Origin of the sequence: Kineococcus sp. GCM10028916, from assembly GCF_042674865.1 — a bacterium.
Classification (GTDB): domain Bacteria; phylum Actinomycetota; class Actinomycetes; order Actinomycetales; family Kineococcaceae; genus Kineococcus.
Genome location: NZ_JBHTFM010000021.1, coordinates 1 through 227,507, shown reverse-complemented (window position 1 = coordinate 227,507; position 227,507 = coordinate 1). Strand labels below are relative to the sequence as shown.

The 227,507-nt window shown below is 72.0% G+C and carries 221 protein-coding genes, 1 tRNA gene and 8 pseudogenes (1 of these 230 running past the window's edge); 110 read left to right on the top strand and 120 right to left on the bottom strand.

The features are described from left to right. From ACFQ46_RS22960 to ACFQ46_RS22945, 4 genes are all read right to left on the bottom strand, one after another. Nucleotides 1–54: the beginning of a methyl-accepting chemotaxis protein gene (locus ACFQ46_RS22960; RefSeq protein WP_380262423.1), read on the bottom strand. Its footprint begins 1,518 nt before the window's first position; only the first 54 of its 1,572 coding nucleotides appear in the window; the start codon lies at nt 52–54; its stop codon lies off the left edge, out of view. An 85-nt stretch (nt 55–139) separates the two neighbouring features. Beyond that, nucleotides 140–1,753, bottom strand: coding sequence for a putative bifunctional diguanylate cyclase/phosphodiesterase (locus ACFQ46_RS22955; protein ID WP_380262421.1), 1,614 nt, complete (start codon nt 1,751–1,753; stop codon nt 140–142). Between the two features lie 162 nt (nt 1,754–1,915). Beyond that, the gene (locus tag ACFQ46_RS22950) at nt 1,916–2,611 is read right to left on the bottom strand and encodes a response regulator (RefSeq protein WP_328291762.1); all 696 of its coding nucleotides are present in this window, start codon (nt 2,609–2,611) and stop codon (nt 1,916–1,918) included. After that, nucleotides 2,611–4,251, bottom strand: coding sequence for an ATP-binding protein (locus ACFQ46_RS22945; RefSeq protein ID WP_380262419.1), 1,641 nt, complete (start codon nt 4,249–4,251; stop codon nt 2,611–2,613). The genes ACFQ46_RS22950 and ACFQ46_RS22945 overlap by 1 nt, the downstream gene beginning before the upstream one ends. 151 nt (nt 4,252–4,402) lie before the next feature. On the opposite strand from ACFQ46_RS22945, the gene ACFQ46_RS22940 reads away from it, so the two are divergent. Together ACFQ46_RS22940 and ACFQ46_RS22935 are read left to right on the top strand one after the other, a co-directional pair. Beyond that, complete coding sequence (locus ACFQ46_RS22940) at nt 4,403–5,803, top strand: CitMHS family transporter (RefSeq protein WP_380262417.1); 1,401 nt, start codon at nt 4,403–4,405, stop codon at nt 5,801–5,803. A 15-nt stretch (nt 5,804–5,818) separates the two neighbouring features. Beyond that, nucleotides 5,819–6,223, top strand: coding sequence for a universal stress protein (locus ACFQ46_RS22935; protein ID WP_328291765.1), 405 nt, complete (start codon nt 5,819–5,821; stop codon nt 6,221–6,223). Here ACFQ46_RS22935 and ACFQ46_RS22930 read toward each other — a convergent pair. The 4 genes from ACFQ46_RS22930 to ACFQ46_RS22915 all read right to left on the bottom strand — a co-directional run bounded on the left by ACFQ46_RS22930 (nt 6,213) and on the right by ACFQ46_RS22915 (nt 10,544). Continuing rightward, nucleotides 6,213–7,343, bottom strand: coding sequence for an anhydro-N-acetylmuramic acid kinase (locus ACFQ46_RS22930; RefSeq protein ID WP_380262415.1), 1,131 nt, complete (start codon nt 7,341–7,343; stop codon nt 6,213–6,215). The two genes, ACFQ46_RS22935 and ACFQ46_RS22930, sit on opposite strands and share 11 nt — an antisense overlap. Next, the gene (gene selB, locus ACFQ46_RS22925) at nt 7,343–9,118 is read right to left on the bottom strand and encodes a selenocysteine-specific translation elongation factor (RefSeq protein WP_380262714.1); all 1,776 of its coding nucleotides are present in this window, start codon (nt 9,116–9,118) and stop codon (nt 7,343–7,345) included. Before selB ends, ACFQ46_RS22930 begins: the two co-directional genes overlap by 1 nt. An 11-nt stretch (nt 9,119–9,129) precedes the next feature. Then, nucleotides 9,130–10,419: an L-seryl-tRNA(Sec) selenium transferase gene (gene selA, locus ACFQ46_RS22920; protein ID WP_380262712.1), complete on the bottom strand. Its 1,290-nt coding sequence runs from the start codon at nt 10,417–10,419 to the stop codon at nt 9,130–9,132. A 29-nt stretch (nt 10,420–10,448) separates the two neighbouring features. After that, nucleotides 10,449–10,544 (bottom strand) — tRNA-Sec (locus ACFQ46_RS22915). Nucleotides 10,545–10,584: 40 nt separating this feature from the next. Between ACFQ46_RS22915 and selD the strand changes: the two genes are divergently transcribed. After that, entirely contained in the window at nt 10,585–11,577 is a 993-nt protein-coding gene (selD, locus tag ACFQ46_RS22910) for a selenide, water dikinase SelD (protein ID WP_380262413.1), read from the top strand. On the opposite strand, the gene ACFQ46_RS22905 is transcribed toward selD, so the two are convergent. From ACFQ46_RS22905 to fdh, 4 genes and pseudogenes are all read right to left on the bottom strand, one after another. Then, nucleotides 11,578–12,432 carry a formate/nitrite transporter family protein gene (locus ACFQ46_RS22905; RefSeq protein ID WP_380262411.1) on the bottom strand — a complete coding sequence of 285 codons (855 nt, stop codon included), beginning with the start codon at nt 12,430–12,432 and terminating at the stop codon, nt 11,578–11,580. Between the two features lie 18 nt (nt 12,433–12,450). Further along, nucleotides 12,451–13,452 (bottom strand): NrfD/PsrC family molybdoenzyme membrane anchor subunit, encoded by a 1,002-nt coding sequence (nrfD, locus tag ACFQ46_RS22900; RefSeq protein ID WP_380262710.1) that lies wholly within the window; start codon nt 13,450–13,452, stop codon nt 12,451–12,453. A gap of 95 nt (nt 13,453–13,547) precedes the next feature. After that, nucleotides 13,548–14,675 carry a 4Fe-4S dicluster domain-containing protein gene (locus ACFQ46_RS22895; protein ID WP_380262409.1) on the bottom strand — a complete coding sequence of 376 codons (1,128 nt, stop codon included), beginning with the start codon at nt 14,673–14,675 and terminating at the stop codon, nt 13,548–13,550. 197 nt (nt 14,676–14,872) lie between these two features. Then, a pseudogene (fdh, locus tag ACFQ46_RS22890) lies at nt 14,873–18,100 on the bottom strand (formate dehydrogenase); the annotation flags it as partial. A 65-nt stretch (nt 18,101–18,165) separates the two neighbouring features. Between fdh and ACFQ46_RS22885 the strand changes: the two are divergent. From ACFQ46_RS22885 to ACFQ46_RS22870, 4 genes are read left to right on the top strand one after another with little or no spacing between them, the layout of a single operon-like run. Next, nucleotides 18,166–19,008: an aldo/keto reductase gene (locus ACFQ46_RS22885; protein WP_380262407.1), complete on the top strand. Its 843-nt coding sequence runs from the start codon at nt 18,166–18,168 to the stop codon at nt 19,006–19,008. A gap of 19 nt (nt 19,009–19,027) precedes the next feature. After that, on the top strand, nt 19,028–20,083 hold the full coding sequence (locus tag ACFQ46_RS22880) for a permease (RefSeq protein WP_380262405.1): 1,056 nt from the start codon (nt 19,028–19,030) through the stop codon (nt 20,081–20,083). Between the two features lie 36 nt (nt 20,084–20,119). Next, nucleotides 20,120–21,364 (top strand): CaiB/BaiF CoA transferase family protein, encoded by a 1,245-nt coding sequence (locus ACFQ46_RS22875; RefSeq protein WP_380262403.1) that lies wholly within the window; start codon nt 20,120–20,122, stop codon nt 21,362–21,364. Further along, entirely contained in the window at nt 21,361–22,278 is a 918-nt protein-coding gene (locus ACFQ46_RS22870) for a hydroxymethylglutaryl-CoA lyase (RefSeq protein ID WP_380262401.1), read from the top strand. The genes ACFQ46_RS22875 and ACFQ46_RS22870 overlap by 4 nt, the downstream gene beginning before the upstream one ends. Here ACFQ46_RS22870 and ACFQ46_RS22865 read toward each other — a convergent pair. Further along, nucleotides 22,262–22,660 carry a hypothetical protein gene (locus ACFQ46_RS22865; RefSeq protein ID WP_380262399.1) on the bottom strand — a complete coding sequence of 133 codons (399 nt, stop codon included), beginning with the start codon at nt 22,658–22,660 and terminating at the stop codon, nt 22,262–22,264. The genes ACFQ46_RS22870 and ACFQ46_RS22865 overlap by 17 nt on opposite strands. 213 nt (nt 22,661–22,873) lie before the next feature. Here ACFQ46_RS22865 and ACFQ46_RS22860 point away from each other — a divergent pair, with 213 nt between their 5' ends. Continuing rightward, complete coding sequence (locus ACFQ46_RS22860; protein ID WP_380262397.1) at nt 22,874–24,208, top strand: HNH endonuclease signature motif containing protein; 1,335 nt, start codon at nt 22,874–22,876, stop codon at nt 24,206–24,208. An 86-nt stretch (nt 24,209–24,294) separates the two neighbouring features. On the opposite strand, the gene ACFQ46_RS22855 is transcribed toward ACFQ46_RS22860, so the two are convergent. The 6 genes from ACFQ46_RS22855 to ACFQ46_RS22830 are packed head-to-tail and all read right to left on the bottom strand — an operon-like array spanning nt 24,295 to nt 28,772. Continuing rightward, nucleotides 24,295–25,038, bottom strand: coding sequence for an SAM-dependent methyltransferase (locus ACFQ46_RS22855; protein ID WP_380262395.1), 744 nt, complete (start codon nt 25,036–25,038; stop codon nt 24,295–24,297). Further along, entirely contained in the window at nt 25,035–25,925 is an 891-nt protein-coding gene (locus ACFQ46_RS22850; protein WP_380262393.1) for a glycosyltransferase family 4 protein, read from the bottom strand. Before ACFQ46_RS22850 ends, ACFQ46_RS22855 begins: the two co-directional genes overlap by 4 nt. Before the next feature lie 7 nt (nt 25,926–25,932). Further along, entirely contained in the window at nt 25,933–26,307 is a 375-nt protein-coding gene (locus ACFQ46_RS22845) for a 6-pyruvoyl tetrahydropterin synthase family protein (RefSeq protein WP_380262391.1), read from the bottom strand. Nucleotides 26,308–26,320: 13 nt separating this feature from the next. Next, nucleotides 26,321–27,298: a zinc-binding alcohol dehydrogenase gene (locus ACFQ46_RS22840; protein WP_380262389.1), complete on the bottom strand. Its 978-nt coding sequence runs from the start codon at nt 27,296–27,298 to the stop codon at nt 26,321–26,323. Continuing rightward, nucleotides 27,295–28,458, bottom strand: coding sequence for an alpha/beta fold hydrolase (locus ACFQ46_RS22835; protein ID WP_380262387.1), 1,164 nt, complete (start codon nt 28,456–28,458; stop codon nt 27,295–27,297). Before ACFQ46_RS22835 ends, ACFQ46_RS22840 begins: the two co-directional genes overlap by 4 nt. Further along, nucleotides 28,455–28,772 (bottom strand): hypothetical protein, encoded by a 318-nt coding sequence (locus ACFQ46_RS22830; protein WP_380262708.1) that lies wholly within the window; start codon nt 28,770–28,772, stop codon nt 28,455–28,457. Before ACFQ46_RS22830 ends, ACFQ46_RS22835 begins: the two co-directional genes overlap by 4 nt. A gap of 82 nt (nt 28,773–28,854) precedes the next feature. On the opposite strand from ACFQ46_RS22830, the gene ACFQ46_RS22825 reads away from it, so the two are divergent. Genes ACFQ46_RS22825 through ACFQ46_RS22815 form a run of 3 tightly spaced genes read left to right on the top strand, consistent with a single transcriptional unit; the run spans nt 28,855 to nt 30,149 of the window. Next, entirely contained in the window at nt 28,855–29,364 is a 510-nt protein-coding gene (locus ACFQ46_RS22825; RefSeq protein ID WP_380262385.1) for a hypothetical protein, read from the top strand. A 36-nt stretch (nt 29,365–29,400) separates the two neighbouring features. Next, on the top strand, nt 29,401–29,838 hold the full coding sequence (gene msrB, locus ACFQ46_RS22820) for a peptide-methionine (R)-S-oxide reductase MsrB (RefSeq protein ID WP_380262383.1): 438 nt from the start codon (nt 29,401–29,403) through the stop codon (nt 29,836–29,838). A gap of 14 nt (nt 29,839–29,852) precedes the next feature. Continuing rightward, nucleotides 29,853–30,149 carry a hypothetical protein gene (locus ACFQ46_RS22815; protein WP_380262381.1) on the top strand — a complete coding sequence of 99 codons (297 nt, stop codon included), beginning with the start codon at nt 29,853–29,855 and terminating at the stop codon, nt 30,147–30,149. Between the two features lie 20 nt (nt 30,150–30,169). On the opposite strand, the gene hemQ is transcribed toward ACFQ46_RS22815, so the two are convergent. From hemQ to hemE, 3 genes are read right to left on the bottom strand one after another with little or no spacing between them, the layout of a single operon-like run. After that, nucleotides 30,170–30,877: a hydrogen peroxide-dependent heme synthase gene (gene hemQ, locus ACFQ46_RS22810; RefSeq protein ID WP_380262379.1), complete on the bottom strand. Its 708-nt coding sequence runs from the start codon at nt 30,875–30,877 to the stop codon at nt 30,170–30,172. 14 nt (nt 30,878–30,891) lie between these two features. Continuing rightward, a complete protein-coding gene (gene hemG / locus ACFQ46_RS22805) occupies nt 30,892–32,274 on the bottom strand; it encodes a protoporphyrinogen oxidase (RefSeq protein WP_380262377.1) in 1,383 nt (460 codons plus the stop codon). After that, nucleotides 32,262–33,314: a uroporphyrinogen decarboxylase gene (gene hemE / locus ACFQ46_RS22800; RefSeq protein ID WP_328291790.1), complete on the bottom strand. Its 1,053-nt coding sequence runs from the start codon at nt 33,312–33,314 to the stop codon at nt 32,262–32,264. The genes hemG and hemE overlap by 13 nt, the downstream gene beginning before the upstream one ends. A 64-nt stretch (nt 33,315–33,378) precedes the next feature. Here hemE and ACFQ46_RS22795 point away from each other — a divergent pair, with 64 nt between their 5' ends. From ACFQ46_RS22795 to ACFQ46_RS22760, 8 genes are all read left to right on the top strand, one after another. Further along, nucleotides 33,379–33,963: a DUF3000 domain-containing protein gene (locus ACFQ46_RS22795; protein ID WP_380262375.1), complete on the top strand. Its 585-nt coding sequence runs from the start codon at nt 33,379–33,381 to the stop codon at nt 33,961–33,963. A 138-nt stretch (nt 33,964–34,101) separates the two neighbouring features. Next, nucleotides 34,102–34,704: a response regulator transcription factor gene (locus ACFQ46_RS22790; protein ID WP_328291792.1), complete on the top strand. Its 603-nt coding sequence runs from the start codon at nt 34,102–34,104 to the stop codon at nt 34,702–34,704. Between the two features lie 149 nt (nt 34,705–34,853). Then, a complete protein-coding gene (locus ACFQ46_RS22785) occupies nt 34,854–36,134 on the top strand; it encodes an HRDC domain-containing protein (protein WP_380262373.1) in 1,281 nt (426 codons plus the stop codon). 95 nt (nt 36,135–36,229) lie between these two features. Continuing rightward, complete coding sequence (locus tag ACFQ46_RS22780; protein WP_328291794.1) at nt 36,230–36,652, top strand: ATP-binding protein; 423 nt, start codon at nt 36,230–36,232, stop codon at nt 36,650–36,652. Between the two features lie 66 nt (nt 36,653–36,718). Continuing rightward, entirely contained in the window at nt 36,719–37,552 is an 834-nt protein-coding gene (locus tag ACFQ46_RS22775; RefSeq protein WP_380262371.1) for a hypothetical protein, read from the top strand. Nucleotides 37,553–37,577: 25 nt separating this feature from the next. Then, complete coding sequence (locus ACFQ46_RS22770; RefSeq protein ID WP_380262370.1) at nt 37,578–37,967, top strand: OsmC family peroxiredoxin; 390 nt, start codon at nt 37,578–37,580, stop codon at nt 37,965–37,967. Further along, nucleotides 37,964–39,382, top strand: coding sequence for an alpha/beta fold hydrolase (locus tag ACFQ46_RS22765; RefSeq protein WP_380262368.1), 1,419 nt, complete (start codon nt 37,964–37,966; stop codon nt 39,380–39,382). Before ACFQ46_RS22770 ends, ACFQ46_RS22765 begins: the two co-directional genes overlap by 4 nt. After that, nucleotides 39,379–39,774, top strand: coding sequence for a rhodanese-like domain-containing protein (locus ACFQ46_RS22760; protein ID WP_380262366.1), 396 nt, complete (start codon nt 39,379–39,381; stop codon nt 39,772–39,774). The genes ACFQ46_RS22765 and ACFQ46_RS22760 overlap by 4 nt, the downstream gene beginning before the upstream one ends. A 57-nt stretch (nt 39,775–39,831) precedes the next feature. Here ACFQ46_RS22760 and dxs read toward each other — a convergent pair whose 3' ends face one another. From dxs to ACFQ46_RS22745, 3 genes are all read right to left on the bottom strand, one after another. Beyond that, nucleotides 39,832–41,808 (bottom strand): 1-deoxy-D-xylulose-5-phosphate synthase, encoded by a 1,977-nt coding sequence (gene dxs / locus ACFQ46_RS22755; RefSeq protein ID WP_380262364.1) that lies wholly within the window; start codon nt 41,806–41,808, stop codon nt 39,832–39,834. Between the two features lie 105 nt (nt 41,809–41,913). Then, nucleotides 41,914–42,294 (bottom strand): hypothetical protein, encoded by a 381-nt coding sequence (locus ACFQ46_RS22750; protein WP_380262362.1) that lies wholly within the window; start codon nt 42,292–42,294, stop codon nt 41,914–41,916. A gap of 227 nt (nt 42,295–42,521) precedes the next feature. Then, entirely contained in the window at nt 42,522–43,058 is a 537-nt protein-coding gene (locus tag ACFQ46_RS22745; RefSeq protein ID WP_380262705.1) for a GNAT family N-acetyltransferase, read from the bottom strand. A gap of 182 nt (nt 43,059–43,240) precedes the next feature. Between ACFQ46_RS22745 and ACFQ46_RS22740 the strand changes: the two genes are divergently transcribed. From ACFQ46_RS22740 to ACFQ46_RS22730, 3 genes are all read left to right on the top strand, one after another. Continuing rightward, a complete protein-coding gene (locus tag ACFQ46_RS22740; protein WP_380262360.1) occupies nt 43,241–44,176 on the top strand; it encodes a TIGR03621 family F420-dependent LLM class oxidoreductase in 936 nt (311 codons plus the stop codon). A gap of 136 nt (nt 44,177–44,312) precedes the next feature. Beyond that, entirely contained in the window at nt 44,313–44,717 is a 405-nt protein-coding gene (locus ACFQ46_RS22735) for a cytidine deaminase (RefSeq protein ID WP_380262358.1), read from the top strand. Nucleotides 44,718–44,880: 163 nt separating this feature from the next. Beyond that, nucleotides 44,881–45,447: a GNAT family N-acetyltransferase gene (locus tag ACFQ46_RS22730; protein WP_380262356.1), complete on the top strand. Its 567-nt coding sequence runs from the start codon at nt 44,881–44,883 to the stop codon at nt 45,445–45,447. Nucleotides 45,448–46,686: 1,239 nt separating this feature from the next. Here the strand turns inward: ACFQ46_RS22730 and ACFQ46_RS22725 are convergent. Beyond that, nucleotides 46,687–47,157 carry a hypothetical protein gene (locus tag ACFQ46_RS22725; RefSeq protein WP_380262354.1) on the bottom strand — a complete coding sequence of 157 codons (471 nt, stop codon included), beginning with the start codon at nt 47,155–47,157 and terminating at the stop codon, nt 46,687–46,689. Between the two features lie 465 nt (nt 47,158–47,622). On the opposite strand from ACFQ46_RS22725, the gene ACFQ46_RS22720 reads away from it, so the two are divergent. Then, nucleotides 47,623–47,997: a hypothetical protein gene (locus ACFQ46_RS22720; RefSeq protein WP_380262352.1), complete on the top strand. Its 375-nt coding sequence runs from the start codon at nt 47,623–47,625 to the stop codon at nt 47,995–47,997. 232 nt (nt 47,998–48,229) lie between these two features. Here the strand turns inward: ACFQ46_RS22720 and ACFQ46_RS22715 are convergent, their stop codons facing one another. After that, a complete protein-coding gene (locus tag ACFQ46_RS22715; protein ID WP_380262350.1) occupies nt 48,230–48,511 on the bottom strand; it encodes a hypothetical protein in 282 nt (93 codons plus the stop codon). 160 nt (nt 48,512–48,671) lie between these two features. Between ACFQ46_RS22715 and ACFQ46_RS22710 the strand changes: the two genes are divergently transcribed. Further along, on the top strand, nt 48,672–49,349 hold the full coding sequence (locus tag ACFQ46_RS22710) for a hypothetical protein (RefSeq protein WP_380262348.1): 678 nt from the start codon (nt 48,672–48,674) through the stop codon (nt 49,347–49,349). Nucleotides 49,350–49,428: 79 nt separating this feature from the next. On the opposite strand, the gene ACFQ46_RS22705 is transcribed toward ACFQ46_RS22710, so the two are convergent. Then, on the bottom strand, nt 49,429–50,208 hold the full coding sequence (locus ACFQ46_RS22705) for a hypothetical protein (protein ID WP_380262346.1): 780 nt from the start codon (nt 50,206–50,208) through the stop codon (nt 49,429–49,431). A gap of 400 nt (nt 50,209–50,608) precedes the next feature. Further along, on the bottom strand, nt 50,609–50,974 hold the full coding sequence (locus ACFQ46_RS22700) for a hypothetical protein (protein WP_380262344.1): 366 nt from the start codon (nt 50,972–50,974) through the stop codon (nt 50,609–50,611). Nucleotides 50,975–51,411: 437 nt separating this feature from the next. Here ACFQ46_RS22700 and ACFQ46_RS22695 point away from each other — a divergent pair, with 437 nt between their 5' ends. The 3 genes and pseudogenes from ACFQ46_RS22695 to ACFQ46_RS22685 all read left to right on the top strand — a co-directional run bounded on the left by ACFQ46_RS22695 (nt 51,412) and on the right by ACFQ46_RS22685 (nt 54,552). Further along, the gene (locus ACFQ46_RS22695; RefSeq protein WP_380262342.1) at nt 51,412–53,373 is read left to right on the top strand and encodes a GAF domain-containing protein; all 1,962 of its coding nucleotides are present in this window, start codon (nt 51,412–51,414) and stop codon (nt 53,371–53,373) included. A gap of 33 nt (nt 53,374–53,406) precedes the next feature. Then, nucleotides 53,407–53,955: pseudogene (locus ACFQ46_RS22690) on the top strand (PP2C family protein-serine/threonine phosphatase); the annotation flags it as partial. Then, nucleotides 53,947–54,552: an ATP-binding protein gene (locus ACFQ46_RS22685; RefSeq protein WP_380262703.1), complete on the top strand. Its 606-nt coding sequence runs from the start codon at nt 53,947–53,949 to the stop codon at nt 54,550–54,552. The pseudogene ACFQ46_RS22690 and the gene ACFQ46_RS22685, both read left to right, overlap by 9 nt. Nucleotides 54,553–55,072: 520 nt before the next feature. On the opposite strand, the gene ACFQ46_RS22680 is transcribed toward ACFQ46_RS22685, so the two are convergent. Then, nucleotides 55,073–55,381 (bottom strand): hypothetical protein, encoded by a 309-nt coding sequence (locus ACFQ46_RS22680; RefSeq protein WP_380262340.1) that lies wholly within the window; start codon nt 55,379–55,381, stop codon nt 55,073–55,075. Nucleotides 55,382–55,520: 139 nt separating this feature from the next. Between ACFQ46_RS22680 and ACFQ46_RS22675 the strand changes: the two genes are divergently transcribed. Further along, nucleotides 55,521–55,769 (top strand): type II toxin-antitoxin system Phd/YefM family antitoxin, encoded by a 249-nt coding sequence (locus ACFQ46_RS22675; protein WP_380262338.1) that lies wholly within the window; start codon nt 55,521–55,523, stop codon nt 55,767–55,769. 8 nt (nt 55,770–55,777) lie between these two features. After that, nucleotides 55,778–56,146, top strand: a complete 369-nt coding sequence (locus ACFQ46_RS22670) for a type II toxin-antitoxin system VapC family toxin (RefSeq protein ID WP_380262336.1) — start codon at nt 55,778–55,780, stop codon at nt 56,144–56,146. 343 nt (nt 56,147–56,489) lie between these two features. Here the strand turns inward: ACFQ46_RS22670 and ACFQ46_RS22665 are convergent, their stop codons facing one another. Further along, on the bottom strand, nt 56,490–57,128 hold the full coding sequence (locus tag ACFQ46_RS22665) for a TetR/AcrR family transcriptional regulator (RefSeq protein WP_380262334.1): 639 nt from the start codon (nt 57,126–57,128) through the stop codon (nt 56,490–56,492). A 77-nt stretch (nt 57,129–57,205) separates the two neighbouring features. On the opposite strand from ACFQ46_RS22665, the gene ACFQ46_RS22660 reads away from it, so the two are divergent. Next, nucleotides 57,206–57,931, top strand: coding sequence for an SDR family NAD(P)-dependent oxidoreductase (locus ACFQ46_RS22660; protein WP_380262332.1), 726 nt, complete (start codon nt 57,206–57,208; stop codon nt 57,929–57,931). Nucleotides 57,932–57,984: 53 nt separating this feature from the next. Beyond that, nucleotides 57,985–59,061, top strand: coding sequence for an aldo/keto reductase (locus ACFQ46_RS22655; protein ID WP_380262330.1), 1,077 nt, complete (start codon nt 57,985–57,987; stop codon nt 59,059–59,061). Between the two features lie 232 nt (nt 59,062–59,293). On the opposite strand, the gene ACFQ46_RS22650 is transcribed toward ACFQ46_RS22655, so the two are convergent. From ACFQ46_RS22650 to ACFQ46_RS22640, 3 genes are read right to left on the bottom strand one after another with little or no spacing between them, the layout of a single operon-like run. After that, entirely contained in the window at nt 59,294–59,716 is a 423-nt protein-coding gene (locus tag ACFQ46_RS22650) for a hypothetical protein (RefSeq protein ID WP_380262328.1), read from the bottom strand. Beyond that, nucleotides 59,709–60,194 (bottom strand): hypothetical protein, encoded by a 486-nt coding sequence (locus tag ACFQ46_RS22645; RefSeq protein ID WP_380262327.1) that lies wholly within the window; start codon nt 60,192–60,194, stop codon nt 59,709–59,711. The genes ACFQ46_RS22650 and ACFQ46_RS22645 overlap by 8 nt, the downstream gene beginning before the upstream one ends. A gap of 55 nt (nt 60,195–60,249) precedes the next feature. Beyond that, nucleotides 60,250–60,606, bottom strand: a complete 357-nt coding sequence (locus ACFQ46_RS22640) for a PadR family transcriptional regulator (protein WP_380262325.1) — start codon at nt 60,604–60,606, stop codon at nt 60,250–60,252. A gap of 237 nt (nt 60,607–60,843) precedes the next feature. Between ACFQ46_RS22640 and ACFQ46_RS22635 the strand changes: the two are divergent. Continuing rightward, nucleotides 60,844–60,954: pseudogene (locus tag ACFQ46_RS22635) on the top strand (DUF2089 family protein); the annotation flags it as partial. 145 nt (nt 60,955–61,099) lie between these two features. Then, nucleotides 61,100–61,468 (top strand): hypothetical protein, encoded by a 369-nt coding sequence (locus ACFQ46_RS22630; protein ID WP_380262323.1) that lies wholly within the window; start codon nt 61,100–61,102, stop codon nt 61,466–61,468. A gap of 51 nt (nt 61,469–61,519) precedes the next feature. On the opposite strand, the gene ACFQ46_RS22625 is transcribed toward ACFQ46_RS22630, so the two are convergent. Continuing rightward, the gene (locus ACFQ46_RS22625) at nt 61,520–62,167 is read right to left on the bottom strand and encodes a hypothetical protein (RefSeq protein ID WP_380262321.1); all 648 of its coding nucleotides are present in this window, start codon (nt 62,165–62,167) and stop codon (nt 61,520–61,522) included. 288 nt (nt 62,168–62,455) lie between these two features. Here ACFQ46_RS22625 and ACFQ46_RS22620 point away from each other — a divergent pair, with 288 nt between their 5' ends. From ACFQ46_RS22620 to ACFQ46_RS22595, 6 genes are all read left to right on the top strand, one after another. Further along, on the top strand, nt 62,456–63,238 hold the full coding sequence (locus tag ACFQ46_RS22620; protein WP_380262319.1) for a hypothetical protein: 783 nt from the start codon (nt 62,456–62,458) through the stop codon (nt 63,236–63,238). Nucleotides 63,239–63,437: 199 nt separating this feature from the next. Beyond that, the gene (locus ACFQ46_RS22615) at nt 63,438–64,058 is read left to right on the top strand and encodes a TetR/AcrR family transcriptional regulator (protein WP_380262317.1); all 621 of its coding nucleotides are present in this window, start codon (nt 63,438–63,440) and stop codon (nt 64,056–64,058) included. Continuing rightward, nucleotides 64,055–64,963: an SDR family NAD(P)-dependent oxidoreductase gene (locus tag ACFQ46_RS22610; protein WP_380262315.1), complete on the top strand. Its 909-nt coding sequence runs from the start codon at nt 64,055–64,057 to the stop codon at nt 64,961–64,963. Before ACFQ46_RS22615 ends, ACFQ46_RS22610 begins: the two co-directional genes overlap by 4 nt. A gap of 91 nt (nt 64,964–65,054) precedes the next feature. After that, nucleotides 65,055–65,621 (top strand): TetR/AcrR family transcriptional regulator, encoded by a 567-nt coding sequence (locus ACFQ46_RS22605; RefSeq protein WP_380262701.1) that lies wholly within the window; start codon nt 65,055–65,057, stop codon nt 65,619–65,621. After that, nucleotides 65,614–65,991 carry a cupin domain-containing protein gene (locus tag ACFQ46_RS22600; RefSeq protein WP_380262313.1) on the top strand — a complete coding sequence of 126 codons (378 nt, stop codon included), beginning with the start codon at nt 65,614–65,616 and terminating at the stop codon, nt 65,989–65,991. The genes ACFQ46_RS22605 and ACFQ46_RS22600 overlap by 8 nt, the downstream gene beginning before the upstream one ends. Nucleotides 65,992–66,004: 13 nt before the next feature. After that, on the top strand, nt 66,005–66,571 hold the full coding sequence (locus ACFQ46_RS22595; RefSeq protein WP_380262311.1) for a DUF4865 family protein: 567 nt from the start codon (nt 66,005–66,007) through the stop codon (nt 66,569–66,571). Between the two features lie 924 nt (nt 66,572–67,495). Here the strand turns inward: ACFQ46_RS22595 and ACFQ46_RS22590 are convergent. After that, nucleotides 67,496–68,131 (bottom strand): LysE family translocator, encoded by a 636-nt coding sequence (locus ACFQ46_RS22590; RefSeq protein ID WP_380262699.1) that lies wholly within the window; start codon nt 68,129–68,131, stop codon nt 67,496–67,498. A 149-nt stretch (nt 68,132–68,280) separates the two neighbouring features. On the opposite strand from ACFQ46_RS22590, the gene ACFQ46_RS22585 reads away from it, so the two are divergent. Continuing rightward, nucleotides 68,281–69,213, top strand: a complete 933-nt coding sequence (locus ACFQ46_RS22585; RefSeq protein WP_380262309.1) for a LysR family transcriptional regulator — start codon at nt 68,281–68,283, stop codon at nt 69,211–69,213. 183 nt (nt 69,214–69,396) lie between these two features. Here the strand turns inward: ACFQ46_RS22585 and ACFQ46_RS22580 are convergent. Continuing rightward, nucleotides 69,397–69,607, bottom strand: a pseudogene (locus tag ACFQ46_RS22580) (transposase); the annotation flags it as partial. Nucleotides 69,608–69,941: 334 nt separating this feature from the next. Between ACFQ46_RS22580 and ACFQ46_RS22575 the strand changes: the two are divergent. Continuing rightward, nucleotides 69,942–70,775 carry an alpha/beta fold hydrolase gene (locus tag ACFQ46_RS22575; protein WP_380262307.1) on the top strand — a complete coding sequence of 278 codons (834 nt, stop codon included), beginning with the start codon at nt 69,942–69,944 and terminating at the stop codon, nt 70,773–70,775. A gap of 116 nt (nt 70,776–70,891) precedes the next feature. On the opposite strand, the gene ACFQ46_RS22570 is transcribed toward ACFQ46_RS22575, so the two are convergent. After that, a complete protein-coding gene (locus ACFQ46_RS22570) occupies nt 70,892–71,524 on the bottom strand; it encodes a TetR/AcrR family transcriptional regulator (RefSeq protein ID WP_380262305.1) in 633 nt (210 codons plus the stop codon). Nucleotides 71,525–71,619: 95 nt separating this feature from the next. Here ACFQ46_RS22570 and ACFQ46_RS22565 point away from each other — a divergent pair, with 95 nt between their 5' ends. The 3 genes from ACFQ46_RS22565 to ACFQ46_RS22555 all read left to right on the top strand — a co-directional run bounded on the left by ACFQ46_RS22565 (nt 71,620) and on the right by ACFQ46_RS22555 (nt 75,077). After that, a complete protein-coding gene (locus ACFQ46_RS22565) occupies nt 71,620–72,417 on the top strand; it encodes an alpha/beta hydrolase (RefSeq protein ID WP_380262303.1) in 798 nt (265 codons plus the stop codon). Between the two features lie 160 nt (nt 72,418–72,577). Further along, entirely contained in the window at nt 72,578–72,946 is a 369-nt protein-coding gene (locus tag ACFQ46_RS22560; protein ID WP_380262301.1) for a hypothetical protein, read from the top strand. A gap of 667 nt (nt 72,947–73,613) precedes the next feature. Further along, nucleotides 73,614–75,077 carry a GMC family oxidoreductase gene (locus ACFQ46_RS22555; protein WP_380262299.1) on the top strand — a complete coding sequence of 488 codons (1,464 nt, stop codon included), beginning with the start codon at nt 73,614–73,616 and terminating at the stop codon, nt 75,075–75,077. A 239-nt stretch (nt 75,078–75,316) separates the two neighbouring features. On the opposite strand, the pseudogene ACFQ46_RS22550 reads toward ACFQ46_RS22555, so the two are convergent. The 8 genes and pseudogenes from ACFQ46_RS22550 to ACFQ46_RS22515 all read right to left on the bottom strand — a co-directional run bounded on the left by ACFQ46_RS22550 (nt 75,317) and on the right by ACFQ46_RS22515 (nt 84,664). Continuing rightward, nucleotides 75,317–76,705: pseudogene (locus ACFQ46_RS22550) on the bottom strand (IS1380 family transposase). Nucleotides 76,706–77,138: 433 nt separating this feature from the next. Further along, entirely contained in the window at nt 77,139–77,738 is a 600-nt protein-coding gene (locus ACFQ46_RS22545) for a hypothetical protein (protein ID WP_380262297.1), read from the bottom strand. Nucleotides 77,739–78,205: 467 nt separating this feature from the next. After that, nucleotides 78,206–78,952: a DUF1275 family protein gene (locus tag ACFQ46_RS22540; protein ID WP_380262295.1), complete on the bottom strand. Its 747-nt coding sequence runs from the start codon at nt 78,950–78,952 to the stop codon at nt 78,206–78,208. A 284-nt stretch (nt 78,953–79,236) separates the two neighbouring features. Beyond that, complete coding sequence (locus ACFQ46_RS22535; RefSeq protein ID WP_380262293.1) at nt 79,237–79,512, bottom strand: putative quinol monooxygenase; 276 nt, start codon at nt 79,510–79,512, stop codon at nt 79,237–79,239. A gap of 127 nt (nt 79,513–79,639) precedes the next feature. After that, nucleotides 79,640–80,011 (bottom strand): winged helix-turn-helix transcriptional regulator, encoded by a 372-nt coding sequence (locus tag ACFQ46_RS22530; protein WP_380262291.1) that lies wholly within the window; start codon nt 80,009–80,011, stop codon nt 79,640–79,642. A 61-nt stretch (nt 80,012–80,072) separates the two neighbouring features. After that, entirely contained in the window at nt 80,073–81,287 is a 1,215-nt protein-coding gene (locus ACFQ46_RS22525; RefSeq protein ID WP_380262289.1) for an acyl-CoA dehydrogenase family protein, read from the bottom strand. Between the two features lie 558 nt (nt 81,288–81,845). Next, complete coding sequence (locus tag ACFQ46_RS22520) at nt 81,846–83,384, bottom strand: NAD-dependent succinate-semialdehyde dehydrogenase (RefSeq protein WP_380262287.1); 1,539 nt, start codon at nt 83,382–83,384, stop codon at nt 81,846–81,848. An 83-nt stretch (nt 83,385–83,467) separates the two neighbouring features. Beyond that, on the bottom strand, nt 83,468–84,664 hold the full coding sequence (locus ACFQ46_RS22515) for an MFS transporter (RefSeq protein WP_380262285.1): 1,197 nt from the start codon (nt 84,662–84,664) through the stop codon (nt 83,468–83,470). 1,078 nt (nt 84,665–85,742) lie between these two features. On the opposite strand from ACFQ46_RS22515, the pseudogene ACFQ46_RS22510 reads away from it, so the two are divergent. The 4 genes and pseudogenes from ACFQ46_RS22510 to ACFQ46_RS22495 form a co-directional block, all read left to right on the top strand. Then, a pseudogene (locus ACFQ46_RS22510) lies at nt 85,743–85,937 on the top strand (GMC oxidoreductase); the annotation flags it as partial. A 114-nt stretch (nt 85,938–86,051) separates the two neighbouring features. Further along, nucleotides 86,052–87,287, top strand: coding sequence for an MFS transporter (locus tag ACFQ46_RS22505; protein WP_380262283.1), 1,236 nt, complete (start codon nt 86,052–86,054; stop codon nt 87,285–87,287). A gap of 75 nt (nt 87,288–87,362) precedes the next feature. Continuing rightward, the gene (locus ACFQ46_RS22500) at nt 87,363–88,241 is read left to right on the top strand and encodes an aldo/keto reductase (protein WP_380262281.1); all 879 of its coding nucleotides are present in this window, start codon (nt 87,363–87,365) and stop codon (nt 88,239–88,241) included. A 48-nt stretch (nt 88,242–88,289) separates the two neighbouring features. Continuing rightward, on the top strand, nt 88,290–89,180 hold the full coding sequence (locus tag ACFQ46_RS22495) for a LysR family transcriptional regulator (protein ID WP_380262279.1): 891 nt from the start codon (nt 88,290–88,292) through the stop codon (nt 89,178–89,180). A 20-nt stretch (nt 89,181–89,200) separates the two neighbouring features. Here ACFQ46_RS22495 and ACFQ46_RS22490 read toward each other — a convergent pair whose 3' ends face one another. Beyond that, nucleotides 89,201–90,106, bottom strand: coding sequence for a LysR family transcriptional regulator (locus ACFQ46_RS22490; RefSeq protein ID WP_380262277.1), 906 nt, complete (start codon nt 90,104–90,106; stop codon nt 89,201–89,203). Between the two features lie 78 nt (nt 90,107–90,184). Between ACFQ46_RS22490 and ACFQ46_RS22485 the strand changes: the two genes are divergently transcribed. The 14 genes and pseudogenes from ACFQ46_RS22485 to ACFQ46_RS22420 all read left to right on the top strand — a co-directional run bounded on the left by ACFQ46_RS22485 (nt 90,185) and on the right by ACFQ46_RS22420 (nt 104,836). Further along, nucleotides 90,185–91,216, top strand: coding sequence for an NAD(P)H-quinone oxidoreductase (locus ACFQ46_RS22485; protein ID WP_380262275.1), 1,032 nt, complete (start codon nt 90,185–90,187; stop codon nt 91,214–91,216). 42 nt (nt 91,217–91,258) lie between these two features. Next, nucleotides 91,259–91,822, top strand: coding sequence for a hypothetical protein (locus ACFQ46_RS22480; protein WP_380262273.1), 564 nt, complete (start codon nt 91,259–91,261; stop codon nt 91,820–91,822). Between the two features lie 269 nt (nt 91,823–92,091). Beyond that, nucleotides 92,092–92,367: a putative quinol monooxygenase gene (locus tag ACFQ46_RS22475; RefSeq protein WP_380262271.1), complete on the top strand. Its 276-nt coding sequence runs from the start codon at nt 92,092–92,094 to the stop codon at nt 92,365–92,367. 280 nt (nt 92,368–92,647) lie between these two features. Continuing rightward, nucleotides 92,648–93,220 (top strand): GNAT family N-acetyltransferase, encoded by a 573-nt coding sequence (locus tag ACFQ46_RS22470; protein ID WP_380262269.1) that lies wholly within the window; start codon nt 92,648–92,650, stop codon nt 93,218–93,220. A gap of 271 nt (nt 93,221–93,491) precedes the next feature. Next, the gene (locus ACFQ46_RS22465; protein ID WP_380262267.1) at nt 93,492–93,683 is read left to right on the top strand and encodes a hypothetical protein; all 192 of its coding nucleotides are present in this window, start codon (nt 93,492–93,494) and stop codon (nt 93,681–93,683) included. Nucleotides 93,684–93,698: 15 nt separating this feature from the next. Next, nucleotides 93,699–94,010, top strand: a pseudogene (locus ACFQ46_RS22460) (GNAT family N-acetyltransferase); the annotation flags it as partial. Nucleotides 94,011–94,950: 940 nt separating this feature from the next. Next, on the top strand, nt 94,951–96,105 hold the full coding sequence (locus ACFQ46_RS22455) for an MFS transporter (RefSeq protein ID WP_380262265.1): 1,155 nt from the start codon (nt 94,951–94,953) through the stop codon (nt 96,103–96,105). A 421-nt stretch (nt 96,106–96,526) separates the two neighbouring features. Then, the gene (locus tag ACFQ46_RS22450) at nt 96,527–97,504 is read left to right on the top strand and encodes a zinc-binding dehydrogenase (protein ID WP_380262263.1); all 978 of its coding nucleotides are present in this window, start codon (nt 96,527–96,529) and stop codon (nt 97,502–97,504) included. Nucleotides 97,505–97,743: 239 nt separating this feature from the next. Continuing rightward, entirely contained in the window at nt 97,744–98,058 is a 315-nt protein-coding gene (locus ACFQ46_RS22445) for a putative quinol monooxygenase (protein ID WP_380262696.1), read from the top strand. Nucleotides 98,059–98,098: 40 nt separating this feature from the next. After that, complete coding sequence (locus ACFQ46_RS22440; RefSeq protein ID WP_380262261.1) at nt 98,099–98,728, top strand: TetR family transcriptional regulator; 630 nt, start codon at nt 98,099–98,101, stop codon at nt 98,726–98,728. 1,384 nt (nt 98,729–100,112) lie between these two features. Next, complete coding sequence (locus ACFQ46_RS22435) at nt 100,113–101,036, top strand: ABC transporter ATP-binding protein (protein ID WP_380262259.1); 924 nt, start codon at nt 100,113–100,115, stop codon at nt 101,034–101,036. Further along, nucleotides 101,033–102,694: a hypothetical protein gene (locus ACFQ46_RS22430; RefSeq protein WP_380262257.1), complete on the top strand. Its 1,662-nt coding sequence runs from the start codon at nt 101,033–101,035 to the stop codon at nt 102,692–102,694. Before ACFQ46_RS22435 ends, ACFQ46_RS22430 begins: the two co-directional genes overlap by 4 nt. Before the next feature lie 5 nt (nt 102,695–102,699). Then, nucleotides 102,700–104,160 (top strand): histidine kinase, encoded by a 1,461-nt coding sequence (locus ACFQ46_RS22425; protein WP_380262255.1) that lies wholly within the window; start codon nt 102,700–102,702, stop codon nt 104,158–104,160. Nucleotides 104,161–104,197: 37 nt separating this feature from the next. Continuing rightward, complete coding sequence (locus ACFQ46_RS22420) at nt 104,198–104,836, top strand: response regulator transcription factor (RefSeq protein ID WP_380262253.1); 639 nt, start codon at nt 104,198–104,200, stop codon at nt 104,834–104,836. 76 nt (nt 104,837–104,912) lie between these two features. Here the strand turns inward: ACFQ46_RS22420 and ACFQ46_RS22415 are convergent, their stop codons facing one another. Beyond that, nucleotides 104,913–105,983 carry a GlxA family transcriptional regulator gene (locus ACFQ46_RS22415; RefSeq protein WP_380262251.1) on the bottom strand — a complete coding sequence of 357 codons (1,071 nt, stop codon included), beginning with the start codon at nt 105,981–105,983 and terminating at the stop codon, nt 104,913–104,915. A gap of 142 nt (nt 105,984–106,125) precedes the next feature. On the opposite strand from ACFQ46_RS22415, the gene ACFQ46_RS22410 reads away from it, so the two are divergent. Next, complete coding sequence (locus tag ACFQ46_RS22410) at nt 106,126–106,776, top strand: HD domain-containing protein (protein WP_380262249.1); 651 nt, start codon at nt 106,126–106,128, stop codon at nt 106,774–106,776. Between the two features lie 517 nt (nt 106,777–107,293). Next, the gene (locus tag ACFQ46_RS22405) at nt 107,294–107,965 is read left to right on the top strand and encodes a hypothetical protein (RefSeq protein WP_380262247.1); all 672 of its coding nucleotides are present in this window, start codon (nt 107,294–107,296) and stop codon (nt 107,963–107,965) included. Nucleotides 107,966–108,198: 233 nt separating this feature from the next. On the opposite strand, the pseudogene ACFQ46_RS22400 reads toward ACFQ46_RS22405, so the two are convergent. Continuing rightward, a pseudogene (locus tag ACFQ46_RS22400) lies at nt 108,199–108,446 on the bottom strand (IS3 family transposase); the annotation flags it as partial. Between the two features lie 23 nt (nt 108,447–108,469). Here ACFQ46_RS22400 and ACFQ46_RS22395 point away from each other — a divergent pair. The 3 genes from ACFQ46_RS22395 to ACFQ46_RS22385 all read left to right on the top strand — a co-directional run bounded on the left by ACFQ46_RS22395 (nt 108,470) and on the right by ACFQ46_RS22385 (nt 111,927). Continuing rightward, a complete protein-coding gene (locus ACFQ46_RS22395) occupies nt 108,470–109,543 on the top strand; it encodes a sodium:calcium antiporter (protein WP_380262245.1) in 1,074 nt (357 codons plus the stop codon). A gap of 33 nt (nt 109,544–109,576) precedes the next feature. Then, complete coding sequence (locus ACFQ46_RS22390; RefSeq protein WP_380262243.1) at nt 109,577–109,813, top strand: hypothetical protein; 237 nt, start codon at nt 109,577–109,579, stop codon at nt 109,811–109,813. A 452-nt stretch (nt 109,814–110,265) separates the two neighbouring features. Next, nucleotides 110,266–111,927, top strand: coding sequence for an FAD-dependent oxidoreductase (locus tag ACFQ46_RS22385; RefSeq protein WP_380262241.1), 1,662 nt, complete (start codon nt 110,266–110,268; stop codon nt 111,925–111,927). Between the two features lie 582 nt (nt 111,928–112,509). On the opposite strand, the gene ACFQ46_RS22380 is transcribed toward ACFQ46_RS22385, so the two are convergent. The 3 genes from ACFQ46_RS22380 to ACFQ46_RS22370 all read right to left on the bottom strand — a co-directional run bounded on the left by ACFQ46_RS22380 (nt 112,510) and on the right by ACFQ46_RS22370 (nt 114,891). Then, nucleotides 112,510–113,211 (bottom strand): DUF6518 family protein, encoded by a 702-nt coding sequence (locus ACFQ46_RS22380; protein WP_380262239.1) that lies wholly within the window; start codon nt 113,209–113,211, stop codon nt 112,510–112,512. Nucleotides 113,212–113,667: 456 nt separating this feature from the next. After that, nucleotides 113,668–113,991: a DUF1330 domain-containing protein gene (locus ACFQ46_RS22375; RefSeq protein WP_380262237.1), complete on the bottom strand. Its 324-nt coding sequence runs from the start codon at nt 113,989–113,991 to the stop codon at nt 113,668–113,670. A gap of 111 nt (nt 113,992–114,102) precedes the next feature. Further along, complete coding sequence (locus tag ACFQ46_RS22370) at nt 114,103–114,891, bottom strand: oxidoreductase (protein ID WP_380262235.1); 789 nt, start codon at nt 114,889–114,891, stop codon at nt 114,103–114,105. Nucleotides 114,892–114,968: 77 nt separating this feature from the next. Between ACFQ46_RS22370 and ACFQ46_RS22365 the strand changes: the two genes are divergently transcribed. The 4 genes from ACFQ46_RS22365 (at nt 114,969) to ACFQ46_RS22350 (ending at nt 117,927) form a co-directional block, all read left to right on the top strand. Next, nucleotides 114,969–115,565, top strand: a complete 597-nt coding sequence (locus ACFQ46_RS22365; RefSeq protein ID WP_380262233.1) for a TetR/AcrR family transcriptional regulator — start codon at nt 114,969–114,971, stop codon at nt 115,563–115,565. 224 nt (nt 115,566–115,789) lie between these two features. Further along, entirely contained in the window at nt 115,790–116,554 is a 765-nt protein-coding gene (locus ACFQ46_RS22360) for an SDR family NAD(P)-dependent oxidoreductase (RefSeq protein ID WP_380262231.1), read from the top strand. 120 nt (nt 116,555–116,674) lie between these two features. Then, the gene (locus tag ACFQ46_RS22355) at nt 116,675–117,283 is read left to right on the top strand and encodes a class I SAM-dependent methyltransferase (RefSeq protein ID WP_380262229.1); all 609 of its coding nucleotides are present in this window, start codon (nt 116,675–116,677) and stop codon (nt 117,281–117,283) included. A 62-nt stretch (nt 117,284–117,345) separates the two neighbouring features. Then, a complete protein-coding gene (locus ACFQ46_RS22350; protein ID WP_380262227.1) occupies nt 117,346–117,927 on the top strand; it encodes a hypothetical protein in 582 nt (193 codons plus the stop codon). A gap of 106 nt (nt 117,928–118,033) precedes the next feature. On the opposite strand, the gene ACFQ46_RS22345 is transcribed toward ACFQ46_RS22350, so the two are convergent. The 7 genes from ACFQ46_RS22345 to ACFQ46_RS22315 form a co-directional block, all read right to left on the bottom strand. Then, nucleotides 118,034–119,326 carry an MFS transporter gene (locus tag ACFQ46_RS22345; protein ID WP_380262225.1) on the bottom strand — a complete coding sequence of 431 codons (1,293 nt, stop codon included), beginning with the start codon at nt 119,324–119,326 and terminating at the stop codon, nt 118,034–118,036. Nucleotides 119,327–119,495: 169 nt separating this feature from the next. Further along, nucleotides 119,496–120,215, bottom strand: coding sequence for a PIG-L deacetylase family protein (locus ACFQ46_RS22340; RefSeq protein ID WP_380262223.1), 720 nt, complete (start codon nt 120,213–120,215; stop codon nt 119,496–119,498). Nucleotides 120,216–120,226: 11 nt separating this feature from the next. Further along, nucleotides 120,227–121,534, bottom strand: coding sequence for a glycosyltransferase family 4 protein (locus ACFQ46_RS22335; RefSeq protein WP_380262694.1), 1,308 nt, complete (start codon nt 121,532–121,534; stop codon nt 120,227–120,229). Further along, nucleotides 121,531–123,096, bottom strand: a complete 1,566-nt coding sequence (locus tag ACFQ46_RS22330; RefSeq protein WP_380262221.1) for a YcaO-like family protein — start codon at nt 123,094–123,096, stop codon at nt 121,531–121,533. Before ACFQ46_RS22330 ends, ACFQ46_RS22335 begins: the two co-directional genes overlap by 4 nt. Further along, complete coding sequence (locus ACFQ46_RS22325) at nt 123,093–124,028, bottom strand: MBL fold metallo-hydrolase (RefSeq protein WP_380262219.1); 936 nt, start codon at nt 124,026–124,028, stop codon at nt 123,093–123,095. The genes ACFQ46_RS22330 and ACFQ46_RS22325 overlap by 4 nt, the downstream gene beginning before the upstream one ends. Further along, on the bottom strand, nt 124,025–125,113 hold the full coding sequence (locus ACFQ46_RS22320; RefSeq protein WP_380262217.1) for a Gfo/Idh/MocA family protein: 1,089 nt from the start codon (nt 125,111–125,113) through the stop codon (nt 124,025–124,027). Before ACFQ46_RS22320 ends, ACFQ46_RS22325 begins: the two co-directional genes overlap by 4 nt. 24 nt (nt 125,114–125,137) lie before the next feature. Continuing rightward, on the bottom strand, nt 125,138–126,055 hold the full coding sequence (locus tag ACFQ46_RS22315; RefSeq protein WP_380262215.1) for an HD domain-containing protein: 918 nt from the start codon (nt 126,053–126,055) through the stop codon (nt 125,138–125,140). A gap of 302 nt (nt 126,056–126,357) precedes the next feature. Between ACFQ46_RS22315 and ACFQ46_RS22310 the strand changes: the two genes are divergently transcribed. After that, nucleotides 126,358–127,311 (top strand): sugar phosphate isomerase/epimerase family protein, encoded by a 954-nt coding sequence (locus tag ACFQ46_RS22310; RefSeq protein WP_380262213.1) that lies wholly within the window; start codon nt 126,358–126,360, stop codon nt 127,309–127,311. Here ACFQ46_RS22310 and ACFQ46_RS22305 read toward each other — a convergent pair. From ACFQ46_RS22305 to ACFQ46_RS22295, 3 genes are read right to left on the bottom strand one after another with little or no spacing between them, the layout of a single operon-like run. Continuing rightward, nucleotides 127,305–128,345 (bottom strand): agmatine/peptidylarginine deiminase, encoded by a 1,041-nt coding sequence (locus ACFQ46_RS22305; RefSeq protein ID WP_380262211.1) that lies wholly within the window; start codon nt 128,343–128,345, stop codon nt 127,305–127,307. The genes ACFQ46_RS22310 and ACFQ46_RS22305 overlap by 7 nt on opposite strands. Nucleotides 128,346–128,392: 47 nt before the next feature. Beyond that, a complete protein-coding gene (locus ACFQ46_RS22300) occupies nt 128,393–131,275 on the bottom strand; it encodes an aminotransferase (protein WP_380262209.1) in 2,883 nt (960 codons plus the stop codon). Nucleotides 131,276–131,313: 38 nt separating this feature from the next. After that, nucleotides 131,314–133,341, bottom strand: a complete 2,028-nt coding sequence (locus ACFQ46_RS22295; protein WP_380262207.1) for an amidase — start codon at nt 133,339–133,341, stop codon at nt 131,314–131,316. A gap of 79 nt (nt 133,342–133,420) precedes the next feature. Here ACFQ46_RS22295 and ACFQ46_RS22290 point away from each other — a divergent pair, with 79 nt between their 5' ends. Further along, nucleotides 133,421–134,059: a TetR/AcrR family transcriptional regulator gene (locus tag ACFQ46_RS22290; RefSeq protein ID WP_380262205.1), complete on the top strand. Its 639-nt coding sequence runs from the start codon at nt 133,421–133,423 to the stop codon at nt 134,057–134,059. A gap of 413 nt (nt 134,060–134,472) precedes the next feature. On the opposite strand, the gene ctaD is transcribed toward ACFQ46_RS22290, so the two are convergent. Next, nucleotides 134,473–136,185 carry a cytochrome c oxidase subunit I gene (gene ctaD / locus ACFQ46_RS22285; protein ID WP_380262692.1) on the bottom strand — a complete coding sequence of 571 codons (1,713 nt, stop codon included), beginning with the start codon at nt 136,183–136,185 and terminating at the stop codon, nt 134,473–134,475. Between the two features lie 349 nt (nt 136,186–136,534). On the opposite strand from ctaD, the gene ACFQ46_RS22280 reads away from it, so the two are divergent. Together ACFQ46_RS22280 and ACFQ46_RS22275 are read left to right on the top strand one after the other, a co-directional pair. Continuing rightward, on the top strand, nt 136,535–136,744 hold the full coding sequence (locus ACFQ46_RS22280; protein WP_380262203.1) for a hypothetical protein: 210 nt from the start codon (nt 136,535–136,537) through the stop codon (nt 136,742–136,744). Beyond that, complete coding sequence (locus ACFQ46_RS22275; RefSeq protein WP_380262201.1) at nt 136,741–138,207, top strand: aminotransferase class I/II-fold pyridoxal phosphate-dependent enzyme; 1,467 nt, start codon at nt 136,741–136,743, stop codon at nt 138,205–138,207. The genes ACFQ46_RS22280 and ACFQ46_RS22275 overlap by 4 nt, the downstream gene beginning before the upstream one ends. 18 nt (nt 138,208–138,225) lie before the next feature. Here the strand turns inward: ACFQ46_RS22275 and ACFQ46_RS22270 are convergent, their stop codons facing one another. The 3 genes from ACFQ46_RS22270 to ACFQ46_RS22260 all read right to left on the bottom strand — a co-directional run bounded on the left by ACFQ46_RS22270 (nt 138,226) and on the right by ACFQ46_RS22260 (nt 141,830). Beyond that, nucleotides 138,226–139,149 (bottom strand): GAF and ANTAR domain-containing protein, encoded by a 924-nt coding sequence (locus tag ACFQ46_RS22270; protein WP_380262199.1) that lies wholly within the window; start codon nt 139,147–139,149, stop codon nt 138,226–138,228. Between the two features lie 105 nt (nt 139,150–139,254). After that, nucleotides 139,255–140,415 carry a glutamate--cysteine ligase gene (locus ACFQ46_RS22265; protein ID WP_380262197.1) on the bottom strand — a complete coding sequence of 387 codons (1,161 nt, stop codon included), beginning with the start codon at nt 140,413–140,415 and terminating at the stop codon, nt 139,255–139,257. Further along, entirely contained in the window at nt 140,412–141,830 is a 1,419-nt protein-coding gene (locus tag ACFQ46_RS22260) for a M20/M25/M40 family metallo-hydrolase (RefSeq protein ID WP_380262195.1), read from the bottom strand. Before ACFQ46_RS22260 ends, ACFQ46_RS22265 begins: the two co-directional genes overlap by 4 nt. Before the next feature lie 170 nt (nt 141,831–142,000). On the opposite strand from ACFQ46_RS22260, the gene ACFQ46_RS22255 reads away from it, so the two are divergent. The 4 genes from ACFQ46_RS22255 (at nt 142,001) to ACFQ46_RS22240 (ending at nt 145,667) form a co-directional block, all read left to right on the top strand. Beyond that, complete coding sequence (locus ACFQ46_RS22255) at nt 142,001–142,720, top strand: GAF and ANTAR domain-containing protein (RefSeq protein WP_380262193.1); 720 nt, start codon at nt 142,001–142,003, stop codon at nt 142,718–142,720. Between the two features lie 20 nt (nt 142,721–142,740). Continuing rightward, a complete protein-coding gene (locus ACFQ46_RS22250) occupies nt 142,741–144,207 on the top strand; it encodes a PP2C family protein-serine/threonine phosphatase (protein ID WP_380262191.1) in 1,467 nt (488 codons plus the stop codon). Beyond that, complete coding sequence (locus ACFQ46_RS22245) at nt 144,204–144,485, top strand: hypothetical protein (RefSeq protein ID WP_380262189.1); 282 nt, start codon at nt 144,204–144,206, stop codon at nt 144,483–144,485. The genes ACFQ46_RS22250 and ACFQ46_RS22245 overlap by 4 nt, the downstream gene beginning before the upstream one ends. A 102-nt stretch (nt 144,486–144,587) precedes the next feature. Next, a complete protein-coding gene (locus tag ACFQ46_RS22240) occupies nt 144,588–145,667 on the top strand; it encodes an iron-containing redox enzyme family protein (RefSeq protein ID WP_380262187.1) in 1,080 nt (359 codons plus the stop codon). A 28-nt stretch (nt 145,668–145,695) separates the two neighbouring features. Here the strand turns inward: ACFQ46_RS22240 and ACFQ46_RS22235 are convergent, their stop codons facing one another. Next, a complete protein-coding gene (locus tag ACFQ46_RS22235; protein ID WP_380262185.1) occupies nt 145,696–146,040 on the bottom strand; it encodes a hypothetical protein in 345 nt (114 codons plus the stop codon). A gap of 252 nt (nt 146,041–146,292) precedes the next feature. Here ACFQ46_RS22235 and ACFQ46_RS22230 point away from each other — a divergent pair, with 252 nt between their 5' ends. Further along, the gene (locus ACFQ46_RS22230; protein WP_380262183.1) at nt 146,293–147,627 is read left to right on the top strand and encodes an EAL domain-containing protein; all 1,335 of its coding nucleotides are present in this window, start codon (nt 146,293–146,295) and stop codon (nt 147,625–147,627) included. Here ACFQ46_RS22230 and ACFQ46_RS22225 read toward each other — a convergent pair. After that, on the bottom strand, nt 147,606–148,841 hold the full coding sequence (locus ACFQ46_RS22225) for an FAD-dependent monooxygenase (protein WP_380262181.1): 1,236 nt from the start codon (nt 148,839–148,841) through the stop codon (nt 147,606–147,608). The genes ACFQ46_RS22230 and ACFQ46_RS22225 overlap by 22 nt on opposite strands. A gap of 276 nt (nt 148,842–149,117) precedes the next feature. Between ACFQ46_RS22225 and ACFQ46_RS22220 the strand changes: the two genes are divergently transcribed. After that, complete coding sequence (locus ACFQ46_RS22220; protein ID WP_380262179.1) at nt 149,118–149,612, top strand: MarR family winged helix-turn-helix transcriptional regulator; 495 nt, start codon at nt 149,118–149,120, stop codon at nt 149,610–149,612. Between the two features lie 74 nt (nt 149,613–149,686). On the opposite strand, the gene ACFQ46_RS22215 is transcribed toward ACFQ46_RS22220, so the two are convergent. Together ACFQ46_RS22215 and nadE are read right to left on the bottom strand one after the other, a co-directional pair. Beyond that, nucleotides 149,687–150,097, bottom strand: coding sequence for a hypothetical protein (locus ACFQ46_RS22215; protein ID WP_380262177.1), 411 nt, complete (start codon nt 150,095–150,097; stop codon nt 149,687–149,689). A 41-nt stretch (nt 150,098–150,138) separates the two neighbouring features. Next, a complete protein-coding gene (gene nadE / locus ACFQ46_RS22210; protein WP_380262175.1) occupies nt 150,139–150,960 on the bottom strand; it encodes an ammonia-dependent NAD(+) synthetase in 822 nt (273 codons plus the stop codon). A 130-nt stretch (nt 150,961–151,090) separates the two neighbouring features. Between nadE and ACFQ46_RS22205 the strand changes: the two genes are divergently transcribed. Then, the gene (locus tag ACFQ46_RS22205) at nt 151,091–151,522 is read left to right on the top strand and encodes a hypothetical protein (RefSeq protein ID WP_380262173.1); all 432 of its coding nucleotides are present in this window, start codon (nt 151,091–151,093) and stop codon (nt 151,520–151,522) included. A 9-nt stretch (nt 151,523–151,531) separates the two neighbouring features. After that, nucleotides 151,532–152,011 (top strand): hypothetical protein, encoded by a 480-nt coding sequence (locus ACFQ46_RS22200; protein ID WP_380262171.1) that lies wholly within the window; start codon nt 151,532–151,534, stop codon nt 152,009–152,011. Between the two features lie 13 nt (nt 152,012–152,024). Here ACFQ46_RS22200 and ACFQ46_RS22195 read toward each other — a convergent pair whose 3' ends face one another. Beyond that, nucleotides 152,025–152,582, bottom strand: coding sequence for an NAD(P)H-dependent oxidoreductase (locus ACFQ46_RS22195; protein ID WP_380262169.1), 558 nt, complete (start codon nt 152,580–152,582; stop codon nt 152,025–152,027). A 119-nt stretch (nt 152,583–152,701) separates the two neighbouring features. Between ACFQ46_RS22195 and ACFQ46_RS22190 the strand changes: the two genes are divergently transcribed. Beyond that, nucleotides 152,702–153,319: a TetR/AcrR family transcriptional regulator gene (locus tag ACFQ46_RS22190; protein ID WP_380262167.1), complete on the top strand. Its 618-nt coding sequence runs from the start codon at nt 152,702–152,704 to the stop codon at nt 153,317–153,319. A 6-nt stretch (nt 153,320–153,325) separates the two neighbouring features. Here the strand turns inward: ACFQ46_RS22190 and ACFQ46_RS22185 are convergent, their stop codons facing one another. The 4 genes from ACFQ46_RS22185 to ACFQ46_RS22170 are packed head-to-tail and all read right to left on the bottom strand — an operon-like array spanning nt 153,326 to nt 157,315. Further along, nucleotides 153,326–153,838 carry a GNAT family N-acetyltransferase gene (locus ACFQ46_RS22185; RefSeq protein ID WP_380262165.1) on the bottom strand — a complete coding sequence of 171 codons (513 nt, stop codon included), beginning with the start codon at nt 153,836–153,838 and terminating at the stop codon, nt 153,326–153,328. Between the two features lie 8 nt (nt 153,839–153,846). Further along, the gene (locus ACFQ46_RS22180) at nt 153,847–154,233 is read right to left on the bottom strand and encodes an ATP-binding protein (RefSeq protein ID WP_380262163.1); all 387 of its coding nucleotides are present in this window, start codon (nt 154,231–154,233) and stop codon (nt 153,847–153,849) included. 17 nt (nt 154,234–154,250) lie between these two features. Further along, nucleotides 154,251–155,099 carry an HDOD domain-containing protein gene (locus ACFQ46_RS22175; protein ID WP_380161696.1) on the bottom strand — a complete coding sequence of 283 codons (849 nt, stop codon included), beginning with the start codon at nt 155,097–155,099 and terminating at the stop codon, nt 154,251–154,253. Beyond that, nucleotides 155,096–157,315, bottom strand: coding sequence for a putative bifunctional diguanylate cyclase/phosphodiesterase (locus ACFQ46_RS22170; RefSeq protein ID WP_380262161.1), 2,220 nt, complete (start codon nt 157,313–157,315; stop codon nt 155,096–155,098). Before ACFQ46_RS22170 ends, ACFQ46_RS22175 begins: the two co-directional genes overlap by 4 nt. Before the next feature lie 133 nt (nt 157,316–157,448). Here ACFQ46_RS22170 and ACFQ46_RS22165 point away from each other — a divergent pair, with 133 nt between their 5' ends. Genes ACFQ46_RS22165 through ACFQ46_RS22155 form a run of 3 tightly spaced genes read left to right on the top strand, consistent with a single transcriptional unit; the run spans nt 157,449 to nt 161,853 of the window. Further along, nucleotides 157,449–159,326 (top strand): LamG-like jellyroll fold domain-containing protein, encoded by a 1,878-nt coding sequence (locus tag ACFQ46_RS22165; RefSeq protein WP_380262160.1) that lies wholly within the window; start codon nt 157,449–157,451, stop codon nt 159,324–159,326. Between the two features lie 56 nt (nt 159,327–159,382). Then, entirely contained in the window at nt 159,383–160,495 is a 1,113-nt protein-coding gene (locus ACFQ46_RS22160) for an MFS transporter (RefSeq protein WP_380262159.1), read from the top strand. Then, nucleotides 160,492–161,853, top strand: coding sequence for a hypothetical protein (locus ACFQ46_RS22155; RefSeq protein WP_380262158.1), 1,362 nt, complete (start codon nt 160,492–160,494; stop codon nt 161,851–161,853). The genes ACFQ46_RS22160 and ACFQ46_RS22155 overlap by 4 nt, the downstream gene beginning before the upstream one ends. A gap of 12 nt (nt 161,854–161,865) precedes the next feature. Here ACFQ46_RS22155 and ACFQ46_RS22150 read toward each other — a convergent pair whose 3' ends face one another. The 4 genes from ACFQ46_RS22150 to ACFQ46_RS22135 form a co-directional block, all read right to left on the bottom strand. Next, a complete protein-coding gene (locus ACFQ46_RS22150) occupies nt 161,866–163,350 on the bottom strand; it encodes a hypothetical protein (RefSeq protein WP_380262157.1) in 1,485 nt (494 codons plus the stop codon). Nucleotides 163,351–163,454: 104 nt separating this feature from the next. After that, nucleotides 163,455–166,304 carry an aconitate hydratase gene (locus ACFQ46_RS22145; RefSeq protein WP_380262155.1) on the bottom strand — a complete coding sequence of 950 codons (2,850 nt, stop codon included), beginning with the start codon at nt 166,302–166,304 and terminating at the stop codon, nt 163,455–163,457. A gap of 132 nt (nt 166,305–166,436) precedes the next feature. Beyond that, complete coding sequence (locus ACFQ46_RS22140; RefSeq protein ID WP_380262153.1) at nt 166,437–166,787, bottom strand: DUF202 domain-containing protein; 351 nt, start codon at nt 166,785–166,787, stop codon at nt 166,437–166,439. Continuing rightward, a complete protein-coding gene (locus ACFQ46_RS22135) occupies nt 166,784–167,158 on the bottom strand; it encodes a YidH family protein (protein WP_380262151.1) in 375 nt (124 codons plus the stop codon). The genes ACFQ46_RS22140 and ACFQ46_RS22135 overlap by 4 nt, the downstream gene beginning before the upstream one ends. A 131-nt stretch (nt 167,159–167,289) precedes the next feature. On the opposite strand from ACFQ46_RS22135, the gene ACFQ46_RS22130 reads away from it, so the two are divergent. Beyond that, entirely contained in the window at nt 167,290–167,631 is a 342-nt protein-coding gene (locus tag ACFQ46_RS22130; protein WP_380262149.1) for a hypothetical protein, read from the top strand. Between the two features lie 29 nt (nt 167,632–167,660). Beyond that, a complete protein-coding gene (locus ACFQ46_RS22125) occupies nt 167,661–167,843 on the top strand; it encodes a hypothetical protein (RefSeq protein ID WP_380262147.1) in 183 nt (60 codons plus the stop codon). A gap of 13 nt (nt 167,844–167,856) precedes the next feature. Here the strand turns inward: ACFQ46_RS22125 and ACFQ46_RS22120 are convergent, their stop codons facing one another. Then, the gene (locus ACFQ46_RS22120; protein WP_380262145.1) at nt 167,857–169,200 is read right to left on the bottom strand and encodes a class I SAM-dependent RNA methyltransferase; all 1,344 of its coding nucleotides are present in this window, start codon (nt 169,198–169,200) and stop codon (nt 167,857–167,859) included. Next, complete coding sequence (locus ACFQ46_RS22115; RefSeq protein ID WP_380262143.1) at nt 169,197–171,230, bottom strand: APC family permease; 2,034 nt, start codon at nt 171,228–171,230, stop codon at nt 169,197–169,199. Before ACFQ46_RS22115 ends, ACFQ46_RS22120 begins: the two co-directional genes overlap by 4 nt. A 72-nt stretch (nt 171,231–171,302) precedes the next feature. On the opposite strand from ACFQ46_RS22115, the gene ACFQ46_RS22110 reads away from it, so the two are divergent. Together ACFQ46_RS22110 and ACFQ46_RS22105 are read left to right on the top strand one after the other, a co-directional pair. After that, nucleotides 171,303–171,968, top strand: coding sequence for a potassium channel family protein (locus tag ACFQ46_RS22110; RefSeq protein WP_380161683.1), 666 nt, complete (start codon nt 171,303–171,305; stop codon nt 171,966–171,968). After that, complete coding sequence (locus ACFQ46_RS22105) at nt 171,968–172,627, top strand: potassium channel family protein (protein ID WP_380262141.1); 660 nt, start codon at nt 171,968–171,970, stop codon at nt 172,625–172,627. The genes ACFQ46_RS22110 and ACFQ46_RS22105 overlap by 1 nt, the downstream gene beginning before the upstream one ends. 176 nt (nt 172,628–172,803) lie before the next feature. Here the strand turns inward: ACFQ46_RS22105 and ACFQ46_RS22100 are convergent, their stop codons facing one another. Genes ACFQ46_RS22100 through dut form a run of 4 tightly spaced genes read right to left on the bottom strand, consistent with a single transcriptional unit; the run spans nt 172,804 to nt 175,260 of the window. Next, nucleotides 172,804–173,484 (bottom strand): DUF3159 domain-containing protein, encoded by a 681-nt coding sequence (locus tag ACFQ46_RS22100; RefSeq protein ID WP_380262139.1) that lies wholly within the window; start codon nt 173,482–173,484, stop codon nt 172,804–172,806. Then, nucleotides 173,481–173,882 (bottom strand): OB-fold nucleic acid binding domain-containing protein, encoded by a 402-nt coding sequence (locus ACFQ46_RS22095; protein WP_380161680.1) that lies wholly within the window; start codon nt 173,880–173,882, stop codon nt 173,481–173,483. Before ACFQ46_RS22095 ends, ACFQ46_RS22100 begins: the two co-directional genes overlap by 4 nt. A 56-nt stretch (nt 173,883–173,938) precedes the next feature. After that, nucleotides 173,939–174,757, bottom strand: a complete 819-nt coding sequence (locus tag ACFQ46_RS22090; protein ID WP_380262137.1) for a DUF3710 domain-containing protein — start codon at nt 174,755–174,757, stop codon at nt 173,939–173,941. Further along, complete coding sequence (gene dut, locus ACFQ46_RS22085; RefSeq protein WP_380262135.1) at nt 174,754–175,260, bottom strand: dUTP diphosphatase; 507 nt, start codon at nt 175,258–175,260, stop codon at nt 174,754–174,756. Before dut ends, ACFQ46_RS22090 begins: the two co-directional genes overlap by 4 nt. A 45-nt stretch (nt 175,261–175,305) precedes the next feature. On the opposite strand from dut, the gene ACFQ46_RS22080 reads away from it, so the two are divergent. Beyond that, nucleotides 175,306–175,779 (top strand): DUF3093 domain-containing protein, encoded by a 474-nt coding sequence (locus ACFQ46_RS22080; RefSeq protein ID WP_380262133.1) that lies wholly within the window; start codon nt 175,306–175,308, stop codon nt 175,777–175,779. On the opposite strand, the gene ACFQ46_RS22075 is transcribed toward ACFQ46_RS22080, so the two are convergent. Then, nucleotides 175,754–176,050: a DUF4193 domain-containing protein gene (locus tag ACFQ46_RS22075; RefSeq protein ID WP_328291911.1), complete on the bottom strand. Its 297-nt coding sequence runs from the start codon at nt 176,048–176,050 to the stop codon at nt 175,754–175,756. The two genes, ACFQ46_RS22080 and ACFQ46_RS22075, sit on opposite strands and share 26 nt — an antisense overlap. 399 nt (nt 176,051–176,449) lie before the next feature. On the opposite strand from ACFQ46_RS22075, the gene ACFQ46_RS22070 reads away from it, so the two are divergent. Beyond that, nucleotides 176,450–176,707, top strand: a complete 258-nt coding sequence (locus tag ACFQ46_RS22070; RefSeq protein WP_380262131.1) for a hypothetical protein — start codon at nt 176,450–176,452, stop codon at nt 176,705–176,707. A 51-nt stretch (nt 176,708–176,758) separates the two neighbouring features. Here the strand turns inward: ACFQ46_RS22070 and ACFQ46_RS22065 are convergent, their stop codons facing one another. Next, nucleotides 176,759–177,601 (bottom strand): inositol monophosphatase family protein, encoded by an 843-nt coding sequence (locus ACFQ46_RS22065; protein ID WP_380262129.1) that lies wholly within the window; start codon nt 177,599–177,601, stop codon nt 176,759–176,761. Then, entirely contained in the window at nt 177,598–178,728 is a 1,131-nt protein-coding gene (locus ACFQ46_RS22060) for a ferrochelatase (protein WP_380262127.1), read from the bottom strand. Before ACFQ46_RS22060 ends, ACFQ46_RS22065 begins: the two co-directional genes overlap by 4 nt. A gap of 106 nt (nt 178,729–178,834) precedes the next feature. On the opposite strand from ACFQ46_RS22060, the gene sepH reads away from it, so the two are divergent. After that, nucleotides 178,835–179,941, top strand: coding sequence for a septation protein SepH (gene sepH / locus ACFQ46_RS22055; RefSeq protein WP_380262125.1), 1,107 nt, complete (start codon nt 178,835–178,837; stop codon nt 179,939–179,941). On the opposite strand, the gene ACFQ46_RS22050 is transcribed toward sepH, so the two are convergent. Genes ACFQ46_RS22050 through ACFQ46_RS22040 form a run of 3 tightly spaced genes read right to left on the bottom strand, consistent with a single transcriptional unit; the run spans nt 179,942 to nt 184,417 of the window. Beyond that, a complete protein-coding gene (locus tag ACFQ46_RS22050) occupies nt 179,942–181,081 on the bottom strand; it encodes an alkaline phosphatase family protein (protein ID WP_380262123.1) in 1,140 nt (379 codons plus the stop codon). A 2-nt stretch (nt 181,082–181,083) separates the two neighbouring features. Continuing rightward, a complete protein-coding gene (locus ACFQ46_RS22045; RefSeq protein ID WP_380262121.1) occupies nt 181,084–181,680 on the bottom strand; it encodes a DUF5998 family protein in 597 nt (198 codons plus the stop codon). Between the two features lie 46 nt (nt 181,681–181,726). Next, complete coding sequence (locus ACFQ46_RS22040) at nt 181,727–184,417, bottom strand: GNAT family N-acetyltransferase (protein ID WP_380262119.1); 2,691 nt, start codon at nt 184,415–184,417, stop codon at nt 181,727–181,729. Nucleotides 184,418–184,443: 26 nt separating this feature from the next. Between ACFQ46_RS22040 and ACFQ46_RS22035 the strand changes: the two genes are divergently transcribed. The 5 genes from ACFQ46_RS22035 (at nt 184,444) to ACFQ46_RS22015 (ending at nt 191,642) form a co-directional block, all read left to right on the top strand. Continuing rightward, the gene (locus ACFQ46_RS22035) at nt 184,444–185,055 is read left to right on the top strand and encodes a nitroreductase family protein (protein WP_380262117.1); all 612 of its coding nucleotides are present in this window, start codon (nt 184,444–184,446) and stop codon (nt 185,053–185,055) included. A gap of 38 nt (nt 185,056–185,093) precedes the next feature. Next, nucleotides 185,094–187,583, top strand: a complete 2,490-nt coding sequence (locus tag ACFQ46_RS22030; RefSeq protein WP_380262114.1) for a DNA topoisomerase (ATP-hydrolyzing) subunit A — start codon at nt 185,094–185,096, stop codon at nt 187,581–187,583. A 79-nt stretch (nt 187,584–187,662) separates the two neighbouring features. Beyond that, nucleotides 187,663–189,006, top strand: a complete 1,344-nt coding sequence (locus tag ACFQ46_RS22025; RefSeq protein ID WP_380262112.1) for a M20 family metallopeptidase — start codon at nt 187,663–187,665, stop codon at nt 189,004–189,006. Next, a complete protein-coding gene (locus tag ACFQ46_RS22020) occupies nt 189,003–190,571 on the top strand; it encodes an AbgT family transporter (protein WP_380262111.1) in 1,569 nt (522 codons plus the stop codon). The genes ACFQ46_RS22025 and ACFQ46_RS22020 overlap by 4 nt, the downstream gene beginning before the upstream one ends. Nucleotides 190,572–190,595: 24 nt before the next feature. Beyond that, entirely contained in the window at nt 190,596–191,642 is a 1,047-nt protein-coding gene (locus ACFQ46_RS22015; protein WP_380262109.1) for a hypothetical protein, read from the top strand. Nucleotides 191,643–191,651: 9 nt separating this feature from the next. On the opposite strand, the gene ACFQ46_RS22010 is transcribed toward ACFQ46_RS22015, so the two are convergent. The 7 genes from ACFQ46_RS22010 to ACFQ46_RS21980 form a co-directional block, all read right to left on the bottom strand. After that, nucleotides 191,652–192,971, bottom strand: coding sequence for an ATP-binding protein (locus tag ACFQ46_RS22010; protein WP_380262107.1), 1,320 nt, complete (start codon nt 192,969–192,971; stop codon nt 191,652–191,654). 9 nt (nt 192,972–192,980) lie between these two features. Beyond that, nucleotides 192,981–194,543, bottom strand: coding sequence for a carboxylesterase/lipase family protein (locus ACFQ46_RS22005; RefSeq protein WP_380262105.1), 1,563 nt, complete (start codon nt 194,541–194,543; stop codon nt 192,981–192,983). 121 nt (nt 194,544–194,664) lie between these two features. Continuing rightward, nucleotides 194,665–196,338 carry a phosphoenolpyruvate--protein phosphotransferase gene (locus ACFQ46_RS22000; RefSeq protein WP_380262103.1) on the bottom strand — a complete coding sequence of 558 codons (1,674 nt, stop codon included), beginning with the start codon at nt 196,336–196,338 and terminating at the stop codon, nt 194,665–194,667. After that, complete coding sequence (locus ACFQ46_RS21995; RefSeq protein WP_380262101.1) at nt 196,331–196,627, bottom strand: HPr family phosphocarrier protein; 297 nt, start codon at nt 196,625–196,627, stop codon at nt 196,331–196,333. Before ACFQ46_RS21995 ends, ACFQ46_RS22000 begins: the two co-directional genes overlap by 8 nt. Then, nucleotides 196,624–197,082: a PTS sugar transporter subunit IIA gene (locus ACFQ46_RS21990; RefSeq protein ID WP_380262099.1), complete on the bottom strand. Its 459-nt coding sequence runs from the start codon at nt 197,080–197,082 to the stop codon at nt 196,624–196,626. The genes ACFQ46_RS21995 and ACFQ46_RS21990 overlap by 4 nt, the downstream gene beginning before the upstream one ends. Beyond that, the gene (locus ACFQ46_RS21985) at nt 197,079–197,294 is read right to left on the bottom strand and encodes a hypothetical protein (RefSeq protein WP_380262097.1); all 216 of its coding nucleotides are present in this window, start codon (nt 197,292–197,294) and stop codon (nt 197,079–197,081) included. The genes ACFQ46_RS21990 and ACFQ46_RS21985 overlap by 4 nt, the downstream gene beginning before the upstream one ends. Beyond that, the gene (locus tag ACFQ46_RS21980) at nt 197,291–199,372 is read right to left on the bottom strand and encodes a type IIA DNA topoisomerase subunit B (protein ID WP_380262095.1); all 2,082 of its coding nucleotides are present in this window, start codon (nt 199,370–199,372) and stop codon (nt 197,291–197,293) included. Before ACFQ46_RS21980 ends, ACFQ46_RS21985 begins: the two co-directional genes overlap by 4 nt. A 258-nt stretch (nt 199,373–199,630) precedes the next feature. On the opposite strand from ACFQ46_RS21980, the gene ACFQ46_RS21975 reads away from it, so the two are divergent. Together ACFQ46_RS21975 and ACFQ46_RS21970 are read left to right on the top strand one after the other, a co-directional pair. Then, nucleotides 199,631–199,834: a hypothetical protein gene (locus tag ACFQ46_RS21975; protein ID WP_380162484.1), complete on the top strand. Its 204-nt coding sequence runs from the start codon at nt 199,631–199,633 to the stop codon at nt 199,832–199,834. A gap of 36 nt (nt 199,835–199,870) precedes the next feature. Beyond that, a complete protein-coding gene (locus ACFQ46_RS21970) occupies nt 199,871–200,365 on the top strand; it encodes a DUF456 domain-containing protein (protein WP_380262093.1) in 495 nt (164 codons plus the stop codon). A gap of 81 nt (nt 200,366–200,446) precedes the next feature. Here the strand turns inward: ACFQ46_RS21970 and ACFQ46_RS21965 are convergent, their stop codons facing one another. The 6 genes from ACFQ46_RS21965 to ACFQ46_RS21940 form a co-directional block, all read right to left on the bottom strand. Beyond that, nucleotides 200,447–201,961: an RNA polymerase sigma factor gene (locus tag ACFQ46_RS21965; RefSeq protein WP_380262091.1), complete on the bottom strand. Its 1,515-nt coding sequence runs from the start codon at nt 201,959–201,961 to the stop codon at nt 200,447–200,449. A 185-nt stretch (nt 201,962–202,146) separates the two neighbouring features. Further along, a complete protein-coding gene (locus tag ACFQ46_RS21960) occupies nt 202,147–202,548 on the bottom strand; it encodes a universal stress protein (protein WP_380262089.1) in 402 nt (133 codons plus the stop codon). Between the two features lie 49 nt (nt 202,549–202,597). Further along, nucleotides 202,598–203,641, bottom strand: a complete 1,044-nt coding sequence (locus ACFQ46_RS21955) for a DUF4192 family protein (RefSeq protein WP_380262087.1) — start codon at nt 203,639–203,641, stop codon at nt 202,598–202,600. Nucleotides 203,642–203,703: 62 nt separating this feature from the next. Next, on the bottom strand, nt 203,704–204,063 hold the full coding sequence (locus tag ACFQ46_RS21950) for a YkvA family protein (protein WP_380262085.1): 360 nt from the start codon (nt 204,061–204,063) through the stop codon (nt 203,704–203,706). A gap of 3 nt (nt 204,064–204,066) precedes the next feature. Continuing rightward, the gene (locus ACFQ46_RS21945) at nt 204,067–204,738 is read right to left on the bottom strand and encodes an EcsC family protein (protein ID WP_328291938.1); all 672 of its coding nucleotides are present in this window, start codon (nt 204,736–204,738) and stop codon (nt 204,067–204,069) included. Nucleotides 204,739–204,766: 28 nt separating this feature from the next. Continuing rightward, entirely contained in the window at nt 204,767–204,994 is a 228-nt protein-coding gene (locus ACFQ46_RS21940; protein WP_380262083.1) for a hypothetical protein, read from the bottom strand. 52 nt (nt 204,995–205,046) lie between these two features. Here ACFQ46_RS21940 and ACFQ46_RS21935 point away from each other — a divergent pair, with 52 nt between their 5' ends. From ACFQ46_RS21935 to ACFQ46_RS21925, 3 genes are all read left to right on the top strand, one after another. Then, nucleotides 205,047–205,910 carry a spermidine synthase gene (locus tag ACFQ46_RS21935; protein WP_380262081.1) on the top strand — a complete coding sequence of 288 codons (864 nt, stop codon included), beginning with the start codon at nt 205,047–205,049 and terminating at the stop codon, nt 205,908–205,910. Then, nucleotides 205,907–206,560, top strand: coding sequence for a DedA family protein (locus tag ACFQ46_RS21930; RefSeq protein ID WP_380262079.1), 654 nt, complete (start codon nt 205,907–205,909; stop codon nt 206,558–206,560). Before ACFQ46_RS21935 ends, ACFQ46_RS21930 begins: the two co-directional genes overlap by 4 nt. Before the next feature lie 117 nt (nt 206,561–206,677). Continuing rightward, nucleotides 206,678–206,917, top strand: coding sequence for a hypothetical protein (locus ACFQ46_RS21925; RefSeq protein WP_380262077.1), 240 nt, complete (start codon nt 206,678–206,680; stop codon nt 206,915–206,917). Nucleotides 206,918–206,987: 70 nt separating this feature from the next. Here ACFQ46_RS21925 and gndA read toward each other — a convergent pair whose 3' ends face one another. The 5 genes from gndA to ACFQ46_RS21900 form a co-directional block, all read right to left on the bottom strand. Beyond that, on the bottom strand, nt 206,988–208,418 hold the full coding sequence (gene gndA / locus ACFQ46_RS21920; RefSeq protein ID WP_380262690.1) for an NADP-dependent phosphogluconate dehydrogenase: 1,431 nt from the start codon (nt 208,416–208,418) through the stop codon (nt 206,988–206,990). 108 nt (nt 208,419–208,526) lie between these two features. Then, nucleotides 208,527–209,849: a nitrate/nitrite transporter gene (locus ACFQ46_RS21915; RefSeq protein WP_380262075.1), complete on the bottom strand. Its 1,323-nt coding sequence runs from the start codon at nt 209,847–209,849 to the stop codon at nt 208,527–208,529. Then, entirely contained in the window at nt 209,846–210,472 is a 627-nt protein-coding gene (locus ACFQ46_RS21910; protein ID WP_380262073.1) for a GntR family transcriptional regulator, read from the bottom strand. Before ACFQ46_RS21910 ends, ACFQ46_RS21915 begins: the two co-directional genes overlap by 4 nt. Before the next feature lie 12 nt (nt 210,473–210,484). Further along, on the bottom strand, nt 210,485–211,132 hold the full coding sequence (locus ACFQ46_RS21905) for a UdgX family uracil-DNA binding protein (RefSeq protein WP_380262071.1): 648 nt from the start codon (nt 211,130–211,132) through the stop codon (nt 210,485–210,487). Between the two features lie 108 nt (nt 211,133–211,240). Further along, a complete protein-coding gene (locus ACFQ46_RS21900) occupies nt 211,241–212,317 on the bottom strand; it encodes a PfkB family carbohydrate kinase (RefSeq protein ID WP_380262069.1) in 1,077 nt (358 codons plus the stop codon). Nucleotides 212,318–212,507: 190 nt separating this feature from the next. On the opposite strand from ACFQ46_RS21900, the gene ACFQ46_RS21895 reads away from it, so the two are divergent. After that, a complete protein-coding gene (locus tag ACFQ46_RS21895; protein ID WP_328291949.1) occupies nt 212,508–213,542 on the top strand; it encodes an aldo/keto reductase in 1,035 nt (344 codons plus the stop codon). 4 nt (nt 213,543–213,546) lie between these two features. On the opposite strand, the gene ACFQ46_RS21890 is transcribed toward ACFQ46_RS21895, so the two are convergent. From ACFQ46_RS21890 to ACFQ46_RS21880, 3 genes are read right to left on the bottom strand one after another with little or no spacing between them, the layout of a single operon-like run. Then, nucleotides 213,547–213,714 carry a hypothetical protein gene (locus tag ACFQ46_RS21890; RefSeq protein ID WP_380262067.1) on the bottom strand — a complete coding sequence of 56 codons (168 nt, stop codon included), beginning with the start codon at nt 213,712–213,714 and terminating at the stop codon, nt 213,547–213,549. 11 nt (nt 213,715–213,725) lie between these two features. Then, nucleotides 213,726–214,703 carry a YihY/virulence factor BrkB family protein gene (locus tag ACFQ46_RS21885; protein ID WP_380262065.1) on the bottom strand — a complete coding sequence of 326 codons (978 nt, stop codon included), beginning with the start codon at nt 214,701–214,703 and terminating at the stop codon, nt 213,726–213,728. A gap of 43 nt (nt 214,704–214,746) precedes the next feature. Beyond that, nucleotides 214,747–218,424 carry an ABC transporter ATP-binding protein gene (locus ACFQ46_RS21880; RefSeq protein WP_380262063.1) on the bottom strand — a complete coding sequence of 1,226 codons (3,678 nt, stop codon included), beginning with the start codon at nt 218,422–218,424 and terminating at the stop codon, nt 214,747–214,749. A 52-nt stretch (nt 218,425–218,476) separates the two neighbouring features. Here ACFQ46_RS21880 and ACFQ46_RS21875 point away from each other — a divergent pair, with 52 nt between their 5' ends. Beyond that, nucleotides 218,477–219,529, top strand: a complete 1,053-nt coding sequence (locus ACFQ46_RS21875; RefSeq protein WP_380262061.1) for an LLM class flavin-dependent oxidoreductase — start codon at nt 218,477–218,479, stop codon at nt 219,527–219,529. A 40-nt stretch (nt 219,530–219,569) separates the two neighbouring features. Beyond that, on the top strand, nt 219,570–219,779 hold the full coding sequence (locus tag ACFQ46_RS21870; RefSeq protein ID WP_380262059.1) for a hypothetical protein: 210 nt from the start codon (nt 219,570–219,572) through the stop codon (nt 219,777–219,779). On the opposite strand, the gene ACFQ46_RS21865 is transcribed toward ACFQ46_RS21870, so the two are convergent. The 3 genes from ACFQ46_RS21865 to ACFQ46_RS21855 form a co-directional block, all read right to left on the bottom strand. Further along, nucleotides 219,770–220,276 carry a metallophosphoesterase family protein gene (locus ACFQ46_RS21865; protein ID WP_380262057.1) on the bottom strand — a complete coding sequence of 169 codons (507 nt, stop codon included), beginning with the start codon at nt 220,274–220,276 and terminating at the stop codon, nt 219,770–219,772. The two genes, ACFQ46_RS21870 and ACFQ46_RS21865, sit on opposite strands and share 10 nt — an antisense overlap. Further along, nucleotides 220,276–221,505 carry a phosphoglycerate dehydrogenase gene (serA, locus tag ACFQ46_RS21860; protein WP_380262055.1) on the bottom strand — a complete coding sequence of 410 codons (1,230 nt, stop codon included), beginning with the start codon at nt 221,503–221,505 and terminating at the stop codon, nt 220,276–220,278. Before serA ends, ACFQ46_RS21865 begins: the two co-directional genes overlap by 1 nt. Before the next feature lie 93 nt (nt 221,506–221,598). After that, the gene (locus tag ACFQ46_RS21855; RefSeq protein ID WP_380262053.1) at nt 221,599–222,273 is read right to left on the bottom strand and encodes an NAD(P)H-binding protein; all 675 of its coding nucleotides are present in this window, start codon (nt 222,271–222,273) and stop codon (nt 221,599–221,601) included. Between the two features lie 27 nt (nt 222,274–222,300). On the opposite strand from ACFQ46_RS21855, the gene ACFQ46_RS21850 reads away from it, so the two are divergent. After that, nucleotides 222,301–223,125: a transglutaminase family protein gene (locus ACFQ46_RS21850; RefSeq protein ID WP_380262051.1), complete on the top strand. Its 825-nt coding sequence runs from the start codon at nt 222,301–222,303 to the stop codon at nt 223,123–223,125. A 7-nt stretch (nt 223,126–223,132) separates the two neighbouring features. Here the strand turns inward: ACFQ46_RS21850 and ACFQ46_RS21845 are convergent, their stop codons facing one another. Next, nucleotides 223,133–223,468: a TraR/DksA family transcriptional regulator gene (locus tag ACFQ46_RS21845; RefSeq protein ID WP_380262049.1), complete on the bottom strand. Its 336-nt coding sequence runs from the start codon at nt 223,466–223,468 to the stop codon at nt 223,133–223,135. A gap of 110 nt (nt 223,469–223,578) precedes the next feature. Here ACFQ46_RS21845 and ACFQ46_RS21840 point away from each other — a divergent pair, with 110 nt between their 5' ends. Beyond that, nucleotides 223,579–224,034 carry a pilus assembly protein CpaE gene (locus ACFQ46_RS21840; RefSeq protein ID WP_380262047.1) on the top strand — a complete coding sequence of 152 codons (456 nt, stop codon included), beginning with the start codon at nt 223,579–223,581 and terminating at the stop codon, nt 224,032–224,034. Here the strand turns inward: ACFQ46_RS21840 and ACFQ46_RS21835 are convergent. From ACFQ46_RS21835 to ACFQ46_RS21820, 4 genes are all read right to left on the bottom strand, one after another. After that, entirely contained in the window at nt 224,031–224,942 is a 912-nt protein-coding gene (locus tag ACFQ46_RS21835; RefSeq protein ID WP_380262045.1) for a proteasome assembly chaperone family protein, read from the bottom strand. The two genes, ACFQ46_RS21840 and ACFQ46_RS21835, sit on opposite strands and share 4 nt — an antisense overlap. 42 nt (nt 224,943–224,984) lie before the next feature. Continuing rightward, on the bottom strand, nt 224,985–225,476 hold the full coding sequence (nrdR, locus tag ACFQ46_RS21830; protein WP_380262043.1) for a transcriptional regulator NrdR: 492 nt from the start codon (nt 225,474–225,476) through the stop codon (nt 224,985–224,987). Between the two features lie 92 nt (nt 225,477–225,568). Then, nucleotides 225,569–225,997 (bottom strand): LysM peptidoglycan-binding domain-containing protein, encoded by a 429-nt coding sequence (locus ACFQ46_RS21825; protein ID WP_380262041.1) that lies wholly within the window; start codon nt 225,995–225,997, stop codon nt 225,569–225,571. A 179-nt stretch (nt 225,998–226,176) separates the two neighbouring features. Continuing rightward, a complete protein-coding gene (locus ACFQ46_RS21820; protein ID WP_380262039.1) occupies nt 226,177–226,446 on the bottom strand; it encodes a DUF2277 domain-containing protein in 270 nt (89 codons plus the stop codon). A gap of 180 nt (nt 226,447–226,626) precedes the next feature. On the opposite strand from ACFQ46_RS21820, the gene ACFQ46_RS21815 reads away from it, so the two are divergent. Next, a partial coding sequence (locus tag ACFQ46_RS21815) for a Tar ligand binding domain-containing protein (protein ID WP_380262037.1) occupies nt 226,627–227,507 on the top strand: 881 nt, incomplete at its 3' end.

The window sequence follows — 227,507 nt, the reverse complement described above, 5'->3', positions numbered from 1 at the left end:
CGCCCCGACGATGCCAGAGGTCAGGGAACCACCCTTGCGCGGGGAACCCGCCATCACAACCGCCCACCTCACCTGGCGCCCACCTGACGCCTCCACCGGGTTCATCGGCGGTTCGGGCGGGCGGATGAAGCGTTTCGGCTCAGCCCGCGACGGGCGTCGGGACGACGCCGTCGGCGCTGGTCTCCAGCTCGCGCCGCGGCGACGGCGGCAGGTCGATGACGGCCCGCACCTCGGGGTTCGGACGCCCCAGCAGGAAGCCCTGCGCGGCGTCGCACCCCAGCCGGCGCAGCGCTTCCAGCTGTTCGTGCGATTCCACGCCCTCGGCGACGACACCGACGCCCATGTTCTTGGCCATGCCGATGATGCCGGCGACGACGGCCTCGTCCTGACGGTGCCGGCCGAGGCCGGCGATGAAGTGCCGGTCGACCTTCACGTGGTCGATGGGCATCGACTGCAGGTGCTTCAGCGAGGACACCCCGGCGCCGAAGTCGTCGACGGCGATGCGGACCCCCATCATCCGCAGCGCGTGCAGGGTCGAGAAACCCGCGTTCGCGTCGGCGACGAGGAGGTCCTCGCTCACCTCGACGAGCAGCGCGTTGCCCGCCGGACCGGTCGGCTGGTTCGCGGCCACGGCGTCGAGGAGTTCCGCGTTCGCCAACTGGCGGCGGGACACGTTCACCGCGATCGTCAACTGGCAGTCCTCGATCGTGGAGTACCACTCCTCGAGGGTCCGCCACGCCTCGGCGATGACCCACTTCCCGATCTCGATGATCAGCCCGCTGCGTTCCGCCATGGGGACGAAGTCGATGGGCTGCAACAGACCTCGCCGTGGGTGCTGCCAGCGCAGCAACGCCTCGACCCCCTGCACGTGACCGTCGCGCAGGTCGATGATCGGCTGGTAGTGCAGCCGCAGCTGTCCCTGTTCGACGGCGAGGGCGAGGTCGTCCTCGGTCTGCATGGCGTCGACGGCCTGGGCCTGCATGCGTTCGTCGAAGAGTTCCGACCGCGCCTTGCCGCCCTCCTTCGCTCGGTACAGCGCCGCGTCGGCGCGGCGCAGCAGCTTCGACGCGTCGGCCTCGTCGCGGGCCAGGGCGATCCCGACGCTGGGCGTGATGTTGAGCTTGTGGCCCTCGCCGAAGTCGATCGGGCGGTCGGAGATGGAACTCACGACGCGGTCGGCGATGCGGCTCGCGTTGAGCTCGTCGGTCAGGTCCTCGCACAGGACGGCGAACTCGTCCCCCCCGAACCGGGCGACGGTGTCCTCGGGGCGGACGGCGGTCCGCAACCGCTGCGACACCTCGACGAGGACGATGTCCCCGACGGCGTGGCCGTGGGTGTCGTTGACCGTCTTGAACCCGTCGAGGTCGAGGTAGAGGACGGCGCAGGCCTTGGAACCACGACGGGCCAACGCGTGCTGCAGCCGGTCGGTGAACAACTGCCGGTTCCCGAGGTCGGTCAGCGGGTCGTGCAGCGCTTGCCGCATGGCGGCGTCGAGCTCCACCTGCCGGCTGCGTCCCTCGGAGTCGAGGCGGTTGGCGGTCTGCAGGGAGAGGACGAGCAGCAGGGCTGCGGCCACGATCCCGCCGGCGAGCGCCGTGAGGAGTCCGGAGAGGGTGGGTAGTCCGTCGACGGCGACCTGCACGAGGGCGACGACGCCGACGACGACGAGGGGGGAGACGACGGCCCACGGGACGACGCGGGTGCGTACGTCGTCTCCGGCCAGGTGCCGGGCCGACCAGGGCCAACGGCTCATCCTGCGTTCCTCCCCTTGTCCGGGCTTGAGGCACTTAACTGCACATCGTCATCGGTTGAACACGTTCTGTCTACTTCACCCGGTTGGCCGCGTCCTGTCGAGCCAGCCCGATCGGCCCTGCAGTCACCCGTACGGGCGCACGTCAGGTGCGGCACGTGCAGGTCAGGAGGGCAGGGGGGCGTAGCGCTGCTCGGGTCGGCCCGTCGCGCCGTAGCGCAGTCGCAGTGCGAGCCGGCCCTCGCCGTCGAGGGCGGCGAGGTGGCGCTGGGCGGTGGCGCGGGAGATGCCGGTGGCGGCGGCGACCTCGGCGGCCGAGAGGGGTTCAGCGGCCTCGGCCAGGGCCCGCAGCACGAGGTCGCGGGTCGCGCCCGCGGCGACGCTGGCGTTCTTGGCCGCGCCGGCCTCGGCGTGCAGGGCGCGCAGGGCGGCGTCGGCGAGGTCCTGGTCCAGCGGCTGGGCGTGCTCGACGGCCGTGGCGAGCACCCGCCGGTAGCGGGCGTAGGAGCGCAGCCGGCCGTGCAGCAGCGCCTCGCCGAAGGGCTTCACCAGGTAGCCCAGCGCCCCGGAGCGCAGGGCCCGGCGGAACGTCTCGGCCTCCCCCGCGGCGGTGAGGACGAAGGCGTCGCAGTCGGGGGCGAGGTCGGGCAGCAGGTCGAGGCCGGATCCGTCGGGGAGGTAGACGTCGACGAGGGCGAGGTCGACGGGGGTCCCGGCGGCGCGGTGGTGCTCCAGCAGGACGCGGGCCTGGGCCAGCGAGCCCGCGGTCCCGGCGACGTGGAACCCGGCGACGGCCTCGACGTAGCCGGCGTGCAGGGAGGCGACGCGGAAGTCGTCGTCGACGACGAGGACGCCGGGCATCAGCGGATCTCCTCGCTCGTCCGGGTGCGCGGGGCGAGGGTCAGGGCTCCGGGGAGGCGGACGACGAACACCGCTCCACCCATGGCCGGGGCCGGGTCGGCGGGGGCGAGCCAGGCGTCCCCGCCGCGGGTCCGGGCGACCTGGCGGACCAGTCCCAGCCCGATCCCCTGCCCCCCGTCCCCGGTCGTGACCCCGGTCTCGAACACGCTGTCCCGCAGCGCCTCCGGTACTCCCGGGCCGGAGTCCGAGACGGCGAGCACGAGGTCGGTCCCGTCCTGGACGAGGTCGACCTCCACCCGGGCCTGCGGGCTGCCGGCGGCGGCGCGGACGGCGTTGTCGACGAGGTTGCCGAGCACGGTCGTGACGTCGACGGGGTCGGCGACCCGGCCGGCGACCGCGACGTCGCCGAGGGCGAGCACGACCTGCCGTTCGCGGGCGTGCGCGGCCTTGGCGGCGAGGAACGCCTGCAGGTAGGGGTCGACGACGGTGTCGAGGCCTTCGACCCGTGAGCCGAGGGGCCCGGTCGCGAGCAGCGTCCGGACGTAGCCGGCGGCCTCCTCGGTGCGGCCGGTCTCGAGGAGACCGGAGACCAGGTGCAGCCGGTTGGCGAACTCGTGGCGCTGGGCGCGCAGGACCTCCCCGACGGCGCGCACGGCGTCGAGCTGGCGGGTGAGCAGTTCGACGTCGGTGCGGTCGGCGACGGTGACGACGTGGCCGAGGAACCGGCCTTCCCGTTCGACGCGGCGGGCCGAGAGCAGCAGGGCCCGCTCACCCACGACGGCGAGGCGCGGCAGCTGGGCGGGTGCGTCGAGGGTGGCGCGGACGGGACCGGGGAGTTCGGCGACGTCGCGGCCGGTGGGCAGCCCGCACCCCAGCAGGCGGGCGGCCTCGTCGTTGGCGAGGACGACGTGACCGGCGGGGTCGACGGAGACGACCCCTTCCGCGATGCCGTGCAGGACGGCGTCGTGGCCCTGGAGCAGTCCGCCGATCTCCTCCGGTTGCAGTCCGAGGGTCAGCCGGCGCAGCCGCCGGGCGAGGAACCCGGCGCCGAGCAGGCCGACGACGAGCGCCCCCGCGGCGACGGCGAGGGCGGGCAGGACCGCGTCGCGGGCCCGGTCGGCGACGGCCGCGGCCCCCACGCCCACGCTCACCTCCCCGACGACGCGGTCGGAGTCGAGCGCGAAGACGGGCACCTTGGCCCGGGCGGAGGACCCGAGCGTTCCGACCTCGTCGGTGACGACCTCGTTGCCCGCCAGCGCCTGGGTGGGGTCGGTGCTGACCCGCGCCCCGAGGAGGGCGGGGTCGGGATGGGCCAGGCGCAGCCCACGGTCGTCGGTGACGACGACGAACAACGCCCCGGTGCGCCGCCGCACGTCCTCGGCCTCGCGCTGCACGGTGCCCGCGGCGAGGTCGGCGGCGGTGGCCGGCGGGGCGTCGCTGGCGGCGGTCACGGCGGTGCGGACGGCGTCGTCCTCGGCCAGCGTCCGGGCGACGTCGAGGCTGCGGGAGCGGGACTCCTCCACCGCCTGCTGACGCAGCAGGAGGAGGGACCCGCCGCAGCCGATGGCGAGGACGACCGCGACGAGGAGGAGCAGGACGGCCAGGACCTGGCGGCTGAACGGCCATCGTCGGGGGTCCACACCGCAGACCGTAGCCCCGGCCCGGGTCGAGCACAACGAGCACAACACGCGGAAGGCGCGCCCCGTGAGCGCAAGGCGCGCAACCCGTCCGAGGCGGACCAGTGCCCCTAGCGTGGCCCGGGTCACACCAACCCCTGAAGACGGAGCAACGATGCTTGTCGCCCTCGGTTTCGGCATGGTCGCCGTGTTCATGGCGCTCATCCTCACCAAACGACTGACCCCGGTCGTCGCCCTGATCCTCGTCCCGCTGTTCTTCGCGGTCCTCGCGGGCAGCGGGGTCGGCGTCGGTGACGCGGTGATGGACCAGCTCAAGGAGTTCGCCCCCACGGCGGCCCTGCTGTTCTTCGCGATCGTCTACTTCGGCCTGATGATCGACGTCGGGTTGTTCGACCCGCTGATCCGGCTGATCCTGCGGATCTGCGGGAACTCCCCGGTGCGCGTCGTCATCGGTTCCGCGGTCCTCGCGGCGCTCGTGTCCCTCGACGGCGACGGGTCGACGACGTTCATCATCACCGTCTCGGCGATGCTGCCGCTCTACCTGCGACTGAAGCTCTCCCCCGTCGTCCTGACCGTCGTGGCGAACCTGTCGGCCGGCGTCATGAACATCGTCCCCTGGGGCGGACCGACCGTCCGCGCCGCGACGGCGCTGGGGGTCTCGCCCTCGGAACTGTTCAACCCGATGGTCCCCAGCATGCTCGCGGGGATGGTCGCGGTGATCCTCATGGCCTGGGCCCTCGGCGTCGGCGAGAAGCGTCGCCTGGCCAAGGCCGGCCTCGAGCTGACCCTCGAGGAGACCGAGACGGTGGAGTCCCGGGAACTGGCGATGGCCGGGGGCGACGGCCGCCCCCGCACCGGTGGTGGCGGTTCGGTCGGTGGGTCCGCGGACGACGACGGGATGACCAGCGGGGCCCTGGACCCGAACCGTCCCACCCTGCGCCCCAAGCTCATCTGGTTCAACGCCGTCCTCACCGTCGCCCTGCTGGTCCTGCTGGGCATGGACGTCCTGCCGTTGCCGTTCCTGTTCATGGTGGCGGCCGCGCTGGCCCTGCTGGTGAACTTCCCCAACCCCGCCCAGCAGGTCGAGCGCGTCAAGGAACACTCCTCGAGCATCGTCTCGGTGGTGTCGATGGTCTTCGCCGCGGCGGTCCTGACGGCGGTGCTGTCGGAGTCGAAGATGGACACCGCGATGGCCACCTGGCTCGTCGACGTGGTGCCCGACGCGTGGGGTTCGCACCTGGCGGCGATCACCGCGGTGCTGAGCATGCCGCTGACGTTCTTCCTGTCCAACGACGGGTTCTACTTCGGGGTGCTCCCGATCCTGTCCCAGGCCGCGGCCGAGTTCGGCATCAGCCCCGTGGAGATGGCCCGGGCCTCCATCGTCGGCCAGCCCGTGCACTTCACCTCCCCGCTCGTCCCGGCGATGCTGCTGCTGATCTCCCTCGCCAAGGTCGACCTCGCCGACCACCACAAGAAGGTGATCTGGCGGGCCGTCGTCCTGTCCCTCGTCATGCTCGCCACGGCCGTCGCCTTCGGCGTCGTCCCGCTCGGCTGAAACCAGGAGAAACCCGTGGACCCCGTGGAGAACGAGATCGTGAAGAACGTCGTCGTCGCCGTCACCGACCGCCCGGAAGGGGCCGCCGCCCTGGCCTGGGCCCTGGAACGCGCCCGCGCCCTCGGCCTGGAACTGGAGGCGGTGCCGATCACCTCCGACGCGCCCTCCACCCCCGTGCACGCCTCGCAGGCGTTGCGCCGCAGCGTCGAGGTCGACGCGGCCGCGGCCGGGGTGTCCGCGCGCCTGCACGACCCGGACCCCGACGTCGCCGACCAGCTGATCGCCCTCAGCGCCGCCGGCGCCGACGTCGTCGTCCTCCCGGTGCGCCGGCGCTCGGCCACCATGAAGTTCCTGCTCGGCAGCATCGCCCAGCGGGTCATCGGTGAGGCGTCCTGCCCGGTGGTGACGATCAAGTCCTGAGGTCGAGCCGGGTGGGCCAGGCGGGTCGCGCGGTCAGCACCGGCCAGCCCGCCCGGCCCGGCGTCAGCTGCCCCAGGACCCGGGGACCGCTCACGCCGGTGCACGTGGGCACGTTCCCCGGCAGGCCGTGCAGGGCGGCCCAGCCCAGCAGGGCGAAGGCCACGGCCTCCTTGTCGTCGGCCGGACAGCCCAGCGCGTCGGAGGTCACGAGTTCCACGCCGCCGAGTTCGCCGGCGAGCCGGCGCATCAGCTCGGGGTTGCGCACCCCGCCACCACTGGCGACGACGACGTCCACCCCGCGGAGGGCCTCCGCCACGGTCCGGGCCGTCAGCGTGGTGAGCGTCGCGACGAGGTCGGCGGTGTCGAGCGGCCGCCGGCGGAACCCCTCGACGTAGCCCGGGTGGAACAGTTCCTTGCCCGTCGTCTTGGGCGGTTCCCGGAGGTAGTAGGGCTCGGCGAGGAGTTCCGCGAGCAGTTCCGGGTCGACGGTGCCCGACGCGGCCAGCGCCCCGTCGCGGTCCATCCCGCCCGCCGCGGCGTCGAGGAGAGCGTTGGCGGGACCGGTGTCCCACGCCCGGGTCGGTGCACCGGGCGCGCAGACGGTGACGTTCGCGATGCCACCGAGGTTCAGCGCGGCCGCCGTCCGTCCCTGCGCGACGAACGGTGCCAGCAGCAACTGGTCCAGCAGCGGCACCAGCGGCGCCCCCTGCCCACCCGCCGCGACGTCGGCGCTGCGCAGGTCGGAAACCACCGGAACCCCGGTCGCCTCGGCGATCCACGACGGTTGCCCGAGCTGCAACGTCCCCAGCACGGAACCGTCCTGCACCCAGTGGAACACCGTCTGCCCGTGGCTGCAGACGACGTCGAACTCCTCGTCCACCCCGGCCGCGGCGGCGGCGAACTCCTGACCGATCCGCACGTCGAGGGCACAGACCTCCGCCATCCCGATCCGTCCCGGCGGCAGCGCAGCCACGAGGTCGGCGCGCAACGCGTCGGAGTACGGCACGCTGCGCGACTCCGCCAGCCGGGCGTGCAGCACGTCCCCGGTGAGCGTGAACTCGACGACGGCGAGGTCGATCCCGTCGTGGGAGGTCCCGGACATCATCCCCAGGACGCGCACTACGGGTTTCCCTCCAGCCGCCGCCGGTCGTCGGTGCCCCGGACCGTCCGCCCCGCCGCGTCGAGGGACTCGAGCACCGGCACCGCCACCCGACGCGAGGTGCCCAGCGCCCGCCGGGCGTCGCTCATCGAGAACGGTTGCGGCAGCGCCCGCAGCGCCCCGACAGCCCGGTCCCGGAACCCCGGGGCCAGCACGATCCCCTCGGCGACCCGTTCCAGGCGACCCGCCCGGACGGCCGCGGCGAGTTCCGAGCGACCCAACCGGAGTTCCCGCAGCCGCTCGACGTCGGGGGCCGCGAAGGGTTCCCGCGCCAGGTCGGCGAGGACGAGCTGGACCGAGCGTTCCACCGCGGGGGGCAGGTCCGAGGTCCGCTCCACCACGCGTCCGTCGTGGACCCGCAACGGCGTCGACACGAGCGCCTCGACGAGGTCCAGGGCCGGGAGTCCCAGCAGGCGGCGGGCCTGCTCCAGCGTCGGGCCGGGCTGCAGGGGGTTCGCCGTCGCGACCTCGGTCACGACGGTGCGCAACCGGCGCCCGAGGTCCGCCCAGTACCCCGCGTCGACGTACCAGTCCCCGGTCACCGGCGCACCGGTCGGCGCGACCCCCATGGACCGCAGGTGCTCACCCCGCACCACCCGCCGCCGACGCAGTTCCCCGGCCGCGTCCGGTCCCCGGACCCCGGCGAGGTCGGCGGCGCGCGCGGCGGCCGCCCCCCGACGGTTCAGCGGCGGCGGGTCGACGTCCAGCACCGTCCCCGCTCCGACGACGGTGTGGCGGGTCGGGTCACGCAGCAGCAACCGGTCGCCGACCCGCAGCGGCAACGCCGTCCGCAGCTGCAACCGCACCAGCACGTCCTCGCCGTCCCCGCTGTCATCGACGCCCAGTGGCCGGGTCCGCACCGCGACGGCCGCGGACCCCACGTGCGCGACCACCTGCGCGGGCAGGTCGGTGGGCGGCTCGGTGCCCGGCAGCCGCACGTCGACGACGTCGGTGAGCCGGTGCGTCCCCGGGGTCAGCAGGGCGTCCCCGCGACCCACGTCGTGACGGTCCACCCCCCGCAGGTTCAGCGCCACCCGCGCGAGCGCGTCCACCCGCTCGACGTCACGGTCCATGGACTGCACCCCGCGGACGTGCACCCGGCGCTCGCCGAGCTGGAGCTCGTCCCCCACCGCGATCCGACCGGCCGACAACGTCCCGGTCACGACCGTTCCCGCCCCGGTGATGGAGAAGCTGCGGTCCACCCAGAACCGCACGGGCGCCGCGAGGTCCGGCGCCGGCACCCGCGACAGCACGTCGGCGAGGACCCGGCGCACGTCGTCCAACCCGGTCCCCGTCACCACGCTGCACGCGACGGAGGGGACCTCCCCCAGGCTGGAGGCGCGCAGTTCGGCCAGAGCCCGGGCCCGCGCGGGTTCCGGGTCGGCGAGGTCGGCGCGGGTGACGACGAGCATCCCGTGCCGGACGCCCAGCGCGTCGAGCGCCGCGAGGTGCTCGGCCGACTGCGGCATCCACCCGCCGTCGGCGGCGACGACGAACACGACGACCGGGACGGGACCGACCCCGGCGAGCATGGTGGGGACGAACTTCTCGTGGCCGGGGACATCGACGAACGCCACGGCCCCCGCCCCGGGCAGGTCGCTCCAGGCGAAACCCAGGTCGATGGTCAGGCCGCGGCGCTTCTCCTCCGCGTAGCGGTCCGGGTCCCGTCCGGTCAGCGCCCGGACGAGGCTGGACTTCCCGTGGTCGACGTGCCCCGCGGTCGCGACGACGTGCATCCCGTCCGACATCACGTCAGCGCCAGGACGGCGGCGACCACCGCGTCGTCGGACTCCGGCGGTACGCACCGCAGGTCCAGCAACGTCCGCCCGCCCTCGACGCGCCCCACGACCGCGGGTTCCCCGAGCCGCAGCGGTTCCACGAGCTGCGGGGGCAGCGACACCACCCACGACGGGAGTTCCACCCCCGGGGCGCCACCGCCGCCGACGACGGCGACGGCGGGTTCGGAACGGGCGTCGATCCCCCTGTCGGACAGCGTTTCCGCCACGGCGGTGCAGCGCCGTCGCAGGTCGTCGACGTCGGCGTGCACGGCCCCCACGGTCGGGTTCCCGACCGAGCGCAGCGTCGCCTCGAGGGCCGCGAGGGTGAGTTTGTCGACCCGGAGCGCGCGGGCCAGCGGGTGTCGTCGCAACCGCTCCACGAGCTCGGCGTTACCCAGCAGCAGACCCGCCTGCGGTCCCCCGAGGAGCTTGTCCCCGGAGGCCGTGACCAGGTCGGCGCCGGCGGCGAGGACGGACTGCGCGTCCGGTTCGCGGGGCAGCAGCGGGTCCGGGGTGAGCAACCCCGACCCGATGTCCACGACCACGGGAACTCCCAGCCCGGCGAGCTCGGCCGCCTCGACGCCCGCGGTGAACCCGGTGACGACGAAGTTCGACGGGTGGACCTTGAGGACGAACCCCGTCCGTTCCCCGACGGCGGCCCGGTAGTCGGCGAGCGAGGTACGGTTCGTCGTCCCGACCTCCCGCAACCGGGCGCCGGTGGACTCCAGCAGGTCCGGCAACCGGAAACCGTCCCCGATCTCGACGAGTTCGCCCCGGCTGACGACGATCTCCTGGCCCGCGGCCAGGGCCGTCGCGACCAGCGCGAGCGCCGCCGCGCCGTTGTTCACGACGTGCACGTCACCGGCGGCGGGGACCGCGGCCCGCAGCGCCGCCATCGTGCCCCGGCCCCGCCGGGCGCGGCGGCCGGTCGCGAGGTCCATCTCGACGTCGGTGGCCCCGGCCGCGGCGACGACGGCCTGCACCGCGGCGTCGGAGAGCTGCGCGCGCCCCAGGTTGGTGTGCAGGACCGCGCCGGTCGCGTTGAGGACGCGGCGCAGGGTCGTCCCCGCCGCGGGCAGCCCCGCCAGGACGAGCCCGACGACGTCCTCGGCCGGCGCCTCCCCGGCGCGGACCCGCTGTTGCACCTCCCGCACGACGTCCTTGACGACGTCGCGCCCCAGGGTCCGCACGGCCGCGTCGACCCGCGGATCGGCGAGGACGGCGTCGGTGCGGGGGACGGTCCGGCGGTGGTCGGGCAGCACGAGGCAGAACCTACCCCGGGGCTGCGTGGCGGAGGCGGATGGGAATCGAACCCACCTGACCGAGGTGCTCGGTCACGTCGGTGTTGAAGACCGCGGGGGCCACCAGGCACCCGTACGCCTCCCCGGCAGCACGCGAGCACACCCTGTCATACCGTGGGCCGCGTGACGACGACGGACGCGGCGGTTCGGCTCACCCAGTACGCCCACGGCGGGGGGTGCGCGTGCAAGATCCCGCCCGGCGAGCTGGAACGGATGGTCGAGGGCCTCACCGGGCCCGCGACCGGTGACCTCCTCGTGGGGGTCGGCGACGACGCGGCCGTCGTGCGCATCGCCGGTGGACAGGCGGTCATCGCGACCGCGGACTTCTTCACCCCCGTCGTCGACGACGCCTACACCTTCGGCCGGATCGCGGCGACGAACGCGCTGTCCGACGTCTACGCGATGGGCGGCACGCCGCTGGTCGGGGTGAACCTCCTCGGCTGGCCCCGCGACGTCCTGCCGCCCGAACTGGCCCGGGAGGTCCTGCGCGGTGGGGCCGACGTGGCCGCGGCCGCCGGCTGCCACCTCGGCGGGGGCCACAGCATCGACAACCCCGAGCCCCTCTACGGGATGAGCGTCACCGGCATCGGCGACCCCGAGCGGCTGCTCCGGGGTGACGCGGCCGTGGCCGGTCTCCCCCTCACCCTGACGAAACCCCTCGGCCTCGGGGTGCTGAACAACCGCCACAAGGCGACCGGCGAGGTCTTCGAGGAGGCGGTCGCGGTGATGACGACGCTGAACGCGGACGCGTCCCGGGCGGCGCTCGCCACCGGGGCCCGCTGCGCGACCGACATCACCGGTTTCGGCCTGCTGGGCCACCTGCACGAGGTCGCCCGCGCCAGCGGGGTCACCGCCGTCGTCGACGCCGCCGCCGTGCCCTACGTCGACGGGGCGCGCCGGTCGTTGGCCGACGGTTTCGTCCCCGGCGGCAGTCGGCGCAACCTCGACTGGGTCCGCCCGTTCCTCTCGGCCGGGGGGTTCGACGAGGAGGAGCTCATCCTGCTCGCCGACGCCCAGACCTCCGGCGGTCTTCTCGTCGCCGGCGAGGTCCCCGGCTACCCCGTCGTTGGTGAACTGGTCCCCGCCCGGGCGGGGACCACGCTCGTGGTCCGCTGATCAGCGCGGCGCGCCCGCGGTACCGGAGGCGTCCGACGTCGCCGCCGGTCCGGCCGCCGGGGCGTCGTCCTTGCCCTTGAGGTACAGGAACCAGTAGGCGGCACCGACGAACACCCCTCCGCCGATGGCGTTGCCGAGCCCGGCGAAGACCCAGTTGCGCAGGATGCTCCCCCACCCGATGCCGGGAACCCCGGCCCAGTGGGCCGCAGGCAGGAAGAACATGTTCGCGACGACGTGGTCGAAGCCGAGCGCCACGAAGGCGGTGATGGGGAAGAAGATGGCCAGGACCTTGCCGGCGACGTCCTCGGCGGCCATGGCCATCCACACCCCGAGGCAGACCAGCCAGTTGCAGCCGATGGCCCGCAGGAAGATCGTGAGGTCGTCCTCGGTGACGGCCTTGCCGGTCGCGATGGCGGCGAGCCGGGTGAAGGACGCCGTTCCCTCGGCGCCGATGACCCCCGTCTGCACGGCCAGCACGTAGGCCACGAAGAGGGACCCGAGGAGGTTGGCGAAGAGCACGACGCCCCAGTTCAACCCGAGCCGCCCGAGGCTAACGCGGCGGCTGAGCAGGGCGATCGGGACCAGGGCCATGTTGCCCGTGAGCAGTTCCGAACCGGCGATGACAACGAGGATGAGCCCGAGGCTGAACACGGCCCCCGTGAGGAGGGTCGTCACCCCGCCCCAGATCTTCGGGTCGAGGCCGGCGGTCACGTCCACGGCCAGCAACCCCGCGAAGGCGATGTAGGCCCCCGCCAGGAAACCGCCGACGAGCATCTTCGAGACGGGGAGGTGGGCCTTCTTCTCGCCGCTGGCGACCGCCGCGACGGCGATCTGGTCGGGTGTCTTGAACGCCATGCGAAGCTCCTCGAGGTTTCAGGAGGCGCGCTGACGTGCCTCCAGGCGTTCCCGCTGGGGAACGACGACGTACTTGGGGTCCTTGGTCGAGGCGACGCCCGCCTCGAACACGGCCATGCGGGTCAGGAACGAACCGGCGAGCAGGCTCGCGCCCGCGGCGGCGGACACGATCCGGGACCGGCGACCGAGCACCGCGCCGACTGCTCCAGCGGCGGTCAGGATGCGGGCGGCCCGGAGGAACTTCCCGGGCCGGCCCAGGTGGAACGGTTCGCTGACGAGCCCGTGGGCGGTCTCCATCCGGTGCGCGGCAGCGAGTTCCACGGTGGCACCGATCACCGCGACGCGCGCGGCGGGACCGGACTGGCTCAGTGGGGCGAGCAGCAGTCCCGCCCCCGCACCAGCACCCAGAGCACTGCCACCGAAGACGAAGGGGAGTTCGCGGAACGGTTCGTGCCAGCTCGGCACGGCGGTGTCGGCGAAGAGGACGGCGGTGTAGGTGGCCAGCAACGGGGCGGTGAGGGCCGCCCCGACCCCGAGCACGTGACCTGCGGGTGGAGCGACCTTTCGCGCCAGATCGAGGAGGCCGCGTGGGGGCAGGAGCGGGGCCGCCTCGAAGACGGCGGCGGCGCCGGCCAGCGGGCCGTAGGCGGTGAGGATCCACGTCCCCACCGACATCGGGGACGTCGGCTTGGCGACCCGCAGCATGTTGTAGAAGCGCTCGGGACGACCGAGGTCGGAGATGAGGAAGTAGGCACTGGCCCCGACGGCGCCGAGGGCGGTGAACCGGTAGGCGCGCCGGGCGGCGAGGTCGCCCCGGGCCGTGGCCACCGCACCCAGCATCGAACTGCTCGCCGCGAGACCCCCGGCGAACAGGTAGTAGGCGATCTCGTGCGTCCACACCGGGGGTTTGAGCACGGCCCGGCCGTAGTAGGAACGGAACTCCGCGTCGGGGACGACGGCGTTGACGTCGCCGCGCCGACCCTTGCGCTTCTCCCGCTTCCCCATCTCGGCCCCGAACATGCGCGCCGCCTGACCGCCGATGGGGTCGGTCCCGGGCACGTGCTCGAAACCCGGCTGACCGGGTTGGTGCGGCGTCTCCTGCGACGGTTTCGGGTTCACCCGCGCCGCCCCACCGAGGCGGCGAGGACGCCGAGCACCATGAACCCCGCGGCCGCGGCCATGTGCTTGTACATGGAGGGCAGGTCGCGCGTGGTGACGACCGGGTCCGGCGGCAGGCCGTAGACCTCGGGTTCGTCGAGGAGGAGGAAGAACGCGCCGTCCCCGCCCACCCCGTCCTCGGGGTTCTCGCCGTACAACCGGGCCTCGGTCACCCCGACGTCGTGCAGTTGCTGACGACGACGCTCGGCACGTTCCCGGAGTTCGTCGAGGTCACCGAACTGGATCGACTCCGTGGGGCAGGCCTGCGCGCAGGCGGGCGTCTGGTCCTCACCGAGGCGGTCGTAGCACAGCGTGCACTTCCAGGCCCGGCCGTCGCTCTCCCGCTTGTCGATGACGCCGTAGGGGCAGGCCGAGACGCAGTAGCCGCACCCGTTGCAGACGTCCTCCTGGACGACGACGGTCCCGAACTCAGTGCGGAACAAGGCACCCGTGGGGCAGACGTCCAGGCACGCGGCGTGCGTGCAGTGCTTGCAGACGTTGGACATCATCAGCCAGCGGACGTCCTGGCGGCCGTCCCGGTCCGGCAGCGGCGCGGGCGCCAGCATCCCCGGCATCCCCAGGAACTGACCCGTGCTCTTGTCGGTCGGAGCCGCGGGTGCGGCCTTCGTCGGCGCCGCCGCGGCGGAGGACCCGCAGGAACCTCCGCAGCCGCCACCGCCTCCGCCGTGGGAGGAGTTCTGGTAGGCCCGGTCCGCCAGCGGTTGTCCCCCGGGCACCCCGGTCCCCAGCCGCGCCGCCTCCTCGAAGGCGTCGAACCCGGCGGACACCGTCTCCTGCTGCAGCGCGTCGACGACCGGCCGGGACTGCTCGATGAACGCCACCGCCCGCCAGGAGTCCGCGCCGAGCCCGCCGGTGTTGTCGTAGGACATGCCGAGGAGGTCGATGCCGTCCTCGGGGACGGCGTTCCACTCCTTGCACGCCACCTCGCAGGCCTTGCAGCCGATGCAGACCGAGGTGTCGGTGAAGAACCCCTTCCGCGGCGGCGGCGCCTCGTGGCCGGCGTCGCGCGCCGGGTCGTCCAGGCGGCCGTACAGGCTGCCGGCGAGGTCGTCCAGGGCGGTCATCGGTCCTCGTTCCCGGGGTCGAGCCCCTCGGCGGGGTCTCGATCGAGCACCCTCGGCTCGCTGCCGTCGTGGCGCACGCTCAACACCTGTTCCAGTTCTCGGTCGTCGTGTCCGGCACCCACGTTGTCGGCACCGGTCTGCGCGAGCTCGGCCATTCCGCGGCCACCGCGGGCGATCAGGTCGGACGTCCGCGCCACCGAACCCGACGCCATCGTCACCCCGCCGCGGACGCGGTACTCGTCGATGAGGTCGAGCACCGCCGGACCCCGCGGACGGCGACCCGGGACGACGTCGCAGGTGCCGGCCTTGAACTCCTGGATGTGCACGTTCGGGTCCAGGGTGAGGTGCATCAGGTCGTTGACGACGTCTCCCGTCGTCAGGCCACCCTGGCCCCAGTGGTAGGGCAGCCAGATCTGGTGCACGAGCTGGTTCTGCACCTTCAACGGGGTCAGCCGGTCGGTCACCAGCACGCGGGCCTCGACGACCGCGCGGGCGGTGACGACGTGCGCCCAGCCGAGGTGCTCCAGCCCGCGCAGGCGGGCCAGTTCCGGGGAGACCTCCATGAACAGCGCCGGCTGCAGCTCCGCGAGGTACGGCAGGTAGCGGCTCATGCCACCGGCGGTGTGGTGCTCGGTGAGGCGGGAGGTGATCCAGACGAACGGGAACACCTGACTGCCCAGTTCCGGCGGAGAGGGGTGCACCTCGTTGAGGTGGTTGGTGTAGATCTCCCGCGCGGGGTTCGCCTGCTGGGTGTAGACGGCGTTGCGGAAGGGCGACTCGGCCGGTTCGTAGTGCGCCGGCAACGGGCCGTCGACGACGCCCTTGGGCGCGTAGAGCCAGGCCTTGCCGTCGCTCTGCATGATGAACGGGTCGTCACCGGCGATGGCCTCCACCCCGGTCGCCCCCTGGGGGGGACGGTAGGACGGCGGTTTCGTCGCCTCGAAGTCGGGGATGTCGTCCCCGACCCAGCGCCCGGCGTCCGCGTCCCACCACACCAGTGCCTTGCGCTCGCTCCACGGCTTCCCGTCCGGGTCGGCGGAGGCGCGGTTGTAGAGCACGCGGCGGTTCATCGGCCAGGCCCAGCCCCACTCGGGAGCGTGCAGCGACTGCTCGCGCCCGGGCTTGCGGCGGGCGGCCTGGTTGACGTCGTCGGCGTAGACCCCGGAGTAGATCCAGCACCCGCTGGACGTCGACCCGTCGGCCTTGAGCGCCGTGTAGCCGGGGAGCAGGCCGTCCGGCCCGTACCCGTTGATCTCCTTCAGCACGTCCGCGGAACTGGGTTCCTGCTCCTCCCCGTGGGTGGGGTAGTCCCACGCGACGTTCAGGAGCAGCTGGTCGCGGGGGTCGTTGGAGTTCGCGAGCTTCTCACGCATCCGCCGGCCCAGGTGGTAGAAGAACCAGAGTTCGCTCGTCGCGTCACCCGGTGGGTTGACCGCCTTCTCCCGCCACTGCAGCAGCCGCTGCGTCTGGGTGAAGGTGCCCTCCTTCTCCACGTGGGAAGCCGCGGGGAGGAAGAACACCTCGGTGCGGCACTGCTCGGTGACGATCTCCCCGGTCTCGACCTCGGGCGCGTCCTTCCAGAACGTCGCGCTCTCGATCATGACCAGGTCGCGCACGACCATCCAGTCGAGGTTCGCCATCCCCAGGCGCTGGGCACGACCGTTGGCGGAGCCGACGGCGGGGTTCTGCCCGAGCAGGAAGTACCCGAAGATCTTCCCGCCCTCGATCATGTCCATGACCTGGCTGTAGGTGCCGTGGTCGCCGGAGATGCGGGGCAGCTCGTCGAAGAGGTAGTCGTTCTCGGCCGTCGCCGCGTCACCGAAGTACGCCTTCAGCAGGCTGACGGTGTAGGCGTCGGCGTTGGCCCAGAAACCCTTCTGGTTGTCGCCCTTGATGGAGTCGACGTACTCCGCCAGGCTCGGGTGCCGCTCGGCGTGCGGCATCTGCAGGTAGCCGGGCAGCAGGTTGTAGAGCGTGGGGATGTCCGTCGACCCCTGGATCGACGCGTGGCCCCGCAGCGCCATGACGCCACCGCCGGGGCGGCCCATGTTCCCCAGCAGCAGCTGCAGGATCGCGCCGGCCCGGATGTACTGCACGCCCGTCCCGCGCTGGGTCCAGCCGACGCTGTAGACCAGCACGCCCGTCTTCTCCCGGCCCGAGTTCGAGATCCACGCCTCGGCGAGCTCCTCGAAGAGGTCGGTGGGGATGCCGCAGACGTCGGCGACCATCTCCGGGGTGTAGCGCGCGAAGTGCCGCTTCATGACCTGCCACACGCAGCGCGGGTCCTGCAACGTCGGGTCGCGCTGGATGCTCTCGTGGTCCACGGCCGCGCCGCCGGCGCCCAGGGAGTGCCCCGACTCGCTGTCCTGCGACTCGGCGGTCTCCTCCTGCTCGTCCCCGTGCTCCTCCGCTCCCGCGTACTGCCAGGACTTGGTGTCGTAGGAGCGGGTCTCGGGGTCGAACCCGGAGAACAACCCGTCGAGCTCCTCGGTGTCCTGGAAGTCCTCGCTGACCAGGTGCGAGGCGTTGGTGTAGGCCAGGACGTACTCGCGGAAGTCGCGCTCCTGCACCAGGACCCGGTTGATGATCGCCCCGAGCAGGACGATGTCGGTGCCCGAGCGGATGGGCAGGTAGGTGTCCGCGAGCGCGCTCGTGCGCGTGAAGCGGGGATCGATGTGGAACACCTTGGCCCCGCGCGCCTTGGCCTCCATCACCCACTGGAACCCGACCGGGTGGCACTCGGCCATGTTCGAGCCCTGGATGACGATGACGTCGGCGTTGCTCAGGTCCTGCAGGTCACCGGTGGCTCCACCGCGACCGAACGAGGCACCCAGACCGGGCACCGTGGCGGAGTGTCAAATACGAGCCTGGTTCTCGACCTGGATCGCGCCCATGGCCGTGAACAACTTCTTGATGAGGTAGTTCTCCTCGTTGTCCAGCGTGGCCCCACCGAGGCTGGCGATCCCCATCGTCCGGTTCAGCCGGCGGCCCCGCTCGTCGCGGTCCTGCCAGCCGCGGCGACGGGCGTCGATCACCCGGTCGGTGATCATGTCCATGGCGGTGTCGAGGTCGAGGTCGGACCACTCGGTCGCGTAGGGCGCGCGGTAGCGGACCTTCGTCTGGCGGGAGTCGCCGTTCACGAGCTGTTCGCTGGCCGAGCCCTTGGGGCAGAGGCGACCGCGCGAGTGGGGGCTGTCGGGGTCGCCCTCGATCTGGACGACCTTCTCGTCCTTCACGTAGACGCGCTGGCCGCAGCCGACGGCGCAGTAGGGGCAGACGGACTTCGCGACCCGGTCGGCCGTCACCGTCCTGGGGGTCAGAGACCTCGAGCGGTTCGACTGCGACGCCGCACCGCGCCCCAACGGATCGTCACCGGTCAGCTGGCGGTAGACCGGCCAGCCCTCGAGGAACGTCTTGATGCCCACGAACGGGAGGTTACGCCCGCGATCTCGAGATGCGCACCCCGACGCGTCGTACCAGCGTGTCCGCCATGTCCGTACCCACCATCATGCTCAACGACGGCCGCGAGATCCCCCAGCTCGGGTTCGGCGTCTTCCAGATCGACCCGACCGAGACCGCGCAGGCCGTGAAGACCGCGCTCGACCTCGGCTACCGCCACCTCGACACCGCGCAGATGTACGGCAACGAGGCCGAGACCCTCCAGGGCGTGCTCGACTCCGGCGTGCCCCGCGACGAGGTCTGGATCACCAGCAAGCTGAACAACGGCTTCCACGAACCCGACAAGGCGCGCCAGGCCATCGACGACTCCGTCGCCAAGCTCGGCGGGCCGATCGACCTCTACCTCATCCACTGGCCGCTGCCCACGCTCTACGGCGGCGACTTCGTCTCCACGTGGAAGGTGCTCGAGGAGGCTCGGGCCGACGGCCGGCTGAAGTCGATCGGCGTCTCGAACTTCCAGGTCAACCACCTGCAGCGCCTGGCGCAGGAGACCACCGTCGTCCCGGCGGTGAACCAGATCGAGGTGCACCCCTACTTCGGCAACGAGGCGGTCCGTCGCTACTGCGGCGAGCACCAGATCGGGATCGAGGCGTGGTCGCCCATCGCCCAGGGCAAGGTCCTGGACGACCCGACCATCACCGACGTCGCCCGGCGCCTGGGGAAGTCCCCGGCCCAGGTCGTGCTGCGCTGGCACATCGAGCGCGGCGACATCGTCTTCCCCAAGTCGGTGACGCCGTCGCGGATGGAGGAGAACTTCTCGCTGTTCGACTTCGAGCTGGCCGAGGAGGACCTCGCCCTGATCTCCGCCCTGGACCAGGGCGACGCCGGCCGCACCGGTGGCCACCCCGACACCATGGACTACGTCCCCAGCTGACCCCCTGGGAGGGATCCCGATGACCGTCCAGTCGTCCTCGCCGGCGCTCCGGCGCGTGGCCCTGCCGGGGTTCCTGGCGTTCCTCGGGCTGACGGCCGTCCTGCTCCTCTGGGCGAAGTGGACCCCGTACACGGCGAGGACGGAGGAACTGCTCGGTACCCGTGACTGGAGCGGTTCCTCCGTCCTCGCCGGGGCCGGCATCGAACCCGGCACCGGCCCGAGCCTCCGCGCGGGCTGGGAGTTCACCGAGGTCTACGCCCTCGCCGTGTGGAAGGCCGTCGTGGCCGGGCTCGTCGTCGCTGCGGGGGTGCAGACGCTGGTACCGCGGCGCTGGTTGCTCTCGCTGCTGCGACGCCGTCGGGACACCTCCAGCGCCGTCGTCGGCGGGTTGCTGGCGACCCCGTCGATGATGTGCTCCTGCTGCACCGCACCGGTGGCGAACTCCCTGCGGCGCAGCGGGGTGCCCACCGCGGGCGTGGTGGCGTACTGGCTGGGCAACCCGCTGCTGAACCCGGCGGTCCTGGTGTTCCTCGCCCTGGTCGCGCCCTGGCAGTGGGTGGTGACGCGGCTGGTCGTCGGCCTGCTGGTCGTGACCGGAGGCTCCGTCCTGGTGGCCCGGCTCGCCGGGGAACGCGTCGCGGCGCAGGCCGGCGAGGCCGTCGCCGAGCACGACAGTGGGCCCCGGCGCTTCCTGCCCGTCCTGGCGCGGATGGCTCTCGTCCTCGTCCCGGAGTACCTCCTCGTGGTGTTCGCCGTCGGCACCTTCGCCGGCTGGCTCTTCCCGCTCGGGGAGTCCGCCCGCTCGTGGGGGGTGCTGACCGTCCTGCTCGCCGTCGTGCTCGGCACCCTGCTCGTCATCCCCACCGCGGGCGAGGTGCCCATCACCCAGGGCCTGGCCGCGGCGGGCCTCGGACCCGCGGTCGTGGGCGCGTTGCTGATCACCCTCCCCGCGATCAGCCTCCCCTCGGCCGTCATGGTCCTCGGGGTGCTGCGTCGCCGTGTCGTCCTCTGGACCGCGGCGACGGTCGCCGCCGGCGGGCTCCTGGGGGCCGGGCTCCTCTCCCTCACCACCTGAGCGCTCGACGGCGGGCGCATCGGGCAGGATCGAGCCGTGCCGACCGACGACGACCGTCCCCTGCCGCTCTCGGGCCTGCGGGTCCTCGAGCTCGGCAACTACATCGCCGCCCCCACGGCGGGGAGGTTGCTGGCCGACTTCGGGGCCGAGGTCATCAAGGTCGAGCGCCCCCGCACCGGAGACGAACTGCGGAACTGGCGTCTCTACGCCGGAGACACGTCGATGCTCCACCGGACGGTGAACCGCGGCAAGAAGTCGATCGTCGTCGACCTCAGGACCCCCGAGGGCCGCGACGTCGTCCGTGCCCTGGTCCACGCCTCCGACGCGCTGATCGAGAACTTCCGGCCGGGGACCCTGGACCGGTGGGGGCTCTCGGCGGCGGACCTGCAGGCGGAGAACCCCGACCTCGTCGTGGCCAGGATCTCCGCTTTCGGGCAGACCGGCCCGATGGCGGCCCGCCCGGGGTTCGCGGCCGTCGCCGAGGCGTTCGGCGGACTCCGCGCCCTGGTCGGCGAGGCCGACCGCCCGCCGTCGCGCACCGGGGTCTCCATCGGGGACTCCATCGCCGGTCTCTACGCCGCCTTCGGGGTCGTCATGTCGCTGCTGCAACGGGACCGGCGCTCCGCCGCGGGCGCACCACCGCTCGGTCCGGTGGACCAGCACGTCGACGTGGCCCTCAACGAGGCCGTCCTGTCGATGATGGAGTCCCTCGTGCCCGACCACTCCGCCTACGGGGTGACGCGGCAGCGGGTCGGCGGGCGCATGGAGGGGATCGCGCCGACGAACGCCTACGAGTGCCTCGACGGCAGTGTCGTGATCGCCGGGAACGGCGACTCGATCTTCGCCCGGTTCATGACCGCCATCGCCCGTCCCGACCTCGCCGACGACACGGACCTGGGGAGCAACGCGGCCCGGTGGCAGCGTCGGGACGAGCTCGACGAAGCCATCACGGCGTGGACCTCGACGCGCACCCGGTCGGAGGTCCTCGACGTCCTCGACGTCGCCGGCGTCCCCGCCGGCCCCATCTACGAGGCCGCCGACATCCGCGCCGATCCGCAGTACCGCGTCCGGGGCATGGTGCAGGAACTCAGCGTGGACGCCGGACGGGGTCCACAGCCGGTGGACTTCCCAGGGATCGTGCCGCTGCTCGGGGCCACGTCGTTGCCGGTGCGCAGCGTCGGCCCCGACCTCGGCGAGCACACGGTGGAGGTCCTGACGGGCGTCCTGGGGTGGTCCGAGGACCGAGCGCAGCAGTTCGCAACGACGGGAGAACTCTCGTGAGCACGGTGGAACTGCGTGACGTGACGTTGCGGGACGGCCTGCAACTGGTCGGCCGCGCACCGAGCACCGCGCGCAAGGTCGAGATCGTCCGGGCCCTGCTCGCCCTGGGGGTCCCGAGCCTGGAGATCGGGTCGATGGCGCGCGGCGATCTCGTCCCGACGCTGGCCGACACCCTCGAGGTCGTCGACGCCCTGACCCCGGAGGAGTTGCGGCGGTGCTGGGTGTGGGTCGCCACCCCGGGTCACGTGCGTCGCGCGGCCGAACGCGGGGTCGTGAACTTCCAGTACTGCCTCTCGGTGTCGGACGCCCACAACCGCGCGAACCTCGGACGCAGTACCGAGCAGAGCCTGGACACCGTGCCGGACGGGATCGCAGCCGCCGGGACCGGGCGGATCCAGTTGTGCCTGGCCACGAGCTTCACCTGCCCGTTCGACGGTCCCGTCGACCCCGACGAGGTCATCCGCATCGCCGACGACCCGCGGACCGCCGGCACCCAGGACGTCGTCGTCTGCGACACCCTGGGTCAGGCGACCCCGGTGGAGGTCGGCTCGCTGATCTCCCGGGTACGCACCGAGACCCCGGAGCGGCGGATCGGTTTCCACGGCCACGACACCTGGGGCCAGGGGGTCGCGAACGCGCACGCGGCCGTCGCAGCGGGCGCCGGTTTCGTCGACGCCACGCTGGGCGGCCTGGGCGGCTGCCCGTTCGCGCCCGGGGCGAGCGGCAACACGGCCACCGAGGACCTGGTGTTCGGTCTGCGTCCGGACTGGCTCACCCCGCAGACGTTCGCGGAACTCGTGCAGTTGTCCGAGTCGGTCCTGGCCGAGCTCGGCGAACCCGGCGGCTCGAAGGCGGCGCAGGGTGCGCGGTCGACGGCCGGAGCCTTCCCGTGGACGCTCAGCCCCAGGCCGTAGCGGGCACGAAGGGCATCCGGTGCCAGCGGACCTCCTCGACGGTGGCACCCCGGCGCGCCCCGCCGTGGGCGACGACCCGGGCGTCCACGAGGCTCCGGTCGGAACCCAGCAGGACGACGGCCAGCGCGGCCGCCTGGCCCGGGCAGGCGAAACTCCCCCACCGCGAGGCGACCTGACCGGACTCGTCGACGAGTTCCACGTCGCACGCCTCCCCCGCCCCCGGGCTGTTCAGGTGCGCCCGCACGTCCGGCAGGGAGTCGACGTGCACCGGCAGGACCATCACCAGTCCGCTGCCGTCCCGCACGTACAGGCGCGGGTGCGAGGTGGTCGTGTCCTCGAGAACCACGTCGAGGGGCCCGCGTCCGATGCGCTGCTTCGCCATCATCGTCCTCCTGGAAGCTGGTGCGCCTGCGACGTCGCAGGCGCAGTCACGACGATGGCACCGGGGGCCGGGGACTCCCGGTGCGAAACCTGGCAAGTCCCTGATCGTCCCGGCTCGACAGGAGGGGTTCCTGACGCAGCAAAAGAGGCCCCCACAGGGGTCGCCTTCGGCCTGCCAGGGAAGTACCGCCGCTTCGCCGACGCCGCCCACGCCATGTTCTACCTCGGCGTCACCGACGCCGTCACCATGGTCCACGACTCCCCCCACCCCGACCTCGACCAGCTCGAGGACCGCGGGGTCACCGTCACCGGAACCGGGTTCGACCGCTGGGAGGCCGCCGTCGACCTCGTCGCCGAGGAGTACTCCCGCGACGAAGGCATGGACTTCGACCGCGACCGCGCCACCATCCACAACGCCTGGCGCCGAGGCCACGACCACGCCACCCTCTGGCAAGCCGTCGCCGACGGCACCGTCACCCGCTACCAGGCGCGCACCATCGAAGACCACGCCGAACGCCTCGGCGCCCGCACCGCCACCCTCACCGACCACCTCGACCCCGACGGACGCGTCATCGACACCACCGTCGAAGAGGGTGAGAAACTCTTGCACGGAGACGCGTACACGGCCGCCCTCGACGACTACCTCACCGACGCCGTCCAGCACGCCCAGAACGGACTCACCGGACGACGACTCGGGATCAGGTGCTCCCGGAAAGTCGGGGAACTGACGCCCGGCTACGAATCCGTCGTCCTGGAGAAGAACGACGACCCTCGCGGACTGGGACACACCCCCTGCGAAGACGGCCTCCACAGCCACCTCGGGTTCATCGCCCCCACCGCCTTCGCCCTCCGCTTGGTCGCCCACACCAACACCGCCGCCGACCACGCCGCGGACGCGGCCAAGAAGGCCGGCCTCCTCGACACCCGCAGCCACGGGCAGCGAGTTCGCGACGTCATCGTCGACATGCTCACCGACGCCACGGACCGCGCCGTCCCCGCCGCCAGGAACCCCACCACACCCGCGTCAGCGAACTCGCCCGCCGTGATCGGACGCACCCACCGCCCCGCGACGTCCGTCCAGGTCTACGTCCGCATCGACGCCACCACCCTCCTCGGCCTCGACGACGAAGAAGCCACCGTCGACGGCGTCGGGCCCGTCCCCGCCCACGTCGCCCGAGAACTCGCCACCACCACCGGCGCGATGTGGCGGAAGGTCGTGCAATCCCCCGGCACCCGCGACGTCATCGACGTGGGCGCCAAGGCCTACGCCATCACCGACACCATGCGCCGCTTCATCACCGCGCGCGACGAGTACTGCACCGCGCCCGGCTGCCACGTCCCCGCCGTCAACTGCGACCTCGACCACACCATCCCCTGGCCGGAAGGTCAGACCACCGCAGGAAACCTCCGCGCGTACTGCCGAGGCCATCACCGTTTCAAGACCCAGTACGTCTTCGAAGCCACCAGAGCCCATCACGCCAGGATCGACGCGAGGCTCGAGAAGCCGGGAGAACTCTGGCCCGGGCTTCCAGACGAACCACCGTTCTGACCCCCACCACGAGTCACCCCCGCAGCCAGCAGGCTGCGGGGGGCAAACGCGCGCGTTTCAGCTCTACCGGTAGGGCTTCACATCACTCAAGGCAGGGCGAGGAGGTCCTCGTGCGGCACCACGGCGGAGGTCACGGCCGGCGCCTCGATCCCGACGGCACCGAACCACCCCCGCGCCCACTCCTGCAGCAGGGGCGAGTCCGCCAGCCGCCAGGGGGTCGGTTCCCGCGCGACGGTCCACCCCCGGGCGGCGAAACCCGCCACGCAGAACTCGACTGCGTCAGGGCCGAGACCGTGCGAGCGCTGGTCGGCGTCGAAACCGGCGGCGGCGCCGGGGGCGGGGGGTTCCGTGGTGGCCCCGCCGGTGACGGTCAGCACGAACAGGACCGCCGGACGGGGTTCGAGGGCGGACAACCCGTCGAGGAGGGTGTCGGCCACCGTCGCGGGCAGCACGTCCAGCAGGGCGGAACCCACGACCAGGTCGGCACCGGTGAGCACCGACCGCAGCGCGTCCGGATCGCCGAGGTCCACCCGCGCCGTCCGCACGGACGTCGCGGCGGGGACGGGGGTCGCGAGCGCCCGCTGCAGGAGTTCCTCGTCGTGGTCGACGAGGAGCCAGTGCTGTTCGGCCTCCACCCCGAGTTCCGCCAGCCGCGGGGCGAGGTGGCGCAGGGTGGAGCCCGAACCCGCACCGAGGTCGACGATGCGCAGGGCCGGGCGGCCGGCGAGCGCCGGGACGAGCAGTTCCTCCAGGCGGGCGGACCGGGTCGCGTGGTCGAGAGGTTCCCGCAGGGCCAGCCAGTCCGGGTCGAAGTTCTCCAGGTCGCTCACAGGACCCCTCCCACGATCCGTGCGGTCTCGTCCCAGGTCGGGAGCGGGCGGGTTCGTGCCGCTGAACGCAGCCGGTACCGCAGCGACGCGTCGGAAGCCCACTGCTGCAGGGTCTCCGCGACGGCCGCGGGCCGCCGGGGTACGACGATCCCGGCGTCCCCCACGAGTCCGGGGAGTTCTCCGGCGTCCGCGACCAGCGACGGCACCCCGCGCCGCAGACCTTCGGCGACGGCCATCCCGTAGGGTTCCGCGCTCGAGAGCAGGACGTGCAGGTCGGTCCGATCCCACTCCGCCTGCAGGGTGTCGCCGGGCAGGGGGCCGAGCAGGACGGTCCCGGGGAGGGAGAAACCCTCGGCCACGGTTCCGGCGCAGCGCAGCGACCAGGGTGGGCCGAGGGCCGCGACGGCCTCGGCGACCACCCGCTGCCCCTTGCGCTCGCCCACGGTCCCGACGCAGAGGAGCCGGTGCGCGCCGAGGGCCGCGGACACCGGGGCGGGCGAGGTTCCCGGTTCGGCGACGACCGCGTCCACCCCGGCGACCTCCAGGACCCGGGCGCGGGAACTGCGACTGGTCACCACGACGGCGTCGACCAGGCGCAGGGCGCGGACCTCCTCGGCCAGGAGGGAACCCGCGGGCTGATCGTCGGCACACAACAGGTGGACGAGCAGGACCAGCCGCAGCCGCCCGGCGTGCGCGGCGAGGACGTCAGGGTGCTCCGTGGCGGTCAGCCCGTCCAGCAGCGCCGTGGACCCGTCGGGGAGACCGGCCAGGGAGGTCTGCAGGTCCCCGACGACCACGTGGGACAGGGCGGCGCGGTCGAGGAGTTCCCGGTCGTAGCGGTTCCCGCCGGTCGGCGCCGAGAGGTCGGGCGCGAGCAGGAACCTCACGACGGCATCAGAGGGTTCGCTCGTAGGAACCCCACGCGACGTCGGACTCGCGCAGCAGCACCTCGATGCTGTGCAGACCCGTCCCGAGCCGGTCCGCGAGCCGGTCGGCGACCCAGGCGCAGAGGAACTCCGTCGTCGTGTTCCTCCCCGTGAACTCCTCGACGTCGTCGAGGTTGCGGTACTCCACCGACGCCAGGACCGACCGCAGCGCCCCCGCGGCGATCCCGATGTCCACCACGAGGCCGTCGGCGTCGAGGACGGCCCGCCGGAACGTCGCCTCCACGACGAACGTCGCCCCGTGCAACCGCTGGGCCGGGCCGAAGACCGCCCCGGTGAAGCTGTGGGCGATCATCATCCGGTCGCGGACGGTCAACGAGTACACGGTCAGGGGCTCCTCAGTACCGGAAACGGTGGCAGAGGGCGTCGCCGCCGGGGGCGGCGAGGGCGGGCAGCACGGTGGCGGCCTCCTCGAACGGGGTCTCGCCGTCCAGCAGCACGTCGAACCGGTCGTCCACCAGCAGGTCGAGGGCCAGCGCGAGCCGGCGACGCGTCGTCCAGCGCGGCGCGCGGGCGGGGGGTACCCGACCGACCTGGCTGGCCCGGATCGTCAGTCGCCGGGAGTGGAAACCCTCCCCCAGCCCGACCTCGACGGAGCGGTCGCCGTACCAGCTGAGTTCGGCCAGCAGCCCCTCCGAGCCGAGCAGGCCGAGACCGGTGGTCAGGCCCGCCCCGGTCCCGCTGGTGTGCAGGACGACGTCGCGTTCCCGGCGGGCGTCGTCGGGGGCGACGAGGCGGAAACCCAGGTCGTCGGCGGTGCGTGAGCGGTCGGTGCGGACGTCGACGGCTTCGACGTCGGTGCCCGGAACCCGGGCCGCGAGCGCCGCGACGAGCAGGCCGAGGACTCCCGCGCCGACGACGCTGACCCGGTCGCCGATGCCGACGCCGGCGTCCCACACGCCGTTCACGGCGGTCTCCAGCATCCCGGCGAGGACGGCCCGGCCGGCGGGGACGCCCGCGGGGACGGGCAGGACGGCCGAGGCCGGGACGACGTAGCGGTCCTGGTGGGGGTGCAGGCAGAAGACGGCGCGTCCCACCAGGTCCTGCGCGCGGGCCCCGGCGTGCACGACGGTCCCGACCGAGAGGTAGCCGTACTTCACCGGGTAGGGGAACTCCCCGGCCTGGAACGGCGCGCGCATGACGTCGTGCTGGCTCTCGGGGACCCCGCCGGCGAGCACGAGGGCCTCGGTCCCGCGGCTGACCGCCGAGAACTCGGCCCGGACCTCGACGTCGGCGACACCGAGGACGGGCAGGAGCTCTTCGCGCAGTTCCGCCCGGCCCGGCCCGGTGACCCACAACGCGCGGGCGACGCTCACGGGGCCTCCTCCAGCTTCGCGGTGACGAAGTCCCGCACGGCGCTCTCCCAGCGCCCGGGGTCGACGTTCCACTCCTTGGTGTGGCGGGCGGTGGAGCTCGCGACGTAGGTGATGAGGTCGGGCCGCGCCGCCGCCAGGCGTTCCGAGGGGCCGTGGGGCACGTAGTCGTCGGCGTCGGAGTGCAGCAGCAGCACGGGCAGCACGAGTTCCTCGGCGCGACGCACCCAGTCCATGGCACGGAGGTCGACCGGTCCCCGGACCCCCACGAGCCGCCGACCCACGGGGTGGGCCAGCAGCCGCAACCCGTAGCGCCCCAACCTGATCGGGATCCCCCGTTGCCGCGCCTGGTTGTCCAGCACGTCGTACCAGTCGACCACCGGCCCGTCGAGGACGAGCGCGCAGACCTTCTCGGCCAACGGCGAGCGGGCGACGAACTGCAGCAGGATCGCCCCGCCCATCGACCAGCCCACGACGAGCAGGCGCCGGGCGCCGGAGTCGAGGGCGTGCTGCGCCACCGCCTCCACGTCGTTCCACTCGGTGTCGCCGAGGCCGTAGAGGCCCGGTTTCGCGGCCGGGGCGTCGGCGTCGTTGCGGTAGCTGGGGACCAGGCACGGGATGCCCAGTTCGTGCAGGACGGGGAGGGCCCGCAACGCCTCTTCGCGGGTGGCGCCGCGGCCGTGGACGAGGACCGCCCAGACGTCGCTCTCGCCCCGCGAGGCGGTGGGGACGAACCAGCACGGCAGGTCCCCGACCTCGCCGGGGACGACGAGGTCCTCGTGGGCGAGACCGAGGGTCGTGCTCGGGTCGCCCGAGTAGTAGTACTGGTTCCAGCGCGCCGACCCGGGCCGTGGGACCCCCCGGTCCACGCCGAGCAGTTCCCGCGTCACCCGGCCGTCGGTCACGTCGAGGACGTCACCCACGCGGAAGTGCCCCCGGCCGCCGTCGGTCCAGACGCCGTAGCGGCCCGGGACGACGGTGTCGACGGTCTGCTCGAGGACGACCCGGTGGGGTCCGACCTGCAGGACCTCGACGTCGTCGGGTTTGTGCCGGCGCGGGGTCACCACGGCGCGGGCGAAGGACACCGCGACGCCCGTCAGCCCGACGCCGACCGCGGTGACGGTGACCGCCGCCGCGAGCGGGGCGAGGCGGGAGGCTTTCACCGTCCCGCCCGCCAGGCCGCACGGATCAGGGGGACCTGCAGGGGCAACCGGGCGATCGTGATCGCGCGGGCGCGGGGGGACCTCGCGTCGAGGGCCATCGTGACGTTGGCGGGCCAGACCGCGACCAGGAAGGCCGCAGCGGCCGTGCCGCTCGCGCGGCGGGTCCGCGGGACGGCCAGCCCGGCCGCCAGTCCGAGCTCGACGACGCCGGAGGCGAGGGTCCAGGTGCGGGCGCTCCCCGGCAGCGCGCGCGGGACGATCGCGTCGAAGTGCGCCGCGCGGACGAAGTGGGCGAGGCCCGCGACGCCGAACATCGTCGCGACGGGGACCCACCTGCGGGACGGGACGGCGCTGATCACACCGGCGATCCTGCCCGACGTCCCCTAGGGTCACCGCGTGGACCCCAACACCTGGACCGTCGTCGTCCTGACCGAGGAGGCGTTCGGTGACGTCGACGCGCGCAACGTCGCCGAGCTGCACGCGGACGCCCGCGCCGCCGGGGACGACGTGCGCCACGTCGTCCTCGTCCCCGCCGACACCCAGCGGAGCCTGCTGGCGGGCTTCCTCGACCACCTGAGCCTCGGTGAGCTGAAGGAGGCGTTCGCGGAGGTCCGCGAGGGCCGCCACCCCGACGGGGCCCGGGCGGACGCCGAGACGGCGCTGGCGGCCACGCTGGCCGCGTTGCGCGAGCTAGGGTTGAGCGCGGAGGGCCGCACGACGGACGACGACCCGCTGCCCGCGGTCCGGGACGCGCTGTCGGACGGCCCCGACGCCCGCGAGCTCGTCGTGGTGACCCGTCCGCACGCGGTGGAGGACACCCTGCACACCGACTGGGCCTCGAGGGCGCGCGACGAGTTCGGGGTCCCGGTCCTGCACGTCTACGCGGGCACGACCAGACTCGGGTGACGGAACACCGCCGAGCACGGGGAGGTTGAACGGGACATGACTGCGCACACGCCCGACACCACGAGCAAGACCTACAACGTCACCAAGTCCGACGCTGAGTGGCGCGCGGAACTCGACCCGCAGGCCTACCACGTGCTGCGCCAGGCCGGTACGGAGCGGCCCTTCACGGGCGAGTACGAGGACACGACGACCGAGGGCGTCTACGCGTGCCGCGCCTGCGGATCGGAGTTGTTCACCAGCAACGAGAAGTTCGCCTCGCACTGCGGCTGGCCGTCCTTCTTCGACCCCAAGGACTCCACCGCGGTGGAACTCCTCGTCGACGACACCCTCGGCATGCGCCGCACCGAGGTGCGGTGCGCGAACTGCGGTTCGCACCTCGGTCACGTCTTCGAGGGCGAGGGGTACCCCACGCCGACGGACCAGCGCTACTGCATCAACTCGATCAGCCTCAGCCTGCGACCCCTCACGGCCTGAGGCAGGGTGGTCCCATGAGTGAGCAGAACCCCCAGCTGGACGACCCGGACCTGCAGCAGTCCGACTCCTCCCTCGACGAGGTCGAGGACGAGCGCGAGGAGGCCGAGGACCTGGCCTCCGACACCCTCGACGGGGACGAGGACGACACCTGGGAGCCCGACCAGCACCTCTCCAACGCGACGGCCGAGCTGATCGAGCACGGTGACCGCAACGAGGAGACGCTCTCCGAACGGTTGGCCCAGGAGGTCCCGGACGTCGGCGCCGTCAGTGGTGGCGACGCCGACTCCGACCGGGACTACCGCCAGGTCTGACTCTCCCGCAGGCGGACTCGTCAGGGCAGGGCGTTGACGAGTTCGCCGAGGGCGACCTTCGGGCCGGTGAAGAACGGCAGTTCCTCGCGCACGTGGCGACGGGCCTCGGTGGCGCGCAGGTCGCGCATGAGGTCGACGATGCGGTACAGCTCGTCGGCCTCGAAGGCGAGGATCCACTCGTAGTCGCCGAGGGCGAACGCGGAGACGGTGTTCGCGCGGACGTCCTCGTAGCTGCGGGCCGCGAGACCGTGGTCGCGCAGCATCTTGCGACGCTCGTCCTCGGGCAGCAGGTACCACTCGTAGGACCGCACGAACGGGTACACGCAGACGTAGTCGCGGGCCTGGTCGCCGGACATGAACGCGGGCACGTGGCCGCGGTTGAACTCCGCCGGCCGGTGCAGGCCCACGACGGACCAGACGGGTGCGAGGTGGCGCCCCAGGCGGGTGCGGCGCAGGCGGCGGTAGGCCTCCTGGACGATCTCGACCGTCGGGCCGTACCACCAGAACATGAGGTCGGCGTCGGCACGCAGACCCGCGACGTCGTAGAGGCCGCGGACGACCAGCCCCTTGCCGGTGAGCTCGTCGAGCAGGTCCTGGACCTCCTGGGTCAGGGCCGCACGCTCGGCGTCCCCGAGGGGCGTCTCGACGGCGAAGACCGACCACATCGTGTAGGCGATGGTGTCGTTGATCGTGTCGGCGTTGGGTGCTGCTGTGTGCTGCTCGGTCATGTCCGCATCCTCCCTCAGGCCGTCTGCAGCTGCGCACGCACCTCGGCGGCGGCGCGGGTGGCCGCGCCGATGCAGGCGGGCACGCCGACGCCGTCCAGGACGGAACCGCAGAGGGCGAGGCGCCCGACGCGCGTGAGCGCCGAACGCACCGCCGCGACGCGGTCGACGTGGCCGACGGCGTACTGCGGCAGACCGTCGAACCAGCGGACGACGTCGTGGTCCACGGGGTGGAGTTCCCGGCCCAGCAACCGGGAGGCGTCGGCGACCGCCCAGCGGACGACGTCGTCGTCCTCGGCCTCCAGGGCCTCGGTCTCCCCCGCCCGTCCCGAGGAGACCCGCAGGACGGCGACGTGGTCGCTCTGGTCCCCGACCCAGCCCCACTTGTTGCCCGACAGCGTCAAGGCCTTGGCGCGCAAACCTTCCAGCGCCCCGACGGCCGGCGGGACGAGGACGCCGGAACCGGCCAGCCCCGCCAGTTCGACGGCGGGGACCGCGAGCGCCGTGATGACCATGCTCGCGGTCTCGACGTCGCCCAGGAGGGTGGCGGCCGCGGGGGCCGGTCCTGCGAGCAACCGGGCGGCGGCGGGCGCGGGGACGGCGAGGACGACGGCGTCGGCGGGGGTCGCGTCGACGAGCCAGCCGTCGGGGGTGCGTTCGAGGCGGCGCACGGGGGTGGAGGTGGCGATCGTGACGCCCCGCTCGGCCAGCTTCGTGGCCAGGGTGCGCGGGAGGGTGGCGAGGCCGCCGAGCAGGCCGGCGAAGACGGGGGCCGGGTTCGCGACCGGGGGTTCGGCGATGGCCTCGAGCAGGGATCCGCCGCGGACGGCGTGCTGCCAGAGCGCGGGGACGGTGGCCTGCAGGGACAGCTTCGAGGCGTGGCCGGCGTAGACCCCGCCGAGCAGCGGTTCGACGAGGCGGTCGACGACCGCCTGACCGACCCTCGCGGCGACGTAGTCGGCGACGGCGACGTCGTGCTCCAGCGGCGGGGCGGGCAGTCCCGGTTCGGCCCGGACCCGCTCGACGTCGGCGGGGTCGAGGAACCCCTCGACCGCGGCGGCGGAGCGGGGGACGCCCATCAGGGTGCCGGGGGGCAGCGGGTCGAGGTGGCCGGGCGAGCGCAGGCTCGCGCGGGTGGTGGCGGGGTGGACGAGTTCCCCGCCCAGGCCCACGTCGTGGATGAGGGCGACGCCCTCGGGACGTCGCGCGAGCATCGACTCGGCCCCGACGTCGACGGTGACGCCACCGATCTCGCTGCCCTGCAGCACGCCTCCGACGACGGGCGCGGCCTCGCGGACCTCGATCGTGAACTCGTCGTGGCGGCTGAGTTCCCAGGCCGCGGTGAGACCGGAGATCCCGGCCCCCACGACGACGACGTGCGGACGGGTCAGTTCCGCCACGCGTGGACCTCCTCGACGACCCGGGCGAGGACGGCCGGGTCGGCGGTCGGCGGGACGCCGTGGCCGAGGTTGACGATGTGCCCGGCGCCGGCCCGTTCGCCCTCCGCCAGGATGCGGTGCAGGTCGGCGCGCAGCACCTCCCAGGGGGCGAAGAGCAGGGCCGGGTCGAGGTTGCCCTGGACGGCGACGGGACGACCGGCCCCGGCGGCGCCGCGGGCGGCCCCGACGTCGAGGGGGAGGCGGAAGTCGATGCCGAGGACGTCGACGCCACCGTCGATCGCGGCCATGGCGCCCAGGAGTTCCCCGGTGCCGGTGCCGAAGTGGGTCCGCGGGACCCCGAGGTCACCCACGGCGGCCAGGGCGGTCGCGGAGTGCGGGGCGACGAGCCGTTCGTAGTCGGTCAGCGGGAGCGCCCCGACCCAGGAGTCGAAGAGCTGGACGCCGGAGGCGCCGGCGAGGACCTGGGCGCGCAGGAACGTCCCCGCGATCTGGGCGAGGCGGGCCGCGAGGTCGTGCCACAGCTCCGGGTCGGCGTGCATCAAGGCCTTGGTGCGCAACAGGTCCCGGGACGGACCACCCTCGACGAGGTAGCTGGCGAGGGTGAACGGGGCGCCGGCGAAACCGACGAGGGGCGTGTCCCCGAGACCGGCGACGGTCAGCCCCACGGCGTCGGTGACGTGCTGCAGGGCGTCGAGGGAGAGTTCCGGGATCCGGTCGAGGTCGGCGCGGGTGCGGAAGGGCTGCGCGATCACGGGTCCGGTGCCGGGGACGATCTCGACGTCGACACCGGCGGCCTCGAGCGGCACGACGATGTCGGAGTAGAAGACGGCGGCGTCCACGTCGTAGCGGCGGACCGGCTGCAGGGTGATCTCGGCGACGAGTTCGGGGATGCGGCAGGACTCCAGCATCGTCGTCCCGGCGCGGGCCTCGCGGTACTCCGGCAGCGAGCGACCGGCCTGGCGCATGAACCAGACGGGCGTGCGGTGCGGGGTGGTGCCCCCGCGGGCGGCGTGGAGGTAGGGCGAGTTCTCGAGCGGCACGCGCTGATGGTCCCACGGCGTGGCTGACGCCCCCGCGGGGTCGGGGGTGCCTAGGCTCCGTGCCGTGAGTGCGCACCGGACCCCGGGAGCGCCCGGTGCTCCGCCGGCCTTCGAGGCCGCGGTGGCCGCGGTGCGCGCCGTCCGCCTGCGCTCCGAGCTGGTGCTGACGGAGGTACCCGCCCCGGCGCGCATCGCCCCCTTCGCCCTGGCCGTGGCCGGTGACGTCGTCCTGGACGGTGACGAACTCGCGACCGGACGTTTCATCCTGCTGCACGACCCGACCCGGCCGGCGGAGTGGGACGGCGACTTCCGCGTCGTGACCTACGTCCGCGCGGACCTGGAGTCGGAGCTCGGCGAGGACCCGATGCTGGGGCAGGTCGGGTGGTCCTGGCTGGAGGACGGTCTGGCGTCGGCCGGCGCCCAGGCCACCAGCGTGGGCGGCACGGTGACGCGGGTGCTGTCGGAGGGCTACGGCGCTCTGGCCGAACGTCCCGCGTCCGTGGACGTGGAACTGCGGGCGTCGTGGACGCCGACGGACCCGACGGACATCGCGGCGCACCTGCACGCGTGGGAGGTCCTGGTGTGCACGGTGGCGGGTCTGCCGCCGCTGCCCGAGGGCGTCGTGTCCCTCGGTGGCCGCACGCACTGAGACACGGGCACTGAGACGCACGCGCTGAGACACGCGTCACCAAGTGTTCAAGGAACCCCCCGGATGGGCCGATCACCTTCTCGAATGATGGAGGCGTTCCGCAGTGGGCGGGCGCCGATCGCCTGCAGGAGGACGACGGTGACGGCACTCGTCGAACGCCCCGGGATGGCTGTACCTTCCCGGCTCGGCCGCTTCGCGGCTCTGGTCGCTGTGGCGGATCCCGCCGTCCGCGAGTCCGTGACCCGCACGCTGCGGATGCTCGGCGCCGTGAACGTCGAGCACGCCACCAGCGTCGCCCAGGCCCGCGCGATGGCCCGCACCGGCCCGCGCGCCCTGTTCATCGCCGACGCGGGACTGCCCGACGGCTCCGGCGCCCAGCTCGTCTCCGAGCTGCGCGCCGCCGGGTGGAACCGCTGCGTCGTGCTCTCCAGCAACGCCGACCCGTTCGCGGTCCGCGGTGCGGTCGCCGCCGGCGTCCGCTGCTACCTCGTGACGACCCGCCCCGAAGGGGTGGGCTTCGAGGGACGCACCGGGGAGAACGGCGTCGACAGCCTCTCCGAGCGTGAGGTCGAGGTGCTCCAGCACGTCGCCGACGGCCGGTCCAACAAGGACACCGGCGCCCTGCTCGGCCTGTCCGCGCTGACGGTGAAGAGCCACCTGGCCCGCATCGCCCGCAAGCTCGGTACGGGCGACCGCGCCGAGATGGTCGCGATCACCCTGCGGGCCGGCGTCATCCAGTGATGCTGCTGGAGGGGTGCTGAGCACCTCTCCCCGTCACGCCGCCCGCCTCCGGTGGGCGGCGTTCGGCGTTCTCCCCCTCCTCGACACGGCCGGTCGCCGCACCCCTGATCGTGCGACGGCTCAGCTGAGCGGTCACGTACGGTGGTGCCGTGACCGAGACGCCGACGAAAGAGGAGCCTGAACAGGCCGGGCCCGAGCTCCCGATGCTGTCGGTCCCTGCCGACGGCCTGCCGCCCGTCGTGACCGACGAAGCCGCGCTCGCGCAGACCGTCGCCGCGTTCGCGGCCGGTACCGGCCCGGTCGCCGTCGACGCCGAACGCGCCTCCGGCTACCGCTACGGGCAGCGGGCGTTCCTGGTCCAACTGCGCCGCGAGGGTTCCGGCACCGCCCTCATCGACCCCGACGCCCTGCCGGACCTGTCCGCCCTGGGCGAGGTCCTCGCGGACGTGGAGTGGGTGCTGCACGCCGCGAACCAGGACCTGCCCTGCCTGGCCGAACTCGGCATGCGCCCCAGCCGCCTGTTCGACACCGAACTCGGTTCCCGCATCGCGGGTCTTCCCCGCGTGGGTCTGGGTGCGGTCGTCGAGGAACTGCTCGGCCTGCGACTGGCCAAGGAGCACTCCGCGGTCGACTGGTCGACCCGCCCGCTGCCCGTCCCGTGGCTGACCTACGCCGCCCTCGACGTCGAGGTGCTCGTCCAGGTCCGTGACGTCCTCACCGAACGCCTTGCCGCGCAGGGGAAGTTGGACTGGGCCCTGGAGGAGTTCGCCGCCGTCGCCAACGCCCCGACGCCCGTCGCCCCGGCGGAGCCGTGGCGGCGCGTCTCCGGTCTGCACGCCGTGCGTTCACGGCGCCAGCTCGCCGTCGTGCAGGCGCTGTGGTCGGCTCGCGACGCCGAGGCCCGCAGACGCGACACCTCCCCGGGCCGGTTGCTGCCCGACTCCGCGATCGTCGCCGCCGCCCGCGCCACCCCCCGCACCGCGCAGGCCCTCGCCTCGACGTCGGGGTTCACCGGCCGTGCGGCGAAGACGAAGCTGCAGTTGTGGGCCGACGCCGTCGCCGAGGGGCTGGCCCTGCCGGAGTCGGAGCTCCCCGCGCACGCTCCCCGCAGTGACGGCCCGCCGCCGCCGCGGGCGTGGGCGGCGAAGGACCCGCTCGCCGCGGCCCGGCTCAACGCGGCCCGGGCCGTCGTGACCGCGCTGGCCGAGGAGCACGCTCTCCCGGTCGAGAACGTCCTGCAGCCCGACGCCCTGCGCCGGGTGGCGTGGACTCCCCCGCAGCCGCTGGACGCCGACGGTGTCCGGGCGGCACTGGCCGCGCGCGGTGCCCGCGCCTGGCAGCTCGACCTGGTGTCGGGACCCGTCGCGGAGGCCATGGCGCAGGCCCGCGTCCCCGAACCGGACGCGGAACCCGTCCCCGACGCTGGTTGAGCTCGACACCGCTCCTCTTGCCGAGCGGCCGTTCGTGCGTCATCGTCGACACCGCGTCACGACGAGGTGGTGCGCCAACGGCGACGGAGGTGGACGTGGAACGCCTCACCCTGGACGAGCAGCTCTCCGCAGCGGCGATGGCCCGGCACTGGGTCTGCGACCACTGCCCCGACGAGCACCTGCCCGCGGCGCGGCGCTGGATCGCCGAACTGCTGACCAGCGAACTGGTCCACAACGCCTTCTCGCACGGCCGGGGCCCGGTCGTCCTGTCGTTGACCCACGACGAGGAGGGCATCCTCGTCGGCATCTCCGACCACGAGGAACGCGTCCCGACGTTGCGCGAGCAGTCGCCGGGAGCCACGGAAGGTCGCGGCATCGCCCTCGTCGACGCCCTCGCCACCACCTGGGGCGTCTACGGCAGCGACGGCAGCGAGACCGACGAGGCCTCCGGCGACTGGCCGAGCCCCCAGGAGCGGTCCGGTGGCAAGACCGTCTGGTTCCACCTCGCCACCGGTTGAGCCGTCTGCGCCCGTTCGGGGGACGCCGAGTCGGGCGCAGGCGTGGTTTCGCCTACCGTCTGCCACGTGAGCACCGATCAGCCGCGCCCCATCAGGGCCCTCCTACGACGCTGCGTGCTCGCCGCCAGCGTGCTCGGTGACCTCGACGTCGACCTCGACGACGAGGGTGTCCGGATGCCCGGCTGCTCGCCGTTGCAGTGGTCGGACCTGGCCCGCACGGCCGCCGGCGCCGGTGAGGAGGTCGCCCGGTTGCGGGTGGCCGACCTGCTGCACGCCCACCTGGAACTGCACCGCGGTGAGGTCTGGACCGTTCCGCTGGCGATCCCCGTCGGGGCCGACCGCCACCCCGCCTACGGCTGGACGCACACCCCCCAGCTCGGGGGCGCGCTCGACCTCGGCCTCGGCGTCGTGGTCCGCGGCGAGAGCGGCGGCCGGGTGCGGGAACGGACGCTGCCGGTCCCCGTCGCCTCCGCCCGCGCCACCGGCCGCTCCTCCCGGCTCAGCGACGTCGACCTGGCCCGCCTCGAGGACATCGGCGCCCTCGTCGCGCGACGGCTGGTCCGCGACGCCGGCAGCCGGGGACTCGGCGCCACCGACGGGCTCCTCCGCCCCGTCGCCGGCTGCGACGTCCCGACCCTGCTGGCGTCGCGGACCCTGCGCGAGCACCTCGTCGCCGGCCCGGACCGGACCGTCGGGAACCTGCTGCGCGCCGTCGCGGTCCCCGACCGGACCCGCGGCTGGTTCGACCTCGCCCGCATCGACCCCGCCTACGTCGGTGCCGCCTGGATGGCCACCGACGCCGCGGACCGGGGCTTCCGCCGGCCGGTGCTGGTGACGCTGGACGAGGTGGCGCTCGCACCCAGCAGCCCGCGGCTCGTGGAGCGGGTCCTCGCCGACTGAGGGGTCCGTGCGCGATGCTGCGGGCATGGCCACGATCAGCGCTGTCGTCCGCCCGGTGTCCGGAACCGCCACGGCGGTGGGGAGCAGCGGCGGCCACTGCGTCGTCGTGGACCGCCCCGACGGGACTGCCGGCGGAGCGGGACTCGGGTTCAACGGCGGGCAGTTGCTGGCGCTGGCGATCGCGGGGTGCCTGGCCAACGACCTGCGCTACGCCGCGGCCGACCCGGAGGACCCGCACCTGGATGCGGTGCGGGTGACCGCCGACGTTGACGTCGTGGACGGTCGCGTGGTGGGGGCGCGGGTCCGGTTCGAGGGCGGTGGCGCGGTCGCGGAACTCGTCCGCGCCGCCGTCGCGGACTCGACCGTGCTCGCCGCGGTCCGCGCCGGGTTCCCGGTCGAGGTGGTCGACGCGTGAGCGTCCTGCTGGTGCCCGGGGGTCCCCTGCTCGACCCGGCCTACCTCCCCTTCGAACTCCCCGGCGAACGCGTCCTGGTGGCCGACCTGCGGTTCGCGCCGGCACGGCGCTGCGACCAGCTCGTCGACGCCTTGGAGGAGCTGCGGGAGGCGCACGGGATCCCCGTGGTCGACCTGGTGGCGCACTCGGCGGGCGCGAACCTCGCCGTCCGCTACCTGGAACGCTTCGCCCACCGGGTCGCCCGGTTGGTGCTCGTCACCCCGAGCGTCTTCGCCGTCGGGCTACCCGTGTCGGCGGAGACCCGGTCGCGGACGGCGGAACTCAGCCGCGACGACCCCTGGTTCGAGCAGAGCTTCGCTGCGCTGCAGCGGGTCGGCGCGGGTCACGCCGAGCCGGACGACTGGGACGCCGTGGGGCGGTTCACCGGTTCCGATCCCGCGGAGGAACCCGACCCGGTGCTGGCGGCGGAGTTCGCGGCCCCGGGTGCGTTCGACCCGACGGCCACCCGCGCCGCTCTCGCGGGTTTCGCCGGGGAGGTGCTGGTGCTGGCCGGGGAGTTCGACGTCGGCGCTCCCCCGCCGGTCCTGCGGGAGTTCGCCGGACTGTTCCCGCGGGCCCGTTGCGTGGAACTCCCCCGGGCCCGGCACTTCCCGTGGCGCGACGACCCCGCGGGCTTCGCGCAGGTGGTGCGGAGTTTCCTGGCGCCGGAGGAACCGGAGGACCTCCCGGGCGGACGCAACCTCGGGGCGGTCCGGATCGGACGCACCGTCCGGAAGGCGGCGGGTACGCAGACCGCGACCGTGCAGGCCCTGCTCGGCGACCTGCACGCGCAGGGGTTCCACCGCGTCCCGCGTCCGCTGGGGATCGACGAAGCGGGCCGGGAGGTCTGGGAGTACCTGCGGGGCAGTACCATCGGTACCCAGGAACCCTGGCCGGACTGGGTCTTCGGTGACGCGCTGCTCACCGACGTGGGGCACTGGCTGCGAGAGTTCCACGACGGCTCGGAGCGGTTCTGGAGCGAGGGCGGTCGGATCCTCGGCCACCAGGACCTCGCGCCCTACAACGCCGTCGTCGACGGTGAGCGCCTCGTGGGGTTCGTCGACTGGGACCTGGTGGCCCCCTCCGTCCCGTTGCGCGACCTGGCCTTCGTCGCCCTGCGCTGGGTCCCGCTGATGGGGCAGGACGGTCGCACCCCGGAGCAGCGGTGGCGGCGGTTGCGGGCCCTGCTCGCCGCCTACGGCTGGACGGGTAGCGAGGAGGAGGTCCTCAACGCGGTGCGGGTTCGCGCCCAGGACCACGCCGACGGCCTGCGCCAGGCCGCCCTCGACGGGTGGGGTCCGGCCGTGGAACTCGTGGCGGAGGGGGTGGCCGACGAGTTCGACCGTGCCGCAGCGGGTCTGGCGGGGTTTTTGTGAGCATCGAGGAGGTGCTGGCCGCCGCACGGGTCGGGCTCGACCGGCTGACCCCGGAGGAGTTGTTCGCCGAACAGCGGGCGGGGGCGGTGGTCGTCGACACCCGCACCCCGGCCCACCGGGTCGAGCAGGGCGAGTTCCCGGGCGCGCTGGTCATCGACCGGACGGTGCTGGAGTGGCGACTCGATCCGACCTGCCCCTTCCGGATCCCGGAGGCGACCGGACCGGACCTGCGGGTGGTCGTCGTCTGCCGCCACGGCTACAGCTCCAGCCTGGCCGCGGCGTCGCTGCGGGCGGTCGGTCTGCACCGGGCCACCGACCTCGAGGGCGGGGTGCAGGCGTGGCTGGCCGCCGGGTTCCCCGTGCACCGCGGGCCGGTCCGGGAGGTGACGTAGGGTCGCGGATCCCCGGCGCGGACCGCTACGACACCGCCGCCGTCGTGGCCCGGACGACTACCTCTCGGGCGCGACCTCGCTCGGCGCGACGATCGTCGTGGGCGACGAGTCGGCGATCTCGGACGAGTCTTTCGCGCGGAACCGCTGACCGCCGAGCGCCACCGCCTCGACCAACGTCCGGGCGACGTCCTGCGGGGCGAGCCCGGCCTCGTCGAGGAGGGCGTCGCGGCTGCCGACGTCCAGGAACCGTTGCGGCAGAGCGAAGGTGTTCACGGTCGTCGGGTCGTCGCGCCCGCGCAGCGCCGCCGCCAGCGCCCAGCCGACACCGCCGACCTCGCCACCGTCCTCGAGCACGGCGACGTGGCCGTGGCTGCGGGCCAGGTCGAGCAGCGCCTCGTCCACCGGCACCACCCAGCGCGGGTCGACGACGGTCACGCCGACGCCGTGGGCCCGCAGCCGGGAGGCGACGTCGAGGGCGCGGGGCACCAGCGAGCCCACGGCGACGAGCAGGACGTCGTCGCCCTCGGCCCACGAGGGCCCCTCGAGGACGTCGGCGTGCCCGGCGCGGGCGATCGCGGGGATGTCGGCGGGCACCTTGCCCTTGCTGTAGCGCAGGACCGTCGGCGCGTCCTCGACGGCGAGCGCCTCGCGCAGTTCCTCGCGCAGGGTGGCGGCGTCGCGCGGAGCGGCGAGACGCAGGCCCGGGACGAGGCGGCACAGTCCGAGGTCCCACACGCCGTGGTGACTGGGACCGTCGGGGCCGGTGACCCCGGCGCGGTCGAGGACGAAGGTGACCCCGGCCCGGTGCAGGGCGACGTCGAGCAGCAGCTGGTCGAAGGCGCGGTTGAGGAAGGTGGCGTAGAGCGCCACGACGGGGTGCAGACCGCCGGCGGCCATGCCGGCCGCGGAGGTGACCGCGTGCTGTTCGGCGATCCCGACGTCGACGACGCGGTCGGGGTGGGCGCGGGCGAACGCGTCGAGACCCACCGGGCCCTGCATGGCGGCCGTGATGCCCACGACGTCACGGCGGACGTCGGCGATCGCGCGGATCTCCTCGCCGAAGACGCTGGTCCAGGAGGAACCCGAGGTGGCTTGCGCCTCCCCCGTCTCGGGATCGATGATCCCGACGGCGTGGAAGCGGTCGGCGTCGTCGGCGAGGGCCGGTTCGTAGCCGCGCCCCTTCTGGGTGATGACGTGGACGATGACGGGGCCGCCGAAGGACCGTGCGCGGCGCAGGGCGTGCTCGACGGCCTCGGTGTCGTGGCCGTCGACGGGTCCGACGTACTTGAGACCGAGGTCCTCGAAGAGCCCCTGCGGGGCGACGATGTCCTTGATCCCCTTCTTGACGCCGTGCAGCGTCTCGTAGGCGAGGCGGCCGGGGGTGCCACCACGTCGCAGCGACTGCTTGCCCCAGTCCATGAGCTTCTCGTACTCGCGGGTGGTGCGCAGGGTCGCGAGGTGGGAGGCCATCCCGCCGATGGTCGGGGCGTAGGACCGTCCGTTGTCGTTCACGACGACGACGACGGGGCGGCGTGAGGTGGCGATGTTGTTCAGCGCCTCCCAGGCCATGCCGCCGGTGAGGGCACCGTCACCGATGACGGCGACCACGCGACGCCCGTTCTCCCCCTGGCTCTCGCCGCGCAGCTCGAAGGCCCGGGCGAGTCCGTCGGCCCACGACAACGACGTCGAGGCGTGCGAGTTCTCGACGACGTCGTGCTCGCTCTCGGCGCGCGAGGGGTAGCCGGAGAGGCCGCCCGCCTCACGCAGGCGGGCGAAGTCCTGGCGGCCGGTGAGCAGCTTGTGGACGTAGCTCTGGTGGCCGGTGTCGAAGACGAGGCGGTCGCGCGGGGAGTCGAAGACGCGGTGCAGACCGATCGTCAGTTCGACGACGCCGAGGTTGGGTCCGAGGTGCCCACCGGTCCTGCTCACGGCGGCGACGAGGAAGTCGCGGACCTCCTGGGCCAGCGCGGGCAGGTCCTCGGCGGGCAGGGCCTTGAGGTCCTCGGGCCCCTTGATCGTCTCGAGCAGCCCCATGCGGGGTGGCCTCCTGTGTCGCGGGGTCGAGCGTGAACGGACTGAGCGAGTGTAGGAGGACCCCTTCCCGACGTCGGCTCGCACTCGCCCGTTCGGACAGAGCGTTCACAGGCGCGGCACGAACTTCTTCCCTCGCAGCGCCTGCTCGAGCAGGTCGACCGCGCGCGCCACCCTGCGCAGCCGCAGTTCCTCGCGGTCGAGCACGTCGAAGACCTGCGGCCCGACCTCGGGGGGCAGGTCGGCGGCGAGGTCCCGGCGGGCGGTGCTGCGCGCGCGCACGACGGCCTCCTGCTGGGCGCTGACGTGGTGGCCGACCAGCCAGACCAGCAGCAGGGGGTGGTGGCGGACGGCGGCGTAGGAGCGGAACTCCGGCGGGGCCTGGTCGAGCAGCCAGGAGGAGGTGGCGACCTGCCAGTCGTCCACCTCGGGGGGCGGGACCTCCTGCGGCCAACCCGGCGGGCCGTGCCGCGAACGTCGCTCGAACATGCGTTCGATGCTACGACGTCGTGGCGGGGAAGCGGATGTCATGTCACAGGACATCGGTGACAGTTCCGCATCAGGACATCGGTAACGCTTCTAGCGGTCTTGGTGGTGACACTTCCGGTGCCTGAACCGCCAGCGGCTCGCCCGCGGTGACCAGACTTCACGGCCGGGACTTCACGCTCATGTCGACGAGCGGGACGCTCGGTCATGACGAAGACCGCGCTGTCGGTCTAAGTGTCTGCGGCGTCGTGCCTGGGCAATCGTCGAATCATGCTGACCCGCGGCCAGGCATCGAGCCCGAGTTCGCGCTCGTGACGTCTGACCGCCACCAGGCCCGGGCCCAGGTCGACCTCCGAGATGACCGAGAAGCCGAGGCGGGCGTAGTAGGGCGCGTTCCACGGCACCTCCGCGAACGTCGTCAGCGTCATGGTGTCGAACCCCTGCTGGACCGCCCAGCTGGCAGCGGTGTCGATCAGCTGTCGGCCCAGCCCTCTGCGTGCGAAGGCCGGGTCCACTGACACCTGCTCAATATGAGCTGCCTCATCAACCACGCCGACGAGGAGGTAGGCGACCGCGATGTCGTCCTCGGCGGCGTCGACAGTGGCTACCCACGCACGCCCTCGTGCCTGGTGAATCTCCAAGTCCGCTAGCGCGGGCGGATCGTCGTCAGCGATGGTCGCCATGTCGAGATCGCGGAAGGCCGCACCTGCGGCGCGCTCGATGTCCTGGAGTCGTTGCAGGTCGCGGGGCTCAGCTCGGCGGATCACGCGGCACCGTTGCACATCGGAGGAGGCCTTCACCTCCCCTTTGTGTGGCCTGATCAGACCAAGACAGCACACGGTCATGGCGCAGACATAGCGATCTTGACGATGCCCGCCCGGTCAGCGTTCGCGTTCAGCGCACGCTCCACGACTGGTCAGCACGGTGATCCAGACACCACAGTGACGACGTGAGCGAGCACCCGATCCACGTCTCTCTGCAGGCCTCACCGCAGGACGCCGCGTCCTGGGTCGACCTCGCCCGCCGCTGCGAGGATGCCGGGTTCCGCGCCCTGCTGGTCTCCGACCACCCCGGCAGCGGCCCTTCCCCCTTCATCGCCCTGGCCGCAGCAGCCACCGCCACCGCCACCCTGCGACTCGGCACCTACGTCCTGAACGCCGGCATCCGCGACGCCCTGCTCATCGCCGCCGACACCGCCACCCTCGACGTCGTCTCCAGTGGTCGCGCCGGAGTCGGCATCGGAGCCGGTCACACCCCCGCGGAGTGGGAGATGACCGGGCGCACCCGCCCTGACGCCGCCGGTCGCATCCGGCACCTGATCGACGTCGCCGGCGCCGTGCGCACCCTGCTGGACGGCGAGACGGTCCCCGCCGCCGATGTCGGTGCCGTTCGTGACCTGGTCCTGTCCGGCCCGCGGCCGGTGCAGGAGCGGGTGCCGTTGCTCGTCGGGGGCAACCACTCCGACCTGCTGACCTGGGCCGGTGCCCACGCCGACGCGGTGGGCCTGTCCGGGCTGGGGCGCACCTTGCCCGACGGGCACTCCCACACCGTGTCCTGGTCACCAGCGCGGATCGAGGCGACCATCGCCGCGGTGCGCTCCGGCGCCGACGCAGCCGGTCGTGACGTGCCACCCCTGGAGGCGCTGGTACAGGTGGTCACCCTCACCGATGACCGACGCGCCGCCGTCAGCGACATGGCGCAGGAGACCGGGACGGACATAGAGGACCTGCTGGCTGCGCCCTACCTGTGGGTCGGCACCACCGAGGAGATCGTCGAGCAGGTGCGGGTGGCTCGTCAGCGGTGGGGGATCAGTCGTTGGGTCGTACGCGAAGGAGCCTTCAACACCGCAGGTGAGGTCATCGCCCGTCTCGGAGCGAACTCCTAGCCGAGCAGGAAGACACCGTCGCCACCGTCGACATCGCGGTCATGGGGTGATCCGCACGGTCGGCGACCCAGCGGTCATGTCAATGTCCGCCCGTCTGCGCTCACCGACCCCGGGCAGGATCGACCATCATGTTCCAGTGCTGAGCACCCGCGACCAGAGCGTCCTCGACGCCGCCCTCGAAGCCGCACGCCACCTCGAGCAGCGTCGCCCGACAGGCGACTACACCCACACCGTCGCCTCCTCAGCCATCGACACCAGCGGCCGCATCCACACCGCCGTCAACGTTCACCACTTCACCGGCGGACCCTGCGCCGAGCTCGTGGTCATGGGAACCGCCGCCGCAGTCAGCACCGACCGCATCGACACCATCGTCGCCGTGGCCAGCGTTGACCTCAGCGTTCTCGCTCCGTGCGGTCGGTGCCGCCAGGCCCTGCTTGATCTACACCCCGACGCGCACGCCATCGTCACCGACGAGCAAGGTCTCGTGGCTGTTGCGGTGACCGACCTCATGCCCTACGCCTACCGACAGCCGACGGACTGACCCCACCAGGTCCACGCCCTCCTGAGGTCTTCGACCTCGCGGTCATCCCGCGTTGTGCGCTCTGTCGCCGCGGCCCGCGACGTCGCGGTCGTGGCGAGATGCGGGAGATCACTGATGCTCGCCTTGTGGGCTCCAACACTTCGAACTGGCTACCGTCGCCAGCGTGCTGGCCCCCGACTTCCCTCTCCACACCTCGCGACTGCTGCTGCGCCCCTATACCCCCGCCGACCTCGACTTCCTGCACCAACTGGAGTCCAACCCCGAACTACTGCGCTATGTCTCCTGGCTACCCCGAGACATCGAACAGGTCCGGGCGTCACTGGCTGAGAAGACACAGCAGACCAGCCTGCGCCACGACGGCGACGACCTGACCCTGCTGATGCTGCTGGCCACCACCGGCGAGCGGGTCGGTGACGTCCAGCTGACTTGGGCCAGCACCGAGCACCGCCAAGGCGAGATCGGCTTCATCACCCACCCCGACCACACCGGCCGCGGCTACGCCACCGAAGCCGCCCACCTCATGCTGCGCCTGGGTTTCGACGACCTCGGCTTGCACCGCATCAGCGCCAGCCTCGATGCCCGCAACACAGCCTCCGCCCGAGTCGCCCAGCGCCTGGGCATGACCCAGGAGGCGCACCTGCACGAGAACACGTTCCGCAAGGGCGAGTGGACCGATGAGGCCATCTACGCCGTCCTCGCCGATCAGTGGCGCGGCCCGCACCAAGCTTGACCATCGACCCACCCCAACGACTGCACGGTCATCCCGCCGTCCGCGCGGTCGCAGGTACCCGGCGACGTCGCAGACATGGTGAAAAGTGCGCTACTTACGTCGGAGCGCTGTTCGAGTGGTGCCCTACGTCAAGTGAGCAACGAGGGGCCATCACCTAGCTCAGACTGTAGGAGTGAACGCCGAAGATCGTCTGTCCACGGGCCACTTCCCCTGGCCACGAGTGCTAGCAGCGCTCGTCCTCGGTTGCATCGTCGGCGCAGTCGGGTTCTTCTTCGACATGTCCTGGATCGGAATAGTGATCACCGCCCTGATCACCATGGCAGCTTCCTTATCGCCTTGGCCGCACCGTCGGTGACGACTCGCCACGCTAAGACGCACGGCAAGAGACCCACCTTCCGGTCATCCCGCCGACCAGGAGGTCGTCGAGCGCGCGATCTCGTCGACCGGCTTGATGTCGCGGTCTCAGACCAACGCTGTGAGCATCGACCTCATCGCTCTTGACAGCATTCAAGGTCCTCGACAGGTCGGCGCAGCTCGTCGAGGTCTTCATCCAGTCGCCGTGAGACCGCTCGGCCAGCCCAGTACCGCGACGGGCCTCATCCCCGCGGTTCACCACGTAGGTCGTACGCAAGACCGCGGTACTGCATCACGCGACGCAGGCCCGTGGGGTAGATGAAATGGGGTGCACGTCATGTTGAGAGAACTGAGTGAGTGGGAGACGAGGGTCCTCGAAAAATTACTGAGTGAACTCTTCAAATCTTCTGGAAGGGCAGTTCCCTCGCTGGAAAATGTTCGGGCCGACCCGTTTGACGACCTCAGTGTCGGACTTATCTTTGATGACGGTTTTCAGACTGGATCATTGATGACAGTACCGGTCGTAGGTGAGGGGCCTGACCTTGATGGAGGAGCGGTTGCAATTCTGCTTCACTGTAGAGCGGGTGTCCCTGTGGACTGGAAATTTATTGCCCAGACGGGAGGGAGTCGAACAACTATCCAGCACTAGACGAGATAAAGTACTTTGTGGGCGACGGGAAGTTTAGGGGCTGACATACATTGAAACTTTGTCGGTCGTGGTCATCCGTTACTGACAAAGCTTTAATGTGATGTCGCGGTCATCCCGCGCTCAGCGCGCGATCGGGTCAGGCGCCGGACGTCCTGACATGACGATGACCGAGCTGGCCGACGACACCGTTCGAGCACTCTGCACACTGTTGATTGACCACTGAGTGCCGCGGAGGTTCAAGTCAACAGACCGCCTGCCGCGGCCAGCTCCAGAGCTGCCTGCGGACCTCGACGGGTTAGCAGTGCCATCCGGAAGACCCGCCCCTTGAAGGGGCTCAGCCACGCCAGGTGCACCACACCGGAGACATCGACCTGGACACCCACCTCACAGCCCGCCAGCACCACAACGGCGTAGTCCTCACCGCCGCCGTCCCCACGACCAGGGAAACGCTGCGGCCACGTCTTGCGCCGGCGCGGGTCTGCGTCCTGAGCCATGACCAGCACGACCGAGCCCCCCTCCTGCACAATCGGCCACATCGGCGCTTCCTCCCAGCCCGACCCAGAAGGCGGGTAGGTGATCTGCAAGCTCTGCAGGACCGGCCTCGCGTTGGCAGGCGACGCAGTTAGGTCACCACCAGGCATGACCAGGTGGGCGGAGATGCGCTCGACGGCGCCGGACACCCGCAGCGCAGGCAAGGTCGGCACCACAGCGCCAAGCAACTTGGCCGCCTCAACTTCGTCTACGGCTCGGAACCGGACGGCAGAACCGCGGCCCCCTCGACCTCGAGCTCCCAAGGTGAAGGTCTCGCGAAGGGAGCTGCGAGGTTCCAGCGTCCTCAAGACGTCGGTCACGTCTATCGGCAGTGTCGTCTCCCCATCGCCGCCGGGGGGAGGAGCGGGGAGCGTCATCCTTCAGTCTCTCCTCCCGACGGCCCGTGCTCGGTCCCATCACAGGATGTCCGGTCATCCCGCGTTGTGCGTGGTCTCAAGCGGCTGGCGACGTCGCGGTCGTGGCGATGCCCGAATGGCCACGGGGTCGCTCTGGGCTCCTACCGGTGGTGGTCCTGTAGAGAAGTTGATCAACGAATCGAGCTGAGCTCAGCACCAACCGATGCTGAAAGCACCTCAACAGTTCAATCCTCCGCACCCCCTCTCACCGCCCAGGAGCCACGCGTGCTCAACGGCTCGACCCTGATCCGCCGCTCGATAGGCGGGTTCATGGTCCTCACCGCCCCCTTAGCGCTGCCGTTGCTGTTCTTTCAGGCCGGCCTCTTCGGCATCGAGAGCGACTTCTGCGTCTACAAGGGCGTCAGCCCGCGCGTCCCCCTTGAACAGCGTGTCCTCGAGCGCGGCGTCGACGTCCGCCAGCACTGGGAGTGGTTCCCCATGGGGGTGCGCTGCGACTGGTTCCTGCGTGATGGCAGCTTCGTCACCACCACGGCCGCCACCTGGGACCGCGACGCCCTTGCTGCGGGCGCGATCAGCTACGGCCTGCTGGGCCTGACGCTGGTGGCGGCACCCCGAATCAAGATCGGCGCGGACGCCTAGCCGATCCCCAGCCTCGTCACCCGCCGGAGAGGGCACGCACGACGTCACGGTCATCCCGCAGATGGTGAGGCCTTCAGTCCTTCCGACCCGCCCGCTCCAGGTAGGCCGTGAGCTCAGCGAGCTCGACGTCCCCCACCTGCGGCGCGAAGTCCAGACCCTCCGTCGCCACGATGCCCGTGCCTCTGCCGGCAACGGTGACGAACCAGGCCCCCTCTGCCCCGAACCAGTGCGCCTACCCCAGCGCCCCGTGGTCCTCGGGCACGTCCCGGCTGGTGATGCGCACCAGCTGCCCATCGCGTCCGTAGGGCGGACGCGGCACCACCAGCTCCACCACGACCTGCTCCAGCGGCACGCTCAGCAGCCGGGCCGCACCCTCCTCGGCCACCCGGTGCAGCTGCCCGGTCTCGGTCGTCGTCGCGACCTCCACCTCCCCGGCGGGGCCGAGAACGAGCACGGTGTACGAGTGGTCCTGCTCGTGCCGTACCCGTGCTCTGACGCGCGTCTCCTCAGCCATCTCCGCAGCATCTCCCGGGGGGGTCTCCGAGCACCATGGACTTCACGGTCATCCCGCGTTGTGAGCGCTGTCGCCCCGGGGTTGGCGACGACCGGATCTTTCGATGACCGCTTTGATCGCAGGCTCAGCGCGAACACCCCCACAGCACCACGATGGCCTGGTGGACGAACCCGAACCCTCCATCGACCTCACCCCCGCAGCCACCCACGCCCTGACCCGACTACAACCCTCACCCAGCGGGAAACGCGGTGTGCACCTACGAACGGTGACCCCACTGCAGCAGTGGAGCCAAGCCGTGGACGGCGAGCAGCTCGCTGCCCACCTGGGCATCGCCCTACCCGTCTTCCCCGTACTTACCGCCCGCGGCTACCGCACCTCCTACCGCAGCCGCGAAGGAGCCCAGATCTTCGAGCACCCCGTGCCCTCCACCTCTCGACCACCCGCACCCACCGGCCCAGGCAGCAACAGCCACAGCGTCCTGATCGTGCACGTTGCCGACGGTGTCGACCCCGGGACGGTGACCCTCACCGACGCCGGCTCCCTCGGAGTGGGATGGATGCAACTGAACTACGGCCCGCCCCAGAAGCAACGCAGCCCCGAGGAGGCTGCAGAGATCGCAGCACTGGAGGCACTGCCACGCCCGGACCTGACCCGGCTGGCCTTCCGCGACGGCACACCGATCTGGGTTGTCCGCAGCCTCGAGGAGCAGACGACCGCGGGCTGGCGGTGCACAGTCAAAGACGCCACCTTCACCGTGACCGTCGTACTCCCACTGCCTCCCCTGCAAGCGGTGCAAGCCCTCGCCAACACCCCGGGGATCCCGCTGCAACCACGTTGAGGGCTCAGCCCAGGTTCAACCTCACGGATCTACCGGTCATCCCGCCGTCCGCGTGCTGAGCCACAGGAGGTTTCACACCTCACGTAGGCGAGCGGAAGATCCAACCATCGGCGACATCGTGACTACCCGGCCTATCCAGCGCCGCTGCCCCACCCCATACCAGTAGGTCATCACCGGCCCACACCACCGCCGGATACAGCGGATCGCCAGGCACGGCAGGCAAAGCCTGCCACTGGCCACTGAGGTTGCGAACCCTGATGTCCGCTCCCCCCACCAACGCCAGACGACCCGTGTCGGAGACGAGCAAATGCCCGTAAGAGCCGGGGTTGCCCAACGAGGTCACCGACCCGTCGTCGGGTTCGACCTCCACGACGTGAGCGAAGGAAGAGTCGTCCCAGGTCTGCCCAGACGCGGTGAAGTTGGCGGTGCCGTACACGCGTCCCCCACCGCTGCTCAGGTCCTGCAGACGGTGGGGGTACACGCCCAAGTCCGTCCACGCCCCGGTGCTGGGGGTAAAGCGCAGCAGGCGGTGGCAGCTCTGAGGGCCGGCGCAGACATCAGGGTTCGAGGCCCACACCATCACCAGCAGATCAGTGCCGTCAGTAGCGGTCTTGATGCTCTCCAGCCCCGGCGGCGGCAACGGCCACTTCGAGGTACGCCACTGAGCATCGGGGTCGTCCAGGTCCAAGCTGGCGGCCACGACCTGACCGATGCTGTTCAGCTCCCCCTCGTTGAGGTCCCAGCCGACCATGACCAGATCCGGGCCGATGACCTGGACCGGAGCGCGGACGTACATGGTGTTGAACGGGTGGCCCACCGAGATGCCGGTGGCCGGGTCGTAAGCGACACCGTCGTCCATCACTCGACCACGCGCCCACACTGGCGCCCCGTGCGAAGGAGGTGTCCCCTCCAGCTTCGTCCACGTACCCGTCACCGGGTTGTACGCGGCCGCCTCACGGGCCTCTGGTCCCGGCAGGGGCCCGGCCATGCAGGCGCTTTCGGAACTAAGCCCGGGGGGTGGGGTGGTGGCTTGACCACCCCACAACAGCACCTGCGAGCCTGTCCACAACGCCCACGTGCTCCCACGAGGTAGCAGCGGCGCAGGCGGCAACTCCTCCCAGGCCCCGAAGATTTCAGGCGCGTCCATTTCCCCAGCCTGCACCACGACCTCACGGTCATCCCGCGGTGCACGCGAAGCGCGCGGTCATCTCGCCGACCAGGATGTCGCCGACATCCGCACCCGAGAACCACAGGAAGTTCTAGACGGCGCGACTCATCCGACGACTTCGCACCCTCGCAACGCCCACAGCAACCACCATCGCCACCCCCACAAGAGCGACCTGGACCAGCGGCGCGAAAAGTAGACCGAGCACCGCGGTCGAAGAGTCCGAGGCCAAGACACTCCACAACGCCCACACCGTGAAGGCCAGCAACACCAGGTCCCCCACCAGCGCCACAGCCACAGCACCACGCCAATGCCGGCGCACGGAGACACCCACGACGACCGCGGCGGCGAACGGCAACAACGCCCACCCACTGAAGGCGATCGCGAACACCACCGCTCCGACGCTCTCGATGGTGAGTTCCCAACTCGTCAGGCTCGCCGTCGTCACCAGCGTCGTCACCGCCCCCACCGCAGGCAGCCCCACCAGAGCCAGCAAGAGGGGGTCGCGCAGCGACTATGGTCGGCGGGACGCAGTGCTCACACATCACGGTGACATCTACACGGTGTCCGTGGGGCGTTGCAGCTTGCGCTCATCAAGATGCGCGCGATCACAACCCAAAGGACTCGAGCGGCGACCCAGCGGTCACGACGATGTCCGGGTGGAAGCCGAGCAGCAGGGATCACCCGCATAGCCCCGCGGTGCGCTCGAAGCGCACGGTCATCCCGCGGTCCACACGACCCATCCCACCTGTCCCAAACAGCCCCTCCCAGTTCCTGGGCGCGCGTGAAGCCGTGCATCCGCGTGGAGCAGCGAAGAGCAGCGCATGACTCCCTGTGGAAAAGTTGAGCCGTGACCGAGCCTGCCGCTCTTGACCTGCACTCTCAGCAGGGTGCCTGGTGAGCCCGACCTGGGACGGCGTGCCCGCTGGGCCCCTGCCTTCCTCACCGGCGCCTTCCCCACAGGAGGCGGCGCGAGCGAGCTTGCGCGAGCTGGCCGCCGAAGCCGCCGGTGTGGGGACCTACGTCTTGCACCTGCCCCATCGAGAGCTGGTCGCTGACGACCGTGTCCTGGAGCTGTCCGGCCTGGACCGGGAAAGCTTCACCGGCCGACCCGAGGACATCTACGCCCACATGCACCCCGAAGACGTCGCCGACGTCATCGCCCAGGTCGAGCACACACTGAGCACGGGTGAGCCTTACAGCTGCGAGTACCGGGTCATCACGCCCAGCGGAAGGACCCGCTGGACCGCAGCGCGCGGGCGGGTTGTCACTGACGAGAGCGGCACCACCACCGCGCTGCTCGGGGCCCTGTACGACGTGAGCGCCATCCGCGCTGATTTCGCCCTCAGCACTCAGATCCTGGAGACGATGTCGGCGGCGTTCTACTCCCTGGACCACGACTGGCGTTTCACCTACGTCAACGCCCCTGCCGAAGCCCTCATCGGGCGCACTCGTCAGGAAACGGTGGGCCAGGTGGTGTGGGACCTGTTCCCCGCAGCCCGTGACAGTGACATCGAAGCGACCTACCGGGCCGCGGCCACCAGTGGAGAGCCGACCACGCTAGAGGCCTACTACCCCGAGCCGTTGAATGCCTGGTACGAAATCCGGGCCTGGCCCAGCGCCGAAGGCCTGTCGGTGTTCTTCCTGGACATCACCGCCCGCCGCAGCGCACAAGACGCTGTTGATCACAGCACCCGCACCCTGGTGGCCATCAGCGAGATCGCCACCGCTCTGGCCAACGCCCAAGACGTCACCGACCTGGTCACGGTGATGGCCGAACGTGGACTGGTGGCCCTGGGTGCTGACGGGGGCTCGGTCGCCGTTCCCGACCCCGTCGACCCCACTCACCTGCTGTCCTACATCACCGCCAACTTCGGAGAGAGCGCCCGCGCGGACTTCGCCCGCCTACCCCTAGACGCCGCTCTGCCGGTGACTGTGGCCGCGAGCACCGGGGAACGGGTGCTGCTGGCCGATCAAGGCGCGTGCGAGGCGTTTTCGGCTCACCTGGTGGCCGCCAACCTCGCCGCGGGCTGTCAGGCGTGGGCGTCCATGCCGTTGCGCGCCGGCAACCAGGTGATCGGGGTCCTGACCGCCGGCTGGAAACAGGCCCAGGTCTTTCCGGCTGAGCAGCTGGACCTGCTCGACACCTACGCCGCCCAGTGCGCCCAGGCCCTGCAGCGCATGAACGCCCGTGAGGCCGAGCGGGTCAGCGCTGCCCAGCAGGCCGCACTGGTGGCCGTGGCCCGGGCTCTGGGGGAGGCCGACGACGAGGACGGTGTCCTCACCGTCTTCGCGGCCCACAGCAGCTCCCTACTGCACGCCGACGGCTCAGCCCTGTGCCTGCGCGAAGCCGGCGGCACCCACGTGCAGGTGGTCACCACCGATGCCTACACCAGCGAAGTCCGCAGCCGCCTGCAGCGCCTGCCGGTGGACTTCCCCCTCCCTGCGGTCCACACCGCGGTCAGTGGCATCCCCTTCTTCCACCACGACCGGGCGCAGTCCCTGGCACTCTTCCCCGGGGCGCAGGAGCTCTACACCGCCGGAGAGGTCGAAGCATCGGCGGCGGTGCCGTTGCGCACCCACGCTCAGCTGCTGGGGTGCTTATCGGTGAGCTTCACCCGCCCGCGCAGATGGCCCCCAGCCGATCGGGACCTGCTGGAGGCCTTCGCCACCTTGATCGCTCAAGCACTGGGGCGGGTACAGGCCCACGAGGCCGAGCGGGCCGCCAGCGCGCAGGTCGCTCGCTTCTCAGAGACCCTGCAACGCTCCATGCTCACCGAGCCCCCGCAGCCGGACCACCTGCAACTGGCGGTGCGCTACTCCCCGGCCGCAGCACAAGCCGAGGTCGGCGGGGACTGATACGACGCCTACCTCACCCCCAGCGGCTCCACCAACCTGATCATCGGCGACGTCGTCGGTCACGACCAGAACGCCGCCGCAAGCATGGGGCAGCTGCGCAATCTGCTGCGCGGCATCGGGCAGGCCCTGGGTGACCCACCGGCTCTCGTGCTCAGCGCACTGGATCGCGCTGCCCACAACCTGGGCGTGGAGGCCCTGGCCACCCTCGTCCTGGCCCAGGTCGAACAACCCCCAGAACACCTCGCGGCCGGGACCCGGCTGCTGCGCTGGTCCAATGCCGGGCACCCGCCGCCGTTGCTGCTCGAACCTGGTGCAACCCCGCGCTTCCTGGACGCCAGGACCGACCTCATGCTCGGCGTCGACCCCGACACCGCCCGCACCGACCACGAAGTCGTCCTGGCCCCGGGCGCAACGGTCCTCTTCTACACCGACGGGCTCATCGAACGCCGCGGCGCGGCCCTGGACGAAGGCCTGGCGTGGCTGGCCCAGGCCGCCGGGGAACTGAACCACGGCACGTTGGATGAGTTGTGCGACGGGCTGTTGGACCTGGTCGGCGGACAGGTCGAAGACGACGTGGCCCTCCTTGCCCTCAGCGCCCATCCCGAGAACGCTCCCCGCCCGGTCGAGGCAGGGGCGAACCTCGACCCGCGCCAGGAACCGACCCTGGACAGTGGTGAACCAGACACCAGTGGTGAACCAGACACCAGTGCTGAACCAGACACCAGTGCTGACACCGTCTCCGAAGCAGGCATCACAGCGGGTGCCGGTTCTCCCAGCGCCCACCTCGACGGTGGTGGCGACGGGGTCCGCAGCACCGTCCTGCTCCTCGAGCCTGACCCGGCCTCGGTGCGCGCGGCCCGCACCTTCGTCCACGACTACTGCTGCCGGATGCCGGAGTGCGGGGACATCTGCGACACCCTCACCCTGCTGGTCAGCGAGGTCGTCACCAACGCCATCTCCTACGGCCGTAGCCAGGCCCGACTTCAGGTCAGCGCCACGACCACCGCGGTGCGGGTCGAAGTCAGCGACGACGACTCCCGACTCCCCGTCCTCACCCCTACCGATCCCGACGCCCTCGGTGGACGCGGGCTGGCGATGGTCGACCTGCTCGCCACCTCCTGGGGTGTTCGAGAAGAGGCCGTGGGCAAGACCGTCTGGATCGAGCTGCACGCCACCTGAAGGGACCTCGACGAAGTGATCCGGGCGCGAGGTGCACGACGATGTGGGCGTAGGACCGCAGACCGCACCCGCCAGGCAGGTAGGTCTGGTCCCGCGCGACCAGGGAACTCTCAAGCGACGGAGATCCACTGAGCCCATGGCCGACACCAGAACGGTCATCGTGGCGTCGATGGTCGGTGTCGATCCGGAGCTGTGACGCGGTGATCAGTTGGCTGGTCACAGGACCTCCCAGGGACGAAGGTTCTGCGAAGGCGCGCCACAGGTGACTGGAAGGGCGGCAACGCCCCCCCGGTCGCCGTCCTGGAAACGACCAGTGGGTGATCGCCTTGGTGCGCACGCCCATGAGGCCCTTGGCCTCGAGCTAGCGAAAGCCCTCGATCTCAGGACGGTCCGAACGCACGGTCATCCCGCGGTGCGCGCGAAGCGCACGGTCATCCCGCGTCATGCGCGCTCCTGGGCTGCCGGCGACGTCCCGGACATGGCGATGACCGAGCGATCGCCAAGAAGGTCTACGAACGCCTCACTCTGCCGGTGCGGTTGTTTCTTCGGCTCGCCGTGCGACTTCCTGCTGCGTGAGTCGCAAGTACGTCTCAGCCCCAGCAGCGAGACCGAGGGAGACGACGGTCAGCTCGAGCACCAGGTTCTGCCGGTCCGCACGTTGCTGAGAGCACGCCGGCCAGAGATCAGCGCTGTCGTTAACGTTGCCAGCGAAAGCGGAGGTGCAGCCGTAGTTGTGCAGCGGTAGGGGCATGGCGCCGAAGATCAGGCCACCTCCCAAGGCGATGGCACTTCCCACCTGCAGAGCTCGGACCATCGCTGCTGTGTGCACCTTCGGACCGTAGCGATACGAGGAGGTGGTGTCAGACAATCACCGGTATCACCCGTCTCGGAACGCACGGTCATCCCGCGTAGTGCGCGCCAAGAGAAGCCCAGGACCCATCTCGTAGCACAAGTGCTACCGTCATCCCATGACAGTCGTCGGTCTTCGCGAGCTGCGCCAGCAGGCTTCCGACCTCGTCCGCCGCGTAGAAGCGGGCGAAGAGGTCACCATCACCGTGGCCGGCCGGGCCAGCGCTCGACTCGTCCCCGCCAACGCCAGGTCCTGGCGCACCTGGACCGACGTCGAGGAACTGTTTTCCGGACCCGCCGATCCAGCCTGGGAACGGGACCGCGACCTCATCGACTCCGAGATCCGTGACCCCTGGGAACCGCGGTGAGGGCGGTCATGGACACCAGCGTTGTCATCGCCCGCGACATCGGCCCGCTACCTGGAGAACTGGCCATCAGTTCCGCGACCTTGGCCGAACTGCACTTCGGAGTCCTCGTGACGACCGACCCGGCAGTCCGTGCCGAACGCCTGCGCCGACTGTCCCTCCTCCAGCGACGATTCGACGCCCTACCCTTGGACGAAGCCGTCGCCGCCAGCTACGGGCAACTGGCTGCCGCAGTCGTAGCTGTTGGACGGCAACCGCGCGGTCGCACGATGGACCTGCTCATCGCTGCCACGGCCCATGCGCACGACGCTCGCCTCTACACCCGCAATGCGGCGGACCTCAAAGGAGCGGACGAGCTCGTCGAGGTCGTCTCCGTCTGACGGCTCTTCGCTGCTGCTGCGCCTGGACGGTCGTGCCGGCGGTGACCGCGACGTCGCGGTCATGCCGATGACCGCGCTGTCGCGCTCGTGTCGATGACCGGGTGCAAGTCCAGCGTGAAGATCACCCGCATATCCCCGCGATACGGGTAGTCCTGACTGTCGGCGACGTCGCGCCCATGAGGATGTCCGCAGGCGGACTGAGTCCTTTCGGTGAAGCAGCACTGCTCGTACCACCCCTCAGGTAGTCCACGTGTCGTCGTTCCCGGGGAGATCGAAGTGGGGTACTGCGCGCCACCACTGGTTGCGCGTCGTCTTCGCCGTCGTACCTGCAGTGGGACGGCCACTAGCGCGGCCTGAGCCCGTCGACCACGACGGTGAGCATGCGCTCCAGCTGGGTGGAGTGCTCCGGCGCGCCGGCCACGGACAACGTGCCGGCGAGGAGGCCCCCGATGTCGACCGGGTCGACATCGTCGCGCAGCTCTCCCGCGTGGGCGCCGGCATCCAGCAGCGTCTGCAGCACCTGCTGGACCTCGTCGCAGACGGGGCCGGTCCCGAAGCGCCCGGTGGCGCTCATGGCGACCAGGGCCTCGCTGACGCCGCGCCGTTCAGCCGCCCACCGCGCGAAGCGCAGCATCCAGGCGTGCAGGGCCTCCGCTGGTGCACTGGCGGCCAGCAACGCCTCGGCATCCTCGCGCAGCGGGCGGATCTGGTCGCGGTAGACCTCCTCGACCAAGTCCTCGCGGGTGGGGAAGTGCCGGTAGAGGGTGCCGCTGCCCACCCCGGCACGCTTGGCGATCGCGTCCAGGGAGATCGCCCGGCCGGAGGCGAAAGCCTCGGCGGCGGTGGCGATCAGGTGCTCGCGGTTGCGGCGGGCGTCGGCGCGCAGGATGGGCGGTGCCGTGGATTGAGCTACCGAGGGGGGAGTCATGGCGGTGGTGGCCTTCGCTGTCAGGGTCGAGGACCAGGTGCGATCCGGGGACATCTCCGGTTCAGTGTACGGTGAGCGAAACGGGGAGGTCCCCGCTTGACTCGTCCATCAGCTACCCCTGAGAGACCCCCGTGCCCACAGCCCTCATCACCGGCGGCACCACCGGCATCGGCCGCGCCACCGCCGAACTCCTGCACACCCGCGGCTACCGGGTCGCCGTCACCGGTCAGAACCCCGACTCCCTCGCCGCAGCGCGGCGCGAACTGCCCACCGACATCCTCGTCGTAGCCGCCGACGCGCGCATGAGCAGCAACACCGACGCCCTCGTGGAGACCGTCACCGAACGCCTCGGCCGCCTCGACCTGTTGTTCCTGAACGCAGGGGTCTTCCGCCCCGCCCCCGTGGGCGAGGTGAGCGAGGAGTCCTTCGACGATCACGTCGCCGTCAACCTCAAGGGCCAGTACTTCACCCTCCAGAAGGCCCTTCCGCTGATGAACGACGGCGGCTCCATCGTCATGACCGTCGGCATCGCCGCCCGCCACGGCAGCCCCGGTGCCACCGTGGGGGCCGCGACCCGCGGTGCACTGCTCGCGATGCTGCCCTCCCTGGCCCTCGAGCTGGCCCCGCGCCGGATCCGCGTCAACGCCGTGAGCCCTGGCGCCACCGACACCCCGCTGCTCGACAAGCTCGGCGTCCCCCAGAGCGGTCGCGACGCCCTGCGCGCCGCCGTTCCCTTCGAACGTTTCGCCTCCAGCCGCGAGGTCGCAGAAGTCGTCGCCTTCCTCGCCTCTGACGCCGCCGGCTACGTCACCGGGCAGGACATCGCCGTCGCCGGTGGCTACGGGCTCGGCGCCTGAACCCGCGCCTCACCCCCGAAACCCCCGAAACCCCCGAAACACAGGAGAACCCGATGAGTCTCACCCTCGACACCTACCGCCAACTCGGACGTTCCGGCCTGCGCGTCTCACCCCTCGCCCTGGGTGCTGCGACCTTCGGCAACGACTGGGGCTGGGGCGCCGAGCAAGATGAAGCACGCCGACTGTTCAACCTCTACGTCGAACGCGGCGGGAACTTCATCGACACCGCCGTCACCTACACCAACGGCACCTCCGAACGCATGCTCGGCGAGTTCGCCAAGGGCCGGCGCGACAACCTGGTCCTGGCCACGAAGTACACAACCCTGCGTCGCCCTGAGGACCCCAATTCCGGAGGAGCGAGCCGCAAGAGCCTCTTCGGCGCGGTCGAAACCAGCCTGCGCCAGCTCGGCACCGACTACATCGACCTGCTCTACCTGCACGTGTGGGACCCCACCACCCCCGTGGAGGAGATCCTGCGCGGTCTCGACGACCTCGTGCGAGCGGGCAAGGTCCTCTACGTAGCCATCTCCAACACCCCCGCCTGGCAGGTCGCGCGCCTGCAGACCATCGCCGACCTGCGCGGCTGGGCACCCCTGGTGGCTCTGCAGCTGGAGTACAACCTCATCGAGCGCACCGGTGAACGCGACCTGCTCCCGATGGCCCGAGAGCTGGGACTCGGGGCCGTTCTGTGGTCGCCGTTGGCGGGTGGGGTGCTAACCGGCAAGTACAGCCGCGCAGACCTCACCGCATCCTCGCCGACCGTGTCGCCGGCCGAGGGTGAGAGCGTCCGCAAGAGCTTCAACGTCGCTCTCGGGGGCGTGACCGAACGCAGCCTGGCCATCGTGGACGTGGTCAGGGAGATCGCCACCGAACTGGACGTCACCCCGGCCCAGGTGGGGCTCGCCTGGACCCTGCAGAACCCCGACGTCACTGTACCGGTCCTCGGCGCCCGGACCGTGGAACAGCTGCAGGAGAACCTGGGAGCCCTCGACGTCGACCTCACCGCGGATCAGGTGGCTCGCCTCGATGAGATCAGCTCGATCGACCTCGGTTTCCCTCACGCCATGCTCGCCAGCGACCACATCCGCATCCAGACCCGTGGTGACCTGAAGATCCAAGTACGCGCCTGAAGACCCGGCCGGTGCCGGGGGCGGCGTCACCACCGCCCCTGGCACCGGCCGTCGGTCGGACCTCGAAGGAGTCGGCGACGATGCTGCACTCCCGCGGCCGGACTTCACGGTCATCCCGCGATGTGCGCGCTGTCGCTGGCGGCCGGCGACCTGGCTCCCATGTCGACGCACGATGGTGCGCACGACGGGTCAGTCAGACGCGCACCTGGCCCTGCCCGTCGAAGGCTGCAGATCAGCGCGCTACCTCTGCCTGCTGTCCCAGACGCCGGCGCAGTTCCCGCGGCAGCCTGCGTCCATGACCAATAGCGAACGCGGCACCCCCGGCGAGCAACACCACGTAAGCCAGCACGGCGAGACCCAGGGGTAGCAGTCGATCCCCAACCCCAAGGCGGGCAAGGACGTTCATCAACGTGATCACCCCGCACACCAGGACGCAGCCGATGAAGACCAGCGTGCCCACGTCGTAGCGACGCTTGCGCTGCGCGAACTGTGCGGCGTACTGCTGTGCAGGCCCGAACTCATCGGCGGGCGCGATCTCCCCCTCGCAGCACAGTTCGTGCACCTCGGCCAGGATGCGCGTCACCTCGGCCTCAGGCAGGTGCCGCTGGCGCAGATGGAAGGCCAGGGAATGGTAGTAGCTCTTCGTGTCACCCATGGTGTGCTCCTCCAGGTTTTCTGCCTACCTGAACTTCTCCTGCGCCGTCTTCCCCCCGCACCGGTGATACCGCCGCGCCCGGAAGGGAACGTGAGACGAGCGGGACGAATCCACGCGGCAGGCGCTGCTCGAGCAGACGGCGTCCCGCCGCCCCTGCCGCCAGTACCACCGTGGCGACCACCAGCACCGCCCACCAGGGCAACAGCACCGCTTCCCCGCCACGAAGGCGAGCACCGCTGAGATGGGTGAACCCCAGGGCGAGCATCAACGCGAACCAACTCACCAACCACGGCAAGGGCCTGCGAGTTCGGCCCTCCTCGAAGCCGGCGGCGTAGTTCTGTGGCGGACCGAATTCATCCCGCGGTGTCCTGCCCGTGCCGGTGGAGAGGTCCTGGACCTCGAGGAGGACCTGGATGATTCGTGGTTCAGAGAGACGGCGACGACGCAGGTCGCGGGCGAGCTGGCGGTAGTAGGTCATCGTTCCTCCCGGGTGGCCATCGGGTGCGGATCGCCTGCTGGGGTGCTCGTGGCGGTCATGGCGGTGCAACTGCGGTGTTCACGGCGGTGTTCACGGCGGTGGTGACGATGAGATCCAAGGCCTGCCAATCACGTCCGAGGACACCCAGGTCGCGGCGACCGGCGTCGGTGAGAGCGAAGACCTTCCGCGGCGGTCCACCACTGTCCGGTTCCCAGCGATGGGTCACCCGGCCCAGTTCCTCCTGGCGAGCCAGGAGGGGGTAGAGGGTGCTGCCGCGCAGCGAACCGAGTCCGATCTCGCGCAGGCGTTGCAGCAGGACGTAGCCATGGGCGTCGCCGTCGTGCAGGACAGAGAGGACGACCAGGGGCAGGGCGGCGCGGATCCAGTCACTGGGCCAGCGCTCACCGTCCACGACTAGAACGTAGCACGGACTAGTTCGTGAGACAGACTACTCACGTCGGGAGACAACAGCCCTGCCTCGCGCTGACCGGAGGCCTACGTACGACGAAAGTCTCGACCCACCCCACCGTCAGGGTGGAACCGGAGAACCGTCTTCCCACCCCCGTGCCGCTACGTAATGATCACGTCAGGGTCAACATCACGAAGGAAGTCGATCATGGAGCCCTAGCTCGAAGCACTCACCGACAGCGACCACTCCTTCGTGCCCACCCTGGCCCTCGACTCCGGCTCCCTGAAGGCCGTCGCCACCACCTACGGCGTCTCCTACCCCACCGTCCGCGCATGCCTGGACCGCGTCATCGAGAAGGTCCAAGCGTCGGACGCAGCGCCCACCGATCCCTTCATCACCACCGTCTCCGAAGTGGTCATCGACGGCACCGTCTCCCGAACGTCGCCGACCGCGTCATCAGCGCCTACCAGGCTGCTGCCGAGAGGACGACATCACCGTGAACGACACCGCCAGTTACCTGCTCAGCCTGGCCGTGGGTATCGCGATCTTGCTCCTGCACAGGTTCGTGCTCTCCAATCGGCCCCAGGTCTGGCTCGGCGCCCTCCTGCCTGCCGCGCTCCTCGCGGTGATCGTCTCCTTCAGCGCGCAGGGGCGCATCAAGGGCCTGCGTGAGTGGGTGCTCTTCGGAGTCGGCCTCGCCGTCCTCTGCGGTGTGTGGGCCTCCGGTCAAGACGCACGTAAGAAGCACTTGCAGCGCGAAGACGAACGCACCGACGCGATCCACACCCGTCCGCGTCAAGAGACCCATGCCGCCCGAAAGGACCCGGCGATGCTGGACCTCGCGGTCATGGCGATGTCCAGGTAGGAGCCGAGCAGCAGGGATCATCTGCACATCCCCGAATGCGGGCGCGGCTTCCTACGCCAGACCCGCGATGACCGGTGCGAGCAACTGCTCGAGAGCGCGTGCATCTTCTCGCAGGCCGGTGCTGAGGACGACCTGCTGCTCATCGAGCACCCACCCCACCGGTTGCTGCAACGGCAGCAGGCGCAGATGCAGGGTGAAGGGACGCGCCGGCCGTTTCAGCTGGTGCTCGTGAGCATTGACGAAGCGCGTGAGGTGCAGCGGGTCCCCGCTGCCGCGCTGGCCGCGGTACCGATCGAGCTCACCCTGATCAGCCGTGTCGAGCCAGCTCCAGAAGTCGCGGTGATGGCGCTGCACCAGAGCGCGCACAGCGGGCAGATCATGCACCCCGTGCCACTCCGGGGGAGATGGGGGCGCCGCTTCCTGCGCCTCTTCGACGGTGGTCGCCGGCACCTGCTGCAGGGCCCGAGCCCACCACGTCGGCCACTGCTGGACAGCGGCACGCAGGTCGAGCGTTGCGTCGACGCTGGCCCCGGTTTGGTCAGTCGGCTGGGACAAGACGGTGGGGTGGAGAGCGCCGACATCGGGCTCGGTGACTACGTAAGGGTCCAATCCGGCGGCGTCCCGGATGTAGAGGGCCATCGCTAGGTGCTTGTCGATGCCTTCACGGATCTGCCAGCTGATCGTCCCGGCGCGGTGCATGACCTCACCTTGCTGCGGTCGTCATCACCAGGCAAGAGGCGGAGCAGGTCGCACGGTCATCCCGCGGTGCGCGCTGTCGTGGGCGGCCGACACCTGCTCAGCTCTGGGACTGTCACCGAAGTCCTGACACATCGACTGTTACCGATGTCTTGATGCGGAACTGTCACCGATGTCCTGAGACATCACTGGCGGGGGAAGCGGACCGTACGGGGACACCACGCCTGCCACCACCACTGCGACGATCAGGGCTGGCCGCGAACGACCGACGACGCGAAGGGGACCGCGACGATGCAGCACCTCCCGCGCCTGGACACCGTGACGTCCAGCTTCGCCGAGAGCTTCGACGCTCCCGTTCTGGACCCCGAACGCTGGGTGGACCACTACCTGCCGCAGTGGACCACCGCCGAACGTTCGCGTGCCCGGTACGACCTTCCGGGCCCCGGGCAGCCGCCGGGGTTGCGCCTGCGCATCGACGCCGACCAACTCGACTGGCGACCCGAAGATGCTCCCCTGAGGGTCTCCAACCTGCAGACCGCCGTGTTCAGCGGTCCGCTGCGCTCAACTCGAGGCACCCACCGCCACCGCCACGACGGACTGACGGTGCGCACCGAGGTCTCACTGCAACTGCTGTGGGCACCGCGCTCCGGTCAGGTCGATGTCACCGTGACCGCCAGCCGGGACCGGGGGTGCATGCTCGCGGCCTGGCTGGTCGGCACCGAGCACCTCGACGAGGACGACAGCGGAGAGGTCTGCCTGTTCGAGATCGACTCCGACGCCGTGAAGACGGGATCCACCACGGCCCGAGTGGGGATCAAAGCTCACCACGACCCCCGGTCGAGCGACGAGATGGAGGTCGTCGTTCCGGTCGGCGCAGGGCAGGCGCACACCTGGTCAGCGCACTGGAGTCCCGACGGCGTGGTCATCGCCTGCGAGCAAGCCGTCGTCTTCGCCTCGGCTCAAGTCTTGAGCTACCCGCTGCAGTTGATGGTCGACCTGTTCGAGATCGGTCCGCGCAACGGAGCCGACACCTACCCCAAGACTGCGGTGGTCCACGCTGTCACTGGTTCCTGACCCCACCGAGCTCGACCGCCGGCAGTACGCAGCCCCGCGAAGACGACCGAAGAGACAGGGCATCGAGCGGTTGCGGTCCGGGCCGCGCCGGAAGCGGCCGAACACGTTCTGGCCGTGCAGCAGGGACACGGGAAAGAGATCCGGGCGATCTGGGCCACAATGCTTGACTGACCACTCACTCATCCATATCGTGGTCGTCGTGGCCCGCGCGAGGAACCCCGCTCACCGCACCGCCCTCCTCGACGCGGCGACGCGGGTCTTCGCCGCCGAGGGCCTCGCCGCTTCCACGGCCTCCATCGCCCGCGCGGCCGGGGTCTCCACCGGCACTCTCTTCGTCTACTTCGAGACCAAGACCGCGCTGGTCAACGAGCTCTACGTCATCCTGAAGAGCGCGATGGGACGAGCCGCCACCGACGGCCTGAGGCCGGGGGCCGGACCGCGCGAGCAGTTGCGCTCGATGTGGGACGGGTGGATCGACTGGGCGGTGCAGGACCCTGACCGGCGACGGGCTCTGGCCCACCTCGCCGTCGCCGAGGACCTCAGCCCCCAGAGCCGACAGGCGGTGCAGGCCGCCTACGCCGGAACCGCCGAGGTCCTCGGACCGATCGTCGCCGGCGGCCCGATGCGCCAGGCACCGCTGCGGCTGGTGTCCACCCTCGTGTCGGCCATCGCCGACGCCACCATCGACGACCTCATCGCCCACCCCGACCCCACCGGGACCCGCAGTTCCCTCGCCTTCGAGGCGATGTGGCGGGTCCTGGCCCTCGACCACGCCGGCGAACGATCCCGCGACCCCACCCCGACCCAGGAGACCTCATGACCAGCACCCCCGGCGCTACCGCGGCCTGGGTCGTCACCGGCCCCACCTCCGGCTTCGGCCACGCCACCGCACTCGAACTCGCCCACCACGGCCACGTCGTCCTCGTCGGTCGCAACCCCGACAAGCTCGCCACGGTCGAGGCGGAGATCGAGCGGGCGGGCAGCAGCGCCACGAGCATCGTCGCCGACCTCTCCGACGTCCTCAGCGCGCGTCGGGCGGCGGCGCAGATCGCCGCCCTGGACCTGCCCGTGCGTGGTGTCCTCAACAACGCCGGGGTCATGCTCACCAAGCCCGGGGTGAGTCCGCAGGGCTGGGAACTGTCCTTCGCCACCAACCACCTCGGCCCGCTCGCCTTCACCGACGCTCTCCTGCCGTCCCTGGCCGACGGGACCAACGTCGTGTTCATCGCCTCCGCCTGCGAGGACCCCGAACGCGTCCCCGCCGTCCGGGCCGGCTTCCGTGGCAGCCGGTACCTCTCGGCCGAGGCCTCCGCGCGCGGGGAGTACGCCCCCGGTGGGTCCCAGCGCGCCGGCATGGACGCCTACGCCACGTCCAAGCAGGGCAACCTCGCCGCCGTGTTCAGCCTCGCCCGGCAGCACCCCCGCCTGCGGTTCCGGGCGATCGAACCCGGCGTGAACCCCGGTTCGAACCTGGGCAGCGACGCGTCTGCCGTCCTCAACGTGGTCTCGAACCTCCTCGCCCCGGTCCTGCAGTTCCTGCCGCACTTCACGACCTCCAGGCGCGCCGGGCGGGTCATCTCCGGCATCGTGGTCGATCCCTCGGAGGCCACGGGGGTCTACTACGACGAGAACGGCAAGGCCGTGCGGGCCTCCAAGCAGGTCAGCGACCCCGCCTTCGCGGACCGGTACGTCAGGGAGAGCCGGGAACTTCTGGCCTCGCTCTGACCCGGCGGCACCGCGGTCTCCTCCGGTGTTCAACGACGGCGTGAGCAGCCACTCCGTCGCGATCAGTTGTGTACCTACTAGTATGTACGGCATGGACGCTCGAGATCGCCTCATCTCTGCGACGCAAGAGCTGCTCTGGGTGCGCGGCTACGCCGCGACCAGTCCCAAGGAGATCCAGACGTCAGCAGGGGCAGGGCAGGGCAGCATGTACCACCACTTCCACGGCAAGGAAGACCTGGCGGTCGCTGCGCTGCAACGAAGCGCACGACTGCTGCGCGATGACTCCGAGGCCCTGCTGCAGGCTCCGGGCACTGCCGTGGAGCGACTGACGAGCTACCTGCGTCAACAGCGCGACAGCCTGCGGGGGTGCCGGATGGGCCGCATGACCTACGACGCCGACGTGCTCGCGACCCCGGCCCTGCTGGAACCCGTGACCGCGACACTGGACTGGCTGGTGACCGCCATCGCCGAAGTGATCAGACAAGGCGTCGAGGACCGCGAACTCCAGGCCGACACCGACCCCGAGGCGTTGGCCTGCACCGTGGCGGCCGTGGTGCAGGGTGGCTACGTCCTGGCCCGCGCGCACCACGACACGTCCCGCTTCGATGCCGCGGTCGAGGGTGCCGTCGCCCTGCTGAACCAGGCGCACCGTGGGTGATCCGGCGGTGTTCACCGGCCACGTCACCGCACGAGCACTGCGCGTCCCCGACGGGCGGACGCGGCTGGCGGCGTACGAGGTCACTTTCGCTGCGGGTGCTCGGACGCACTGGCACTCCCATCCACACGGACAACTGCTGGTCGTGACGGCCGGCGTCGCCCGCGTCCAACTCCGAGGAGAGGCCGCCGTCGACGTCGCCACCGGGAACACGGCGTGGATCCCACCAGGAGTCCTGCACTGGCACGGCGCCGGACCGTCGGGCTCGATGACGCACATCGCGGCACAAGAGGCAACGTCCGACGGGCGCACTGTGACCTGGGGCGTTCCTGTGTCAGACGCCACCTTCGACAACCACCGACCGCCCCGCTGAGAGGTCTCCTCCGATGTACGCCATGCAGTACGCGGTCCCACTGCCCGCCGACTACGACATGCAGATCATCCGCGACCGGGTCACCCGGACCGGCCACCTGCTGGACGGGTTCGCCGGGCTGAACTTCAAGGCCTACCTGGTGCGCGAGAAGGGCAAGGGGTCACCGGTCAACGAGTACGCCCCGTTCTACGTCTGGGACGACATCGACGGGATGAGGGCCTTCTGCTGGGGGGAGCCGGGGTACTCCGCCATCGTGCGTGACTTCGGCCGCCGCCCCATCCAGGACTGGACCGTCGTGGGCATCGGGCCGGGGCCTGGCAACCTCGATCGAGCCCGCAGCATGACGATCTCGACGCAACCCCTACCTGCCGGCCTCGCCCCGGCTCAGGTGATCGAGGACCTCACCGGAGTCTTCCTCCACTCGCCCGGCCCCTCGACCGTGCGACGGGTCGCCGCCGTGGACGTCACGACCTGGACCCTGCTGCGAGCCGAGCTGAGCACGGACCGTCCCACGAGCGGCGAAGGCACCGAAGCCGTCGAGTACGAGGTGTTGCACGTCTCGCCGGGACCACGCGGGTGAACACCGAGACCAGGGTTCACAGCCCCCGAACCCGACTCTTCGGATCTGCGGGGAGGTAGCTCGGTCCGGTCCACGGCGACGTCGTCACCCGTGAGCCGAACAGAATTCTTCTCGATGATGAGGCGATGGCCTCCGCCCCGTCGTGGCTGGTTCCGCAGCGACGCGGGTCGTCGTCGAAGCAGGTCAGCACCGCAGTCCGCCACGACCGCGACGTTCGACCCCGCCGGGTGATCTCCGGGTTCGGGAAACTGGGGAAACCGTCGAGGACCCGGTCGGCGATGGCCCGGCCGCGGTCGACGAGGGTTTCCTCGAGCCGTGATCAGCAGCCAACGGATGCGCTGGAGCGGGTCGTCGCGGTACCCGTGCCGCCCCGAGGTCTTCTGCGGGACGCGGCGGCGGATCTCGTCCACGCCGTGGAGGCGAGCTCCGCGACGAGGAGGGCGTCCAGCACCGTCACCGTACCGCCGGGGGTTTCGGTTGTCCTGGACCGTCGATGGGGTGGAACGGGACCGAGCTGGCGGCCAGGTTCGAGATCGAGGAGTCGTGCAGTGCAACGACTCGATCGCCCAGGTTGCAGCCCGAGTCGCGAGCTTCGCCCGCGCGGGGAGGACAGGGTGGTTCGAGGTACCGCCAGTGTCGTTCGCACCAGATCAGCAGCTGCAGCGGGGTTCCGGGGCGAGGTGCGTCCGTCAGCTGATGCTCGCGCCGGCCGTGGCTGGCAGCAACGACACGCGAGCGATCACAGGTGATCACAGAGGGGCGAGAGGTTTCGGGGACGAGACGTGGTTCTTCTCGCGGTCGGTCGCCGTGACGCCCAGACGTTCAACAGCATCAGGTGGATGTCGTTCCCGAGAAGATGGTCTGCAGAGCGAGCTCGGAGGGCAGCCGTGCGTCTCGAGTCGTGTGCTTCCTGGCTCGAAGAGTTCAGCGCGGGGCCGAGGTGGCGACCATCTTGACCGCGAAGACCGCCAGAACGCTGCCCGCCGCCACTCGCTGCACCCGCATCGCGCGCGGACGGGCTTGCAGCCAGGTGGACAGACCGGCCGCGCCCAGCACGATGGCGCCGTTGGCGGTGACCGCGACGGCGATCTGCAGCGCCCCCAGCTGCAGGAACTGCTGCCACACCGGGCCGGCACCGGCGGTGACGAACTGCGGCAGCAGCGCTGAGTACATCAACACGATCTTGGGGTTGAGCAGGTTCGTCGTCAGCCCCGTGAAGAACAGTCGCTTCCCCGAGTGCGGGGTCAGCTCTCGTGGACTGAACGGTGACCCACCACCGAGGCGCAGCATTCGCCAGGCCAGGTAGAGCAGGTAGCAGGCACCGACGACCTTGACCACGTCGAAGGCTGCCGGCACCGCAGCAAACACCGCAGACAATCCCGATGACGCCGTGATGAGGTAGACCAGGAACCCTGCCGCGACGCCCATCAGGGAGACCAGGCCGGCCCGCCGTCCTTGGGCGATGGAGCGTGAGGCCAAGTACACCATGTTCGGGCCCGGAGTGAGGACCATGCCCAAGGCGATCACGACGACCCCGCCTGCAGCTGACCAGGACACCACCACGTACTCCTCGCTGCCGCACGATTGAGACGACCACCCGGGACCCCGGCTCCCGCCGCGGACTGCTGCAGTCTCCTACCGCGCTACCTTGGTCGTCCATCGCACGATGGTGGGGTGGAACGTGAAGCGCGACAGGACGAAAGGTCGTCGTGGACGAACTGGCGTGCTTGCGGGCCCTGGCGGCGGTGCGTGCCCACGGCACCGTCACCGCCGCAGCCGGGGTGCTGCACCTCAGCCCCTCCGCGCTCAGCCAGCAGATCAAGCGGCTGGAGCGGACCAGCGGTCGTGTCCTGACCGTCGCCAGCGGCCGCCGCGTCGTGCTGACCCCGACGGCCCACGCCCTGCTGGAGGCAGCACTACCTCTAGCCGACCGCCTCGACCGCGTCCTGGCCGGTTCGGGCCTGAGCGGAGGCGACGCACCACAGCACGGACACGTCGTCGGGCACGTGCGCATCGCCGCCTTCGCCACCGCCCTGCGCGCCCATGTCGTTCCGGTCCTGGCCACCTTGCGCCAGGAACACCCTGCGCTGACCTGGTCGTTGATCGAGATGGATCCCGACCGAGCGCTGCCCGCCCTGACCGCCGGCGCTGTCGATGTCGCCGTCGTGCACCACTGGCAGGGGCGTCCCGCCCCGATGGATCCCGGCCTCACCCTCGTCGAAGCCTGCCGAGACCCTGCTGACGTCGTCTGCCGCCGCGACGATCCGCTCATCGGGGTCGCCGTCGCCGCTGACGGAGGTGACCTCCTCAGCCGGGAGGCGCTGACGGCTCGCGGCTGGGTCTCCACCGGAGCAGGAACGGTCTGCCACGACTGGCTCCTGCACATGTTCGCCCAGCACGGCCAACGACCCGACATCGTCGCGGAGATCCCTGACTTCACCTGTCACCTGGACCTGGCCCGACACGGTCTGGCGTGGGCTCTCGTGCCGCGGATGGGGCGGCCACCCCTGCACGAAGACCTGAGCACCGTGGCCCTGAGCGATGCGCCTGCTCGCCTCGTCAGCATCGCCCACAGGAGCAACCAGGACGATGACCCCGCCATCAGCGTGCTTCGCGCAGCTCTCCTCGCGACACTGCAGTGATCAGACCGGAGGTCAGTCCTCAGAGGTGGTGCACGACGTTCGCCGGGTAGTGCTCCGTGCGGTCAGGCCGTCGAGGCCTGCATCGTGAGATCGGGGTGCACCTCCGCAGCACTCCCGCAGGTGAACTCCGCTCCGCCGGGCATCGCGATCAGACGGCAGCGACCGAGCAGGTCCAGACCGAGGTAGGTGGCGACGGCCTGCGGTCCACTCGTCGTCCTGCCCGGCCAGAACAGCCCCCACCCGGCGGACCGGAGGATCGCGATCGGGAAGACGCCCACGACGTCGCTGCGCGGCGGATCTCCCGGTTCGACCGCTCCTGCGGGGCGTCGGACCAGGCCCGCCGCCACACCTCCTTCGGGAACGTCGTGAACGCGAGAACCTCAGCCCGGGTCGTAGACGCTGCACGGCAACGTCTTCACCCTCCCCTTCGGGGCTCCAGGTCTGGGCTGGGCCGGCCTGGGCGAGTTGTTCGTCCAGAAGTGGGTGTGGTCCACCAAGGGGTCGGCGGTCATCGCGTCGACCTCCTCCAGAGGCACCGTGAGAGGCCCTCCGAAGCAGCGCGCGTGCCGAGGGGCGCACCCGGAGCGGAGTCTGAACGGGACCTGCGAACGGGGCACGAGCGCTCGACCTCGAACGCCGACCAGGACCTTGCGTCCCCGGGCGCGACGTGCTTCCATCCTCATGTAGACGAACTAGTACGCCTACGTCATCGCTCCGGAAGGCACACCATGTCCCGCACCGCCCGCTCTCGCCGCCTCACCGCCGCCGCCGTCCTCCTGCTGGCTGGCTCTCTCGCCACCGGCACCGGCGCCGCCGACGCTGCCACCCACCCCAGCACCAACCACACACAGGCCAAGCCCACCGTCGTCCTCGTCCACGGAGCGTGGGCCGACGGCGCTTCCTTCGGCTCGATCCAGGCACGCCTGACCCACGACGGCTACACCGTCCTCACCTTCGCCAATCCCCTGAAGTCCCTCCGCACCGACAGCGCCGACCTGAACTCCTTCCTGAAGGTGAAGACCACCGGACCCGTCATCCTCGTCGGGCACTCCTACGGCGGCGCCGTCATCACCGAAGCCGCCACCACCGATCCCCGGGTCCGCGGCCTGGTCTACATCGACGCCTTCGTCCCCGACCAGGGCGAGAGCGTCCTGGGTCTGGCGACCTCCGCGACCCCCGGCGACCCGTCCGCGGCGTTCGACGCCGTCCCCTACGCCGGGGCGCCGGCAGGCGATGCGGAGCTCTACCTCACGAAGGGCGCCTTCGACGCCACCTTCGCCACCGGCCTGCCCAAGAACCAGCAGCAGGACCTCTTCGCCCGCCAGGAACCGGTCACCCTGGGCGCCTTGAGCCAGAAGGCCACCGCCCCGGCCTGGAAGACCCTGCCGTCCTGGTACGTGGCCGGCACCGACGACAAGAGCATCCCTCTCGCCCTGCAGCAGAAGATGGCCACCCGGGCCCACTCCCAGGTCACCACCGTCAAGGCCGGCCACCTCGCCATGCTGCAGCACCCCGCGACCATCACCCACGTCATCGAGGAGGCAGCCACCTCGACTCGCTGACGGTCAACGGAGCCGGTGCACCCAGGCGCCGTCGGGCACCGCCCCGAACCCTCCGCGCCGCGCCCTGGCCCCGCCCACGGAGAACCGATCACCCTCGCAGCGCGGGCGTGCGGGAGTCACTCCCCGGAACGCTGCCGGTAGGCGGCGACGAGGGCGTGGAACATCGTCGTCAGGGTCCCGGCCACTGCTCGCGCGTCCGTCAGGTAGCCGCTCACCATCGCCCCGTCGCGCAGCACCATCGCCGCGTCCGTCGCGTCGTCCAGGCGAGCCACGTCGAGCTCACTCAGCAGCCGCCGGAAGAAGGACAACATCCACGCCCGGTGCCGGTCGATCACCAGTCGGACGGGGCTGTCGCGGTCGGCGTACTCGGCCGCCGCGTTGATGAACGGACAACCCCGAAACCCCGGGCGGCAGCTCTCCGCCCCGATGCCCACGGCCAAGAGGTCCAGCGTGGCCATCGCATCGTTGCCCGTCTGGACGTAGGCACCCTCGAACGCCTCGCGCTCGATGAGCGAGCGCTGCTCGAGGAAGGCGACGACCAGGTCCTCCTTGGTCCGGAAGTGGCGGTAGAAGGTCACCTTGCTCACGCCGACGACCTCGATGATGCGATCCCCGCTGATCTCGTGGATCCCGTTCTCGTAGAACAAGACACTCGCGGCGTCGAGGATGCGCTCCCGGGTCATCGCCCCGCGGCCCGTGCCCTGGCCACCGGAGTGCGGCGCCGACGACCTCGGTGGGGCCTCCCCCATGGTTCCTCCCGCTCGTTCACCGCGCAGACCGGATCACTGCCGCAGCGTCCAACTATCACCCACACGTACTGGTTCGTCTACTCAAGGAGCCACTCATGTCGATGCCCATCCCCGTCGTCTTCATCCACGGCCTGTGGATCCACGCCTCCTCCTGGGACCCGTGGCTGAACCTCTTCACCGAACAGGGCTACGCCCCGACCGCACCCGGCTGGCCCGGCGAGCACTCGACGACGAACTCCACACGGGCCCAGAACGCCGAGATCGCCGGCCGAGGCATCGTGGACGTCACCACCGCCTACGAGCAGCACATCGACAGCCTCACGGCCAGACCCATCGTGATCGGGCACTCCTTCGGTGGCCTCATCGCCCAGAAGCTCCTCAGCTCCGGCCACGCCCGCGCCGCCATCGCCATCGACGCCGCCGGCATGAAGGGGGTCAAGAAACTGCCCCTGGCCCAACTCCGCACCGCCCTGCCCGTTCTGTCCCGACCGGCCAACAGGACGCGCGCCGTCTCCCTCACCCAGAAGCAGTTCGCGTACAGCTTCGGCAACCGCCTCACCCGTCAGGACTCCGACGACCTGCACACCCGTTTCACCATCCCCGGCCCGGCTCGCGTCCTCTTCGAAGGTGCCGCCGCGAACAAGACGCAGGACTCCCCCGCCACCGTCGACGTGGCCCTCGGCGACCGTGGCCCCCTGCTCATGGTCGCCGGCGGGAAGGACCACACCGTCCCGGCCTCCGTCGTCGAGGAAGCCCACAATCTGTACGCCCACTCCTCAGCGGTCACCGACCTCGTCCACTTCCCCGACCGCGGCCACTCCCTGGTGTTCGACGCCGGATGGCGCGAGATCGCCGAAACCACCCTCAGCTGGCTGCGGACACAGGGCCTGTGACCACGTTCCCCACCCGGCTCGCGCCGTTGGCCGCCGGCGGAGGACACACGCGGTGAAACACATCGTCGGCGCCGTCGACACCACCCTGACCGTCCGCGAGGACCTCGCCGTGCGAGGCACGCTGCGAGCCGGCACGGCCGTCGCCGCAGGGTGCACCCTCATGGTGCACGGCGACGTCCGCGGCACCGTCACCCTCGGACCGGACAGCCGCCTCGTCCTCGGCGGCACCTTCGGAGCCTTCATCGACGAGAACCAGGGAACGTTGTCGATCGCGGGGGTCGTGGCGACACCGATCGAAACGATTCCCGGAACACTGTTCGTCGCAGCCAACTCCGCCGTCACCCTCGCCGGCCGAACCCGATACCTCGGCCCCGACGGATCGCTGAACTCGATCCTCGACGTGCTGAACATCTCCCTGTCGCTCCCCCGTGCTCTCCGGTGGAACTCGACCACCGCATCGTTCTACCCTGAACCCTTGGAGGACTTCGTCGAGCTCGCGGAGCTGGTCTGGCCTGGACATGGCGAGTGACGACAGGTTCTCATGGCGGGCGAACTGGGCCATCGAACCACCGGCCGATCCGCATCCGCAGGTCACACGGCCGACTCCGAAGGTCAGGCAATCGTCTGTGGCGCACCGTTGTCAGCCGTGGTCAGGAGCAACGCACACGCATCACCCGACCGGGCACTCAAGCACCGGTGAAGATCGGTTCGGTCGGTGAGCGCGACATCCTCGGAACGAGTGACTCGCCCTCGCCATCGAGGTAGCACGGCCTCTCAACCCGACAGACGAAACCGTCACCCATCCCACTCAGCTCGTCGCAGCGACGCTCACCCGTCGGCTCTTCGAACCAGTATGGGACGGGTTGTCACCCGCCGAGTGAACTGCTGGGTGATACGGGAAGGGAATGCGCACCGCCTGGTCGCGATGGCCGGGCCCAGTCGCCCACGTAGGTCCGAAGTTCAAGGTTCCCAGGTACCTACCAGTCGGGTGAGCCAAGATGGTTCCCGTGGTTGGCAGGGCGGGGACGCTCTCCTGACTCCCGTCGGGCCGTCCCCACGGCACTTCATCCGCGGACACGACACCGGCGCCAGCTCCTGCCAGTCATCGCAGCGTCCCGAAGGGTCGCCGGCAGAGCGCATCCGTCCGACTCCACCCCTTCGAACTCCTCAGACCCACAGCACCTGGAGAACTCCTCATGAACGTCCATCCCGACTACATCGTCATCGGAGCCGGCTCCGCCGGCTCAGTCCTGGCGCGCCGGCTCACCGACGACGGCTCCGCCACCGTGCTCCTCCTCGAGGCCGGGCACGACGCCCGGCCCGACGTCATCCGCAACCCCGCCCACTGGGCGTCGCTCATCGGTTCGGAGTTCGACTGGGGTTTCGACACGCAGCCCCAGAGCGGACTCGACGGTCGCGTGCTCGCCTACCCCCGCGGCAAGGTGACGGGTGGCTCCAGCAGCACCAACGGGGTCGTGCACATCCGCGCACTCGAGTCCGACATCACGCCGTGGGTCGAGCGAGGCGCCACCCGCTGGTCCTACGACCGCCTGCTGCCGTTCATGGACCGCAGCGAGCGCAGCGAGGCGCCGGACGCCCCCGATCGAGGTGGAGTGCACGTGTCCCGGCCGTTCCCGCCGTCACCCGTCGTCACCGCGGTCGAACGCGCGATGGGCGAGGACGCCCGCATCACCCACGTGGGGATGCACCTCATGAGCGTGCAGGGCATGGACCGTTCCAGTGCCGCCGACGGCTACCTCACCCCCGCGACGAGAGAACGCCCGAACCTGACCCTCCGGGCGGACACGACGGTCTCCCGCCTCGTCTTCGAAGGTCTGCGCTGCGTGGGTGTCGAGGTGCTCGGGCCACACGGCACCGAGGTCCTCCGCGCCCACCGCGAGGTCATCCTCTCCGCCGGTGTCGTCGGGTCGCCCCACCTGCTCATGGTCTCCGGCATCGGCCCGGCGCAGCAGCTGCAGCCCAGCGGCATCGAGGTCCTCCTCGACGCGCCGGAGGTGGGCGCCAACCTGCAGGACCACGCCCGCGGAGGCGTCTCCTGTTCGGTCGACCCCGGCCTGGAGTACGTCGGCGAGGGCCTGTCCGGCCTCCTGTCCGTCGACGGCAGGCCAGTCCAGCTGCTGTTCACCGGAGTGCCGCAGTTCCCCGCGGAGATGGACGGGCCGGGCCACGGCTTCACCCTCACCGTCACTCCGATGCACCCGACCAGCCGCGGGACCCTCGAACTGACCGGACCCAGCATCACCGACGCACCGCGCATCGACCCGGCACTGCTCGCCACGAACGAGGATGTCGACGACATGGTCGCCGGGATCCGGGCCGCCCGCGAGATCATCGCCCGCGCCGGCCTGGACGCCTGGGACACCAGGGAAGTGCTGCCGGGAGCGGCGGCGACCAGCGACGAAGACCTCCAGCGGTACGCGCGCCAGGTGACGCAGACCTACTACCACGGCATCGGGACCTGCCGGCTCGGCGGAGACGACGGCTCCGTCGTGGACCAGGAACTGCGGGTCCGCGGCATCCAGGGCCTCCGCGTCGTCGACGCCTCCGTCATGCCGTCCCTGCCGTCCGCGAACCCCAACCCGCTGGTCTACGCCATCGCCGAGTACGCCGCATCCATGATCCGCGACGCCACGGCGTGACTCCCAGCACCGCACCACCGTCCTGACCGGGCCCGCACGCGGCCGCATGGCCACGACGGGCTGTAGATGCCGGAGGGCGACGGCACCGGGTCACCGCCCGGTGCCGTCGCCCTCCGCCTTGTCAGCTCGTCACTCCGACAGGGTGAACGGCGCTGTGTACTTGCCTCGATCCCTTTGCGAAGCGACGGCTGACGCTCTCGATGGGTTCTGATCTGGGGTCTCCTCTTGCTGGGCGGGCGCTATCCCCGCGTCTGCGCGGCTTCTGAGGCTCCGGTCGTGGAAACGTTGGTGAAGGGTCGAAGGCTGAAAGCGGCGAGCCGGCGGTGTCCCGCGAGGATGGCGTCGGACCAGGACCAGTCCTGCGGCAGGCGCATGAACCGTCGCCGGGCGGTGCGGACGATGCGCCCGGCCACCAACAGCAGTCGAAGGCGCACGTGTTCGGGTTCCCCGGTGCGGGCAGCAGTGCCGGTCAGGGCCAGGTGCTGGGTCAGGCGAGCAGGTCGTTGGCTAGCGCGGTGACTTCCAGCGAGGTCTCGTTCGCAGCGAAACCTGCAGCGGGAGGCTGCGCAGCCCGGTGTCCTTCAGGCAACGGACCCGGTCCTCAGCCCGAGCCCGCAGCCGGTGCAGTAGTTCGTGCTCGGCGACCTTGCCGCCGACCACGTTGGTGGCGAACACAGTGATTCGCCAGCCGTCGGCTGGGGGCACCTCCCGCTTGCGGGGGATGGTGATGCGCAGTTGCGCGCGGGGGTGAGGTCGCTCCCGGTGGGCGATCACACGCTGGGGACCCGAATCCCCGGCGGCCAAGGACTTTGGATGATCGGACGTAGCGGGTCAGTTCGGCGACCTGGGCGCCGTCGCGGGTGGAGCCGTCGGGTTCGATGGCCAACACCCGATCGATACACCAGTCCGACCTGGTGCAGGTGCCGGACGAAGGCTTGGACTTCAGCGCCGGCGTCACCGCGGATCAGCACCCGGGACCGCTCGTTGTCAGGTGATCGCTGCAGCGCCTCGGTGAGGACGGCGATGTGGGCGCCAGCATCGTTCGCGGTCGCCTTGCCGATCCGCAGCATGCCGCCGACGTACTCCCAGGTTCTGCCAGTCCGTGACACTCGACGGCCCGAGGAACGCCAGGAACGGGTGGAACCCGAACGTCCGTTTCTCTCCGCAAGCGGGAGGTGCCCCTGGTCGGGGCCGCGCCTTCCTTCTCCGAGTGCGCGAGCACGATGGTGGCGTCGAGGTCGATACGACGTCCCCTCGGTGGGAACGGGCGACCTGATCTGCCAGACCCGTTCACGGGCGGCGGCTCGGGCCTGACGCAGCGCGGCCAGGGCGGCGGGCGCATCGGCGGCCAGCTTCGCGACCAACCGGGAGAGCGTCGGGTCGGAGAAGGTCAACCCGAACAACTGCGGTTGAGCGCGGATGATGCCGACGTCGGCCAAGCTGTCCCCACCGAGAGCAATAGCCATCGCCAAGGCGAGGACGATCTTGCCGGGGTCGTAGACCGCGCCGGGCCCGCGCCAGGGCGACAGGGTCCGGCTCAAGGTGGTGTTCAGACCGGTGAGGCGGGCGGTGTCGATCAGCAGGGACGCGCCTGCGGAGGAGATCAGCGACTCGCCGTTGCTGGTCATGGTCAGTCGGTGGGGCGGGGTTTGGTCTTCACTCACGAAGTGCCTCCTCGCGTGGTGACCATGTGCCTTCGCAGCAGCTTGATCACCTGCAGAGCAGGCACTGCGGCGCATCTACGACCTTTCTATGCATCCCGGGTCAGGCTCTCCGCGAAAGGGTGAGGCTAACGGGCTGGCCTGGCTCTGGTCCGAGGCCTGCACGAGGCTGTTTCAGCCCACAAGGCTGTGGACGACGACCGCCGCTGCCCCACGCGCCCAGTCGTCGAAGGTGTGAGGCCGGACAACGATGCGGCACCGGGCCGGCCGCGCCGGGAGGGGCGTCGCCTGCGGGTACGTGTCCTCAAGACCAGCCTCCTGCAGCCAGATGCCCCCATGACTGCTACCTGCTGGACCGGGGCCTGGACCGGGCGGTCGAGGTCTATTCAGGATGCGGGCGTCAGTGAAGGATGTTGACGGAGCGGGCGATGACCAACGCCGCGATGCACAGCGCCACAGCGCTCTGGGTGAGCATCAGCATCTTCGCCCACCGGGTCCAGGGCACCGTGTCGGTGGGGCTGAAGGCGGTGGAGTTGGTGAAGCTGAGGTACAGGTAGTCGGGGAAGGTCGGTTCCCAGTGCGGGGAGGCGATGTCCGGGGAGGCCATCTGCGGGAAGAGGAAATCCACGTCGGTGTCGCTGCCGGCCGCGCGGGAGAAGGGGCCACCTCGATCCAGTTCCCAGTACCACAGCGCGAACGTCACGACGTTGGTCAGGTACACCGCGCCCCCTTCGGACAGCAGCCCGGTCGGGCTGGACGTGGCGTGGCCACCAAGGAGGTGGTCGATGAGCAGGAGAGCACTGGCCCCGTTGGCCAAGCTGGCGACGGCGACCAGCAGCAGACTGGCACGACGCACCCACCGGTCGGCCCGGTCCATGCGCACCGGGTTGGCCACGCTCAGCACGAGCAGCAGCGCCGCCTCCACCGCAGGCAGCGCCCACCGAGCCCCCAGGGCCAGGTGGGCGGGCAGCCACAACTGCAAGGCGATGAGTGCGAGCACCGTCACCTGAACCGGCCAGCGGCGCTCACCTCTGGTCGCGCGCTTCCACGCCGGGACGACCTCGCCCGTCAACCCTGAACCCTGCGAACCCCGCTGCTGCCGTCCAGCCGGCGTGGAGCCCATCCCTGTCGACGCTACCGACGCCGTCGACGCGCAGGTTTCGACGGAGGACACGGCCGCCGGGAGCGGGTCGGCGTCGGAGGCAGGATTGCTCACCCGCTCACCGTATGGCGTCGCCACTTCGTCGATGAGCCGCGTCCAGGAGTGTGACCCCCAGCACCAGGTGACGCCTCGAGGAACCACCCGGCTGATCACGCCCGCCAGCCCCGAAGGTGGTGGACCTGGCATCGACGATGCCAGCGCCAAACGTGTGTCTGCCGCTACCGACGTCATGACCGCATTCCACGGTGGGTCTCGTTGCAGCCGTGCATCTCGGTCCTCTTCGACCACCACCAGCCTGCGCACGATCAAGAGGGCGGACCGGCCCAGGCAGGTTGGCCCCGACTGGCGAGGGCAGTGAGGATCAGAACGACGCCAGTGAGGGCCGTCACTGCGCTCAGCCCCGCGCCGACACCTGAGTGCAGGACAACGACAGCACCGCCGAGGGCACCGGCAAGCATGCAGACAACCGAGGTGCCGCGGCGGACCGCCGTCGGCACATCACGCCGGCGGAGATCGGCGCCGATACCCGTCAAGGTCATCGTCAGCACCGTGGTCGTCAAGTCCGGCACGGCGAGGTGACGTACCACCGAGTTCTGCAGACCCAGCGCCAAGGCCAAGGCACCCAAGACGGCCAGCTGAGCGTTGATCGCGCCCAGTAGATGCCACAGGACGAGACCGACGAGGAGCAGGCCGAGTTGCACGATGAGGGCGTTGCGCAGCAGCCGCCCGCGATGCGCTTCGAACCGTGTCACGACCACTCCCCCGCCGGCGGCACCGAGCAAGAAGGCGACCAGCGCCACGATCGAGCCCCACAGGGAGAACCCTGGGGCATGCGCGAGGGCGAAACCGATGAAGACGACGTTGCCGGTCATGTTCGCCACGAACACCCTGCCCAGTCCCAGGACGCTGAGCGCGTCGATGAGCCCGGTTCCGAACGTGAGCAGCAACAGGATCGCCGGTATCGGCCCGTGCCGCGGGTGGCGCAAGAAACTGGCGCCTGCGCCGTCCGGTGCGTCGCCACCGGCGGAGGCACCTCGAGGCCGGATCTTCACGAGTCGCACCCCTTGCGCTGAGTCAGCAACACGGACCGAGCGACGCCGGGTCCCGACAGAGAGCACATCACGGTGTCAGAATTCCACGACCAGCTGAGACCAGTCTGATCGCACGCTGGAAGGAGGGTCTGCTGCACAGATCGGTCACAACCGAGTCCGCTCTGAACCACGTCAACTAAGCAGATGGAGCTTGACCCGGTTTCCCGGGCAGGCGGGTCACGATCAACCTGCCCGAGAAACGGGGTCAAGCTCCGTACGTCCTGATTGATCTATGGAACCGACGCTCAGGGAATCTTGTACCGGTCCGGCTGCATCTGCAGGATGCGGCACTGCTTCAAAGCGGTCATCGTTCGCTGGAACGCCTCGGACCGCCCGTGCTCGTTCAGCAGGTGCTCGTCGTGCCACAGCTCGATCAGCTGGTAGCGGCCGGGATGGTTGATGTCGTGGCCGACGCTGAACCGCAGGCAGCCGGGGTACGTGTCGCTGGCCGCCGCGTGGGCTCCTGCAGCTCGTTCGAACGCGGCGCGGTCGGCTTCGGCGATCTCGTAGGTGACGATCATCAAGATCTTCGGTGAGGTGCTAGGCATTGGTGGGGCCTTCCTGGGAACTGTCTGGGGACGATCGTTTGGCTGGTGGGCGACGGCCGCCGCAACAAGGCGAGGGGCCGCAGCGCCTATTGATCGGTGCCTACGTTTCGCGAGTGAGGCGACCTTCAGAGTGCTCTTTCTCCCAGACGGCGAGGGCCAGCAAGACGGGCAGAAGAGATCGGCCAGTCGTTGTGAGGGAGAAGACCACCCTGAGGGACGCGTCGGGGCGAACGATGTGGGTGATCAGTCCTGCTCGTGACAACTGGCTGAGGCTGCGCGAGAGGACAGCCTCGCTGATACCGGCGAGGTCACGTCGTAGCTCCAGAGCACTACCCGGTCCGTGGCTGAGCACAGCGAGGACGTTGTGGCTCGGGCGCTCAGCCACGATCTCCAGGATGTTGACCAGAACCTCTTCGTGGTCGGCAGCTTCCTGACCTGACGAAGAACTGCTCGTCTTCAACTGTTCATTCACTAATAGTCACCTCAAGATCCATGGGGAACATCGTCGACCTTGCAGACTGGCTGCGGGGGTCTCAGACCAGTCCCACGACCTGCTCTTGGATCCGCAGCAGGGAGCGGGCGTAGACATCAAGGCTGATGCCGGGGACGAACATCGGTTGGCGGCAGAGCACCTCCACGTCGCGCCAGACCTGCTGCACCGGTGAGGACAGGGCGAAGGTCCGAGCACCACCGGCGTCGAGCAAGTGGCCCATCGCCTGACGGACGGAGGCGCTGATCGTGGCCAGGTCCGCCCGGATTCGTGCGCGCGTCGCGAGGTCCAGCTGCCGGTCCTCCTCCACGCCGCTCTGAACGTCGGCAGCCGCCCGGGCCAGGTGCAGGCCAGCGGTGTCCACCAGCTGGGCGGCCACCGCCACGTCCCGCCGCACGCTGGGGGCATCACGAGCATCGGTGTAGGTGGAACCGGCTACGGCCTTTCCACGGCTCAACGCGGTGAGCGTGTGTTCCAGCGCCGCGCGTCCCATGCCCACCAGGACGGCGCCGGCGCCCACCGTGCTGAAGGAGTAGGCGGTGGCTCCCAGCAACGGCTCGACCGTGTGTTCGCCCTTGCCAGCGCTCAGCAAAGCGGCGAAGGGTGCGACCAGGTGGCCGGGCACGAAGACGTCGTCGGCCGTGGCGCTATCGCTACCGGTGGCCGCCATGCCCGCCATGCGCCAGGTGCGCTCGATCCGTAGGGCCTGCACGGGCAGCGCGGCCGCGACGACGCCGGGTGAGTCGTCCGCCCCGCCTCGGACGACGACGGAGGACAGCAACCAGCGTGCCTGGTGGATGCCGGAGACGGGCTGCCAGGTCCCGGACACGCGCAGGCCGCCGGGGACCCGGCGACCTGTTCCGGTCGGTGCGGTGCTGCCGCACACGCCGGCACGCGGATCCTCGGTCCACAGCTCATCACGCCCGGCCTGAAGGAAACGGCCAGAGACCAGACCACCGGTGGACAGGATCGATGCGCACCAGGCGGCGGCGCCGGATCCACGCGCCAGTTCTGTGTACACCTCGACGGCCGTGCCGATCGGTGCGGCGATCCCACCCAGTGCGGCCGGGACGTGCAGGCCGAAGAAGCCTGCATCGTGCATCGAACGGGCGATCTCGGCGGGCAGCTGGCCCGCACGCTCAGCCTCCTGCGAACTGCGCCGCAGGGCCGGCACGAGGTCGCGCGCGGCGCTGACCAGTTGCTCGCGGCCGCTCACCTCCCCACCGGCAGAATCGGGAAGCATTGAGGTGGTGCTCATCTAGTCCTCATCGTGTCGTGTCGATTGGTGCGATTTCTTCGCCGGGTACTGGAGCTCCCGGTGGTGGGGGGCCGATTCCATCGGCCTTCATCGTGATCGCCGCTGGACCGCCCTCGAGCACGAAGATTCCTGGCCTTCCGCCCGGCGCGGCTCGTCGTGCGGACGAGTGGATCACTTCCCCTCCTGGCCGTGATCTGATCCACCTGCTCCGCGGCCCGGCGGTCCGTTCGTCTGTGATCTCATGGCCGCGAGCGGAAAGCTGAGGGCTGACCTCGACGTCGCCGCAGCCCTCGGTCACGCCTCGACCCCATCTACGACTAGCTGCTTCTGGGAACGTTCAGCTGAGTGGAGACCCCGCCCTGGCAGCCGTGGACCCGTTGCCCGCCAGATCACCCACCGTCGATGATCTGTGGGGTGTGAGTGAATCCTGAGCCGAGTCCTCAGACCGTGGATCCACGCCTGGGCGGTGCCGCCTCGTCCGGAACCTGGGTAGGAAGGAGAAGGACGATGCGCTGTCCAGTCGGCGCGACCTGCGATCGTCAACGCCGGTCGCGGCCTTCAGCTCGCGAATGGATCAGCAGTCAACACGTACACGCTCTCGAGGTACTCCTCGATGCCCTCGTGACCGCCCTCACGTCCCAGGCCCGAGGCCTTGACGCCGCCGAAGGGGGCGCTGGTGTTGGCGATCACCCCCCGGTTCACACCGAGCATCCCGGTCTGCAGACGCTCGGCCAGTCGCTGGGTCCGGGCTAGGTCGCGGGTGAACGCGTAGGCCACCAGCCCGAACTCGGTGTCGTTGGCCAGCCGGACGGCCTCCTCCTCCGTGCCGAACCGCGTGATCGCCGCGACCGGACCGAAGATCTCGGTGGACAGAACTTGCGACCCGGGCTGCACGTCGTCGAGCACCGTCGGCTCGAAGTACGTGCCGGGGCGGTCGACCACCGCGCCACCGACGAGGACCCGGGCACCTCTGGCCACGGCGTCCTCGACGAGGCGACTGGTCTTGGCCACCGCACGGTCATCGATGAGCGGGCCCATCGTGGTGTCGGGTTCGCTGCCCCGCCCGACCTGCAACGCCCGCGCCGCCTGTGCCAGGCGCGCTGCGAACTCATCGGCGACGCCTTCCTGCACGTAGAACCGGTTGGCGGCCACGCACGCCTGACCGGCGTTGCGGAACTTCGCGAGCACCGCTCCGGCGACCGCGGCGTCGAGGTCAGCGTCCTCGAAGACCAGCAGCGGAGCGTTGCCCCCCAGTTCCATGCTGGTCTTCAACACGTTGTCGGCGGCGAGCTTGAGCAGGCGGGTCCCGACCGGGGTGGATCCGGTGAAGGTGAGCTTGCGCAGGCGCGGGTCGGCCAGCAGCAGCGACGACTGAGCCGGCGCATCCGAGGTCGGCACCACGTTCAGCACACCGGCCGGCAACCCCGCCCGCACGAAGATCTCCGCGAGGAGGAGGGCGGTCAAGGGGGTGAGGTCGGCCGGTTTGAGAACGATCGTGCACCCGGCGGCCAGCGCCGGGGCGATCTTCCTGGTGGCCATCGCCAGCGGGAAGTTCCACGGGGTGATCGCATACACCGGTCCCACCGGGCGTTTCAGGACGATCGCGCGGCCGGTACCTTCGGGGTTGGTGCCGTAGCGGCCCGCGACCCGGACGGTTTCCTCGCTGAACCAGCGGATGAACTCAGCGCCGTAGGCGACCTCGCTGCGAGCCTCGGCGAGGGGTTTGCCCATCTCCAGCGTCATCACCGCGGCCACGTCGTCGCTGTGCTGGTGGATCAGGTCGAAGGCGCGGCGCAGGATGTCGGACCGTTCTCGCGGTGCGGTCGCGGCCCACGCGTCCTGCGCGGCGACCGCGGCGTCCAGGGCTGCCTGTGCGTCCTGCGGGCTCGCGTCGGCGACCGCGGCGATGACCTGGCCGGTGGAGGGGTCCTGGACGTCGAACGTGCGACCGGTGGAGGAGGCGCGCCACCGTCCGTCGATGAACAGGCCGGTGGGTACGCCGGGCACCGTGAGGGTGCCGTCGGTGAGCGTGGTGGCCAGGCCCGTCGGGTTCACCGGGTTCACCGGGTCGGCCGTGGTGGTTGCAGTGGTGGTCATGGTGTGGCTCCCCTGTCGATGGTGGGTGGTGCGGTGTGGTGCGGGTGGTCTGGGCGTCCTGTGCGCCGTGCAGGGGTTCCTCGTCACGGGCGCGGGGTGGTCCCGGCCCGGCGGGACCACCCCCGTGACACCGCCACCGCGGCCGCCGCCATGAGGACCCCTGCTCCGGCGGCCTCCCCGAAGACGGTCCCGTAGCCGTGAGTCGTCTGGGCCGCCGTGAGCGCGGTCGCCAGCGAACTGCCGACGAAGACGGAGCAGACGAAGAAGGACACAGTGGTGGCCCGTGAGGCCGGGGTGAGCTCGGTCGCCAGCCCTTGCAGCGAGGCGTGCAGCAGCGAGTTGCAGAGCCCGAGGAGCGCTGCGGTGACGGTCAGGCCGGCGGGGGTGTGGTGCAGGCTCGCCACGAGGAAGGCCGCCACGAGCAGCGCGCTGCCCGTGCCGATGCTCGTGGTGCGGTCGATGCGGTGGGCGATGCGTTTGGACGTCACCGCGCCGACGACGATGCCGACCCCGTACGCCGACGCGAGGACGCCGGCGAGCGACACGCTGACGCCGTCGCGTTCCAGGGCGGGCAGGACGTAGGTGAACATGCCGAGGAGGAGGCCCCCTTCGAGGACACCGACTCCGTAGAGGGCCAGCGGCCAGCGCGTGAAGGACTGCCGGAACGCGCGGACGGCGACGGGTGCTGCAGGGTCGGCGAGGCGCGCCGCGAGCACGACCAGAACGATCGCCGCGATCCCGGCGAGGGCGAACACGAGCCGCCACCCCAGGGCGATCGCGATGGTCCCGGCCAGCAGAGTGGCTCCAGTGGTGCCGAGGGCGGTGAACGTCTGCAGGTCGGAGATCTGGCGCGAGCGTTCCGTTCCCACGTACCGGTCCCCCAGGATCGTCAGCGCCGTCGGGAAGAGGGCTCCGACGAACAGGCCGGTGACCGTCCGGGCGACGAGGAGGCCGGTGAAGGTGGGGGCCAGAACGCTCGCACCGCTGCCCGCGATCATGCCGGCCAGGGCGGCGATCAGGACCGCCTTGCGTCCGATGCGGTCGCTGACCACGCCCCAGACGGGTTGGCCCAGGGCGCAGGACAGGGCGTAGACGGTGACGAGCTGGACGGCGGTCGCCATCGGCACGTGCAGGTCGCGGACGGCCAGCACGAGGAGCGGCGCCGTCGAGAACCGGTCGAAGAACGACAGCAGGCCGATCGTGCGCAGGACGCCGGTCCCCGACCCACCAGGGCCCGTCGCCTCTCCCGGGTGGTTCGAACGAGTCGTGGCCAGTGCCATGTGCGGTGTTCCTTTCCGGTCGTGCTTCGATCATGCGACCCGCGCAGAACCCGGGGAACCGGGGCGAACCCTCTGCTTCCCATTGGCGGTGCCTATACCGCCCTCTCGATCCCGTCCGATGGGGGGACGCACCGAGGGTTCCGCCCTCGCCTGACCTGTGTGGCCGGAGTTCCCGACAAGTTCAGGTCTCCGGCTCACCCAGATCGGCTGTTGCAGGACAGAGGTTCTCATTCTCCCGGGTACATCTACCGGTCGGGTGTCGAGCGGCAGGCGGGCCAGGGGAAGGCGGTTCGATGAACTCGCCTCGGACCACCGAAGAGGTGGACCATCCGCCCAGGAGCACCCCGGGGAAACCCGCCGGCAGGACGTCGACCGACTACGTCGTCGGCGCCGGGAGCGCCGGACCGGTCCTGGCCCGGCGGTTGAGTGACGAGGGACCACGCGCGTCGTCCTCGTTGACGCAGTGCCCGACGCCCGACCGGAGGCGATCCGCGCACCGCATCCGTGGCGGACGCTGATCGGTTCCGAGTTCGACCGGGGTTTCCCGACGGGCCCCAGTCCGGTCTCGGTGGGCGGGCGCTGGCCCACCCTCGCGGCAAGGTTCTGGTCGGGTCGAGCAGCATCAACGCCATGATGCACACCGGGGCTGCGGGAGAACGTCGACGCCTGGGTGCGAGGGGGTGCGACGCGCTGGCCTGAGGAGCGGTTCCTGCCGTTCACGGTCAGGAGCCAGGACAGCGGCGGCGGTGACGGTGGGATCCCGGCGTCCCGGCGGAACGCCCCTCGGAGTTCACGACGACGGTGCGCCTCAGCACCCACCCGCGCCGGCCGGACCGGAGCGGGGTCTCACCGTCGGCATTGGCCTGATGAAACCCCGAGAGCATCGGCAGCGTCCGCCTCCCTGAGCCCGGACGTTGACGTCGCCCGCCGTCGACCCGGGTTTCCTCACCGCACCGGCCGACGTGCAGCGCTTGATCGGCGGCCTGCACGCCGCACGCCGGCTCATCGCGACGACGCACCTGAACCGGTGACCGGTGAGACGTTCAGGAGGTCCTAGCCCGGGCCGGACGTCACCGGGGAGGAGGATCTCGCTGCGCAAGCACGGGTCGCGGCGATGGCGTCCTGCCACCCGAGCGGCAGCTGCCGCCTCGGCAGCGACGACGCCTCCATCGTCGACGAGGACCTCCGCGTTCGCGGCGTCGCCGGCTTCCGCGTGATCGACGCCTGCGTGATGCATTCGCTCACCTCCGGAGCGGCCGGCGGCTCCCGCTGACCGGTCCTCGCACCCAGCTCACGCGGGTCACCCATGCCATTGATCTGTTTTGGCGATGCATTTCAACTGAACCTTTCGTTGGACACGCTGAGACCGGCGAACGAAGCTCGGGTCATGTCATCCACCGCCCCGCCACGCCCGGCGTCTCGCCCCCGCAGTCCCGGTCAGCACCGGTCAGGGTTCTGGATCATCGCGCTGAGCTTCCTGCTCACGATGGCGTTCGCGACCGTCCCGGCTCCCCTGTACGCGCTCTACCAGCGAGCCGACCACTTCCCGACCTTCACGCTGACGCTGGTCTTCGGCGCCTACGCCGTGGGGGTCGCTACTGCGCTGGTCCTCATCGGCCACCTCAGCGACGTCCACGGCCGCAAGCGATCGGTCCTGCTGGCCTTGGCCCTCGCCCTAGTCTCCGCCGTGGTCTTCACCCTCCGGACCGACGTCGCCTGGTTGCTGGCCGCCCGGTTCACCTCGGGTCTGGCCGTGGGCACACTCACCTCGGCGGCGACCGCGTTCCTCACCGAACTGGAACTGGGCGCTGCGACCGCGAAGGTCGGCGCAGCCCGTGCGAACGTCATCGCCGGGGTGGTGAACCTCGGCGGCCTCGGCCTGGGTGCTCTGGTGTCCGGGGGGCTGGCGGACCTGGTCCGGAGGCCGCTGCTCATCCCCTACCTCGTCTTCGCGATCCTCTTCGTCGTCGCCCTGGTGGCCGTGGCCCTGGTGCCGGAGACCGTCGAGGTCACCTCACCGGCTCCGCCCTACCGGCCCCAGCGCGTGCGCGCCCCGGAGGGGGGAGCCGCTGAGTTCCGCGCTGCCGCCACGGCGGCCTTCGCCGTCTTCGCGGTGCTGGGTCTGTTCACCTCCGTCGCCCCGACGTTCCTCGCCTTGACCTTCGGGGTCACGGACCGGTTCCTCGCCGGCGGCGCCACGTTCGTGGTCTTCGGAGGGGCCGCGCTCGCGCAGGTCGTCTTCGCCGGGCGCAGCCTCGCCTCCCACGGCCGGTGGGGCGTGGCCGGTATCGCGACCGGGTTGGTGCTGCTCGGAGTCGCGGCTCTGGTCGTCGAGGCCTGGCTGTTCGTCGCTGCCAGTGCGCTCACGGGGATCGGGGTCGGCCTGCTGTTCCGGGCGGCGATCGGCACCGCTGCCTCTCTGGCGCGACCGCACGAACGCGGGGGCATCCTCGCGACCACGTTCCTCATCGGTTACACCGGCATGGTCGTGCCCGTGGTCGTCACCGGCGCCCTGCTGCTGGTCCTCCCGGCCACCACCGTCCTGATCGGTTTCGTCGTCGTGGTCGTCGCCCTGGCCTCATGGGCCGGGCGGCGCCTGGTCCTCAGCCTCGACGCCGGGTGAGGAGCCGGTTCCACACCTGCCACCACGGACCGCCGCCCGGTGCGTCCCGCCCACCAAACCCTCAGGAGGACACCCGTGAACACCCCCCACGACTCGACCCGCCCGGCCACGGCGAGCGGAACCTTCCGCATCGGCGGTGACCTGGAGGTCAACCGGCTCGGGTTCGGCACGATGCAGCTCACAGGCAAGGGAGTCTGGGGTCCGCCGGCCGACCACGACGAGGCCGTCCGGGTGCTGCGGCGCGCCGTCGAACTGGGCGTGAACTTCTTCGACACCGCCGACAGCTACGGCCCCTACGTCGCCGAGGAACTGCTGCGCGAGGCTCTGCACCCCTACGGCGACGACGTCGTCATCGCCACCAAGGCCGGGTTCACCCGCAGCGGTCCGGACGAGTGGTCGGTGCTCGGTCGCCCCGAGTACCTGCGCCAGGAGGTCGAGATGAGCCTGCAACGCCTGGGACTGCAACGCATCGACCTGTTCCAGCTGCACCGCATCGACCCGCAGGTCCCCCTGGAGGACCAGGTCGGGGAGCTGAGGGACCTGCAGAGCGAGGGCAAGATCCGCCACATCGGCCTGTCCGAGGTGTCCGTCCACGACGTGGAGGCGGCCCAGCGGATCGCCCCGATCGTCTCCGTTCAGAACCTCTACAACCTAACCGACCGCTCAGCCGAGGAACTCCTCGATTGGGCGACCGAGCGGGGCGTCGGGTTCATCCCGTGGTTCCCGCTGGCCACCGGCAAGCTCTCCGGTGCACGTTCCCCCCTCACCGAACTCGCGGAGCAGCACGACGCCACTCCGTCGCAGCTGGCGCTGGCCTGGTTGCTGAGGCGCTCCCCCGTCATCCTCCCGATCCCGGGCACGTCACGCGTGGCGCACCTCGAGGACAACCTGCGGGGCGCCGCCCTCGAGCTGAGCGAGGAGGAGTTCGAGACGCTGTCGGCGTCCGCCGCCTGACCTGTCGGGCAGCACCTCGCGGGCCGCGGGGGCACCTACGATCAGAGGGTGGAACTGCGTGCGCTGGAGTGCTTCGTCGCCGTCTCGGACGAGGGGTCCTTCAGCCGGGCGGCCGAACGGCTGGGGATCGCCCAGCCCTCGGTGAGCCAGCAGGTGCGCAAGCTGGAGGCCGAACTCGACCTCGTGCTCTTCGAACGCGGCAGTCGCGGGGTCGTCCTGAGCGCGGCCGGGGCCGATCTGCTGGCGTCGGCCCGTCGCGTCCTGACGGCGAAGGGGGACCTGCAGGCCGCGGCGTCCGAGCGCGCCGGGCAGCTCACCGGCACCCTGGACGTGGGGGTCGTCGACGGGCTGGAGGTCACGGCGCTGCCCCAGGCCCTCGGGGTCCTCCGGAGCCGGCACCCCCTGCTCGAGCTGCGACTGCAAGACGGGATGAGCCGCGACCTGCTCGACCGCCTGGCGAGTCGGCACCTGGACGCGGTCGTCATCGCCCAGCCGCCCCGGGCCCTGCCGGAGCAGCTGGGGAGCCGGCTACTGCTGGAGGAGGAGGTCGTCGTCGTGGGCGCGGGTGCCGCGACGGCGGAGGACGCCGGTGACCCCGAGCGGGTTCAACTGAAGGCCGTGGCCCCGCAGCTGACGGTCTCCTACCCGCCCGGCAGCGGCGTGCGGTCGTTGATCGACGCTGCCGCGCGAGAGGTCGGGGCCACTCTGCGCTTCCCGTACACGAGCAACGACCCGGCGTTGCACACCGCTCTCGTGCGAGCGGGGCTGGGCGGAGCGCTCACCGTCGGCTCCACCCACACGCGGGCCACGGCCGCGGACCTGGGCGTGCGTGGGCTCGAACCGCCGATCGTCCTGCGCAAGGTCCTGGTCTGGGTCCGGGAACCGCGACCGCCGCGTACGGTCGAAGAACTCGTCGCCGCCGTGGACTCCGTGGACTGAGGGGGCCGCTGCGGCTCCGGTCACGAATCGGTCCGGACCTCGGCCCAGATACCGGCGCGGGCGATTTCGGCCAGTCGTGAGGCCGCCGCCCCGAGCCGGCGGTCGCGGGCGGTGGCGATGCTGACGGACATCACCAACGCGGCGTCCTCGATCTCGACCCAGTGCACGCCGTCGTCGTCCTCGACGAGGTACTGCGGCAGGAAGGCGACGCCCAGGCCGTTGCGCACCAGGGCCGCGGTGTCGTTGATGTCGGAGGTCTCGATCCTGACCTCGCGGCGCAGGCCGCGGCGGTGGAACTCGACGTCGGCCAGCGTCCGGGTCGCGAACCCCTCCCGCAGGTCGGCGAACCGCAACGCGGCCGTGTCGGCCAGCGCGACGCTACGTTGCCCCGCCAGGGGGTGGGTACGCCCCACCGCCAGCCCCAGGGGTGAGGTGGCCAGGACGTCGACGTCCAGGTCGGGGTAGTCCAACGGGGAGGCGGACAGGAAGGCGAGGTCGAGGTCACCGCGGCGCAGCGCTTCGGCCAGGCCGGCGGTGCCACTGGCCGCGGGCGCGAGGTGCATCGTGACGTCGGGGTGATCGATGGCGAAGCGGCCGAGCAGCCCGGGTACGTCGAAGAGGGTGACGTTGGTCAGGTAGCCGATGCGTAGGGAGCCGGCGAGGCCCGCCCCCACCGACCGGACCGCGTCCCGCGCGGCCTGGAAGGCGTCCAGGATCGAGATCGCGTGCGGCAGCAGAGTTTCCCCTGCTGCGCTCGTGCGTACCTGGCGCGTGGTGCGCTCGAACAGCCGCTGACCGAGGTCGGCCTCCAGCGCGGCGACGGTGGCCGAGACGGCCGACTGCACCAGGTGCAGTTGCGCGCCGGCGCGGGTGAAGCTGCCCTCGCGCGCCACGGCGACGAAGACCTCCAGCTGCCGGTTGTCCATGGTTGATCAGCCTACGCGATGAGATCCATCGTCAATGATCGTTGGACGTGATCTGGCGGGGAGTTCCACACTGACGACGTGCCTCACGACCTCCTTCCCCACCCCCGCGAAACCCCTGCCGTCGTCTTCGACCACCCCGGACCTCCCGAGGTCCTGCACTGGGGAAGCGCGCAACTGCGCGAGGTGGGCCCGCACGACGTCGCCATCGACGTCCACGCCGCCGGCGTCAACAACGCCGACCTGCTGCAGCGTCGCGGCGCCTACGCCGTTCCCGCCCACGCACCGGACACCCTGGGGCTGGAGTGCGCCGGACGCATCGCCCAGGTGGGCTCGCAGGTGCAGGAGTGGGAGGTCGGCGACGCTGTCTGTGCCCTGCTCGTCGGGGGCGGCTACGCCCAGCGCGTGGTCGTCCCCGCGGCCCAGGTGCTGCCCCTGCCCAGTGGCATGGACTTCGTCCACGCAGCAGCCCTGCCGGAGGCGGTGTGCACCGTGTACTCCACCCTGGCGATGACAGCGGGAGTCGGCCCCGGCGACACGGTCCTCGTGCACGGCGGCGGCAGCGGCATCGGCACCACCGCCATCCAATGGGCCCTAGCGGTCGGAGCACGCGTCCTGGCCACCGCCGGCAGCGACGCCAAGGTCCAACGGGTGGCCGACCTGGGCGCCACCGCAATCAACTACCGCACCAGCGACTTCGTCGACGAAGTCCTCCGCGCCACCGGCGGCCGTGGTGTCGACGCCGTACTGGACATCGTCGGAGTCCCCTACCTCGCCCGCAACATCGAATGCCTGGCTCCCGACGGACACCTCGTCATCATCGGCGGCGACGTCAGCACTGCTTCCCTAGACCTCTCCCTCCTGCAGAAGCGCCGGGCCAGGATCTCGGTCACCACGCTGCGCGCGCGATCGGACGAGCAGAAGGCCGCGATCGTCCGAGCCGTCCGGGACCGGGTGTGGCCGCACGTCGAAGCGGGGAGGTTGACACCCGTCATCGACACCGTCCTACCCGCCACCGACGCCGCCCGCGCCCACGAACTGCTCAGTGCCGGTGGGACCTTCGGCAAAGTGGTCCTGCAGTTCTCGGACCCAGGCAGCTCGATCAACTGCTGACCGCCCACCACCCGCCATCCACTGACCCGTCGAAGGAACCCGATGAACACCACAACCGCCCAGGCCACCACCGTCCTGACCCACCTGCTCCTCTCCCACTCCACCGAAACAGCCGTCATCAAAGCGCCCGCCGACAAGATCGACATCGCCGGCTGGCTGCTGAACCTCCCAGATGCCGAGTACCAGCGCTGCGCTCCGCCGGACCACAAAGCCGCAGGGCGCACCACGAGCGCTGACGGGCGTCCCATGTCCATCAACGTCGAGATGATCGGAACCGGTCTGGTGATCCAGCACTACGTCGCGGAAACGGCCGAGAAACTGCACTGCCACATGAACTCCCTCTCCGACGTCTACACCCCGCAGGGCTGGACCACCGTCAACGTCGTGTGGGACCTGCAGGCCGAGGCGATCGACGAGAACACCTGTCGCTACACGAACTCGGTCACCAGCTACCCCACCGAAGCGTTCATGGACTTCATCACCGCCCACGGTCAGAGCTTCGAAGAAGCATCCGCCGTCCGGCAGGAGGCCTCCGGAGACCACAACCGCCGTGAGACGCCGCAGTTCGCGGCCAGCATCGAACGCAAGGCCCTCGCCCAGGGGTGAGCCGTCGCAGCAACCCCTACCACCACCTCGGTCGTCGACGCCACGCATGATCTCGACGCGGTCCGCGAGGGTGCAGCGACTCGGGCAGTCACCGAACCACCAGCCTCGCCGTACCCCTGAGCGGAGGTGACCGTGTAGTGACGCAAGGGTGGCCCTGCGGCCGGCAAGCCGCGCCAGACACTCCCCCACCGTCCCGACGACCCGACCACGACGCGTTGCAGACCACCGCGAGAAGTTCCACCACGTCCACCGAAGACCCGTAGATCCTGATGATCGTCACCTACGAGCTCACGCATGAGGACCAGGACAGGTTCGAGGAGATCACCGGTACGCACGCTGCAGCCAGCGACAGCTGTCCCGGCTGTCTGCGGTTCCGCGTGGGGAAGGACATCCAGCACGCTGGCCACCACCAGTTGATCGAGCAGCAGGAGAACCGGGAGGGGCTGGACCAGCACGCTGCTCCAGAAGCGTTCCGCCGAACCGTTCAGGCGCTCAGCACCTGCGACATCCGCGGGATGCAGCCCGACCGGTACGAGGTCGTCTGAACACCGTGCACTCCCGCGCGTGCCACGAGCAGGGCTACCGCCAGGTTCCGGCCGCCACTCCCGCGGGATGCGCAGCTGGTGGCGCACACCGCCGGTTCTCCCAGCCGTTGCCCGGGAAGTGCTGGACGTCCTCCCAGTCGACCGGTCCACCATCGTGCCCGCCGACAGGGTCACTGTCACCCACGTCGTCGGCGGCCCGGGGCCGTCGAACGGCGCCATCACCCGCGGCGGCAGGTCGTCGCACCCCACCCCACCACCGAGACCCACCGAGAGGTCCACCGTGACAACCGCAGGAGACATCGAGATTCGACCCCTCGGTTCCCCCGGCGACCTGGGCTGGATCGTCCTCCGCCACGCGGAACTGTTCTCCGCCGAGCAGGGCTGGAGCACCGGGTTCGAGGAGGCGACGCTGGAGATCGCGATCGGCTTCGCCCGATCGCCCTCCCCGCGGCAGGCGGGATGGATCGCCACCCTCGATGGTGCGCGGGCAGGATCGGTGCTGGTCGTCCCCACCGAGGACCCCACCACGGCCAGGGTGCGCGTTCTGCTCGTCGACCCCACCGCCCGGGGCCGGGGCACCGGGGGACGACTGGTGCGCCGCTGCATCGAATTCGCCCGCGAAGCCGGCTACGAAACGCTGACCCTCTCCACGATGACGCAGCTGACCACCGCCCGCCGCATCTACGACGAGCTGGGCTTCGTCCTCACCACCTCCGAACGCCGTCACCGGTTCGGTGCCGAGGTGACCGACGAGCAGTGGGACCTGCAGCTGTCACCGGCTTCCACTCCCGTCCGGGCCGGACGGGGCGGACGGGGCGGACGGGGCGGACGGGACGGGACGGGCAACACCTGACCCCACCGGCACCGCGGTGACGGGCTGCCCACGGGGCGGCGCCGCACACGCCGTTCACCGAGCTCACGTCTCCTTCGCCCGCCACGTCACCGGCGCCGGGACGGGCACTGATCCCAGCGGGATCGCCTGGGTCGACCTCCGACCATGTCGGGGTTCCTCGTCCCAACGTCCCTGATCGACGCCGAACCCCTGCGGCGACTCACCCGGAGGTTCCAGGCGCGGGGATCGCCGTGGTCGATCAGCGCCATCGGTCCCGTACCCGACGCTCGTGGTGGACCTGGAGCCTCGCCTCTTCGCGGCTCCCACCGGATCAGAGCGCTACCACCTCGTGGACGACGACGGCGAACGTCGGCGGGGGTGCGAGACGTGCGACGTCGCGTTCGGTCTCCCCACCGGCACGACCGGCGCGCTCCTGACCCCCGAACTCCTGGCCGGCCACGTCGCCAGACCTGTCCTGGCCTAGCGTGGCGAAACTCCCGTCGCCACCGCCCTGGCCGTCCCGGACGAGGACGGCCGGCTGGGTCTGTTCTGCGTGGCGACGGTCCCCGAAGCGCGGCGCAGCGGGGTCGGTGACCGCTTGATCCGGTTCGTGCTCCACCGGGGATCTGCAGCGGGCGCCCACACCGCGTACCTGCAGCCCACCGAGATCGCCCGATCGCTCTACGAGAGCATCGGGTTCACCGACGGAGACGACGACACCACCTGCTTCGTCTCCCGGTCCGTGGAGCCGCACGGGAACGAGGACTGTGACCCCACCGGCGGTTCTGCCGAGGCACGAGGTGTCTCGTGACCCGCTCGCCATCCGCCGGTGGCCTGGCTGGACGCGGACGGGGACTCCACCCGGCGTCGAGGACCGCGGCAGGACCCGCAGGTGATGTCGGGACCACCTGCGGGGCATTGCTCGTGCGCTCGTACCGACCGGTGCCCGCAATCGATCCTGGAGGTGTGGACGACGCCCACCAGCCGCCCGGCTGGAACTGATCGAGCAGGGCCGCGGGCGGGTGCGGGAGGTCCTGACGGAACCCGGCGAGGTGGCGCGCGCGGTCGTCGCGGTCCCAGGCAGGACGGAGATGTCGATCGACGTCGACTGCCACCCCTCCTGCGCATCGCTGCCCCGAGTTCAGGTTGGGGGGTTCCTCGGCGTCATCGTCGATCTGGAACGTCGGTAGCACCGCCTCCACCGCAGCCTGGAACGCAGCCTCGGCGTGTCGTCGGCGTTCTACTCCGGTGTGCGACGGGGATGTGGTGCGGATGCTGGGGGCGGTACCCAGCTGCGGCAGCGAGGTCGACAAGACCGTACCCACGACTACCGCAGCAGCGGCTCCTCTGCCGATGGCCAGGCGCCGCGGCGCCGGCAGGCGCGGCGCCCAGCTCTGCGGCGGGCCCGATCCACGAGTTCTTCGCTGGGCGAGGTCAGGCGGAGCGGCTCGATCCGTACGATCCCGCGCTGAACTGCCTGCGCCCGCGCGAGGCGCGACCAGCCGCGTTCAGCGGGGCCCGGCGAACTACCCGCGGGAACGTGGCGATCTTCGTCTCCGCGTCCCTACCCCTGCAGGCGCTGCACGATCGCAGGGGCCGGGTCGAGGTGCGCCGGGGGATTGACGGAGGAGCAGGTCGCCACTTTAATACTGACTAGTCAGAAATTAGGAGCAGAGATGTCCCCCGAACCGGCCACCCACACGTCCTGGCGTCCATCCCTCGCCGTCCTGTCGATCGTCACAGCGATCGCTGTGAGCACCATCTACCTGCCTCAGCCGCTGCTGACGGACTTCATCGCTCAGCTCGGTGCCTCCACTGCGGGCGCCAGCACTATCGCCACCGCCGTGCAGCTCGGATACGCGCTCGGCATCTTCCTGCTCGTGCCGCTCGCGGACCACCTCCAGCCGCGCTCCCAGATCAGCCTGCAGATGCTGCTCCTCGCCGCCGGCCTCGTCGTCACCGCCGCGCTGCCGGGGGCCGGGTCCGTCGCCGCCGGGTTCTTCGTCGTGGGCTTCGTCGCGAACATCGCCCAGCTCATCATCCCGACCGCCGCGAAGCTGGCACCGGCAGAGGCGAAGCACGCCACGACCTCCGTCCTGGTCGGTTCCCTGCTCATCGGCATCTTCGGCGGACGCATCGTGGCCGCGCTCGTCGGTACCCTGATCGGCTGGCGCGGTGTCCTCGTCCTCTTCGCGATCCTGGTCCTGCTGTGCCTCCCGCCGCTCCGTCGCGTGGTGCCGCGGGACATGCCGGTCGCCGAACGCACTGCGTACCACCGCATCCTGTTCGCGACGCTCCGTCGCGTCGTGACCAGCCGGGTCCTGCTCGAGAGCGCCGTGATGCAGTTCTTCGGGTTCGCGGCCTTCAACGCGGTCTGGACCGTGATGGTCTTGCACCTCACGGGCGGTTCCACGCACTGGAGCGTCGCCGCCGCCGGGCTGTTCGGCCTCGTCGGGCTGGCCGCCGGGATCGTCACCCTCGTCGGGGCACCCGCCGTGCAGCGCCTCGGGAGCACCTGGACGGTCAGCGTCTCGATCGTCGCGCTCCTGGCCGCGTTGCTGACCGTGGTCGTCGACAACCACCTCATCTGGCTGTTCGTGCCGTCGGTGTTCGTGCTGACCTGGGCGAACCAGCTCCTGCAGTCCGCGAACCAGGGGCGGGTGCTGATGGCGAACCCGGACGGTGCAGCGCAGGCGAACACCATGTTCATGACGGCCGTCTTCCTCGGTGGTTCCCTCGGCGCCACCCTCGGTCCCATCGCCTTCGAGCGGGGCGGGATGACGGACGTCGCGGGGTTGGGCGCGGGACTCGTCGCCGTCGCGGGCGTCGTCTGGGCAGTTTCGTCGATCGTCGAGCACCGAGCGAGTGCCGGGGTCATCACGACACCTGTCCAGCACGCAGCATGAGGTGCACGCGTGGACCGGTTCGCGGCGGACCCCGCTCGGCCCAGCCGAGTTCGTGCGCGACGCGGACCCTTCCGCCGGGCCGGTACCCGTCGGACCCTCGCAAGCGCTGAACACCTGGTCGCCCCGTTCATGGGACTCCCAGACGGGCGACGACGAAGGATGACGGAAGGCGGGGGACGTACCCGAGGCGAAAGCCGCGCTCGGGACGGGCCTCTCACTACGTCCGCGACCACCCCGGCAGCCTCCTCCTCGCGGGAGCCGGAGGTTCTCGCCGAGGCGTACCTCGGTCCAAGCCGGCAACCCGCCACGCCGTGGCAGCACGCATCACGCCCGTGAGTCGGCGCTTCGTCCCGCTGCACCTCCTCATCCGCCCCCCGACGCTCGCTGTCGGAGCACCACAACCCTCAGGAGAACCACGACCGTGCGCGCCATCGTCCACCACCGGTTCGGAGAACCGTCCGCCGTCCTCACCGTCATCGATCTGCCGCTACCGGAACCGGGCCCTGGACAGGTCCGGGTCCAGACGAGGCTCAGCCCGATCCACAACCACAACCTCTGGACGATCCGCGGAATCTACGGCTTCAAGCCGACCCTGCCGGCCCAGGCCGGGACCGAGGCTGTCGGTGTCGTCGACGCTCGGGGGCCCGGCGTCGATTCACCGGCGATCGGGCAGCGAGTCGCCACGGGCGGGACGTTCGGCGTGTGGGCGGAGTACTTCGTCGCCGACGTCGACGAACTCGTTCCCGTCGGGGACCGCACGAGCGACGAGGTCGCGGCGCAACTCGTCTCGATGCCGTTCAGCGCCATCAGCCTCCTCGAGTCCCTCGACCTCGCCCAGGAGGACTGGGTCGTGCAGAACGCCGCCAACGGCACCGTGGGCAGGCTCGTCGCCCAACTCGCCGCAGCGCGCGGCGTCAACGTCGCCGGACTCGTACGCCGCTCGGCCGCCGTCGACGAACTGGCCGTCCAAGGGATCGGGAACATCTTCGCGACCGATTCACCGGGCTGGCGGAGCGAACTCCTGGCCACGACCGCGGGGGGCCGGATCGCTGTCGGCGTCGACTCCGTCGGGGGCGAGGCCAGCGGGCAACTCGTCTCCGTCCTCTCCGAGAACGGCGTCCTCGTCGTGTTCGGCGGGATGCAGTCGCCCGTGATGCACGTGCCCTCCGGCGACATCATGTTCAAGGGCATCACGGTCACCGGGTTCTGGAGCAGCCAGGTCCGGGCCCGGATGGACCACCATCGACGCGCGGCGCTCCTCACCGAACTCGGTCAGCACATCGACGACGGCGACCTGACCCTGCCCGTCGAAGCGACGTACGGCTTCGACGCGGTGCGTGAGGCCACAGCGGCCAATGCTGTGGCCGGGAGAACGGGAAAGGTCCTGCTGCGCCCCTGAGCGATGCGCCCACACGGGCGACGCAGCGGTGGGCGCCGTGCTCGAGGGAGCGCTCGACCCGTTCCTCCCACCGTCGCGACGACCCGGGCACCGGGCCGCCCGCCTCGACCGCCGCACGTTCCGGACCACGAGGAAGGGTTCCACCGAGTCGAACGACAGCCCGCACCACCTGATGGTCGTCACCTGCGAGCTCGCAGGAGGGAACCAGGACGAGTTCGAGGAGATCGCCGGCGCGCACGCTGCGGCGAACGACACCTACCCCGGGGGGCCTCCGGTTCAGCGTCGGTCGAGACATCCGGCATCCTGGCCGGTACCAGCTGATCGAGCTGTGGGCGAACCAGGAACTGCTGGACGAGCACAGCGCTTCGGAGGCCTTCCGGCGCACTGTCGAGGCGCTCGGGTCTGCAACGTCGTCACGGTGCGACCGGACCGGTACGAAGTCGTCTGAACACGCTCGACACGCTGGACGTCCGGCAGGACCGCCGGGCCCGGCCCACCCGTCCTCGTCACTCCGGCCGGCCTCGTGGGAGAAGGACCCTCCACGGGTGCACTAGATTGCCCAGCGCACACGAGCCAATGCGGGAGGGTCAGACCGTGGTCACCTACGACAGGGCCGATACCACCGAGCGCATCTTCCGGGCCGCGGTGGAGGAGTTCGCCGAGGCGGGGATCGCCGGCGCGCGAGTCGACCGGATCGCCGCGCGGGCCAAGAGCAGCAAGGCCCTCATCTACAGCTACATCGGCGACAAGGAAGCACTCTTCACCGCTGTCCTGCGCTCGCGCATGAACGAGCTCGCCGAAGCGGTCGTGCTGCGACCCGACCGTGTCGGTGACTTCGTCGGAGACCTCTTCGACTTCATGACCGCCAACCCCGACGTCCTGCGGCTGGTGTCCCACGAGGCCGCCCACTTCGCCCCGGACGCCTCCCCGGACTTCGCCCAGCGCCGTGACCACTACGCCGAGAAGACGCGTGCGGTCCAGGAGGCCCAGGCCCACGGGCTCGTCGACGACTCCCTCACCCCCTCCTTCGTGGTCCTCTCCCTCATGGCCCTCGTCAGCTGGTACGTCGCCGCCCCCCAGATCACACGGATGGTCCTCGACCAGCCGGAAACCCCCGACCTCCACGCCCGCTACCGGGCCCACCTCGTGACCGTCGCCCGCCGCATGATCACCCCGGAGGGGAGCAGGCCGGAAGGGAACGCGCCGGTTCCGCCTGCAGGCTGAGCTACCAGCCCCAGGGGGTTCTTCGACACGACGACGGAACCGGAACACCCGATCTTCGCCGCCCACCACGTCCAGACGTCGTCGTGGCTGGACCACTGCTCCAGCACACCGCCGCCCCCTCCTGCTGCCACCCTCCGAAGGACTCACCGCGACTCGCGCAGGAGACATCGACGTCCGATCCCTCGGTTCCCCGGGAACCTGGCTGGATCGTCGTGCGCGCGGAACTGTCTCCGCCGAACAGGGCTGAAGCACCGGCTTCGAGGAGACGCCCCTGCAGATCGTGACCGCCTTCGCCCGCGCACTCCCCGCGGCAGGCCGGGGTGGATCTCCACCTTCGACGGTGCGCGAGCAGGATCAGCGCTGATCATCCCGACCGATGATCCTGCCACGGCCAGGCTGCGCGTTCTGCTCGTCGACCTCGCCGCCCGTGGGCGGCGCACGGGCGAGCAACTGGTGCGGCGGTGATCGAGGTCGGCCACGTGACGCTGCCCCTCCCGACGACGGCGCAGTTGCAGGCCGCCCGCCGCGTCCACGACCGAACCGGGTCTCGTCCTCAGCATCCTCGGACCTCGTCACCGGTTCGGCGCCGGAGTGACGGACGAGCGCTGGAACTCGCACCCGTGCTCGCCCGGCTCCTGACTCCGCTCCCGACCATGTCGGGGGTCCTCGCTCCCACGTCCCTGACCGACGCCGAACCCCCTGCGGCGACTCACCCGGAGGTTCCAGGCGCGGGGATCGCCGTGGTCGATCAGCGCCACCGGTCCCGTACCCGACGTCGTGGCCGGGTTCGCGGCTGGCAACGACGCCGCCGAACATCACGAGCCGACACTCGTGGTGAACGTCGAGCCTCACGTCCTGTCCGAGCCGACCGGTCCGGAGCAGCACCACCTCGTGGACGACGAGGACGAACGGCTGCGGCGGAACGAGACGTGCGACCTCGCGTCCGGCCTCCCCGCCGGCACGACCGGCGCGCTCCTGACCCCCGAACTCCTGGCCGGCCACCTCGCCAGGCACGTCCTCACCTACCGAGGCGACACTCCCGTCGCCACCGCCCTGGCCGTCCTGGACGAGGACGGCTGGCTGGGCCTGTTCTGCGTGGCGACCGTTCCGGGGGCGCGTCGTACGGGTGTCGGTGAACGTCTCGTCCGCTCCGTGCTCCCCCGAGGTCACCCGATCGCTGCACGAGAGCATCGGGTTCACCGACGGGCACGGCGACACCACCTACTTCATCCCCGGATCCTCCGAGCCACCGCGAGAAGCAGCGTTCTGATCCTCAGGACGGTCTTGCTGAAGGGGCTGGGGACGGCGGGTAGTCCCAGGACTACCTACGAGAGTGGTCCTGGCACGCTGGTCGCGGCCGGGGCCGTCCACAGATGCTGGAGGTGTGGACACGACGCACCAGCCGCGGCTGGAACTGATCGAGATCACCAAGGTCTACGCGAACTCCCTGCGCGCTGTGGACGAGGTGACGCTGGACCTGCGCCCCGGGATCATCGGCTTGCTCGGACCCAACGGCGCCGGCAAGTCCTCCCTGATGCGGGTGATGGCGACGGTGACCCGACCCACCAGCGGGCAGGTGAGGTTCGAGGGCGTCGACGTGCTGAAGAACCCCGACGTCCTGCGCACCCGGCTGGGCTACCTGCCGCAGGACTTCGGGGTGTACCCCCACCTGACCTCGCGGGAGTTCCTCACCTACCTCGCCGCGGCGAAGGGGTTGTCCGCGCGCTCCGCGCGAGCCCGCATCGACGAACTGCTGGAGCTGCTGAACCTCACCGCAGCCCTCAAGCGCCCGCTGGGGAAGTACTCCGGAGGGATGATGCGCCGCGTCGGCATCGCCCAAGCCCTGCTGGGCGACCCCCGCGTCATCGTCGTCGACGAACCCACCGCCGGTCTCGACCCCGAGGAGCGGGCCCGCTTCCGCGACCTGCTCAGCGAACTGGCCGCCACCCGCATCGTGGTGCTCTCCACCCACATCGTCTCCGACGTCGAATCCGTGGCCTCCGACATCGCCATCGTCACCAGCGGGCGCCTGCAGCGCCGCGGCACGGTGCCGGAACTGCTCGAGCAGGCCCGCGGGCGGGTGTGGGAGGTCCTGGTGGAACCCGGCGAGGTGGCCGACCTGCGGTCGCGCTACACCGTCAGCCGTGCGCTGCGCAGCAGCTCCGGGGTGCAGCTGCGCCTGCTCGGCGACGTCGCACCGCGCGACGCCGTGGCCGTGGCGCCGGAACTGGAGGACGTCTACCTCGATGTCACCGCGCGCCGCTGCGTGGCGGGGCCCGCTCCGGTGACGACCCCGGTGAGTGCGTGAACACCGCACCGGCTCGTCTGGCCCGGATGACCGTGGGGGATCTGCGCGAGCGGATGCGGCGCCCGGCCTACGCCGTGGTCGTGCTGGCCTCGATCGGACTGGCGGCCCTGGCCGTTCCCGACCCCCGGTCACGCTGGTCGATCATCACCGTCAGCGGCTACCGCGGGCTCTACGACAGCGCCTACGTCGGCACCGTGACCGCGGTGGCCAGTGCGCTGTGGATCAGCCTGGCCGGCTTCTACGTCATCCGCACCAGCATCGCCCGCGACGAGCGCAGCCGTGTGGGCCAACTGCTCGCCGCCACCCCGCTGCCCACCCGCACCTACCTGCTGGCCAAGTTCGCCGGCAACCTGGGCGTGCTGCTGTCGATGCTGGCGGTCGTCGCCCTCAGCGCCGCGGTGCTGCAACTGCTGCGCGGGGAGTCCTCGCACCTGGACGTGGGCCGGTTGCTGCTGCCCTACCTGGCCCTGCCTCTGCCGCTGCTCACCCTGACCGCGGCGGCCGGAGTCGTCTTCGAGGCCACTCCGGTGCTGCGCACCAGCCTCGGCAACGCGACGTGGATCGCCCTGGTGCTGGGCGTGGCGGCGGCGGGCGGCTCCAGCACCGCACCTCTGGGAGGTACCGGTTTCGGCGCCATCGTCGCCTCGCTGCAGGCGGGGATGGCCGCCGCCGGGGTGAACCACGCCGACCAGCGCGACGTCGTCATCGGTCTGGCCCACCTGCCCGCGCCGCTGCGCACCTTCGCCTGGGCCGGGTGGAGCCCCGGTGAGGGTTTCCTGCTCAGCCGGCTCGCGCTGGGTGTGCTGGGCGTGCTGCTGGTCCTGGTACCGACCCTGTGGTTCACCCGGTTCGACCCCTCCCGCACCCGGGCGAGGCGTCTGCGTCCCCGCGCCCCGGGAACCGGCGCGATGGCCCAGCCCGTCACCGCAGCAGCGGCACCGGTGGCTGCGCGGGCCGGCACGGTGCGGGCACCCTCGGCTGCCGTGGAGCACGGCAACACCGCCTGGCGCCTGGTCGTCGGCGAGCTGCGCATCCTGATCCAGGGCCTCACGCCCTGGTGGTGGCTGGGGGCGCTGGCGATCGCCGTCGTCGTCCTGGCCCTACCGCAGGCGCAGGTGCCTCGGGGGCTGCTGGTGGCGTGGGTGTGGCCGGTGCTGGTGTGGTCGCGCCTGGGCGCTCAGCAGGGCGAGAACGACCTGGAGGGGTTGATGGCCTCCTACCCCTGGCCGCGCTCGCGGTTCCTGGCGCAGTGGGCCGCGGGTATCGTCTTCACCCTCGTGACGGGGCTCGCGCCGGCGGTGCGGATGCTGATGGCCGGTGACGGTGCGGGGTTGGCCGCCTGGGTGGCGGGGGCGGTGTTCATCCCCTCCCTGGCGCTGGGTCTGGGTCGGCTGAGCCGGACCCAGCGACTGTTCCAGGCCCTCTACCTGCTGCTGTGGTACCTGATGGTGAACGGCTCGGCGGCGCTGGACATCATGGGAGCCGTGCGCACCGACGGCCACCTCGACGGCCCCCGCCCCGTGATCGTGCTGGCCGTCGGCGTGGTCGTGCTGATGCTCTCCACGATCCTGGTGGCGGGGCGCTCCGGAGCCGGAGCTCTCGCGATCCGTTCCCCGACGTCACACCGCCGTCCGCGGCCACCGCAGCGGGTCGGGTAGCTGCGGTGAGCAGCGGGGGCCGCCTCCTGCGGTGGCGGCACCGGACGAGGCGGCTCAGGCGGGCGTTGACCTACCTGGCCCTGCGTTCTCCTCTGCCCGCGCTCGTCGCCGGGGCCGTCATCGCGGCCGCCACCCGGGGGTGGCAGACCCTGCTCACCAGTGGTGTGCCGATGCTGCTGCTGGGAGTGGCGGTCCTGGTGCTGCTCGCCCCGCGTCAGCGCGAGGCCGTCACCCTGCTGGGGGGTACCCCCGTCGCCGATCCCCACCGCGAGACCGAGCACGACGGCTCCGTCTCCGCGGTGCTGCTGCGTGTGCGGGAACGCAGCACGGCACGCGAAGTGCTGCACGCCCTGACGATCATCGCACTGGCCCCCCTCGACGTCGCCCTCGCCTTCTCCTGGCTCCTCGCGCTCGTGCTGGTCCTCACCCCGGCGCTGGTGCTCAGCGGCCACCCGGTCAGCGTGGGCCCGCTGACCATGACCACGCCGATCCAGGCGCTGGCCGGGGCTGGTGGCGGCCTGGCCGGGAGCGTTGCGGGGGCCGTCGCGATCAGCCGCCTGGCCGAGGCTCACGCGCACCTGGTGCGGGTCCTGCTGGGGCCACGCGGGGAGGAGCTGCGTGAACAGGTCAGCGACCTCACCCGCTCGCGGTTGCGGCTGGTCAACGCCTTCGACGTCGAACGCCGCCGCATCGAACGTGACCTGCACGACGGCGCGCAGCAGCAGTTGATCTCCCTGGTGATGACGTTGGACCTGGCCCGGATCGAGCTGGAAGGCCTTCCCCGGGGTGAGGCCGCGGCTCTGGTGGACCAGGCCCACGCCCAGGCCAGCCAGACGATCGGTGAACTGCGCGCCCTCATCCACGGCATCCACCCCCCGGTGCTGACCGAGCTGGGCCTGCCCGCCGCGCTGGAGGCGCTGGCCGAGCGCTCCGTGCTCGCGGTGGACCTGACCCTGGGCCCGGGCCTGGACACCGGTCAGCGCCTACCGGCGAGCGTGGAGAGCGCGGCGTACTTCATCGCGGCCGAAGCCCTGGCCAACGCGGCCAAGCACAGCGGCGCGGACCGGGTCCACGTCGCCCTGGGTGCCACCCCGGACGTGGTGACCTTGCAGATCAGCGACGACGGAGGCGGTGGGGCGCAGGCTGGGCACGGGAGCGGGCTGACCGGGCTGGGCGACCGGGTGGCCGCCGTGGGCGGCAACCTGAGGCTGAGCAGCCCCCCGGGAGGACCGACGGTGGTCCGCGCCGAGATTCCCCTCCCCCAGTCCGCCGCCTCCACCCGACCCTCGAGCTCCACGCCCGCGGAACGGACAGGTACCGGCGAGGCGGTACCGGGGACGGGCACCACGAGGGCCAGGACGGAGGATGAGACCCGTGAGCGAACGGGCGGACCAGACCAGCCGAGGTCTCAGACAGGACCGGGACCACGACGGCGACGCGGAGGCGAGCACCCGCACGGCCACTGACGCAGGTGAGGGTGCAGGCAGCGCTCGACCTCGCCGGGTGGTCATCGCCGAGGACAACGCCCTGCTGCGCGAAGGTCTGGAGCAGCTGCTGCAACGCTTCGGCTTCACCGTCGTCGCAACCGCCTCCGACGCCGAGGAACTCATCGCCGCGGACCGCGAGCACTCCCCCGACATCGTGCTCACCGATGTGCGCATGCCCCCGGGCTTCCGCGACGAAGGGCTGCGCGCGGCATTGGAGCTGCGCCGGCGCAGACCGGGTCTGCCCGTCGTCGTGCTCAGCCAGTACGTCGAGCAGGCCTACGCCGCGCAACTGCTGGCCGACGGCGAGGAGGGCGTGGGCTACCTGCTCAAGGACCGCGTCGGGGACGTGCGCGCCCTGGTGGCCGCCCTCGACGAGGTCGCCGCGGGAGGAACCGTCATCGATCCCCAGGTCGTCCGGCAACTGCTGAGCCGGCGCCGCGATCCACTGGCCACCCTCAGCGAACGCGAGCGGGAGACACTGGCGCTGATGGCCGAGGGCCGCTCCAACGCCGCCATCGCGCAACGGCTGGTCATCACCGAAGCCACCGTGGCCAAGCACGTGCGCAGCATCCTGGAGAAGCTGAACCTGCCGCCGACGGCGGCTGACAACCGCCGGGTGCTCGCCGTGATCGCCTACCTCCACCACGGGACCTGAGCAGAGGCCGGCGAGGGTGGGAAACGCTGTCGCCGCCGTGTTCCACCGCTCGATCGGGCTCGTCAGTGGTACGGCCTCATCCGCCGACCCCGGCGGGATCGTCCGCGGCCTCGTCGATGCCCCGGCGACGGCTGGTCCGGAACCTCTCCTGGTACGCGCGGGGCGAGACACCCACGTGCGCGGTGAAGACGCGGCGCAGCGTCTCCGGGCTACCGATGCCGACGGCGCGCGCGGTCGCCGCCACGGAGTGACCCTCGTGGAGCAGGCGCACCGCCGCGTCGACGCGCACCGCCTCGACGTACCGGCCCGGGGTCGTGGCCAGCTCGGCGTGGAAGAGCCGCGTGAGGTGGCGGGGGCTGAGGTGGGCGCGGGCGGCGAGAGCGGACAGCGAGTGGTCCCCGGCGGGATCGGCAGCGACGGCGTCGCTCACCTCCCGCAGCGAGCTGGTCCGTGGGCGCGGCAGCGACGAGGACGGAGAGAACTGCGACTGCCCCCCGGGGCGTTGCAGGAACACCACCAGCGACCGCGCGACCTGGCGGGCGAGCTCACCCCCGTGATCGGCCTCCACCAGCGCCAGGGCCAGGTCGATGCCGGCCGAGACCCCGGCAGAGGTGTAGACGCCGCGGTCCTCCACGAAGATCGCGTCCGGTTCGACGTCGATGCGGGGGAAGGAACGCGCCAACAGCGCGGTGGAGCGCCAGTGCGTCGTCGCCCGGCGTCCGTCCAGCAGACCGGCAGCGGCCAGGACGAAGGCACCGGTGCAGATGGACGCGGTCCGGCCCGCCCGCCGCGCGAGGCGCTGCACCGAACCGATGAGGTCCGCCGCGATCGGCGTGGTCGGTAGTTCGTCGCCACCGACGACGAGGACGGTGCCCACGCCCCGGGCACCACGAGCGGCTCCGTCGACGGGCACGCGCACGCCGACCGAGGAGGAGACGGGCTGCCCGTCCGGGGAGCGGACCTCCAGCACGTAGCGGGCCCCGAAGCGGTTGGCTTCGGCGAAGACCTCCATCGGGCCGACGAGGTCCAGCAGCTTCATCCCGTCGAAGACCACGGCCGTGACCTTGTGCGAGGGGACGCGGTGCGCGGACGGGGAGAGGGACGCGTACGGACTGCGGTGCTCGGCGTCGACGGTGTCCGGCGACACGATGTCCTCCTCTGCTCGCGGGGGATGTCCGGATCTGAGGGAAGCATGGCACGACGGACAGCACCCTCGCAGGTGCTGGAGACGCAGGATGGGTGGTCCCGGGGCCGTCGGCCCCACGAACGACGACGAGGACGGAATCCCCGTGACCGAGACCACCCCCGAGACCATCGCCGGTGTGCGCGTACCCGACTCCACCCTGGCCCGCGAGGCCACCGAACTGATCCGCGACGCCGCCGACGACCTGATCTTCGACCACTCCCGCCGGGTGTTCCTCTTCGGATCCCTGCGAGGACGGCGCCTGGGCCTGGACGCCGACCCGGAACTGCTCTACGTCGGGGCGATGTTCCACGACCTCGGCCTGACCCCCACCCACCGGCGCGACGACCAGCGCTTCGAACTCGACGGGGCCGACGAGGCACAGCGGTTCCTCACCGCCCACGGCGTTCCGCCGCAGCGGGTGCGGCTGGTCTGGGAGGCCATCGCCCTGCACACCACCCCGGAAGTGCCGTGGCGACTGGAACCGGAGGTCGCACTGGTGACCGCCGGGGTGGAGACCGACGTCCTGGGCATCGGCCACCTCGACCTCGACGCCGCCGACGTGGAGGCGGTCGTGGCCGCCCACCCACGCCCCGGCTTCAAGCAGGCCATCGTCGACGCCTTCGCCGACGGGTTCCGCCACCGCCCCGCCACCACCTTCGGCACCGTCAACGCCGACGTCCTCGAGCACCGCGTCCCCGGCTACCGCCACATCGACTTCGTGGAGGTCATCGAGAACAACTCCTGGCCGGAGTGAACGAGCGAGGTGGGAGGGCCAGACCGATCCGTACCCTCGCCAAGTGGTTGCCCCGGCCAAGACGTCGACGGCAGGACGGCGCCGTGCACGAGGAGGACCCCCGGTGGGTGTGACCCCCTCCCTGCAGAAGCAGTGGCGGCCACACGGGAGCGTTGTCGCAGGCGTCACCGATCGAACCGATCGGCGGTGCGGCGCCCTGCGCGCTCCGCCCCGAGGTCACCGTCCCTGCGCGACTGAGGACGAGGGGGGACCTCCACAGGTTCTCAGCCCGCACCCCGTCCTCACCAGGAACGGTGGCACCGGCCTTCCTCACCCGTCGGACCCGGTGCGCACCCTCCATCCGCACGAAACGGTGCACGGTGCGGTGAGGCACAGCCAGGCTCAACGGGTGCGTAGACCGGGCGTCTGCGCGCAGCTCCCACTGCCGTTCCCAAGGAATTCGCAGGTGAACGTCAGTGGCCGGTGAGATGTTGCCTGTTGCCTGAACCCGACACCGTCTCAGTACAGGGGAATTCTCATGGATCGCAGCGAAGGAAGACCCGTACTGGTCGACGACCAGGAAGAGACGGAAGAGGAGGAGGAGTTCCCGCCGTACTGGCGGTCTGACGGTCCGAGCCGGACACGGGTGGCCGTCCTGGCCGATTCCGCCGCCATGGTCACCGCGCTCACGACCTGGGTCGCCGCCTCGTCGTACGAACTCGTCCTGGCCGTGCAGCTTCAGCCGTCGGACGCCGGCGCGAGCCGGGACCACCGGTACGTCGCGCCGGAACCCGTCACCGACGTCCCCCTGCTGATCACCAGGACGCCGATCCGCACGATCGCTCCACTGGTGCGGGATCTTGCCGTCGACGTGCTGGTCAGCGATGCCCGTCAGGCACTGCCGGCCCACGTCGTCGTCTCGCCCCGAAGGGGCACCGTCGTCCTGCAGCGGTCGAACCTCCCCGGGACAGACGGATCCTCGTGGGAGTTGCGGTCTCCGACGCACGAGCTCCTGGCCGCCTCGGCGCCGCTCGATGCGCCTCCGAGCGCCGGTGAACCGGGCGGGACGGAGTTCTCGGCGGTGCTGGAGCACGGGCTGCGACGCTGGCTCACGCCATCGCCGCTGCGCTCCACCCCCGCCCACCTGGGCGCCAGAACAACGTTTCCCGACCTCGACCGCGGGGCGCAGCGATCGGTGAGCCTCCGGTGAGCAGGGCCTCCCGACAAGGACTGGGAGGGTCTGCTGGCTGCCCTGTAGAACCAGAGCACCGACGAGACAAGAGTCGCCGGTGGTCAACGACTCATCTCGGGGCAGTCGCTGCTGTTCACACCTTGAATCCGCCCGTGCTGGCCCAACCACCCACGGGTCTGCCCCCACTTCGGTTGACTCCGGTCGGTTGACTCCGGTCGATGGGGCGACCAAGTCGCGTGAGCGGCTCGTAGCAGTGTCTCGAATTCGACGGGTGTGAGTCGACCGAAGGTTTGCTGGCGTCGACGGTGGTGGTGAGTCTTCTCGATCCAGGTCACGATCGCCAGGCGGAGTTCTTGGAGGTCGACCAACGCCGGCGGTTGAGGACGCCCTTCTGCAGGAGGCTGAAGCAGGACTCCGTGGCAGCGTTGTCGACTCAGGTCTCGACCCGGCCCGTCGAGACGCGCGCCCGAGCGTAGGCGTGAGAACGGAATTGCGACCCTACCTCGCGGGAGTTCCATGTCCTTGACTTCCTTGTCCCTGCCGTGGCTGATCCTGATCTTCGTCGCCGCCGCCGGCGCCATCTGGATCGCCGGCGTCCAACTGTCCAACCAGACCGACGTCCTCGCCGAACGTCTCCACCTCGGTGCAGCACTGGGCGGAACGGTCCTGCTGGCGGTGGCGACGAACCTGCCCGAGATCGCGATCACGGTGAGTGCCGCAACGAGCGGGAACGTGGGTGTGGCCACCGGGAACATCCTCGGCGGCATCGCCATCCAGACTGTCGTCCTGGTGGCCCTGGACGCCTTCGGCACCCACGGGGGACGCCCCTTGATGCACCGCGCCGCCTCCCTCACCCTGGTCTTGGAGGGCGCGGTCGTCGTCGCTGTCCTCGGCGTCGTCATCGCCGCCAGCCAATTGCCGCGGGACCTCATCCTCGCGCGCGTGGCCCCCGGCGGCCTGCTCATCGCGCTCCTCTGGATCGCCGGGCTGCTACTGCTGAACCGCGCCGGGCGCGGGTTGCCCTGGCAGGAGCAGGGCGAGGCCCCGGACAACCAGGAGCCGCCCAAGGGACACAGCCGGAAGAAGAAGGAGCAGGACGCCACCGCGCGGGGGAAGAAGACCGGCAAGGCCGCGGCGATCTTCGTGTTCGCCGCGCTGGTGACCTTGGTGGCCGGGGTGGTGCTGGAACGCAGCGGCGATGCGATCTCCGACGACATCGGGTTCTCCGGGGTGCTGTTCGGAGCCACGGTCCTCGCGGCGGCCACCTCACTGCCGGAACTCTCCACGGGACTGACGTCGGTGCGCAACGGCGACTACCAGCTGGCCGTGAGCGACATCTTCGGTGGCAACGCCTTCCTGCCCGTGCTGTTCCTCGTGGCCACAGTCGTGTCGGGGCAGGCGGTCCTCCCGCAGGCAGCCTCCAGCGACATCTACCTCACCGCGGTCGCCATCCTGCTGACGATCGTGTACGTGGTGGGTTTGATCTTCCGCCCGACCAAGCGGGTGCTGGGGATGGGGGTGGACTCACTGGTCGTCCTCGTCCTGTACGTGGTGTCGGTGGCGGGACTGATCACCCTGTCCGGCGGGAACGGCTGAGCCTGGTGCGATGACCGACTTCCGGGAGTTGAGATGAGCGTCTTCCCTTCCGTGCTCGTCCTCGACGTCAAGGGGCCCGCTCCGACATGGGCCCCGGGGCAGCGGTTCTGCGACGTCGGTGCCCTCGCGCACCTGGCAACGCTGTGGCTCGCCACGTCGCTGTGCGACGGCTCGGAGCTGATCCGCGCACCGGAGGCCGCCGTTGCGGGTACCGAGGTGCAGGTGACGTCGCTGCAGGAGTGCGCGGATGCGTGGAACGGTGTGACGTGAGGCAGGTAGCACCCGCGGTGTGGGTCGTCGTGCCAATCCAGCGCCGGAACTGCCACGCCCTCCACGACTCCTCGGGGGCCGGTGTGGATCGCTCCGGTCCTCCTGTCGTCGGTGTGCTCGGACGACACCTCGGCCCGGGAGAACCGTCGATGGTCGAGCGCTCACCGGTCCGAGGCCCGTACGCTGGACCCTCAGGAGTCGTGTGCCGGACAACTCTTCCCGTGCCGTGCGCGACGAGCTGGCGGCCACGGCCAGCTCGTGGATCGAGACCGCTGACCTGCAGCGCGCACGGTTCCCCGCGGGGGTTTCCGAGTCGTGAGTAGACTCCCACCAGGGTGCAGGACCACCCTCACGTGGCGACACCCTGGCTCAGCCAGCGAGAAGATGGACTTGAAGTGCAGATTGATCTCACCGGCTCCGAGCTGGGCGAAGTGGTCGCGGACGTGTGCATCGTGGGCGCAGGAGTCGCCGGCCTCACTCTCGCCCACCAACTGATCGACACCGGGTTGTCCGTGGTGGTCGTGGAGAGCGGTGAGTGGGAGCCGGACACAGCGGCCCAAGAACTCGCCGAGGCCGAGCTGGACTCCCTCCACTACACGCGCGACGCGGTGTCCGCGGGCCGGCGACGGCAGTTCGGCGGTACCGCCAACGCGTGGACCCACGTCACCAAGCCGGGCAGCGGCAGGGTCTACGCCCGCTCGCTCACGGCCGAGGCGATCGACTTCGACACCAAGCCGTGGCAGCGGGAGGGTGGCTGGCCGATCACCCTCGACGAGCTGCAGCCCTGGTACGACCAGGCCCAGCGCCGGTGGACGCGACGAGGGACCGGGGCGCTGACCGAACGCGCTGTGGCTGCCCGACCACCCCTGCCGCTGGCCGCGGGGGCGCTGACGACGCGGGTGGCGGACTACGGCCCGTCGGACGTGTTCACGGTGGCCTTCCGCGACGATCTCGTCACGGCAGCCAACACCGAGGTCCTGGTCGGCTCGACGGTCGTGGCACTGGAGACGGACCGTCGGGGGTCGACGGTCGAGACCGCGGTCGTCGTGCGCTCCGACGGCACCCGTCTTCGCGTCCGCGCCGCCACGTTCGTCCTGGCCGGCGGCGGGGTGGAGAACGTGCAGCTGCTGCTCACCTCCGACGTCGGCGCCCCCGGGGGGCAGGGCAACCGGCACGACACCGTCGGCCGTTACCTCACCGATCACCCTGAGTTCCGGATGGGAACGATCGTGCCCGCGGATCCGGGGCTGATCGACGCGATCGGTCTCTACGACATGCACTGGGTGGATGGCGCGATGGTCAGTGGGCTGCTGACGTTGTCGCAGGAGGTGAAGCGCGCAGAAGACCTGCTCAACGTCGGCGCCGTCCTCATCCCCCAACCGGCCGCGTTCGGCACGCCCGCTGAGCGCGCCTTGCGCGTGCTGCACTCGGTGGCCACCTCACCGACGGGCGGATCGGTGCCGGCCGCGTTCCGCGCGCTGGCCGAAGTCGTGACCGCGCCGAAGGCAGCCGCGGCGGTGCTGCAGATGCGCGCCGCCAAGCGGCGAGGTGACTTCGACTACGGGGACGGTTTCGTCTGGCACCGCGGGGGGTGGTCACGACCCGGGTACGACCGTCGCCGGTTCGGGGTCGTGGAGGTCCACGCGGCGACGGAGCAGAGTCCGCACCGCGAGAACAGGATCCACCTCACCGATCAGCGGGACAGGCTGGGCCGTCGCCGAGTCGGTGTCCGACTGCACTGGGCGAAGGACGACTACGAGAACATCGGTCGATCGATCGAGCTGTTCGGCCGCGAGATCGAGGCTTCCGGCATCGGGCGGTTCGAACGTTGGGTGCAGTACACCGGCTCTCAGCAACCGATGACGACCGGTCTGCACCACCCGATGGGTGGAACGCGCATGAGCGAGGATCCCCGTACGGGCGTGGTGGACGCCGATTGCCGAGTCCACGGCACGCGCAACCTCTTCGTCGCCGGCTCGTCGACGTTCAGCACGGGTCTCGGATACTCCAACCCGACGCTGACGGTCATGGCTCTCGCCCTCCGGTTGGCCGCCCACTTCGCCGCTGGTGAGCCGGTGCGTCTCGGGGAGCGAGATGACGTGACACACCGCTGACGGCGGCCGGCGGGCGGGTTTGCCGCACCGATCGGTGACGACCGAGCCGGCTCGTCCTCGGGCGAGCCTGGAACGTCGTCGCCGTACCCGAGCCCTACCCCCGCGAGCAGGAGAACGAGGTCCTGCGCCGCGGCCTGCCTCTCCCAGGCCAGTCTGCCGGGGTTCCACCCGCTGGTGAACGAGCCGGCCGCGACGGGATCCTCGTCGCGGTCGCGTATCGGGTACTGAGGATCGCTCGTCAGGTCCACTACCGCTGACTCACCGGGTCGAGCTCCCAGGCCCTGATCCGGTTCCCGAGATCACCTCCTCACGACGCAGGGACCGCACGGTCATCCCGCGATCCGATCGAGCACGGCCAGACGCGGCCACAACTCAACGGAACCGGTCAGGAGACGAGCTTCCGACTGGGGTCCCCCCGGCGCGGTGGGACCCATCGCGGATCGCTTCGACGTACCGCACTCGCCGGCCGGCTCGGGCGTCGTCGCGCAGGGGGGCTCCGTTCTCGTCCAGCTCGCGCACCTGGAAATCCAGGGCCAGAGCGATGCGCTCCTGCGCCGACCGAGCGGGTGGAGGTCGCCCGGCTCAGGTCACGACCAGACGCAACAGGACCTCCCCGGCCGCACCCAGCGGCAACACCAACAGCAACCACGCCGCCGCCGAACCCACGCCCCGAGCTCGCGCACCCACCGCCCGCGTCGCCGACGCGGTGGCGCCGAGGACCACCACCAGCAGAACACCGAGGACGCAGGAGACGACCGCCTCACCCGGGTAGCGCAGGTAGACCCCGTAGGTGACCACTCCCTCCGCGAGGAAGACCCCGCCCAGCAGCGCCGCCCCCAGCGCGGCCACCCGCGGCGTAGCCGCCCGTCGCCACCACCAGCCGGCCACCCCCAGGACCGGCCCGCCGAACGCACCGGTAGCGGCCCACAGCACGACGTTGGAGGGGTTGACGCCGAAGCCGCGCGCAGCGGACACGGCGTAGTAGCCGGCGACCTCCCCGAAGCACACCGCGACACCGGCCAGGACCGCGACCCAGGGCCGCCGGCTCCAGGCACCGACCAGGAACGCGGGAGCGACCCAGGGGCCCACCGCGTTGGCCAGCCCGGCGAACGGCCAGGGCAGCAGCGTCTGCAGTCCCGACGTCGACGCCCCCCACACCACGCCGATCAGCACTGCCGCACCCAGCAACGGTGCCGCACCCAGCCCACCAGCCGAGCCGTCGCGCCGGCCGCCCCCGGCCCACGGGAGCCGCGGCGAGGTCTTCAGGGTGGCGGGTTCGCTCATGGTCGAAGCCTGCCGCGCGACGACGATCTCAACATCACCGCGTGGTCGGATCCTCGACCAGCGATTCCTCGTGCCCCGGGTTGATGCCCGGGCTCGAACCCACGCTCGTACCGCTGATCGCGCGGTCGGGATCCAACGGTCACGCCCATGTTCGGACGCGAACCGAGCACGACGATCACCCGCATGTCGTCGATGAGCGGTCACCCCGCACGGGCACCGCGACGTGCCCGTGCCGGGTGCGCCAGCAGGGACGCCGATCACGTTCCGGCCCCGAGGAGAGGCATCTGCAGCACCGGACCCCTACCGGTCCGGCCTCGATCGGCGCGAACGGTGGCAGCAGCCGGCGGTGCGTCTGGCCGAGTGGTCAGTGAGACCCGAACGACGTCCACGCGACGACTCGGGCCGCGTCCCCGTCGAGGGCGTCGGGTGGCGGTGTCGGGGCCTTCCCGCTGAGGATCAGTCCGTCGGGGCGAGGCCGGGGAGGAAGAGCAGCCGGCGACGCATGGCGGTGGCGGCGATCCTGCGGGCCGGGGCGTACTCCGTGGAGTCGTACCAGGCCTGCAGGGTCGCCATGTCGGGCCACTGGACGATCGCGACCGCGACACCCGCCTGCCCTTCGGCGACCGTGGGGGAGGCTCCGAGGACGACGAACCGTCCGCCGAACTCCTCCACCACGGGCGGGGTCAGCTCGGCGTAGCGCTGGGCGCCGGCGGGGTCGAGGACCTCGAGGACCTCGGTGATGCTGTAGGCGGGCGTGCGGGCGGTGGTGTTGTCGAACACGGGATTTCTCCTCCAGGAGTTCTGCGCGGGCTGTCGTCGCGCGGTGTGGCGGTCGGGTTCGGATCGATGGGTGCTGCTGGGTGGTTGCTGGGTGTTTCGTTCGGGCCCGCGTCAGATGCCGGGCAGCTGACCGCCGTCGACCGCGAGGGTCACACCGGTGACCCACTGGGCACGATCGGAGGCCAGGTAGGCGACGGCCTCAGCGACGTCACGGGGGTCGCCGGGGCGCCCCAGCGGGATGGCAGCGGTGACGTCGGCGGTGGTCTCGGCGAGGGAGGCGCCGGTCGCATCGGCGATGTCCTGGCGGATCGCGTCGGCGCCGGGGGTCAGGACGGTGCCGGGCACGACCGTGGTCACACGAATCCCCTCGGGGGCGAGTTCGGTGGCCAGGGCTTTCCCGTAGGCGTTGAGCGCGGCTTTGGCGGCGCCGTAGTGGGCCAGCAGTGGTGGGGCGGTCAGGGCCGCTCCGGAGGAGATGTTGACGATGGCGGCGCCGGGGCCGGTCTCGCGCAGCGTGGGCAGCAGTTCGCCGGTGACGCGGACGGCGGAGAGGTAGTTCAGGTTCAGCGCGTCGAGCCACTCCTCGTCGGGAATGGTCGAGGTGCCTCCGAGGTGGGTGCGGGCCGCGCCGGCGTTGTTGATGAGCACGTCGACGCCGCCGAGCGCCTCCAGCGCTGCCGCGGTCAACGCCCGCACCCCAGTGAGGGTGCTGACGTCCCCGGCGATGAAGGTGGCGCGCTGCGGTGTCTGCTCGGTGGCGCTGCGCGCGGTGGCCACGACGTCGGCGCCGCCGTCGAGGAAGCGCTGCACGATGGCGGCGCCGATCCCGCGGGAGCCTCCGGTGACGATGACCCGCTTGCCGGCGAAGTCGGGGGGTGGCGGGGCAACGGTTCTGAACATGCGGTCCACAATACGGGTTCTGGACCGTTTGTCCACGAGTTATGGACCGGAAGTTCAGATCGGCGTAGGATGACGGCATGGCGCGACCACGCAAGTTCGACGAGCACGACGTCGTCCTCGCAGCTCGCCGGCAGTTCACCGAGACCGGCTACCACGGAACCTCGGTGGAAGACCTCTCCCGTTCCACGGGCCTGAGCAAGGGCAGCCTCTACGGCGCCTTCGGCGACAAGGAGACCCTGTTCCGACGGATCTTCGAGGAGTACTGCGCCGCGTCCGACCAGAGCGCCGCCGCCCGGATCGAAGGCCCGGAGGACCAGGCCCTGGACCGCCTGCGCGACTGGCTCCACTCGCCGGAAGGGAGCAGCGACGACTCACGCCTCGGGTGCCTGCTGGCCAAGGGCACGGCCGAACTGGCCTGGACGGACGAGGTCATCGCGGCCCGATCGCTGGCGACGTTCGAGATGCTCTTCGACAGTTGCCGCCAACTCATCGAGCAGGCCCAGCGCGCCGGGCTCGTCGACCCGGCCGCCGACGCCGCGGTGCTCGGCCGGTTGATCGTCGCCACTCACCGTGGGCTCGAAGCCCTCACCGAGGCGGGGGTCGACGCGAAGACCCTCAACCGGATGGCCGACGCCGCGATCGACAACATCACCTCCACCGCGATACGCGGGTAGCCAGCCCTCGACCGCTGCGCGCAGCGGCTCCCGTCTGTCGTTGCGATGACGAGCGGTCGGCGACTCGCGCACGCGCGGGTGGTCGCGATGGCGCTCGCGCGAGTGACGGACGAGTCGCTCGGGAAACGTCCGTCCGTAGCATTGAACGTTCGGTCCAATACCTGCACACCTAGACCTGCCGATCCGAAACGGATCCGTACCCCCGCCACCTCAGGAGGCCCCTCATGGGTCGGTTCGACGCCAAGACCATCCTCATCACCGGTGGCACCACCGGAATCGGTTTCGCCACCGCACAACACTTCATCGAGGAGGGGGGCAACGTCTTCCTCACCGGACGCCGTGAAGCAGAACTCGCTGCAGCCGTCGCCCGACTCGGGGAACGCGCGACCGGTGTGCGCGGCGACGTCGCCGATCCCGCCGATCTCGATCGGACCTTCGAGGCGGTGCGTCGGCACAGCGGGTCGCTGGACGTCGTCTTCGCCAACGCCGGCGGAGGAGGCAGCCTCGCCACCGTCGAGCACTTCGACCCTGACGACTTCGACGCGACGTTCGGCCGGAACGTCCGGGGCACCGCCCTGACCGTCCAGAAGGCGCTGCCTCTGATGAGTGCAGGCGCCTCCATCGTGATCACCGGTTCGACCAGCGCCGCCACCGGTCACCCCGGGTTCGGCACCTACTCGGCCAGCAAGGCCGCCGTCCGCCAGTACGCCCGGGTCTGGGCAGCCGAACTCGCACCTCGCGGGATCCGCGTCAACACCGTGGTCCCCGGGCCCACGGACACCCCCGGGTTGCGCGGGATCGCTCAAGGCGACCCGACGCAGGAGACGGCGCTGCTCGCGAGCATGGCCGCGGGAACGGCGCTGGGGAGAGTGGGTGACCCCCGCGAGATCGCTGAGGTCGTGCTGTTCCTCGCGTCGGAGGGCGCCAGCTTCGTCACCGGGGCTGAGTTCCTCGTCGACGGCGGAGAGGTCGAAACCCGCACCGTCTGATCTCCATCCGAACCAGCGCTTCCACGACCACGGCCATGCCGATCCTGCGTGGCCCACCACTTCCCCCGCCGTGACACTCTGCTCCTCCTGGAAGTCCTCCAACCGGTGGGGAAGGTTCCCGTGAACGTCAGCTACTCCCTCGCCTACCGCCTCGGCATCACACCGTGGGAACGCGCCATGGAGGTGGGCGCCGCCCAGTTCACCGCGCTGATCGAGCGCGAGGAGACCGAGCGCGTCGCCCCTTTCGGCCATGCCCTCGACCTCGGGTGCGGCACCGGCGCGCACGCCGTGCAACTGGCCGGCCGCGGCTGGGACGTCAGCGCCGTCGACGCGGTGCCGTCCGTCGTGCGTCGGACCACCGAGCGGGCGCAGGAGCACGGGGTGGACGTCCACGCCCTCGAGGGTGACGTGACGGCCCTGGACCCGGCCCGGATCGGGGCCCCTGTCGACTTCTTCCTCGACGCGGGCTGCTTCAACGGCCTCCGCCGCAGGCAGCGCTCCGCGCTGGGCCGCGGGATCACCGCCTGCGCCGCGCCGGACGCCACCCTGCTGGTGCTCGCGTTCGCGCCGGGGCGCCGGGGGCCTCTGCCCCGCGGGGCCAGTTCCTCCGACGTCACCGAGGCCTTTCCCGGCTGGGACGTCGTGGCCCAGGAAGCCACCGACAGCCGGGGGTTCCCGGGGCCGCTGCGCGCTACCGCTCCGCAGTGGTACCGCCTGCGCCGCCGCTGACGGGTGTTCGTCCCGGACGCCCGTGAGGTGTGCCACCCCCGTGGACGGGGAAGGTACCGGGGGTGATGTTCACCCTCTTCCGCACCCTGGCCGCCGTTCGCGGAGCCAAGGCGCTGCACCCGCGCGGGACCGTCCACACCGGCCGACTCGTCCGGCACGGCCTGACCCCGGGGACCGGGGTCGCCTGGATCGACGAGCCGGGCTCGGACCGCACGGTCGTGCGTCTCTCCCGCGGCGCCGGTCTGCCCGCCCCCTGGCCCGACGTCCTGGGCCTGGCCCTGCGCGTCGAATCCCCCGACGGCGGTCCCTGGGACGTGCTGCTGTCGACCACGCTGGGCCGGCGGGTGCCGTTCCCGCGCCGCGACGCGCGCTCGGGTCTGCACTCCAGCATCGCGGCCTTCCAGGGACCGCGCGGGCCGTTGCTGCTCGGCGCCCGGCACGTCGGGGGCCGGTTCCTGCTGGCGGTGGCGACCCCGCGCGGACCGTGGAGGCCGTTCGCCGAACTGTTCCTCGACGAGGGCGAGGTGGACGAACCGATCACGTTCGAACCGGTCCGGAACGCCGTCGCGGGGTTGAGCGTGCCGCAGCGGTGGCGCCGGATCCGCGAACCCGGGTACGCCGGTTCGCGGCAGGGCCGCCGTTGACACGGGTTCGGGCGGGGTTCGGGCAGGTGGGTCGTCGACCGCGGTGAGAACGTCGACGCCGGCTGCGATCACCGGGAAGGCCAGGACTTCCCCGAGGGCTGGGCGCCTACTGCGCACTCACCGCTCGAGCAGGCAGCCGCCGGGCCAACCACGGCAACAGCACCAACGCCCCCGCACAGCCCGACGCGACCGCAGCCCACGGCAACCACGACCCCACCGCGAACAACCCCACCAGCAGCGGCGCCAGCAGCGCGGCGGCGTTGAAGCTGTACTGCACCGTGGCCATGTACCGACCGTGGGCGTGCACCGGCGCGGACGCCTCAGCCATCGCCATCACCCGACCGGTGAGCATCCCCGAACACGCCAGCACGCCGGTGGCGACCAGCAGCCACACCGGTTGCCACGACCTGCCGATCAGCGGTGCGCCCGCACACATCGCGCACCACACGATGGTCAGCGCGGTTCCGAGGGCGACGGTGCGGGTGCGCTTCCACGTACTCGTCCACCGCACGACCAGGCCGGCACCGGTGCTGGTGACGGCCGTCAGCAGCACCACGCACGCGCCGGGGACCCAGGCGGGTGCGTGGAGGCGGTCCAGTGCCCAGACGGAGAACCCCACGAGGAAGACGTCGGTGGCCAGACCGGTCAGGGCCATCAGCACCAGCAGGACGAGGAAGGGGCGGTCACGCCACGGACGGGGGGCACCGGTGGTGACCGGCTGTGCCGCTGGGGCTCCGTCTGCGCGGTGGACCCGGAGGTCGCCCGCGACCAGGCGCCACAGCAGGCCCGCGGCCAACAGGAAGGTGAGCGCGTCCACGGCCACGGCGATGCGCAGGGCGGGCGTGTCCAGCCAGGTCAGGAGAGCCGCAGCGACCAGGGCCCCGAGGCCGAAGGCGGCCGAACGGATCATCTCGACGTGGGCGAAGGCACCGTCCTTGGGACCGTCACCGGCGACGGCGGAGATCAGCGAGAACAGGGAGCTGTAGAAGGTCTGCGTACCCGCCGCGACCAGCACCGCCCCACCGATCGCCAGGACCACCCCGGACCCCCACCCAGCTCCCCCGCTGCTGCCGACGGTGCCGGCCAGGAGGTAGAGGGTCATCCCGACGGTCTGGAGGAGCTGGGAGGTGATGACGACGCGGCGGGGTCCGAAGCGGTCCACGACGGTCCCGACGACGAGCGGTGCGCCCAGGCCCAGGAGGGTACCCAGGAAGAGAAGGGTTCCGGCGAACCCGACGGAGAGGCCGACGACCTGCACGCTGTAGACCAGCACCAGGGGCAGGAACAGGCCGGAGCCGACGTTGTCGACGGCGAGCGCCACGAGCAACCCCCAGCGGGAGCGACTGTTCTCGCGCGACCAGGTCGGGGGCTTCTCGCTGCCCACTGCGGTGTGTGCCACAGGTCACGACCGTAGAGCAGACCCCGGTCCGGGGTGAGGATCACGAACGGTGGGCGCGGCGTTCTCGTCACTCACCCACACTGCCCTGGACGAAGGAGGAGAGCGCACGCGTCGAACGGGGAACGGTCGAGTCACCAGCAGGTCGAGACGCCCGAGGTCAGCTCGGGGGTCAGTCCACCGGTAGCGGTGGGTAGAAGGTTTCCGGCAGGGCCCGCAGGGCGCGGACCATCGCATCCGTCCCGTCGAACTGGAAACCGAGTTGCGTGGCGTACGCGGCGCACGCCTCCACCTTGGCGTCGAGTTCTTCCTCCGTGGGGTACCGGGGGTCGCCGAGGGGAGCCTCCGCTCCCGCCCGCAGGACGTAGGGGGTGTCCGCCCAGCGGGCCAGGCGCAGATCCCGGTCGTGGGCGAGGGCGTCGACCGCCGTGCGCACGTGGCGGTGGTCGACGTGGTCGCCGAGAGCCTGCGGGCCCAGCAGCAGGTCCACGGAACCCCCGAACCGCTCGTCGAGGAACGCCGTGAGGGCCTCCCCGATCGCGACCGGGCACCCCTCGTCCCCGGGGACGACGGGCCCGAAGAGCGCTGCGGCGCTGTGGTACCCGCGGTGCGGCGCTTCGAGCAGGGGGAGGTGGAAACCCGTCGTGCCGAGGGCGGCGCCGGCCTCGGCGTCCTCGGCACGACGCAGGGCCATGTAGTCGACGTCGTCGGCCAGACCCTTGTCGGTCTGGCAGGCCAGCGCGAAACCCGTCGGGTCCGCCACGCTGCCGGTGAAGACGGTGAGCACCGTGACCTCGGCCCCCGCGGCCACCAACCCGGTCAGCAGCGCCCCGGCGGAGAACACCGCGTCGTCCAGGTGCGGGGAGACGGCGAGGACCCGCGCGGGGTCCACCCCGGCGCGGTTCACAGGAGGTGGGGGGTGACGAGGAACCGGCAGTCGGAGTCGGCGGTCGTGGGTTCCACGCCCCGACCCCTGCTGGTGGGCCGTTCGGCGGGCGGGACCTGAGTCCACGCGGTGTCCGGCGGCGTGGCGACGACCCGGTGGTAGACGGCTTCCACGCGTTCCGTCAGAGCCGGCCAGGACCAGACCTCGCGCACCTCGCTCAGCGCCTGCTGCGCCAGCTTCGGCCCCAGGGCCGGGTCGTCGAGCAGACGACGCAGGGCGTCGACCAGACCCGCGACGTCGCCGACCTCGTGGAGCAGACCGTTCTCGCCGTCGCGGACGCAGTCCACGACGCCCACCGTGCGGGTGGTGACGACGGGGAGCCCGGCGGCCATGGCCTCCAGGATCGTGTTCGAGAAACCCTCGGACTGGGTCGGCGAGACGAACACGTGGGCGTCGCGGTAGACGGCGGGCGCCGCGGTGTAGGGGACGTAGCCCCGCTGCTCCACGACGTCGTCCAGGCCCAGTTCGATGACGAGTTCGGCGACCGCGGTGACGTCGGGGCCGATGCCGGAGACGAGGAGCCGCACGTCACGGCCCTCCGCGCGCAGCGCCGCGAGACCGTGCAGCAGGTCGAGGACGCCCTTGCGACGGTCGACGCGGCCGTGGAAGAGGAGCGTCACCGGCCCGTCCGCGGGCAGCACACCCACGGCGACCTCGTCGGCGGGGGTGAAGGCCTGCGTGTCGGTGGCTCCACCGACCAGGTCGAACCGTTCCGGGTCGGTCCCGTGGTGGTCCACGACCTCGTCGGCGAACGTCCGGGAACCGATGAGGACGGCCCCGGTGTGGTCGAGGACCGTGCGGATCCCGACGGAGTGGGCGGGACAGCACAACCCCACCCAGTGCCCGTCGCCTCCCTGCACGCTGACCACCGAGGGCAGGCCGAGGGACGCGGACGCCTCCAGGACGGCCATCCCGGTGGGCCAGGCGTACTGGGCGTGCAGCAGGTCGAACGGTTCCTCGGCGTGCAGGCGCTCCACGGTCTCGCGCATCGTGGCGATGTCGGCGTCGAAGTCGGCGGGCAGACCCTCGCCCGACCGTTGCTCCCCCAGCGCCTCCAACCCGATCGCGCGCACCCCGGCCGGAACCCGGTCCGCGGGCGGCGGACCGCCGCCGTAGACGGCGCTGCCGGCGGGGTCACCGCGGAACTGCGACACCAGGACGACCTCGTGGCCGCGGGCGACCAGACCTTCCACGAGCTTCTCCGCGTAGACGCTCATGCCCGACACGGCGGGCCAGTAGCGGCGGGAGACGAGGCAGATCCTCATGCGGTCCATCCGTTCTCGCGGGCCACGGCGGCCGCGTGCAGTGCCGGTTCGCGGTAGAGCGGGTACAGCTCCCCCAGGACGCGGTCGAGCGCGGCCCGGTCCAACCAGGCCGGGCCGCCGAGGCGTTCCCGGGCAGCGTCGGTGAGGTGGACGGGTTCGGCCGAGGCGGGAACCCCGTCCTGTCCGGGCACCCCGAGGCCGGCGATGCCGTGCAGGCCCGTTCGACCGTCCCCGCGTTCGAGGAGGTCCACCAACCCGCGTTCCCCGATCCGGCCGTAGCTGACGATCTCGACCTCGAGCCCCGGCACCACGACCCGGGCCACGGCGACGGGCCCGGCGGAGCAGTCGAGCACCAGCACGTCGAACCCGCGCTCGCGCAGGAGACCCACGAGGTGGGCGCAGAGGGCCTGCTGCTCGTCGACGCCCTCAGGGGCCCGCCACGTCGGCAGGGTGTCGAAGCGACGTCGGCTGCGCTCGGCCAGGACGACGGGTTCGAGCAGGGCTCGCAGCTGGGCGGCGTCCTTCTCCAGCCAGCCGAGCATCCCGCGCAGGGCGCGCTCCTCCTGGGTGGAGGGGTCGGCGGCGTAGCGCTCGACGTACCCGGCGGGGCTGATGTCCCGGACGGCGTCGAGGTCGCCGTGGGTGAAGGCCTTGCGCGAGCGGGCCGCGGCGAACTCCAGCACGGCCTTGCGCAGCGCCACCTCACGATCGGGGTGGGCGGCCTCGCCGGCGGCGGTCACCATGACCGGCTGCAGCGGGTCGTCGTCGGTGCCGACGACGGTGATGTTGGCGATGCCCCACCAGTCGTTGGCCAGCTTGGGCACGACCCGCACCCCCGCCGCCCGCAGCCGGGCCAGGGCGTCGCGGGTCACGGGGTCGGTCACGAGCCCGTCGTCGGGGCCGAGGTCGAGGACGACGCCGGTGTCCAGGGCCCGGAAGCGGGTCCCGTTGCCGTCGCGCTGCAGGAGTTCTCCGATCCCGTGCGCGACAGCGCGTTCCAGGCTGTCGCCGGCGCCGAGGCCGTTGCCGTGCCGGGTCACCAGGCGGGGCAGGTCGTCGACGAAACCGTCGGGCAGTTCGTCGGAGTCGCGCAGCACGACGTCGGCGGGGGCCCAGACGCGCTCCCCCGTGCCGTAGCGCTGCAACGGCAGCCAGTTCAGCGTCACGTCGGGCGTGTAGGGCGCGCCGGCGTCCAGGCACACCGCCGGCGGGTCCAGGACGGCGTCGGCTCCGAGTTCGGCGACCAGCTCGTTCCGCGTGGCGCGCCGGTGCTCCAGGGTGGCCACGGTGCGGCGCAGCAGACCCAGTTCCGCGGACTCGCCCCAGCTGGAGCGCCGGGCGTCGGCGTCGGTGCCACCGTACCCGTGGCCGATGGCGGCCACCCCGGCGTCGCCGGTCGCGGCGATCGTCCACCACGAGGGGATGCCGACGGTGTCCAGGCGGTAGGTCGGGAACTGGAAGCGGTCGCGCTCCCCCAGGACGTCGCGGAAGCGTTCGGTCGCGAGGTGGTCCTGCCCCTCCTGGACGGGGTGGTCGACGGTCAGGCGACGGGGTGCGGTCACGCGAAGACCTCCACGGTCCTGGTCAGCAGGTCCATCGGCACCGGAGACGCCGACGGGGGGTTGGCGAGCATGTGGTCGACGAGGGCCACGACGTGGGCCGTGGTGACCCCGCGCGCGAACTCGAAGGGACTGAAGACGGTGTCGAACTCCAGCTGCCCGACGATCTCGCGCATGCTGCGCAACTCGGCCCGGGACAGCGGGATCTGCGCGTGGAACGCCTTGTGGGCGCTCAGCGCCGCGGCGTTGCCATCCTCGTCGAGGTCGATCTTGAGGGAGTCGCCGCAGAAGAACAGTCCCCGATCGGCGTCGTGCAGGACGCTGTGCCCGGGGAAGTGCCCCCCGGTGCGGTGCAGGGTGATCCCGGTTGCCAGCTCGGTCCGGTCGTCGGCCGGCCAGGTCACGCGGAAGGCCTTGGTCCAGGTGAGGTCGTGGACGCCGACGGCGACGACCGGCGGGTCGAGTTCGTCCTGCAACTGCCACAACCCACCGAAACCGTGCACGTGGCTGGAGGCCAGGACGCGCAGGCCACCACGGCGGCGCAGTTCGGCCAGCGCGTCGGCGGAGTACCACGGGGCGGCCTCGAAGCCGAGCAGGCCGTCGGAGGTCTCCAGCACCCAGCCGTGCGACCCGAGCCCCACGACGGGGTCGCACCAGAACTCGGTGACCCCCGGTACGGCCTCGCGCCAGGACGTCGTCACGAGCGCGTCGACCTCGGTCTCGCGCAGGAACTCGAACCCGTCGACGGGCAGTGCGTTGCGGACGTCGGAACACACCGGGCACGACGGCGGCGGGGTGTGCGCGAACCAGCGCTGCCAGTGGCCGCAGTTCGTGCAGGAGTAGGCACGGTGCTCGCGGTGGGCCCGGGTGGGCAGGGGCGCCAGTTCCGCGGCGCGGACACCGCGCATCGCGTGGGCGTCGTCGGGTCCGGTCATGCTCGTGCCTCCACGGGTCGGTTCTCCGGGGCCGGACGCGACGGCGGAACGTCCACGCCGAGGGCGTCGTGCAGCAGGTTCAGCAGGCGCAGGTCGCGCGACATCGGGAAGCGCCAGTCCTCCCCGCCGGTGACCGCGGCCTCCAGGGCCCGCAGTTCGCCGGTGAACGGCGAGGTGGTGGTGTCGAACTCCAGGTCGCGGGACGCACCCGTGGCGGCGTCGATGAACTCCACGCGGCCACCGGCGTCCTGTCCCATGGTGTCGTTGGCGACGAGCTGCCCGGCGGTACCGACGATCTCGAGCCGACGGCGCGGCAGGGTCTCGACGGTGTTGAACGAGTTCGAGATCGTCACCAGCACCCCGGAGGGGGTGCTGCCGACGAGGACGGAACCGTCGTCGACGGCGTAGTCGTGGACGCGGTGCTGCACGTGGGTGGTGGCCGTGGACACGTCCTCGCCCAGCAGGGTGCCGACGAGGTCCAGACCGTGCGGGGCGAGGTCGATGTAGGCCCCGCCACCGGCCCGGACGGGGTCGACGCGCCAGTTGTCACCCGTGGTGCTGCCGGGCGGAGCCCACCCGGGCGGCAACCAGCACGCGTAGACGATGCGGACGGCCGTGACGGTGCCCAGGTCGCCCCGGGCGATGAACTCGGCCATCACCTCGTGGGCGGGGTGGAACCGTTGGTCGAAGGCCGTCGCGGCCACCACTCCGGCGCGTTCGCACCCGGCGACCAGCGCCGCGGCGTCCTCCAGGCTCGCCGCGAGCGGCTTCTCGCACAGGACGGCCAACCCCGCGTCGGCCGCGGCCAGCGCGACCTCGCGGTGGGCGTGGTTCGGGGTGGCGACGTAGACGATCTGCGCCCCCGGGGTGGCGAAGGCCGTGGCCAGGTCGTCGTGCGCCTGCGCGCCCGGGAAGCGAGCCGCGAGGGCGGTCGCCGCCCCCAGGTCACGGTCGACGACGGCGACGACCCGGCTGGTGGCCGACGAGGCCAGGGCGGGGGCCATGTGGTCGCGGGCGACCCAGCCCGCTCCGGCGATGACCCAGCCGGTCCGCTCGCCGTCGTGCAGTTCGTCAGGGGTGTTCACGGGACTCCTCGGTGGACGGGGTGCTCAGCGCACCGGGATGCCGGCGCCCGCGAGGACACCGAGCTGGAACTGCTGGACGGTGCCGGGGTGGACGATGTCCAGGTCGTCGAGCGCTTGGGCGGCGGTGAACGCCGCCTCGCGGGCGTGGTGGTGGACCTGCAGCACGCGGTCCAGGACGTCAGCGGTGTTGAAGACCCGCCCCACGGGGGTGTCGGTGGTCTCGCGCTGCGGCAGCAGCACCCGCAGGCGCTCCGCGAGGCCCTGCGGCAGCTGCTGCAGGGAGCGCTGCTCCAGGGCCGCCAGCACGCGCAGGTAGTGCTCCCCCAGCAGGACCTCGCCCCCGAACCCGGCGTCGGGGAGGTCGCCGTTGGGCAGGTGGTGAGCCAGTGCGACGAGGAACGCCTCGCCGCGCCCCACGTCGAAGCGCGGTGCGACGAGCGCGGAGTACACCGCGGTGACGAAGCAGTGGTCGCCGTGGCTCTCGGGGGGTTCCACGACCACGCGCGGCAGCACCGGGTGGGTGGCCCCGGCTCGCGGCTGCCGGACCAGAGCGTCGACGAAGGCCGGTGCGGCGGGGAGGAGCTCCTCCGCGAACGGGTCCGGGTCCAGCGCGGAGCGCAAGTCGGCGAGGTCACCGAAACCGCCCTCGGCGGTCGCCGTGACGGCGTCGAAGGCGCGCTGCAGCACGAGCAGACGTTCACCCCGGTCCAGACCGGCCGTGGCCAGGACGCCGGCGTCGACCCCGGCGAGACGGGCCGCGACCAGGGCGTGGGCCACCTCCCGCAGGGCCAGGGCCAGGACGTGCTCCACCGACCAGTCCTGCAGGAGAACGCGCCAGGACCGGACGAACGCGCGGTCGGCGAGGGAACCCGGTCCCCGGGCGTCGCGCAGGCGCTTCACGTCCGCCACCTCCCGCAGGAGCTGCAGCGTGGAGGGTTCCACCACCGGACCTGCGGGGGAACTAGAGTTTGCGGGGTCGGGCCCCGCAACGGAGACGGGTCGAGGAAGGGTCATCGGCGGGTTCGAGCTCCTGCGCTCGGCACGGTGAACGGCACGGCGTCACTGTGCCCCGCTCCCCGGGAGTCCGCACACCGGACTCCCCGTGACGATTCTCACGTCCTGTGACTCCGGAAGCGCACTCGGTCAGATCGTGCGTATCGTCGTCGGGCGCAGCACCGAGACCGCTGCCAGGCTGATCTGACTCTTCCCCTCCACCGCGACTCACGCGACCACGAGGAGCACCTGTGCCCGAAACCTCCCTGACCCCCTCGACCTCGCGCGCCCGTCTCGCCTACAACGCGAACGGTTTGCGCTCGGTGAGCCTCGACGACGCCGTCCGGACGCTGGCCGACCGCGGGTACGACGGCATCGAACTCTCGCTCAACGCCCAGCACGTCGACCCGTGGACGTTCTCCGCCACCGACGCGGACCGCCTGCGCGAAACCCTCGCGGTGACCGGCATGGTCGCGTGCAGCCTGGCCACCGGGGACCCGCACCTCCTGAGCGAGGAGGCCTTCGAACCCGCGCTCGTGGATCCCGACCCCGCGGAACGGGCCCGTCGGCTGGACCTGTTGCAGCGCAGCGTGCGCATCGGGGTTCTCGTCGGAGTTCCGCTCGTGGTGTTCTCCACCGGCAGGCGGCGTCCCGAGGTCGCTGCGGCCCAGGCCGACGCGTGGCTGGACGAGGCCCTGACCGTCCTGCTCGACACGCTGCACGAAACCCTCGACGCAGCGGGCCTCCCCCGCGGCAGCACCGTCCTGGGCATCGAGCCCGAACCGGGGTTCCACTGCCGGACGAACGCCGACGTCGCGGTCGTGCTGGAACGGACGGCGAGCCCGGACCTCTGGCTCAGCCAGGACCTCGGACACTGCGTCGTGGAGGAGGAGGACGCCTTGGGTTCACTCTCCCGCCACCTCCCGATCACCCGTCACCTGCAGGTGGAGGACATCGCCGACCGCGTGCACGCGCACCTCGTTCCCGGAGACGGGGACGTCGACTTCGACGCCGTGGGCCGGGTCCTGGCCGACGGGTACGAGGGCTGGATCAGCGTGGAACTCTACGACCACGACCCGGTGCACCGCGACGCCGCTCAGCGCAGCGAGGAGTTCCTCCGCGAGCGCTTCCCGTCCCTGGCGCGGCCGTCCCGGTCGATCGACCTGTCGTCATTGGAGACGAGGAGCACCGCCGCGGCTCACTGAGCCGGTCCGGTCGTCCGGGGTTGCTGCTGGGTGATGCAGTGGACGCCGCCGCCGCGTTCGAACAGGGGGCGGGCGTCGACGGTGACGACGGTGCGGCCCGGGTAGGCCTCGCCCAGGATCGAGCGGGCGCGGGCGTCGGCCTCGGGTTCGCCGAAACCGCAGGCCACCACCCCGCCGTTGACGACGAGGTGGTTGATGTAGCTCCAGTCGACGGGGCCCGTCCCGTCGCGCAGCGTCGCCGGGGCGGGTAGATCAGTGAGGGTGACCGCGCGGCCCATCCTCTCGAAGGCCGCCTGCAGTTCCGCCCGGCACTGGCGCGACACGGCGGCATCGGGGTGTGCCTCGTCCCGCTGGTGGTGCACCAGCACGTGGTCGGGCGCGGCGAAGGTGGCGACGATGTCGACGTGACCCCGGGTGCCCAGTTCGTCGTAGTCCCGGGTGAGACCGCGCGAGAGCCAGACGGCCTGCGTCGCACCGATGGTGCGCGCCATCTCGGCCTCGACCCGCCTCCGGTCCGCGAACGGGTTCCGCCGGGGATCGAGCTGCACGGTCTCGGTCAGCAACACCGTGCCGGTGCCGTCGACGTGCAGACCGCCACCCTCGGCGACCAGCAGGGAGTCGACGACCTCGGCGCCGACGTGCTCGGCGACGACCCGGGCGATGTCCGCGGACTTCTGCCACTCCGCCCAGTCCGGGGCACCCCACCCGTTGAAGATCCAGTCGACGGCGCCGAGAACTGCCGGACGATCGCGGTCGAGCACGAAGGTCGGACCCACGTCGCGCATCCAGAACTCGTCGAGGGGGGCCTCGACGATCTCCACGGCCGGGTCGAGCGTGCGCCGGGCCCGGGCGGTCTCGCTCGGGTCGACCACCATCGTCACGGGTTCGAACTGCGCCACCGCGTGGGCGACGTCGGTCCAGGCCCGGTACCCATCCTCCCGGGTCTGCGCCCCGTCGCCGAGGGTGAACCCCTCGCGGGGGAACGCCATCCAGGTGCGCTCGTGCGGATCGGTCTCAGCGGGCATCTGCCACATGACAGCTCCTCTCGGTTCGGGGACGTCGGTGTTCGCGTGCCCGGCGGTCACCAGCCGGTCCTCAGGACGTGTCCCAGCGCGTCGGCGAACACATCGACCGACGCCCGCGAGACGCACAGGGGTGGTTTGACCTTCAGGACGTTGAGGTGGTCGCCGGTGGGTTGCATGACGACCCCGAGTTCCAGCAGGCGGTCGCAGATGGCCGCGGTCTCCTCGGTGGCGGGTTCGAGGGTGGTGCGGTCACGCACGAACTCGACGCCGAGGTAGAGGCCGGAACCGTGCACGGTGCCGACGAGGTCGTGCTCGCGGCCGAGGTCCTCCAGCCGCTGCTTCAGGTGCGCGCCCACCTCGCGGGCGTTGTCCTGCAGGCGTTCCGACCGGATCACCTCGAGCACGGCCGAGCCGACCACGGCCGAGACGGGCGACCCGCCGGTGGAGGAGAAGAAGTACCCCTGCGTGCGGTAGCGGTCGGCGATCTCCCGGCGGGTGATCACCGCCCCCAGCGGATGGCCGGCGCCGATGGACTTCGCCACCGCCACCACGTCGGGCACGACACCCTGCTGCTGGAAACCCCAGAACCACTCCCCCAGGCGTCCGAAACCCACCTGCACCTCGTCGGCGATGGCGAGACCACCGTGGCGGCGCACCGCGGCGTAGACCTGCTCCAGGTACCCCTCGGGCAGTGCGACCCCGCCCGCGTTGCCGAAGTACGGCTCGCAGATCAGCCCTGCCGGCGGACGTCCGCCGGCCGCGAGCCCGTCGATGACGGCCACGGCCTCCGGGGCGTAGCGCCACGCGTCCGCGCCCCGGTGACGCCCGCGGTAGGAGTTCGCCGCGTCGACGGTGTGCACCCACGCGGGGCGCGAAGAGAGGGCGTTCGGGTTGTCGGCGATCGACGTCGACACCGCGTCGCTGGCGTAGGTCCAGCCGTGGTACGCCTCGCGCATCGCGACGACGTCGGGACGTCCGGTGGACGCCATCGCGAGCCGGACGGCCAGGTCGGTGGCCTCGGAACCGGAGTTCACGAAGAACACCGTGTCGAGCCCGTCGGGCAGCGTCGCGGACAACTGCTCGGCGTAGTCGGTGATGGCTCGGTAGTGGAACCGGGAGTTGGTGTTCAGCAACTGCATCTGACGGGCCGCCGCAGCGACGACGCGGGGGTGCGCGTGGCCCACCGACGCGACGTTGTTCACCATGTCGAGGTGGACGCGGCCGTCGACGTCGAGGAGGAACTCGCGCCAACCCCGCTCGATCTGCGGGGGCACCGCGTAGTAGTGCTCCTGCACCTCGGCGAGCACGCGGTGCCGGCGGCGCAGGACGTCGTCGCCGGTTCCCCCGCGCTCTCCCTCGGAGGGGACGCCGATCGCCGCCCCGGGATCACCGACGACCGCCCGCCACGCCCGCGCGAGCCGCGGTGTCACCCGCGCCGGTGACGGGTCCTGTCCTGCGGCGCAACGTTGCACGAAGAGTCGGGTGCGGGCGGGGAGCACTCCTGACCCGTCGTTCCCGAGTTCTCCGGTGACGGTGACGGTCCCTCCCGCCGACGTCCAGCGGAGCGACTGCGCGCTCCGGCTGACCTCACCGGAACCCACCCCGAGAGCCGTCGGTCGGGCCAGCCACACGGTCACGCCGGTGGACACGGTCTCGGCCGTGCCGGCCGGCGGCGGCAGGGCGCCGGTGACGACCGGTCGCCAGGCGGGCACGGTGACGATCTCGGCGCCGGCGTCGAGGGCCGCCAGGGCGGCGGTCTCGAGGGTCGACGCGTCGAGCCAGGCACCGGCGTCGTTCAGCGGCGACTCGGTCGAGGCGTCGAGTTCGACCCGGTGCGTGACGTGAGGCAGGAGGGTGTCCCCCACCCACGCCGGTTCCGGCGCCACCGGTCGTCCGAGCGCCGCGCGGGTCGCGGCGGTGAGGACGGCGAGCGGTACCGACGTGGCCTGTTCCAGGATGCGGAACTCGCGGTCGAGGGCGTCGGAGGCGTAGGAGTTCTGCTCGTCCAGGCGCACCTGGGCCCGGCCGCTGAGGACCAGCACCGCACCGCGCAGGACCACCAGCGGCCACAGGGCGGTGATCTCGTCGTCGTCCAGCGGACGGTCGCGGTCGAAGGCGCGGACGGCGGTCAGCGCGCTCTCGGGCGTGGCGCCGTCGTGGTGCAGGGTCGAGGACACCGTCACCGCGATCTCGCCCACCCGCCACGACGCGCACACGTCGCCGAAGTCGATCACCGCGTCGGGGACGACCCCACCCTCGGGCCGCAGCACGTTGTCGTCGGTGACGTCGAAGTGCCCGGCCTGCACCGGGAGTCCCGCGGCCACCGGGGCCAGCGCGTGGCGCGCCTGCGCGGCGGCCGCCCCCACGACCGCACGCACCGCGGCGTCCGGTTCGAGCGGGAGGAGGGTGTCGACGACCCGGTCCGCGTGGCGCAGGTTCCACTGCAGCACCCGGGTCTGCGCCGGGTGGGTGAAGTCGGACAGGGCGGTGCTGACGGCGGCGGCGAGTCGCCCCATCGCCTCGACGACGGGCGGGGACAGGTACCTCGAGCCCATGAGGGTCCGCCCGGAGACGTTCTCGATGACCCGCGCGTGCAGACGTCCGCCCGTCGTGTCCCACCACGCCGACATCACCCCGCGGGGACCGTCGACGAGACGCGGCACGCGCAGGCGGGGATGGCGGTGCGCGACGACGGCCGCGGCCTCGTCCTGCATCTCGATCTCGGACTCGCTGAACACCGGGTTGCTGAGCTTGAGGACCCCCAGCGGCTCGCTCGAGCCCCGGGGGAACAGCCGGAAGTTCTGGTCCTGCTGGCTCCCGAGGGATCGCACGTCGACCTCGACCCCGAACACCTCGGCGACGTGACGGCGCACCTCGTCGTCGGTGAGCGTCGGGGTGGGCAGGTCGACCTGGGCGAAGTAGTCGAAGACCTCGGACACGGCGTCTCCCTCGGGGGCAGGACGGGACGGGTGGGCGTTCACAGCGGTGACAGCGGTGTCGTCGCGACGGCACCCGCGACCGCGCCCGACCCGTCGCGCACCAGGACGACGACGAGGGGCCCGAACGGGGCGAGCCAGTCGCTGACGGGCGCGCGGTGGGCTCCGGCGTCGACCTGCGCTGTGCCCTGCAGGCGACCTCGCTCCGACGTCGAGGCGACGCGCACCCCGTCGACGAAGGCCGCGTGTTCGAAGCTCTCCCCGCCGACCACGGTCGCGCAGAAGCGCACGACTCCGTCGGCGTCGAGGCGCACCTCGTCCACGGTGACGGCGAGCTCCCCCGTCGCGACGGGCCGGGCGACCGCGAACACCGCCTCGTCCGGCAGTTCCGGGGTGCGTGGCGGGCTCGTCCGGCGCTCGCGGAGGGCGGTGACGGCCGCGGCCAGCTGGACAAGCCGGGTGTCGCTGTAGGCGGGGCCGGCGATGGTGAGGCCGACGGGCATCCCCGTGTCGGCCATCGTGCCCATCGGCACGGTCACGGTCGGGATGCCGAGGTGACGGGGCACGAGGTTGCCGTTGGAGACCCACACGCCGTTGCTCCAGGCGAGGTCGGCCGACGCGGGGTTCACGTCGGCGTCGGCGGGCCCGACGTCGGCGGCCGCCGGGAAGACCACGGCGTCGAAACCCTCGGCGGTGAGCCAGTCCTCGAAGTCGACGCGGCGGGTGTGCTCCAGCCCGCGCAACCCCTCCTCGAGGCTCTCGATGGTGCGCCAGTCGCACTCCTCCTGCCGGGCGCGGTCGACGTACCCGGCGATGTCGTAGGCGAGGTCGAACGCGAACACCCCGTAGCGGTCCTCGAGCGCGCCGGGCGGGGCGGGGACGATGCGCGCGGGATCGGCGTCGGCGAGCCGGTTCAGGGTCGGATCGTCGTTGCGGCGCAGGAAGTCGTCCATCGCCCAGACCGAGAGGTCGCCGATCTCGTCGTGCAGGAACTGCTGGCTGACGAAACCCCGGTCGACGAAGTCGCGGTCCCCGGCGTGGAGCTCCTCGTAGTTGTCCACGACCGGGAAGGGGGTTTCGACCACCTCCGCGCCGGCGGCCTCGAGGTCCGTGCGCAGGTCGGCCCACAACCGCATCACGCTGTCGCGGGTGCGGATCGGGTGCCTGGTGTCCGGGTCGGCGTTGACGTAGATGCGCGGAACGGCCAGGCGCAGTCCGGCCAACGGCAGGTCCTCGAGGTCGGCGAACGACGGCGGGCGCACCTGCGAGGGGCGGGGCAGGTCGATCCACGGCTGGGTGCGCCACAGGTCCCCGGAGGGGTCGGGGTCGTCGGCGACCACCACGTCCAGCACGTGCTGCAGATCGCGCACCGACCGCGTGTGCGGGACGACCACGTCCATCGTGGGGACCAACGGCCAGTTGCCGCGCACCGAGACGACCCCGCGTGAGGGGGTGTAGGCGACGAGGGCGTTGTTGGAGGCCGGCGCCCGTCCGGACGACCAGGTCTCCTCCCCCAGACCGAAGGCGGCGAAGCTGGCCGCCGTCGCCGTGCCGGAGCCGTTGGAGGACCCGGAGCCGAAGGCGGAGGTCAGGTGGTCGGCGCTGTAGGGCGACTCGGCCCGTCCGTAGACGCCCCGCTGCATCCCGCCGGCCGCCATCGGCGGCATGTTCGTGAGGCCGAGGAACACCGCCCCCGCGGCCCGCAACCGCGCGACGGCGAAGGCGTCGTCGCGGGCCACCAGGTCGGCGAAGGCGGGAGAACCGCTGGCGACGGGCAACCCCTTCACCTGGTAGGAGTCCTTGGCGGTGAAGGGGATCCCGTCGAGGAGCCCGAGTTCCCGACCGCGCGCGCGGCGCTCGTCGGAGGCCCGCGCCTCGTCGAAGACGGCGGGGTTGAGCACCGGGACGGAGTTCAACCGGGGGCCGGAACGGTCGTGGTGGCCGATGCGGTTCAGGTAGCGGGCCACCAGTTCGACGCTGGTGACGGTGCCCGCGGCGAGGGCGTCCCGCAGCTGCTCGATGCTCGCCTCGACGACGGTGAAGGGCCTCGTGTCCACGGCGGGAAACATACACCGTTTGTTTTCCGACGGCCAGGGTTCCGAGCAGGCTGACCGCCCGTGACGCGTAGGCTCGGCGCCTTCCCAGGAGGTGCCCATCGCCAGACCGACGCGTCCACTGCTCAACCGTGAACTGATCACCCGGACGGCGCTCGCCCTCATCGACAGCCAGGGCCCCGAGGCCGCCAGCATCCGCGGGGTCGCCGCCCGTCTGGCCGTCAACCCCGCCTCGCTGTACAACCACGTGCCCAACCGCGCCGCCATGATCGAGGACGTGCGGGCCCTGGTCTCCGCGCGGATCGACTCGGGACCGCTGCGGTCCCTGCCCTGGGAGGACGGCCTGCGCGCGTGGGCCCGCTCCTACCGCAGCGCCTTCGCGCGCCACCCCCGGGCGATACCGCTGCTCATGACGGAGCGTGCCTCGGCCCCCGTCCTGCTGGCCCAGTACGAGGACTTCGCGGTGGCCGCCGCAGCCGTCGGCTGGCCCGAGCGCGACGTGCTGCCCCTGCTGACGGCGTTCGAGTCCTTCGTCCTCGGCAGCGTCCTCGACATGTCCGGGCCGAGCGTCGTCTTCGACCCCACCGGCCAGGAGGCCGCCTTCCCCACGTTCACCGCGGCGTTCGCGACCCTGGCCGACGAGGACCCGCACGACCCGGTGGCGACGCGCGCCTTCGAGATGGGTCTGGAGATGCTCGTCGCCTCGGCCCGTCCCGGCGGGGCGACGGCCTGAGCCGTTCTCCGGAACGCAACGCGCGGGAGACCCCGCCGCGGCGACGGTCAGCGCCGCGGGTCGCCACCACCTCCCCGTCGGGGCCGCGGACGGAACCGCGACGGCGGCGTTCCCCACGTCCATCTCAGGCAGGTGCCAGGACGTCCACGGTCCGGTCGACGAGCGAGGAGTGCGGGCGGATCCTCCGGCCATTCCCGCAGCGGAGCTGGACCTGCGCAGTGCGCGGGTGGTCCAGGACACGAAGTGCGCGGCGCCGCTCCACATCGAGGATTCGGGCGCGCCCCTGACGCGGCGACTGAGCGAGGTCATCCACCCCGACGACCGGCCCTGGTCGCGCGGTCCCTGCGGACCTGCCGTCGGTCCCGTCCCGGAGCGGAGCCGACGCTGGACCGGTGAACGTCACGAGCGGAGGTTCAGTCGCGCGACTGGGGTGAGCCCGGTCCGACGTCCTCCTCGCGCGCGTGCAGGTCCGCGGCTCCGTAGACGCCACCGAGGAGCCCTTTCGCCGCGTCGTGCGTGTCGTGACCGACGACCTGCGGGTGGTGCAGGTCGAACGCCGGACGCTCCGACCGGATCCGGGGCAGCGAGGTGAAGTTGTGCCGCGGCGGCGGGCAGGACGTCGCCCACTCCATCGACATCCCGAAACCCCACGGATCGTCCACGGTGACCCGCTCGCCGTGGCGCGCGGTGCGGTAGACGTTCCACAGGAACGGGAGCATCGAGGCACCCAGCAGGAAGGAACCCAGCGACGAGATCTGGTGCATGCTCTGGAACCCCTCCCCCGGGAGGTAGTCCGCGTAGCGACGCGGCATCCCGGCCGCACCCAGCCAGTGCTGGATGAGGAACGTTGTGTGGAACCCGACGAACAGCATCCAGAAGTGCAGCTTGCCCCAGCCCTCGTGCAGCATCCTCCCGGTCAGCTTCGGCCACCAGAAGTAGAAGCCCGCGAACATCGCGAAGACGACGGTCCCGAAGACGACGTAGTGGAAGTGGGCCACGACGAAGTAGGAGTCGTGCAACTGGAAGTCCAGCGGCGGCGCGGACAGGATGATCCCGGTCAGTCCGCCGAACAGGAAGGTCACGAGGAACCCGACCGCCCACAGCATCGGGGTGTCCAGGGTCAGCGTGCCGCGCCACATCGTGCCGATCCAGTTGAAGAACTTCACCCCCGTCGGGACCGCGATGAGCATCGTCATGAACGAGAAGAACGGCAGCAGGACCTTGCCCGTGGCGAACATGTGGTGGGCCCAGACCGTCACCGAGAGGCCGGCGATGGAGATCGTCGCGAAGACGAGACCCTTGTAGCCGAACACGGGCTTGCGGCTGAACACCGGGAAGATCTCGGTCACGATGCCGAAGAACGGCAAGGCGATGATGTAGACCTCCGGGTGCCCGAAGAACCAGAACAGGTGCTGCCACAGCAGCGGCCCGCCGTTCGCGGCCTCGAAGACGTGGGCCCCGAGGATGCGGTCCGCGGCCAGCGCGAGCAGCGCGGCCGCGAGCACCGGGAACGCCATGAGGACCAGCACGCTGGTGAGGAGGACGTTCCAGGTGAAGATCGGCATTCGGAACATCGTCATGCCGGGAGCGCGCATGCAGAGGATCGTGGTGATGAAGTTGACCGCACCGAGGATCGTCCCGAACCCCGAGAGGGCCAGACCCATCACCCAGAAGTTGCCCCCGAGTCCCGCGCTGTGGACCTGGTCGGACAACGGAGCGTAGGCCGTCCAGCCGAAGGTGGCGGGGCCGCCCGGCACGAGGTATCCCGCCCCGGCGATGGCGCCACCGAACAGGTACAGCCAGTAGGACAGCATGTTCAACCGCGGGAAGGCGACGTCGGGGGCCCCGATCTGCAACGGCATGATCGCGTTGGCGAAGGCCGCGAACAACGGCGTCGCGAACAGCAGCAACATGATCGTCCCGTGCATGGTGAAGGACGCGTTGTACTCGTTCTTCGTCGCGTACACCTGCATGCCGGGCTCCCACAGTTCCGCCCGGATCAGCAGGGCGAGAACTCCGCCCAGCAGGAACCACACGAACGCGGTCACGAAGTAGAGGTTGCCGATCACCTTGTGGTCGGTGCTGGACAACCACCGGGCCAGCACCGACCCGCGCCGCGGCGGCACGGGAACCTCGCGGGGCTGACGGGTGGTGGGTTCGGTCGGCGCAGTCGTCACGGCTCGTCCTGGGCTGTGGGCAGGGGGTCCGCGTGGCTGCAGACGATCACTCCGGCGGGTGGTCCACCGGGAGCACGGAACCAGCATGGTCGTCCCGGTCCCCGGAGGCAAGTGCCCCTCTCGAGTCCGGTGCGGTTGCCGGTCCCACCGGACCTGGGCACGATGGGGCGAGGACCACGTCCAGGGTCGAACCGACCTCGGTGTGGTCCGCCACCGCTGCCGAACCAGGCGCAGCGCACGAGGCGGGGGAACTTCCCGCCCGAGCCCCCGGGGAACAGCCGTGATGCAAGCTCAGATCGTGGAACGTCTGCGTGACGCCGCCGAGGAGATCCGCGTCCACCCGGGATCGGCGGACGCCCTGACCGTCCGGCTCGACGACGGGACCAGCTTGACGGGAGTTCCCGTCGCCGTCGAGGACCGGGAGGTCTACCTGCAGGTGGCGCTGGAACTCGAACCCACGGCGGTCCCGCTCGAGGCCGTGTGCGCCCTGGAGGTGGGGCTGCCGTGAGCGCGGACCACTCGCGGGTGCCTGTGCTGCAGGCCATCGCGGAATTCCACCGCCGCGGGGACGTGGTGTTCGGACCCCCCGGGCACAAGCAAGGTCGCGGCGTGGACCCGCGCGTGCTCGAGGTGATGGGCCGGGGGACGTTCGCGTGCGACATCCTGACCCTCGACGGGCTCGACGACCGCCGGGAGTCCCAGGGTGTCGTCAGCCAGGCCGAGGAACTCATGGCCGACGCCGTCGGAGCGGACACCACGTTCTTCTCGACCTGCGGGAGTTCCCTGTCGGTCAAGGCGGCGATGATGTCCGTGGCCGGTCCCGGGGAGAAGCTGCTCGTCTCCCGCAACGCGCACAAGTCCGTCATCGCGGGGGTGATCCTCTCGGGCATCGACCCCGTGTGGGTGCACCCGCACTTCGACGACGACCTCCACCTCGCGCACCCCCCGGAGCCGGCCGACGTGCGTCGTGCGCTGGAACTCCAGCCCGAGGCGAAGGGCATGCTCCTCATCACCCCCACCGACTGGGGCACCTGCGCGGACATCGCGGGCGTCGCCGAGGTGTGCCACGAGTTCGACGTCCCGCTGATCGTCGACGAGGCCTGGGGCGCGCACCTGCCCTTCCACGGCGATCTTCCCGCGTGGGGCGTGGACGCGGGAGCGGACCTGGTCGTCACCAGCGTGCACAAGATGGGATCGGCCATCGAGCAGAGTTCGGTCTTCCACCTCAAGGGTGACCGGGTCGACCCCGTGGTCCTCAGGCAACGCGAGGACCTGCTCGGCACCACGAGCTCGTCCCCCCTCGTGTACGCCAGCCTCGACGGCTGGCGTCGGCAGATGGTCGAGCAGGGTGAGGAACTCCTGGGGTCGGCGCTGCGGCGGGCCCACCGCGTGCGCGCCGAGGTCGACGGCCTCCCCGGCCTGCGGGTCATGGGCCGGGAGGTGGTGCGCCCCCGGGGAGCCTTCGACCTGGACCCGCTGGCCGTGACCGTCGACGTCCGGCCGCTCGGGATCACCGGGTTCCAGGCCGGTGACTGGTTGCGGGCGGCCTGCCACGTCGACGTCGGCTCGGCGGACACCTGCCGCATCGGTGCCCGCCTCACCCACGCCGACGACGACGCCACGGAGGAGGTCCTCCTGCGCTCGCTGCGCCGCATGGTCGCGGAAGCCGACGGGATCGGCGGCGGACCCTCCGTCCGGTTGCCCTCGCGGGCGGGTCTGGCGGTGGAGAGCGTCATGACGCCGCGCGAGGCGTTCTTCGCTCCCGCCGAGGAGGTGCCCCGCGACCGCGCGGTGGGCCGCGTGTCGGCCGAGGTCGTCAGTCCCTACCCACCGGGCGTTCCGGTCCTGGTCCCCGGGGAGGTCATCACCCGGGAGGCGGTCGAGTACCTCGCCAGCGGGGTGGCCGCGGGGATGCTGGTCCCCGACGCGGCCGACCCGTCGATGGAGGTGCTGCGCGTCGTCCGGGGCTGAGGGCCGGCCGGCGTCCGGTCACCCCCGGGGTCCCCGGCTGCGCGGGCGCGGGGACGACGCTCGGTACGTGACGAGGAGCTCGCGCAGTCCGGTGGAGAGCGGGTCGCGCACCAGCAGGGCGGCCAGGTCGCGGAGCTTGACGTTGCGGTCCTGGCTCAACCGGGACATCACCTCGAACGCCTCCTCCAGACCGCACGACAACCACGCCGCGACCATCCCCTTCGCCTGCTCGATGGACGCGCGACTGGTCATGGCCGTCCGCAGGTTCTGCACCTCCTGCTGCAACGCCTCGACCTGTGCCCGCGCCCCGAGGACGGTCGCCGCGGCGGCGGTCACCGTGAGACCGAGATCGAGGTCGTCGGCGGAGTCGAAGGCGCCCGGCTGCGCGCCGTGGTAGCTGAGCACACCGATCACCTCGCCGTTCAGGGTCCCGTTGGGAACGGCGTTCACGGTGATCGGCACCGACAACCCGGCGCGCACCGGCAGCGCCCCGGACAGCACGCTGAGCCGCGGCCACCGGTGGTCCTGACCGACGTGCTGGACGAGCACCGGAACGCCGTGGGCGAAGGCGTCGACGCCGGGACCCTCCCCTGCACGGCTCTGCAGACCGTCGGCGAGCTGCGCGGTGCGGGAGTCCGCCGCCGCGTCGCGCGGGGCGCGGGGGTCACCCAGCGCGATGCTGCACCAGTCGGCGGTCGGCAGCGCCCGTCCGGCCACCGTCACCAGCCGCGACAGCAGGTCCCGACCGCAGAGCTCCTCCGGGGGGAGTTGCGCGAGCTGGGCCAACTGCAGGAGGACCGCCGTCTGCTCGAGGTCCACCTCCAGCGCGTCGAAGCCGGACGGTTCCTCGGCCCGTTCCCGGCTCGGTGGCGCGGTGCGGACGGTGGACGGGATGCGCGCAGGCATCGGGTGCGGGGCGGTGGCGCCGGTCGTGGTGGACATCGCGAGATGACTCCAGGGTCGATCGGAGTGCATTCCCGCTGTTGGACGCAGACCCGATGATGGCACGTCCGCCGTGCGTCCGACAGGTGGGTTCCGGGTCGGTGATCACCGTGTCCCCGGGCTGACCGCCCGGGGGGCACTCCCGAGCGGTCGGGTCGCCGCGTCGCGCAGGACGGAGGCGGTGACGTCGGGCAACTCGCCCGTCCGGTGGAACACCGCCCGCTGCCGGGTGGCCGACGTCCCGTCCGTGAGCAGGCGGGCGACGAGAGCCGTGACCTCCTCGTGCTCCCCGGCCTGCTCGAGGTCGTCACGCAGTTCACCCAGGAGGTCGGCGACCACGCGGTGCGCGGGCCGCACGTCACCCGTGACGGGGTCGACGAGACCCCCTTGCAGGCCCGAGCGCGCCGCCCGCCACCGTGCCGCCCGCAGCACCTCGGGGCGCAGCGAGGGCGGCGGCGTGCCCCGCTGCGCGCGCTCGGCCAGGACCCGCGTCAGCGACCGGCAGAGCGCCGCGTGCAGGACGACGTCGTCGACGCGCGGGCAGACGTCGCCGATCCGGAACTCCAGCGTCGGGTAGTGGGCGGAGGGCCGTACGTCCCAGTAGAGGTTGGAGGCGTCGTCGACGACACCGGCCTGTCGCAGTTGCGCCACGATCCGCCGGAAACCTGCCGCGTCCCCCATCTCCTCCGGCGCACCCGTGATGGGCCAGCGGGCGAACCACTGCGTCCGGTAGCTGTCGTAACCGGTGTCCACCCCGTCGTGGAAGGGTGAACTACCGGTCATCGCCAGCAGGACGGGAAGGTAGGGCCGGACCCGGTCGGACACCGCGACCGCGACGTCCAGCGAGGGGACCCCGACGTGGACGTGGCACCCGCAGATCACCTGCTGCAGGGCCAGGACCCCCCACCGCTGCAGCAGCCCCAGGTAGCGGGGACGGGCCGTCACCCGCTGGTCCTGCCACCGGGCGAAGGGGTGGGTCGAGGCGGGCAGCACCACCGCACCGAACCTCGCCGCGGCGGCCCCGGCGTCGCCGCGCCGGGCCAGCACCTCGTCCCGCAGCTGCGCGAGGGTCCGGCAGATCCCGGTGGCCGTCTCGAGCTGCGTGGTGGCGATCTCCGCATCGACCGACGGCCCCAGGTCCCCGTGCAGGGCGGCCCGGGTGAGACGCGGTTCGTCGAGCAGGGCGAGGGTCTGCGGGTCCACCACGTGGAACTCCTCCTCGACCCCGAGGGTGGTTCCTGCCGGGACGACCTGCGGCGCGGTCATGCCCCGGCCAGACCGGACCAGAAGCGGGCCAGCGTGACCACCCCGGCGAGCAGGGTCTCGACGTCGACGGACTCGTCGCTGTCGTGCCAGTTGTCCTCCGGGAGGCCGGTGCCGAAGAACACCAGGGGGATGCCCAGCGTCGAGGAGATCAACGCCGCCGGGGCCCCACCCGCGTTGCGCATCCAGGCGACGGAGGTGTCGAAGCCCTCCTCGGCCGCGCGGTGCAGGACGGCCAGCGCCGGCAGGTCGGCCGGGGTGACGTAGGGCTCCTGACCGCTCTCCTCCGACACCTGCAACCGGTACCCGACGCGGTCGCTGATGCGTTCGGCGACCCACCGGCGCAGCTGGTCCGCCACCCCCGCGACGGTCTGTCCCGGGACGGTGCGGAAGCTGATGCCGGCCGTGGCCACCGCGGGGATCGCCCCCTGGGACGGGCCGACCGGGTCCCCGGCGAGGAGGGAGGTGACCTCGACCGCCGGGCGCAGGTAGAGCCGTTCCGGCACCGTCCAGCCCTCCTCACCGCCGACTGAGCGCGTGCTGCTGCGCTGCAGCCAGTCCGCCTCGTCGAAGGGGAGCCGGGCGAGGGCGTCGCGGAACCCTGCGTCGGGTTCCTCGACGTCGTCGTAGAACCCCGGCAGGGTGATGCGTCCGTGCTCGTCGTGCAGGGTCCCCAGCAGACGGGCGAGTTCCACGACCGGGTTGGGGGCGGGGCCCGACACCGCGCCGGAGTGGACGTCGCGGTAGGGGCCGAGGACCTCCAGGGTGGCGCTGAGCGACCCGCGGACCCCGGTGCAGAGGGCCGGGGACGGCTTGGCCCAGGTCATCGTGTCGGAGAGGACGACGAGGTCGGCCCGCAGGTCGGCCGAACGCTCCTCGAGCAGTTCGGCGAGGTGGGTCGAACTCGACTCCTCCTCGCCCTCGACGAGCACGGTGAGGTTGACCGCCGGCGCCTCGCGTCCGGTCGCGGCGAGGTGCGCGCGGACCGCCCAGACGTGGGCCAGGACCTGACCCTTGGCGTCGGAGGAACCCCGGCCCCACAACTTCCCGTCCCGCAGCGCGGGCTCGAAGGGCGGGGTCTGTTCCCAGTGGTCGTCCTCGGCGGGGCGCACGTCGTGGTGGCTGTAGACGAGGACGGTCGGGGCCCCGGGGGCCGCGTGCCAGCGGGCGAAGACCGCCGGCGCTCCCTCGGTGCGCCACACCTCGACCTCCGGGAAACCCGTGTCCCGCAGGACGGCGGCCAGCCAGTGCGCGGAACGGATCATGTCCGGGGAGTTGTCCGGGTCGGCCGACACCGAGCGGATGCGCACCCAGCCGGTGAGGTGGGCGAGCAGGTCGTCACGGTTCTCGACCGCGTGGGCGCGGACGAGCGCGAGCTCGTCCGCAGGGTTCGTCCGGGCGTTCTCGGGACGCGACATCGCGTTCAACTTCCTGCAGAGCCGGAGGCCGCACCGTTGGACCGGGTTCCATGGCAGCACGTTCGGCCACCACCGCAACCCGGTCCCGCAACTGGTGCGACGGGTTTCTGCGAGTACCCTGAGCCCAGAGTCGAAGGAGCGGCCGCTCTCCCACCCCGCGAGGTGTTGCCGTGGACCTCCTGTCCCCCACCGAAGAACTCTCCGTCGTCGTCGCCCGCAGCACCGGTGCGCTGCTGACCGGCGGGGTCGTCGAGGTCGTCCTGCCGTTGCTGACCGAACTGGTGCTGGAGACGGTCTCCGGGGCGGACGCCTGCGCGGTGACGGTCCTGGACACCGCGGGCCGCGCCTCCACCACCGCCGCCAGTGACGAGATCGCGGCGCGTGCCGATGAACTGCAGTACCGGGACGGCCAGGGGCCGTGCTTCGAGGCCGTCGCCCGTCGCCACCGGACGGTCGTCCACGACGTGCGGACCGAGTCCCGGTGGCCGCGGTGGGCCCTCGACCTGGAGGGTCTGGGGTTCCTGTCGCTGCTGAGCGTCCCACTGGTGGCCGGCGACGACGTCCTGGGCGCGATCAAGGTCTACGGGCGCGCCCCCCACGCCTTCGACCTGCGCAGCGAACGCGTCCTCAGCCTCACCGCCGCCCAGGCGGCGGTGCTGCTGGCCGAGGCCCGGGTCGCCGAACGCGGACGGCACCTGAGCGCCGACCTCAAGCGGGCGCTGCGGCAGCGCGACGTCGTGAACACCGCCCGGGGGATCGTCGTCCAGCGCGACCGCGTCGACGAGGACCGCGCCACCGAGGTCCTCCTCGACCTGGCCACCCACGAGGGCCGACCCGTCCACGTCGTCGCCCGCGCCCTGGTCGACGCGGCGACCCGCCGCCGGCCGTGAACGGCTCGGTGAACGGCTCGGTGGCCGCACCTCCCGACCCGGTGCAGGAGGCCCAGCGACGAGCGCTGCGCCGGGCCCTCACCCACCCCGACCTGAGCCTCGGGGAACTCTGGCGGACGTTCTTCGCGCTCGGGGGGTCGCTCGGTCCGGACGAGGTGGAGGGTTTCCTCGCCGGTGAGTCGTTGCCGGTCCGGGACCGCACCCTGCTGGCCCACGCCGCCAACCAGCGGCTGACCGAACGCAGCGCCGGGTTGCTGGTGCCCGTCGGTCCGCGCCGCCCCCGCGCGGCCCGCAGCGCCGGGACCGCGCTGGCGACGCTGCTGGACAGCGTGCAGCAGGCCTCGGCGGGCGAGTTCGGGCTGATCGCCGACCGGGTCGGCCGCAGCCGCGGGGTCCGCCTGGTGATCTACCTGGCGGACGACGAACGCCGGCTCCTCGTCCCGTTCGACCCCGTCCGCGAGGACCGCGTCCGCGGGCCGCTCCTCATCGAACGCACCCTGCCCGGGCGGGCGTTCCGCAGCGGGCGCACCCAGACCGCACTGACCGGTCCGCACCCGCGCTGGTGGATCCCCGTCTTCGACGGCGCCCAGGTCACCGGCGTCCTCGACGCGTCACCCCTGGACCGGCACGACCTCTTCGACCCGCTGCTGCGCAACGAGTTCGAGGTGCTGGCGCGGCTCGTCGGGAGACTCGTCACGGCCGCCGGGGCCACGGGAGACACCGTCGACGCCACCCGGCAGACCCGCCCCCGGTCGGTGGCCGCAGAACTGATCTGGCGACTGCTCCCACCGCTGACCGCGCGGACCCGGTCGTTCAGCGTCAGCGGACTGCTCGAACCCGCGGCGGACGTGGGGGGCGACGTGTTCGACTACGCCCTCGCCCCGGACCACGTCGACCTCGCCGTCTTCGACGCGATGGGTCACGCCCTGGACGCCGGCCTGATGGCCTCCGCGACGCTCGCGGCCTACCGCACCTCCCGCCGCGCGGGCGGCGGCCTGCAGGCCCAGGCCGCGGCCATCGACGCCGTCCTCGCCGCGCACTTCCCCGACGCGCTCGTGACGGGGGTCCTGCTGCACCTGGACCTCACGACCGGGCGCCTGCGCTACCTCGGGGCCGGTCACCCCGCCCCGGTCGTGCTGCGGAACGCGCGCGTGGTCACCGAACTCTCGGGAGGACGGCGCACACCGTTCGGTCTCCCGGTCGCCGGGAACGACGGGCTCCCCCTCGGGGAGTTCACCCTGCAGCCGGGCGACTGGCTGGCCCTGCACACCGACGGGGTGGAGGAGGCCCGCGACGAGGCGGGGAACTTCTTCGGCCGGCAGCGCCTCGTCGACTTCCTGGAGCGCGCAGCGGCAGGAGACCTCGGCCTCGCCGAGACGGTCCGTCGCCTGACCCGGGCGATCATGAACCACCAGAACGGCAGCCTCCAGGACGACGCCACGATCCTGCTCGCCCGGTGGCGGGATCCTCGGAAGGAGAGTTCGTGAAGACCGCAGCGAGCAGCACGTGGGTCCCGGACGACGGCGGGAGCAGGTTGCCCGCCGGCGAGGCCCACGCCTGGGAACCCGGGCAGAACGCCACGCTGTGCGGCGTCCCCCTGCGGCGGGCCGGACTGGCCCGCTTCCCGCACGTCGAGTTCTCCGACCTGGACCGGTTCACCGGTGGCAGCGGTGACCAGGTCCGCTGGACCTGCCCGAAGTGCCTGGCGGCCACGGGTGGACGGGCCACGGGCCGCCGTTGGGTCCGCAACGACCCCCGTCCCTGACCGGCGACCGCCGCGGCGGGGTTGCGTCCGCGGCGGAACCGCCCGTAGTTTCTGCGACAGCTCCAAGCGGCGGGCGGAGACCCCTCGAACGCTGGAGCAGTCGTGGCCCGTCACGGTTCCGCCGTCCGCACCCTCCCCCGCAGCGGCCGGTTGCCGTTGCCACCGGCGCGTGGGCCGCTGAGCGACGCCCTCACCACCTTCCTCCTCAGCGCGGGGGGTGAACCCCGCCAGGAGGACCTGATGCGACTCGCGCAGCGGGCGCACACGGTCGACGTCCTGCGCGACGAGGACGTGCAACTCACCCTCCTGCTGCTCTACGAACTGCATCACGAGGGCATCGACCAGGTCGTCGACGACCTCGAGTGGGACCTCGGTCTGCTGTGGGTCCGCGCCGACCTGGAGATGGCGTTGCAACGGTCACTGCAGGTCCTCGTGCACGGACGGCACGGATTCGGTCGAGGGACGCGGCCGGAGTTCCTCACCGGCCCCGCGCGGGTCGACGCGGAACTCGTCGCTCTCGCGACCGCCCGGGACGCCACGGGGCTCACCGCGCACCTGGCCCTCGACGCCGACCTGGAGCAGTTCCGGGAGTTCTTCGTGCACCACTCCCTGCACCACCTGGTGCCGTTCCGCGAGGTCCACAGCGGGGACCCGCGGGGGACGTCCGGCGTGTCCACCACCCGCACCACGATCGACCTGGGGCTCGACGACGCCCACGGCGCCTACGTGAGCCGACTACCGGCGACGAGCCTGGCCGCCGTCAACACCGCGACCATGTTCGGCCTGCACCGCAGGGACCGGGGGGCCCTCGCCGGGCACCTGGCCTTCTCCCACCTGAGTTCCCCGTCCCTCGGCACCGCCGTCGGTGACGGGTTGCGACGCCTCGGTCTTCGGGGCGGGGCTACCGGGTCCTCCGCCCCCGAGACCCAGCCGGCGCAACCCGGTCCCGACGCGGGGACGGGACGTGAACTCGTCGCGAGCCTGCTGGCGGCGGAGCCCGAACTCGCGGCGGACGTCGTGTTCGGGGCCCGGGCGGGCGCGTCGCTGGCGCGGCTGGTCGCCGAGGAGGTCCTCGGGGCCTGGTCGGCCGGCACCAGCTCGCTGCTCCCGGCCGACCACCACGACGACGCGCCGGACAGCCACCAGGTCCTGCGGCTGGTGGGGCGACGACCCCGGGGATGAGGGTCCGCCGAGTTCGCCCCGCCCCGCGTCAGCGCCGCGGTTGCGCCGGGTTGGTCGGCACCCCCTGGGACGGCGGGTTGACCGGCGGACCGGGTGTCACCGCGGTCGGCGCGGGTTCCGCCGGCGGCGCGTGCTCCGGTTGCGGCGCGGCGGGATCACCGCCCGACGGACCGGCACCCTGCGCGAACTGCGCCGCCCGCTCCCGCAGTCGGCTCAGGACGGGCAGGCGACGGGCGTGCGCCTCCTCGTAGGCCGTGACCTCGGCGAGCGCGTCGGCGTCGAGGGTGCGGATCCGGTGCTGCAGGGTCGCGAGGGGGAGGTGGTCGTAGTCGGGGAGGGGGAGGTCGGCGTGTTCGGGCGTCTGGGCGTCCACGGTGTCTCCAGTGCTCGTCCGGTCGTCCCGGTCGCCCGGGACGCAGGCTCGCTGTTCAACCCGTTCCCACGCTAGGAGCTCGGGCGGCGAACGCAAGCCCGGCCGTCCCGAGTTCGTCACCGGGTTTCGGGACCGGTTGCGCATCGGACCTGTTCGTACGAGGTTGGGAGCAGCAGTTCAGGTGCGGCTCCAACCTCGGGGCCGGAGTTCTCCCGCCGGTGCCGGGTGGGGATCTACCGCGAGAGAGCCTCCGTGACCTCTGCGACCCCTGCGACGCGCCCGCAGGACACCCCGCCGGCCGGGCGGGACGACCTCGCGGCCGTCCTCCGGGACCGCAGCGTGCACAGCGTCTTCCAGCCCATCGTCGACCTGCGGACCGGGGACGTCGTCGCGCACGAAGCCCTGACCCGAGGGCCCGCGGGTCCCCTGGCCCGTCCCGAGGCGTTGATCGACGCAGCCCGTGCGCGCGGCCGTCTGGCCGAGCTGGACCTGCTGTGCTGGTCGGTGGCGGTCGGGTCCCTGCACGGGGGCCGGGTACCGGTCGTCTTCCTCAACGCCGAACCCGAAGGTCTGGGGAGGATGGACTGGAGCGACGTCGAGGAGCTGGCCGCGCAGGCGGCGGCCGTTCCGGTGCGGATCGTCGTCGAGGTCACCGAACGCGCCATCGCCACCCACCACGTCCAGCTGCTGGAGACGGTCCAGCGGTTCCGCGCGCTCGGGTGGGGCATCGCGGTCGACGACGTCGGGGTCTCGCCGGCCTCGCTGGCGTTCCTGCCGCTCATCGACCCGGACGTGGTGAAGCTCGACGTCAGCCTGATCCAGGACAGACCCTCGCAGCAACTCGCCCAGATCGTGCACGCCGTCCGGGCGTTCGCCGAACGCAGCGGTTGCCTCGTCCTCGCCGAGGGCATCGAGACCCCCGAACACCTCGAGGCGGCCCAGGACCTGGGAGCTCAGCTGGGGCAGGGTTGGTTCTTCGGGCGCCCGGCGCCCGCCACGACCCTCGTCGGCGCGAGTTCTCCGACCCCGCTCCGCACCCCGCGTCCACGCACACCGGCACCGTCGAGCACGCCGGGCCGCGGCACCCCGCTGCTGGACCTGCGCGACGAGGTCGTCGTCCGTCGGGGATCGAAGCGGTTGATCGTGGAACTGAGTCACCAGCTGGAGGAGCAGGCTCTCGCCCTAGCCGGGACGTGCGTGCTGGTGACGACCTTCCAGCGTCCGGAGTTCTTCACCGCCTCCGCCCGCAGGCGCTACCGCGGGGTGAAAGACGGTTCCGGGTACGTCTACGTCCTGGGCCCGGACCTGCCCCCCGAACCCGGCTCCCCCTGGCACACCGTCACGCTGCCGCGCGACGACCCCCTCGCGGCCGAGTGGTACGTCCTCGTCCTGGCCCCCCACTTCCACGCCGCGCTGATGGCGCACGAGGTGGCGCCCGACGACGACCTGCCCGGGGACGCGACTCGGGGTGCCGCGGCTCCTCGACGTGTCTTCGACTACACCCTCACCTACCGCCACTCCGTCGTCACCGCGGCGGCCCGCGCCCTGCTCTCGCACCCGGCGGCTCAGCCCCGCAGGAGGGAGTAGTCGTCCAGGCGGGGAACGTGGCGGGCGCTGGTGAGGAAGAACTTCTGCGCCAGACCCGTGAGCGCAGGGGTCGCCGCGAGTCGGTGCGTCGCCCGCACCACCCTGACGCCGAGCGCGGAAGAGGGGTGCAGGAGGCGAGCTCCGCCGGGAGGGAGGCCCTGGGCGCTGTCGGCGTAGCGCCGCAGCAGGGCCTCGTAGCGGGCGAACGCCCGGGCCGGGTGATCACCACCCGCGGCCCAGGTCCGGGCGAGTTCCCCCGCGAGCACGTGGGCGGCGACGAGGGAGAGGGTGGTCCCCATCCCCGTCGGGCCCGAACCCCACGCGGCGTCGCCCAGCAGGGCGACCCTGCCCTTGGTCCAGGTCGAGACCACTACCTGTTCCATGCGTTGGGTGTAGAACTCCTCGGGCCGCGCGGTGAAACCCTCCAGGATCCGCCGGGTCTGCCAACCGGCCCCCCGGAACCGTTCGTGCAGGACCGCCAACTGCGACTCCAGCGGAAGTCCCTCGAACCCCGCGGGTTCGGACTCGAAGGACATGCTGGCCCGCATCGTGCCCTCGTCGTCCGGGCGGATCGAGGCCACCCGCCCACCGGTCGCCGTGTACCAGTCCCACCAGTCGACGTCAGCGGGAACACGGTCCAGGGTTCCGTAGGTGATGCTCACGCCGAAGTCGCGGTACTCGGTCTCCTGCGCGAAGAGCAGTCTGCGCGTGCGCGAACTGCGGCCCTCGGCGACCAGCAGCAGGTCGAAACGTTCCCGGGAGCCGCGGTCGAACTCGACGTCGACCCCGTCGTCGTCCTGGCGCACCGCCGTGACGAAGTCGCCGTAGCGCAGGTCGACACCTTCGTCGAGCAGGCCCACGAGGATCCCGGCGAACCGGCCGCGGAGGATCTCCAGTTCCGCCGTCGGTCCGTCACGGCCCTCCTCGCGCGGGAGGACCGCGTAGGGACGTCCGGTGTCGTCGACGTAACGCGTTCCCCGCTCCCCCGTGAGGTTCGCCTTCACGGTGGCTTCGAGGCCCATCCGCCGGACGACGTCGCGTCCCAGACCGCGGATGTCGATGTTCTGACCCGTCTCGCGCTGCTGAGCGGACCGCTCCAGCAGGGTCACCTCGAACCCGGCCCTGCGCAGGCCCCAGGCGAGGGCGGGGCCGGCGATGCTGGCTCCGGTGATGAGGACCCGGGGCGTGCGGGGACGTTTCGCGGTGTTCGTCATCGGTGGTTCCTCCTGCTGGTCCGGTGCGCGGGTGGACGACGTGCGGGTGGTGGGAACTCAGGTGGCTGGAGACCCAGGGACCGGCGCAGGGCCGTCGAGCACGATCAGCGCTGATCTGGAGTACCTCCATCTTGGAGGTACTTGTTCCTGGAGTCAAGCGCTAACCTGGGTCACGACGTCAGCAGCGAGAGGGATGTGATGACCCAGCCACGCACTGGATCCCGGTCGGTCCGCTCCGTCCCCGACGCACCGGCAGGCGCCCGGAACCAGATGCCGTTGGCGGACCAGGTCGTCGACGCCCTGCAGGTGTACACGGCCGACAACGCCGACGTGGTCCACCACCTGGCGCGCTGGCTGGGGGTCAGCACGGCTGACGCCGAGGCCTTCGGGCAGGTGGTCTACCACCAGGACCGCGGAACACCCCTCTCACCGACCGTTCTGGGCCGCCGCATCGGCCTGAGCACCGGCGCGACGACCGCGCTGCTCAACCGCCTCGAGACCGCGGGTCTGGTGGTCCGTTCCCGCGAGCACCGGGACCGGCGGGTCGTGACCCTGCGCGTGCCGCCGGACGTGAAGGAACAGGCCGTGCGGTTCTTCGCCCCCCTGGGCGCCCGCGTCGACGCGATGATGCGACAGCACCCACCGGAACTCCTGCGACAACTCGTGACCGTGCTCGACGAGCTCCACCTCGCGATCTCGGAGGTCGTCGAGGGTTTCGAGACGTCGGAACTCACCGGAAGACACGCTCCCCACCCTGCCCCCGGTCGGTGACGACGGACTCACCGGCGCACGGGTCTACCCCGACGCGGCGCGCGGCCGGCGCTGCGGGTACGACCTGCCGATCGTCAGGCAGCTCCAGCGGGCCACACCTGCAGGAGCCAGGTCTCGGGCGAACCACCGGGGTTGGGCGGTGTGCTCCACCCGTTCACCGAGACGCGGATCCGCACGCGCTCGGCCGGCAACTCGATGTGCTCCAACTGCTCATCGACCTCGAGGAGCTCGCACCACGCCCTGGCCACCCGGCTGGGGTAGTTCCCCTCCAGCTCAGCCGACTTCTCCCATCCTCGTGGGGGTTCGGGAGCGGAGCGGTGCACCTCCACCGTCACCCCGACGGGACCGGCGTAGTGCCCCGAGATCAGGTAGATGCCTTCACCGCCCGTCCTACCGGCGAAGTCGGACGGGTAGTCGTCGTAGCCCCAGCCCTCGGGCTCAGCGTCCTGGAGCACCCAGAGACCGCCGAGGGAGATCTGCACCACGCCCCGGCACGTCCGGAGCCGTCCGGCGGGTGGCTCCGCCGCTACCGCCACCAGTCGTCGCGGCCCGCGACCGGGAGCCGGCGCTTGTGCTCGGTGGCCCGGTACCGGGCCTCGATGGCCTCGGCGACCTCTTCGTCCACGGTGCCGCCCTCGAGGTAGGTGTCGATGTCGGCGTAGCTCAGACCGAGGTTCGCCTCGTCGGTCTGGCCGGGCTGGTCGTCGAGCAGGTCGGCGGTCGGCGCCTTCTCGTACAACCGGACCGGCGCCCCGAGGTGCTCCAGGAGCGCCCGGCCCTGCCGCTTGCTCAACCCGGTGAGGGGGACGACGTCCGCGCCGCCGTCGCCGTACTTGGTGAAGAACCCGGTCACCGCCTCGGCCGCGTGGTCGGTGCCGACGACGAGGAGGTTCTGCTCACCGGCGACGGCGTACTGCGCCACCATCCGCAGCCGCGCCTTGACGTTGCCCTTGACGAAGTCGCTCAACGGCTCCCCCGTGGCGGACTGCACGTCGCGGACGACGCCGTCGACGCCGTGCTCGATGTTGAGGGTGAGCCCCTCGTCGGCGGCGATGAAGCGCAGTGCGAGCTGGGCGTCCTCCTCGTCCGCCTGGCTGCGGTACGGCATCCGCACCGTGACGAACCGGGCGGAGGCGCCCTCGGCACGCACCGCCTCCACCGCGAGCTGGCACAGGCGCCCGGCGAGGGTCGAGTCCTGCCCCCCGCTGACGGCGAGCACGTAGCCGGCGGCACCGGTCCGCAGGAGGTAGTCGTGCAGGAACGCCACGCGCCGCGTGATCTCTGCGGCGGGGTCGACGGAGGGGACGACGCCGAGTTCGTCGGCGATGGCTCGCTGGTGTGGACGCACGGCAGGAGTATCCCGCGCAGGTTCTCCCCCGTCAGGACGCGGTCACCCCGTCGAGGGGTCGCGGTTCCGGTGCCGAGGGTCCCCCGAGCGGCGCATCGAGCCCCGCCACGTTCGTCCCGATGACTCCTGCATGTTCTCCTCCGTCCCTCCCCGCAGCCGCGTCGTCGGCTTCTCGCGCGAGGGCGGGTGGTGCCAGGCACCCCTCTGCCGGCACGACCTGCCGACCGGCGCCGCCCTGGTGGCGACGCCCACGGGCACCGTCCTGCACCTCGGTCCGGCCTGCGCGCGACGGGTCCTCGGCGTCCAGCTGACCCTCGACGACCTGCAGGCCATCGAGGCCCGCCGGCACGCGAGCTTCGTGATGGGGTTGGCCTTCGTGCACGCGGCCTTCGTCTCCGAGGACCACGCGCTGTGCGCCCGCATCGCCGCCACGCTGGACCTGCTCGCCCCCGCCACCATCGCCGAGCTCGTCGTGCTGGAGGCGGCCCGGTCGCGGCTGCAGAGCGTTCCCGCGCCGGTGCAGGTCCCCGTCCCGATCGAGGTCGAGGTCGAGGTCGCCTAGGGTCTGGCCGTGCCCCTGCCGATGAGCCACCCGCACCAGCGCTACAGCATCAGCGGCTACCAGGAGGACCCCGACGCCCCCGAGGACGCCCTCGAGGTCGCCTGGTCGTGCGACCTGCTGCGGTTCGGCCAGAGCTTCGGGCTGGTGAGCGACGACGGCACCGGCGGGGCGAACCGCTACAGCTTCACCGACACCGCGCACGGGGAGGAGTTCTGCGCTGCGGCCAGGGAACTGCACCCGGCCGCCCGGCACCCGGAGGACCGGCTCGTCGCGGAACTCGTCACGATCCGGCAGATGAACTCCCTCGACCAGGTCGCCTACTGCCTCGACGACGACCGGTTCGAGGAACTCGGCGAGCACCGCGTCGCCGAGACCGGCCGGACCTTCGAGGAGGTCCGGACGTGGCTCGCCACCGAGTTCGCCGGGCGGGCGCCGCGCATCTGGGACCGGAACGCCTCGGCGATGGTCCCGGTCGCGCCCACCCGGTGAACTGCGGCGGGGCTCAGGCCGCGGCGACCGTGGTGGCGGCGACGAGCCCACCCAGGACGACGGTGAGCTTCTCCACGACCTCGGCGTCGTCCTTGGGGTGGACGTCGGCGAAGCGGACGACCGAACCCGGGATCGCCATGGTGATCTCGGTGAGGACGTCGGCGCCGGCGATGCCGAACGCCTTGCGCGCGTCGTCCTGCGCCCACACGCCGCCGAACTGACCGAACGCGGAACCGATGGCGACGAGCGGCTTGCCGGTCAGGGGGCTCGCGCCGTAGGGGCGCGACGCCCAGTCGATCGCGTTCTTCAGCACGGAGGGCACGGTGCCGTTGTGCTCGGGGGTGACGACCAGGACGGCGTCGGTGGCGGTGATCGCGGCGCGGAAGTCGGTGACGGTCTGCGGCACGCTGCCCTCGACGTCGATGTCCTCGTTGTAGAAGGGCAGGTCACCCAGGCCCTCGAAGATCGTCAGCTCGACACCCTCGGGCGCCAGCTGCACGGCGGTCTCGGCGATCTGACGGTTCGTGGAGGCGGCGCGCAGGCTGCCGACCAGCACCAGGACGTTGGTCATCGGGGATCTCCTCGCAAAGCGTGTGGGGAGGGGCGGACACGCCCGTTCCTGATGCGGACTGTAGTCCGTTTCTCTTGTCCTCTTCAAGCATCCGGGCGGGAAGGGCCTACGCTTCACCCGTGCGCCGCACAGTCAGCCTCCTGGGCTCCCCGCCGCCGCCGGAACGCGCCGACGCCTCCCGCAACCGGGAACTGCTGCTGTGCACCGCGCGTCGCCTCGTCCGGGACCTCGGTGTCGCCGGCCTGAGCATGGACGCGCTCGCCGCCGAGGCCGGCCTCGGCAAGGGCACCGTCTTCCGCCGCTTCGGGTCCCGCGCCGGGCTCTTCGCCGCCCTGCTGGACGAGTACGAACGCGACTTCCAGGCCGCCTGCCTCAGCGGTCCACCCCCGCTGGGCCCCGGCGCGGAACCGGTCGCGCGACTGGTGGCCTTCGGCCACGAGCGCCTGCGGTTCCTGGCCGACCGCGGCTACCTCCTCCGCGAGGCCGACGCCCACCTGACCCGCGGGGCGAACGCCCCGGCCGCCTTCGCCCGACTGCACGTCCGGGTCCTGCTGCAGGCCGCCGGTGTCGGCGGCGACGTGGAGGTGCTGGCCTTCAACCTGCTCGCGGCGCTGGAGGCACCGCTGGCCTTCCACGTCGAGCAGCAGCCCGGCGCCGTCCCACCCCTGTCCCCGCAGCGGCTCGCCGCCGGGTGGAGCGACCTCGTGGCCCGGGTCGTGGGACCGGCGCTCGCGTGAGTCCCGTCAGACCGTGCGCTGGTACAGCACGTGGTCCTGCCAGGAACCGTTGATCCGCAGGTAGCGCCGGGCCACCCCGATCCGTTCGAACCCGTTGCGCTGCAGCACGGCCTGCGAGGCGGAGTTCGACAGCAGCGTTCCCGCCTGCAACCGGTGCAGACCCAGCCCCGCGGGCGCCTCGGCGAAGGCCGTGCCCAGCAGTTCGGCGACGGCCGCCGTGGCCACCCCGCGACCGTTGACCGCCTGCGCCACGAAGTAACCGACGTCACCGGACTGGAGCGGGCCGCGGACGATCCCCGAGACGGTGATGCGGCCCACGACCGCCCCCTCGTGCTCGATCACGCAGGGCACCACCCGGCCGGCGGTGTGCTCCGCCAGCAACCGGGCCAGGACGTCGCGCTGACCCTGGGCGGTGAAGTACTCCGGTGCCCGCTCGGGTTCGAAGGGGGCGAGGAAGTCCCAGTTCTCCCGCACCAGCGTGGCCAGGGTCGCGGCGTCCTCGAGCGTGACGAGGCGCAACCGGGTCCTCACGAGAGGACGAACCAGACGGTCTTGCCGCTCGAGGCGTGCTCCACGCCCCACCGGTCGGAGAGGATGTCGACCAGCGCCACCCCACGACCCCCCTCGGCCTCCGGGGCCACGTCGCGACGCACCGGGGGGTGCGGGTTCCCGTCGGAGACCGCCACCTGCAGGCCCGCGCCGTCATCACCGCCGCAGGAGACGCGGACCAGCACCGGCGGACCACCGTGGCGCACCGCGTTCGTCACCAGTTCGGAGACGAGGAGCTGGGCCTCGTCGAGCACCCGCGCGTGGTGGCGCCCGCAGTAGGCCTCGGTGAGGAACGTGCGGGCCCGACGCGCGGAGTGCTCGTCGTCGGGCAACGTGATCTCCGCAGCCGGGGTCGCCTCGCACACCCCGCCATCCAACCAGGTCAGGACGTGAGCAGCTGCACCAGTTCGGCGGCGGTGCGCGTCACCCCGGACCGCAGCGCGTCGACCTCGGCGTCGCGCACGTGCCCGGCGCTCAACTGCTCGGCCGGACGGGAGGCTCGGGCCGGGTCCAGGATGCGTTCGGAGAGTTCGAGTCCCAGCCGCACCGACGTCGCCAGCGGGGTCGCCCAGCCGGGGCGGTCCACCTGCGCCATCGCCTCGGAGAGCTCGTCCGGGAACGCCCAGGCCGCGAGCGCCTCGGCCGACACCCGGGTGTGGGTGGCGCCGTAGCGGCGGTTCTCGGCCTCCAGCAGGTCGTCGCGGTCCGCGGCACCGGCCACCAGCACCGGGTACTCCTCGGGGTCGCAGCGCACCAGCAGCGCCTGTCCGAGGCGGGCCAGCAGTCCGACGGAGAACGCGTCCGGGGCCTTCGCCCGCAGCCTCGGGGCGAACTCCGCGGCCGCCACGGCGGTGAGGACGCTGCGGTCCCAGAACCCCTCGAGGGCCGGGGGGACGTCGTCGAGGCCGGCCATGGCGGAGACCGCCAGGCTGCGCACGGTGGAGAAGCCGACGACGGTGACCGCGAACGCGGGGGCGGACACCGTGCCGGAGAGGCCGAAGTAGGCGGAGTTCGCCAGGCGCAGGACCTTCGCCACCAGCGCCGGGTCGTAGCTGAGCGTCCGTCCCAGCGACTTCGCGTCCGAGCGGTGGTCGTCGGCCTCGGCGATGATCTTGGCCGCGACGGGACGGTGCGAGGGCAGGTCGTCGAGGGCGGCGGAGATCCGGCCCAGGACCTCCACCGCACCGGGGACGAGGGTGGAGACCACCTCGGGGGCGTGCGTCTCGTTCACGCCGTCACCTCCCGCGGTGCGGGCACGTGCACCGGGGGCGGTGCGAGGGGGTGCGGGTGCAGCAGACCACCGGCGCGCAGGACCTCCACGAGGGCCTCGCGGGTCAGCGGCCGCGAGTAGAGGAAGCCCTGGACCGCCTCGCACCCGAGGTCGCGGATGACCGCGTCCTGCTCCAGGGTCTCCACCCCCTCGGCCACGATCCCCAGGCCGAGCGTTCGCGCCAGCGAGACGACGGCAGCGGCGACGGCGCGGGCCGGTCCCCCGGCGACACCCTCGCCGACGCTGTGCAGGTCGCGGACGAAGGACCGGTCGACCTTGAGGTGGTCGACGGGCAGGTCCTTGAGGTAGGCCAGCGAGGAGTACCCCGTGCCGAAGTCGTCGATGGCGACGCGGGCTCCGTCGCGGCGCAGTTCCTCCAGCACCGTGCGGCAGGCGCGCAGGTCGCTGGCGAGCGAGGTCTCGGTGACCTCGAGGCAGATGTCGCGCAGGTGCAGGCCGGCCGCGGCGACCGTCTGCCGGACCCCGGCGGCGAAGCCTTCGGCCGCGAGGCTGACCGCCGACACGTTCACCGCGACGTAGGCCGGGGTGTGCGGCAGGTCGCCCGTGGCGTGCGCGGCCCGCCACGCGGCGAGGTCGCGGCAGGCGAGCGCCAGGACGTGGGCGTCGAGCAGCGGGACGAGGTTCGCGCGTTCGGCGAGTTCGACGAACACGTCCGGCCGGATCGGCCCGAGTTCGGGGTGGGTCCAGCGGCAGAGGGCCTCGAGGCTGAGCAGTTCGGCGGGCGAACCGGGGCGCACGATGGGCTGGTAGTGGACGTCGACGGTGCCGCGCGACAACGCTTCCCGCAGGTCGGCGACGAGGCGCAGGGCGCGTCGGGCGCGCTGGCGGACCTCGTCGTCGAGCAGGGTCCAGCGTCCCCCGCCGGCGGCCTTGGCCTCGTGGACGGCGATCCCGGCGTCGCGGACGACCTCCTCGGCGCTGCAGGTGAGGCCTTCGAGCAGGACGACGCCGATGCTGGCGACGAGCCGCAACCGCAACCCGTTGACCTCGACCGGGGCGAGGACGGCGTCGAGGACGCGACGTGCGGTGGCCTGCACGGCGTCGAGGTCGGTGAGGTCGGCGCAGACGAGCACGAACTCGTCGCCGCCGGGCCGGGCGACCATGTCGCCACCGCGGACGGTCCGGGCGAGTCGGCGCGCGATCTCCACGAGGACGGCGTCGCCGGCCTCCGGGCCGAGTCCGTCGTTGACCGTCTTGAAGTCGTCGAGGTCGACCATGAGGACACCGACGCCGCTCCCCGCCTGCGGGGCCTCGGCCTGCGGGGTCAGCAGGTCGGTGAGCCGTTCGAGCAGGGCGAGGCGGTTCGGCAGTCCCGTCAGCAGGTCGTGCTGGGCCTGGTAGGCCAGCCGGTGCTCGCGGGCCAGGCGGTCCGTGACGTCCTCGACGGTGCCGATGAACCCGGCGCCGTAGCCCGGGGTGCGGCTGGGGGCCAGTCGCACCGCGACCCAGCGGACCTGCCCGGCGGCGTTGCGCAGCCGGGTGTCGAGGGTGACGCGTTCGCCGGCGAGGACGCGGGCGACGGCGTCCACGACACCGCTGCGTTCGTCGTCGACGACGTGGGTGAGCCACGCGGTGCCGCAGAGTTCCTCGGCGGGCAGGCCGATGAGCTCGGCGAAGGCGTCGTTGACGCGGGAGAGGCGGGCCCCGACGTCGGAGACGATGGTCGGCACCGGGGAACTCTGCGCCAGGGTGGCGAAGCGCTCCTCCGCCGCGCGCAGCGCGGCCTGGGCCCGTTCGTCCTCGGGCAGCACGACGGCCAGCACCCAGAACCACTCGCGTCCCTCGCGTTCCGGGACGGGCCAGGCGACGACCTCGACGTGGCGGGACTCCCCGCCGGAGGTGAGGGCGTCGACGGTGCAGCGGGTGCGGCGGTCCCGCGAGAGGTGTTCGCCCTCGGGGGACTCCTCGCGCCGGCGGAGCAGCCGGGTGACGGCCCGGTCCACGAGGTGGTCCGAGGCCACCCCGAACAGGTCGGCGGCGGCGGTGTTCGCCCAGCGGACGCGGGCGACCTCCAGGGGGGCGGGGGCCTGAGGGCGGGAGACGACCAGGACGGGTTGGTCCGCGGCTGCCGCGAAGTGCAGCAGTGCGGCATCGACACCGGTGGTGGAGTCGTCGCTCCCCCCGGCGTGCTGGCTGCGCCACGCGTCGTTCAGCACTGGTTCCGTCCACGGTGGTTCCCGGCGGCACCTTCCGTGGGCCGCATCAGGGTGTTCATCGGCACGGAGCGCCACGAGTTGATCGTTCGGGGTGGTGGATGCGTTCACCTGCGCGGCACCTGGGTGCGATCGGATGCGGAGCGTGAACACCTCCCCCGGCCCTTCCCGCCGTTCGATGCTGGCCTCCGGACTCGTGGTCCCCGCCGTCGCGGCCCTGCCCGCGGTCACCGGCGCGAGCAGCGCGGCCGCCGCACCCGTCACGTCCGGCGCGACCCCGCGGGGGTCCGCGGGGCGCTTCGACCCCGACTCCCCCCGCTTCTGCCTCGCCGTCCTGCCCGACACGCAGTACCTCTTCGACGCCGACAGCACCGAACCCACCCCGCTGCGGGCCACCCTGGAGTGGCTGCGGGAGAACCGGGCCGAGGAGAACATCGCCTTCGTCGCGCAGCTGGGCGACGTGACCGAGCACGGGACCGAGGCCGAGCTCGCCGCGGCCGCGGCGGTCTGGGACGGGATGTCCGGGAGCGACCTGCCGTTCTCGGTGCTGGCGGGCAACCACGACGTCTCGGGTGACGACCAGCGCGGCCCCACCCCGTACCTGGACCACTTCGGCCCGTGGCGCTTCCGCGGGATGCCGACGTTCCGCGGCGCCTCCCCCGACGGCTACCACAGCTACCACGTCTTCACCGCGGGCGGGCGGGAGTGGCTGCTGCTGGCGATGGACTGGCGCGCCTCCGACGCGGGTCTCGCCTGGGCCGCCGGCGTCCTGGACGCGAACCCGACCCTGCCCACGATCCTCACCACCCACGAGTTCGTCGCCGCCGACGAGCACGGGGTCGCTGCCCTGTCGGAGTACGGGAACACCCTGTGGCAGAGCGTGGTCCGGGGCCGCGACCAGGTGTTCCTCACCCTGAACGGGCACTTCTGGCCGGTGGGGCGGACCGTCCTGGTCAACGACGCCGGGCACGAGGTGCAGGCGCACCTGACGAACTACCAGGACCAGTACTACGGCGGAGCCGCGATGATCCGCCTCTACCACGTCGACCTGGCCCGGGGGATCGTCGACGTCGAGACGTTCTCACCGTGGCTGGAGTCGATCCCGCAGGACGAGCGGAACCTGCTCGCGGCGGAGAACCTCGAGAAGTCCACCGACCTCGACCGGTTCAGCTTCCCCCTGGTCGCCGAGGAACGGTTCGCGGGTTTCGCCCCGCCGGCCCTGCCGGCGCAACGCCCCGACCGCGACGTCATCACGAAGGACACCGCCGCCTACTGGCGCTTCGACGAGGTCCGCGGGGTCGAGGGTTCCGTCGTGGGTCCGGGAACGAGGGTGCGCGACCGCACGGGCAACGGCAACGACGTCACCGCGCGCCTGGTCGGGGCGGCGGGGGCCGGGGCCCTGACCTGGTCCGGTGACCACCACGACGACGCTCCCGCGCACGCCAGCCTGCGCTTCGACGGGCACCAGGGTCCCGACGGCGGTGCGGCCCTCGAGACCGGTCCGGACGCCCCGGTGAACTCCGATCAGTTCCTCGACGGTTTCACCATCGAGGTGTTCCTCAAACTGCCCGACCCGTTCGTGGGCGACCACGCCTGGATGGGGGTCCTGAGCTGGGAGGGCAACAACGGCGACGCGGGCAAGACGAGCGGGTACACCACCGAGGAACCCAGCTGCAGCCTGAACGTGACGTCGGAGTGGTTCCTGCAGTTCGTCCTCTACCCCTCCCTCGACGACGTGAACCCGACGTCGTGGACGCACGCCCTGACCCCTGGCCGCTGGACCCACGTCGCGATCGTCAACGACGGGGAGCACACCGTCGTCTTCGTCGACGGTTCCAAGGTCGTGCGCAACCCGGCGCAGCGGGCCCGGGGCATCGCGACCCTCGGCAAGCCCTTCGCCATCGGTGCGACGCAGTCGAACGAGGAGTTCGGGCAGGGGTTCTACGGCTGGATCGGCGACGTGCGGATCTCCTCGCGCGGTCTCGACGTGACGGAGTTCCTCACCGCGCGGTAGCCTCGCGCCAAACGTCCGGCCCCGAGGCCGGTCCGCCCCACCCGGAAGGACGCGCCGTGCTCACGGCGTTCTTCGCGACGGCTGCGGCGGGCCGGATCGGCCTCGCCACGACCAACGTCGCTCTCCTGTGGTTCGTGCTCCACCGGACTGGGTCGTTCGGGGCCGCCGGTGCCCTCGGCGCCGGCCTCGCGATCTCCGAGGCCCTGATCGGACCCCAGACCGCCCGCGCCGTCGACCGGTTCGGGCAACCCCGGGTGCTGCCGCTCCTCGCCGTCGCGCACGCGGGCGCGGTGCTCGTGGTGCTGGGGGCGACCGGGCCGGGTTCCTCCCGGTCCGCCCTGGTCGTCCTGGGCGGCCTGCTGGGCGCCACCCTCCCCCAGCTCGGGGCGTTCTCGGCCGCCCGCTGGTCGTACCGCTTCCCGCCGGGTCCGGAGTTGTCGCGGGCCTTCGGGTGGGAGGCCACCGCGAACTCCGCCGCCTACCTGCTCGGACCGGCCCTGGGCGTGGCGCTGGGCAGTTCCGGGCACTCGAGGTCCGCCGTCCTCCTCGCCGCCGCCCTGGTCGTCGGGGCCACCCTGGTGCTGGGGTTCCAGCGACGTTCCGCGCCCCCGGGGCGGCGCTGCGGCCCCCGCGGTCGGGTGGGGCTGCCCCGCGGGGTCGGGTTGCCGATCGCGGTGAACGTCGCGATCGGGGTCCACTTCGGAGCCGTGCCCGTGGCGGTGGCCGCCGCGGCCCGCGGGACGGGGGCGGCGACCTCGTTGGTCGTCGCGTCCAGCGCCGGGGGTCTGCTCGCCGGGCTGGCTCTCTCGGCGCTGCCTTGGCGCGCACCGGCCCGGCGCCGACTGCGGGTGAGCGCCACGGCGTTCGGACTGGCGGCGCTCCTGCTGATCGTCCCCTGGCCGGTCCCGGCCCTGGCCGTGGTGCTCCTCGTCGTCGGGGCGGCCGTGCCGCCGGTCCTGGTGGCGACGTCCGTGCTGGCCCGCGAGCGCGCCCCGGCCGGCGCGCTGACGAGCACGTTCTCCTGGCTGGCCTCCTGCAGCGCCGCGGGGAGCGCGGTCGCCGTCGCGGGCGCGGGCGGACTCGTCGACGCGGTCGGGCCGCTGGGCGCCTTCGCGCTGGCGGGAGCGGGTGCCGTGGGGGTGAGCGTGCTTGAGAGGATCGTGCGGTGAGACCGCTGCGCCCCACCCGCCTCCTCAGCCTGGAGTCGGGGTTGTGGGCGCTGGACGAGACCCAGCCCGTGGCCGCGGTCCTGGACCTGCGCACCGGGAAGGTCGAGCGGATCGTCAGCTGGCCGGAGGTGCCGGCCGAACCCGTCCCGACCCCGTGGCCGCCACCGCGGCTGCTGCCGGACGGTCCCTCGTTCTGGACCCACCCGCACGGCGACGCCCCGCTGGTGCGGATCGGGCCGGACGGGGTCGAACTCGCGGTCTGGACCCACGGGCTGCGGTTGTCGGCGGTGGGCCCGGACGGAGTGTGGTGCGTCCCGTCGCCTCCGCCCCAGGACATCGTCCGCACCGCCGACGGCCGGCCCAGCTGGGGGCTGCAACCCGCGCAGCTGCTGCACGTCGGCCGCGGCGGTCGACCCCGGCGCACGAACGTCGACGCCCCCGTGCGGGCGGCGCAGGCGGAGGAGTCCGGGTTCTTCGTCGCCCTGGACGACGAGCCCTGGCACCTGGAACCCCTGGGGGCCGACCTCCACGAGGTCGTCTGGAGCACCCGCTGGTTCCGGATCCCCTGGGGCGCGGAGATCGGCGACGAACTGCGCGACGTCGCGGAACCCGTCGAGCACGGACCGGAGGTCCGCACCGAGGACGGCCGCGGCACCCACTCCTGGCTGGACCCGTGGAGCGCCGGGGCCGACCGGCACGGCGTCCGGCTCGAAGGGGCCCGCTGGGGTTTCGGCTGGCGGGCGGACGGGATGGCGGCCGCAGCGGGGCACCTGGTGGCCCTGGTGCACAACGCCGAGGGGAACCCGTTGCGCCGGATCGACCTCGGCCGGGGGACGACGACGTCGGCCGCCCTCGTGGGAACCGGTCCGGCCGAACGCCTGACCGTCGCCGTGCGCCGCGACGTCCCGGGGGCGTTGCGGGCCCCGGTCGACGTCCTCACCGTGCAGCGCGGCGGAGACGTCTCCCTCCTGCTGGGGGCGGGTTCCGTCGACGTCGCCGACCACGTCCGCCCGTTGGCCCCGCGGCCGCTGGAGTCGGGTTCCTACGTCCGCCAGGTGCTGGCGAGCAACGGGAGGCTGCAGGAGCACTGGCGCACCGACGAGGGGTTCTTCCCGCTCGTCGAGGGCATGACCGCCGTCCGCGCCCGCCTCGTGGGCGACTGGCCCGACACGTTGCTGGAGTGGACGTTCGAGCACCCGGACCGGCCGGGGGCGCGGCTGCGGCGACGGATCCCGTTGTTCGACGAGTCGGGCCGAATCACTCCCCCGGACACCGCGGCCGTCGTGCTGATGGAGGACTTCCAGACCGGTCAGGTCCCCCACCTCGACCAGGCCCTCGACAGGTTCCTCGACTTCTGAGCCTCCCGGGAGCTACTGCGCCCGGAACAGGACCAGCACGTCCTTCGTCTGCCAGGTCCCGGCGGTGGTGGTCCAACGACGCACGCCCTCGGGGGGCGGGTAGAGAGCGCTCTGCCAACGCAGGACCCACGGGGTCGCCGGTTCCGGGCCGACGTGCCGGTTCGCGTAGTTCCACTCCAACAGCTTGCCGAGGACGGGGTCGGCGTCGGCGATGCGGGCGTCGATCTGGGGTTGCAGGACCGCCGGGTCGGAGAACTGGTCGATGATGTCGCAGTCGCAGGCGTAGGCGAGGGTTCCGATCTCGCCCGGTGCGGTCACGCGTTGGTCGCCGACGAGGTCGCCGACCTCGGACCCGATGGCGCGGTACTCGGTCGGGGTCGCGAAGTTGCCGAACACCGGCGGGTAGGCCCAGGGCAGCGGCAGGGCCGACGGCGGCACCGCGGCCGCCAGACCGCCCAGCGCCGCGGCGGAGAGCGCGAACGTCGCGACCCGGCGACCGCGGTCTCGCAGCAGCACCCCCAGACCCAGCACGGCCACGCAGGACAGCGACGCCGCCGGTGGCACGTAGTACCACTGGTAGGGCGGGACGCCCAGGACGCTGTAGACGGCGAAGTACAGCACTCCGCCGACCCCCAGAGCCACCAGGCCGCTGCGCACCTCGTCGCGGACCCGGACGAGGTTCACCAGCAGCACGAGCAGCACGAGCACACCGATCGCGGCGCCGATCACGCTCACTCCGACGGCGACCGGCGTGTTGGGCCAGTAGTGCGTCCAGAGGCCACGCAGGTAGGTGCGGCCCTCGCCGAAGCTGCGCTGGTTGGTCTTGATGACGAAGGTGTCCGGGATCGCCGACCCCAGCCACCACCAGCTGGCGGCGAACCACGGCAGCGCCACCAGGCAGCAGAACCCCACCGCCACGTGCAGCCGGCGCCGCACACCCCGGCAGGCCAGCGCGAGCACCACCACGAAGACGACCATGTCCAGGCGGGCGATCAGGCTGAACGCCGCGACGACGCCGTAGAGCAGCGGCCGACCGGCCACGGCGGTGGCCAGCAACGCCGTCATCGCAGTGAACAGGAGCACGACCTCGAGTCCCAGCGCGGAGACGAGCAGCGGGTTGGCCAGCACCACCACCAGAGCGGCCCCGGCCCACCACTGCGAGATCCCGGCCCTCCGGGCGACGTAGCCGGCACAACCCGCCGCGACACCCGCCAGCACGGTCGTCACGACCCCGAGGGCGAGTTCCCCGTCGGCGCCGGCGAAGGGACCCACCACCAGGAACCCCAGCGCCAGCAGCGCGACGTTCAGCGGCGAGGTGGCCGCGTTCGACGTGATCCCCGGGGTCATCCCCCAGTGGCCGTGCTCGGCGAGGTTCCGGGCGTAGGCCAGGGTGATGTAGGTGTCGTCGATGAGGCCGCGCGAGGCGACCAGGGAAAGGGCGGCCCCCACCAGGAGACCGAAGAGGGGCAGGGCTGAGCGGCGGGACCACGTGGACACAGTTGATGAGACCACACCCGCCACGCCCACCCCACCCAGCCACGCGGCCCGGACGACGGATGGCGGCCCCCCTCCGGGGGGACCGCCATCGAAACCCGAACGGATCAGGCGTTGGTCAGCGACCGCAGCACGTACTGCAGGATGCCACCGTTGCGGTAGTAGTCCGCTTCACCCGGGGTGTCGATGCGCACCACGGCGTCGAACTCGACCGTCCCACCGTCGGTCTTCGTCGCGGTCACCTTCACCGTCTTGGGCGTGCGGCCCTCGTTGAGTTCGGTGATGCCGGCGATGTCGAAGCTCTCGGTGCCGTCCAGCCCGAGCGAGGCCGCGGTCTGGCCCTGCGGGAACTGCAACGGGATGACGCCCATGCCGATGAGGTTGGAGCGGTGGATGCGCTCGAAGCTCTCGGTGATGACGGCCTTCACGCCCAGCAGCGCGGTGCCCTTCGCCGCCCAGTCGCGCGAGGACCCGGAGCCGTACTCCTTGCCGCCGAGGACAACGAGCGGGGTGCCCTGCGCCGCGTAGTTCTGGGCGGCGTCGTAGATCGCGGCCTGCGCCCCACCCTGGGTGAAGTCACGGGTGAACCCACCGGAGACGTTGTCCAGCAGCAGGTTCTTCAACCGGATATTGGCGAACGTCCCCCGGATCATCACCTCGTGGTTTCCCCGTCGGGACCCGTAGGAGTTGAAGTCCTGGCGCTGCACACCGTGGTCGGAGAGGTACACGCCGGCCGGGCTGTCCGGCTTGATGGAACCCGCCGGGGAGATGTGGTCGGTGGTGACCGAGTCGCCGAGCAGGGCCAGCACCTTGGCGCCGGCGATGTCGGTGACCGGCGACGGCTGCGCCTGCATGCCCTCGAAGTACGGGGGCTTGCGGACGTAGGTGGACCCCGCGTCCCAGTCGAAGGTGTTGCCCTCGGGCGTGGGCAGGCCCTGCCAGCGCTCGTCGCCGGCGAACACGTCGGCGTAGTCCTTGACGAACATGTCCTTGCTGATGGCCTCGCCGATGACCCGCTCGACCTCGGCCGCGTCGGGCCAGATGTCCTTGAGGAACACCTCGGTGCCGGACTCGTCGGTGCCGATCGGGTCGTGGTCGATGTCCCAGTCCATCGTCCCGGCGAGCGCGTAGGCGATCACCAGCGGCGGGGACGCCAGGTAGTTCATCTTGATGTCGGGGTTGATCCGGCCCTCGAAGTTGCGGTTGCCCGAGAGCACCGCGGTGACGGCGAGGTCGTTCTCCTGGACGGCGGCCGAGACGGCCTCCGGCAGCGGACCGGAGTTCCCGATGCAGGTGACGCAGCCGTAGCCGACGAGGTGGAACCCGAGCTTCTCGAGGTAGGGGGTGAGCCCGGACTTGTCGTAGTAGTCGGTGACGACCTTGGAACCCGGCGCGAGCGAGGTCTTGACCCAGGGCTTGACGCTCAGTCCGCGCTCGACGGCGTTCTTGGCCAGCAGCGCCGCCGCGATCATGACCGAGGGGTTGGAGGTGTTGGTGCAGCTGGTGATCGAGGCGATCGCGACCGCACCGTGGTCGATCTCGGTCTCGGTGCCGTCGTCCATCGTGATGGCGACCTTCTTCGAGGGCCGGCCGGTGGCGTGGCCGGGTTCCGCCGGCTCGTCGCGCTCGTCGCTGGAGGAGGCCGAGGGCGCGTCGGAGGCCGGGAAGCTCTCCGCGCTGGCCTCGTCCTGGGAGGAGCCCGCCACCGCGTCGACGGTGTCGCTCAGGGCGCTGGAGGCGCTGTTCACGCCGGGGACCTCGTCGTCGACGTAGTCGCCGAGCGCCGCGCGGAAGGCCTCCTTCGCCTCGGCCAGCACGATGCGGTCCTGCGGGCGCTTCGGTCCGGCGATGCTCGGGACGACGGTGGAGAGGTCGAGTTCGAGGTACTCCGAGAACACGGGTTCGGTGCTCGGGTCGTGCCAGAGGCCCTGCTCCTTGGCGTAGGCCTCGACCAGGGCGACCTGGTCGTCGCTGCGGCCGGTGAGGCGCAGGTAGTCCAGGGTCACGTCGTCGATCGGGAAGATCGCTGCGGTGGAACCGAACTCGGGGCTCATGTTGCCGATGGTCGCGCGGTTCGCGAGCGGGACCGAGGCCACGCCCTGGCCGTAGAACTCGACGAACTTCCCGACGACACCGTGCTTGCGCAGCATCTCGGTGATGGTCAGCACGACGTCCGTCGCGGTCGCGCCCGCCGGGATGGAACCCGACAGCTTGAAACCCACGACGCGCGGGATGAGCATCGAGACGGGCTGGCCGAGCATGGCCGCCTCGGCCTCGATGCCGCCGACGCCCCAGCCCAGCACCCCGAGGCCGTTGACCATCGTGGTGTGGGAGTCGGTGCCGACGAGGGTGTCGGGGTAGGCCTGGAGCTCACCGTCGACCTGGCGCGGGAACACCACGCGGGCCAGGTGCTCGATGTTGACCTGGTGCACGATGCCGGTGCCCGGCGGGACGACCTTGAAGTCGTCGAAGGCGGTCTGGCCCCAGCGCAGGAACTGGTAGCGCTCGCGGTTGCGGCCGTACTCGATCTCGACGTTCTGCTCGAAGGCGTCGGGGCGACCGAACACGTCGGCGATGACGGAGTGGTCGATGACGAGTTCGGCCGGGGCCAGCGGGTTCACCTTGGTCGGGTCGCCACCGAGGGCGGCGACGGCCTCGCGCATGGTGGCGAGGTCGACGATGCAGGGAACACCGGTGAAGTCCTGCATGATCACGCGCGCCGGCGTGAACTGGATCTCGGTGTCGGGTTGCGCGGACGGGTCCCAGCCGGCGAGCGCCCGGATGTGGTCGGCGGTGATGTTCGCGCCGTCCTCGGTGCGCAGGAGGTTCTCCAGCAGGACCTTGAGGCTGAACGGCAGCTTCGCCGAACCCTCCACCGCGTCCAGACGGAAGATCGTGTAATCCGTTCCAGCGGCCGTTAGGGTAGCCTTGGCTTCGAAGCTGTTGTGGCTGCTCACCGGGAGCTCCTCACTCGTCTTCCGTCGTCATCGTCATCGATCCGTGCGTGGTGTCGATGCTCCCACCGGCGGGGGCGGGACCGCGCGCGGGGTCCGTCGCGACGGAACTCCCCGAGTGTTCACCTCGACCACTTATCTCGACGTCAAGATACCACGCAGGCCGTGATCGGTGACGAAGACCAGCGCGAACACGCCGAGGAGCGCGCAGTACCCGGCGGTCGCGGCGAGCACCCCGGCGTGCGGCCCCTCCCCGAGGTGCCCGTCGCTCAGCAGCCGGGCGGTGACCCGGCGCGAACGCGCCCGCGCCGCCAGGTAGGTCCACGCGCCCGCACCGCAGCCCACGACCCCCAGGACGAGCGCGAACACCCCCAGCTGGGGGGCCAGCAGCCGGGCACCGGCGAGCGAGCCCACGAGGAGCGCCAGGGCGCTGCGTCGCCAGGCGAGCGCCGTCCGCTCGGGCTGCAGGCCCTCGTCGAAGATCACCGCAGGACCAGGCCGGCGAGGACGAGCAGCCCGGCGAGCACCGCGCCGACGGTGAGGGGCGAGGCGAGGGTCGGGGAGGCCAGCGGCGCCCGGAGCCGCATCGCCCGCTCGTCCCGCGCCCACCCGCGCCAGGCCTGCAGCGGGGTGAGCAGCCCGAGGACGACGAGGACCACCGACGCCGCGAACCGGAACCCGGGCTGCAGCGCGAGGTCCAGCCCCTCCAGGGCGACCCCCGCGGCCAGCAGGGCCAGGGAGGTGCGGATCCAGGCCAGGAAGGTCCGCTCGTTGGCCAGCGAGAACCGCGGATCGGGTTCGTCACCGGCGCTGTAGACGCTGCGCGGGAACCTCTCGTCACTCACGGTCCCGATCATCCCCCAGACGTGTCGGACGGCGACGGATCACCCGGACGGGGGCACCCGGACGCACTACTGACGGCTTGAGAAGGATCACGCTCGGTCAGCACAGTAGGGGGACGACCCCCCGACGGACTCAGGAGCAGCCCGTGCACCCCACCCTCCCCCGCACCGTCCCCGCGCCGGCCACCCGGAACACCCGCCCCGCCGCGGCCCACCGCGCCCTTCCCGCCCGGCGCGTCCCCCGCGCCGTGGAACTGGGCGACGCCGAGTCCGGCGCCGTCCTGACCGCGCTGCTCGCCGGTCTGCGCGCCGTGCCCGAGAAGCCCGTCGTCGACGTCCGCACCCGGGCGCTCGACGCGCTCCGCGCGCTGTGGCAGCGCATCGACGTCGACGGCCTGGCCCTGGTCGCCAAGGCCGGGATCGGCGCCTCGCTCGTCTTCACCGTCGTCCTGCTGGCGTGGCTGGCCTCCGCCGGCCGCCTCGGCTGACCCCCGCCCCGAACGCCCAGGAGAACGCCGTGTCGCTGCTCGTCCGCCGTCCCGCCCGCTACGTCCCGCGCCACTCCACCCGCGAACTCGCGCGGCAGTGGTCGGGGGACCAGGTCATCGACCTCACCGACACCGGCGAGGCGCCGGCGCAGGACGTGCTCGCGTCCGTGCTCGCCGGTCTCGACGAGCTCGACCGCGCGGGTCGCGCCTGACGTCAGCCGCACGTCAGCCGCGCGGCACGAACCGTGCGACGCACTCCACGTGGTGCGTCTGCGGGAAGAGGTCGAAGGCGCGGAGCCCGTCGAGGACGTAGCCGTGCTCGGCCAGGAACGCGGTGTCCCGGGCGAGCGCGGCGGGGTCGCAGGCGACGTAGGCGATCGCGCGCGCACCCAGCGCCGCGATCCCCTGCACCGCCTCGCGACCCGCGCCCGAACGCGGCGGGTCGAGCACGACGACGTCGACCCGACGGGACGTGAGCTCCACGTCGGTCAGCGACTCCTCGACGGAACCGGCCCACAGCTCGACGTGCTGCTGCCCGTGCAGCGAGCGGCGGGCGTCGCGCACGGCGCGTTCCTCACCCTCCACGGCGAGCACGCTCCCCTCCTGCCCGACGGCGTCGGCGAGCAGGGCCGTGAACAGGCCCGCCCCGGAGTACAGGTCCAGCGCGCTCTCCCCCGGCTGCGGCTCCAGCGCGGCGAGCACGGCCTCGCCCAGCACGGCCGGGGCCGCGGGGTGGACCTGCCAGAACCCGGCCCCGCCGACGCGGAACGCGTGCTCCTGACCCCGCACGGTGATCCGCTCGCCGACCCAGGTGCGGCCGGACACCCGGTGCAGTCCCTCAGGGGTCCGCACCGCCACGGAGGCGTCGGGCAGCTTCGGCAGGTTGGCGTGCCGTGACGGCGTCGGGGTGATCACCACCAGCGGTGCCGCGCCGTCGGAACCCGCGGCGACCTCGACGGTCTCCACGTTGCCGAAGCGCTGGTCGAGGACCCCGCTCTCGATCACGGCCCGGGTGCTGATGGGGCAGTCCTGCACGGGGACGACGTGGTGCGAGCGGTGTCCGCGCAGGCCGGTGCGCCCCTCGGCGTCGACGGCGAACTGGGTGCGGGTGCGCCAACGCAGACCCTCGGGCCCCGCCAGCGGCGCCTCCTCGACGACGACCTCGAGGTCGAGGCCGGCGAGGCGGTGCAACTGCTCGGCGACGACCTGAGCCTTCAGCTCCCGCTGCTTGGCCGGTGTCGCGTGCTGGAAGTCGCAACCCCCGCACATCCCCGGCCGGGCCACGGGACAGGCCGGCTCGACCCGCGCCGGGTCGGCGCGCAGCACCCGGACGGCGTCGGCGCGCCAGAACTTCGCGCTCGCCGCCCCCTCGGTGATCCGGGCCACCACCCGTTCCCCGGGCAGGGCGTGGCGGACGAAGACGACCCGCCCCTCGTGCCGGGCGACGCAGTGCCCGCCGTGGGCGACCGGGCCGACCTCGAGCTCGACCTCGGTCCCGGCGGCGTCCGGGCCCGCCTCGGGGCGGGGCGCCCGCGCTCGGGTCCGACGGGCTCGAGTGGGACTGCTCACTTGATCTCCTCGCTGGGGGCGGGACCGAAGGTTCCCCGCCGCACGACCCCGGGGGCGGCACGTTCGACGCGGTCCTCCAGGCCCTCGGAACTGCTGAGCTGCCACGGGACGCTGGCGACCATCACCCCGGGCTGGTAGCGCAACCGGGCGCGCAGGCGCAACGCCGACTGGTTGTGCAGCAACGTCTCCCACCAGTGGCCCACGACGTACTCGGGCACGTAGACGATGACGAGGTCGCGCGGGTACCGCTTGCGCAGCGCCTTGACGTGGTCGACGACGGGCCGGGTGATCTCGCGGTACGGGGAGTCCAGCACGGTCAGCGGGATCGGGATCCCCATCTCCTCCCACCGCTTCTGCAGCGCCGCGCTCTCCTCCGGTTCGACGGCCACCGTCACGGCCTGCAGCTCCGTGGGTTTGGCGGCCCGGGCGAAGGCCAGCGCCCGCAGCGTCGGCTTGTGGATCTTCGACACGAGCACGACGCTGCGCACCCCGGTCGGCAGCGCCTTGGGCTTGGAGTCCGGACCGATCTCGAGCTCGCGGCTCACCGACGTGTAGTGGCGCCGGATGAGCTTCATGTTCACGAAGACGAAGACCATGGCGATGATCGCGATGTAGGCGCCCTGGGTGAACTTCGTCAGCAGGACGATGACGAGGACGAGACCGGTGAGGCCCAGGCCGATGCTGTTGATGACGCGCGAGCGCCGCATGGAGGCGCGCTCGGCGGGGTCGGTCTCGGACTTCAGGTGACGGGTCCAGTGCCGGATCATCCCGGTCTGGCTCATCGTGAAGGAGACGAACACCCCGATGACGTAGAGCTGGATGAGGCGGGTGACCTCGGCGTCGAAGGCGATGATGAAGCCGATCGCGACGAGCGCGAGCGCGATGATGCCGTTGGAGAAGGCGAGCCGGTCCCCGCGGGTGTGCAGCTGCTTGGGCAGGAAGCCGTCGCGGGCCAGGATCGAGGCGAGCACCGGGAAGCCGTTGAAGGCGGTGTTCGCGGCGAGCACCAGGATGATGCCGGTGGCCGCGGTGACGACGTAGAAGGCGACCGGGAAGTGGTCGAAGACCGTCGCCGCGAGCTGGCCGATGATCGGGTCCTGCACGTAGCTGTCCCCGACGGGGACCCCGTTGCGCAGCAGCTGGGTCGCGGGGTCCTCGGCGAAGCGGATGTGGGTCAGGTTGGCCAGGGCGATGATGCAGACGAGCATCGTGACGCTGAGGGTCCCCAGCAGCAGCAGCGTCGTCGCCGCGTTCTTGCTCTTGGGCTTCTGGAAGGCCGGCACCCCGTTGCTGATGGCCTCCACCCCGGTCAGCGCGGCGGCCCCGGAGGAGAACGCCCGCAGGATGAGGAACGCCCCGGCCACGCTCGTGAGGCCGCCGGAGAGGTCGTGCTCGGCGGCGAGGTCGAAACCGGCGCTCGGGGCCTGCGGCAGCGTCCCGCCCAGCAGCCGGACGAAGCCCCAGACCGCCATCCCCAGCACCGAGAACATGAAGACGTAGACGGGGATCGCGAAGGCGGCGCCGCTCTCGCGCAGCCCCCGCAGGTTCGCCGTCATGAGCAGCAGCACGAGCACCACGGCGAAGGCCGCCTCGTGCCCGCGCAGGACGGGGATCGCGGCTGCCGCGTACTGGGCCCCCGAGGAGACCGAGACCGCGACGGTCAGCACGTAGTCGACCAGGAGCGCGCTGCCGACGGTCAGGCCGGCGTTGGGCCCGATGTTGACGGTCGCGACCTCGTAGTCACCGCCCCCCGAGGGGTAGGCGTGCACGTTCTGCCGGTAGGAGGCGACGACCGTGAACATGACCACCACCACCGCGGCGGCGATCCACGGCGAGAGCGTGTAGGCCGCGATCCCCGCGATCGAGAGGGTCAGGAAGATCTCGTCCGGTGCGTAGGCGACCGAGCTGAGGGCGTCGGAGGCGAACACGGGCAAGGCGATGCGTTTGGGAAGCAGGGTCTCGGACAGTCGTTCGCTGCGGAACGGCCGCCCCACCAGTACGCGCTTGATCGCGTCCGTCACAGAGGGCACGTCTCGAGATGGTAGGCGGTGACCGGGTGTGCGCCGTGCTCGGAGCGCGCCCCAGGCGGTAGCGTCTGACCCGTGCACTTCGTGATCATGGGCTGTGGCCGGGTGGGGTCCAGCTTGGCCCTCACCGTCGAGCAGCGGGGCCACAGCGTCGCGGTCATCGACCAGAACGCCGACGCCTTCCGCCGACTCGGCCCGACCTTCGCGGGCCGGCGGGTGACCGGGGTCGGCTTCGACCACGACACCCTGGTCGAAGCCGGCATCCACGAGGCGGGGGCCTTCGCGGCGGTGTCGTCGGGGGACAACTCCAACATCCTCGCCGCGCGTGTCGCCCGCGAGAAGTTCGACGTCGACAACGTCGTCGCCCGCATCTACGACCCGGGTCGTGCCGAGATCTACCAGCGCCTGGGCATCCCCACCATCGCCACCGTCCGGTGGACGGCGGACCAGGTCCTGCGCCGGCTGGTGCCCCAGGGGGCGCTGAGCGAGTTCCGTGACCCCTCCGGACGGGTCGTGCTCATCGAGACGCCCGTGCACGAGGACTGGACCGGGAAGCCGCTCTCGGCCCTGGAGGCCGCGGCCGGGGTGCGCGTCGCCTACGTGACGCGGCTGGGTCAGGGCGTCGTCCCGACCCGCGGCATGGCCTACCAGGACGGCGACATCGTCCACGTGGTCGTCGCCGACGAACGACAGCCGCAGGCCAGCGCCGTGCTCGCCGCGGCACCGGAGGAGGGTTCCTGATGCGCGTCGTCATCGCCGGCGCCGGGATCGTCGGCCGGTCCATCGCCCGTGAGCTGCTCGGCAACGGCCACCGGGTGCTGCTCATCGACCGCAGCCCCACGGCCATGAAGATCACCAGCGTCCCCGACGCGCAGTGGCTGCTCGCCGACGCCTGCGAGATCGCCAGCCTCGACGAGGCCGAGCTCGCCGACTGCGACGTCGTCGTCGCCGCGACCGGCGACGACAAGGCGAACCTCGTGGTCTCGTTGCTGGCCAAGACGGAGTACGGCGTCCCGCGCACGGTCGCCCGGGTGAACAACCCCAAGAACGAGTGGCTCTTCGACGAGGCGTGGGGGGTGGACGTCGCGGTGTCGACGCCGCGGCTCATGACCGCCCTGGTCGAGGAGGCCGTGAGCGTCGGCGAACTCGTCCGGCTCTTCACGTTCCAGCAGGGCCGTTCCTCGATGTCGGAGTACACCCTCGAGGAGGGCAGCCCCGTCCTGGGGCGCACCGTCGGCGAGGTCGTGTTCCCCGAGGACACGGTGCTCGTCGCGATCGTCCGTTCCGAGCGGCCGCTCCCCCCGACCCCCGACGACGTGCTCGAAGCCGGGGACCACCTGCTCTTCCTCTCCGTGCCCGACGCCGAGGCCGCGCTGCGGACGATGCTGGGGACCCCGTGAGCGAGGAGAGCCCCACCGCCAAGACCGATGAACTCGTCGCGAAGAGCGCCGGCTGACTCGGGGACGTGCCGGCACGGGCCCGCCGGGAGGGTCTTTCGAGGAGGAGGTGGAGCTGGGTTTCCCCTGGACGCCTCGCTCCCCGACCCCGACGGGTCGTTCGAGCGCTGAGCGGGGGCTCAGACCTCGGCGATGGGTTCCGGATCGGCCGAGGGAGCCAACGGGGTGTTCCCCTTGAGCAGCATCAGTCCGGCGATCGCGATGCCCGCCACCAGCAGCGGCCAGCCCAGGGCCAGTTTGCTGATCGCCAGTGCCGTCGTGTTCCCGCTCAGGTAGAGCGGTAGCTGCACGGCGGCGCGGACGACGTAGCCGGCGAGCAGCAGCCCGGTCAGCTTCTGGCAGAGCGACACGATGCCCTTGTCACGTCGCCAGGCGGTCGGGTCCTCGGTGACGGCGCCGACGAGGAAACCCACGACGGGCCACCGCGCGAGCATCGAGAGCGCGAACACCACGGCCAGACCGAGGTTGAGCAGGATGCCGGGCAGGAACACGTCCTGGGCCCGTCCCGTGCGGGAGGCGATGAACGCCGCGACCGCGGTGGTGAGGATCCCTCCCAGCGCGTGCTGGAGGGTCTCCCGACGGGCGACGCGGGCCACGAGGGCGACCAGCAGGACCGCGAGGGAGGCACCGACGGAGACCTTGAGGTCGTGGGTCACGAGCCAGCTGACCAGGAAGGCCAGCGCGGGCGCGGCGGAGTCGAGCAGGCCTCGCCACCCACCCAGGGCCGTCGACAACCGTGTCCGGACGAGGTCCTCGACGGTGGTGGGCGGAGCGCTCGGGGGAGGTGGCGAGGGACTCACGCCTTCTCGGAGCAGAGCAGCTCGTAGACGGGGTTGAAGATCACCCGCTGGCCGTCGTCGCACGCGACGAGACCTCTCGCCTTCACCCGGCGCCCGGGCTCGACCCCGGCGATCCTGCGGCGGCCGAGCCAGACCAGCGACACCGAGCCGGAACCGTCGAACAGCTCCGCCTCCAGGGCCGGCACGCCACCACGGGGCCGCAACGTCACCGACCGCAGGGTCCCGCACACGCAGGCCTTGGTGCGGTCGGGGATCTGCCCGCACGGGGTCCCGCCCTGACGGACGGTCTCCTCCTGCGCCTCCTCGGCGGCCAGGTCGGACTCGGAAGCGGTGAAACGCGCGAGCGCACGCCGCCAGAGCGGCGCACTCAGCACTGAGGACTTCGGCACGGCACCCACGATAGGCCCCTTCACACGGTCTGAGGGAACAACACCACCCGATGTGGCGATGTTCCTCAGCGCACCTCGGTGATCTCGGGTCCGCGCTCGAACGGCTTGAGCTCTTCGCGCCCACCGTTCTGCCCGGGAGCACCCTCGGCCTCGATGGCGGCCTCGCCGTCGGCCGCCGGCTGCTCCGGCTGGGGCGGCAGCGTGAGGGGGATGAGCTCGCGCGGGGCCATGGCCTCCCCGCCGCGGACGACGACGACGTCACGGACGACGGCCTCGAGCTCCGCGGCCGCCGCCGCGTCGTGCCCGGCGTGCCCGGAGAAGACCGCGCGCAGGAACCACCGCGGGCCGTCGATGCCGGCGAACCGGGTCGGCTGGTGGGCCGTGCGGCCGTCCTCGGTGCGCACGGGCAGGCGGCAGAGCAGTTCGCGGCCCAGCGGGCCGTCCTGCTCCTCCGAGGTACCGCCCTGGGCCACGACAGCGGCGGCGATCTCCTCGCGGATCTCGTCCCAGACACCGGCGCTGCGGGGCGCGGCGAAGGTCTGCAGCTGGACCGTGGAGCCGTTCATCCCGATCGTCACGGCGATGACGCGCTGGGTGGCCTCCTCGACCTCGAAGCGCAGCTCCATGCCCTCGCGGCCGGCCAGGCGCAGACCGCCGAGGGCGAGCCGGGCGTCGTCCTCGTCGACCTCGGACTCGTCGTAGGGACCGTTGGTCCGGTCGAAGGTCTCGCTCGCGACGGCCTTGGCGGGGGCGTCGGCCGCGGCGGCCGCCTCGGCCTCGGGGTCACCGACGACTCCGGCGGCCGCGGAGACGGTCTCGTCCTCGGAGAGGTCTGGACCGGGACCGGCGTCGGTCTTGCCCTTGCGGCGGTTGAACAGGCTCACGGTCGCTCCTCGCGGGACGGGCTGCTGGTCGGGATGGTCTGGAGGGCGTCGCTGCCGCCGGTCGAGCCGTGGCCACCGGCGCCGCGCACGGACTCCGGCAGCTGCGCGGCGGGGACGAAGCGCACCCGCTCGACCCGCTGGACGACGAGCTGGGCGATGCGGTCACCCGCGTGCAGCTCGACGGCCTCCCGCAGGTCGGTGTTGTGCAGCGTGACGCGGATCTCGCCGCGGTACCCGGCGTCGACGGTGCCCGGCGCGTTGAGCGTGGTGAGACCACGCTTGGCGGCGAGCCCGGAACGGGGGACCACGAAGGCGGCGTAGCCCTCGGGGAGGGCGATGGAGACGCCGGTCGGGACGGTGACCCGCTCCCCCGGCCCGACGACGACGTCGACGCGCGTGGTGAGGTCCGCCCCGGCGTCGCCCGGGTGGGCGTAGGTCGGCAGGGCCTCGGGGACGGTGAGCACCGTCTCGACCGCGAGGGTCTGCTGGAGCTGATCGGTCACGGGGCTCGACACTACCGTTGCGCCCGCGCGTGCGACCCTGACCGGGTGCAGAGCGTGACGCAGGAGACGGGGTGGGACGGCCGCGAACGGTGGTGGCCGGCCTTCACGAGCTGGTTGACGTGGTTGCCGGCCGTCTTCGGGGGTGCCTTTATCGCGTTGCCGATCTGGGGCCCCAGGGGCGCGCTGATCGGCGCGGCGGTGGGGGCGCTGCTCGGCGTCGGGGTGCTGCTGAGCCTGTCCTGGTCGACGAGCCTGACCGACACGGAGTTCCGCGTCGGACGGGCCCGGCTGCCGCTCGCCGTCGTCGAGCAGGTCGACGTCATCGCGAAGGGTGAGCGGCGGGCCGCGCTGGGGCCCGGGCTGGACGCCCGGGCCCACCTCGCGATCCGCTCCTGGATCCCCACCGCGGTGCGGATCCACCTGGCCGACCCGAGCGACCCCACCCCCTACTGGGTGGTCTCGACGCGTCAGCCGCAGCGGCTGGCCGCCGAGATCAGGCGGCGCAGTCGTTGCAGATGATGCGCCCGTCGGGTGCGTTGTGCAGCTGACTGCGGTGCACCACCAGGAAGCAGCTGGTGCACGTGAACTCGTCCTGCTGACGCGGGAGGACCCGCACCGACAGCTCTTCGTTGGAGAGGTCGGCGCCGGGCAGCTCGAAGCCCTCGGCCGCTTCCGTCTCGTCCTCGTCGACCGTGCCCGAGCTCTTGTCCGTCCGCCGGGCCTTCAGCTCCTCGATGGAGTCCTCGGGCTCGTCGTCGTTCTTGCGCGGTGCGTCGTAGTCGGTCGCCATGACCCTGCCTCACACTCCATGCCGTCTCGTGGTGCGCTCACCGGACTTCCGGTGCGGCGAGCTCAACACCGCTCGTGCTCGATCCATGCCCGCCCGGACGTCCGGGGACGTGGTCGAGCGAGCACGCATCATGACCTACCCGCGCGCCCAGTTCGAACCGAGGCGGGTCGCAGGACGCTCGCACCCCACGACGCACTTCCGTCCCGCCGGGCACAAGCGTGCTCACACAACGCCTTTGGGGCGTCCACCGCCGTCCACAGACGGACACCCCGGGAGTTGGCCGCGGGGCCGCGGGGCCGTACTCTGAACGCGTCCCCGCCGATCGGCCGCTCGTCCCACGCGCCCAGCGTCGGGCCGCGAGCGCCGGGCCCCCGAGCAGTCCAGGGAGGTGCCGTACCCGTGCAGGAACCCATCTCGTCCCCCACGTTCGTGGCCGAACTGTCCGAGCGCGTCCAGCGGACGCGCGCCACGATCGACTCCGCCGCCGCGAACGGCGACGACGACCTCGCTCAGGCCTTCCTGGACGACCTCGAGGCCCTCGTGGACCTCGCCGCCGCGCACGACGTGGCCCTGCCCGACACCGTGGCCTACCTCGCGGACCACCAGCACGGTCGCGTCCTCGACCTGCGGTCCAGCACGAGCTGCGCGACGGCCTGATCGGCCTCGATCCGCCCCGGACGTACCGGAGCCTGACCCTCGACCAGAGGGTCAGGCTTCGTCGTTCCCGAGGGCCTTGCGCAGGTGTTCGTGCAGGTCAGAGCCTGCGGCGAGCAGTCCGTGGGAGCCGGCCGGCCCTCCGTCGAAGTCCGTCACGGCGGCTCCGGCCTCGGTGGCCACCAGGAGCCCCGCCGCGAAGTCCCAGGGGTTGAGCCCCCGCTCGTAGTAGGCATCGACCCGGCCCGCGGCCACCGAGCACAGGTCGAGCGAGGCCGTCCCGACGCGCCGGAGGTCCCGGACCCGTGGGAGCAGCCGCGCCACCACCGCGGCCTGCTCGGCCCGGCGCCCGGCGTCGTAGCCGAAGCCCGTGGCGACCAGCGCCTGGCCGAGCCGGGGACCAGCGGAGGTGGTGAGGCGCCGCGTCCCCCGGCTGTCGGTCAACGTCGCCCCCAGGCCCCGGGCCGCCGTCCAGGTCTCCGACTGGGAGGGGTCGACGACGGCTCCGGCCAGCACCGTCCACGTCGCCGGGTCGGGCCGTTCGGGTGATTCCTCGTCGAGGACGACTGCGACGCTCACCGCGTAGGCCCGCAGGCCGTAGAGGTAGTTGACGGTGCCGTCGATCGGGTCGACGACCCACGTCAGCCCGCTGCGCCCGGGCTCGTAGCCGCCCTCCTCGCCGAGGAAGGCGTCCTCGGGGCGCAGCCGGGCGAGCTCGGTCCGCAGCAGCTGTTCGGAGGCGGTGTCCATGGCCGTGACCACGTCGGTGGGGCTCGACTTCGTCGCGGCGACCTCGACCTGGTTCGGACGCCCCGCGGAGATCAGCTCCCCCGCGGCCAGGGCGACCGTGACGGCGATCTCGCGCAGCTGCGCGACGTCGGGTGCGGGGCGGCTCACCCGTGGGCCACGGCGGGGGCCCGGAAGTCCTCACCGGTCGCCGCCGGCAGGGCGGCCCGCAGGTTGCGGCAGCAGTCGACCGGGCAGACCGTGTGCGAGGCCCCGAGGGCACCGCTGGTGGGTCGGGCGGGGTGCCCGCCCCGCGCCTCCTCGGCGCGTTCCTCGACGAGGTCGACGAGACCGGCGACGAACTGCGCGTGCGCCCCGACGGTGGCCGCGCGGGAGAAGGGCAGGCCGATCTCCTCGGCGGTCTCCGCAGCCTCGGTGTCGAGGTCGAACTTGACCTCCATGTGGTCGCTGACGAAGCCGATCGGGGCCACGACGACGCCCGGCACGCCGTCGGCGTGCAGGGCGCGCAGGTGGTCGTTGACGTCGGGTTCCAGCCACGGCTGGGTGGGCGGGCCGCTGCGGGAGCAGTACACGAGGTCCCAGGGCAGGTCGTGCCCGGCCCGCAGCGAGGCCTGGCGGGCGACCTCGGCGGCCACGGCCTCGTGCTGGCGCACGTAGGCGCCGCCGCCCGCGGCCGGCGGCCCGGAGACGTCGTTCATGGCGTCCGGGATGCTGTGGGTGACGAAGACCACCCGGGCCCCGGTGCGGGTCTCGGCGGGGAGGTCCTCGAGGGCGTCGGCGACCGCCTGGGCGTTGACCTCGGTGAAGGCCGGGTGGTTGAAGTAGTGGCGGATCTTGTCGACCTCGAGCTCACGCCCCTCCTCGGCCAGGGCCTGCAGCGACTTCCCGAGGTCCTCGCGGTACTGCCGGCAGCTGGAGTAGGAGGAGTAGGCGCTGGTGAAGACGGTGAGCACCTTGCGGGCCCCGGCCTCGTGCGCCTCGCGCAGGACGTCGGTGACGTAGGGCTCCCAGTTGCGGTTGCCCCAGAGCAGCGGCAGCCCACCGAGCCCCCGGGCGTCGAGCTCGACGCGCAACTGGGTCAGCAGTTCCTTGTTCTGGTCGTTGATCGGGCTGCGCCCGCCGAAGTGCAGGTAGTGCTCGGCGACGGCGGCCAGGCGTTCGCGCGGGATGCCGCGGCCGCGGGTGACGTTCTCCAGGAACGGCATCACGTCGTCGGGGCCCTCGGGGCCACCGAAGGAGAGGAGCAGGAGGGCGTCGTACGGGGTCGCGTCACTCACGTCGTCATTCTCAGCACACCGTGCGGGTGTGCGCGCCCCGGGGTCGGAGGTGGCAGAGTGCACCCGCGATGATGATCGACCACACACAGCCGGGAGGACGCCCCTCATGCAGGACCTGAGGCTCGTCGGGGTCCACGACGACGGGGAGCACGTCGTGCTCGTGGCGACCGACGGCAGCCGGTACCGGTTGCGGGTCGACGAGGCGTTGCGCGCGGCCGTGCGCCGTGATCGCGCCCGCCTGGGTCAACTGCAGATCCAGATGGAGGCGCAACTGCGTCCCCGCGACATCCAGGCCCGGATCCGGGCCGGGGAGACCGCCGAGGACGTGGCCGCCGCGGGTGGGCTGACCCTGGAGCACGTCCGCCGCTACGAGGGACCGGTCCTGGCGGAACGGGCCCACGTGGTCGGCCTCGCCCGGCGCACGCCGTACGGACGTTCCTCGGTCGCGGGCAGCCTCGACGACGTCGTGGTCTCCCGCCTCTCCGCCCGTGCCGTCGACCCCGAGGGTGCCCGCTGGGACGCCTGGCGCGAAGACGACGGGTCCTGGACGGTGCAGTGCGAGTTCGTCGCCGGTGGCCGTGGCCGCGTCGCCCGCTGGGGGTTCGACGCGAGCGCCCGGGTGCTGTCCGCGCTCGACGACGAAGCGCGCTGGCTGAGCGAGGAGGAACCGAGCGAACCGGGGCCGCTGCCCGCCCGTCGGCTCGTCTCCGTCAACGGTGAGGGCCGCGCCGGCGACCGCTCCGGCGAGCGCGTCTACGACGTCGAGGCCGACGGCGGGGTCCGGACCAACCAGACCGACGACCTGCTCGACGCCCTCGACCACCAGCGCGGGGTCCGCCCCGAGTCCGCGCAGCCGCCGGCCCCCGACAACTCCGGATCGGCCCCCCGCGTCGACGACCTGACCGCCGACCCGCCGCCGGCGCACCCCCCGGCCTCGGCCCCCGACGAGCTGGAGGACCGGACGGTCCTGCCCGGACACGAGCCGGGACCGGTCGAGTCCGAGGAACCCGAGGCGGGGGAACCCGAGGCCGTCGAACCGGAACCGGAACCGACCCCGGAGCCCGAACCGGAGGTCGTGGCGGAGGCTCCTGTCGAGAAACCCGCTCCCCGACGCCGCAACCGCTCCGCCGGCCGCAGCGGCGCTTCGTCGGGCTCCAAGCGCCCGAGCGTCCCGAGCTGGGACGACATCATGTTCGGGACGAAGAAGGACTGATCAGCAGAAGACGCTGAACAGTGGCACGAGGCGTTCCAGGTCGGAGAGCGCCCCGTGCTGCCCGACCAGGCGCAGGGTCTCGGGCCGCATCCGGACGGAGTTCACGACGGCGATCGGTTCGCGCATGACGGCGAGGACGTCGCCGATGCGTCCGGCGACGCGTTCCTCGACGGGGCCGAACCAGCCGGCGGCGATCGCCTGCTCGCGCAGCACGACCTCGGCGGAACCCCCGAACCGGGTCTGCCAGGTCTGCGCGACCTGCTGCGCCGCACCGGGTTCGGTGTAGAGCTGGACGGTCCGGGGTTCTCCGCCGGCGTGTCGCACACCCCGCAGGAGTTCCGGTTCGGCGGCGAGGTCGAGACGGTGCGGCGGCGCGACGTCGACCATGCCGTGGTCCGCGGTGACGAGCAGCAGGGTCCCCTTCGGCAACCGGCGGGCCAGGTGTCCCAGGGCCTCGTCGACGCGTTCGAGTTCCGCGGTCCACTCCCCCGACTCGACGCCGGAGCCGTGACCGGTGTGGTCGAGCTTCCCCCAGTAGAGGTAGGTCAGCTGGCGCGGGGCCGAGCGGACCGCGGCGACGGCGGCGTCGACGCGGGCCTCGAGGCGTTCCGGGGTCCCGACGAAGCGTCCGCCACGCAGGGCGGCCTCGGTCAACCCCGAACCGTCGAAGTGCGGAGGGGCCACCCGGACGACGTCGACCCCCCCGGCGACGACCTGCTGGAAGACCGTGGTGTGCGGTTGCCAACGGCGCGGGTCCACCGCGCTGTCCCACTGGAGTTCGTTGAGCAGCACGTCCCGGTCGGGGTCCAGGACCTCGTAGCCCACGAGACCGTGCCCGCCGGGGGCGAGACCGGTGCCGAGCAGACCCATGCTGGTCGCCGTCGTCGTCGGGAACCCGGCGGTGAGGGTGCGGTGCAGGCCGTCGGCGCGCCAGCGACGCATCGTCGGCGCGTGCCCGGACCGGCTCTGCAGGGCGAGGTCGCCCATCCCGTCGATCAGGACGAGGCAGACCCGTTGCGCCCCGGGGAGGAGCAGGTCGGGTGAGGCGTCGGCGAAGTCCGGCAGCCGCAGGGCCCGGGCGACCGCGGGGAGGAGGTCGGCGAGGGTGTCGCGACCGTAGCCGGGGGCGGGGAGCAGCACGCTCAGCGCGAGGTGACGGCGGACAGCGCGCGGGCGAAGGCGAGCGCGGCGGCGACGGCGTCCGCCCCCTCGGCCGCGCCGGCGATCCGGACGGTCAGGTCGTCGCCGGTGAGGGACCCGGTGTAGCCGTGGTCGGCCTCGCAGTCGGGGTCGGGGCACGACGCCGGTTCGAGGTCGACGCGGTGCAGCGCACCCCATCCCAGCGTGAGGCTGACCTCCGCGGGGGTGCTGCCGACGCGGTGGTCGGCCGGTCGGGTGACGACCTGGGAGACCACGACGGAGTGCACCCTCGACAGCGGGACCGACTCCGTCGAGCAGATCGCGTAGGCCTCGCTCGCGGTCTCGTCGGGGGCGTGGTCGTCGGCGTGCGCCACGACCAGGCGGGTCGGGGTCGTGGCCAGGACGGTGACGTGGCGTCGCACCTCGTTGGCGTCGAACGTCGTCTCGGGGTGCACGAGGTGGAACTCGACCGGCTCACCGGCGACGGCGGTGCGCAGGCTGTCCGCGACGAGGGTCGGGTAGTAGCCGGCCCGCTCGAGGTCGGTGAGCAGTCGGGCGGGGAGGTCGGTGCCCTCGCGGGTGTCGGTGCGCTCGCGCATGCCACCATCCTCGCGCACGTCGCGGCCGCGCCTCACAACGGCAGGCTCACAGTGGCAGGGTCCGCCGGTCGGGGTCGGCCCGGCCCTGGGGTGCGGCGACCCGCACGACGGCGTCCAGGACGCTCACCCCCCGCTCGGCGACGAGCACCGGCGACAGGCGGAGTTCCGCGATCTCCGGGAGCGCGTCGGCGACGACGGCGACGCGGGCGATGACGTCCTGCAGCGCGGTGACGTCCAGCAGCGGGGAGCCGCGGTGCCCGAAGAGCTTGGGCGCGGCCCGGACGGAGCGGACCAGGTCGGAGACGTCCACGTCGGTGAGCGGCGGGATCCGGTAGGCGATGTCCCCCATGAGGTCCAGCGGATCGCCCTCGATCCCGAAGGACAGCACGGGGCCGAACAGCGGGTCCTCGTCGCTGCGGACCAGGCAGGGCACGCCGAGGGGGGCCATCGGCTGGACGGCCAGCGTGCGGGCCCCGTCGCCGAAGACGTCGCGCATCTCCCCCACCGCGTCCCGCAGCGCGTCCGGGGTGGACAGCCCCAGGCGCACCCCGCGCAGGTCCTGGCGCCCCGAGAGCTCCTCGCCGACGGTCTTGAGGGCCACGGGCCAGCCGAAGCGTTCCGCGGCCTCCACGGCCTCCTCGACGCCGTCGACCTCGGCCCGGGGCAGCAGCGGGACCCCGATCGCCTCCAGCAGCGCGGTCCGTGCGTCGCGGCTCAGGTTCGTCCCCTCGGGGTGCTCGCGCAGGGCGTCCTCGACGAGGGTCCGGGCCAGGGCGAGGTCGACGCCCTCGGGGGCCACCGGCCGGCCGCGGTCCTTGCGCCGCCAGTGCGCGTAGCGGACGACGGCCGCCAGCGCGCGGACGGCGTCCTCGGGGGTCGGGAAGCTGGGGACGGTCGGGACGTCGGGCAGGTCGGGGGCGCCCGCGTCGACCCCGAGGAGGGTCGCGGACACCGAGCGGGTGCCGAGGAAGCACGTCACGCAGGTCTTGCCCCCCTCCCCGGCGGTGCGGGCCACGGCGACGGCGACGGTCGCGTCGACGGTCGCCGTCGGGGGGACCCAGCTGGCGACGACGGCGTCGACCTCCGGATCGGCGAAGGCGGCCCGCAGGGCGGCCGTGAACTCCTCGGCGCCGGCCTCGGGGTGGACGGCCTTGGGGCCGTGCACGACCTGCAGGCCCCAGCTGACGCAGGCGTCGGCGGCCAGGGTCCCCAGGGCGTCGGAGTTGCCGACGATGGCGATCCGCGACCCGGCGGGCAGGGGCTGCTCGACGGCGACCTGGGCGACGTCGAAGAGCTGGTGGACGTTCTCGACGCGGATGACCCCGGCCTGGCGCAGCATCGAGTCGACGACCTCGAAGGGCACCTGCGAGGCCCGCACGGCGTGCCCGGGCGGCACGCCGAACCCCGACGCGCCGGACTTCACGACGATGACGGGTTTGCGCCGGGCGAGCCCGCGCGCGACCCGGCTGAACTTGCGTGGGTTCCCGACGCTCTCCAGGTAGAGACCGACGGCCGCCGTCGCGTCGTCGTCGTGCCAGAACTGCATGAGGTCGTTGCCGGACACGTCGGCCCGGTTGCCCGCCGAGACGAACGTCGAGATGCCCAGCCCCCGGCGCTGCGCCGAGCTGAGGACGGTCACGGCGAGCGCGCCCGACTGGCTGAACAGCCCGAACCGCCCCGCCCGGGGGACGTCCTCGGCCAGGGAGGCGTTCAGCCGGACCGCCGGGTCGGTGTTCACGACGCCGAAGGAGTTCGGTCCGATGACGCGCATGCCGTTCGCCCGGGCGATGCGGACGAGTTCCCGCTGCAGTTCCGCCCCCTCGGGGCCGGTCTCGGCGAAACCCGACGACACCACCACGATGCCGCGCACACCCGCTGCGGCGCAGTCGTTGACGGCCTCGATGACGGCGGCGGGCAGCACGGCGATGACGGCGAGGTCGATGGGGTCGGCGATGTCGCGGACGGACGCGAGCAGCGGGACCCCCAGCAGCGTCTCCCCCACCGCGGCGGGGTTGACGGCGTGGATCGCGCCGGTGAACCCACCGGTCACGAGGTCGGCCAGCAACCGGTGTCCCACCGTGCCGGGGGTGCGCCGGGCCCCGATCACGACGACCGAGGACGGGGAGAGCAGCGCCGTGACGCTGCGCGACTCCGCGCGTTGCTCACGGGCCCGCATGACGTCGAGGGAGCGCTGGGTCGGGTCGATGTCGAAGGAGACCTCCAGGACGCCGTCGGAGTAGCCCTGGCGCACCTCGAACCCGGCCTCGCGGAAGACCCCGATCATCTTCGCGTTCTGCGGCAGGACGTCGGCCGTGAACCGGCGGATCCCGCGCTCGCGGGCCGCGGCGGCCAGGTGCTCGAGCAGGACCGAGCCGAGCCCGCGGCCCTGGTGGGCGTCGGAGATGTTGAAGGCGACCTCGGCCGAGCGGGGCTTGCCGGGTCGCACGGGGGCCGCGTCGAAGCGGGCGATGCCGACGATGTCGTCGCCGACGGTCGCCACCAGCGCGACCCGGTCGACGTGGTCGACCTGGGTGAAGCGGGCGAGGTCACGACGCGAGAGGCGCGGCATCGGGGCGAAGAAGCGGAAGTAGCGGGACTCGTCGGACTGGCGGACGTGGAAGTCGGCCACCAGGTCGGCGTCGTCCGGCCGGATGGGGCGCACGTGCGCCGTCCCGCCGTCCCGCAGGGCCACGTCGGCCTCCCACCGGGTCGGGTAACCCACAGGCGGCAGCGGCATGGTGGTGATCCTAGGACGATGGGGGCGTGGAGTTCTGGGAGGTCCTGGCCCGACGTCGGATGGTGCGCCGCTACGACGGCGCCCCGGTGGAGGAGGAGGTGCTGCGGCGCGTGCTGAGCGCGGCGCTGCGGGCCCCGAGCGCGGGCAACAGCCAGGGCCGCGACCTGCTGGTCCTGCGCAGCGCGGGCGACCGCGAGCTGTTCTGGGCGCGCACGGCGCAGCCCGGTCCGGCCGACGGGTGGCTGGCCGGCATGCGCACCGCTCCCGTCCTGGTCGTCCTGCTCGCCGACCCCGGCGCCTACGCCCGCCGCTACGCCGCGCCGGACAAGCCGGGGCCCGACCGGGACGCGGCGCACTGGGAGGTGTCCTGGCCGGACGTCGACACCGGGATGTCGGGGTTGCTGGTGCTGCTCGCGGCCGTCGAGGCAGGACTGGGCGCCTGCCTGTTCGGGGTCCCCACGGCCGCCCACGCCGCCGTGCGGGAGGCCTTCGGGGTGCCCGCGGACCGCCGCGTCGTCGCCGCGCTGACCCTGGGCCACCCCGCCGCCGACGAGGCCTCGCGCCCTTCGAGGGCCCACCGGCGGACCCTGGCCGACACCGTCCACGACGGCCGCTTCGACGCGCCCTGGGGCGGCTAGGACACGATCGCGCCCTGCGGGACGGCAGAATGCGGCTCATGCCTCGCAAGTCCGCACCTCCGCCGCCGCCGTCCGACGTTCCCGAGCGGATCGTCGACATCGACGTCGAGCAGGAGATGCAGGGGGCGTTCCTGGAGTACGCCTACTCCGTCATCTACTCGCGCGCCCTGCCCGACGCCCGGGACGGTCTGAAACCCGTCCAGCGCCGCATCCTGTACATGATGCAGGACATGGGGTTGGTCCCCGCCCGGGCGCACGTGAAGTCGGCCCGCGTCGTGGGCGAGGTCATGGGCAAGCTGCACCCGCACGGCGACGTCGCGATCTACGACGCGCTGGTCCGCCAGGCCCAGAGCTGGACGATGCGCCTCCCGCTGGTGGACGGGCACGGGAACTTCGGGTCCCTGGACGCCGGTCCCGCCGCGCAGCGCTACACCGAGGCGCGGATGGCACCGGCCGCGCTGCTCATGACGACGGGTCTGGACGAGAACGTCGTCGACTTCGTCCCCAACTACGACGACCGGCTCACCGAACCCGGTGTCCTGCCGGCCGCGTTCCCGAACCTCCTCGTCAACGGGGCCAGCGGCATCGCCGTCGGGATGGCCACGAACATGCCGCCGCACAACCTCGTCGAGGTGGTCAACGCGGCGAAGCACCTCATCCGCCACCCCGAGGCGGACCTCCCGGCCCTGATGCGCTTCATCCCGGGCCCGGACCTGCCGACGGGCGGGCGCATCGTCGGCCTCGAGGGGATCAAGGACGCCTACGCGAGCGGCCGGGGTTCCTTCCGCACCCGGGCCAGCGTGACGATGGAGAAGATCGGCCGCCGCCAGGCGATCGTCGCCACCGAACTCCCCTACGGCGTCGGACCGGAGCGGTTGATCGAGAAGATCGCCGACCACGTCAAGAACAAGCGCCTGCAGGGTGTCGCCGACGTCACCGACCTCTCCGACCGGCACAACGGGATGCGCCTGGTCATCGAGGTCAAGAACGGTTTCGTCCCCGAGGCCGTGCTGGAGCAGCTCTACCGGTTGACGCCGATGGAGGAGTCCTTCGGCATCAACAACGTGGCCCTGGTCGAGGGTCAGCCCCGGACGCTGGGGTTGAAGGAACTCCTCGAGGTGTTCATCGGCCACCGCCTCGACGTGGTGCGCCGCCGGACGCAGTTCCGGCTGGAGAAGGCCCAGGACCGGTTGCACCTCGTCGACGGGTTGCTCGTCGCGATCCTGGACATCGACGAGGTCATCGCGATCGTGCGTTCCTCCGACGACGCCCCGGCCGCGTTGAGCCGGTTGATGGAGCGGTTCTCCCTGTCGGAGAACCAGGGTCGCTACATCCTGGACATGCAGCTGCGCCGCCTGACGCGGTTCTCCCGCATCGAGCTGGAACGCGAGCAGGCCGAGTTGCGGGCCACCATCGCCGAGCTCCGGGCCATCCTGGACGACGAGAACCGGTTGCGGACCCTCGTCAGCGACGAACTCGGCGCGGTCGCCGCGGAGCACGGGACACCGCGCCGCACGGTGCTGCTCACCGCCTCCGGCCCGGCGACCGGTTCGGCGGCCGTCCCGACGCAGCTGGAGATCTCCGACGACCCGTGCTGGGTCCTGCTGTCCTCGGCGGGTCTGCTGGCGCGGACGAGTTCGGTGGAACCCCTGGGCACCGAGGGCCGGCGCAGCCGCCACGACCTGGTGCTCGCCGCGGCGCCCGCGACGGCCCGCGGTTTCGTCGGGGTCATCACCTCGGCGGGACGCCTCGTGCGGGTTCCCGTGCTGGACCTGCCGACGCTGCCCGAGACGGCGGGGCGGCCGAACCTCTCCGGCGGCACCGGCGTCAAGGAGTTCGTGACGTTCGGGAAGGGCGAGCGGGCCCTGACGATCGTGCCGCTGCCGAGCCCCGGCGTCGAGGACCCCGACGACCCCGGTTTCGCCCTCGCCACCGCCGGCGGGACGGTGAAGCGCGTCGTGCTGGAAGCGCTGGGCAACCGCGACGAGGTCGATGTCATCACGCTGAAGGACCTCGGCCCGCGCCAGAAGGACGAGGTCGTCGCGGCGGTCCAGCTGACGAGCGGCGAGGAGGAACTGGTGTTCATCACCTCCGACGCCCAGCTGCTGCGGTTCTCCGCCTCGGCCGTCCGTCCGCAGGGTCGTCCCGCGGCCGGCATGGCCGGGATCAAGCTCTCCCCCGGCGCCCGGGTGGTCGCGATGACCGCCGTCGCGGGCGACGCCGAGAACCCCGTCGTCGTGACCGTCGCGGGCGACTCGACGAGCGGGGCCTCGCAGCTCGGCTCGGCGAAGGTCACCCCGCTCTCGGAGTACCCGCCCAAGGGCCGCGCGACCGGCGGGGTGCGCTGCCACCGCTTCGCGCGCGGTGAGGACGTGCTGCTGCTGGCGTGGGCCGGCCCGGCCCCCGCCGAGGCTGCGACGTCGACCGGTACCGCCGTCGCCCTGCCGGAGACGCCCGGACGCCGGGACGGGTCGGGTACCGCGCTGGAGCGCCCGATCGCCGCGATCGCGGGGCCGCCCCAGGTCTAGGTGAACTCCGTGTTTCGTCTCGCCGCCACGCCGGTCGTGGACTGGCGACGGGCTCGCTGTGCGAGTAGGCCTGATGCGCATGGCCGAGCAGACGAGCGACCCGATCCGACCGAGCACCCCCGACACGACCTACCTCACCTCGGTGCGCGCGGGCATCGACCGGGCCGCGGCCACCGCGGCCCCGCTGACGAGTGAGCACGCCGGGGCCTCCAAGGCCCTGCTCGACGCGACCGAGGCCGCGGTGGAGGCGCTCGGGGCGGACCTCCTCGCCCTGAGCCACGACCTGCACGCCCACCCCGAGGAGGGTTTCGCCGAGCACCGCTCGGTGCGCGCCGTCGCCGACCTCCTCGCCCGTCACGACGTCGAGGCCACCGTCGGGGTGCACGGGCTGGAGACGGCGTTGAAGGCCGTCGTCTCCCACGGTGCGGGACCGACGGTCGCCGTCCTCGCGGAGTACGACGCGCTGCCGGGGGTCGGGCACGGCTGCGGGCACAACGTCATCTGCGCCACCGCGGTGGGGGCCTTCCTCGGCTTGGTGCACGCCCTGCGCTCCGGGGAGGTGTCCGGGACGGCGGTGCTGCTCGGGACGCCCGCCGAAGAGGGCGGGGGCGGCAAGGAGGTCATGGCCCGCGACGGCGCGTTCGAGGGGGTCGACGCCGTCGTGATGCTGCACCCGTTCAGCTACGACGTCGCCGTGCAGCCCTTCCTGGGACGCCGCCAGGTCCGCGCGACCTACACGGGGGTTCCCGCGCACGCGTCGGCGCAACCCTTCATGGGACGCAACGCCCTCGACGCCGTCGTCGCCGGCTACAACGGCATCGCGATGCTGCGCCAGCACATCACCCCCAGCGACCGCGTCCACGGGATCGTCGTCGACGGCGGGCAGCGCCCGAACGTCGTCCCGGCCCGCGCCGTGTCGGAGTACTACGTGCGCTCGGCGGAACCCGCGACGCTCACGGACCTGTGCGGGCGGGTCGACACGATCCTGCGGGCCGCGGCCGCGATGACCGGGTGCGGGGTGGAGCTGGAGTGGGACCGCCGGCCGGCGTACCTGCCGATCCGCGCGAACCTGGAGATGGCCGCGCGGTGGACCACGCACCAGCAGCGACGCGGACGCACCGCGCTGCCCCCGGGGGTCGTCCCGGAGACCCTGTCGGGCTCCACCGACCTCGGGAACGTCAGCGTGCGGGTCCCCTCGATCCACCCGATGCTCGCCGTCTCCGGCCCGGAGCTCTCGTTGCACACGGCGGAGTTCGCCGCCGCGGCCGGGTCCCCCTCCGGCGACGCGGGCGTGCTCGACGGAGCCGTCGGGTTGGCCCTCACCGCCCTGGACGTCCTCGCGGACCCCGAACTCCTGGCGGCCGTCACGGCCGAGTTCGACGCCGCCGGCGGTGTCCTCGACGTCGAGGGGTTCCTGGCGTGAGCTCCTCGGTCGAGACCGCACCCACGACGCGCACCGACCGGCTCCTCGGGGGCGTCGAACGGATCGGCAACAAGATCCCCGATCCCTTCATCCTGTTCGTCGGGCTGTTCCTGGTGCTCTCGATCGTCTCGACGGTCATGGCGGCGCTCGGGACGACCGTCCGGATCCCCGGTTCCGAGGAGGTGCAGGACGTCCGCGGGCTGTTCACCGTCGAGGGGATCCGGTGGCTCACGACGAACCTCGTCGACAACTTCGTGTCCTTCCCCCCGCTGGGGACGGTCGTGGTGATCCTGCTCGCGGTGGGTCTCGCCCAACGCAGCGGGTTGATGTCCGCGCTCATCAAGGTCGCGTTCGCCGGGGCCCCGACGTGGGCCCTGCCCTACGCCGTCGCCGCGGTCTGCATGGTCGGGCACGTGATGGCCGACTCGGTGATGATCGTCATCCCGCCGCTGGCGGCCATGGTGTTCAAGGCCGCCGGACGCCACCCCGTGGCCGGGTTGCTCGGCGCCTTCGCCGCGGCCGGGGCGGCGTACTCGACGTCGTTCGTCGTCACGAGCCTCGACGCGTTGTTCTCGGGGATCACCCAGTCGGTGACGGCGTCGCTGCCCGACGCGGGAACCCCGGTGACGCCGGTGTCGAACTGGTTCTACAACATCGCCTGCTCGCTCGTCCTCACGGTGGTCTGCGGGTTGCTCATCACCAAGGTGCTGGAACCCCGGCTGACCCGGCAGGGAGTTCCGACCACGCAGCAGGAGGGTTCCGAGGGCATCGGGACCGTCGAGGACGTCTCGGACCTGTCCGTCTCGCGCGACGACCGCCGCGGGTTGCGCCGGGCCGGGCTCGCCGCGCTGCTCACCGCCGCGGTCCTCGTCGCGCTGACCGTCGTCCCGGGTTCGCCGATGCGCAACGAGAGCGGCGGCTACCTCCCGGAGTCCCCGCTGCTGGACTCCGTCGCCTTCATCGTGTTCTCCCTGCTCGCCGTCCCCGCGCTGGCCTTCGGCCGGTCCACGGGAACCCTGCGTCACCTCGTCGACGTCCCGAAGGCCATGGGCGAGGCCGTGCGCGACATGGCCCCGTTCATCGTCCTGGCCTTCGTGCTGGGCCAGTTCGTCGCGTTGTTCACCTGGTCCCGGGTCGGGTCGTGGATGGCCGTCTCGGGTGCCGGTGGCCTCGACGCCCTGGACCTCGACGGTTTCGAGGCGATCATCGCCTTCATCGTCCTGGCCTCGCTGCTGAACCTGTTCATCACCTCGGGGTCCTCGATGTGGACGATCATGGGTGCGGTGTTCGTGCCGATGTTCGCCCTCCTCGGCTACGAACCCGCCTTCACCCAGGCCGCGTTCCGCGTCGGCGACTCCGCCACCCAGATCCTCACCCCGCTGAACCCCTACCTGGTGCTCGTGCTGGCGATGGTCCGCCGCTACGAACCCCAGGCGGGGCTGGGAACCCTCATCGCCCGGTTCCTGCCGTTCACGATCTGCTTCTGGATCGCGTGGGTGCTGATGCTCAGCCTGTGGTTCGTGCTGGACCTGCCGTTCGGGCCGGGGCAGTACGCACGGATGTGAGGTCCGGGGTGGCACAGTGGGCCCGTGCCCTCACGTCGCCACCTGCTCGGCCTCGGGCTGCTGGGCGGCGTCGGGCTGGGACTGCGGGGGTCGTCAGGACCGTCGGACCCGAGCCCGCCCGCGGTGACCCCGGACAGCGTCGACACCGTCGACACCGCCGACACCCTCGCCGTCCGGACGGCGCGTTCGCGAGCCGCGGGCATCCCCACCGGCATGACCGGGTACGAGCACGTCGGCGTCCCCGTCGGGACGTCGCTCACCCCCCGGAGGAGCTCGTTCACCAGCTCCGCGGACGGGGAGGTCCTCGAGTTCGTCGACCTCCGCGGCCTCGTGACCATCAACCACCGCGACGTGACGATCCGGTACTGCCGGATCACCAGCACCGGGGACCCGAAGATCCGGGTGAACTCCGCGCGTCACCGGGGAGCGTCGTTGCACCTGCACGACTGCGTGGTGCGCGGGGCCTCCGACACCGACCACGGCACGGCCATCGGGTACGGCAACTACACCGCGGAACGGGTCTGGGTCACCCGCTGCGAGGACGCCTTCCGGCTCGGGGCGAACGCGACCATCGACACCTGCCTCACCGACGGTCAGTCCATCGCGCGGCTGCCCAACGGCAGCCGGGTCCACACCGACGGGGTGCAGTCGACGGGCGCGGACAACGCCGACGGGGTCTGGTCCACCGTCCGGAACTCGTCCCTGCTCGCCGTCCGGGTCGACGGCTCGAAGGGGAACTCCGCCGTCATCCTCGGTTCCGAGGGTCCGCGGGTGGACGGCGAGAACCTGGGCACCCCCACTCGGAACATCCTCGTCGAGGGGAACTTCTTCTCCGACGGCTCCTACTCGGTCATGCAGAAGGCACCGGAGAACGCACGGGGTCTCATGGAGAACATCGTGTTCCGCGACAACGTCTACGCCGGCAACGGGGAGTACGGCGAGATCGCGGTCCCCCGCTGGGCCGTCGGGAAGTACGTCACCTTCACCGACGAGGTGACGGCGGACGGGTCGAGGGCCGGGCTCTCGTACTGGGCGAAGTCGGCGACGGCGCCCGACTGGTTCAAGGGCTGAGCGTCCACCTCACAGGTAGTTGCCGGTCAGGGCTGCGGGTTGCCAGCGCCCTTCCCGCACGACCTGCAGGAGGACCTCGGTGGTGAGATCGGCGCCGTGGCCGAGGACGCTGCGGCGCACCACCTCCCGCAGGTCGGCCCCGGTGACCCCGGGCGGCAGCTGACGGGCGAGGGCGGCGCAGTCGACGGCGGTCTCACCGAAGCGGCCGAGGAGACGGCGCAGGATCGCCTCGCAGGCCTCCTGGTCCGGCGGGGCGAGGTGGATCACGGCGTCGAAGCGGGCGGAGCGGGTCGCGGCGGCATCGAGGGCGGCGGGGTCGTTGGTGCTGGCGATGGTGAGCACGTCGCGGTACTCCTCGGTGCCGTCGAGCACGGCGAGGAAGTCGGCCAGCGCGGTGCCGCGCGCCCCGGCCTTGCGGTCCCCCAGGTAGAGGTCGACGTCCTCGAGGACCACCACGCTCGGTCCGAGGTCCGCCGTCTCCCGGTACACCTGGCGCAGCACCGACGAGGCCGCGGAGGCGTCGACGATGATCACCGTGAAGTCACCCGCGAGTTCACGGGCGACGACCCGGCTGAGGGCGCTCTTGCCGACCCCGGGCGGACCGGCCAGCAGCACCCCGCGGTTGGTCCCGAGCCCGAGGTCGCGCAGCAGCTCCGCCCGGGTGGTGAGTGCCGCGACGTTGGCGTCGATCTCGGCCCACACCGCCGCGGGGAGCACGAGGTCGGCCCGGCCTCCCGGACCCAACGCGGTGGGCTTCAGCTTCAGCGGGAGGTGCGCGTCGGCGTGCAGGATGCGGCCCCGGTAGAAGCCCTTGTCCCGACGGGCCGTCGCGAGCAGGGAGTCCACGAGGCCGCGCGCGGCGGCGTGGTCGCCCGGCCGCGAGAGCACCCGCAGCGACGCCGGCTGCGGCGCGTACTCGTGCTGGGCGAGCTGCACGACGACGTCGGCCGCGGCGGCCGTCCCGGCCGGGAAGAACGCCGCCGTCGAGGTGGGGACGGAGACGTGCTCGTCCAGGAGGTCGATGCGCTGCCAGGTGGGCGGTTCGTCGTCCTCGACCGGGCCCAGCGCCGCACCGTGCACCTCGACCAGGTCGGCCAGCGCCGCCCCCACCGAGATCGCGCGGGTGTTGGTCAGCTCCACGAGTTCCGACACCAGCGACGTGTGCGGCAGCTCGAGGTGGGCCTCCACGAAACCGTTCGCCGTGACCGTCGAGCGACTACCGCCGGAGAGGACCTCGCCCACGAGGGCGACCGCCCGACGGACGTCGGCGGGTTCCGCCGACAGCCTGCGGGCGAGAGCGAGACCGAGGTCGTCGTCGTCAGGGAGCACCGCCCGACGCTACGTCCTGGCGGTCCGGAGCGCGACCTCGTCGTAGGGCTGGAACTCGACGTCGGCCCAGATGCGCTCCCGCGGGTCCGACGCGAGGTCGAGGGAGTCCTGGGAACCCCAGACCCGCACGGGGGTCCCCTCGACGTCGATCGCCGGCCAGCCCGGGTCACCGTCGGCGGCGAACGACGTCCACGCCGCGACCATCCGCCGGGACAGCGCGGAACTCGCCGGGGTGGGGAACACCCCGCGCAGCCGGGGACCCAGCCGGGGGACCCGTCGGGCCAACGGCAGCACCGGGACGGCGTGCAGGAAGGGTTCCATCGCCTGCGGGTTGCCGAACGCGAACGGCACGTCGAGACCGTGGGTCGCGCCGAACCGGCCACCGAGGGCCGGGGAACGCCAGGTGAACCGGGACAGGAACGTCCGGCCCCCGCGGGCGGTGTGCGCGCGGGCGAAACGCCGCGACGGTTCCGCGAACAGGCCGTCGCTCAGGAGCGCGTCCCCGACCGTGCCCGGGTCCGCCCCGGGCAGGAAACCCCGGTACTCCTCCACGGCCGCCGCGGGCAGACCCACGGCCAGGGCGAAATCGACGACCGCGTCCCAGGTCTTCGCGACGGGGGCGAAACCACTGCGGGAGAAGAGTTTCCACTCGTCGGCGACGCTCGAGACCATGAGGTCGACCGCCGGGTCGCCGCCGGCGCCGGGCCCCTCCATGAACGGTGCGGTGACCACCTCGCCGTCGACGACCGGGTGGTAGAGCAGCGGGACGGAACCCCGCGGGCCGGCGTCCGGATCGGCCGCGAGGTCCTGGGCGACCGCGTCGGAGGCGGCCAACAACCGGATCGGCGGCAGACCGGCGAACCCCTCGCGGTCGGCCGGGACGCGCGCGGCGCGGGCGACGTGACGGGCCACCCGTTCCGCCTGCGCGACGGTGTAGGTCTCCCCCGTGATGCTCGCCGCGATGGCGCGCGTGAACAGCCCCCGGGCGACCGGGGCGCAGGTCAACGCCGCGACCGAGGACGCACCGGCGGACTGACCGGCGATCGTGACCCGCGAGGGATCACCACCGAACGGGGTGATGTTGTCCTGGATCCACCGCAGGGCGGCGATCTGGTCGAGGAGGCCGCGGTTGTGCGGGGCACCGGGGACGGCCCCGAACCCCTCGAAGCCGAGGCGGTAGTTCATGGAGACGACGACGAAACCCCGCGCGACCCACGCGGCCGGGTGGTAGCCCGGGGCCGAGCCGGAACCCGAGACCCAGCCGCCGCCGTGGATCCAGACGAGGACCGGCAGACCGCGCGTGAACGCCTCGGGGACGTGCACGTCCAGGGTGAGGTGGTCCTCCCCGGACCGCGGCGTCCACCCGTAGCCGGAGCGGGGGTCCTGCGGGGCGACCGGGGCGTTCTCGTCGGCGGGCCGGACCCCGGACCACGGCTCCACCGGTGTGGGCGCGGCGAAGCGACGGACGCCCACGGGTGGGGCTGCGTAGGGGATGCCCAGGAAGGAGACCACTCCGCGCCGGGCCGCCCGACCTCGGACTCCACCCGCCGTCGTGACGACGACCCTGGGCATCGCCCGCTCCTCCCGACGTCCGCCGCGCGTTCCTGAAGGACCCCTCGACGAGGCCGGGGGGACGTCCCGTCGAGGGATCCGTCAGGAGCGCGCGGCGTGCTCCCTCGTGACCCGAAGAACTTTACCGTGCGACGACCTCGGGATCGGCCAGCCGCGCCGCAGCGGCGCGCGCGTCGGCCGGGGTCACCGCGGCCAGCGCCGCCTCCGCCATCGCCCGGCACGTCACGGAGGTCGTGCGCGACAACGCGAACCGGACGGCGGGCACGGCCGCGGGAGCCATCGAGAGACTGGTGGCGCCCAGACCGACGAGGACCAGCGCGAGCAGCGGATCGCGGGCCGCCTCGCCGCAGACACCGACGGGCGCCTGCGCCGCGGCACCGGCCGCACCGGTGAGACCCACCAGCTGCAGCACCGCCGGCTGCCACGGGTCGAGCAGGTCGGCGAGATCACCCTCGAGGCGGTCGGCGGCCATCGTGTACTGGGTGAGGTCGTTGGTCCCGATGCTCACGAAGTCCAGCCCCGCGGCGAGCAGGTGCGGTGCCCGCAGCGCAGCGGCCGGGACCTCGACCATCGCGCCGACCTCGCGCAGGCCCGCCGCGCGGGCCCGGTCGACGAAACCGCGGGCCTCTTCGGGCGTCGCGACCACGGGCGCCATGACCCAGGGCCGGGTGCCGCTGATCTCGGCGGCCGCGGCCAGGGCCCGCAGCTGGGTGTCGAGCAGGTCCGGGTGCCGGCGGGCGGTGCGCAGCCCCCGGACGCCGAGGGCCGGGTTCTCCTCGGCCGCGAGCGCGACGAAGGCCAGCGGTGTGTCCGCTCCCGCGTCGAGGGTGCGCACGACGACCTTGCGGTCACCGAACGCCCTGAGCACGCGGGCGTAGACCTCGGTCTGCTCCTCCAGCGTCGGCGCGGAGTTCCGGTCCAGGAAGAGCACCTCGGTGCGGAACAACCCGATCCCTTCGACGTCCAGCGCGGCAGCGCGTTCGGCGGCCTCCAGGGTCCCGACGTTGGCGAGCAGCTGCACGCCGGTCCCGTCGGCCGTCCGGCCGGGCCCCCCGGCGGACGCGGCGAGTTCGGCGCGCACCGCACGACGGGTCTCGATCGCCGACCGGAGTCCGGTCCCGGGATCGAGGGTCACGGAACCGGAGCGGGCGTCGACCGCCACGGCGCACCCGTCGGTGATCCCCAGCGCCCCCTCGACCCGCACGACGCAGGGGAGGTCGAACTGGGCCGCGACGATCGCGGTGTGGCTGGTCGGGCCGCCGAGCTCCGTGACGATCCCGACGACCCGGGACAGGTCCAGCGCCGCGGTGTCGGCCGGGGCGAGGTCGCGGGCGATCACCACCGAGGGACCGGAGAGTCCCGGCACACCCGGCTCGGGCAGTCCCAGGACCCGGGCGACGACCCGGTCGCGGACGTCACGCAGGTCGGTGACCCGCTCGGCGAGGTGGGGGCCGCCGGCCGCGAGGATCTCGCAGAACGTCTCCACGGCCTCGTCGACGGCCGTCGCCGGACCGGTGCCGAGAGCCAGTCGGCGCTCGACCTCGGCCGGCAGACCGGGGTCCGCCGCCATCAGCGCGGTCGCCTGCAGGACGTCGGCGGTGGTCCCGCCGGCCCGCTCCGCACGGGCGCGCAGGGAGTTCGCGACGGCGTCGAACGCGGCGCGGACGTCCGCCCCGGCGGTCACCGGGTCCGCGGCCGCCGGTTCGTCGGCGGGCGGGCGGGCGGGGAGGGCGAGCACGACGGCCGTCCCCACCGCGGCCGACGAGCCGACGCCCACCCCCGACAACTCACGCATCGTGGTCGGTCTCCACGAGGCCCGCGAGGGTCTCCAACGCCGCCTCCGCGCCGTCCCCCTGCGCCGTCAGGACGACCTCGTCGCCGTGCTGGGCGCCCAACCCCATGACCAGGAGGATGCTGCGGGCGTCGACCGGGTCACCGGATCCGAGGGCGATGGTCACCGGCAGTCCGGTCGCCGCGGCGGCCTGGACGACGAGCGACGCCGGGCGGGCGTGCAGGCCGACGCGGGAGGCGACGACAGCGGTCCGGGTGGCGGTGGACACGGGGGTCACCGCGACGCACGTCATCGTCCGTGCACCTGCTCCAGGACGGTCGCGGCGACGGCTTCGGCGTCAGGGGCACCGAGGAGGGCCTCGCGGAAGGAGACGTGCACGAGCTTGCGGGCCAGGGCGGTCAGGATCGTGAGGTGGTCGGCCTCGCCGGTCGTCGGCACGGCGACGAGGAACACCAGGTCGGCGGGACCGTCGGGTGCGCCCCAGTCGATCCCGTTCCCGTCCAGGACCCGCCCGATGGCCAGGCTGGGCACGGTGACGGCCGCGGAACGCGCGTGCGGCAGGCCGACGCCACCCGGGATCCCCGTCGCCATCCGCTGCTCGCGGGCGGCGACGTCGGCGAGGAACTGCTCGAGGTCGGTGACCCGGCCGGCGTCGGCGAGGGTCTGCGCGAGCTGACGGGTCGCGTCGACGCGATCGGTCGCCTGGAGGTCGACGAGGACGAGTTCCGGGGCGGTGAGGTCGGTCATCGCTGCAGGTCCTTCACGAGGGTCTCGGGATCGGCCAGGACACGGACATCCCGGCCCACCAGGTCGTCGAGCTCCGTGGTGGTGCCGTCGCGTTCCACGACGGTGGTGTTCGTGCGGATCGTCCCGGCGGTGCCGACGGTCACCGCGTCCACGTGCTGCGGGGCGAGCAGGGCCTCGAGGCGACTGCCGTCGACCCCGCCCGCCCGGGTCACGCGTCGATGCGACCACGGTCCAGCCGTTCGGCGCCGGCGATGATGAAGTCCTTGCGGGGGGCGACGTCGTTGCCCATGAGCAGTTCGAAGACCTTGTCCGCCACGGCGCCGTCGTTGACCGTGACCCGGCGCAGGGTGCGGTGCTGGCGTTCCATCGTCGTCTCGGCGAGCTGGTCCTCGTCCATCTCCCCCAGACCCTTGTAGCGCTGGGGTTCGCCGTAGTGGCGGTTGCGCCGGTTCAGGTCCGCGGTCACCTTGCGCAGCTCGGCGTCGGAGTAGGTGTAGATGATCTCCTTGCCCTTCTTGCCCGGCGTCGTCACCGCCAACCGGTGCAGGGGCGGCACCGCGGCGAAGACGCGGCCGGCCTCGATGAGCGGGCGCATGTAGCGGAAGAACAACGTCAGCAGCAGCGTGCGGATGTGCGCGCCGTCGACGTCGGCGTCCGTCATCAGGACGATCTTCCCGTAGCGCACGGCGCTGAGGTCGAAGCTGCGCCCGGAACCGCCGCCCACGACCTGGATGATCGAGGCGCACTCGGCGTTCTTCAGCATGTCCGTGACGGACGCCTTCTGGACGTTGAGGATCTTGCCGCGCAACGGGAGCAGGGCCTGGTACTCCGAGTTCCGGGCACCCATGGCGGTGCCCAGCGCGGAGTCACCCTCCACCAGGAACAGCTCGGTGTTGGACACGTCGTCGGAGCGGCAGTCCTTGAGCTTCGCCGGCAGCGAGGAACTCTCCAGCGCGTTCTTGCGACGCTGGGTCTCCTTGTGCAGCCGCGCCGAGATGCGCGACTTCATCTCGGTGACGACCTTGTCGAGCACCGCGGTGGCCTGCGCCTTGTCGTCGCGCGTGGGCGAGGCGAAGACGGCGCCGAGTTCGTTCTCGATGACCTTGCGGACGATGGCCCGCACGGCCGCCGTCCCGAGGACCTCCTTCGTCTGACCCTCGAACTGCGGTTCGGCCAGGCGCACGGTGACGACGGCCGTCAGCCCGGCGAGGATGTCGTCCTTCTCGAGCTTCTCGTCCTTGCCGACCTTGAGCCGGCGGGCCTGGGCGTCGACCTGCTTCTTCACCGCCGCGAACAGGCCCTGCTCGAACCCGGCGAGGTGCGAGCCGCCCTTGGGCGTCGAGATGATGTTGACGAAGGTGCGGATCGTGGGGTCGTACCCGGTGCCCCAGCGCAGCGCCACGTCGACGACGCAGTCGCGGGTGACCTCCTGGGGGCTCATGTGACCGGAGTCGTCGAGCACCGGCACCGTCTCGGTGAAGGTGTCCTCGCCCTGCAGGCGCCACACCGCGGTGACCGGGGCGTCGGGGGTCAGGTAGTCGGCGTACTCGCTGATCCCGCCGTCGTGCTGGAAGACCTCCTCGGTCGGCTCCCCCGAGCGCTCGTCGCGGACGACGATGCGCAGACCGGGGACGAGGAAGGACGTCTGGCGGGCGCGGGCGGCGAGGTCCTCGTAGGAGAACGCGGCCTCCTTGAGGAAGATCTGCCGGTCCGCCCAGTAGCGCACGCGGGTCCCGGTCACCCCGCGCTTGGCGCGTCCGGTGATCGCCAGTCCCTGCTCGGGGGTGAAGTCGGCGTCGGGGCCCTCGCCGGCGTAGCGACCGGGAGTGCCGCGCCGGAAGCTCGTCGCGTAGGTCTTGCCGCCCCGGTCGACCTCGACGTCGAGGCGGGAGGAGAGGGCGTTGACGACGCTGGCGCCGACCCCGTGCAGGCCCCCGGAGGCCGAGTAGGACCCGCCGCCGAACTTGCCGCCGGCGTGCAGGTGGGTGAAGACGACCTCGACCCCCGACAGCCCGGTGCGCTTCTCGGCGTCGACGGGGATGCCGCGGCCGTCGTCGTGGACCTCGACGGAACCGTCCTGGTGCAGGATCACGTCGATCAGCGAGCAGTGGCCACCCAGGGCCTCGTCGACGGAGTTGTCGATGATCTCCCACAGGCAGTGCATGAGACCGCGGGAGTCGGTGGAACCGATGTACATGCCCGGACGCTTGCGGACCGCCTCGAGTCCTTCGAGGACGAGGAGGTTGGCCGCGGTGTACTTGTCGTCCGATGCGGGGTTGGGCGGAGTCACCCCGGAAGGGTACGGGTGTTCGAGCGGGTGACCGTGGCGCTACACGCCGCTCCCGGCTGCCCGTTCGCCGGGTCGGTGTGACGCACAACACCTCCGCTACGAGCGAACGGAATGCTCCAACGGCGTGGGAACGCGAGCGGGCTGCCGAAGGTTGGGGAAGAGTGTCCGGTGGGAGCAGCAGCTGCCCGCCAGCGTGCACGACCCGGAAGGAGTCGCGGAGTGACCACCGCTACCAGCACCACCCTCAGCAACGACCACATGACTGCCTCGGACCGGTGCGACCGGTGCGGTGCCCAGGCCTACGTGCGAGTCGTGCTCAACGCCGGTGGTGAGCTCCTCTTCTGCGCTCACCACGGCCGCGAGCACCGCGACGCGTTGCGTCAGGCCGGCGCCGACATCCACGACGAGTCGCAGAAGCTGGCGGCGACGACGTCGGCGTCCGCGGCTCCCGACGAGCGCTGACCCTGCTCCACGAGCTCCGACGAGCCCGGCATCACCATGGGTGATGCCGGGCTCGTCGTCGTTGCGCTGACCATCGCGGTCGGCCTCGTGGGGATCGTGGTGCCCGTCCTGCCGGGCACCGTCCTCATCGCCCTCGGGCTGCTCGTCTGGGCCGTGACCACCGGCGGGTCGGCCTGGCTGTTCTTCGCCGGCGCCGCCGTCCTGCTCGCCGCGGGTCAGGTCGCGATGTACCTGCTGCCGGGCCGCCGGATGACCCGGGCAGGGGTCCGCAGGACCACCCTGTTGCTCGGAGCCGCCCTCGGCATCGTCGGGTTCTTCGTGATCCCGGTCGTGGGGCTGCCGATCGGGTTCGTCCTCGGCGTGTTCCTCACCGAGCTCGCCTGGGCGGAGTCCGTCGGGGGCCGGGCCAGGACCGCGTGGGCGGCGACCGTGGTCGCCCTCAAGGGCGTGGGGCTCAGCGTCGCCCTCGAGGCGTCCGCGGGGCTGGCGGCGACCGTCCTCTGGGTCGTGGGCGCGCTCACGCTGCGCTGAGCCCGCCACGGGCGGTCAGGGAACGACGAACGGCCCGGCAGGGAACCCCTCTGCCGGGCCGTTCGTGTGGAGCCGGTCTCCTCAGTCGAGGTAGTCGCGCAGGACCTGCGAGCGCGACGGGTGACGCAGCTTCGACATCGTCTTGGACTCGATCTGACGGATGCGCTCACGCGTCACGCCGTAGACCTTGCCGATCTCGTCGAGCGTCTTCGGCTGACCGTCGGTCAGACCGAAGCGCATCGAGACCACGCCGGCCTCACGCTCGGACAGGGTGTCCAGCACCGAGTGGAGCTGTTCCTGCAGCAGCGTGAAGCTCACCGCGTCGGCCGGGACGACCGCTTCGGAGTCCTCGATGAGGTCACCGAACTCGGAGTCGCCGTCCTCGCCGAGCGGGGTGTGCAGCGAGATGGGCTCACGCCCGTACTTCTGGACCTCGACGACCTTCTCCGGGGTCATGTCGAGCTCCTTGGCGAGCTCTTCCGGAGTGGGCTCGCGACCGAGGTCCTGCAGCATCTGCCGCTGGACGCGGGCGAGCTTGTTGATGACCTCGACCATGTGCACCGGGATGCGGATGGTGCGGGCCTGGTCGGCCATCGCGCGGGTGATGGCCTGACGGATCCACCACGTCGCGTACGTCGAGAACTTGTAGCCCTTGGTGTAGTCGAACTTCTCGACCGCACGGATCAGACCGAGGTTGCCCTCCTGGATGAGGTCCAGGAAGAGCATGCCGCGACCGGTGTAGCGCTTGGCCAACGAGACGACCAGGCGGAGGTTGGCCTCGAGGAGGTGGTTCTTGGCCCGACGGCCGTCCTCGCTGATCCACCACAGCTCACGCTTGAAGATGGAGTCGATGTCGTCGCCGGAGTGCAGCTTCTCCTCGGCGAAGAGACCGGCCTCGATGCGCTTGGCGAGCTCGACCTCCTGCTCGGCGTTGAGGAGGGCGACCTTGCCGATCTGCTTGAGGTAGTCCTTGACCGGGTCGGCGGTGGCGCCGGCGGTGGACACCTGCTGGGCAGGGGCGTCGTCGTCGTCGTCGTCGCGCAGGACGAAGCCACCGGCGGTCTTCTTGGCGCCGGTCTCCTCGGTGGTGTCCTCGGTCGCGGCGTCGTCCTCGTTGGCGAGGTCTTCTTCCTTGACCTCGTCGACCTCTTCGGTGGGCTCGTCACCCTTGCCGCCGGCCTTGGCCGCGGTCTTCGCCGCGGCCTTGGTCGCCGTCTTCGTCGCGGCCTTGGTGGCCGTCTTCTTGGCGGCGGGCTTCACGGCCGCTGGGGCGTCGCCCTCCGTCGGCGCGACGGCGCGCTTGGCGGCCGGACGCGCGGTCTTGGTGGCCGTGGCCGTGGACGTCGTGCGGCGCGCCGAGGCGGCAGCGACCGCGCGCTTGGGCGCGGCCTCCGGAACCTTGACCGTCACACCGGCGTCGTCGAGGGCACGGAGGACGGCCTTCATGCGCTGCACGGGCAGCTGCGCGTCCTCGCACGCGACACGCACGGAGTGCGCATCCACGTAGCCGTGGGTGGTTCCGTGCTGCAGGAGCTCCTGGAAGGGAGCGGAAGCGAACTCTGGCGGGAGCGGCCGGGAGGTCGGTACCGACGACACGGACTGCCTTTCGTCGTGGGCGGAACGAGGCTGCGCGGGCAGCAGCCGACAACGTCAACACCGCGGGCGGAGTGCTTATGCCCACTGAGGACGACAAACCACGATTGTGGCACGAACCCGGTGGATCGCGCGCACGACACCGCCCGAACGGCGTGCGTGGCGTGGGCGCGACCCCTCCGGCGGGCTCAGTCCTCCGGCTTCACCGCGAGCACCGGACACGGCGCGTCGAGCAGGATCCGCTGGGCGCTGGCGCCGAGGATCAGCTTGCCGACGGGGGTCCGGCGACGGAGGCCGATGACGATGAGCGAGGCGCCCGTCTCCTCGGCCGCCGTGATGAGGTCGTCCGCGGGATCCTCGGAGTCGGGGACGTCCCGCATCTCGTGGGCGAGCCCGGCGGCCGCGAGCTTCTCCTGCACCGACGCGTGGACCCCGGCGAGCTGCTCGGCGTCGGCGGCGTCGACCTCACGCCCCGGTCGCCGGCTGTGCACGACCACCAGCGGGACCGCGTAGCGCAGCGCCGCCTCACCGGCTCGTTCCAGGGCTGCTCGGCCCTCCGGGTTGGCCACGTACCCGACGACGATCCCCATGCCGCACCTTCCAGACGCCGTTGATGGACGGCGTGACCGTACTACGCGCTCAGTCCCCGCACGGCGGGCGACCCACGAGCAGGAGCTGCAGGACCAGCCGGGCCAGCCGTTGCCCCGGGTCCCGGCGCAACGCCTCCTCGGCCGCGGCACCGGCCCGCACCCCGTCCCCGCCGTTCCAGGACGACCACGCGGCCACCGCCCACGCCCCGGCCGCCGCCGTTCCGCTCGCGTGCCGGGCGACGTCGACGGCGAGCGCCGCGGCCAGGACGCTGCGCCGACCGTCGGACTCCTCGCGCAGGGCCGGTGCGAGGAGGATCGCGTCACGGGTCGCGAGGTCGTCGAACCCCGCCAGCAGGCGCCCGCAGAACTCCGGGGCGGGCAGCGCCGTCGTCGTGCCCTCGGCGCGACGGTCGAGCTCGGCGTCCCACTCGGCCAGCAGGGCACGGCGGCGACCCGGGGTCCAGGGCCGCGTCGCGGCGCGTCGGGCGGCGGAGGCCACGGACCGGCGTCCGGCCTCGACGGCGGTCGTGGGGGGCAGCGCGGCCGCACGGTCGGGGGCGACGCCCAGCCCGAGGCCGATGGCCTCGGCGACGACCCGGTCGACGTCCGCCGTGGACAGCGGGGTGCCCTCGCGGGGGCAGCGGGCGAGGTCGCAGGTCAGCGAGCGGAAGCGGTGGTCGGTGAGGACGACCACGTCGAGGACGTCACGCCCCCGGGCGCCGAGCAGGCGGGACACCGCGGCCAGGGCGGCGCCCGCGCGGGGTCCCGGGGTGAGGACGCCGGTGCGGGTGGCCTCGGGGTCGTAGCCGAGGACGAGGAGCCGGGCCGCGGGTTCCGCACGGTCGAGGACGGCACGCACGGCGCCGGCGGCGACGGCCGAGACGGCCGCGTCGTCGTCCGTGGGCGGCAGGTCCACCCGCAGGACGACCCCGAGCCGCTCGCGGGTGCTCCCGGGTCGGGGGGTCCTCACCTCCAGCAGCACCAGGCTGTCGGCAGGGCGGAACCCGAGGTGGAAGGGGACCAGGGCCAACAGCTGCGCGGGGCCGGCGGCGACCACGGTCCCGGGCTGCTGCGAGGGGGCGGAGGAGGACATGACCGAAGCCTCGACCGGGGGCGACCGCGACTCCCCCACCCGTCCACAGGTCCGGGTGGGGGTCAGTCCCGGCCGAGGCTGTGCACGGCCGGACGTCCGCCGCGGGCGCGCCACGCGGCGTAGTCCTCCGTCGCCACGAGCACCGACCCGGCGACCCAGGCGGCGACGACACCGTCGTCGAGCAGGCCCACGAGCGGCAACCAGGCCTCGGGCAACGCGTCGACCGGCGAGACGACGTAGACCAGCCCGAGCGCGGCCCAGGCCAGCCGGGAGCGTCCGGCTCCGGTGTAGCGGCCGCGCACGCTGTCGGCGACCATCGCGGGCAGCTGGGTGAGTCTGGTCCCCACACCGGGGGTGCCGGGACGGGTCCCGGAACGCAGGGTGCGCCACAGGACCGGCAGGGCGGCGGTGCGGACGGCCACGACTCAGTCGCCCTTGTGCGGCGGCAGGCCGTGCTCGGCGGCCTTGGCGATGCGCCGGAACATCACGGCGTCGACCCCGGCACCGACGGCGCCACCGACGACGGGCAGCGCGCGGGCGGGTACCCGCAGCAACGTCTTGGTCCCGAAGCGCGCGATCAACCGGAAGCCCACGCCCTTGTTGACGAGCATCAGGACGGGTCGCGGGACGCGGGAGGTGACGAGCCCGGCGATGCGTCCACCGGTGGGCAGCCCGGCGGCCTTGAGCACGTCGGTCGCGTCGGCACCGACGAGGGTCAGCAGGACGGCGGAACGGACCTGGGGCAGCGACGTGTCGTAACCGCGCAGTTCGGCGAGGGCGGCCACGGCCCGGACGGCGAGGACGTGGAAGCCGAAGACGTTGGCGGGCAGGGCCACCGGCATGGTCACGAGTCCGCCGAGACCGGTCACGAACCCGTTGCCGGCGATGAGACGGGTGTGCTGGCGCAGGACGGCGTGCACGGCCGACTCGGTGCTCGGGTGCCGCTCGAGCGCCGACCGCGCGACCTCCGCAGCGCTGTCGAAGGGGCCGAGGCCGTCGATGCCGACGGCGAGGAGGCGCTGGACGAGGTCGGCGGCACGTCCCTCGAGACCTCCCGGCGGCGGAGTGGCGGAGGTCTTCTGCACGTCGTGGCTCACATCACGACGCTAGCCGCAAGAACGCCGCTCAGCGCGCGGGATCCTGCTCGCTGAGGAACGCGGACACCTCGGCGACGCCGTCCTCGACGTAGCGGCGACGGGCCCAGGCGCGGGGCAGGCGCTGGTCGGCGCCGACCGGGGGCCGGTCCAGCTGCGGGAGGCGGGAGAGGTCGGCCCGGCGACGCAGGGCGCGGCGGTCGCGGAGGAAGGGGACGACGAACACGGCGAGGAGGCACATCTCCAGGAAGGTCGACATGCTGAGTACCTCGGCAGGACCGCGGGAGAACTTCAACTGGTTGGATCGGGGGGTGTCCGCCCCACGTCCCGCCCGTCGCACCCGAGGTCCCCGACCCGAGGAGGGCGAGGCCCTGATCACCACGGGCACAGCGCGTCTGGAGCAGGACCGCGACGATCCCGACGGGTGGACGGTGCACGTCAACGGGGTCCCGAGCTCCTACGTCGACCTGGCCGACCCGACCCGGCTGGTCTTCGAGTACCACCAGTGGACGGCCGCCGTCATCGACGCCGTCCACGACGAGGGTCCGCTGCGGGTGGTCCACCTCGGGGGTGCCGGCTGCGCCTTCCCGCGCTACGTCGCCGCGACGCGACCGGGGTCCCGTCAGCTGGTCCTGGAGGTCGACCAGCGGTTGGTGGACCTGGTGCGCGCCAGCTTCGGGGCGAGCGGAGCCGCCGGCTTCAAGCTCAAGGTGGCCGACGCCCGCGAGGGGCTGCGCGCCGTCCCGGACGGCACCCAGGACGTGGTGGTGCGCGACGCCTTCGCCGGCGACCGGGTGCCCGGCCACCTGGTCACCGCGGAGTTCCTGCGCGACGTGGACCGCGTGCTCGCCCCGGGCGGGGTGTGGATCGCGAACCTCGCCGACCGCCCACCGATGCCGCACTCGCGGGCCGAGCTCGCGACGACGGGATCGGTCTTCGCGCACGTCGCGCTGATGGCCGAGCCCGGGGTGTTCCGGGGCCGCCGCTACGGCAACGCGCTGCTCGTCGCCTCGCAGTCCCCGTTGCCCGAGCGGGCCCTGGTCCGGGCGTTGTCGGGTGGCGCCGCCCCGGCCCGCCTCGTCGCGGGCGAGGACGCCCGGCACTTCTGCGCGGGGGCGGGCGTTGTGACCGACGACGCGATCTCGCCGAGCTCCCCGGAGGAACCCGACGCATGAGCACGACCCTGGCCCCGCCCGCCGACTCTCAGACCGGGGGTCTCACCGGGTTCGTCCTCGAGACCGTCGACACCCTGGGGGCCCCCGGCGTGGGGTTGATGAGCTTCCTGGAGGTGGTGTTCCCGCCGATCCCCAGCGAGGTCGTCCTGCCGCTGGCCGGCTACCAGGTCCAGCAGGGCCGCATCGGGCTGGTCGCCGTGGTGCTGTTCTCCGTCGGGGGCGCGTTCCTGGGGTCACTCGTCCTCTACTGGCTGGGGAAGGTGGTCGGGCTGCAGCGCGCGGCCCGGATCACCGACCGGATCCCGCTGATGGACGCCTCCGACGTCACGAAGTCCGCGGAGTGGTTCCACCGCCACGAGGGGGCGGCCGTCTTCACCGGTCGCTTCGTCCCCGGGGTGCGCAGCCTCATCTCGCTGCCGGCGGGGGCGGCGGGGATGGGGCTGCTGAAGTTCTCGCTGCTGACGGTGCTGGGCAGCGGGTTGTGGAACGGGCTGCTGATCGGCCTGGGCATGGCGCTGGGGACGCAGTACGAACTCGTCGAGAGCTACGGCCACTACCTCGACTACGCCTTCTACGCCGCCATCGCGGCGGTCCTGGTGTGGGCCGTCGCCCGACGGGTGCGCAGCCGCCGGCGGGAACGCGTGGGCTGACCGGAACCGACGCTGTGCGTTCCTCGTGTCACAAGATCACGTGTGGGAGCGTCCAGCGCAGCGGCGGAGCAGGGTGCCCGCGCTGCCTTGAGGGGGTCGCGACGCTCCACCGTCCCGGTGACCGTGGAGGTCGACACCGCGGCGGCCGCCCTCGACGGCCGCATCACCCCGACCTGGACCCACGTGACCATCCCCGCCGGTCGCCTCACGGGGTCCGTCGTGGTGCCGGTGGCCGGGGACGACGTGGTCAACGACGCCCAGGCGCGCTTCACGGTCACGCTGTCGGTGCCCCGGCACGCGGTCGTGGGCGACGGGTTCGGGACGCTGAGCGTCCACGACGACGACCTCTACGACTGATCCGCCCGGCTGGTTCGAACGACGAACGCCCCCTCCGGGTCCGGAGGGGGCGTTCTGCGTGGGCGGTGGGTCAGCCCTGCGACTCGGACCCGTCGCCGGACCAGTCCACGTGGAAGTTCCCGTCGCGGTCGGTGCGCTTGTAGGTGTGCGCACCGAAGAGGTCGCGCAGCCCCTGGATGAGGGCTGCGGAGGACCGCTCGCGACGCAGGCCGTCGTAGTAGGCCAGCGAGGAGGAGAACCCCGGCGCGGGGATGCCGGAGTTCACGGAGTGCACGACGACGCGGCGCCAGGCCTCCTGACCCTCCGACACGGCCTGCGCGAAGTAGGGGTCCAGCAGCAGCGACGGGAGTTCCGGCGCGCCTGCGTAGGCGTCCTTGATGCGGTCCAGGAACTTGGCGCGGATGATGCAGCCGCCGCGCCAGATCGTCGCCATCGCCCCCGGGTCGACGTTCCAGCCGAACTCCTGGGAACCGGCGCGGATCATGTCGAAGCCCTGCGCGTAGGCGACGACCTTCGACGCGTACAGCGCCGCGCGGACGTCGTCGATGAACGCCTCGGCGTCGGCTTCGGCGACGAACCCGCCGGCGCCCTCGGCGCCGTCGGCGGTGTCGTTGGTGGGACCGGGCAGCAGCGGCTGCGCGGCCTTGCGCTGCTCGGCGTGACCGGACAGGGCGCGGGCGAAGACGGCTTCGGCGATGCCGGAGACGGGGGTGCCGAGGTCGAGGGCGGTCTGCACCGTCCAGCGGCCGGTGCCCTTCTGCTCGGCCTCGTCGAGGATGACGTCGACGAGCGGGGTGCCCTCGTTCGTCGGGTCGTCCTTGTCGAGGACCCGGGCGGTGATCTCGATGAGGAAGCTCTCCAGGTCGCCCTCGTTCCAGGACGTGAACACCTGCGCGAGCTGCTTGGGCGTGCGACCCAGGCCGTGGCGCAGCAGGTCGTAGGCCTCGGCGATGAGCTGCATGTCGGCGTACTCGATGCCGTTGTGCACCATCTTCACGAAGTGCCCGGCCCCGTCGGCGCCGACGTGGGTGGAGCACGGGGTCCCGTCGACGGAGACGGCGATGTCGGCGAAGATCGGGCCGAGCTTGGCGTAGGCGTGCTCGGAGCCGCCGGGCATGATCGAGGGCCCGAGCAGCGCGCCCTCCTCGCCCCCGGAGACGCCGACCCCGGCGAAGTGGATGCCCTGCTCGCGCAGCGCGGCCTCACGGCGGCGGGTGTCGGCGAAGTGGGCGTTGCCCGCGTCGACGAGGATGTCGCCCTCGGAGAGCAGCGGGGCGAGTTCGTCGATGACGGCGTCGGTCGGGCCGCCGGCCTTCACCATGATGATGATCGTGCGCGGGGACTCGAGGGAGTCGACGAACTCCTGGGCGGAGTAGCCGGGGACGAAGGTGCCCTCGTCGCCGAACTCCTCGACCAGGGCCTTCGTCTTGGCGTCGCTGCGGTTGTGCACGGCGGTCACGTAACCGTGCCGGGCGATGTTGCGAGCCAGGTTGCGGCCCATGGTCGCGAGACCGGTCACACCGATCTGTGCCTTCTGCTTCTCAGTCACCCCGGAATCCTGCCCTGTGGACCCCCCACCCCGACAGACCACCCCGGTGACGAAGTCCTCTCACTCACCCCGGGAGGCGGTGAGGCGGGCGCGGACGTCCCGCATCCGGGGCACCACGACCCCGTTGCGGGCCATCAGCGCGCGGGTCTGGCGCCGGCTGACGAGGATCCCGACGACCCCGACCGACCACAGCGGGAACTGGACGGCGAAGGCCACCTTGAACGCGCCGAGCGAGTACGTCGCCGGGGTCCCGGCGCCCTGGAGGTCGAGCAGGAGGCCGATCGCGGCGATGAACACGATGGTCGCGGTGAAGCCCATCACGTTGGTCATGCCCGTCGCCCCGCCGAGGCGGTGCACGGGGTTGGAGGTGCGCGCGTAGTCGAAGCCGATCATCGACCCCGGTACCCCCGTCGCCACGACGACGACCATGACGGCGAGCACCCACAGCGGTGCTGGTCCCGGCCACAGCAGCACGACGCTCCAGACGACGAACTGGCCGCCGACGATCGCCAGCACGATCCAGGACCGCCGGAACGGGTGCCGGGCGACGAGGGTGCCCATCAGCGGCCCCGTCCCGGCCGCGCTCACGGTGTAGAGCGTCAGCAGGGCGCCCGCCGCGCCGGTGCCGAGCCCTTGGCCGGAGACGAGGAACGGGTAGCCCCAGAGGGCGGCGAAGGCGTTGCCGGAGAACGGGGTCGCCCAGTGCGACCAGAGCCCGAGCCGGGTCCCGGGGTGGCGCAGCGCGGCCCGGAGGTCACCCAGCACCTCGCGCAGGGGTTTCGCCGCGCGGGGGTTCACCGTCCCTGGCGGGACGTCGCGCAGGACGAGGACGCAGAGGACCACGGTGAGGACGGTGAACGCGGCGATCCCCCCGTAGGCGGCCGTCCAGCCCGGGCCGTGCAGCAGCGCGACGAGCGGGACGAAGCTGAACACCTGACCCAGCTGACCGAACAACCCGACCAGCTGGGTCATCACGGGGACCCGCTGCGGCGGGAACCAGTTCGTCACCACGCGGAGCACGCTGACGAACGTCGCGGCGTCGCCGGCCCCCACGAGGACGCGGGCCAGCACGGCCTGCCAGGTCTGGGTGCTCAGGGCCAGGAGGAGCTGTCCCCCGCCCATCGCGATCCCGCCGGCGATCACGAGCCGACGCGGACCCCAGCGGTCGATGAGGACGCCGATCGGGACCTGCAGGACGGCGTAGACGAGGAACTGCAGCACGGCGAAGCTGGACAGCGTCCCGGCGCCGATCCCGTAGCGCTGCTGCGCCTCCAGGCCGGCGGCGGCCAGCGAGGTGCGGTTCCCGACGGTGACGACGTAGGCCAGCGCGCCGACCGCGAAGACGAGCCAGGCGCCCCGGACGGCGGGTTCCCCGCGGGTCACCGGCGCACCGCCCGGAGCCGGTCGCCGGCCCGGCGGACGTGGTCGCGCACCAGGTGCAGCCACGCGTCGACGTCGTCGCCGAGCAGGCTCGCGCGCAGCGCCTCGTGGTCGGCCAGGGCCGTCGCGACGCGGTCCCCCGAGCCGTGGAGGTTCGCGACCCCCATCCGCATCTGCCGGTCCCGCAGGGAGTCGTAGAGGGCGGACAGCACCTCGTTGCCGGCGCTGCGGACGACGGTGGCGTGGAAGGCGCGGTCGGCGGCCGTGAAGGCCCAGGGGTCGTCGACGGCGGCGCGCATGTCCTGCAGGTGCGGGACGAGGTCGACGGCGAGGTCGGCGCGCCGCGCCCAGGCTCGGGCGGCGGTGTGGACCTCGACGAGTTCGCGCGCCTCGAGGACGTCCTCGACCTCGGCCGGGGACACCGGCACGACCAGGGCGCCGCGCTTGGGGATGAGGTGCACGAGGCCCTCGGCCTGCAGTTGCAGGAGCCCTTCGCGGACGGGCGTGCGGGAGACGCCGACGAGGTCGGCGATCTCGCCCTCCGTGAGCAGCTGCCCGCCGGCCAGGGACCGGTCGAGGATCCCGTGCTTGACCTGCGCGTAGACCCGCGAGCTCGCTGTATCCATGATGTATCTATGTTAGCGGAGCGCGGATCCCGCCACCCGCAGGTCGGCCACCAGTGCCGCGTACGCCGCGTCCCGCTCCGCCTCGGGGGTCCGCAGCACCGCCGAGGGGTGGATCGTGCCCAGGAACGTCTTCTCCCCGCGGGAGGTCGGCAGCGTGAAGAGCGTGCCGCGGTGCTTGGTGACCCGGAAGTCCTTGGGCAGCAGCGCCTTCGCGGCGGTCGCACCGAGGCAGACGACGACGTCGGGATCGACCTGGACGAGTTCGGCCGCCAGCCACGGGCGGCAGGCGGTGATGTGCCCCACGTCGGGGCTGGCGTGGATGCGGCGGTTCCCGGGCGCGGTCTGAGTAAAGCGGAAGTGCTTGACCGCGTTCGTCACGTACGTCGTGGCGAGGTCGATGCCCGCCTCGGCGACCGCCTTCTGCAGCAACCGCCCGGCCGGACCGACGAACGGGACGCCCCGGCGGTCCTCCTGGTCGCCGGGTTGCTCACCGACCAGCACGAGACGGGCGTCGGCGGCACCCGCCGAGAACACGACCTGGGTGGCGGGTTCCCACAGCTCGCAGCCGTGGCAGTTCGTCGCCGCCTCGCGCAGCTGCTCGACGTCGGCGCCCTCGGGCACCCACTCCTGCGCACCGGGGCGCTCGACCTTGGTCACCATGCCGTTGTCCTGACTCTCGCGTCGGTGGTGCTCGCCACTGGCGTGCCTGCGTGACCAGCCTCGACCCCTTCACGGCTCGCCGCCCGGCGACGAGGTCGGACGACGCGGTCACCGGGAGGGCGCCGTCGCCCCGTCGGGGAGGTCGTTGAGGACGGAGAGGGTCGCGCTCGCCCGCCGGACCGCGCTGCCCGCGCTCGGGTGGGCCGGGAGGACGTCGTCGAGGAAGCCGTACTGACGCACGAGCTGCGACGTCGCCGAGGTGCGCGGTCCCCGGCGCAGGTGCGACCACCAGTCGGCGATGTCACCCCAGCCCGGGGCGGAGAGCGAGCCGCCGAACTGCTGCACCGAGAGCCCGGCGCACAGGTTGGCGAAGGACAACCGCTGGGCCAGCGACCACCCCCCGAGCGTCGCCGTGAGGAAACCGGCCCCGAAGACGTCCCCGGCCCCGGTGGCGTCGAGGGCCTCCATGGGCAGACCGGGCACCTGCACGCTCTCGCCGCTGACCTGGTCGACGGCGACGGCACCGTCGGCCCCGCAGGTGACGACGGCCACCGGGACCCGTTCGGAGAGCGCCGCGACGGCCGCCGCCGCGGAGTCGGCCCGGGTGTAGCGCATGGCCTCGACGTGGTTGGGCAGGAACGCGTGGCAGTGCTCCAGACCGCCCAGCACGTCGGGGTTCCACTGGGTGGAGGAGTCCCAGCCGACGTCGGCGAAGACCAGCGAACCCTGCGCCTGCGCGCGCAGCACCCACGGCTGCGGGACCGCCGCCAGGTGCACGAGCGCGGCGCGCGAGACGGGCACCTCGGCGGGTTCGTCGACGGGTGCGGGGTGCTCGTGGGTGACCATCGCCCGGTCCCCGCCGTAGGCCAGCGAGACCGTCAGCGGCGAGTGCCAGTCCGCCACCCGGTAGGACGTCGAGAGGTCGATCCCCTCCTGCTCACCGAGGGTCTGCCAGCAGAACTGGCCGTAGGCGTCGGTGCTGAACGCCGCCGACAGCGACGTCGACAACCCCAGCCGGGACGCCGCGACCGCCATGTTGGCGATCCCGCCCGGGCACGAGCCCATCCCCGAGGTCCAGACCTCGGTGCCCAACCGGGGTTCGGAGTCCAGGCCCGTCAGCACGATGTCCAGGAACACCGTGCCGCGGACGTGGACGTCGAAGGGCGTCTCCTGCTGCGTCAGCATCCCCCGATGCTGTCAGCTGGGTCGGACCGCGAGGTAGTCCCCGTCGACGGGGATCGTGTGGCCGGTGACCCAGGCGGCGTCGTCCACCTCGTGCAGGGGCGCTGCCTGCCGGCGATCCCCGCGTCCTCGACCACGACGTCGAGCTGCGTGCGAGAGGTGCACCGCACCCGCCGGGTGTTGGATGCGGGTCATGGAGAACCGAACCCTCGGGAACAGCGGCACGTCCGTCTCCCACCTCGCCCTGGGCACCATGACGTTCGGCAGCGAGACCGACCGCGACGGCTCGTTCGAGCAGCTCGACACGTTCCTGGCTGCCGGCGGGACCCTCGTCGACACCGCCGACGTGTACTCCGACGGCACGTCGGAGGAGATCATCGGTGCCTGGCTCGCCGACCGGCCCGCAGACGTCACCGAACGGGTCGTCCTGGCCACGAAGGGACGCTTCCCGACCTCGCCGGAACCCAACGGCGTCGGGCTGTCCCGCCGCCACCTCACCCGCGCCCTCGACGCGTCGCTGCGCCGCCTCGGCGTCGAGACCGTCGACCTCTACCAGGTGCACGCCTGGGACCCGTGGACCCCGATCGAGGAGACCCTCGCGACGCTGGACTCCTTCGTCCGCGCCGGGAAGGTCCACCACGTCGGGTTGTCGAACTTCACCGGCTGGCAGCTGCAGAAGGCCGTCGACGTGGCCGACGCGGCGGGCTTCTCCCCGCCGGTCACCCTGCAGCCGCAGTACAACCTGCTGGTCCGCGAGATCGAGTGGGAGATCGTCCCGGCGGCCGAGGAGAACGGCCTGGGCCTGCTCCCCTGGTCACCGCTGGGCGGCGGCTGGTTGTCGGGCAAGTACACCCGGGACAACGCCCCCACCGGCGCGACCCGACTCGGTGAGAACCCCGAGCGCGGGGTCGAGGCCTACGCCCGGCGCAACGCCCAGACCCGGACCTGGGCCGTCGTGGACGCGGTGCAGAAGGTGGCCGAGGACCGCGGGGCGACGATGGCCCAGGTCTCACTGGCCTGGCTCGCGGCCCAGCCGGCCGTCAGTTCGGTGATCCTCGGCGCGCGCACGACGCAGCAGCTCACCGAGAACCTCGGTGCGGCCGACCTGGAGCTCGAGGCCGCCGAACTCGTCCTCCTCGACGAGGCCAGCGACCCCGAACCCGCGGACTACCCCTACGGCGGACCGGGTTCGACCCAGCGTTCCCGCAAGTTGCAGGGCGGTCGCTAGGAGATCAGTCCGACGGCGCGTGCGACTCCTGCACACCCTGCACGCCCGCGTCGTCGGCCTCCTCGGTCTCGGGAAGGGTCTTCCACCCCTCCTTGACCTCCGCGGTCAGTTCCTCGGACTTCTCCAGGTGCTCCTGGGCCGTGTTCTTCTGATCGTCCTTCTGGTCAGCCATGTCGTTCCCTCTCAGCGGTCGTTCGGTTTGCGGTCGGCGGCCACGGCGTCCCGCGAGCCCATGGGCTGCTCGGGGCCGACGGTGGTGTCCTTGTCCGTCTGCTTCTCGGCCTCGGCGTTGATCTCGGCGCCCAGGAGGATCGCGTAGCTCGTCAGCCACAGCCACATGAGGAGGACGACGACACCGGCCATCGACCCGTAGTTCTTGGCGTAGGACGACTGCCCGGCGGTGGAGACGTAGATCGAGAAACCCGCCGAGACGATGAGCCACAGGACCGTGGCGACTCCCGCACCGACCGACACCCACTTCACGCGCGGCGAGTCCCGGTCGGGAGCGACGCGGTAGACGACGCCCAGGGCGACGACGACCAACCCGAGCAGCAGCACCCAGCGCAGGACGTTCACGACGATGCTGACGATCCCGCTGGCCCCCAGCGCCTTCACCAGGACGGGTGCGACACCGATGAGTGCGACGGCCAGCAGCATGAAGACGATGGCGCCGATCGTGAGCAGCAGCGCCGTGCCCTTGCGCTTGAGGAAACCCCGGGTCTCCTTCTCGTCGTAGGCGCTGTTCGTCGCCGCCATGAGGTTCTCGACGCCGCTGGAGGCGCTCCACAGCGCCAGCACGATGGCGAGCACCGCCGTGATGCCGGCCGTGGACTTGCCGGTCGCGACGTTCTGGACCTGGCTGATGACGAGCTTGCGGGCCTCGTCGGGGATCGCCGAGATCCCGTTGACCTGATCGGCGATCGACTGGGTGTTTCCGAAGATCCCCCAGATCAGGAACGCCGCGGTCAGGGCCGGGAAGATCGCCAGGAAGGCCTTGAAGGCGACCCCCGCCGCCAGCAGCGGCACCAGGTCCTCCTTGGCCTCCCCCCAGGCCCGCTTCGTCACGGCCAGCCACCCCTTCGCGGGGATCTGCTGCGGGGATTCTGCGTTCTCGCCGTGGCGGTCGACCGTGAGATCGTCACGTCGGGTCGTTCTGCTCATGCTCCCCAGCGTGCTGGATCTCTCCCTGCTCCGCACGGTGAGGTCAGGCCGCCGAGGCCCTCCCGGCGACGAAGGAGGCCCACAGACCCGCGTAGTAGCCGCCGCGCTCGAGCAGCTCCTGGTGGCTGCCCTCCTCGACGACCCGGCCGAGGTCGAGCACCACGATGCGGTCCGCGCGGGCGGCGGTGGTCAACCGGTGGGCGACGACGATCGTCGTGCGCCGGCTCGCCGCGGCGTCGCTGGCGGCCGCAATGGCCGCCTCGGCCGCCGGGTCGAGCGCCGCCGTGGCCTCGTCGAGCAGCAGGACGTCGGGGTCGACGAGTTCGGCCCGGGCGAGCGCGACGAGCTGACGCTGACCGGTGGAGAGGTTGCGGCCGCGTTCGCCGACGACGAACCCGTACCCGCCCGGCAGCGCCTCGATCACCCGGTCGGCGCCGACCGCGGCCGCGGCCGCCCGCACCTGCTCGGGGCTCGCCTCGGGCCGGGCGTAGGCGATCGCCTCGGCGACCGTTCCGTCGAAGAGGTACGCCTCCTGCGGGACGACCCCGAGCCGCTGCCGGAAACCTTCGAGGTCCAGCGAGCGCAGGTCGGTCCCGTCGACCAGGACCCGTCCCCCGGTCGGGTCGTAGAAGCGGGCGGCGAGCTTCACCACGGTCGACTTCCCCGCCCCCGTCTCCCCGACCAGGGCCACCGTCTCCCCCGCGCGGACGTGCAGGTCGAGGTCGGCCAGCGCCGGGTGCTCGGTGTTCTGGTAGTGGAACTGCACGCCCTCGAACCGCAGGTCCCCGCGCAGCCGGGTCACCGGGACCGGTTGCGCGGCGGGGACGACCGTGGTCGGCGTGCGGAGCAGGTCGCGCAGGCGACGCAACCCGACGGCGGCCTGCTGGTACCCGTCGAACACCTGCGACAGCTGCTGGACCGGGGCGAAGAACAGGTCGACGTAGAGCAGGAACGCGACGAGGACGCCGAGGGAGACGCTCCCCTGGCGCACCAGGGAGGCGCCGACGACGAGCACCAGCGCCGCCGTCACCTCGTTGAGGAACTGCACGAACGGGAAGTAGGTGGCGATGTAGCGCTGGGCCCGGACCCGGGCGTCGCGGTAGGCCCACCCCTTGCGGTGGAACGCCGCGGTGTCCTCCTCGGTGCGCACGAAGGCCTGGGTGACGCGGACCCCCGCGACCGACTCCTGGAACTGGACGTTCACCGCGCTGATCCGCTCGCGGGCCTCGGTGTAGGCGGGTCGCGACTTCGCCCGGAACACCAACGTCGCGACGACGAGCACCGGGAGCACGCAGACGACGACAACCGCGAGTTCCGGGTCGAGGACGAGCATCGCGACGAACACCCCGACCAGCGACAGCAGGCTCACCAGGGCTTGGGCGACGCCGTTCTGCAGGAACGTCGACAGCGCGTCCACGTCGGTGGTCATCCGGGTCATAATCCGCCCGGCCTGCTCACGCTCGTAGTAGTCCAGCCCGAGGCGCTGCAACTGTGCGAACGTCTTGAGCCGCAGGCTGAAGAGGATCCGCTCCCCGGTCCGCCCGGTCACCCGGCCCTGCCCGACGGTCACCAGCCAGTCCGCCGCGACGACGAACGCCGCGATGGCGGAGACCCACAGCAGCGCGCGCAGGTCGTCGGCCGCGACACCCTGGTCGAGGCCGTCGCGGACCAGCTGGGGCAGGACCAGTTGCGCCGCGGCGTCGCCGGCCACGAGCAGCATGCCCGCGAGCAGCGCCCACCGGAACGGGCGCAGCAGGCGGCCCAGCCCGAACGCGGGTTCGTGCCGCTCCGCGGCGGCGACGTCGATGGCCGGCACGTCGCGCACCGGCGGCAGCGCGGCGATCCGGTCGAGCAGTGCCCCCGAGACGGGCAGACCCGCGTCGACGGCGGCGGCCGCGGCGGACCGACCGGTGCGCGGGGCCGGGACGGGGGAACCCTTCACGGGGGTCGCCGGCACGCGTTCGGGAGCGCTCGCCGGGGCCTCCTCGGTGTCGAAGAGGCGGCGGAAGACCGCGCTCCGTCCCTGCAGTTCCGCCTCGGTGCCCTCGTCGACGACGCGACCGCCGTCGAGCACGACGATCCGGTCGGCCAGGCGCAGCGTGGAGCGGCGGTGGGCCACGAGCAGCGTCGTGCGCCCCTCCTCGCGCGCGTCGGCCAGCGCGCCGAGGATGCGTTGCTCCACGGTCGGGTCGACCGCGGAGGTGGCGTCGTCGAGGACCAGCACGCGGGGGCGGGCCAGCAGCGCCCGGGCCAGGCCGATGCGCTGGCGCTGCCCACCGGAGAGGGTGAGGCCCTGCTCCCCGACGAGGGAGTCCCAGCCGTGGTCGAGGGCGTCGACGAAACCGTCGGCGGCCGCGGTGCGCAGCGCGGCCCGGACCGCCGCGTCGCCGGCGTCGGGGACGGAGTAGGCGACGTTCGCGCGGACGGTGTCGGAGAAGAGGAACGTCTCCTCGAAGACCAGGCCGATCGCGGCCCGCAGCTCCCGCGGGTCGAGGTCGCGGACGTCGACCCCGCCGATGCGGACGCTGCCCGCGGCGACGTCGTAGAAGCGCGGCAGCAGGTTCGTGATCGTCGACTTGCCCGACCCGGCCGTCCCGACCAGGGCGACGGTGCCCCCGGCGGGGACGTGGAGGTCGACGTCGTGCAGGACGGTGCGTTCGTCGGTGAAGCCGAAGCGCACCCCGGACAGTTCCACCGACAACGGCCCGTCCGGCAGCTCCCGGGCCGGGGTGGTGCGGGGAGCCAGGACGTGCGGACGGGTGTCGACGACCTGCAGGACGCGTTCGACCCCCGCGCGGGCCTGCTGGCCCACGGTGAGCAGACCGGCGAGCTGGCGCACCGGGGAGACGAGCTGGCCGAGGTAGGTCGAGAACGCCAGGAACGTCCCCACCGTGAGGTGCCCGTTCAGCGCCAGCCACCCGCCGAAGAGCAGCACCCCGACCTGGCCCAGGGCCGGAACCGCTTGCAGCGCAGGCCCGTAGCGGGAGTTGTAGCGCACGACGCGCATCCGGTCGGTGAACAGGTCGCCGACGATGCCCTCGAGGCGGCGCAGCTCCGCGGCCTCCTGCCCGAACCCCTTGACGACCCGCACCCCGGTCACCGCGGCCTCGACGTGGGCGGCGACCTCGGCCGCCCGGGCCTGGGCGGCGAAGTTCGCCGGGAACAGGTCCCGGCGGCTGCGGAAGGCGATCCACCACAACGCCGGGCCGATCGCGAGCGCCACCAGGGTCAGCGGCGGGGACAGCGTGGCCATCACGACCAGGGAGACGACGAACAGGACGGCGTTGCCGGTGACGTTGGGCAGCCAGGCGAGCAGTCCCTGGACGAGCTGGACGTCACTGATCGAGCGGCTGACGACCTGGCCGGTGGAGAGGCCGTCGAGCTGGCGTCCGTCCATCCGCTGCACCGCGGCGTGGACCTCGTTGCGCAGGTCGAACTGCACGTCCAGCGACAACCGCCCGGCGGTGAAGCGGCGCACGAAGCCGAGGGCGTAGACGACCACCCCGGCGAGGACGAGGAGAGCGGCCCACGGCCACAGGGCGGCTCCGGGCGTGCCGATGACGTCGTCGATCACGTGCCGGACGACCAGCGGGACCATCGCGGCGACGCCGTAGGAGACGACCGAGGAGCCGAAGGCGAGGAAGAGGTCGCGGCGGTGGGCCAGGCAGTGGCCGAGCAGCCGGCGGAACCAGCCGGAGGGCCGCGATCGTTCTGAGGGCACGAAGGACGACACTAACCCCGGGTGGAACAGCGTGCCGGTTCGCGGAGTTCCGGTGAGGGTGAGCGTTGCGCTGTCCGTCCTCGACCTCTCTCCCGTCTCCTCGGGCACGCCGGCCTCGCTGGCGTTGCGCCGCAGCGTGGACCTGGCGCGGGCGGCCGAGGCGGCGGGTTACGTCCGCCACTGGGTCTCCGAGCACCACAACCTGAGCGCCGTCGGCAGCGCGGACCCGGTGGTGCTCATCGGCGCGATCGCGGCCGCGACGAGCACTCTGCGGGTGGGCGCGGGCGGGATCATGTTGCCCAACCACTCCCCGCTGGCCGTGGCGGAGTCCTTCCGGTCGCTGGAGGGTCTGCACCCGGGACGCATCGACCTCGGCCTGGGCCGGGCGGTGGGGACGGACCCGCGGACGGCGCTGGCCCTGCAGCGTTCGCGTCAGGCGCTGGCCCTGGACGACTTCGAGGAGCAGCTGGCCGAGCTGCACGGCTACGTCGACGGCTTCCCCGCGGGTCACCCCTTCGCCGGGATCCGGGCGCAGCCGGACGACGTGCCACTGCCGCCGGTGTGGTTGCTGGGTTCCAGCGAGCACGGGTCGGCGGTCGCGGCCCGGTCGGGCACGGGGTACGCCTACGCCGGGCACTTCGGCTCGGTCTCCCCCGTCGAGGTGCTGCGCTCCTACCGGGAGGACTTCGTCCCCTCGCGGCACTGGCCGCGTCCGCACGCGGTGCTGACCCTCGCGGTGCTGGTCGCGGAGACGAGCGAGCGCGCGCAGGCGCTGGCGGCGGCGTCGACCCTGGCGACGACCCGGCTGCGCCTGGGGATGCCGGGGCCGTTGCCGAGCCCGGAGGAGGCGGCCGCGCACCGGTGGACCCTCGCGGAGCGCAACACGGCGGGGCGGCTGGGGTCGAAGCTGGTGGCGGGCACGCCCGAGGAGGTCGTCCCCCGGTTGCTGGACGTCGTGGAACGCAGCGGGGCGGACGAGCTGATGGTCGTGACGCAGGTGCACGACCCGGCCGAACGGGTGCTCTCCTACGAGCTGCTGGCCCAGGAGTGGTCGCGCGTCACGCAGTCCGGTGAGGACGTGAGCCGAACGGGTGAACCCGTCTGACGCAGCTCAAGCACGCAGCGTCACGGCCGACGGAGAGGACATGATCAGCCTCACGAGCACCTGGGGCTCGGCGCTGGCCATCACCACGGCCACCCCCGAACCCGCCGCGACCTCCTCCGCCGGCGAGCGTGACCAGCGCCGCGGTCGTCCCGCGATGGTCGTGCGTCGCCTGCCCGCGACCGAGGACGAGATCGACCTCGGCCCCTCCGACGACCTGCACCCGGCAGGACGGCTCGACATCTACCTCTGAACCTCGCGGAGCACGAGGTCGCGGAGCCCGCCGTGCTCGACGGTGAGCTCCAGCCAGGTGCCGGTGGGCATCCGCCGGCGGTCGGTGGGTGAGCCGGGGTTCAGCATCCGGGTGCCCGCGGGGGTCGTGGAGTCCCACGGGACGTGGCTGTGGCCGAAGAGCAGGACGTCCAGCGAGCCGCCGTGGCGGGCGTCGCAGCGACGTTCCCGGCCCTCCTTCGCGCCCGTCTCGTGCACGACCCCGAACCTGACCCCCTCGACCTCGAAGGCCGCGAACTCGTCCAGGTGCGCGCGCACGTCCGCGCCGTCGTTGTTGCCGGCGACGCCCACGAGGGCGGCGGAGCGGGCGCGCAGGGCCAGCACCGTGGCCTCGTCGCACCAGTCCCCCGCGTGCACCACGAGGTCGGCGGACTCCACCGCGGCCCACACCGGCGCGGGCAGGTCCTTCGCCCGCGCCGGCAGGTGGGTGTCGGAGACGACGACGATCCGGGTGGCCATCAGCCGAGCTGGCGCACCCGGACGGTCTCGGGCAGTTCGCGCAACCGGCGACCGACCTCCTCGGAGGCGTGCGCGGCGATGTCGGTGACGACGTAGCCGAGGTCGCCGCGGGTCGCGAGCTGCTGACCCTCGATGTTGACCCCGGCGTCGGCGAGGACCTTGTTGATGGCCGCGAGCACGCCCGGGACGTTGCGGTGCAGGTGGGCCAGGCGCACCGTCTCGGGGGCCGTCTCGGTGTCCAGCGTCGGCAGGTTCACCGACAGCGCCGTCGTGCCGTGCAGGGCGTAGTCGCGCATCTTGGCCGCGACGAACCGCCCGATGTCCTCCTGCGCCTCCTCCGTCGACCCCGCGACGTGGGGGGTCAGGATGACGTTGGGCAGCCCGCGCAGGACGGAGTCGAAGGACTGGCCGCTGCCCTTGGGCTCGGTGGGGAAGACGTCGAGGGCCGCCCCGGCGACGTGGCCGGACCGGACGTGCCGCGCGAGCGCCTCGTCGTCGACGACGAACCCGCGCGAGAGGTTGAGGAAGATCGAGCCGGGACGCATCCGGGAGAACTCCGCCTCACCGAAGAACCCGGTGTTGGACCGGCGGCCGTCGACGTGCAGGCTGACGACGTCGGCGATCTCGAGGAGTTCGTGCAGGCTCCCGCAGCGGCGGGCGTTGCCCAGGGCGAGCTTGTCGGTGGTGTCGTAGAAGAAGACGCTCATGCCCAGCGCCTCGGCCACCACGGACAGCTGGGAGCCGATGTTGCCGTAGCCGACGATGCCGAGGCGACGGCCGCGGACCTCGTGCGAGCCCGCGGCCGACTTGTCCCACACCCCGTCGTGCATCGCCCGGTCCTTGACCGTGAGACGGCGGGTGAGGGCGATGATCTCGGCGAGCGCGAGCTCCACGACGCTGCGGGTGTTGCTGTAGGGCGCGTTGAACACGGCGATGCCGTTCGCGGCGGCGGCGAAGAGGTCGATCTGGTTGGTGCCGATGCAGAAGGCGCCGACGGTGCGCAGGTCGGTGGCCGCCTCCAGGACCTTCGCGGTCACCTGCGTCTGGGAGCGGATCCCCAGCAGCGAGACCCCCTCGACGCGGCGGGCCAGCTCGGCCTCGTCGAGGGCACCGGACGCGGTCTCGACCTCCCAACCGGCGTCGGACAGCAGCGTCCGGGCGTCGGCGTGGATGTTCTCCAGCAGCAGCGCACGTCCGCGACGGACGGGTGCGAGGTCGGGGGCGGACACGGGTTCCTCCAACTACGAGCGGGTGCGTGGGGGGCCAGTCTCCCGCACCCGCACCCGTGGGCCGAACGCCGTGCGCCGTGAGCGCCCGTGCGCTCAGACCGACGCGACGGCGTCGGCCACGGGGGCGTCGCCCCCGACCAGCTCGAGCACCCGCGTCGGCTCGACCCCGTCGACGAGGCGGTCGAGCAGGGCCAGGCAGACGGCGGCGACGTCGGCCCGGGGGACCGCACCGCGCGCCACCGACGGGGCGAGCTGCACCCGACCCGTCGCGGCCTCGTCGCTGAGCGCCCCCGGGCGCAGCACACCGACCCGCAAACCGCTGCGCTGCAGCAGGTCCTCCTCAGCCGCCAGTTTGGCGCGAAGGTAGGCGAGGAACACCTCCCCGACCCCGTCGGGGGTGGCGCCGTCGCGCACCTGCTCCACGCCCATCGAGGAGACCAGCAGGTAGGCCGGCACCGCGGCGCGCTGGGCGGCGTCGGCCAGCAGGACCGCCGCCCCGCGGTCGACGGTGTCCTTGCGCGACGCGCCGCTGTCCGGGCCGGCACCGGCGAGGAAGACCACGGCGTCGGCACCGGCGAGGTCGCCCGCGAGCGTCGCGGCGTCGAGGGTCTCCAGGTCGCGGACCAGGGCCTGCTCGCCGAAGGCCTCGAGGTCGCGCACGTGGTCGGGGTTGCGGACCAGGCCGACCACCTCGTCGCCGCGGGACACGGCCGACCGGGCGAGCAGCAGGGCGATCTGTCCGTGACCTCCGGCGATGACGATGCGCATGCCCAGACCGTAGGCCAGAATCCTCCGGTGCCTTCCCCCACCACCTCCGTCCGTGCCCACCTGCGCCTGCGGGCCGACGCTCCCGCCGCGGCCTCCGCCCTCGTCGCGCTCGCCGACCGCCACGGGGTGGAACTGCTCTCCGAGACCCTCACCGTGACCGGTCCCGACGGCCCGGTGGAGGTCCGTGAACTCCGCTCGGGCGACGGCACCCGCCTGCACGAGTTCACCGTCCCCGCCGGGGCGAGCACGCTGGAGTACGAGGCGCAGGTCCGCACCTCGACGGGTCCCGACGCCACCCTCGGGGCCCGGGAACGGTGGGAGTTCACCCGGCCCAGCCGCTACTGCCCCTCGGACCGGCTGATCACGTTCGCGGCGGCGGAGTTCGGCCGCCTCGACGCCGGCCCCCGCCGGGAACTGCTGCCGGACCTGGTCGCCCGCTGGGTGTTCGACCACCTTGCCTACGTCAGCGGCTCCAGCCTGCCCACCGACGGGGCCTTGGAGACCCTCCTCGCCCGTCAGGGGGTGTGCCGCGACTTCACCCACCTCGTCGTGGCGGTGCTGCGGGCCCTCGACGTCCCGGCCCGGCTGTGCTCGGTCTACGCGCCGGGGTTGTCACCGATGGACTTCCACGCCGTCGTGGAGGCCGCTCCGGACGGGCGGTGGCAGGTCGTCGACGCGACCCGCCTGGCGCCGCGGGAGTCGCTGCTGCGGATCGCCTCCGGCCGCGACGCGGCGGACACGGCGTTCCTCACCACGGCCGGTCAGGTCGACCTGCAGGAGCTCTCGGTGGTCGCGGTCGTCGAGGGTGACCTGCCCCTCGACGACCACGCGCACCCGGTCGTGCTGCGCTGAGCGGGGCTCAGAGCTTCTCGGTCACCAGGGTGGCGGCGTCGGGGTAGACCTCGAGCCGCTCCTCGGGGATGGGTTCCCCCGAGACGATCGAGATCCCGTAGGTGCCGGCGTCCAGCCGCTTCAGGGCGTCCTCGACGCTGTCGAGACGCCGACGGGCGCCGTCGAGGAGGCCCTCGTTCTCGGCGGCCTGCTGCTCGTGCGCCCCGAGGTCTCCCGTGTCCTGGCCGCCCTCGGCGGCGTCGGGGGTGCTGCCGGACTCCAACCGGGCCGTGAGGTCGTCGATGGTCGACTGCAGGTCGCGCTGCAGGTCCAGGAGGCGTTCGCGGGCGGTGTCGGTGTCCATGGTGGTGCTCCCAGCGTCGACTGCGTGTTCGTGACGTCCGTTGATACCCCGTACGGGCCCCGGGCGCAGCACGAGGTGACGAACCGCGGGGCCGGGTCCATGCTGAGCGGATGATCTCCGTCGATCTGGCCCTGCAGCTGCGCAGCGCCGGCCTGCAGTGGCACCCCGCCTCCGGCGACCGCTTCGTCATCCCCAACCGCGACATGGACTCCGACGTCTTCACCCTCAGCGACATGACGATCGAGGTCCACGACCACCCGTCGGGCAAGATCATCGGGTTCAACGGCACCACCGAGTGGGCGCTGGACTCCGTGGACCAGCCCGAGGCGTGCTGGTTGCCCGCCGAGCACCAGCTCAGGGAGCTCCTGGGCGAGCGCTTCACCCGCCTCGAACGCCGCGACGTCGGCGACACGATCGTCCACCGGGTGCTGCTGCTGGACGAACGGGGCGCCGACGCCTTCGAGGCCGAGGACGCCGCCGAGGCCTACGGACGCGCTCTGCTGCACCACGTCTCGGGCACCGGCGGCGGCAGCGCCGGGACCTCCGACACCGCCACCACCGCCTAGACCGGGTCCTCGCCGGGGTCGTCCTCGCGGCCGGCGAGGAACCGCTCGAACTCCTCACCGAGTTCGTCCGCGGTGGGCAGGAAGGCGCTCGCCGCCCCCGTGCCGCGGCCCTCGTCGCCGGAGGTGTCGTACTGCTGCTCCAGCGCCTGCACGACGGACGCGGCGTCGGCGGACTCGGAGACCTGACGGTCGACCTCGACCCGCGTCTGCGAGGCGGCCTCGAGCAAGGACTCCACGGAGGCGGCGACCCCCGTCGCCCCGGACAGCGTCCGGACCAGCACCGCGGCGGCGTCGGGGTAGTCGTTGCCCGCGAGGTAGTGCGGCACGTGGGCCAGCACGGAGAGCACGTCACGCCCGTGCTGGGAACCCCGCAGGTGCAGCAGCGCCGAGGCGTGACCGGGGACCTGTGCCTCGACGTCCCAGGTGCGGAAGCCGTCGAGCAGTTCGGGCCGGCTCGCGCTGGCCGTCACCCCGGCGGGACGGGTGTGCGGCACGGCCGTGGGCGCCGCCGACAGCACGATCGTCAGTCCGACCCCCAGCTCGTCCGCGAGCTGCCAGACGGCGGTGGTGAACCGTTCCCACTGCACGTCGGGCTCGGGGCCGCTCAGCAGCAGCAGCGAGGAACCCTCCTCGTCGTGGACCCGGTGGACCTGCAGGCGGGGCGGCTCGTAGTCGAGCCAGTTCTGGCCGCCGAAGGTCATGGTGGGCCGCCGGGCGCGGTAGTCGTGGAGCTGGTCGACGTCGAAGGTGGCCACGAGCTCGTGGCGACAGGTCGCCAGGAGGTGCTCGACGCTCAGGCGGACCGCGTTGCCCGCGTCGATGAATCCGTTCAACGCCACGACGAGCGGAGGTTCCACCAGGGCGGGGCGTTCGCCCTCGTAGCTGTACAGGGAACCGGGATCGAGCATCCCCCCATCATCCCCGTCCTCGACGCGAGGACTCGACGCGGGTCAGCCGCGGGCAGGCACCGTCTCGACCGGGGGCAGCGGTGACGCGGCGCGCTGGGCCCGCAGGCGGTCGATCGCCGACTCGAAGTCGGAGAGGGAGTCGAAGGCCTGGTAGACCGAGGCGAAACGCAGGTAGGCGACCTCGTCGAGCTCCTGCAGGAAGGGCAACGTCGCGAGACCCACCTGGTGGGCGTCGATCTCGGCGGCACCCTGGGCGCGGACGGCTTCCTCGACGCGGTGGGCGAGCAGCGCGATGTCGTCCTCGCTCACCGGCCGGCCCTGGCAGGCCTTGCGCACCCCGCTGGCGATCTTGGCGCGGCTGAACGGCTCTGGCGCACCGGAACGCTTGATGACCGAGAGGCTGGCCGTCTCGACGGTGGAGAAGCGCTTGGAGCAGTTCGGACACTGCCGACGGCGACGGATCGAGCTGCCGTCGTCGGTCGTGCGGGAATCGACGACACGAGAGTCCTCGTGCCGACAGAACGGGCAGTGCACCCCGACTTCCTCCCCCGAGACCGGACGACGGCTCTGGTCCAGGGTCGACCGTACGTCGTGACCGACGCACGGAGCAACCGGGCGCACCGCGATCAGCCCTGTTCGGGCATCGTCAGCTGTTGTCCGGCCTGCAGGGTCATGGACGGGAGGGCATTGAGCTGGACGATCTCACCGGCCACCTCGCGCCAGTCCGCGCCCGGGGACCACTGACCGGCGATCTGCGACAGGGTCTGGCCGGGGAGGACCGTCAGGACCGCGGCCGGGGGTGCGGAGGTGCGCTCCACCCCGGCCGAGGCGCCGGACAGCGCACCCGTCACGGCGACGACGGCACCGGTGAGCAGCGTGGCGGCCGTGCAGGTCACCACGAGACGGCCCCGTCGGGTCAGCCGCAGCGTGCGGGCGGGGCGCCGAGGCGGCGCGACGGGCCGGGCGGCGCAGTGTGGGCGGACGGTGGCGACGTTGCGGCGGGCAGGGCGGACCGGGCGTGCGACGACGGGCAGGGCGAGGGCGGTGGCGCTCACGAGCAGAGACCTCCAACGAGTGGCGCACTATCGAACGGGTGTTCGACCGTGCGCGTCTGTTCTACCACCGTTCGAACGGTGGCGCGCAACCCCCGAATTCCCGGGGGTGACGTCGACAGACGCTGCCACCGGCCTCCGACACGTGCGCTGACCTGCGCGAACGCTTCGGGGGCCGAGGGTCAGGAGGCGAAGCGCCGCGCGCTGCGTTCCTTCGCCCGGGCGGCCTCGACCTCCCGGTCCTTGGGCGGCGCCGTCGTCACCAGGTCCTCGAGCAGGTGCTGCGTCGCGTGCGCGACGGCGGCCACCGCCCGGTCGAACGCCTCCTGGTTGCGCACCGACGGCCGGGTCGACCCGGCCACCTTGCGCACGTACTGCAGCGCGGCGGCCTGGACCTCCTCCGACGTGGCGGGCGGCTCGAAGTTGTGCAGCTGACGGATGTTGCGACACATGCGCACCACGCTAGGCACCGGGCCCCCGACGCACAACGGACTCCCAGCCTTCTCCCGGCGCACCTCAGGCCCACGGCCGCGCCGCCGATGGACACGACGACCTCACCCGCCTGCTCCGCCCTGCGCCCTCGGCACCTTCCCCACCCCGCGCCGCGCGAGAACCCCCTGGAAGGCCCACCCATGAAGGCACTGCGCGATCTGAACGTCGCCCCCAAGCTCTTCGCCGGCTTCGGCGTCGTCTGCCTCCTGCTGGCCGCCGTGGTGGCCCTGGGCATCTCCCGCCTCGGATCTTCCCAAGCCAACCTCGAGAACGTGTCCACCAGTGGCGTGGCCTCGGTGCAGACGCTGGGTGAGGTCCGCACCTCCTTCCTCACCCTGCGCATGGACATCGTGAACGCAGCAGTCACCGACGACCAGCAGGCCACCGAGGCGTCACTGACCAAGATGGGCGAGGACGACACGGCCTACGACCAGGCGTGGAGCGCCTACCAGGCCTCCAACCCGGCCACCCCGGCCGCGGACCGGGCCCAGATCGAAGATCTCGTCAAGCAGTACCGTGCCGCGCGGGTCGAACTCGCCACCCTGGTCCGCAGCAACGACCGTGCCGGCTTCGTCGCCCGACGCAGCGCCACGACGACCCCTGTCACCGACCAGCTGCTGCCGCTGCTGGCCGACGCGGCCAAGCACGAGAAGGACGCTGCGGCCGCCATGGCCACCGCCGGCTCCGCCGACTACCACGCCGCTGTCGTGATGCTGCTGGTCATCGGCGCGGTCGCCCTCACGATCGCCGTCGTCGTCGCCGTCGTCATCGCCCGCTCCATCGCACGTCCTCTGGCCCGCACCCTCACCGTCGTGCAGGGCCTCGCCGACGGCCGCCTCGACCAGCGCGCGGGCCTCGACACCCGGGACGAGGTCGGCCGCCTCGGAGCCGCTGTCGACGTGACCATGGACCGCCTCAACGCCACCATGCGCCGCATCTCCGACTCCGCCGCGACCCTCGCCGGCTCCTCCGAGGAACTCACCACCGTCGCCACCCAGCTCTCCTCCGGCGCGGAGGAGTC

What these genes read in the sequence shown, in the direction of transcription:
- ACFQ46_RS22405 (WP_380262247.1), top strand. Translation starts at nt 107,294, where the DNA reads ATGGATCGCAGCGAAGGAAGACCCGTACTGGTCGACGACCAGGAAGAG.
- ACFQ46_RS22535 (WP_380262293.1), bottom strand. Translation starts at nt 79,512, where the DNA reads ATGATCGTCACCTACGAGATCGCCGAAGCCGACCGCGCCGCGTTCGAA.
- ACFQ46_RS22135 (WP_380262151.1), bottom strand. Translation starts at nt 167,158, where the DNA reads ATGATCGGGACCGTGAGTGACGAGAGGTTCCCGCGCAGCGTCTACAGC.
- ACFQ46_RS22045 (WP_380262121.1), bottom strand. Translation starts at nt 181,680, where the DNA reads ATGCGCGAGCGCACCGACACCCGCGAGGGCACCGACCTCCCCGCCCGA.
- ACFQ46_RS22305 (WP_380262211.1), bottom strand. Translation starts at nt 128,345, where the DNA reads ATGTGGCAGATGCCCGCTGAGACCGATCCGCACGAGCGCACCTGGATG.
- ACFQ46_RS22575 (WP_380262307.1), top strand. Translation starts at nt 69,942, where the DNA reads ATGTCCCGCACCGCCCGCTCTCGCCGCCTCACCGCCGCCGCCGTCCTC.
- ACFQ46_RS21890 (WP_380262067.1), bottom strand. Translation starts at nt 213,714, where the DNA reads ATGGCTGACCAGAAGGACGATCAGAAGAACACGGCCCAGGAGCACCTG.
- ACFQ46_RS22030 (WP_380262114.1), top strand. Translation starts at nt 185,094, where the DNA reads ATGCCTCGCAAGTCCGCACCTCCGCCGCCGCCGTCCGACGTTCCCGAG.
- ACFQ46_RS22815 (WP_380262381.1), top strand. Translation starts at nt 29,853, where the DNA reads ATGAGTGAGCAGAACCCCCAGCTGGACGACCCGGACCTGCAGCAGTCC.
- ACFQ46_RS22475 (WP_380262271.1), top strand. Translation starts at nt 92,092, where the DNA reads ATGATCGTCACCTACGAGCTCACGCATGAGGACCAGGACAGGTTCGAG.
- ACFQ46_RS22665 (WP_380262334.1), bottom strand. Translation starts at nt 57,128, where the DNA reads ATGTCCCCGGATCGCACCTGGTCCTCGACCCTGACAGCGAAGGCCACC.
- ACFQ46_RS22905 (WP_380262411.1), bottom strand. Translation starts at nt 12,432, where the DNA reads ATGGCGTTCAAGACACCCGACCAGATCGCCGTCGCGGCGGTCGCCAGC.
- ACFQ46_RS22000 (WP_380262103.1), bottom strand. Translation starts at nt 196,338, where the DNA reads ATGCGTGAGTTGTCGGGGGTGGGCGTCGGCTCGTCGGCCGCGGTGGGG.
- ACFQ46_RS22715 (WP_380262350.1), bottom strand. Translation starts at nt 48,511, where the DNA reads ATGGCTGAGGAGACGCGCGTCAGAGCACGGGTACGGCACGAGCAGGAC.
- ACFQ46_RS22895 (WP_380262409.1), bottom strand. Translation starts at nt 14,675, where the DNA reads ATGACCGCCCTGGACGACCTCGCCGGCAGCCTGTACGGCCGCCTGGAC.
- hemQ (WP_380262379.1), bottom strand. Translation starts at nt 30,877, where the DNA reads ATGACCGAGCAGCACACAGCAGCACCCAACGCCGACACGATCAACGAC.
- ACFQ46_RS22005 (WP_380262105.1), bottom strand. Translation starts at nt 194,543, where the DNA reads ATGCCCAGGGTCGTCGTCACGACGGCGGGTGGAGTCCGAGGTCGGGCG.
- selB (WP_380262714.1), bottom strand. Translation starts at nt 9,118, where the DNA reads ATGCACGTCGTCGCGACCGCGGGGCACGTCGACCACGGGAAGTCCAGC.
- ACFQ46_RS21900 (WP_380262069.1), bottom strand. Translation starts at nt 212,317, where the DNA reads ATGCTGACGCAGCAGGAGACGCCCTTCGACGTCCACGTCCGCGGCACG.
- ACFQ46_RS22365 (WP_380262233.1), top strand. Translation starts at nt 114,969, where the DNA reads ATGGCGCGACCACGCAAGTTCGACGAGCACGACGTCGTCCTCGCAGCT.
- ACFQ46_RS22490 (WP_380262277.1), bottom strand. Translation starts at nt 90,106, where the DNA reads ATGGACAACCGGCAGCTGGAGGTCTTCGTCGCCGTGGCGCGCGAGGGC.
- ACFQ46_RS22605 (WP_380262701.1), top strand. Translation starts at nt 65,055, where the DNA reads ATGGACGCTCGAGATCGCCTCATCTCTGCGACGCAAGAGCTGCTCTGG.
- ACFQ46_RS21990 (WP_380262099.1), bottom strand. Translation starts at nt 197,082, where the DNA reads ATGACCGACCTCACCGCCCCGGAACTCGTCCTCGTCGACCTCCAGGCG.
- ACFQ46_RS22360 (WP_380262231.1), top strand. Translation starts at nt 115,790, where the DNA reads ATGGGTCGGTTCGACGCCAAGACCATCCTCATCACCGGTGGCACCACC.
- ACFQ46_RS21910 (WP_380262073.1), bottom strand. Translation starts at nt 210,472, where the DNA reads ATGGATACAGCGAGCTCGCGGGTCTACGCGCAGGTCAAGCACGGGATC.
- ACFQ46_RS22885 (WP_380262407.1), top strand. Translation starts at nt 18,166, where the DNA reads ATGTCCGTACCCACCATCATGCTCAACGACGGCCGCGAGATCCCCCAG.
- ACFQ46_RS22480 (WP_380262273.1), top strand. Translation starts at nt 91,259, where the DNA reads ATGAACACCACAACCGCCCAGGCCACCACCGTCCTGACCCACCTGCTC.
- msrB (WP_380262383.1), top strand. Translation starts at nt 29,401, where the DNA reads ATGACTGCGCACACGCCCGACACCACGAGCAAGACCTACAACGTCACC.
- ACFQ46_RS22570 (WP_380262305.1), bottom strand. Translation starts at nt 71,524, where the DNA reads ATGGGGGAGGCCCCACCGAGGTCGTCGGCGCCGCACTCCGGTGGCCAG.
- ACFQ46_RS22380 (WP_380262239.1), bottom strand. Translation starts at nt 113,211, where the DNA reads ATGAGCGAACCCGCCACCCTGAAGACCTCGCCGCGGCTCCCGTGGGCC.
- ACFQ46_RS22940 (WP_380262417.1), top strand. Translation starts at nt 4,403, where the DNA reads ATGCTTGTCGCCCTCGGTTTCGGCATGGTCGCCGTGTTCATGGCGCTC.
- ACFQ46_RS21895 (WP_328291949.1), top strand. Translation starts at nt 212,508, where the DNA reads ATGGAGAACCGAACCCTCGGGAACAGCGGCACGTCCGTCTCCCACCTC.
- gndA (WP_380262690.1), bottom strand. Translation starts at nt 208,418, where the DNA reads ATGGGCCGCAACCTGGCTCGCAACATCGCCCGGCACGGTTACGTGACC.
- ACFQ46_RS22335 (WP_380262694.1), bottom strand. Translation starts at nt 121,534, where the DNA reads ATGAGGATCTGCCTCGTCTCCCGCCGCTACTGGCCCGCCGTGTCGGGC.
- ACFQ46_RS22750 (WP_380262362.1), bottom strand. Translation starts at nt 42,294, where the DNA reads ATGTTCGAGCGACGTTCGCGGCACGGCCCGCCGGGTTGGCCGCAGGAG.
- ACFQ46_RS21840 (WP_380262047.1), top strand. Translation starts at nt 223,579, where the DNA reads ATGATCTCCGTCGATCTGGCCCTGCAGCTGCGCAGCGCCGGCCTGCAG.
- ACFQ46_RS21995 (WP_380262101.1), bottom strand. Translation starts at nt 196,627, where the DNA reads ATGACGTGCGTCGCGGTGACCCCCGTGTCCACCGCCACCCGGACCGCT.
- ACFQ46_RS22165 (WP_380262160.1), top strand. Translation starts at nt 157,449, where the DNA reads ATGCGGAGCGTGAACACCTCCCCCGGCCCTTCCCGCCGTTCGATGCTG.
- ACFQ46_RS22225 (WP_380262181.1), bottom strand. Translation starts at nt 148,841, where the DNA reads ATGACGAACACCGCGAAACGTCCCCGCACGCCCCGGGTCCTCATCACC.
- ACFQ46_RS21970 (WP_380262093.1), top strand. Translation starts at nt 199,871, where the DNA reads ATGGGTGATGCCGGGCTCGTCGTCGTTGCGCTGACCATCGCGGTCGGC.
- ACFQ46_RS22625 (WP_380262321.1), bottom strand. Translation starts at nt 62,167, where the DNA reads ATGCACCGCGCCGGGACGATCAGCTGGCAGATCCGTGAAGGCATCGAC.
- ACFQ46_RS22075 (WP_328291911.1), bottom strand. Translation starts at nt 176,050, where the DNA reads ATGGCGACCGACTACGACGCACCGCGCAAGAACGACGACGAGCCCGAG.
- ACFQ46_RS22555 (WP_380262299.1), top strand. Translation starts at nt 73,614, where the DNA reads ATGAACGTCCATCCCGACTACATCGTCATCGGAGCCGGCTCCGCCGGC.
- ACFQ46_RS21845 (WP_380262049.1), bottom strand. Translation starts at nt 223,468, where the DNA reads ATGGACACCGACACCGCCCGCGAACGCCTCCTGGACCTGCAGCGCGAC.
- ACFQ46_RS22525 (WP_380262289.1), bottom strand. Translation starts at nt 81,287, where the DNA reads ATGAGCACCACCTCAATGCTTCCCGATTCTGCCGGTGGGGAGGTGAGC.
- ACFQ46_RS21940 (WP_380262083.1), bottom strand. Translation starts at nt 204,994, where the DNA reads ATGTCGACCTTCCTGGAGATGTGCCTCCTCGCCGTGTTCGTCGTCCCC.
- ACFQ46_RS22645 (WP_380262327.1), bottom strand. Translation starts at nt 60,194, where the DNA reads ATGACCTACTACCGCCAGCTCGCCCGCGACCTGCGTCGTCGCCGTCTC.
- ACFQ46_RS22105 (WP_380262141.1), top strand. Translation starts at nt 171,968, where the DNA reads ATGCGCGTCGTCATCGCCGGCGCCGGGATCGTCGGCCGGTCCATCGCC.
- ACFQ46_RS22830 (WP_380262708.1), bottom strand. Translation starts at nt 28,772, where the DNA reads ATGTTCGGCGTCGCGGGCCTCGCCCACTTCGTCCGCGCGGCGCACTTC.
- ACFQ46_RS22265 (WP_380262197.1), bottom strand. Translation starts at nt 140,415, where the DNA reads ATGACCGCGCCGCAGGTCGTCCCGGCAGGAACCACCCTCGGGGTCGAG.
- ACFQ46_RS21960 (WP_380262089.1), bottom strand. Translation starts at nt 202,548, where the DNA reads ATGGGGATCGTCGTCGGGTACGTGGCCAACCCGGAGGGCCGAGCAGCC.
- ACFQ46_RS22770 (WP_380262370.1), top strand. Translation starts at nt 37,578, where the DNA reads ATGGCCACGATCAGCGCTGTCGTCCGCCCGGTGTCCGGAACCGCCACG.
- ACFQ46_RS22520 (WP_380262287.1), bottom strand. Translation starts at nt 83,384, where the DNA reads ATGACCACCACTGCAACCACCACGGCCGACCCGGTGAACCCGGTGAAC.
- ACFQ46_RS22025 (WP_380262112.1), top strand. Translation starts at nt 187,663, where the DNA reads ATGGCCGAGCAGACGAGCGACCCGATCCGACCGAGCACCCCCGACACG.
- ACFQ46_RS21870 (WP_380262059.1), top strand. Translation starts at nt 219,570, where the DNA reads ATGATCAGCCTCACGAGCACCTGGGGCTCGGCGCTGGCCATCACCACG.
- ACFQ46_RS22595 (WP_380262311.1), top strand. Translation starts at nt 66,005, where the DNA reads ATGTACGCCATGCAGTACGCGGTCCCACTGCCCGCCGACTACGACATG.
- ACFQ46_RS22860 (WP_380262397.1), top strand. Translation starts at nt 22,874, where the DNA reads ATGTTCTACCTCGGCGTCACCGACGCCGTCACCATGGTCCACGACTCC.
- ACFQ46_RS22515 (WP_380262285.1), bottom strand. Translation starts at nt 84,664, where the DNA reads ATGGCACTGGCCACGACTCGTTCGAACCACCCGGGAGAGGCGACGGGC.
- ACFQ46_RS22260 (WP_380262195.1), bottom strand. Translation starts at nt 141,830, where the DNA reads ATGTCGCGTCCCGAGAACGCCCGGACGAACCCTGCGGACGAGCTCGCG.
- sepH (WP_380262125.1), top strand. Translation starts at nt 178,835, where the DNA reads ATGCAGGACCTGAGGCTCGTCGGGGTCCACGACGACGGGGAGCACGTC.
- ACFQ46_RS22195 (WP_380262169.1), bottom strand. Translation starts at nt 152,582, where the DNA reads ATGACCAACGTCCTGGTGCTGGTCGGCAGCCTGCGCGCCGCCTCCACG.
- ACFQ46_RS21885 (WP_380262065.1), bottom strand. Translation starts at nt 214,703, where the DNA reads ATGAGCAGAACGACCCGACGTGACGATCTCACGGTCGACCGCCACGGC.
- ACFQ46_RS21955 (WP_380262087.1), bottom strand. Translation starts at nt 203,641, where the DNA reads ATGTCCTCCTCCGCCCCCTCGCAGCAGCCCGGGACCGTGGTCGCCGCC.
- ACFQ46_RS22670 (WP_380262336.1), top strand. Translation starts at nt 55,778, where the DNA reads ATGGACACCAGCGTTGTCATCGCCCGCGACATCGGCCCGCTACCTGGA.
- ACFQ46_RS21820 (WP_380262039.1), bottom strand. Translation starts at nt 226,446, where the DNA reads ATGTGTCGCAACATCCGTCAGCTGCACAACTTCGAGCCGCCCGCCACG.
- ACFQ46_RS21905 (WP_380262071.1), bottom strand. Translation starts at nt 211,132, where the DNA reads ATGGTGACCAAGGTCGAGCGCCCCGGTGCGCAGGAGTGGGTGCCCGAG.
- ACFQ46_RS22565 (WP_380262303.1), top strand. Translation starts at nt 71,620, where the DNA reads ATGTCGATGCCCATCCCCGTCGTCTTCATCCACGGCCTGTGGATCCAC.
- ACFQ46_RS21865 (WP_380262057.1), bottom strand. Translation starts at nt 220,276, where the DNA reads ATGGCCACCCGGATCGTCGTCGTCTCCGACACCCACCTGCCGGCGCGG.
- ACFQ46_RS22955 (WP_380262421.1), bottom strand. Translation starts at nt 1,753, where the DNA reads ATGAGCCGTTGGCCCTGGTCGGCCCGGCACCTGGCCGGAGACGACGTA.
- ACFQ46_RS22390 (WP_380262243.1), top strand. Translation starts at nt 109,577, where the DNA reads ATGAGCGTCTTCCCTTCCGTGCTCGTCCTCGACGTCAAGGGGCCCGCT.
- ACFQ46_RS22705 (WP_380262346.1), bottom strand. Translation starts at nt 50,208, where the DNA reads ATGGACGACGGTGTCGCTTACGACCCGGCCACCGGCATCTCGGTGGGC.
- ACFQ46_RS22675 (WP_380262338.1), top strand. Translation starts at nt 55,521, where the DNA reads ATGACAGTCGTCGGTCTTCGCGAGCTGCGCCAGCAGGCTTCCGACCTC.
- ACFQ46_RS21855 (WP_380262053.1), bottom strand. Translation starts at nt 222,273, where the DNA reads ATGCGCATCGTCATCGCCGGAGGTCACGGACAGATCGCCCTGCTGCTC.
- ACFQ46_RS22880 (WP_380262405.1), top strand. Translation starts at nt 19,028, where the DNA reads ATGACCGTCCAGTCGTCCTCGCCGGCGCTCCGGCGCGTGGCCCTGCCG.
- ACFQ46_RS22650 (WP_380262328.1), bottom strand. Translation starts at nt 59,716, where the DNA reads ATGGGTGACACGAAGAGCTACTACCATTCCCTGGCCTTCCATCTGCGC.
- ACFQ46_RS22505 (WP_380262283.1), top strand. Translation starts at nt 86,052, where the DNA reads ATGTCATCCACCGCCCCGCCACGCCCGGCGTCTCGCCCCCGCAGTCCC.
- nrfD (WP_380262710.1), bottom strand. Translation starts at nt 13,452, where the DNA reads ATGTTCGGGGCCGAGATGGGGAAGCGGGAGAAGCGCAAGGGTCGGCGC.
- ACFQ46_RS22295 (WP_380262207.1), bottom strand. Translation starts at nt 133,341, where the DNA reads ATGTTTCCCGCCGTGGACACGAGGCCCTTCACCGTCGTCGAGGCGAGC.
- ACFQ46_RS22620 (WP_380262319.1), top strand. Translation starts at nt 62,456, where the DNA reads ATGCAGCACCTCCCGCGCCTGGACACCGTGACGTCCAGCTTCGCCGAG.
- ACFQ46_RS21975 (WP_380162484.1), top strand. Translation starts at nt 199,631, where the DNA reads ATGACTGCCTCGGACCGGTGCGACCGGTGCGGTGCCCAGGCCTACGTG.
- ACFQ46_RS21930 (WP_380262079.1), top strand. Translation starts at nt 205,907, where the DNA reads ATGAGCACGACCCTGGCCCCGCCCGCCGACTCTCAGACCGGGGGTCTC.
- ACFQ46_RS22950 (WP_328291762.1), bottom strand. Translation starts at nt 2,611, where the DNA reads ATGCCCGGCGTCCTCGTCGTCGACGACGACTTCCGCGTCGCCTCCCTG.
- ACFQ46_RS22370 (WP_380262235.1), bottom strand. Translation starts at nt 114,891, where the DNA reads ATGTTCAGAACCGTTGCCCCGCCACCCCCCGACTTCGCCGGCAAGCGG.
- ACFQ46_RS22040 (WP_380262119.1), bottom strand. Translation starts at nt 184,417, where the DNA reads ATGCCGCTGCCGCCTGTGGGTTACCCGACCCGGTGGGAGGCCGACGTG.
- ACFQ46_RS22560 (WP_380262301.1), top strand. Translation starts at nt 72,578, where the DNA reads ATGGTGCACGGCGACGTCCGCGGCACCGTCACCCTCGGACCGGACAGC.
- ACFQ46_RS21835 (WP_380262045.1), bottom strand. Translation starts at nt 224,942, where the DNA reads ATGCTCGATCCCGGTTCCCTGTACAGCTACGAGGGCGAACGCCCCGCC.
- ACFQ46_RS22865 (WP_380262399.1), bottom strand. Translation starts at nt 22,660, where the DNA reads ATGGCGAAGCAGCGCATCGGACGCGGGCCCCTCGACGTGGTTCTCGAG.
- ACFQ46_RS22610 (WP_380262315.1), top strand. Translation starts at nt 64,055, where the DNA reads ATGACCAGCACCCCCGGCGCTACCGCGGCCTGGGTCGTCACCGGCCCC.
- ACFQ46_RS22270 (WP_380262199.1), bottom strand. Translation starts at nt 139,149, where the DNA reads ATGTCCACCACGACCGGCGCCACCGCCCCGCACCCGATGCCTGCGCGC.
- ACFQ46_RS22655 (WP_380262330.1), top strand. Translation starts at nt 57,985, where the DNA reads ATGAGTCTCACCCTCGACACCTACCGCCAACTCGGACGTTCCGGCCTG.
- ACFQ46_RS22205 (WP_380262173.1), top strand. Translation starts at nt 151,091, where the DNA reads ATGTTCTCCTCCGTCCCTCCCCGCAGCCGCGTCGTCGGCTTCTCGCGC.
- dxs (WP_380262364.1), bottom strand. Translation starts at nt 41,808, where the DNA reads ATGGGGCTGCTCGAGACGATCAAGGGGCCCGAGGACCTCAAGGCCCTG.
- ACFQ46_RS22325 (WP_380262219.1), bottom strand. Translation starts at nt 124,028, where the DNA reads ATGACCGGACCCGACGACGCCCACGCGATGCGCGGTGTCCGCGCCGCG.